Annotated in this window: 219 protein-coding genes, 1 tRNA gene, 1 other RNA gene and 2 pseudogenes (1 of these 223 only partly in view); 102 read left to right on the forward strand and 121 right to left on the reverse strand. The window is 55.8% G+C overall.

Annotated features, from left to right (window positions below; translation table 11 throughout):
- The 6 genes from atpA to ACR0MQ_RS04475 all read left to right on the forward strand — a co-directional run.
- On the forward strand, window positions 1–570 hold the 3' portion of the coding sequence (atpA, locus tag ACR0MQ_RS04450; RefSeq protein ID WP_010441761.1) for a F0F1 ATP synthase subunit alpha. The gene continues 969 nt to the left of window position 1, outside the view; the window shows 570 of its 1,539 coding nt (coding positions 970–1,539); its start codon lies off the left edge, out of view; it ends in the stop codon at window positions 568–570.
- Between the two features lie 12 nt (window positions 571–582).
- Entirely contained in the window at window positions 583–1,458 is an 876-nt protein-coding gene (locus ACR0MQ_RS04455; protein WP_170541380.1) for a F0F1 ATP synthase subunit gamma, read from the forward strand.
- A 20-nt stretch (window positions 1,459–1,478) separates the two neighbouring features.
- A complete protein-coding gene (gene atpD / locus ACR0MQ_RS04460) occupies window positions 1,479–2,903 on the forward strand; it encodes a F0F1 ATP synthase subunit beta (RefSeq protein ID WP_039537698.1) in 1,425 nt (474 codons plus the stop codon).
- A 12-nt stretch (window positions 2,904–2,915) separates the two neighbouring features.
- Entirely contained in the window at window positions 2,916–3,326 is a 411-nt protein-coding gene (locus tag ACR0MQ_RS04465) for a F0F1 ATP synthase subunit epsilon (RefSeq protein ID WP_480606249.1), read from the forward strand.
- Window positions 3,327–3,437: 111 nt separating this feature from the next.
- A complete protein-coding gene (locus ACR0MQ_RS04470; RefSeq protein WP_010441765.1) occupies window positions 3,438–3,788 on the forward strand; it encodes an H-type lectin domain-containing protein in 351 nt (116 codons plus the stop codon).
- Window positions 3,789–3,886: 98 nt separating this feature from the next.
- Window positions 3,887–4,579, forward strand: coding sequence for a nitroreductase family protein (locus tag ACR0MQ_RS04475; RefSeq protein WP_170473016.1), 693 nt, complete (start codon window positions 3,887–3,889; stop codon window positions 4,577–4,579).
- Between the two features lie 51 nt (window positions 4,580–4,630).
- Here the strand turns inward: ACR0MQ_RS04475 and ACR0MQ_RS04480 are convergent, their stop codons facing one another.
- Window positions 4,631–5,650 carry a ribose-phosphate pyrophosphokinase gene (locus ACR0MQ_RS04480; RefSeq protein ID WP_010441767.1) on the reverse strand — a complete coding sequence of 340 codons (1,020 nt, stop codon included), beginning with the start codon at window positions 5,648–5,650 and terminating at the stop codon, window positions 4,631–4,633.
- A gap of 108 nt (window positions 5,651–5,758) precedes the next feature.
- Between ACR0MQ_RS04480 and ACR0MQ_RS04485 the strand changes: the two genes are divergently transcribed.
- Entirely contained in the window at window positions 5,759–6,358 is a 600-nt protein-coding gene (locus tag ACR0MQ_RS04485; RefSeq protein WP_170473013.1) for a 2-hydroxychromene-2-carboxylate isomerase, read from the forward strand.
- 18 nt (window positions 6,359–6,376) lie between these two features.
- Here the strand turns inward: ACR0MQ_RS04485 and ACR0MQ_RS04490 are convergent, their stop codons facing one another.
- From ACR0MQ_RS04490 to ACR0MQ_RS04520, 7 genes are all read right to left on the reverse strand, one after another.
- Window positions 6,377–7,411 carry a threonine aldolase family protein gene (locus ACR0MQ_RS04490; protein WP_480606253.1) on the reverse strand — a complete coding sequence of 345 codons (1,035 nt, stop codon included), beginning with the start codon at window positions 7,409–7,411 and terminating at the stop codon, window positions 6,377–6,379.
- The gene (locus ACR0MQ_RS04495; protein WP_480606255.1) at window positions 7,411–7,884 is read right to left on the reverse strand and encodes a YcgN family cysteine cluster protein; all 474 of its coding nucleotides are present in this window, start codon (window positions 7,882–7,884) and stop codon (window positions 7,411–7,413) included. Before ACR0MQ_RS04495 ends, ACR0MQ_RS04490 begins: the two co-directional genes overlap by 1 nt.
- Window positions 7,881–8,813 (reverse strand): bifunctional riboflavin kinase/FAD synthetase, encoded by a 933-nt coding sequence (locus ACR0MQ_RS04500; protein WP_170772610.1) that lies wholly within the window; start codon window positions 8,811–8,813, stop codon window positions 7,881–7,883. The genes ACR0MQ_RS04495 and ACR0MQ_RS04500 overlap by 4 nt, the downstream gene beginning before the upstream one ends.
- A gap of 60 nt (window positions 8,814–8,873) precedes the next feature.
- Window positions 8,874–9,317 carry a MaoC family dehydratase gene (locus ACR0MQ_RS04505; RefSeq protein WP_010441772.1) on the reverse strand — a complete coding sequence of 148 codons (444 nt, stop codon included), beginning with the start codon at window positions 9,315–9,317 and terminating at the stop codon, window positions 8,874–8,876.
- A gap of 100 nt (window positions 9,318–9,417) precedes the next feature.
- Window positions 9,418–10,293: a TIGR01459 family HAD-type hydrolase gene (locus tag ACR0MQ_RS04510; RefSeq protein WP_010441773.1), complete on the reverse strand. Its 876-nt coding sequence runs from the start codon at window positions 10,291–10,293 to the stop codon at window positions 9,418–9,420.
- A gap of 196 nt (window positions 10,294–10,489) precedes the next feature.
- Complete coding sequence (locus tag ACR0MQ_RS04515; protein ID WP_480606259.1) at window positions 10,490–11,410, reverse strand: manganese-dependent inorganic pyrophosphatase; 921 nt, start codon at window positions 11,408–11,410, stop codon at window positions 10,490–10,492.
- Window positions 11,411–11,509: 99 nt separating this feature from the next.
- The gene (locus ACR0MQ_RS04520; protein ID WP_170772606.1) at window positions 11,510–12,490 is read right to left on the reverse strand and encodes a TraB/GumN family protein; all 981 of its coding nucleotides are present in this window, start codon (window positions 12,488–12,490) and stop codon (window positions 11,510–11,512) included.
- Between the two features lie 121 nt (window positions 12,491–12,611).
- Between ACR0MQ_RS04520 and ACR0MQ_RS04525 the strand changes: the two genes are divergently transcribed.
- The gene (locus ACR0MQ_RS04525; RefSeq protein ID WP_480606262.1) at window positions 12,612–13,286 is read left to right on the forward strand and encodes a DUF2161 domain-containing phosphodiesterase; all 675 of its coding nucleotides are present in this window, start codon (window positions 12,612–12,614) and stop codon (window positions 13,284–13,286) included.
- Between the two features lie 25 nt (window positions 13,287–13,311).
- Here the strand turns inward: ACR0MQ_RS04525 and bla are convergent, their stop codons facing one another.
- Entirely contained in the window at window positions 13,312–14,193 is an 882-nt protein-coding gene (gene bla / locus ACR0MQ_RS04530) for a class A beta-lactamase (protein ID WP_480606264.1), read from the reverse strand.
- A gap of 228 nt (window positions 14,194–14,421) precedes the next feature.
- Between bla and groES the strand changes: the two genes are divergently transcribed.
- The 5 genes from groES to ACR0MQ_RS04555 all read left to right on the forward strand — a co-directional run bounded on the left by groES (window position 14,422) and on the right by ACR0MQ_RS04555 (window position 19,355).
- The gene (gene groES, locus ACR0MQ_RS04535) at window positions 14,422–14,709 is read left to right on the forward strand and encodes a co-chaperone GroES (RefSeq protein ID WP_039523824.1); all 288 of its coding nucleotides are present in this window, start codon (window positions 14,422–14,424) and stop codon (window positions 14,707–14,709) included.
- Between the two features lie 55 nt (window positions 14,710–14,764).
- Entirely contained in the window at window positions 14,765–16,408 is a 1,644-nt protein-coding gene (groL, locus tag ACR0MQ_RS04540) for a chaperonin GroEL (RefSeq protein WP_480606268.1), read from the forward strand.
- A gap of 144 nt (window positions 16,409–16,552) precedes the next feature.
- Complete coding sequence (locus tag ACR0MQ_RS04545) at window positions 16,553–17,395, forward strand: DMT family transporter (protein WP_480606271.1); 843 nt, start codon at window positions 16,553–16,555, stop codon at window positions 17,393–17,395.
- Window positions 17,396–17,433: 38 nt separating this feature from the next.
- Window positions 17,434–18,207: an alpha/beta hydrolase gene (locus ACR0MQ_RS04550; protein ID WP_480606274.1), complete on the forward strand. Its 774-nt coding sequence runs from the start codon at window positions 17,434–17,436 to the stop codon at window positions 18,205–18,207.
- On the forward strand, window positions 18,204–19,355 hold the full coding sequence (locus ACR0MQ_RS04555) for an alpha-D-ribose 1-methylphosphonate 5-triphosphate diphosphatase (protein WP_480606277.1): 1,152 nt from the start codon (window positions 18,204–18,206) through the stop codon (window positions 19,353–19,355). The genes ACR0MQ_RS04550 and ACR0MQ_RS04555 overlap by 4 nt, the downstream gene beginning before the upstream one ends.
- 62 nt (window positions 19,356–19,417) lie before the next feature.
- Here ACR0MQ_RS04555 and ACR0MQ_RS04560 read toward each other — a convergent pair whose 3' ends face one another.
- From ACR0MQ_RS04560 to ACR0MQ_RS04575, 4 genes are all read right to left on the reverse strand, one after another.
- A complete protein-coding gene (locus tag ACR0MQ_RS04560; protein WP_480606280.1) occupies window positions 19,418–20,485 on the reverse strand; it encodes a 5-(carboxyamino)imidazole ribonucleotide synthase in 1,068 nt (355 codons plus the stop codon).
- A 2-nt stretch (window positions 20,486–20,487) separates the two neighbouring features.
- A complete protein-coding gene (locus ACR0MQ_RS04565) occupies window positions 20,488–21,243 on the reverse strand; it encodes an NAD(P)-binding domain-containing protein (protein ID WP_480606283.1) in 756 nt (251 codons plus the stop codon).
- Entirely contained in the window at window positions 21,240–21,725 is a 486-nt protein-coding gene (gene purE, locus ACR0MQ_RS04570; RefSeq protein ID WP_170772590.1) for a 5-(carboxyamino)imidazole ribonucleotide mutase, read from the reverse strand. Before purE ends, ACR0MQ_RS04565 begins: the two co-directional genes overlap by 4 nt.
- 77 nt (window positions 21,726–21,802) lie before the next feature.
- Window positions 21,803–22,027 carry a YdcH family protein gene (locus ACR0MQ_RS04575; RefSeq protein WP_010441787.1) on the reverse strand — a complete coding sequence of 75 codons (225 nt, stop codon included), beginning with the start codon at window positions 22,025–22,027 and terminating at the stop codon, window positions 21,803–21,805.
- 164 nt (window positions 22,028–22,191) lie between these two features.
- Here ACR0MQ_RS04575 and ACR0MQ_RS04580 point away from each other — a divergent pair, with 164 nt between their 5' ends.
- From ACR0MQ_RS04580 to ACR0MQ_RS04590, 3 genes are all read left to right on the forward strand, one after another.
- Window positions 22,192–22,605, forward strand: a complete 414-nt coding sequence (locus ACR0MQ_RS04580; RefSeq protein WP_010441788.1) for an Hsp20 family protein — start codon at window positions 22,192–22,194, stop codon at window positions 22,603–22,605.
- A 5-nt stretch (window positions 22,606–22,610) separates the two neighbouring features.
- Window positions 22,611–22,835 carry a DUF1150 family protein gene (locus tag ACR0MQ_RS04585; RefSeq protein WP_170772588.1) on the forward strand — a complete coding sequence of 75 codons (225 nt, stop codon included), beginning with the start codon at window positions 22,611–22,613 and terminating at the stop codon, window positions 22,833–22,835.
- 86 nt (window positions 22,836–22,921) lie between these two features.
- On the forward strand, window positions 22,922–23,809 hold the full coding sequence (locus ACR0MQ_RS04590) for a PhzF family phenazine biosynthesis protein (RefSeq protein ID WP_480606285.1): 888 nt from the start codon (window positions 22,922–22,924) through the stop codon (window positions 23,807–23,809).
- Window positions 23,810–23,829: 20 nt separating this feature from the next.
- On the opposite strand, the gene ACR0MQ_RS04595 is transcribed toward ACR0MQ_RS04590, so the two are convergent.
- The 5 genes from ACR0MQ_RS04595 to trxB all read right to left on the reverse strand — a co-directional run bounded on the left by ACR0MQ_RS04595 (window position 23,830) and on the right by trxB (window position 29,873).
- A complete protein-coding gene (locus tag ACR0MQ_RS04595; protein WP_480606288.1) occupies window positions 23,830–24,672 on the reverse strand; it encodes a glycosyltransferase family 32 protein in 843 nt (280 codons plus the stop codon).
- Between the two features lie 131 nt (window positions 24,673–24,803).
- Window positions 24,804–26,522 carry a bifunctional sulfate adenylyltransferase/adenylylsulfate kinase gene (locus tag ACR0MQ_RS04600; RefSeq protein WP_480606291.1) on the reverse strand — a complete coding sequence of 573 codons (1,719 nt, stop codon included), beginning with the start codon at window positions 26,520–26,522 and terminating at the stop codon, window positions 24,804–24,806.
- Between the two features lie 200 nt (window positions 26,523–26,722).
- Window positions 26,723–28,378 carry an adenylate/guanylate cyclase domain-containing protein gene (locus ACR0MQ_RS04605; protein ID WP_480606294.1) on the reverse strand — a complete coding sequence of 552 codons (1,656 nt, stop codon included), beginning with the start codon at window positions 28,376–28,378 and terminating at the stop codon, window positions 26,723–26,725.
- A gap of 93 nt (window positions 28,379–28,471) precedes the next feature.
- Window positions 28,472–28,930, reverse strand: a complete 459-nt coding sequence (locus ACR0MQ_RS04610; protein ID WP_480606298.1) for an RES family NAD+ phosphorylase — start codon at window positions 28,928–28,930, stop codon at window positions 28,472–28,474.
- 1 nt (window position 28,931) lies between these two features.
- Complete coding sequence (trxB, locus tag ACR0MQ_RS04615) at window positions 28,932–29,873, reverse strand: thioredoxin-disulfide reductase (RefSeq protein WP_010441795.1); 942 nt, start codon at window positions 29,871–29,873, stop codon at window positions 28,932–28,934.
- A 227-nt stretch (window positions 29,874–30,100) separates the two neighbouring features.
- On the opposite strand from trxB, the gene ACR0MQ_RS04620 reads away from it, so the two are divergent.
- Entirely contained in the window at window positions 30,101–30,601 is a 501-nt protein-coding gene (locus ACR0MQ_RS04620; RefSeq protein ID WP_010441796.1) for an Lrp/AsnC family transcriptional regulator, read from the forward strand.
- 119 nt (window positions 30,602–30,720) lie between these two features.
- Here ACR0MQ_RS04620 and ACR0MQ_RS04625 read toward each other — a convergent pair whose 3' ends face one another.
- The 4 genes from ACR0MQ_RS04625 to lgt form a co-directional block, all read right to left on the reverse strand.
- A complete protein-coding gene (locus tag ACR0MQ_RS04625) occupies window positions 30,721–31,503 on the reverse strand; it encodes a Hint domain-containing protein (protein ID WP_170772576.1) in 783 nt (260 codons plus the stop codon).
- Window positions 31,504–32,228: 725 nt separating this feature from the next.
- Complete coding sequence (pgeF, locus tag ACR0MQ_RS04630; protein ID WP_170777016.1) at window positions 32,229–32,987, reverse strand: peptidoglycan editing factor PgeF; 759 nt, start codon at window positions 32,985–32,987, stop codon at window positions 32,229–32,231.
- Window positions 32,984–34,051, reverse strand: coding sequence for a class I SAM-dependent methyltransferase (locus ACR0MQ_RS04635; protein WP_480606302.1), 1,068 nt, complete (start codon window positions 34,049–34,051; stop codon window positions 32,984–32,986). Before ACR0MQ_RS04635 ends, pgeF begins: the two co-directional genes overlap by 4 nt.
- Window positions 34,048–34,935 (reverse strand): prolipoprotein diacylglyceryl transferase, encoded by an 888-nt coding sequence (gene lgt / locus ACR0MQ_RS04640; protein ID WP_480606305.1) that lies wholly within the window; start codon window positions 34,933–34,935, stop codon window positions 34,048–34,050. The genes ACR0MQ_RS04635 and lgt overlap by 4 nt, the downstream gene beginning before the upstream one ends.
- Before the next feature lie 97 nt (window positions 34,936–35,032).
- Between lgt and ACR0MQ_RS04645 the strand changes: the two genes are divergently transcribed.
- From ACR0MQ_RS04645 to ACR0MQ_RS04665, 5 genes are all read left to right on the forward strand, one after another.
- Entirely contained in the window at window positions 35,033–35,281 is a 249-nt protein-coding gene (locus ACR0MQ_RS04645) for an accessory factor UbiK family protein (protein WP_010441801.1), read from the forward strand.
- Between the two features lie 314 nt (window positions 35,282–35,595).
- Window positions 35,596–36,096, forward strand: a complete 501-nt coding sequence (locus ACR0MQ_RS04650; protein WP_010441802.1) for a type III secretion system chaperone family protein — start codon at window positions 35,596–35,598, stop codon at window positions 36,094–36,096.
- A gap of 33 nt (window positions 36,097–36,129) precedes the next feature.
- Window positions 36,130–36,945, forward strand: a complete 816-nt coding sequence (proC, locus tag ACR0MQ_RS04655) for a pyrroline-5-carboxylate reductase (protein WP_170772568.1) — start codon at window positions 36,130–36,132, stop codon at window positions 36,943–36,945.
- Window positions 36,938–37,276 carry a tRNA-binding protein gene (locus ACR0MQ_RS04660; RefSeq protein ID WP_170472910.1) on the forward strand — a complete coding sequence of 113 codons (339 nt, stop codon included), beginning with the start codon at window positions 36,938–36,940 and terminating at the stop codon, window positions 37,274–37,276. Before proC ends, ACR0MQ_RS04660 begins: the two co-directional genes overlap by 8 nt.
- Window positions 37,276–38,226: a 2-hydroxyacid dehydrogenase gene (locus ACR0MQ_RS04665; RefSeq protein WP_480606308.1), complete on the forward strand. Its 951-nt coding sequence runs from the start codon at window positions 37,276–37,278 to the stop codon at window positions 38,224–38,226. The genes ACR0MQ_RS04660 and ACR0MQ_RS04665 overlap by 1 nt, the downstream gene beginning before the upstream one ends.
- On the opposite strand, the gene ACR0MQ_RS04670 is transcribed toward ACR0MQ_RS04665, so the two are convergent.
- Window positions 38,223–38,801, reverse strand: coding sequence for a thymidine kinase (locus ACR0MQ_RS04670; protein ID WP_170772564.1), 579 nt, complete (start codon window positions 38,799–38,801; stop codon window positions 38,223–38,225). The genes ACR0MQ_RS04665 and ACR0MQ_RS04670 overlap by 4 nt on opposite strands.
- Window positions 38,802–39,159: 358 nt before the next feature.
- On the opposite strand from ACR0MQ_RS04670, the gene ACR0MQ_RS04675 reads away from it, so the two are divergent.
- Complete coding sequence (locus ACR0MQ_RS04675; RefSeq protein ID WP_170472887.1) at window positions 39,160–39,621, forward strand: hypothetical protein; 462 nt, start codon at window positions 39,160–39,162, stop codon at window positions 39,619–39,621.
- Window positions 39,622–39,725: 104 nt separating this feature from the next.
- Here ACR0MQ_RS04675 and ACR0MQ_RS04680 read toward each other — a convergent pair whose 3' ends face one another.
- On the reverse strand, window positions 39,726–40,424 hold the full coding sequence (locus ACR0MQ_RS04680) for a hypothetical protein (RefSeq protein ID WP_480606311.1): 699 nt from the start codon (window positions 40,422–40,424) through the stop codon (window positions 39,726–39,728).
- A 175-nt stretch (window positions 40,425–40,599) separates the two neighbouring features.
- The gene (locus ACR0MQ_RS04685; RefSeq protein ID WP_170772560.1) at window positions 40,600–41,724 is read right to left on the reverse strand and encodes a beta-ketoacyl-ACP synthase III; all 1,125 of its coding nucleotides are present in this window, start codon (window positions 41,722–41,724) and stop codon (window positions 40,600–40,602) included.
- A 154-nt stretch (window positions 41,725–41,878) separates the two neighbouring features.
- Here ACR0MQ_RS04685 and ACR0MQ_RS04690 point away from each other — a divergent pair, with 154 nt between their 5' ends.
- The 3 genes from ACR0MQ_RS04690 to ACR0MQ_RS04700 are packed head-to-tail and all read left to right on the forward strand — an operon-like array spanning window position 41,879 to window position 46,432.
- Window positions 41,879–42,346: a MarR family transcriptional regulator gene (locus ACR0MQ_RS04690; RefSeq protein ID WP_170772558.1), complete on the forward strand. Its 468-nt coding sequence runs from the start codon at window positions 41,879–41,881 to the stop codon at window positions 42,344–42,346.
- Complete coding sequence (locus tag ACR0MQ_RS04695) at window positions 42,343–43,380, forward strand: efflux RND transporter periplasmic adaptor subunit (RefSeq protein ID WP_480606314.1); 1,038 nt, start codon at window positions 42,343–42,345, stop codon at window positions 43,378–43,380. Before ACR0MQ_RS04690 ends, ACR0MQ_RS04695 begins: the two co-directional genes overlap by 4 nt.
- Before the next feature lie 10 nt (window positions 43,381–43,390).
- Window positions 43,391–46,432 carry an efflux RND transporter permease subunit gene (locus tag ACR0MQ_RS04700; RefSeq protein WP_480606317.1) on the forward strand — a complete coding sequence of 1,014 codons (3,042 nt, stop codon included), beginning with the start codon at window positions 43,391–43,393 and terminating at the stop codon, window positions 46,430–46,432.
- 20 nt (window positions 46,433–46,452) lie between these two features.
- On the opposite strand, the gene ACR0MQ_RS04705 is transcribed toward ACR0MQ_RS04700, so the two are convergent.
- Window positions 46,453–46,863, reverse strand: a complete 411-nt coding sequence (locus ACR0MQ_RS04705; protein ID WP_170772552.1) for a VOC family protein — start codon at window positions 46,861–46,863, stop codon at window positions 46,453–46,455.
- Window positions 46,864–46,972: 109 nt separating this feature from the next.
- The gene (carB, locus tag ACR0MQ_RS04710) at window positions 46,973–50,317 is read right to left on the reverse strand and encodes a carbamoyl-phosphate synthase large subunit (RefSeq protein WP_480606320.1); all 3,345 of its coding nucleotides are present in this window, start codon (window positions 50,315–50,317) and stop codon (window positions 46,973–46,975) included.
- A 177-nt stretch (window positions 50,318–50,494) separates the two neighbouring features.
- Here carB and ACR0MQ_RS04715 point away from each other — a divergent pair, with 177 nt between their 5' ends.
- The 4 genes from ACR0MQ_RS04715 to aspS all read left to right on the forward strand — a co-directional run bounded on the left by ACR0MQ_RS04715 (window position 50,495) and on the right by aspS (window position 54,747).
- Complete coding sequence (locus ACR0MQ_RS04715) at window positions 50,495–51,622, forward strand: aminodeoxychorismate synthase component I (protein ID WP_170772542.1); 1,128 nt, start codon at window positions 50,495–50,497, stop codon at window positions 51,620–51,622.
- On the forward strand, window positions 51,577–52,224 hold the full coding sequence (locus ACR0MQ_RS04720; RefSeq protein WP_170772540.1) for an aminotransferase class IV family protein: 648 nt from the start codon (window positions 51,577–51,579) through the stop codon (window positions 52,222–52,224). Before ACR0MQ_RS04715 ends, ACR0MQ_RS04720 begins: the two co-directional genes overlap by 46 nt.
- Window positions 52,221–52,892, forward strand: coding sequence for a CPBP family intramembrane glutamic endopeptidase (locus tag ACR0MQ_RS04725; RefSeq protein ID WP_170772538.1), 672 nt, complete (start codon window positions 52,221–52,223; stop codon window positions 52,890–52,892). Before ACR0MQ_RS04720 ends, ACR0MQ_RS04725 begins: the two co-directional genes overlap by 4 nt.
- A 79-nt stretch (window positions 52,893–52,971) precedes the next feature.
- Complete coding sequence (gene aspS / locus ACR0MQ_RS04730) at window positions 52,972–54,747, forward strand: aspartate--tRNA ligase (RefSeq protein WP_170772536.1); 1,776 nt, start codon at window positions 52,972–52,974, stop codon at window positions 54,745–54,747.
- Window positions 54,748–54,979: 232 nt separating this feature from the next.
- On the opposite strand, the gene ACR0MQ_RS04735 is transcribed toward aspS, so the two are convergent.
- A complete protein-coding gene (locus ACR0MQ_RS04735) occupies window positions 54,980–55,696 on the reverse strand; it encodes a response regulator (RefSeq protein WP_480606323.1) in 717 nt (238 codons plus the stop codon).
- A 135-nt stretch (window positions 55,697–55,831) separates the two neighbouring features.
- Between ACR0MQ_RS04735 and mce the strand changes: the two genes are divergently transcribed.
- Entirely contained in the window at window positions 55,832–56,236 is a 405-nt protein-coding gene (gene mce, locus ACR0MQ_RS04740) for a methylmalonyl-CoA epimerase (RefSeq protein ID WP_010441821.1), read from the forward strand.
- Between the two features lie 5 nt (window positions 56,237–56,241).
- A complete protein-coding gene (locus ACR0MQ_RS04745) occupies window positions 56,242–56,517 on the forward strand; it encodes a DUF1467 family protein (RefSeq protein ID WP_170472854.1) in 276 nt (91 codons plus the stop codon).
- Between the two features lies 1 nt (window position 56,518).
- Here ACR0MQ_RS04745 and ACR0MQ_RS04750 read toward each other — a convergent pair whose 3' ends face one another.
- From ACR0MQ_RS04750 to ACR0MQ_RS04760, 3 genes are all read right to left on the reverse strand, one after another.
- Window positions 56,519–57,217: an EI24 domain-containing protein gene (locus ACR0MQ_RS04750; RefSeq protein WP_170772532.1), complete on the reverse strand. Its 699-nt coding sequence runs from the start codon at window positions 57,215–57,217 to the stop codon at window positions 56,519–56,521.
- Complete coding sequence (locus ACR0MQ_RS04755; RefSeq protein WP_010441824.1) at window positions 57,214–57,792, reverse strand: nitroreductase family protein; 579 nt, start codon at window positions 57,790–57,792, stop codon at window positions 57,214–57,216. Before ACR0MQ_RS04755 ends, ACR0MQ_RS04750 begins: the two co-directional genes overlap by 4 nt.
- 137 nt (window positions 57,793–57,929) lie before the next feature.
- Complete coding sequence (locus ACR0MQ_RS04760) at window positions 57,930–58,178, reverse strand: hypothetical protein (protein WP_170772530.1); 249 nt, start codon at window positions 58,176–58,178, stop codon at window positions 57,930–57,932.
- Between the two features lie 120 nt (window positions 58,179–58,298).
- Here ACR0MQ_RS04760 and ACR0MQ_RS04765 point away from each other — a divergent pair, with 120 nt between their 5' ends.
- The 5 genes from ACR0MQ_RS04765 (at window position 58,299) to ACR0MQ_RS04785 (ending at window position 60,228) form a co-directional block, all read left to right on the forward strand.
- Complete coding sequence (locus ACR0MQ_RS04765; RefSeq protein ID WP_480606327.1) at window positions 58,299–59,000, forward strand: M48 family metallopeptidase; 702 nt, start codon at window positions 58,299–58,301, stop codon at window positions 58,998–59,000.
- The gene (locus ACR0MQ_RS04770) at window positions 59,000–59,368 is read left to right on the forward strand and encodes a YigZ family protein (protein WP_170772525.1); all 369 of its coding nucleotides are present in this window, start codon (window positions 59,000–59,002) and stop codon (window positions 59,366–59,368) included. The genes ACR0MQ_RS04765 and ACR0MQ_RS04770 overlap by 1 nt, the downstream gene beginning before the upstream one ends.
- 67 nt (window positions 59,369–59,435) lie before the next feature.
- Window positions 59,436–59,687, forward strand: coding sequence for a DUF6455 family protein (locus tag ACR0MQ_RS04775; RefSeq protein WP_170472838.1), 252 nt, complete (start codon window positions 59,436–59,438; stop codon window positions 59,685–59,687).
- Between the two features lie 15 nt (window positions 59,688–59,702).
- Entirely contained in the window at window positions 59,703–59,966 is a 264-nt protein-coding gene (locus ACR0MQ_RS04780; RefSeq protein ID WP_037321510.1) for a DUF6455 family protein, read from the forward strand.
- Entirely contained in the window at window positions 59,959–60,228 is a 270-nt protein-coding gene (locus ACR0MQ_RS04785; protein ID WP_170772523.1) for a DUF6455 family protein, read from the forward strand. Before ACR0MQ_RS04780 ends, ACR0MQ_RS04785 begins: the two co-directional genes overlap by 8 nt.
- A 3-nt stretch (window positions 60,229–60,231) precedes the next feature.
- Here ACR0MQ_RS04785 and ACR0MQ_RS04790 read toward each other — a convergent pair whose 3' ends face one another.
- Window positions 60,232–60,474, reverse strand: a complete 243-nt coding sequence (locus ACR0MQ_RS04790; RefSeq protein ID WP_010441831.1) for a CDGSH iron-sulfur domain-containing protein — start codon at window positions 60,472–60,474, stop codon at window positions 60,232–60,234.
- Between the two features lie 215 nt (window positions 60,475–60,689).
- Between ACR0MQ_RS04790 and ACR0MQ_RS04795 the strand changes: the two genes are divergently transcribed.
- Both ACR0MQ_RS04795 and ACR0MQ_RS04800 read left to right on the forward strand, forming a co-directional pair.
- Entirely contained in the window at window positions 60,690–60,878 is a 189-nt protein-coding gene (locus ACR0MQ_RS04795) for a hypothetical protein (RefSeq protein WP_010441832.1), read from the forward strand.
- A 134-nt stretch (window positions 60,879–61,012) separates the two neighbouring features.
- Complete coding sequence (locus tag ACR0MQ_RS04800; RefSeq protein ID WP_319545039.1) at window positions 61,013–61,369, forward strand: diacylglycerol kinase; 357 nt, start codon at window positions 61,013–61,015, stop codon at window positions 61,367–61,369.
- A gap of 12 nt (window positions 61,370–61,381) precedes the next feature.
- Here ACR0MQ_RS04800 and rimO read toward each other — a convergent pair whose 3' ends face one another.
- Window positions 61,382–62,779 (reverse strand): 30S ribosomal protein S12 methylthiotransferase RimO, encoded by a 1,398-nt coding sequence (gene rimO / locus ACR0MQ_RS04805; protein WP_480606331.1) that lies wholly within the window; start codon window positions 62,777–62,779, stop codon window positions 61,382–61,384.
- Window positions 62,780–62,872: 93 nt separating this feature from the next.
- Here rimO and ACR0MQ_RS04810 point away from each other — a divergent pair, with 93 nt between their 5' ends.
- Window positions 62,873–64,801 (forward strand): AsmA family protein, encoded by a 1,929-nt coding sequence (locus ACR0MQ_RS04810; protein WP_480606334.1) that lies wholly within the window; start codon window positions 62,873–62,875, stop codon window positions 64,799–64,801.
- Window positions 64,802–64,846: 45 nt separating this feature from the next.
- Here the strand turns inward: ACR0MQ_RS04810 and ACR0MQ_RS04815 are convergent, their stop codons facing one another.
- From ACR0MQ_RS04815 to ACR0MQ_RS04830, 4 genes are read right to left on the reverse strand one after another with little or no spacing between them, the layout of a single operon-like run.
- A complete protein-coding gene (locus tag ACR0MQ_RS04815) occupies window positions 64,847–66,343 on the reverse strand; it encodes a phosphomannomutase/phosphoglucomutase (RefSeq protein WP_010441836.1) in 1,497 nt (498 codons plus the stop codon).
- A 15-nt stretch (window positions 66,344–66,358) separates the two neighbouring features.
- Window positions 66,359–67,192, reverse strand: a complete 834-nt coding sequence (gene kdsA, locus ACR0MQ_RS04820; protein ID WP_480606337.1) for a 3-deoxy-8-phosphooctulonate synthase — start codon at window positions 67,190–67,192, stop codon at window positions 66,359–66,361.
- A 5-nt stretch (window positions 67,193–67,197) separates the two neighbouring features.
- On the reverse strand, window positions 67,198–68,784 hold the full coding sequence (locus ACR0MQ_RS04825) for a KpsE/RkpR family capsule polysaccharide export protein (RefSeq protein ID WP_170472815.1): 1,587 nt from the start codon (window positions 68,782–68,784) through the stop codon (window positions 67,198–67,200).
- On the reverse strand, window positions 68,762–69,421 hold the full coding sequence (locus ACR0MQ_RS04830; RefSeq protein ID WP_010441839.1) for an ABC transporter ATP-binding protein: 660 nt from the start codon (window positions 69,419–69,421) through the stop codon (window positions 68,762–68,764). Before ACR0MQ_RS04830 ends, ACR0MQ_RS04825 begins: the two co-directional genes overlap by 23 nt.
- A 209-nt stretch (window positions 69,422–69,630) precedes the next feature.
- On the opposite strand from ACR0MQ_RS04830, the gene ACR0MQ_RS04835 reads away from it, so the two are divergent.
- Both ACR0MQ_RS04835 and ACR0MQ_RS04840 read left to right on the forward strand, forming a co-directional pair.
- Complete coding sequence (locus tag ACR0MQ_RS04835) at window positions 69,631–70,218, forward strand: uracil-DNA glycosylase family protein (RefSeq protein WP_170772509.1); 588 nt, start codon at window positions 69,631–69,633, stop codon at window positions 70,216–70,218.
- Complete coding sequence (locus ACR0MQ_RS04840) at window positions 70,211–70,999, forward strand: SseB family protein (RefSeq protein ID WP_170541212.1); 789 nt, start codon at window positions 70,211–70,213, stop codon at window positions 70,997–70,999. Before ACR0MQ_RS04835 ends, ACR0MQ_RS04840 begins: the two co-directional genes overlap by 8 nt.
- A gap of 9 nt (window positions 71,000–71,008) precedes the next feature.
- Here the strand turns inward: ACR0MQ_RS04840 and yghU are convergent, their stop codons facing one another.
- The gene (gene yghU, locus ACR0MQ_RS04845; RefSeq protein ID WP_170772507.1) at window positions 71,009–71,884 is read right to left on the reverse strand and encodes a glutathione-dependent disulfide-bond oxidoreductase; all 876 of its coding nucleotides are present in this window, start codon (window positions 71,882–71,884) and stop codon (window positions 71,009–71,011) included.
- A 243-nt stretch (window positions 71,885–72,127) separates the two neighbouring features.
- Here yghU and ACR0MQ_RS04850 point away from each other — a divergent pair, with 243 nt between their 5' ends.
- Window positions 72,128–72,646 carry a YHS domain-containing (seleno)protein gene (locus ACR0MQ_RS04850; RefSeq protein ID WP_480606343.1) on the forward strand — a complete coding sequence of 173 codons (519 nt, stop codon included), beginning with the start codon at window positions 72,128–72,130 and terminating at the stop codon, window positions 72,644–72,646.
- 60 nt (window positions 72,647–72,706) lie between these two features.
- Here ACR0MQ_RS04850 and ACR0MQ_RS04855 read toward each other — a convergent pair whose 3' ends face one another.
- Window positions 72,707–73,369 (reverse strand): J domain-containing protein, encoded by a 663-nt coding sequence (locus tag ACR0MQ_RS04855; RefSeq protein ID WP_170772819.1) that lies wholly within the window; start codon window positions 73,367–73,369, stop codon window positions 72,707–72,709.
- Window positions 73,370–73,572: 203 nt separating this feature from the next.
- The gene (gene metF, locus ACR0MQ_RS04860) at window positions 73,573–74,439 is read right to left on the reverse strand and encodes a methylenetetrahydrofolate reductase [NAD(P)H] (RefSeq protein WP_480606346.1); all 867 of its coding nucleotides are present in this window, start codon (window positions 74,437–74,439) and stop codon (window positions 73,573–73,575) included.
- Window positions 74,440–74,533: 94 nt separating this feature from the next.
- Here metF and ACR0MQ_RS04865 point away from each other — a divergent pair, with 94 nt between their 5' ends.
- Window positions 74,534–75,439 carry a LysR family transcriptional regulator gene (locus ACR0MQ_RS04865; protein WP_010441846.1) on the forward strand — a complete coding sequence of 302 codons (906 nt, stop codon included), beginning with the start codon at window positions 74,534–74,536 and terminating at the stop codon, window positions 75,437–75,439.
- 95 nt (window positions 75,440–75,534) lie between these two features.
- Window positions 75,535–76,320 (forward strand): inositol monophosphatase family protein, encoded by a 786-nt coding sequence (locus tag ACR0MQ_RS04870; protein WP_170472801.1) that lies wholly within the window; start codon window positions 75,535–75,537, stop codon window positions 76,318–76,320.
- 56 nt (window positions 76,321–76,376) lie between these two features.
- Here the strand turns inward: ACR0MQ_RS04870 and bhcD are convergent, their stop codons facing one another.
- From bhcD to bhcA, 4 genes are all read right to left on the reverse strand, one after another.
- Entirely contained in the window at window positions 76,377–77,342 is a 966-nt protein-coding gene (gene bhcD / locus ACR0MQ_RS04875; RefSeq protein WP_480606349.1) for an iminosuccinate reductase BhcD, read from the reverse strand.
- Window positions 77,343–77,417: 75 nt separating this feature from the next.
- The gene (bhcC, locus tag ACR0MQ_RS04880) at window positions 77,418–78,581 is read right to left on the reverse strand and encodes a 3-hydroxy-D-aspartate aldolase BhcC (RefSeq protein ID WP_480606352.1); all 1,164 of its coding nucleotides are present in this window, start codon (window positions 78,579–78,581) and stop codon (window positions 77,418–77,420) included.
- An 11-nt stretch (window positions 78,582–78,592) separates the two neighbouring features.
- The gene (bhcB, locus tag ACR0MQ_RS04885) at window positions 78,593–79,564 is read right to left on the reverse strand and encodes a beta-hydroxyaspartate dehydratase BhcB (protein WP_480606354.1); all 972 of its coding nucleotides are present in this window, start codon (window positions 79,562–79,564) and stop codon (window positions 78,593–78,595) included.
- Window positions 79,565–79,575: 11 nt separating this feature from the next.
- Window positions 79,576–80,766 carry an L-aspartate--glyoxylate aminotransferase BhcA gene (bhcA, locus tag ACR0MQ_RS04890; protein ID WP_170772497.1) on the reverse strand — a complete coding sequence of 397 codons (1,191 nt, stop codon included), beginning with the start codon at window positions 80,764–80,766 and terminating at the stop codon, window positions 79,576–79,578.
- A gap of 203 nt (window positions 80,767–80,969) precedes the next feature.
- On the opposite strand from bhcA, the gene ACR0MQ_RS04895 reads away from it, so the two are divergent.
- Complete coding sequence (locus ACR0MQ_RS04895) at window positions 80,970–81,791, forward strand: IclR family transcriptional regulator (RefSeq protein ID WP_170772495.1); 822 nt, start codon at window positions 80,970–80,972, stop codon at window positions 81,789–81,791.
- Between the two features lie 7 nt (window positions 81,792–81,798).
- Here the strand turns inward: ACR0MQ_RS04895 and ACR0MQ_RS04900 are convergent, their stop codons facing one another.
- Entirely contained in the window at window positions 81,799–82,542 is a 744-nt protein-coding gene (locus ACR0MQ_RS04900; protein ID WP_170772493.1) for a rhomboid family intramembrane serine protease, read from the reverse strand.
- 42 nt (window positions 82,543–82,584) lie between these two features.
- Window positions 82,585–85,983: a bifunctional proline dehydrogenase/L-glutamate gamma-semialdehyde dehydrogenase PutA gene (putA, locus tag ACR0MQ_RS04905; protein ID WP_480606359.1), complete on the reverse strand. Its 3,399-nt coding sequence runs from the start codon at window positions 85,981–85,983 to the stop codon at window positions 82,585–82,587.
- A 103-nt stretch (window positions 85,984–86,086) separates the two neighbouring features.
- On the opposite strand from putA, the gene ACR0MQ_RS04910 reads away from it, so the two are divergent.
- Together ACR0MQ_RS04910 and ACR0MQ_RS04915 are read left to right on the forward strand one after the other, a co-directional pair.
- The gene (locus ACR0MQ_RS04910) at window positions 86,087–86,572 is read left to right on the forward strand and encodes an Lrp/AsnC ligand binding domain-containing protein (RefSeq protein WP_170772488.1); all 486 of its coding nucleotides are present in this window, start codon (window positions 86,087–86,089) and stop codon (window positions 86,570–86,572) included.
- A 31-nt stretch (window positions 86,573–86,603) separates the two neighbouring features.
- Window positions 86,604–87,161 carry a tetratricopeptide repeat protein gene (locus ACR0MQ_RS04915; protein ID WP_170772486.1) on the forward strand — a complete coding sequence of 186 codons (558 nt, stop codon included), beginning with the start codon at window positions 86,604–86,606 and terminating at the stop codon, window positions 87,159–87,161.
- Between the two features lie 60 nt (window positions 87,162–87,221).
- Here the strand turns inward: ACR0MQ_RS04915 and ACR0MQ_RS04920 are convergent, their stop codons facing one another.
- Complete coding sequence (locus tag ACR0MQ_RS04920) at window positions 87,222–89,111, reverse strand: PhoX family protein (protein ID WP_170772484.1); 1,890 nt, start codon at window positions 89,109–89,111, stop codon at window positions 87,222–87,224.
- 171 nt (window positions 89,112–89,282) lie between these two features.
- Window positions 89,283–90,926 (reverse strand): hypothetical protein, encoded by a 1,644-nt coding sequence (locus ACR0MQ_RS04925; RefSeq protein WP_170772482.1) that lies wholly within the window; start codon window positions 90,924–90,926, stop codon window positions 89,283–89,285.
- Window positions 90,927–91,277: 351 nt separating this feature from the next.
- On the opposite strand from ACR0MQ_RS04925, the pseudogene ACR0MQ_RS04930 reads away from it, so the two are divergent.
- A pseudogene (locus ACR0MQ_RS04930) lies at window positions 91,278–92,375 on the forward strand (tyrosine-type recombinase/integrase).
- Between the two features lie 111 nt (window positions 92,376–92,486).
- Here the strand turns inward: ACR0MQ_RS04930 and ACR0MQ_RS04935 are convergent.
- The 15 genes from ACR0MQ_RS04935 to ACR0MQ_RS05005 form a co-directional block, all read right to left on the reverse strand.
- Window positions 92,487–93,428: an ABC transporter permease gene (locus tag ACR0MQ_RS04935; protein ID WP_170542746.1), complete on the reverse strand. Its 942-nt coding sequence runs from the start codon at window positions 93,426–93,428 to the stop codon at window positions 92,487–92,489.
- On the reverse strand, window positions 93,425–94,468 hold the full coding sequence (locus ACR0MQ_RS04940) for an ABC transporter permease (RefSeq protein WP_170772480.1): 1,044 nt from the start codon (window positions 94,466–94,468) through the stop codon (window positions 93,425–93,427). The genes ACR0MQ_RS04935 and ACR0MQ_RS04940 overlap by 4 nt, the downstream gene beginning before the upstream one ends.
- Entirely contained in the window at window positions 94,458–95,978 is a 1,521-nt protein-coding gene (locus tag ACR0MQ_RS04945) for an ABC transporter ATP-binding protein (protein WP_480606364.1), read from the reverse strand. The genes ACR0MQ_RS04940 and ACR0MQ_RS04945 overlap by 11 nt, the downstream gene beginning before the upstream one ends.
- A complete protein-coding gene (locus ACR0MQ_RS04950; protein WP_480606367.1) occupies window positions 95,975–97,372 on the reverse strand; it encodes an amidase in 1,398 nt (465 codons plus the stop codon). Before ACR0MQ_RS04950 ends, ACR0MQ_RS04945 begins: the two co-directional genes overlap by 4 nt.
- A complete protein-coding gene (locus ACR0MQ_RS04955; RefSeq protein ID WP_170472737.1) occupies window positions 97,350–98,333 on the reverse strand; it encodes a BMP family protein in 984 nt (327 codons plus the stop codon). Before ACR0MQ_RS04955 ends, ACR0MQ_RS04950 begins: the two co-directional genes overlap by 23 nt.
- Before the next feature lie 39 nt (window positions 98,334–98,372).
- Window positions 98,373–99,674: an amidohydrolase family protein gene (locus ACR0MQ_RS04960; protein ID WP_480606370.1), complete on the reverse strand. Its 1,302-nt coding sequence runs from the start codon at window positions 99,672–99,674 to the stop codon at window positions 98,373–98,375.
- Between the two features lie 338 nt (window positions 99,675–100,012).
- Window positions 100,013–101,326, reverse strand: coding sequence for a TRAP transporter large permease (locus ACR0MQ_RS04965; RefSeq protein WP_170472731.1), 1,314 nt, complete (start codon window positions 101,324–101,326; stop codon window positions 100,013–100,015).
- The gene (locus ACR0MQ_RS04970; RefSeq protein ID WP_170772471.1) at window positions 101,323–101,832 is read right to left on the reverse strand and encodes a TRAP transporter small permease; all 510 of its coding nucleotides are present in this window, start codon (window positions 101,830–101,832) and stop codon (window positions 101,323–101,325) included. Before ACR0MQ_RS04970 ends, ACR0MQ_RS04965 begins: the two co-directional genes overlap by 4 nt.
- Before the next feature lie 58 nt (window positions 101,833–101,890).
- On the reverse strand, window positions 101,891–102,904 hold the full coding sequence (locus ACR0MQ_RS04975; RefSeq protein ID WP_170542737.1) for a TRAP transporter substrate-binding protein: 1,014 nt from the start codon (window positions 102,902–102,904) through the stop codon (window positions 101,891–101,893).
- A gap of 55 nt (window positions 102,905–102,959) precedes the next feature.
- Window positions 102,960–103,775, reverse strand: coding sequence for a DNA-binding transcriptional regulator (locus tag ACR0MQ_RS04980; protein ID WP_170772817.1), 816 nt, complete (start codon window positions 103,773–103,775; stop codon window positions 102,960–102,962).
- A gap of 32 nt (window positions 103,776–103,807) precedes the next feature.
- Complete coding sequence (locus ACR0MQ_RS04985; RefSeq protein ID WP_480606375.1) at window positions 103,808–104,788, reverse strand: fumarylacetoacetate hydrolase family protein; 981 nt, start codon at window positions 104,786–104,788, stop codon at window positions 103,808–103,810.
- Window positions 104,769–106,256, reverse strand: coding sequence for a bifunctional 3-(3-hydroxy-phenyl)propionate/3-hydroxycinnamic acid hydroxylase MhpA (gene mhpA / locus ACR0MQ_RS04990; protein WP_170772467.1), 1,488 nt, complete (start codon window positions 106,254–106,256; stop codon window positions 104,769–104,771). The genes ACR0MQ_RS04985 and mhpA overlap by 20 nt, the downstream gene beginning before the upstream one ends.
- 3 nt (window positions 106,257–106,259) lie before the next feature.
- On the reverse strand, window positions 106,260–107,228 hold the full coding sequence (locus ACR0MQ_RS04995; RefSeq protein WP_480606378.1) for a VOC family protein: 969 nt from the start codon (window positions 107,226–107,228) through the stop codon (window positions 106,260–106,262).
- Window positions 107,229–107,806: 578 nt separating this feature from the next.
- Window positions 107,807–108,196, reverse strand: coding sequence for an ectoine synthase (locus tag ACR0MQ_RS05000; RefSeq protein WP_170772463.1), 390 nt, complete (start codon window positions 108,194–108,196; stop codon window positions 107,807–107,809).
- A gap of 17 nt (window positions 108,197–108,213) precedes the next feature.
- On the reverse strand, window positions 108,214–108,963 hold the full coding sequence (locus tag ACR0MQ_RS05005) for an SDR family oxidoreductase (RefSeq protein WP_480606381.1): 750 nt from the start codon (window positions 108,961–108,963) through the stop codon (window positions 108,214–108,216).
- 118 nt (window positions 108,964–109,081) lie between these two features.
- On the opposite strand from ACR0MQ_RS05005, the gene ACR0MQ_RS05010 reads away from it, so the two are divergent.
- Entirely contained in the window at window positions 109,082–109,960 is an 879-nt protein-coding gene (locus ACR0MQ_RS05010; protein WP_480606384.1) for a LysR substrate-binding domain-containing protein, read from the forward strand.
- 306 nt (window positions 109,961–110,266) lie between these two features.
- Here the strand turns inward: ACR0MQ_RS05010 and ACR0MQ_RS05015 are convergent, their stop codons facing one another.
- The 7 genes from ACR0MQ_RS05015 to ACR0MQ_RS05045 form a co-directional block, all read right to left on the reverse strand.
- Window positions 110,267–110,485, reverse strand: coding sequence for a hypothetical protein (locus tag ACR0MQ_RS05015; protein WP_480606387.1), 219 nt, complete (start codon window positions 110,483–110,485; stop codon window positions 110,267–110,269).
- A gap of 191 nt (window positions 110,486–110,676) precedes the next feature.
- Entirely contained in the window at window positions 110,677–111,732 is a 1,056-nt protein-coding gene (locus ACR0MQ_RS05020; protein ID WP_170772457.1) for a sn-glycerol-3-phosphate ABC transporter ATP-binding protein UgpC, read from the reverse strand.
- Window positions 111,732–112,979, reverse strand: a complete 1,248-nt coding sequence (locus ACR0MQ_RS05025; protein ID WP_480606390.1) for an MGH1-like glycoside hydrolase domain-containing protein — start codon at window positions 112,977–112,979, stop codon at window positions 111,732–111,734. Before ACR0MQ_RS05025 ends, ACR0MQ_RS05020 begins: the two co-directional genes overlap by 1 nt.
- Before the next feature lie 5 nt (window positions 112,980–112,984).
- Window positions 112,985–114,193 (reverse strand): carbohydrate ABC transporter permease, encoded by a 1,209-nt coding sequence (locus ACR0MQ_RS05030; RefSeq protein WP_170772449.1) that lies wholly within the window; start codon window positions 114,191–114,193, stop codon window positions 112,985–112,987.
- Window positions 114,193–115,428, reverse strand: a complete 1,236-nt coding sequence (locus ACR0MQ_RS05035) for a carbohydrate ABC transporter permease (RefSeq protein WP_170772447.1) — start codon at window positions 115,426–115,428, stop codon at window positions 114,193–114,195. The genes ACR0MQ_RS05030 and ACR0MQ_RS05035 overlap by 1 nt, the downstream gene beginning before the upstream one ends.
- Window positions 115,429–115,493: 65 nt before the next feature.
- Window positions 115,494–116,849, reverse strand: coding sequence for an ABC transporter substrate-binding protein (locus tag ACR0MQ_RS05040; protein WP_480606394.1), 1,356 nt, complete (start codon window positions 116,847–116,849; stop codon window positions 115,494–115,496).
- A gap of 18 nt (window positions 116,850–116,867) precedes the next feature.
- Window positions 116,868–117,941 (reverse strand): LacI family DNA-binding transcriptional regulator, encoded by a 1,074-nt coding sequence (locus tag ACR0MQ_RS05045; RefSeq protein ID WP_480606397.1) that lies wholly within the window; start codon window positions 117,939–117,941, stop codon window positions 116,868–116,870.
- A 170-nt stretch (window positions 117,942–118,111) separates the two neighbouring features.
- On the opposite strand from ACR0MQ_RS05045, the gene ACR0MQ_RS05050 reads away from it, so the two are divergent.
- Entirely contained in the window at window positions 118,112–118,303 is a 192-nt protein-coding gene (locus tag ACR0MQ_RS05050) for a hypothetical protein (RefSeq protein WP_170772441.1), read from the forward strand.
- Between the two features lie 253 nt (window positions 118,304–118,556).
- Here the strand turns inward: ACR0MQ_RS05050 and ACR0MQ_RS05055 are convergent, their stop codons facing one another.
- The 10 genes from ACR0MQ_RS05055 to ACR0MQ_RS05100 form a co-directional block, all read right to left on the reverse strand.
- A complete protein-coding gene (locus ACR0MQ_RS05055; RefSeq protein WP_480606399.1) occupies window positions 118,557–119,711 on the reverse strand; it encodes a Gfo/Idh/MocA family protein in 1,155 nt (384 codons plus the stop codon).
- Window positions 119,711–120,766: a sugar phosphate isomerase/epimerase family protein gene (locus ACR0MQ_RS05060; RefSeq protein ID WP_170772437.1), complete on the reverse strand. Its 1,056-nt coding sequence runs from the start codon at window positions 120,764–120,766 to the stop codon at window positions 119,711–119,713. The genes ACR0MQ_RS05055 and ACR0MQ_RS05060 overlap by 1 nt, the downstream gene beginning before the upstream one ends.
- 27 nt (window positions 120,767–120,793) lie before the next feature.
- Window positions 120,794–121,822 (reverse strand): LacI family DNA-binding transcriptional regulator, encoded by a 1,029-nt coding sequence (locus tag ACR0MQ_RS05065; protein WP_480606402.1) that lies wholly within the window; start codon window positions 121,820–121,822, stop codon window positions 120,794–120,796.
- A 37-nt stretch (window positions 121,823–121,859) separates the two neighbouring features.
- Window positions 121,860–123,482, reverse strand: a complete 1,623-nt coding sequence (locus ACR0MQ_RS05070) for a dihydroxyacetone kinase subunit DhaK (protein ID WP_480606405.1) — start codon at window positions 123,480–123,482, stop codon at window positions 121,860–121,862.
- An 11-nt stretch (window positions 123,483–123,493) separates the two neighbouring features.
- Entirely contained in the window at window positions 123,494–124,486 is a 993-nt protein-coding gene (locus ACR0MQ_RS05075) for an ABC transporter ATP-binding protein (RefSeq protein WP_170546377.1), read from the reverse strand.
- Window positions 124,479–125,576 (reverse strand): ABC transporter ATP-binding protein, encoded by a 1,098-nt coding sequence (locus ACR0MQ_RS05080; RefSeq protein ID WP_170472688.1) that lies wholly within the window; start codon window positions 125,574–125,576, stop codon window positions 124,479–124,481. Before ACR0MQ_RS05080 ends, ACR0MQ_RS05075 begins: the two co-directional genes overlap by 8 nt.
- 2 nt (window positions 125,577–125,578) lie before the next feature.
- Window positions 125,579–125,767 carry a hypothetical protein gene (locus ACR0MQ_RS05085; protein ID WP_170772431.1) on the reverse strand — a complete coding sequence of 63 codons (189 nt, stop codon included), beginning with the start codon at window positions 125,765–125,767 and terminating at the stop codon, window positions 125,579–125,581.
- Window positions 125,764–126,702 carry a carbohydrate ABC transporter permease gene (locus ACR0MQ_RS05090; RefSeq protein WP_010442361.1) on the reverse strand — a complete coding sequence of 313 codons (939 nt, stop codon included), beginning with the start codon at window positions 126,700–126,702 and terminating at the stop codon, window positions 125,764–125,766. The genes ACR0MQ_RS05085 and ACR0MQ_RS05090 overlap by 4 nt, the downstream gene beginning before the upstream one ends.
- A complete protein-coding gene (locus ACR0MQ_RS05095) occupies window positions 126,699–127,646 on the reverse strand; it encodes a carbohydrate ABC transporter permease (protein WP_010442362.1) in 948 nt (315 codons plus the stop codon). The genes ACR0MQ_RS05090 and ACR0MQ_RS05095 overlap by 4 nt, the downstream gene beginning before the upstream one ends.
- 79 nt (window positions 127,647–127,725) lie before the next feature.
- Entirely contained in the window at window positions 127,726–129,045 is a 1,320-nt protein-coding gene (locus ACR0MQ_RS05100; RefSeq protein WP_029622076.1) for an ABC transporter substrate-binding protein, read from the reverse strand.
- A 385-nt stretch (window positions 129,046–129,430) separates the two neighbouring features.
- On the opposite strand from ACR0MQ_RS05100, the gene ACR0MQ_RS05105 reads away from it, so the two are divergent.
- From ACR0MQ_RS05105 to ACR0MQ_RS05120, 4 genes are all read left to right on the forward strand, one after another.
- Window positions 129,431–130,210: an MOSC domain-containing protein gene (locus ACR0MQ_RS05105; protein ID WP_480606409.1), complete on the forward strand. Its 780-nt coding sequence runs from the start codon at window positions 129,431–129,433 to the stop codon at window positions 130,208–130,210.
- Between the two features lie 230 nt (window positions 130,211–130,440).
- Window positions 130,441–131,898 carry a xylulokinase gene (xylB, locus tag ACR0MQ_RS05110; RefSeq protein ID WP_170772429.1) on the forward strand — a complete coding sequence of 486 codons (1,458 nt, stop codon included), beginning with the start codon at window positions 130,441–130,443 and terminating at the stop codon, window positions 131,896–131,898.
- Window positions 131,895–132,842, forward strand: a complete 948-nt coding sequence (locus ACR0MQ_RS05115; RefSeq protein ID WP_480606412.1) for an aldose epimerase family protein — start codon at window positions 131,895–131,897, stop codon at window positions 132,840–132,842. Before xylB ends, ACR0MQ_RS05115 begins: the two co-directional genes overlap by 4 nt.
- Window position 132,843: 1 nt before the next feature.
- Window positions 132,844–134,145: a cytochrome-c peroxidase gene (locus tag ACR0MQ_RS05120; RefSeq protein WP_480606415.1), complete on the forward strand. Its 1,302-nt coding sequence runs from the start codon at window positions 132,844–132,846 to the stop codon at window positions 134,143–134,145.
- On the opposite strand, the gene ACR0MQ_RS05125 is transcribed toward ACR0MQ_RS05120, so the two are convergent.
- Both ACR0MQ_RS05125 and ACR0MQ_RS05130 read right to left on the reverse strand, forming a co-directional pair.
- Complete coding sequence (locus ACR0MQ_RS05125) at window positions 134,146–135,657, reverse strand: CRTAC1 family protein (protein ID WP_480606418.1); 1,512 nt, start codon at window positions 135,655–135,657, stop codon at window positions 134,146–134,148. It lies immediately after the preceding gene.
- Window positions 135,647–136,864, reverse strand: coding sequence for an ROK family transcriptional regulator (locus ACR0MQ_RS05130; protein WP_170472670.1), 1,218 nt, complete (start codon window positions 136,862–136,864; stop codon window positions 135,647–135,649). Before ACR0MQ_RS05130 ends, ACR0MQ_RS05125 begins: the two co-directional genes overlap by 11 nt.
- Window positions 136,865–137,015: 151 nt before the next feature.
- On the opposite strand from ACR0MQ_RS05130, the gene xylF reads away from it, so the two are divergent.
- The 4 genes from xylF to xylA all read left to right on the forward strand — a co-directional run bounded on the left by xylF (window position 137,016) and on the right by xylA (window position 141,517).
- Window positions 137,016–138,035, forward strand: coding sequence for a D-xylose ABC transporter substrate-binding protein (gene xylF / locus ACR0MQ_RS05135; RefSeq protein ID WP_170472667.1), 1,020 nt, complete (start codon window positions 137,016–137,018; stop codon window positions 138,033–138,035).
- Window positions 138,036–138,098: 63 nt separating this feature from the next.
- On the forward strand, window positions 138,099–139,397 hold the full coding sequence (locus ACR0MQ_RS05140) for a sugar ABC transporter permease (protein ID WP_480606421.1): 1,299 nt from the start codon (window positions 138,099–138,101) through the stop codon (window positions 139,395–139,397).
- Entirely contained in the window at window positions 139,397–140,200 is an 804-nt protein-coding gene (locus ACR0MQ_RS05145) for an ATP-binding cassette domain-containing protein (protein WP_010442372.1), read from the forward strand. The genes ACR0MQ_RS05140 and ACR0MQ_RS05145 overlap by 1 nt, the downstream gene beginning before the upstream one ends.
- A 9-nt stretch (window positions 140,201–140,209) precedes the next feature.
- Window positions 140,210–141,517 carry a xylose isomerase gene (xylA, locus tag ACR0MQ_RS05150; RefSeq protein ID WP_480606424.1) on the forward strand — a complete coding sequence of 436 codons (1,308 nt, stop codon included), beginning with the start codon at window positions 140,210–140,212 and terminating at the stop codon, window positions 141,515–141,517.
- Window positions 141,518–141,666: 149 nt separating this feature from the next.
- Here the strand turns inward: xylA and ACR0MQ_RS05155 are convergent, their stop codons facing one another.
- Window positions 141,667–142,314, reverse strand: a complete 648-nt coding sequence (locus ACR0MQ_RS05155; RefSeq protein WP_480606427.1) for an alpha/beta fold hydrolase — start codon at window positions 142,312–142,314, stop codon at window positions 141,667–141,669.
- 208 nt (window positions 142,315–142,522) lie between these two features.
- On the opposite strand from ACR0MQ_RS05155, the gene ACR0MQ_RS05160 reads away from it, so the two are divergent.
- Window positions 142,523–143,386 (forward strand): alpha/beta fold hydrolase, encoded by an 864-nt coding sequence (locus ACR0MQ_RS05160; protein ID WP_480606430.1) that lies wholly within the window; start codon window positions 142,523–142,525, stop codon window positions 143,384–143,386.
- 172 nt (window positions 143,387–143,558) lie between these two features.
- Here ACR0MQ_RS05160 and ACR0MQ_RS05165 read toward each other — a convergent pair whose 3' ends face one another.
- Together ACR0MQ_RS05165 and ACR0MQ_RS05170 are read right to left on the reverse strand one after the other, a co-directional pair.
- Window positions 143,559–144,608, reverse strand: a complete 1,050-nt coding sequence (locus ACR0MQ_RS05165; RefSeq protein ID WP_480606433.1) for a GFA family protein — start codon at window positions 144,606–144,608, stop codon at window positions 143,559–143,561.
- Between the two features lie 109 nt (window positions 144,609–144,717).
- Window positions 144,718–145,337: pseudogene (locus ACR0MQ_RS05170) on the reverse strand (IS6 family transposase).
- 343 nt (window positions 145,338–145,680) lie between these two features.
- On the opposite strand from ACR0MQ_RS05170, the gene ACR0MQ_RS05175 reads away from it, so the two are divergent.
- From ACR0MQ_RS05175 to ACR0MQ_RS05195, 5 genes are all read left to right on the forward strand, one after another.
- Entirely contained in the window at window positions 145,681–148,770 is a 3,090-nt protein-coding gene (locus ACR0MQ_RS05175) for a hypothetical protein (protein WP_480606436.1), read from the forward strand.
- Window positions 148,771–149,120: 350 nt separating this feature from the next.
- Window positions 149,121–149,194, forward strand: a tRNA-Gly gene (locus ACR0MQ_RS05180).
- Window positions 149,195–149,476: 282 nt separating this feature from the next.
- Window positions 149,477–151,297 (forward strand): ABC transporter transmembrane domain-containing protein, encoded by a 1,821-nt coding sequence (locus ACR0MQ_RS05185; protein WP_480606438.1) that lies wholly within the window; start codon window positions 149,477–149,479, stop codon window positions 151,295–151,297.
- A gap of 158 nt (window positions 151,298–151,455) precedes the next feature.
- Window positions 151,456–153,345, forward strand: coding sequence for an acyl-CoA synthetase (locus tag ACR0MQ_RS05190; protein ID WP_170472648.1), 1,890 nt, complete (start codon window positions 151,456–151,458; stop codon window positions 153,343–153,345).
- Window positions 153,346–153,357: 12 nt separating this feature from the next.
- Entirely contained in the window at window positions 153,358–154,281 is a 924-nt protein-coding gene (locus ACR0MQ_RS05195) for an alpha/beta hydrolase (protein ID WP_480606441.1), read from the forward strand.
- 8 nt (window positions 154,282–154,289) lie between these two features.
- Here ACR0MQ_RS05195 and ACR0MQ_RS05200 read toward each other — a convergent pair whose 3' ends face one another.
- From ACR0MQ_RS05200 to ACR0MQ_RS05270, 15 genes are all read right to left on the reverse strand, one after another.
- Window positions 154,290–155,126, reverse strand: a complete 837-nt coding sequence (locus ACR0MQ_RS05200; RefSeq protein ID WP_480606444.1) for an alkaline phosphatase family protein — start codon at window positions 155,124–155,126, stop codon at window positions 154,290–154,292.
- A 162-nt stretch (window positions 155,127–155,288) separates the two neighbouring features.
- Window positions 155,289–156,926 (reverse strand): ABC transporter ATP-binding protein, encoded by a 1,638-nt coding sequence (locus tag ACR0MQ_RS05205; protein WP_480606447.1) that lies wholly within the window; start codon window positions 156,924–156,926, stop codon window positions 155,289–155,291.
- Window positions 156,923–157,738 (reverse strand): ABC transporter permease, encoded by an 816-nt coding sequence (locus ACR0MQ_RS05210; RefSeq protein WP_480606725.1) that lies wholly within the window; start codon window positions 157,736–157,738, stop codon window positions 156,923–156,925. The genes ACR0MQ_RS05205 and ACR0MQ_RS05210 overlap by 4 nt, the downstream gene beginning before the upstream one ends.
- Window positions 157,738–158,694 carry an ABC transporter permease gene (locus tag ACR0MQ_RS05215; RefSeq protein WP_170772885.1) on the reverse strand — a complete coding sequence of 319 codons (957 nt, stop codon included), beginning with the start codon at window positions 158,692–158,694 and terminating at the stop codon, window positions 157,738–157,740. Before ACR0MQ_RS05215 ends, ACR0MQ_RS05210 begins: the two co-directional genes overlap by 1 nt.
- 15 nt (window positions 158,695–158,709) lie before the next feature.
- Complete coding sequence (locus tag ACR0MQ_RS05220; RefSeq protein WP_170472636.1) at window positions 158,710–160,296, reverse strand: ABC transporter substrate-binding protein; 1,587 nt, start codon at window positions 160,294–160,296, stop codon at window positions 158,710–158,712.
- Between the two features lie 124 nt (window positions 160,297–160,420).
- Window positions 160,421–162,415, reverse strand: a complete 1,995-nt coding sequence (locus ACR0MQ_RS05225) for a CocE/NonD family hydrolase (protein ID WP_480606450.1) — start codon at window positions 162,413–162,415, stop codon at window positions 160,421–160,423.
- 44 nt (window positions 162,416–162,459) lie between these two features.
- The gene (locus ACR0MQ_RS05230) at window positions 162,460–163,563 is read right to left on the reverse strand and encodes a DUF4147 domain-containing protein (protein ID WP_170772889.1); all 1,104 of its coding nucleotides are present in this window, start codon (window positions 163,561–163,563) and stop codon (window positions 162,460–162,462) included.
- The gene (dtd, locus tag ACR0MQ_RS05235) at window positions 163,563–164,000 is read right to left on the reverse strand and encodes a D-aminoacyl-tRNA deacylase (RefSeq protein WP_170772891.1); all 438 of its coding nucleotides are present in this window, start codon (window positions 163,998–164,000) and stop codon (window positions 163,563–163,565) included. Before dtd ends, ACR0MQ_RS05230 begins: the two co-directional genes overlap by 1 nt.
- A 22-nt stretch (window positions 164,001–164,022) precedes the next feature.
- Window positions 164,023–164,706 (reverse strand): nitroreductase, encoded by a 684-nt coding sequence (locus ACR0MQ_RS05240; RefSeq protein ID WP_170772893.1) that lies wholly within the window; start codon window positions 164,704–164,706, stop codon window positions 164,023–164,025.
- A gap of 30 nt (window positions 164,707–164,736) precedes the next feature.
- The gene (locus tag ACR0MQ_RS05245; RefSeq protein ID WP_170772895.1) at window positions 164,737–165,828 is read right to left on the reverse strand and encodes a TFIIB-type zinc finger domain-containing protein; all 1,092 of its coding nucleotides are present in this window, start codon (window positions 165,826–165,828) and stop codon (window positions 164,737–164,739) included.
- 35 nt (window positions 165,829–165,863) lie between these two features.
- The gene (locus tag ACR0MQ_RS05250; protein ID WP_170472619.1) at window positions 165,864–167,012 is read right to left on the reverse strand and encodes an SPFH domain-containing protein; all 1,149 of its coding nucleotides are present in this window, start codon (window positions 167,010–167,012) and stop codon (window positions 165,864–165,866) included.
- A 22-nt stretch (window positions 167,013–167,034) separates the two neighbouring features.
- A complete protein-coding gene (locus ACR0MQ_RS05255) occupies window positions 167,035–168,006 on the reverse strand; it encodes a DUF2927 domain-containing protein (protein WP_170772899.1) in 972 nt (323 codons plus the stop codon).
- Window positions 168,006–169,196, reverse strand: a complete 1,191-nt coding sequence (locus ACR0MQ_RS05260; RefSeq protein WP_480606456.1) for a toxic anion resistance protein — start codon at window positions 169,194–169,196, stop codon at window positions 168,006–168,008. Before ACR0MQ_RS05260 ends, ACR0MQ_RS05255 begins: the two co-directional genes overlap by 1 nt.
- Window positions 169,197–169,225: 29 nt before the next feature.
- Window positions 169,226–170,140: a 5-bromo-4-chloroindolyl phosphate hydrolysis family protein gene (locus ACR0MQ_RS05265; protein WP_480606459.1), complete on the reverse strand. Its 915-nt coding sequence runs from the start codon at window positions 170,138–170,140 to the stop codon at window positions 169,226–169,228.
- A 175-nt stretch (window positions 170,141–170,315) separates the two neighbouring features.
- Window positions 170,316–171,194, reverse strand: coding sequence for a pseudouridine synthase (locus tag ACR0MQ_RS05270; RefSeq protein ID WP_480606462.1), 879 nt, complete (start codon window positions 171,192–171,194; stop codon window positions 170,316–170,318).
- Here ACR0MQ_RS05270 and ACR0MQ_RS05275 point away from each other — a divergent pair.
- Window positions 171,193–171,642: a nucleoside deaminase gene (locus tag ACR0MQ_RS05275; RefSeq protein WP_480606465.1), complete on the forward strand. Its 450-nt coding sequence runs from the start codon at window positions 171,193–171,195 to the stop codon at window positions 171,640–171,642. The genes ACR0MQ_RS05270 and ACR0MQ_RS05275 overlap by 2 nt on opposite strands.
- A 4-nt stretch (window positions 171,643–171,646) precedes the next feature.
- Here ACR0MQ_RS05275 and ACR0MQ_RS05280 read toward each other — a convergent pair whose 3' ends face one another.
- From ACR0MQ_RS05280 to ACR0MQ_RS05290, 3 genes are read right to left on the reverse strand one after another with little or no spacing between them, the layout of a single operon-like run.
- A complete protein-coding gene (locus ACR0MQ_RS05280; protein WP_480606467.1) occupies window positions 171,647–172,615 on the reverse strand; it encodes an adenylate/guanylate cyclase domain-containing protein in 969 nt (322 codons plus the stop codon).
- Entirely contained in the window at window positions 172,612–173,787 is a 1,176-nt protein-coding gene (locus tag ACR0MQ_RS05285; RefSeq protein ID WP_480606468.1) for a M24 family metallopeptidase, read from the reverse strand. The genes ACR0MQ_RS05280 and ACR0MQ_RS05285 overlap by 4 nt, the downstream gene beginning before the upstream one ends.
- Window positions 173,787–174,479: a metal-dependent hydrolase gene (locus tag ACR0MQ_RS05290; protein ID WP_480455641.1), complete on the reverse strand. Its 693-nt coding sequence runs from the start codon at window positions 174,477–174,479 to the stop codon at window positions 173,787–173,789. Before ACR0MQ_RS05290 ends, ACR0MQ_RS05285 begins: the two co-directional genes overlap by 1 nt.
- A 57-nt stretch (window positions 174,480–174,536) precedes the next feature.
- Between ACR0MQ_RS05290 and ACR0MQ_RS05295 the strand changes: the two genes are divergently transcribed.
- Complete coding sequence (locus ACR0MQ_RS05295; protein WP_170772914.1) at window positions 174,537–175,208, forward strand: ceramidase domain-containing protein; 672 nt, start codon at window positions 174,537–174,539, stop codon at window positions 175,206–175,208.
- A 52-nt stretch (window positions 175,209–175,260) separates the two neighbouring features.
- Here the strand turns inward: ACR0MQ_RS05295 and ACR0MQ_RS05300 are convergent, their stop codons facing one another.
- Together ACR0MQ_RS05300 and ACR0MQ_RS05305 are read right to left on the reverse strand one after the other, a co-directional pair.
- Window positions 175,261–175,824 (reverse strand): DUF4202 domain-containing protein, encoded by a 564-nt coding sequence (locus tag ACR0MQ_RS05300; RefSeq protein WP_170772916.1) that lies wholly within the window; start codon window positions 175,822–175,824, stop codon window positions 175,261–175,263.
- Window positions 175,825–175,976: 152 nt separating this feature from the next.
- Complete coding sequence (locus ACR0MQ_RS05305) at window positions 175,977–176,135, reverse strand: hypothetical protein (RefSeq protein WP_170772918.1); 159 nt, start codon at window positions 176,133–176,135, stop codon at window positions 175,977–175,979.
- A gap of 224 nt (window positions 176,136–176,359) precedes the next feature.
- Here ACR0MQ_RS05305 and gatC point away from each other — a divergent pair, with 224 nt between their 5' ends.
- The 5 genes from gatC to rnpB all read left to right on the forward strand — a co-directional run bounded on the left by gatC (window position 176,360) and on the right by rnpB (window position 180,048).
- Window positions 176,360–176,647, forward strand: a complete 288-nt coding sequence (gatC, locus tag ACR0MQ_RS05310) for an Asp-tRNA(Asn)/Glu-tRNA(Gln) amidotransferase subunit GatC (RefSeq protein WP_170472591.1) — start codon at window positions 176,360–176,362, stop codon at window positions 176,645–176,647.
- A gap of 3 nt (window positions 176,648–176,650) precedes the next feature.
- The gene (gatA, locus tag ACR0MQ_RS05315; RefSeq protein ID WP_480606473.1) at window positions 176,651–178,138 is read left to right on the forward strand and encodes an Asp-tRNA(Asn)/Glu-tRNA(Gln) amidotransferase subunit GatA; all 1,488 of its coding nucleotides are present in this window, start codon (window positions 176,651–176,653) and stop codon (window positions 178,136–178,138) included.
- 40 nt (window positions 178,139–178,178) lie between these two features.
- Window positions 178,179–178,871 carry a hypothetical protein gene (locus ACR0MQ_RS05320; RefSeq protein WP_480606476.1) on the forward strand — a complete coding sequence of 231 codons (693 nt, stop codon included), beginning with the start codon at window positions 178,179–178,181 and terminating at the stop codon, window positions 178,869–178,871.
- Window positions 178,822–179,526: an N-acetylmuramoyl-L-alanine amidase gene (locus tag ACR0MQ_RS05325; protein WP_170772923.1), complete on the forward strand. Its 705-nt coding sequence runs from the start codon at window positions 178,822–178,824 to the stop codon at window positions 179,524–179,526. The genes ACR0MQ_RS05320 and ACR0MQ_RS05325 overlap by 50 nt, the downstream gene beginning before the upstream one ends.
- A gap of 124 nt (window positions 179,527–179,650) precedes the next feature.
- An RNA gene (rnpB, locus tag ACR0MQ_RS05330) (RNase P RNA component class A) lies at window positions 179,651–180,048 on the forward strand.
- Between the two features lie 6 nt (window positions 180,049–180,054).
- On the opposite strand, the gene ACR0MQ_RS05335 is transcribed toward rnpB, so the two are convergent.
- Window positions 180,055–180,387: a GYD domain-containing protein gene (locus ACR0MQ_RS05335; RefSeq protein WP_170772925.1), complete on the reverse strand. Its 333-nt coding sequence runs from the start codon at window positions 180,385–180,387 to the stop codon at window positions 180,055–180,057.
- A 371-nt stretch (window positions 180,388–180,758) separates the two neighbouring features.
- Between ACR0MQ_RS05335 and rpmG the strand changes: the two genes are divergently transcribed.
- On the forward strand, window positions 180,759–180,926 hold the full coding sequence (gene rpmG, locus ACR0MQ_RS05340; RefSeq protein ID WP_010441901.1) for a 50S ribosomal protein L33: 168 nt from the start codon (window positions 180,759–180,761) through the stop codon (window positions 180,924–180,926).
- A 207-nt stretch (window positions 180,927–181,133) separates the two neighbouring features.
- Window positions 181,134–181,640, forward strand: a complete 507-nt coding sequence (locus tag ACR0MQ_RS05345) for a lipoprotein (RefSeq protein WP_170472580.1) — start codon at window positions 181,134–181,136, stop codon at window positions 181,638–181,640.
- 63 nt (window positions 181,641–181,703) lie between these two features.
- Here ACR0MQ_RS05345 and ACR0MQ_RS05350 read toward each other — a convergent pair whose 3' ends face one another.
- The 3 genes from ACR0MQ_RS05350 to ACR0MQ_RS05360 form a co-directional block, all read right to left on the reverse strand.
- Window positions 181,704–182,177 (reverse strand): GNAT family N-acetyltransferase, encoded by a 474-nt coding sequence (locus ACR0MQ_RS05350; protein WP_170772927.1) that lies wholly within the window; start codon window positions 182,175–182,177, stop codon window positions 181,704–181,706.
- A gap of 78 nt (window positions 182,178–182,255) precedes the next feature.
- The gene (locus tag ACR0MQ_RS05355; protein ID WP_010441904.1) at window positions 182,256–182,993 is read right to left on the reverse strand and encodes a Bax inhibitor-1/YccA family protein; all 738 of its coding nucleotides are present in this window, start codon (window positions 182,991–182,993) and stop codon (window positions 182,256–182,258) included.
- 195 nt (window positions 182,994–183,188) lie between these two features.
- Window positions 183,189–183,407: a YjiS-like domain-containing protein gene (locus ACR0MQ_RS05360; protein WP_170772929.1), complete on the reverse strand. Its 219-nt coding sequence runs from the start codon at window positions 183,405–183,407 to the stop codon at window positions 183,189–183,191.
- Window positions 183,408–183,534: 127 nt separating this feature from the next.
- On the opposite strand from ACR0MQ_RS05360, the gene ACR0MQ_RS05365 reads away from it, so the two are divergent.
- Window positions 183,535–184,413, forward strand: coding sequence for a LysR family transcriptional regulator (locus ACR0MQ_RS05365; protein WP_010441906.1), 879 nt, complete (start codon window positions 183,535–183,537; stop codon window positions 184,411–184,413).
- On the opposite strand, the gene ACR0MQ_RS05370 is transcribed toward ACR0MQ_RS05365, so the two are convergent.
- Entirely contained in the window at window positions 184,397–185,365 is a 969-nt protein-coding gene (locus ACR0MQ_RS05370; RefSeq protein WP_170540972.1) for an NADPH:quinone oxidoreductase family protein, read from the reverse strand. The genes ACR0MQ_RS05365 and ACR0MQ_RS05370 overlap by 17 nt on opposite strands.
- A 337-nt stretch (window positions 185,366–185,702) precedes the next feature.
- Here ACR0MQ_RS05370 and ACR0MQ_RS05375 point away from each other — a divergent pair, with 337 nt between their 5' ends.
- The 3 genes from ACR0MQ_RS05375 (at window position 185,703) to ACR0MQ_RS05385 (ending at window position 188,361) form a co-directional block, all read left to right on the forward strand.
- Window positions 185,703–186,074, forward strand: a complete 372-nt coding sequence (locus ACR0MQ_RS05375) for a helix-turn-helix domain-containing protein (RefSeq protein WP_010441908.1) — start codon at window positions 185,703–185,705, stop codon at window positions 186,072–186,074.
- A 44-nt stretch (window positions 186,075–186,118) separates the two neighbouring features.
- The gene (gene hisN / locus ACR0MQ_RS05380) at window positions 186,119–186,910 is read left to right on the forward strand and encodes a histidinol-phosphatase (protein ID WP_480606483.1); all 792 of its coding nucleotides are present in this window, start codon (window positions 186,119–186,121) and stop codon (window positions 186,908–186,910) included.
- A 116-nt stretch (window positions 186,911–187,026) separates the two neighbouring features.
- Window positions 187,027–188,361: an 8-oxoguanine deaminase gene (locus tag ACR0MQ_RS05385; RefSeq protein WP_480606486.1), complete on the forward strand. Its 1,335-nt coding sequence runs from the start codon at window positions 187,027–187,029 to the stop codon at window positions 188,359–188,361.
- Window positions 188,362–188,426: 65 nt separating this feature from the next.
- Here ACR0MQ_RS05385 and guaD read toward each other — a convergent pair whose 3' ends face one another.
- A complete protein-coding gene (gene guaD, locus ACR0MQ_RS05390; RefSeq protein ID WP_170772935.1) occupies window positions 188,427–189,716 on the reverse strand; it encodes a guanine deaminase in 1,290 nt (429 codons plus the stop codon).
- Window positions 189,717–189,855: 139 nt separating this feature from the next.
- On the opposite strand from guaD, the gene mgtE reads away from it, so the two are divergent.
- Together mgtE and ACR0MQ_RS05400 are read left to right on the forward strand one after the other, a co-directional pair.
- A complete protein-coding gene (gene mgtE, locus ACR0MQ_RS05395) occupies window positions 189,856–191,250 on the forward strand; it encodes a magnesium transporter (protein WP_170772937.1) in 1,395 nt (464 codons plus the stop codon).
- Complete coding sequence (locus ACR0MQ_RS05400) at window positions 191,247–191,819, forward strand: 5-formyltetrahydrofolate cyclo-ligase (protein ID WP_480606489.1); 573 nt, start codon at window positions 191,247–191,249, stop codon at window positions 191,817–191,819. The genes mgtE and ACR0MQ_RS05400 overlap by 4 nt, the downstream gene beginning before the upstream one ends.
- On the opposite strand, the gene ACR0MQ_RS05405 is transcribed toward ACR0MQ_RS05400, so the two are convergent.
- Window positions 191,816–192,043 carry a putative hemolysin gene (locus tag ACR0MQ_RS05405; protein WP_170472553.1) on the reverse strand — a complete coding sequence of 76 codons (228 nt, stop codon included), beginning with the start codon at window positions 192,041–192,043 and terminating at the stop codon, window positions 191,816–191,818. The two genes, ACR0MQ_RS05400 and ACR0MQ_RS05405, sit on opposite strands and share 4 nt — an antisense overlap.
- Window positions 192,044–192,130: 87 nt before the next feature.
- Between ACR0MQ_RS05405 and ACR0MQ_RS05410 the strand changes: the two genes are divergently transcribed.
- From ACR0MQ_RS05410 to ACR0MQ_RS05420, 3 genes are all read left to right on the forward strand, one after another.
- Window positions 192,131–192,943 carry a TIGR00282 family metallophosphoesterase gene (locus tag ACR0MQ_RS05410; protein WP_170772941.1) on the forward strand — a complete coding sequence of 271 codons (813 nt, stop codon included), beginning with the start codon at window positions 192,131–192,133 and terminating at the stop codon, window positions 192,941–192,943.
- 91 nt (window positions 192,944–193,034) lie between these two features.
- On the forward strand, window positions 193,035–194,813 hold the full coding sequence (locus ACR0MQ_RS05415; RefSeq protein ID WP_170772943.1) for an SLC13 family permease: 1,779 nt from the start codon (window positions 193,035–193,037) through the stop codon (window positions 194,811–194,813).
- A 96-nt stretch (window positions 194,814–194,909) separates the two neighbouring features.
- Window positions 194,910–195,656: a YbaY family lipoprotein gene (locus ACR0MQ_RS05420; protein WP_170772945.1), complete on the forward strand. Its 747-nt coding sequence runs from the start codon at window positions 194,910–194,912 to the stop codon at window positions 195,654–195,656.
- Here ACR0MQ_RS05420 and ACR0MQ_RS05425 read toward each other — a convergent pair whose 3' ends face one another.
- The 4 genes from ACR0MQ_RS05425 to ACR0MQ_RS05440 form a co-directional block, all read right to left on the reverse strand.
- Complete coding sequence (locus tag ACR0MQ_RS05425; RefSeq protein WP_480606492.1) at window positions 195,657–197,318, reverse strand: FAD-binding dehydrogenase; 1,662 nt, start codon at window positions 197,316–197,318, stop codon at window positions 195,657–195,659.
- A gap of 11 nt (window positions 197,319–197,329) precedes the next feature.
- The gene (locus ACR0MQ_RS05430) at window positions 197,330–198,187 is read right to left on the reverse strand and encodes a bile acid:sodium symporter family protein (protein ID WP_010441919.1); all 858 of its coding nucleotides are present in this window, start codon (window positions 198,185–198,187) and stop codon (window positions 197,330–197,332) included.
- Window positions 198,188–198,259: 72 nt separating this feature from the next.
- Window positions 198,260–198,994, reverse strand: coding sequence for a glutamine amidotransferase (locus ACR0MQ_RS05435; protein WP_480606495.1), 735 nt, complete (start codon window positions 198,992–198,994; stop codon window positions 198,260–198,262).
- A gap of 16 nt (window positions 198,995–199,010) precedes the next feature.
- Window positions 199,011–200,783 (reverse strand): SLC13 family permease, encoded by a 1,773-nt coding sequence (locus ACR0MQ_RS05440; RefSeq protein WP_480606498.1) that lies wholly within the window; start codon window positions 200,781–200,783, stop codon window positions 199,011–199,013.
- A gap of 111 nt (window positions 200,784–200,894) precedes the next feature.
- Here ACR0MQ_RS05440 and ACR0MQ_RS05445 point away from each other — a divergent pair, with 111 nt between their 5' ends.
- Entirely contained in the window at window positions 200,895–201,635 is a 741-nt protein-coding gene (locus ACR0MQ_RS05445; protein WP_010441922.1) for a YebC/PmpR family DNA-binding transcriptional regulator, read from the forward strand.
- A 170-nt stretch (window positions 201,636–201,805) separates the two neighbouring features.
- A complete protein-coding gene (locus ACR0MQ_RS05450) occupies window positions 201,806–203,080 on the forward strand; it encodes a permease (RefSeq protein WP_170472532.1) in 1,275 nt (424 codons plus the stop codon).
- A gap of 2 nt (window positions 203,081–203,082) precedes the next feature.
- On the opposite strand, the gene ACR0MQ_RS05455 is transcribed toward ACR0MQ_RS05450, so the two are convergent.
- Complete coding sequence (locus tag ACR0MQ_RS05455) at window positions 203,083–203,970, reverse strand: LysR family transcriptional regulator ArgP (protein WP_480606501.1); 888 nt, start codon at window positions 203,968–203,970, stop codon at window positions 203,083–203,085.
- Between the two features lie 84 nt (window positions 203,971–204,054).
- On the opposite strand from ACR0MQ_RS05455, the gene ACR0MQ_RS05460 reads away from it, so the two are divergent.
- The 6 genes from ACR0MQ_RS05460 to ACR0MQ_RS05485 all read left to right on the forward strand — a co-directional run bounded on the left by ACR0MQ_RS05460 (window position 204,055) and on the right by ACR0MQ_RS05485 (window position 209,872).
- Entirely contained in the window at window positions 204,055–204,654 is a 600-nt protein-coding gene (locus ACR0MQ_RS05460; RefSeq protein ID WP_170472528.1) for a LysE/ArgO family amino acid transporter, read from the forward strand.
- A gap of 40 nt (window positions 204,655–204,694) precedes the next feature.
- Window positions 204,695–205,627 (forward strand): DMT family transporter, encoded by a 933-nt coding sequence (locus ACR0MQ_RS05465; protein WP_170540935.1) that lies wholly within the window; start codon window positions 204,695–204,697, stop codon window positions 205,625–205,627.
- A 61-nt stretch (window positions 205,628–205,688) separates the two neighbouring features.
- Window positions 205,689–206,261, forward strand: a complete 573-nt coding sequence (betI, locus tag ACR0MQ_RS05470) for a choline-binding transcriptional repressor BetI (protein ID WP_480606504.1) — start codon at window positions 205,689–205,691, stop codon at window positions 206,259–206,261.
- Window positions 206,258–207,766 carry a choline-sulfatase gene (gene betC / locus ACR0MQ_RS05475; RefSeq protein WP_480606507.1) on the forward strand — a complete coding sequence of 503 codons (1,509 nt, stop codon included), beginning with the start codon at window positions 206,258–206,260 and terminating at the stop codon, window positions 207,764–207,766. The genes betI and betC overlap by 4 nt, the downstream gene beginning before the upstream one ends.
- Window positions 207,767–207,852: 86 nt before the next feature.
- A complete protein-coding gene (gene betA, locus ACR0MQ_RS05480; RefSeq protein WP_480606510.1) occupies window positions 207,853–209,511 on the forward strand; it encodes a choline dehydrogenase in 1,659 nt (552 codons plus the stop codon).
- 121 nt (window positions 209,512–209,632) lie between these two features.
- Entirely contained in the window at window positions 209,633–209,872 is a 240-nt protein-coding gene (locus tag ACR0MQ_RS05485) for an HP1242/YdcH family protein (RefSeq protein WP_010441930.1), read from the forward strand.
- A gap of 72 nt (window positions 209,873–209,944) precedes the next feature.
- Here the strand turns inward: ACR0MQ_RS05485 and ACR0MQ_RS05490 are convergent, their stop codons facing one another.
- Together ACR0MQ_RS05490 and ACR0MQ_RS05495 are read right to left on the reverse strand one after the other, a co-directional pair.
- Complete coding sequence (locus tag ACR0MQ_RS05490) at window positions 209,945–211,345, reverse strand: helix-turn-helix transcriptional regulator (protein WP_170540926.1); 1,401 nt, start codon at window positions 211,343–211,345, stop codon at window positions 209,945–209,947.
- 64 nt (window positions 211,346–211,409) lie between these two features.
- Window positions 211,410–212,615, reverse strand: a complete 1,206-nt coding sequence (locus ACR0MQ_RS05495; protein WP_170772970.1) for a multidrug effflux MFS transporter — start codon at window positions 212,613–212,615, stop codon at window positions 211,410–211,412.
- Window positions 212,616–212,797: 182 nt separating this feature from the next.
- Here ACR0MQ_RS05495 and ACR0MQ_RS05500 point away from each other — a divergent pair, with 182 nt between their 5' ends.
- From ACR0MQ_RS05500 to ACR0MQ_RS05510, 3 genes are all read left to right on the forward strand, one after another.
- On the forward strand, window positions 212,798–214,330 hold the full coding sequence (locus ACR0MQ_RS05500) for an acyl-CoA carboxylase subunit beta (RefSeq protein WP_480606514.1): 1,533 nt from the start codon (window positions 212,798–212,800) through the stop codon (window positions 214,328–214,330).
- Window positions 214,331–214,359: 29 nt separating this feature from the next.
- Entirely contained in the window at window positions 214,360–214,827 is a 468-nt protein-coding gene (locus ACR0MQ_RS05505) for a DUF6497 family protein (RefSeq protein WP_170772973.1), read from the forward strand.
- 127 nt (window positions 214,828–214,954) lie between these two features.
- Window positions 214,955–215,308 (forward strand): hypothetical protein, encoded by a 354-nt coding sequence (locus tag ACR0MQ_RS05510; RefSeq protein WP_480606517.1) that lies wholly within the window; start codon window positions 214,955–214,957, stop codon window positions 215,306–215,308.
- Between the two features lie 86 nt (window positions 215,309–215,394).
- Here ACR0MQ_RS05510 and ACR0MQ_RS05515 read toward each other — a convergent pair whose 3' ends face one another.
- Complete coding sequence (locus ACR0MQ_RS05515) at window positions 215,395–216,546, reverse strand: DcaP family trimeric outer membrane transporter (protein ID WP_010441937.1); 1,152 nt, start codon at window positions 216,544–216,546, stop codon at window positions 215,395–215,397.
- A gap of 650 nt (window positions 216,547–217,196) precedes the next feature.
- Here ACR0MQ_RS05515 and ACR0MQ_RS05520 point away from each other — a divergent pair.
- Window positions 217,197–217,400: a hypothetical protein gene (locus ACR0MQ_RS05520; RefSeq protein WP_170472510.1), complete on the forward strand. Its 204-nt coding sequence runs from the start codon at window positions 217,197–217,199 to the stop codon at window positions 217,398–217,400.
- 117 nt (window positions 217,401–217,517) lie between these two features.
- Window positions 217,518–219,563 carry an acetyl-CoA carboxylase biotin carboxylase subunit gene (locus ACR0MQ_RS05525; protein WP_170772975.1) on the forward strand — a complete coding sequence of 682 codons (2,046 nt, stop codon included), beginning with the start codon at window positions 217,518–217,520 and terminating at the stop codon, window positions 219,561–219,563.
- A gap of 76 nt (window positions 219,564–219,639) precedes the next feature.
- Here ACR0MQ_RS05525 and ACR0MQ_RS05530 read toward each other — a convergent pair whose 3' ends face one another.
- On the reverse strand, window positions 219,640–220,086 hold the full coding sequence (locus ACR0MQ_RS05530; RefSeq protein ID WP_010441940.1) for a DUF4174 domain-containing protein: 447 nt from the start codon (window positions 220,084–220,086) through the stop codon (window positions 219,640–219,642).
- A 170-nt stretch (window positions 220,087–220,256) separates the two neighbouring features.
- On the opposite strand from ACR0MQ_RS05530, the gene ACR0MQ_RS05535 reads away from it, so the two are divergent.
- From ACR0MQ_RS05535 to ACR0MQ_RS05560, 6 genes are all read left to right on the forward strand, one after another.
- The gene (locus ACR0MQ_RS05535) at window positions 220,257–221,057 is read left to right on the forward strand and encodes a hypothetical protein (protein WP_480606521.1); all 801 of its coding nucleotides are present in this window, start codon (window positions 220,257–220,259) and stop codon (window positions 221,055–221,057) included.
- A gap of 11 nt (window positions 221,058–221,068) precedes the next feature.
- Window positions 221,069–223,195 (forward strand): methylmalonyl-CoA mutase, encoded by a 2,127-nt coding sequence (scpA, locus tag ACR0MQ_RS05540; RefSeq protein WP_480606524.1) that lies wholly within the window; start codon window positions 221,069–221,071, stop codon window positions 223,193–223,195.
- A gap of 109 nt (window positions 223,196–223,304) precedes the next feature.
- Window positions 223,305–223,907, forward strand: a complete 603-nt coding sequence (locus ACR0MQ_RS05545) for a VOC family protein (protein WP_170772982.1) — start codon at window positions 223,305–223,307, stop codon at window positions 223,905–223,907.
- Window positions 223,904–224,428 (forward strand): GNAT family N-acetyltransferase, encoded by a 525-nt coding sequence (locus ACR0MQ_RS05550; protein WP_170540897.1) that lies wholly within the window; start codon window positions 223,904–223,906, stop codon window positions 224,426–224,428. The genes ACR0MQ_RS05545 and ACR0MQ_RS05550 overlap by 4 nt, the downstream gene beginning before the upstream one ends.
- 9 nt (window positions 224,429–224,437) lie before the next feature.
- A complete protein-coding gene (locus tag ACR0MQ_RS05555) occupies window positions 224,438–225,118 on the forward strand; it encodes a molecular chaperone DjiA (protein ID WP_170540894.1) in 681 nt (226 codons plus the stop codon).
- A 3-nt stretch (window positions 225,119–225,121) separates the two neighbouring features.
- Window positions 225,122–226,123, forward strand: a complete 1,002-nt coding sequence (locus tag ACR0MQ_RS05560; protein WP_480606527.1) for an endonuclease/exonuclease/phosphatase family protein — start codon at window positions 225,122–225,124, stop codon at window positions 226,121–226,123.
- The last annotated feature ends 9 nt before the right edge of the window (window positions 226,124–226,132 follow it).

Below are 226,132 nucleotides of genomic sequence, written 5' to 3' on the forward strand. Positions count from 1 at the left end.
ACGGCACTGCCGGTTATCGAAACGCAGGGTGGTGACGTTTCGGCGTTTATTCCGACCAACGTGATCTCGATCACCGACGGTCAGATCTTCCTGGAAACCGAACTGTTCTACCAAGGTATCCGTCCTGCTGTGAACACCGGTCTGTCGGTTTCGCGTGTGGGCTCCTCGGCTCAAACCGATGCGATGAAATCGGTTGCTGGTCCGGTTAAGCTGGAACTGGCTCAGTACCGCGAAATGGCTGCGTTTGCGCAGTTCGGTTCGGACCTCGACGCCGCAACTCAGCAGCTGCTGAACCGTGGTGCGCGTCTGACCGAGCTGATGAAACAGCCGCAGTACTCGCCGCTGACCAACGCCGAAATCGTCTGCGTCATCTTCGCAGGTACCAACGGCTACCTCGACAAGATCGACGTATCTGACGTTGGCCGCTATGAGGCTGGCCTGCTGGCGCATCTGCGCGGCAAGCACGCTGACCTGCTGAAGTGGATCACCGACGAAGATCCGAAGATCAAAGGTGACGCAGCAGACAAACTCAAGGCAGCGATCGACGAATACGCCGCGACCTTCGCTTGATAGGGGGTTCCGATGCCTAGTCTGAAGGACCTTAAAAACAGGATCGAGTCGGTCAAATCGACCCGCAAGATCACCAAGGCCATGCAGATGGTCGCGGCTGCAAAACTGCGCCGCGCCCAGGAATCTGCCGAAGCCTCGCGCCCTTATGCCGAACGGTTCAATGCCGTGATGGCGGGGCTGGCGGCGTCGGTCGGGGGCAGCGACAGCGCTCCCAAGTTGCTCCGTGGTACGGGCAGCGATGATGTCCATCTGCTGGTTGTGATGACAGCTGAACGCGGCCTGTGTGGCGGCTTCAACGCGAACATCGCCAAGCTTGCCCGCGCAAAAGCGGACGAGCTGCGCGGCAAAGGCAAGACGGTCAAGGTTTTGACCGTCGGCAAGAAAGGCCGCGATGCGCTCAAGCGTGATTTTGGCGATCTGTTCGTTGGGCATATCGACCTGAGTGAGGTCAAGCGCATTGGCTACAACAACGCGCAAGACATTGCCAAGGACGTCCTGTCACGTTTCGACGGGGGTGAGTTCGACGTTGCTACGATCTTCTACTCGAAGTTCGTCAACGTTGTGACCCAGATCCCGACGGCACAGCAGGTCATCCCCGCCTCGTTCGAGGAAACCGAGGATGACGACAGCGGTGCCGTGTTCGATTACGAGCCCAGCGAAGAGGCCATTCTGGCCGACCTGCTGCCCAAGGGGGTCGCGACCGCGATCTTCTCAGCTCTGCTCGAAAACGGAGCGTCTGAACAGGGTGCACGGATGTCCGCGATGGACAACGCGACACGCAACGCGGGTGAAATGATCGACAAGCTGACGATCCAGTTCAACCGCTCGCGTCAGGCCGTGATCACCAACGAGCTGATTGAAATTATTTCCGGCGCCGAAGCGCTGTAGAGACATACCGGAGACGAAACATGGCGAATGCAAAAGGCAAAGTCACACAGATCATCGGGGCCGTCGTCGACGTGCACTTCGAAGATCAGCTGCCTGAAATTCTGAACGCGCTGGAAACCACCAACAACGGCAAGCGCCTGGTGTTGGAAGTTGCTCAGCACCTGGGTGAAAACACCGTCCGCACAATCGCAATGGACGCGACCGAAGGTCTGGTCCGTGGCGAAGCCGTCACCGACACCGGCGCACCGATCTCGGTTCCGGTTGGTAACGCCACCCTGGGCCGCATCCTGAACGTGGTTGGTGAGCCGATCGACGAAAAAGGCCCGGTTGAAGCAACCGAGGCTCGAGCGATCCACCAGCCCGCGCCGACATTCGACGAACAGTCGACCGAGTCGGAAGTTCTGGTAACCGGCATCAAGGTTGTTGACCTGCTGGCCCCCTACGCCAAAGGCGGTAAGATCGGCCTGTTCGGCGGTGCCGGCGTTGGTAAAACCGTTCTGATCATGGAACTGATCAACAACATCGCAAAAGTGCACTCGGGTTTCTCGGTGTTCGCGGGTGTTGGCGAACGGACCCGTGAAGGGAACGACCTGTATCACGAGATGATCGAATCGAACGTTATTAAGCCGGACAACCTGTCAGAATCGCAGGTTGCCCTGGTTTACGGTCAGATGAACGAACCTCCGGGAGCACGTGCACGTGTTGCTCTGACCGGTCTGACTCTGGCCGAGCAGTTCCGCGACCAATCCGGTACCGACGTTCTGTTCTTCGTCGACAACATCTTCCGCTTCACGCAGGCGGGTTCCGAGGTTTCGGCTCTGCTGGGCCGTATTCCTTCGGCGGTGGGTTACCAGCCGACACTGGCTACCGACATGGGCGCCCTGCAGGAACGTATCACCTCGACCAAGTCGGGCTCGATCACATCGGTTCAGGCGATCTACGTGCCTGCGGACGACCTTACCGACCCTGCGCCGGCAACCTCATTTGCTCACTTGGACGCGACCACTGTTCTTAACCGTGCGATCTCGGAAAAGGGTATCTACCCGGCGGTTGACCCGCTCGACTCGACCTCGCGTCTGCTCGATCCGGCCATCGTTGGTGAAGAGCACTACAAAGTTGCGACCGACGTTCAGCAGATCCTCCAGCGCTACAAGTCGCTGCAGGACATCATCGCCATCCTCGGCATGGACGAACTGTCGGAAGAGGACAAACTGACCGTGGCCCGTGCCCGTAAGATCGAGCGCTTCCTGTCGCAGCCGTTCGACGTGGCCGAAGTCTTCACCGGTTCGCCCGGCGTTCAGGTTCCTCTGGATGTGACCATCGCGTCGTTCAAAGCGGTTGTCGCTGGCGAATACGATCACCTGCCCGAAGCGGCCTTCCTGATGGTTGGCGGCATCGAAGAAGTGATCGCTAAAGCGGAGAAGATGGCCGCAGAAGCCGCCTAAGGAGTATCCCTGATGGCAAACACAATGCAATTCGACCTCGTCAGCCCCGAGCGGAGCCTTGCTTCGCTTGAGGCCACCGCGGTCCAGCTACCCGGCGCGGACGGGGACATGACGGCGATGCCCGATCATGCCCCCACGATTACCACGCTGCGCCCGGGCATCCTGAAGGTCGAAGCACCCGCAGGCGCCAGCGAGTATCTGGTGACCGGTGGGTTTGCTCAGATCAACGGTGATGGCCTGTCGGTTCTGGCCGAAAAGGCCATTCCGGTCGCAGAAGTGACCCGGTCGCATCTGGATGACCTGATCGCGGAAGCCCGCGCCTCGCATGAGGCCGCGAAAGCGGGTGACGATCAATCCATTGTCGACGATGCAGCTAAGTTGCTGGCTGATATGGAAGCCCTTGGAACGCATATGAGCTTATAAAAGTTCATCTCAACCCATTCGAAACGGCCTTGCTTTGCGGGGCCGTTTTTTTGTCGTGATTTCGTCAAAGGTGCAGGGTAAGGTGCCGGAATTGAAAGAAAAGACGACACGATGAAGAAATTTCTGACCCATCCCATTGGTATTGATCAGGGCGAATCCGTTTTGTTTTCCGATTTCGCCGACGGTGGAGATATGTGGACTGGGCAAGGCGCGCGCGAACGCCGAACCGCCATTAGGTTCAAAGAGGCGTTTCGATCAGTGCCATTTGTGCAGATCGGTGTGGCGCTTTGGGATGTGGATACGTCATCTGCGCTGCGAGCTGAGGTGCAGGCAGAAGATATTACCCCCGAGGGATTTAATGCTGTGTTTCGGACTTGGTCTGATACGCGTATAGCCAGAATTCGGGTATCCTGGACAGCGATCGGCGAGGTAGCGCACGAAGATGATTGGAATATCTCCTGAGTCCGGATTGCACGTAAGAGGAGATTGCACCTTTTTGACAGCCGTACCATAACGGAAAAAGCGCCTGCGACGCGCGATGGATACGGAGGACCTTGCCGGTGTTTGCACGCGAGCACATTGAATACAAAGCTTTGAATCTGCCTGATCGTATGGACATGTCGGATGACGAGATGTTGAGTGAGGCGCTGGCATTTTATGACAAGATGAAGCGTCGCCATACCGTACGGGACTATTCGGACCGCCCTGTGTCACGCGCAGTCATCGAAGAGTGTATTCGCGCCGCAGGAACCGCTCCATCAGGGGCTAATCATCAGCCTTGGCACTTCGTCGCAATTTCAAATCCCGAGATGAAGCGCCGAATTCGCGAGGAAGCGGAAGAAGAGGAACGCAAGTTCTATGATGGCGGTGCCGGGGATGAATGGCTGAAAGCGCTGGAACCGATTGGAACAAATGACCAGAAACCGCACCTTGAAGATGCGCCGTGGTTAATTGTGATATTCGCTCAGAGATGGGGCCATTTCGATGATGGGGTGCGGTTCAAGAATTACTATGTGCCCGAGAGTACAGGTATTGCGACGGGCTTCCTGCTAACGGCATTGCATCACGCTGGGTTGGTCTCCCTGACCCATACACCCAACCCTATGAAATTCCTGAATAAACTATTGGATCGCCCTGATCACGAAAAACCGATCATGATCGTTGCGGTTGGTCATCCGAGTGAAGAGGCGAAGGTGCCGAAAGTAGCAAAGATGAAAAAGCCGTTGGATGAAATCATGACGGTCGCCGAGTAGCAGGCCGTCATGATCTCAAATGGCAGAAGCTGTGGTCAGCAGTTTTGCTGATTAGTCCATGTGATAGAGCGACTCGTAAATCGGAGTCAGCGTCTTATCCTCGAACAGGGATGACACACTGGTGCCGTTCCAGATATTCAGGATTGCCTGCGTGAAGATCGGAGCCGTAGGTACGATGCGGATATTTGCGGCCTTTTCGATCTCGGCTGTTGGTTGGATTGTGTCCGAAAGCACCAAAGATTTCATGACCGAATTGGTTACACGTTCAACTGCTGGTCCGCTCATGACGCCATGCGTGATATAGGAATGCACCTCTTTGGCGCCATTATCTATCAGCACCTGGGCTGCTTTACATAGTGTACCAGCTGTATCGCAGATGTCGTCCACGATCAGGCAGATCTTGTCTTTGACGTCGCCGATCACTGTCATCTCAGCAATTTCACCGGCTTTTTCGCGGCGCTTGTCAACGATCGACAACGGAGCGTTGATACGTTTGGCCAATTCGCGCGCGCGCGCAACACCGCCAACATCCGGCGAGACCACCATCAGATCGTCCATCTGATCTTTGAATTGCTTCTTCACATCCAGGGCAAAAATCGGTGAGGCATAGAGGTTGTCCACCGGCATGTCGAAAAAGCCCTGAATCTGGGCGGCGTGCAGATCCATCGTAAGGATACGCTCGATCCCTGCGCCAGTCAGCATGTTAGCCACCAGCTTGGCACTTATCGGTGTGCGCGCTTTAGTGCGGCGGTCCTGTCGGGCATAGCCGAAATAGGGGATCACAGCAGTGATGCGGGCCGCGGACGAACGGCGCAGGGCATCGGCAATGATCAGCAACTCCATCAGGTTGTCATTAGCCGGGTTCGAGGTCGGTTGGATAATAAACATATCCTCGCCACGCACGTTCTCGAATACCTCAACGAAAATCTCGCCGTCGTTGAACCGTTCGACCCGCGCATCGACCAGCCCCTGGTCAACGCCGCGATGCAGGCTCATGCGGCGGGCAATGGTTTCGGCAAGCGGAAGATTGGCGTTCCCAGCGATAAGCTTGGGTTCGTGAAGTGTCGGCATCGGCTGATTTTCCCCGGGCAGCAGTGGCAATGTGACAGATTCGTGATGTTGACACCGCTTAGCATGGGTCTACCGTCGCGCAAAGATAACGCAGCGGAGAAAGTGAACATGGCCCAGATTGACTACTTTTTTGCGACACTCTCGCCCTATTCCTACCTGGCGGGGATGCGACTTGAAGAGATTGCAGCCAAGCATGGTGCGACGATCAATTATAAACCGCTGGATATCATTGCTCTGTTCGGCCGAACCGGGGGAGTGCCTCCAAAAGATCGACATATCTCGCGTATCGAATACCGCGCGCAGGAACTGGTCCGCCAAGCGCGTAATCTGAGCATGCCGCTGAACCTGCAACCCGCGCACTGGCCTACGAATATGGCGCCGTCCTCATATGCCGTGATTGCGGCCATTCAGGATGGGTCAGGGGATGTCGGAAAGCTGTGCCATTCTTTCCTGCGAGCGTGCTGGGCAGAAGAAAAGGACATCGCCGACGATGGCGTTATCCGCGATTGCCTAGAGCAGGCCGGGTTTAATCCAAGTCTTGCCGATAGCGGTCTTCTGGTAGGTGCGGAAACCTATGCCGCCAATCTTGAAGAGGCCGTGGATCGTGGTGTATTCGGCGCACCGTTTTATATCACACCGGACGGTCAAAGGTTCTGGGGTCAAGACCGTCTTGACGACCTGGACCGTCATCTCGCTGAGATGAAATAGCCGGGCAGGCGCGCCCGACTAAAGAAGGCTTAGAAACTGGTCGATCTGTTCGGTTCCGATGGACCAGTCGCAAACCAGGCGGCAGGCCAGCCTCTCGTCATCGTCTTCGCCCTCCAGCGTATCGCCCCACAGGTGATAGACAGCGCCTGCCTCGTGCAGGCGCTTGTGCTGGTTGCGGGGGAAACTGGCGAATACCATGTTGGCTTGGGGTTCATGCAGGAACTCTGCGCCGAGTGCACGCAACCCGTCCGCCAGACGCGCGCCGTTGGCATTGGCCTTGCGGGCAGATTTCAACCACAGGTCATCCTTTAGGTAGGCGGCCATTTGGGCCGACAGGTAACGGTGCTTGGAAAACAGGTGCGCACCGCGCTTACGTCGCAGCTCGAATTCCCATGCTTTGCTTTCGTCGAAGAAGATCACGGCCTCGACACCCATCAGCCCGTTTTTGGTGCCGCCAAAACTGACCGCATCAACACCGGCTTTCCATGTCATCTCAGCGGGTGAGCAATTTAGGGCAACCAGAGCGTTGGTGAAACGAGCGCCATCCAAATGCACTGGCAATCCAAAAGATTTGGCAACACCACATAGGGCTTGTAGTTCGGCCAGCGAGTAAACCGAGCCGCGCTCGGTCACCTGAGTGATAGAGACGGGCCCGCGTTGAGGACCATGAACGCCGCGGGTTTCTTCCCCCTCAATGGACTTGGTCAACGCTTCGGGGGTCATTTTGTCGCCACCCGGCACCAGCGTTAGCTTTGCGCCGGTGTAGAATTCGGGCGCGTTGCACTCATCCTCATGAATATGAGCGACGGGTGAGCAGAATACGGTTTCCCACGGCTTGCACAGTGTAGCCAACGCCAGTGAATTCGCCGCCGTTCCAGTAGCGACCAGATAGACAGCCGCGCCGGGTGCTTCGAAAATACCTCGGATTTGGTCTCGCACTTCATTCATCAGAGTGTCCGCGCCGTAAGCCATCTGATAGTCCTGATTGGCCTCGGCCAACGCGGTCAGAACTTCGGGATGAACAGGCCCGGAATTGTCAGAGGCAAAATGCATCAGCTCGGCTCCTCGATGATGTAGTCTTCCCATTCTTCCATGGGTGTTTCGAATTCAGATACGGTTCGCCCCTGCACGGAAACTTCGGCGGTATGAACGCTGTCTGGCGTACCTGATACCAAAGGATGCCAGTCGTAAAGTGGTTTGCCTTCCCACAGCAGTCGGTAGGCGCAGGTCTGGGGCAACCAATAGGCATGACTGTCGATGTTATCGGGTGTCATGACGATGCATTCGGGTACGAACTGGTGCCGGATGTCATATTGCGTGCACCGGCAGGTTTCGTCATCCAAAAGACGGCAGGCAACACATGTCAGGGCGACCTCGCCAGTATCTTCGTCTTCCAGTTTGTTCAGGCAGCATTTGCCGCAGCCATCGCACAGGGCCTCCCACTCACGCTGGTTCATCTTGCGTAGTGGCTTGCGTTCCCAGAACCGAGGCGCGAGGCCAGCTCGATCGATTGGGTCCGTGGTCATGTACTAGCCAGTATCTCTCGGGCGCGCGCGCAATCGGCATCCATTTGCGAGATCAACCCGTCAAGGCCGTCGAATGTCATTTCGGGCCGCAGATAGTCGACCAGACCAACGGACAGCGTCGCGCCGTAAAGATCGCCTGAGAAATCGAACAGGAATGTTTCGATGTTGGGAACCTCACCTTGGAACATTGGCCGGGTCCCGACCGATGCCGCCCCGTGATAGCTGCCCTGATGTGGGCCATCCAGGACGTCGACCAGAACCGCATAAACACCGAATCTCGGAGGGTGCAGCCCTTCGATCGACATATTGGCCGTCGGGTATCCCAAGTCGCGTCCACGTTGCTCGCCTCCAACGACCTCGCCCTCGATCCGATGCCAGTGACCCAGCATTGTTGCCGCATCACGCGGACGTCCCTCTGACAGAGCCGTACGGATCGCAGTGGATGAGACCACATTCTCGGTTCGCTCCAACAGGGGTGCGATGGTTACACCGAACCCCATCTCTTCGCCGAAGCGAACCAGGTCCTGAGGGTTGCCGCTGCGTCCTTTGCCGAAACAAAAGTCAGCGCCCACGACAACATGAGACAGCCCCAGACCATCACATATGACGTTTCTGGCGAAAGCTTCAGGGGTCATTCCCGCCAGCGCCGAATTGAAGGGAAGTTCATAAAGCTTCTGCACGCCGAGCTTTTCCAGCCGGTGCGCGCGCGCATTGCCGCGCATCAGACGAAAGGGCGGAGCCTCTGGGGCAAAATACTCTCGTGGATGCGGCTCGAAGGTCATGACTCCCAGCGGTGCGTTCAATTCAGCATTGCGCGCAAGTTCAATGACGGATTGATGCCCTAAATGGACGCCGTCAAAGTTCCCAATGGCGACGCTGGCACCACGATCTTCTGGCTCGACAAACTGGAAGTCACGAATGATCTGCATGAGGATTGCCTAGCGGGACTGCCCGTAAGGTTCAAGCCGCAGATCGGCGAAGCTGCGTGATCAGTCGAACTTGCGGCTTGGTGCCAGCACCATGGCCTCACCCACCAGCACTTTCTTACCGTCGACTGCGCAGTGACAATCCAGCTTAACCCGACGTTTGGAGAAATCGATATCGATCACCTTGACCTCAGCATAAACCATGTCACCCGGACGCACCGGAGCCAGGAACTTGAGCGACTGTCCCATGTACACGGTTCCATGTCCCGGCAGCTGCTCCCCGATCACGGCAGAGATCAGGCCAGCGGTCAGCATGCCATGCGCAATGCGCCCTTCGAAAATCGTATCGCGGGCATAATCATCATCCAGATGAACAGGGTTACGGTCTGTCGACACCTGGGCAAACATCTCGATATCTTCATCGGTCACCACTTTGCGCAGATGCCGTGACATGCCCATTTCGATGTCTTCGATACAAATCGTTCCGCGTGGAAGGTTATCCAACATGCTGCCCTCATCCGAGATCGAAAGGGTAACAAAAGACTATCTTTTGCCGCCCGTCGGCAACTTTATTACTTCGCAGTCGCAGAAAATCAAGTCTTTTTTGCTATCTCAAACGGCCAATCGAGAAGGTTGGGTTAATCTGTTCTTTTTCGTTATGGACCCGCAATGCATCCTCATCCGGGTGATGTGCGGTTTTGGTTTCAGCAGCGGCCAGTCCCCCGGTGATGAACAAGGTGTCAATGCCTTCACCCATACCCCCCGCGATGTCTGTCTGCGGCCCGTCACCAATCGCCAGTATCTCGGAATCCGAGGCGTCGACTCCGATTGCTTGCAGCCTTCGTCGTGCCAGATCATAGATCGGCGGGTGCGGCTTGCCGAAATACAGGCTTTCACCTCCCATCTCACTGTAAAGCCGGGCTAAAGCTCCTGCGCACCACTCGCGTGTTTCGCCTCGGTCCACGACGATATCGGGGTTGGCGCAAAGCAGTTTCAATCCTTTCTGCTTGGCATATAGAAAGTCGGGCCGGTTTACATCCGGGTCTGCCATCGGGTCGAACGGGCCGCAGCACACAATGCCTTCAGCTTCGTCCAGCGCCACGCGTTCGATATGGATAGGATGATCCAACAGCTTCAGAGGTTCAAAAAATCCCGCGTCACGTTGCCATTCGCCCATGAAGTAGACTTTTTCACCAACCGTCCCGCGATACATCGCAGAACGTGCCGAATCGCCACTAGTCGCGATGGTGTCATAGGCGTCCGCAGGTACGTTGAATTGCGTTAGCTGCACTGCAACACCGGCTCGGGGCTTGGGAGAGTTGGTCACCAGAACCACAGTGCCGCCTTTTTGCCGATAAGCTTGCAGGGCAGCCACGGCCTCGGGGTAGGCGGTGATCCCGTTGTGAACGCACCCCCACAAATCAACGAACAGCGCTTTGTACCTGTCAGAGATTTCCGCAAGTGAAGAAACGATTTGGGTCATGGCGCGCCTCGTGGAACAGGGAATGCAAGATACCAAGCCTATGGCAGAGCCCGGCCAGATTTGCCAGAGGTCCCGCTTTGGGCGTGTTGAAGGGAATAGGATTCCCTTGTTCATCTGGCCACAAATATCCCGGAGCGCGAGGCAGAGCCTCGCAAAAAGTAAGGCGCCCGGTTCGGGCGCCTTTGATGATCTAAACTCAGACCTTGAGGTTTGGAATGATCTGCTTTTTCCGGCTCATGATGCCTGGCAGGACAACCGCGTCGCCGTCTACGGTAGCGCCAAAGCTTTTCTCGGCGACGCCTTTGACCAGATCGTTTGGAACCAGCAGGGTCGCCTCTTCGTTCAGAATGTCGACCACGAACAGCAACACCTGATCAACGCCGTCTTCTTTGGCCACATCGGTCATCGCGCTTACGATGCTGTCCTTGCGATCCAGCACGACGCCGGGTGCTGTAGTTTCCAGAACCGAAACCCGGAACTTGGTGCCGTCGACTTCGTATTCCTTGCTGTCCATGCGGATCAGTTCGGCGTCCGAGAAAGACGAGACATCCGATTTCGCTGCAAACATGTCGGCGGCGTAGGCCGAGACATCCAGACCAAGCTCAGCCGCCAATTTCTCGGCCACGGCACGATCATGGGCGGTGGTGGTGGGTGAGCGGAACTCCAGCGTGTCCGACAGGATGCAGGTCAGCGCTGCACCTTTGATGGCGTCAGGCATCATGGCGGCATCGTCACCCATCAGGTCGACCATGATTGTTGCCGTGCAGGCCAGTGGGCGCACGGTGATATCGATCGGGCCTTTGGTTTCAAGTCCGCCAACCAGCTTGTGGTGGTCGATAATCGCGCGGATGTCGGCGCTGTTGATGCTGGCGGGCAGCTCGGCCGGGTTGTTGGTGTCGACGATGACAACGGGCGCATCTTCAGCCACGTCTTCGATGATCTGCGGCTTGGGCAGGTCCCAGCGTTCCAGCATGAACGCCGCTTCGGTGTTGGGTTCACCCAGCAATGCAGGCTGGGCTTGCTCACCCTTCACTTCGGTCAGATACCAGGACCACAGGATCGGAGAGCCGGTGGAATCGGTGTCGGGAGATTTATGGCCAAAAACTAGCGTTGTCATGTCGCGTGTCCTGAGGAATGTGGATTTGCGCGCCTTATAGGGTGGTCAAACCCGGATGTCACCCGGAAGGAATGGTGCTGCGACCCTTGGTCTGATTTCCTAGAATTCAGCGCGCTCCAAGGTGTATCCCGCCTGTTGCAACTGGTTTAGCAAGCCGTAGTCATTGCTTAGATGTCCGGCCCCAACAGCGATGACTGCGGTCTGATCCTTCAGGCTCAAAATTATTTCCATCCAATTTGCATTGCGCTGTACCAGAAGCTGATCCTCAAAACTCTGCCATTCGGCATCAAACTCCTCGGGTGTCAGTCCTGATGCTTCAAGCCCCTGTATCTTGGCCAATTCCATGATTGCGGCGTGCTGTTCCTCGATATACGCATTCGCCATGGTGATCATTTGATCGTCACCCGCCTCCAGTGCGCCTGACATCCGGGTCAGCGAGGCAACCTGATCTTCCAACGAATGACTGTCGAACATGACAATCAAGTCCTCGATGCGTTCGAGCGAATACTGAGGAATTTGATGTTCATCGGCCAATTCGGTCAAGCGCGTATCCATGCCCCGATCGAAATCGGGGGTATTCATCAGGCAAGGCGGAATGCCAAGCATCATGCTTAGGAACCAAGGGCGCATCTTCGCAGCCATCCAACTGGGGATCCCGCGATCAGCCAGCGTTTGTGATAACGCGGCCCAATCTTCTTCTGACATCAGATCGATCAAAGTCGGCCCTGATGTGATCAATACCGGGCTGAGGTCCTCGGCCAGGTCTTTCTCGAAAGCCTCCATCTCTGTCTTTGTAACTTCAAAGTAGAACGCGTCGACCTGGCTCAGGATTGGCGCCAATCTATCAACCACTGGCCCCATTCGCGCATCGTTGGTGTGCAGAGTGCCGATCAAATGCAGCACAGTGTTGTCCTTCGTGGCGATCCAGTGATTGCCTTCCGGAAATGGAATAGCGCGAAGCGTCTCGTCCAGCTCAGCCTGAGCTTCGGTCGACAGATCAAGCCTCAGATCTCGCCCCTCACATGCTGCTTGCGCGGTGATTGGAAATAATAGGCAAAGACAAATGCTGAGCAGACGCATGGGATTCCTTCCGCAGCTTGCGACGATGCCCAATTCATACCCCTGCCTTCTTACCGCCTGCAACGTGGTTTGTTATCAAGCAGCGGCTGGCAATCTGCGCGAAACCGCATAGCATGGGCTCATGAAGCTTGAGCAAGATCTCTACCCTCCAATCAAAGCGTTGTTGGAACGACAGGGCTATACCGTGAAAGGAGAGGTCGGCGCTGCCGATATCGTGGCCGTACGCGATGGCGAAGACTTGGTGATCGTTGAACTCAAACTGCGCTTTAACCTTGCGCTGTTTCATCAGGCCATCACGCGCCTGAAAGTGACCGATCAAGTCTACATCGGGGTCTGTAAGCCTAAAGGGCGAATGGCGCGACGGGCTTTGAAGGACAATCTGGCGATGTGTCGCCGTTTGGGCCTGGGCCTGATCACCGTGCGCCCGGATGGTACGGTTGAGGTTCAATGCGACCCTGGCCCATATACGCCACGCAAAGACAAGGTGAAAGCCAAGCGATTGCTGCGGGAATTTGAACGGCTGCGGGGTGATCCGAATGCAGGCGGTGCCACGCGCCATGGTATTGTGACGGCCTATCGGCAAGATGCGCTTAAATGCGCGGCACATCTGGCTGAAAATGGCGCGGTCAAAGGGGCAACGGTGGCAAAGGCGACGGGGGTCCAAACAGCCACGCGCCTGATGTATGACAACCACTACGGCTGGTTCAAGAAGGTGGAGAAAGGCGTATATGCCCTATCTGCCTCGGGGGTCGAAGGATTGAAACATTGGGCATATAGCTGGGAAGAAACGGAATAGCCGACTTGCCGCGTACTGAAGGTGATCAGTCAATCCGTGCGCTAATCTCAGCGATCATCGCTTGGCCAATGTCTGAGAGCACCGCGTTGCGTTCAGGAAATGGAGCGTCGCTTTCAGTTAGATAGTTGGCTGCCATATATGTTCGTGGTTCAGGTGTCTGCAAAAAGGCGATGATCGCGCGGCTGCCGTAACCTCCTGCTCCGGTTTTGTCCCCAATTAGCCAACTTTTTGGCAGATGAGCGCGGATAAGCCCGTCGGCCACCTGATCATCAATCATCCATTGCCCAAGCTGCGCGGCTGAGGCGGGTGAAAGCACCTCGTCGAATAACAGCCGTTCTATTGTCTCCAGTATTGCCCGTGGTGTCGTTGTATCACGCGGGTCGCCAGGGGTGGCTTCGTTCAGGGCAGTCTCCCAACGATCCAGGCGTGTAGTGCCGTCGCCCGTTGCCCGGAGGAACTCGGTCAGCCCGGCTGGCCCGCCCAGTTGTTTTAACAAGAGGTTGGCCGCTGCGTTGTCGCTGATTGTCATGGTTGCCTGACATAACTCACCAATTGTCATTCCTGTCTCAACGTGTTCGCTCGTAACAGGTGAGTATTCCACAAGGTCTGATGTCTGAATTGCCACATTTTCTGACAGGTCTACTACACCAGAATCCACACCTGCCAAAATCGCACCGCACAAGAGTGGCTTGAATGTACTGGACATCGGGAACAGCTCATCGGCCCGATGCGAGACTTCCCAGGCAGCGTCAGTTTCATGCAGAAGGACGCCAATTCGCGCGTCCAAGCGGTGCTCCCATAATCGGGTGGTTTGAATAAGGGTTTGGGCCTGCGCCGTAGCGGCGAAACAGATGATCAGAGCAAGTGAAAGCACATTCGCGGCGGCAAGGAACTGGCATCTAGGCATCAAAGTTTCCGCCTCAATCAAGGGTGCGACCAGATTAGTCTGCCGGGGTATTGAGTAAACCAATTACTCTGGATTCTTTAAGCTGCAAAAAATATTCATGCAGCTTGTTGACTCACTTTCGGTTACTCCCTAGCTATGCGTCGTTATCACTCATGAGACCCGAGTGCTAACGCCTCGTCAGTCGGCGAGGGGAGGATAAACAAACTTTGAGCCCAAGGAGCTGCAAAGATGGCATTGAAACCGCTTCATGACCGCGTACTGGTTCGCCGTACCGAAAGCGAAGAAAAAACCGCAGGCGGCCTGATCATTCCCGATAGCGCAAAAGAAAAGCCCAGCGAAGGCGAAGTCGTCGCAACCGGCGAAGGCGCGCGCAAGGATAGCGGCGAACTGATCGCGATGGCTGTAAAAGCTGGTGACAAGATCCTGTTCGGCAAATGGTCGGGCACCGAGGTTCAGGTCAACGGCGAAGAGCTGCTGATGATGAAAGAAAGCGACATCATGGGGATCATCGAGTAAGCCCAAGCGCTTTCTCTGATCTTCATCTCAATACATTTTCTCAAGGAGAGACAACATGTCTGCAAAGGACGTCAAATTTGACACCGATGCCCGTAACCGCATGCTGGCCGGTGTAAATGTTCTGGCCGATGCTGTTAAAGTGACCCTGGGCCCCAAAGGCCGCAACGTGGTTCTGGACAAATCCTTTGGCGCACCGCGCATCACCAAAGACGGTGTTTCGGTTGCCAAGGAAATCGAACTGGAAGACAAGTTCGAAAACATGGGCGCGCAGATGGTGAAAGAAGTCGCCAGCCGCACCAATGACGAAGCCGGCGACGGCACCACCACTGCAACCGTTCTGGCACAAGCCATCGTTCGCGAAGGTCTGAAGCAGGTTGCAGCGGGCCTGAACCCGATGGACCTGAAGCGCGGCATCGACCTGGCAACTGCCAAGGTTGTTGAAGGCATCAAAGACGCTTCGCGTGAAGTTAAAGACAGCGCTGAAGTTGCTCAGGTTGGCACCATCTCGGCCAACGGCGAAGCCGAGATTGGCCAGCAGATCGCAGACGCGATGCAGAAGGTTGGCAACGAAGGCGTTATCACCGTCGAAGAAAACAAAGGTCTGGAAACCGAGACCGATGTTGTCGAAGGTATGCAGTTCGACCGTGGCTACCTGTCGCCTTACTTCGTCACCAACGCAGACAAGATGATCGCAGAACTCGACGACTGCATGATCCTGCTGCACGAAAAGAAACTGTCCTCGCTGCAGCCGATGGTTCCGCTGCTGGAACAAGTGATCCAGTCGCAGAAGCCGCTGCTGATCATTGCTGAGGATGTTGAAGGCGAAGCGCTGGCGACTCTGGTTGTCAACAAACTGCGCGGCGGCCTGAAAATTGCTGCTGTCAAAGCACCGGGCTTCGGCGATCGCCGCAAAGCCATGCTGCAGGACATCGCAATCCTGACCGGTGGTCAGGTCATCAGCGAAGATCTGGGCATGAAGCTCGAGTCCGTCACCATGGACATGCTGGGCACCGCCAAGAAGATCGAAATCACCAAAGACGAAACCACCATCGTCGACGGTGCTGGCGAGAAAGCCGAGATCGAAGCACGTGTTGCACAGATCCGCACTCAGATCGAAGAAACCTCGTCTGACTACGACCGTGAGAAGCTGCAAGAGCGCGTTGCCAAACTGGCAGGCGGTGTTGCCGTTATCCGCGTCGGCGGCATGACCGAAGTTGAAGTGAAAGAGCGTAAAGACCGTGTAGACGATGCTCTGAACGCAACGCGCGCAGCCGTTCAGGAAGGCGTTGTTGTTGGCGGTGGTGTATCGCTGGTTCAGGCAGGTAAGGTGCTGGAAACTCTGGAAGGTGCAAACGCCGATCAGGACGCAGGCATCAACATCGTTCGCAAGGCTATTGAATCGCCGCTGCGCCAGATCGCCGAGAACGCTGGTGTCGACGGCGCAGTTGTTGCAGGCAAGGTTCGTGAATCTTCCGATGCAGCATTCGGCTTCAACGCTCAGACCGAAGAATATGGCGACATGTTCTCGTTCGGCGTCATCGACCCGGCCAAAGTTGTCCGTACCGCTCTGGAAGATGCGGCATCGGTTGCAGGCCTGCTGGTCACCACCGAAGCAATGGTTGCCGACAAGCCCGCCAAAGAAGGCGCGGCACCTGCCGGTGGCATGCCTGACATGGGCGGCATGGGCGGCATGATGTAAGCTGCTTAAGCCATAGCGCTTATCGACGGGGTCGCCTTTGGGCGGCCCCGTTTTGGTTTGCGCTGGTAAACACGGCGAACCGCGTGCCGTGTTCGCGCAGAAAAGTGAGTGTGCAAACCGTGTTGAAACCTCTATGCCGTTGATATGCGCCTGTTTCTTTTGACCTCACTGACCATGTGCGCCTTCGCGGCAAACTCGATCCTCAATCGGCTTGCGATTGATAGCGGTGCCAGTGATCCGGCGGGATTTGCGGTCGTTCGAGTATTGTCTGGTGCTTTGGTTTTGGCTGCACTGGTGGCTATGCGAGGCGGCACAATCCCAGTGTTTAACCGCCGGCGCATAGCTGGGGCAGGGTCGCTATTACTCTACATGATCGGATTCTCCGTCGCCTATCTGACGCTCGATGCAGGGCTTGGCGCATTGATCCTGTTTGGAGTGGTGCAGATCACGATGTTCGCCATCGGGGCTTTGACTGGCTCGGTACCCATGATGCGGCAGCTACTGGGTGCCGGGATTGCGCTGGGCGGTCTGGTATTTGTCCTTTGGCCTGCCGGGCCGGTGCAGGTCGATCCGTTGGGTGCGAGTATGATGACAGCTGCCGGGATTGGATGGGCTATCTATTCCATCTCTGGGCGATCAGAACCAGACGCGTTGTCGGGAACTGCTGCAAACTTCATTGTGGCTTTGCCATTTACGGCACTCGCCTTGTTCCTAATGGGCAGTGACTGGCATATGACGACGCTAGGCTATGTATTGGCGGCGTTATCCGGAGGCGTCACGTCCGGTCTGGGCTATGCACTGTGGTATCGCGTTGTGCCGCAGCTTTCGCCTGCTGTCGCCGCGATCGTACAACTCAGCGTTCCGGTCATCGCCATTGCCGCCGGTATCATTCTGCTATCAGAGGTTGCAAACCTACGGCTGTTGCTAGGAGCAAGTTTTGTGCTGGGCGGAATTGCGCTGGCAGTGACGCGGCGGCGCGGCGACTAGGGGTTTTCTCAACTTTGGTTAAGTCTTATTTGGCGGGTATGAAGTTTGTAGCAGCGATCTTTCTTACTATTGCTCCCGTGGCGGTACAGGCGAAATGCGTCGTGCTGCTCCACGGGCTTGCGCGTACCGAGGCTTCGTTTACCGTCATGGAGCAGCTTTTCCATGCCCATGACTATACGGTAATCAGGCCGGGTTACCCATCGACAGATTTGCCGATACCCGAGCTCGCCAACCAGACATTGCCCGATGCTTTCGAGGCCTGTGGTGACGACACGGTGAACGTCGTGGCCCATTCGATGGGAGGCATTCTGTTACGGTATTGGTTGCAGGATAATGAACCCGAGAAACTTGGGCGCGTCGTTATGCTTGGCCCCCCGAACCAAGGCAGCCAACTGGTAGATGAGCTTGGCGCTTGGGAGGTGTTCGGTTTTCTGAATGGACCCGCCGGTCTGGCATTGGGAACAGGCCCCGAGGGCATTCCGCGCCGCTTGCCGCCTATCGACTTCGATCTGGGGGTGATTGCGGGAGAGAATTCTTTAAATCCGCTTTTTTCGTCCCTTATTGACGGGCCCGATGACGGCAAGGTCTCAATTGAGACAACAAAAGTTGAGGGTATGTCAGATCATATTGTCCTGCCGGTTACCCATACGTTCATGATGAATAACCCACGCGTCATGGCGCAGACACTGCATTTCATCGAATTCGGACAGTTTGATCCCCAGATCACTTGGCTTGATGGGGTGATGGATATCATCGATCAGATCTGTCTGGGCGAAGACTGCTCGGAACCCGAATCGGAGCGCACTCAATGAGCTCATTGGAACTGACATTGACCGGCGCAGATGTTCTGCTGCCGGAGGATGGGCTTACGAGCGGTGAATTATCCATCGCAGACGGTCTTGTACAGTCGGGCAGGGCGGGGAGGCAGATTGATTTGTCGGGCTATTTTGTTCTGCCCGGGATTATAGATCTGCATGGCGACGGGTTCGAACGCCATATCGCACCGCGTCGTGGCGCGATGAAGCAGATGGCAGAGGGCATTTTATCGGTTGAAGCGGAATTGGCGGCAAACGGAATTACGACCGCTGTTCTGGCGCAGTTTCACAGCTGGGAAGGTGGCGTGCGCGGACCCGAATTTGCCGGGCAAGTCTTCGAGGCCATATCGGAGGTCCGTGATGATGTGGCGACAGATCTGATCCCACAGCTACGCTTTGAAACCCATATGCTGGACGACTATGAGGTGCTGCCAGAGCGCATTGAAAGCTGGCAGGTCCCCTACGTGGTCCTAAACGATCATCTGCCTCATGATCGATTGGCGGAAGGGCGCAAACCACCTCGTCTGATGGGGCAGGCGTTGAAGGCGGGGCGTAATCCGGAAACCCATTTTGACATGCTGCTATCAATGCACGCACGCAGTACCGAGGTGCCAGCTGCATTGGATGGGCTTTGCGCTAAACTCACAGAACGAGGCATACGACTGGGCAGCCATGATGACTCCACTTCTGAGGATCGTACGGTCTGGCGCGATCGCGGTGTCATGATCTCGGAATTCCCCGAAACGCTTGAAGCCGCCGAAGCCGCCAGAGCGGGTGGTGATCACATAATCCTCGGTTCGCCAAACGTCGTTCGTGGCGGTTCGCATAAGGGAAATGCCAGTGCTTTGGACCTGATCGCAATGGGTCTGTGTGATGCGCTGGCATCGGATTACCACTACCCCAGCCCACGTCGTGCTGCGTTGATGCTGGTTAAATCCGGTTTGCTGGATCTCACAAATGCTTGGGCTTTGGTTTCTTCGGGTCCCGCAGAAGTTCTGGGCCTCAAGGATCGTGGAGCACTGCAACCTGGAAAACGCGCTGATCTTGTAATATTGGACGCAACAACCCAACGTGTTGCGGCCACTTTGTCAGGTGGGCGCGTCAGCTACATGTCCGGTGATATCGCTAGGCGGTTTCTAAGCTGATCCCAGCTTCATCTGGCCCAAAGTATCCCCGCCAGAGGCATCGCGCGTCAGCGCGATTACTTCTAACGCACAATACGATTGATATGCCCCATCTTGCGGCCCACCTTGACCTCGGTCTTGCCGTAGAGATGCAGCGCGATATCCCGCTCACACGCAAGCTCTGGCACGCGGTCCATGTCGTGACCAATTAAGTTCTCCATCACAACGTCCGAGTGCCTTTGCCCGTCGCCCAATGGCCAACCTGTCACTGCTCGAATATGCTGCTCGAACTGATCTACGGCACAACCATTCTGCGTCCAATGACCCGAGTTGTGAACCCGAGGTGCGATTTCGTTCACGATTAAGCCTTCAGGTGTCACGAACAGTTCAACTCCCATCACGCCAACATAATCCAGCGCGTTCAGGATGTTGGCCGCGAGTAAAACAGCGTCTGTTCGTTGCGCCGGCGACAGGCGTGCTGGGATTGTGGTCGTATGTAGGATACCGTCACGATGCACGTTCTCTCCGGGATCGAAACAGGCGACCTGACCGTCGAGGCCACGCGCTGCGATAACCGACACTTCATGGCTGAATTCCACGAACCCTTCCAGAATGGACGGCGCACCTGCCATATCACCCAAAGCTGCCTCGGCGTCGTTGGGCGCACGTAGGCGGGCTTGCCCTTTGCCGTCATATCCAAAGCGGCGGGTTTTCAGGATCGCAGGGGTGCCGATTTCATCAATTGCAGCCTGCAGACTGTTCAGATCGGTGATGTCTGCAAAGGGCGCAGTTTTAAGGTCCAGACCTTGCAGAAAGGTCTTCTCGGTCAGCCGGTCCTGACTGACCCGCAGCGCCTCACGGCCGGGGCGGATTGGGCGATGTGCTTCAAGCAAATCCAGCGCCTGAGTGGGGATGCTTTCGAATTCATAGGTGATGACGTCTACCGATTCCGCAAAGGCCTTGAGAGCGTTCTCATCATCATACGCAGCGGTTGTGACACGATCCGCCACCTGTCCGGCGGGCGGGTTCGTACCTGGTTCAAAGATATGAGCCTTGAACCCCAGTCGTGCTGCGGCGACCGACAGCATACGGCCCAGCTGGCCACCGCCCAGTATTCCGATCGTTGCACCGGTCGGGAGCATATCTGCCATCGTTACGTCTCCAATCTTTTGCCAATCGCTGTAAGAGCGCTGCGCAAAGCATCATGCGCGCCCTCGGACTGCAAGGTATCTGTCATCTGAAGGCTTAGCGTGCCTTCGGTCGCAAGTGCGTCGCGCTCTGTAGCCAATTGACCCGCTTGCCCTTTCTGCGTGGCTTCAAGGAAACCTGACATCAGTTGAGTGGTGTAGAACTCGGCACCGTGTTCGTCGCCGGTTTGCTCGGCCAGCCATCCTGCACCGGTTGCCATCAGATCCAGTAGGCCTGGCACCATGGCGCAGATTGCGAAATGGGCGTTCAATGCCGTCTCGTCAGCGACTTTTACCACTGGGTTCTCTGGCTCAAACAACTCGGCCAGCAAGCGATCATTGCCGTAGGCGGCGAGTGGGCATCCTCCGGTCTGCAAGAACCCTAGCGGGATGGTCTGCACGAAATCTGATGCTGGCGCGCATAATGTGGCAAGCTGGGTCTGAGGCACCGCAGCCATCACAGATACGATCTGCTGATCAGAGCGAAAGGTAAGCGGGCTCAGAACATCTTCTGCAATATGTGGGCGCAGGCAGAGGAAGACGATGTCTGAGCCATCAAGTACCTCCTGCGGAGTGCCGACACCGACTCCAAGCTCTGCCTTCAAAGCCTCGGAAACCTGCACGTTGCGCTGGGTGACGCAAACTTCATGACCTTTCGAAGCCATTAGTCGTGCAATCGGTGCTGCGATGTGGCCGGTGCCGATGATGCCGATGCGGCTCATCCCAGAGGTTCCTCGGGAATCGAAGCCGAGAGCGCCTCGCGCCAAGCCTCCAAACGATCCGCCAGTGCCGCATCCTGTAGCGCAAGAATTCCTGCAGCCATCAGCGCCGCATTGGCCCCACCGGCCGAGCCGATCGCCATGGTCGCCACCGGAAAGCCTTTGGGCATCTGCACGATCGAATAGAGCGAATCCACGCCCGATAGTGCGCGCGTCTGCACCGGCACACCAATCACCGGCACGCGAGTTTTTGACGCCATCATGCCGGGCAAATGTGCTGCGCCGCCTGCACCTGCGATGATCACCTGTAAGCCGCGCGAAACAGCGGATTTGCCATAGTCCCAAAGACGGTCTGGCGTGCGATGAGCCGAGACGATGCGCGCCTCATATGCGATGCCCAATTCATCCAGAATATCGGCGGCCTCTTTCATCGTAGGCCAGTCCGACTGACTGCCCATGATGATCCCTACTTTCACATCGCTCATAGCTACTGTGCCCCTGCCTTCGGAAAGAGCGCGCACTATAGCCAAATCCACTTATGTGGCAATGCGGTACGCGCGTTTCAGGCGATGATATCGGGGGTCAATCGGTCTTCGATCAGACGAATAATGTCTTTCAGGCGCAGTTTCTGCTTTTTCAGCCGCTTGATCGTCAGCTGGTCCGAGGTTCCCTTGGCCTGCAGAGCTTCAATTGCCTCGTCCAGATCGCGGTGCTGGCGGCGAAAAACCTCCAACTCAACACGCAGGACTTCATCGGTTTTCATCGAAAGATCGGTGGGCGCGTTCATCGGCGACTCAGTAGCTCATGTGGTGCTTTACACACAAGATAGTGTGTCAGGCTTTATCCGGCCAGACCTTGTGGACATCCCTGTATCTTCCCATATTCTATAATACGCGGTTGCCAGAACGGGGCCGCACAAAACGTCGCTTTGACAAAGAAGGACGAAAATACGTGTCGAAACTTACCTTAGGCTCATACCCGCATCTTTTGGGGTTCGAGCAGTTGGAACGCCTTCTGGAACGGTCTGCAAAGGCTGGCAACGAAGGGTACCCGCCCTATAACATCGAACAGACCTCGGATTTTTCCTATCGCATCACGCTGGCCGTGGCTGGTTTCGCGGAAGAGGACTTGTCGATCACGATCGAGGATCGCCAACTGGTGATCCGGGGCCGTCAACGCGACGACAGTGAAGGGCGCATTTTCCTGCATCGCGGCATCGCGGCCCGTCAATTCCAGCGAATGTTTGTGCTGGCAGATGGCGTCGAGGTGGGCGAGGCGATCATGGAGAACGGTCTGCTGCATGTGGATCTGACCCGCGCCGTGCCAGAAACCGTGGTTCAGACAATCAACATCAAGAAGGGGTAAGAGCAATGAATACGCCGATTGAGATCAACACTGAAGGCAACCGGATTGTCTATGTAAAGGCCGTCGATGTGGCCGACCTGCCGCAGGATCTGCGCGAGCGGGCAGGCGATTTGGATCAGCTCTATGCGGTTCACGATTCCGATGGCCAGCAACTGGCTTTGGTGGCCGACCGCAAACTGGCCTTTGTGCTTGCACGGGAGCATGATCTTTCGCCCGTGGCCGTTCACTGAACCGGCTCCGCACTCTGCTGAAATGACGTGACATTTGCCTCGACTGCGGTGATCTTGCCGCAGTCGGCAAAGCAGGAGTGTGCATCATGAGCTGGTATGATTTTGACTGGGTGGACGCATTCAGTGATCGGGCCTTTGGCGGTAACGGCTGCGCAGTCGTGCATGGCGGGGCCAGCCTGACGGATGAGGCTTGTATGTCTTACGTGCGCGAAACCTCATTGGTTGAATGCACCTTCACAGGACCATCGGATGTAGCCGACATCCGAGTCCGATATTTTCTTGCCAGCCGGGAAATCCCGTTTGCTGGACATCCGACAATCGCAACCGTTGCAGCAATGCGTTCGCGTGACCTGTTCGAAGGCGATGCGCTGACGCTGGAAACCGGGGCAGGGATCGTATCGATCGAACTTAATGGCGATGAAATTGAGATGACGCAGGTCGCTCCGAAATTTGGTGATCAGGTGCCAGCCAAGTTGGTTGCTGCTGCTATCGGGTTGCCTGAGGCTGCAATTGTCTCTCCACCTCAATTCGTTTCGACCGGGCTGCCGTTCTGCATCACGGTTTTGCGCGATCACGCAGCGCTGCGTGCGGCTAAGCTTGACGTGGATTCGCTTGGAAGAATTGCTGTAAGGGCTGGATTCTCGGGGTCCGACATGGCCGAGCCGTTTCTGGTCACGCTCGATGGCGCAACGTCGGAAGGCGATACATTTTCGCGCCTTTTGATGGCGCCGCCAAGTCCTCCCGAAGACCCGTTTACGGGTTCGGCGACCGGGGCGATGGCGGCCTATCTGTGGAAATATGATTTGATGAAGAAGGACTGTTTTATCGCTGAGCAGGGGCACGATATGGGGCGGCCCGGCCAGGCGCGCGTTAGGAAGGTTGGGCCCTCCCAAGCCATGACTGGAATCAAAGTTGCCGGGCGCGGCCATGTGCTGATGCGTGGGCAGGTAGACCTGCCTGACGGGTTGTCATAGCGCATTGGGTCTGTCGCAGCTTACTGCTTCATCCAATCTGCCAGAATGACTGGTCGCGAAGCCGGATCAATCGAATGCCGTTCGCAGATCCTTTCCAGATATGACCCTCTCTGCGGCAGGCCTGCATTTTGACTTGCGAGCCATTTCTTTTGATGGCCGTAGATATGAACTGAATAGGTCCGCTCACCCTCGAACTCTGTCAGCGCGATGTTCGGTGCGTGCAGTTTCCAAAGCTCTTGCCGTTCAAGTGGATAAAACGCATCTGGCGGTTTTGCTTGGCGATCCTCACCCGTCTTGTTCATGAAATGAGTCAGCGCCTTGGGGCCGGAACATCCCCAGGGCAGCGCCTCGATCCCCCATGTTTCTCCGCGCATGGAACGATCGCTGTTCTTTCGGTGCAAGCGTGGTCCACGCCATGGTTGGGTTGGGTTTTCGGCCGCCACAAATTCCAACATCTGCGTCAGTGCCTGTGACTCACTCGGCAGCCGGAGAACCCCGTTGGGAAGTGATCCAGAGGAAGTGGAGCCAAAGACATAAGGGCCTTCGAACTCAAATGGCCTGACGCAGTACGCGTCCAGATCGACCCAGATAGAACTGGTTTTCCGCATCAGATGCAGCCGAAAGATGTCTGAGAAAACTGCGATCCGATGTCGGTCGTTATTCTCAAGATCGAACGGAGCAGGCCAGAGTATGTCATATGCAGGACGAATTACGGCACCGTCTGGTACACCATCGATCTGTTCGGCGGTGTAAAGAACGAATTCGTGACCGTTATCGAGGTAGGATTGGATGCAAAGCGCCTCGATCCAGGATAAATTCGAACCGTACCAGAAGCCGGCAATAGTTGGCAGAGGCTGCGCCATTCAGTGACCACACCCAATCATTCGATTGCTCAATCTATATTCGGTTTTCACCAGATCCGGCAACGTGGGGTGTTTCAGACGAATGTGGCAGCCTCCGAATGACGGAGGCTGCCGTTACTTTTACGAGGTGCTCAACCGGCAGCGATCAATCCCATGCTTTCCAGTTTCAGCAGAACCTGATGGGCGCAGTTGTCGACTTCGACATTCTCGGTTTCGACGCTTAGCTCGGGATTTTCGGGCACATCGTAAGGATCAGAAATTCCTGTGAATTCCTTGATTTTACCCTCACGCGCGAGCTTATAAAGGCCTTTACGATCGCGGCGCTCGCATTCCTCAATACTGGTGGCCACATGCACTTCGCAGAACGCACCGAATTGTTCGATCTCTTCGCGCACGGCGCGCCGGGTGGTGGCATAGGGTGCAATCGGTGCACAGATCGCGATACCGCCGTTTTTGGTGATCTCACTGGCCACATAGCCGATGCGGCGGATGTTCAGGTCGCGGTGCTCTTTTGAGAAGCCCAGCTCAGAGGACAGGTTCTTTCGCACGATATCCCCGTCAAGCAGGGTGACAGGACGGTCCCCGGTCTCCATCAGTTTGACCATCAAAGCGTTGGCAATTGTGGATTTGCCTGAGCCCGAGAAGCCCGTGAAGAACACTGTGAAACCCTGTTGAGATCGTGGCGGGAAACGATTGCGCAATTCTTGTACAACCTCGGGGAACGAAAACCATTCCGGAATCTCAAGCCCTTCGCGCAAACGGCGGCGCAGTTCCGTGCCCGAGATGTTCAGGATCGTGACGTTGTTCTTGTCCAGAATCTCGTCATTCGGCTCGTATTGGGCGCGTTCCTGCACGTAAACCATGTGTTTGAAGTCGACCATCTCGACGCCGATCTCGTCCTGATATTTTCGGAACAGGTCCTGCGCGTCGTAGGGGCCATAGAAATCTTCACCAGCCGAGTTTTTGCCCGGACCGGCGTGGTCACGACCAACGATGAAATGGGTGCAACCGTGGTTTGCGCGGATCAACCCGTGCCAGACTGCCTCACGCGGGCCAGCCATGCGCATCGCAAGGCTCAGTAGCGACATCGAGGTGGTTGAGGCCGGATATTTGTCCAGCACGGCTTCATAGCAACGCACGCGGGTGAAATGATCCACGTCGCCCGGTTTGGTCATGCCAACCACGGGATGGATCAGCAAGTTGGCCTGTGCCTCTTTCGCCGCGCGGAAGGTCAATTCCTGATGCGCACGGTGCAAGGGGTTGCGGGTCTGGAATGCTACGATCCGGCGCCAGCCCACTTTGCGGAAATACGCGCGCAGCTCGTTCGGCGTGTCGCGGCGGGCTTTGAAATCATAATGCACGGGCTGCTGAATGCCAGTGACCGGGCCGCCCAGATAAACTTTGCCCGCTACATTATGCAGGTAATTCACAGCCGGATGCGCATCATCATCGGTACCAAAGACCTTTTCCGCCTCACGCGCTTTGTCCGGTGTCCAGCGGTCGGTCACGGTCATGGTGCCCAGAATGACGCCTTCCTGATCACGCAAGGCAATGTCCTGACCCAATTCGATGGTCGCTGCAAATTCCTCATCAACGTCCAGCGTGATCGGCATTGGCCACAGCGTCCCATTGGCCAGGCGCATGTTTTCGACCACGTTGTCGTAGTCGGCTTCGCTCAGGAAACCTTTGAGCGGGTTGAACCCGCCATTCATAAGCAGTTCCAAGTCGCAGATCTGTCGGGGGCTTAGGTCCCAACTGGTTAGGTCGGCTGCTTCGACCTTCAGTTTTTGTGCGGATTCGTAAGAAACGTATAATTCAGGGATCGGGGCCAGATTGCTTAGCATCGTCATAGGAAATCTCTTATCGCAGTGTCGTTTTCTGTTGTTTCAGAGGTGTTAGTGAGGCATTTGCCCCGACCTCGGTGCGATGTCCATAGACCGGTAGAAACAAAGGAGGATATGCGCGGTTTTTTCCCGAAATGGAACGGTTTTCTGTTTTTTGTTTCAGGCTATTGAAAAAATCCCGCTGCTCAACGACATTAGGCGCATTCTCAGGCAATCTGTTCCAGGGGCGTGGTTTGCGATTCAAGGTCGGGTGCGTGTCTGACGGGCAGGGCGGGGACAGGTTCAGAGACACCCCGTAGGCTGAATTCGCGCAGATCGCGCGGATCACATTGCAACCCCGCCGCGTCCAGAACCTTGTCCGATACAAGAAGCTCGACCCCCAGCGCTTTGGTTTCGGCCTCTAGTCGGCTGGCAACATTTACCGCGTCTCCTATGATAGTGCGCGGCGCGTGTTTCGCGGCACCAATTTCGCCCAATACAAGATCACCAAGATGCAGGCCCATGCCAATACGTACGGGCTGGCTGCCTTCTGCTTCAAGCTGTTGATTGAAACGCTCCAATGCCCGCCCGATCCCAGCCGCCGCCCTTAGACCGGCACTTGCTGAACTTGCGGCATTAGCTGTTTCGAACATCGCCAACAGACCGTCGCCCATATATTTATCAACCACTCCGCCCTGCTCGGTGATCGCGGGAACGATTGCGTCGAAGAAACGATTCAACAGAAACACGATGTCATACGGCAATTGCCCAGTCGTGCGGGCGGTGAATCCGCGCATGTCCAGAAACAAAACTGCCAGTTGCCGCTCTTGCCCCTGACTGGCATGCGCACGATCGCGCGCACCGTCCGGGCGAAAAACGCGAAACACGGTGAGCGGGTCGGTCGGCCGCATCTGACAGGCAAGGCGGGTACCTTTGGGCGCGCTGACGGCTTTCAGACTGCGGGCTTCGACTTCGGTAGGCGGGTGCAGCTGATCGGCGCCTTCTTCAACCACAACACGACAGGTCGTGCAGCGCCCCTTGCCACCGCATAGCGCAGTATGGGGAATGCCGTTTGCGCGCGACATCTCCAAAAGGGTCATGCCTTTTTCTGACACGACTTCGGGACCGTTGATATAGCGTACCCTCACCGAATGCCGCCGCCGCCAAAGCTTGCGCCCGAGATAGACCATTCCGGTCAGCGCCAGCGCGGCCCAGAATACCCACTGCGCATAATCTTTGACTGCAAACAGGGCCTGAAACTCGTCTTGCGAGGGCCAGTTATAGTGTTCGATATACTGTTCTCGCAGATCGGGGTCAGCAAAATCGGCCCAGATACGCCGCCCCTCGGTAAGAAGACCGGCGAAGGCAAAGCCCGGTACAAAGACGGCGATGCCGATCAGATATGGAACCAGCGCGCGCCACCATGTGGTCAGCCGCAGCCACATATGCAGCCCGATACACCCGTGAATCCACACCAGCAGCAGCAATAGGCTTTGGAACCAGATCGCGGTGCTGGGCCACATCAGGATGATGATGTACCCCATTTCATCATTCACCCCGAAAATCTCATGCGCATAGCGGGTCTGGACCAGATGAGAGACTAGCTGCAGCGGGATCAACAGGCCAAGAATAACCTGAAGCGCGACGCTGAAAGGCATCCTGAGCGTACGGCGCTGCGCAAGCGAGACCAGCGCGAGAACCATGTGCATCAGCAATGCGCCATATATCACGATGCTGCCGATCTCATGGCGGTTGACAGCTTTGCGCCCGCCCTGCATCCCGTGCAGCAGGTCGGTGTGAAACAGACCCAAGCCGATATTGATGAAGTGAAAGAACGCAAAGACAAACAGCACGAGGCCGCTTGCGATCCTGAGCCGGCTCATCCATCCGCCGCGCCAAAGTGCGTTATCCAAAAGCTTACCTGTTCGTCGCGTTGTTTGAATCGATCCTGATACGGCGGTGTGCGTCGGTCAAGGTTACCTTTCGGGACGCCAATCGTTAGGCGTGCTCGTCGGCTGTATCAAATTGACCCCAGTACTGAACAACACGAGATGGCTAAGTTCGGGCCGCGAACGCGAACTGTACAACAGCCCGTCCGCGCCAACTGCGCGTGCTTCATCCGAAAATCGCCAAGTTGGGGAAGGGGTGCCGTTGTCCCGCAGGTCTTGCCAGACAATCGAGACATCGGCGCGTCCCCGCAAGTCCATCAAATGCGCTGCGGAAACCTGAAACTGTTGAATTACACGCGGCGGATCGCATGGCGAGACATAGCGCCGTATGGCGATCCCAGCTCCTTCTGCGCTTAGTGAAGCATACAGGGCGAATTGGCCGGAATGATGAAACCGGCCTTCGGGTGCGCGGGCAGGTGCCAATGGGATGCCCAATTGGCTGCGGAACAGAATTCTCCAGACCGGGCCGGAGAACTCTGTGATCATTCTAGTCGTTCTCCGCCAGGAACCGCTCGGCGTCCAGCGCAGCCATGCAACCCATGCCAGCGCTCGTTACAGCCTGACGATACACATGATCGGTCAAGTCCCCGGCTGCGAAGACGCCCGGAACCGAGGTCTCGGTCGTGCCCGGTTTGGTAATGACGTAGCCCCCCATGTGGGTTTCCAAGGTGTCTTTAACCAGTTCATTCGCCGGGGCGTGACCGATAGCGACAAACACGCCTTTGCACGGGATTTCGGTGATCTCTCCGGTTTTGACGTTCTTGACCTTGACGCCTTCGACGCCCAGCGGAGCATCGGTGCCAACGACCTCGTCCAATTCATGGAACCACAGCGGCTCGATCTTTTCGTTCTTGAGCAGCCGGTCCTGCAGAATCTTCTCGGCGCGCAGCTCATCGCGGCGGTGGATCAGCGTGACTTTGCTGGCAAAATTGGTCAGGAACAGCGACTCTTCCACCGCGGTGTTCCCACCTCCGATTACCACAATTTCCTGCCCACGATAGAAGAAACCGTCACAGGTGGCACAGGCCGAGACGCCAAAGCCTTTGAATTTTTCCTCGGATGGCAGGCCGAGCCATTTGGCCCTCGCGCCTGTGGCCAGGATTACTGCATCGGCAGTATAAACTGTGCCGCTGTCACCCTTGGCCGTGAAGGGGCGCTGGCTGAGGTCCAGATCGTTGATGATGTCACCGATGACCTCGCATCCCATGGCCTTGGCGTGATCCTGCATCCGCACCATCAGATCCGGCCCTTGCACCTCGGTGTCACCGGGCCAGTTCTCGACTTCGGTAGTAGTGGTCAGTTGCCCTCCAGGCTCGATCCCCTGCACCAGAATCGGCTCCAGCATGGCGCGGCTTGCATAGACGCCAGCAGTGTATCCGGCCGGTCCCGATCCGATGATCAAAACCTTTGTGTGTCGTGTTTCAGCCATGGTATCCCCACTCGATCTGCCTTTTAGGGCAATTTTCCAATCCGGATCGATATAGCGACCACAACGCAGAGCTTAAAGCCCTTTCATATTGCAAGCTCGTGATGCGACTGATGACAGGATGATCGGGCGAACATACATTTGAGATAACGAAAATTGCTCAGTCGTGAAATATTATTGCGCCCACCGGGGCTGCTGATATAACAACCGGAAAAATTTAGGAGCATTCGATGGTCGCGACCCGATTGGATGAAATCGACCGCAAGATTCTTGCGGAGCTGCAGGCCGACGGCCGAATGACCAATGTTGAACTTGCCAAACGCGTTGGAATATCGGCTCCACCCTGTCTGCGACGGGTGCGGACATTGGAGGATTCAGGCTATATCCATGGTTACCATGCGGATGTGAACGCCCGCGAACTTGGATTCGAGGTGCAGGTTTTTGCGATGGTCGGGTTGGAAAGCCAGGCTGAATCCGAACTCAGTGCCTTTGAAGACCGTTGCCGCGAATGGCCTTTAGTCCGTGAATGCCACATGCTGAACGGCGAGGTGGATTTCATCCTGAAATGCGTTGCACCGGATCTCAGCAGTTTTCAGCAATTTCTTACGGGTGAGTTGCTGACCACGCCAAACGTTGCCAGCGTGAAAACCTCGCTCGTTATCCGAGGCGCAAAAGACGAGCCAGGCGTACCATTTGACGTACTGGAAGACCGGATGAACCAGACGGCCTGACCCTGATGCCAGATTGATCCACCGCGCATGGTGACAGCACCGCTGCCACAGCCAGGGATAGTGCCCAAATTACTAATATCTGCATGATGCCTCTACACTTGCAGTAATCGTTAACCATTTCACGCTGTTAAGGCGTCAATTTCACCATCTCCGGCCCTTGGCAAGAGCAATGGGCCAAAATCGTTCAGTGATTCGATATGTGAGAATAGATTCAGATAGATCGATCGCAAAGAGTGGCTGATCATACGTACAGCATTGACGCCAGGATGGTAGGTTTCGAATTGCAGACCATCAACCCGGATGACCGAATGTCGCGCGACGCAGATATGGAACAACTCAACCGGAGTCGGCGGTAGCGTTTCAATTACGCTTGTACCGTCTTGGAACTCATTCACGGGTGTCAGCATAGGTTGGCCGGCATGCAAATGGCGCATATGCGCTGGTGTCGCGAGCAGGCGTGCTGCGGGACCAGCGATAACGCCCGACATTGGTTTCTGCATCCCAAAGGTGTCGGCCATAATTCGGGTCAGCGGACGGGTCCGTCCACGCGAATCTTCGCGCCCCGGGATTAGTGTTACAGACCCCTTCCAAAGCACCGTTTCGGATGATCCGTTCTGAGTAAGAACATCATCACCGGGCAACAGGTCTTCAATGGCCATCGGACCATGCGTTGTCTCGACCAACGAGCCACGTGTAAAGGCGCAAAACGCATCTTCGAACATCGGTAAGGCTGGTGCGATATGCCTTGTCTGTGAAACATCCCCATTTTCCAGCAGGCAAGAAACTTCGTACCTTCGAAGTTGGGCCTTAGGTTTTGTTGACGGCCCAGGCACATCGCGCAACAGCGCTGACGTCTCGACCGCGTTTCTGGCAGCTTGTGCCAGAGAATTTGGAATAGCCATATATTCCGTCTCCTCTAAATACCGTCCGGGCATTTTGAACCCCCGTGCAACTGCGCCAAACGGCTATGTTCTTTGTCTTTAATCAAAGGGATAAACACCGGTCGATGCTGCACGTGCGCAGCGCCGCGAAAAGTAAACACCAATGTTCATGGTCAATTTCATGACCCCCCAGACAAACTCGTAAACTGCAGGCTTCAATTGCCCGCACGCACACGCTCCGAAACATGGTCGCAATCTCGATCGCGACCCCACATACCGAACCGGAGCATTACCCGGTATGTGGCTTGCCCGTTGAGACCGGCAGCTGGTCCCATGGGGTTGCTTGTCAGCGTCTGGCCGCCAGGCGACGCGCGACTCTGACAGAGTGACTAGAAACCCGCTTCCAGGGCATTTCTGGTTCCTGATCCTTAATGGCCGTAAGCACGGCATTCAGAAAGCGCGATTTCATTCTCATATTCATCATCCTGCTTCGTTGGGGCGAAACGCCCGGTTCCTGTATGTCGACCAAATGTGATGCGGCTTTGCGGCACCGATAAGGCTGATCCGGGATGAATTCAGGACAATAAGAAGGTTTTAGTTACCTCTTGGCTACGTACGCCAACGCTCAGTTGCCCCAATTTCGGGTAACCGTCTGAGCATTGGTGAAAATTTGAGACGATTCTGTGACAGATAAACACAATAAATGTGGCGGAATCTGGGCGATATTGCCTTAATTCGGGCTAGATCTACAACCTGATCGCTGAAATCAACCTGCCGTAGTCGACCTCATTGGCGTGAGTTGAACGCCGATAGGAATAAAACCTATCAGGGTCGGAATACGTGCAGTGCTTAATCCATTCGGCTTGTCCAACACCGGCCTGACGCAAACGGTGCAGGCCAAACGCGGGTAAGTCAAAGTGCAGGCGGTCGCCTTCGCCATTTGCGAAGAATCGCGTGTTTTCCGACGAGTCAGCGACAAAGCTGTCCAGAAATTCCGGGCCAACTTCGTATGCACGTTGCGAAATGGTTGGACCAATGACCGCAGCAGTGTTTGCCCGTGTGGCCCCCAATCCCTCCATCGCATCAAGAGTTGCCTCTAGAACGCCGTCTAACGCTCCGCGCCAACCCGCGTGCGCCGCACCGATCACTTTTGCGTCAGAATCAGCCAATAGAACTGGCTGACAATCCGCCGTCAATATCGTCAGGGCGAGGCCTGGCGTCGCCGTAACAACCGCGTCTGCTTTGGGCTTCTCGCCATTAATTGGTCCGTCCACGGTGATTACGGTTGGAGAATGCACCTGATGCACGCCGATCAAGCCCTCTGGGGTGACTTCCATGGCCTTGGCGACGCGCCTACGATTCAAGGCTACGGCCTCGGCCAGATCAGTTGAACCGGTTCCGCAATTGAGACCCGCATAAATGCCTGACGAAGCGCCGCCGCGACGACTGAAGAACCCGTGTCGCACTGGGGACAAAATATCAGAGGTGAGGATTTCCAATGTCATGGTTCCAGTCCCGGTGGCGGTGCAGCGTGTTGCGGATATAGGCCCAGTACTTTGAACAGGTTTCCCATTTCATCCGGGTGCGTCAACCGTCGATGTGCGGATATCAGCGCCTCAAGCTGTGACCCGCTGAGCCGGGCAGCAAGAGATTGAGCACGCGCGGTGATCCCTAGTCGTTCAAGAAACACCCCTTGCGGTGTCAACCTTGAATGGACACAGCCCGCAGCGCGCGCCGCAATCGCCAATGTCTCAAAGTCGACATGCGCTGTCAGGTCAGCCTGGCCGGGTTGGTCCAATGGGTCGACTGTTTTATGTGTCTGCAAGGCTTGCAAAGTGTCTCCAAGAGATCGCCAGTCGCCATAATCGATGATGAGCCCAGCTCCGCCATTCCGTGAAATCTGCCCCGCGACGCTGCTCAGAATGGAGGTTGCAGCAGCGCATAACTCGACCAGATCGCCATCCTGTGTATCCTGTAATCGTTCGTTCAGTGCAGCCTGAGGGGTCTGCGCGCCAAGTCCGAATGCAAGTGAGGTGCCGTCACCCCCGACCAATCGCTCGCGCCAACCTTCGCCGTCACGCAGGAACTGACGTACGGGAAGAGCATCGAAGAATTCGTTTGCCACCAGATACAGCGGAAGATCCGGTAGATCAGAAATGGCCTCGACCCATTGGGGTTTATAGTTCTGCAGGGTTTTGGACTGGAAGCTGCGCAGGACCGGAGAGGCCTCAAACAGCATAATCTCGATCGCGTTATGAAATCCGGGAACACCTTTTGTCGCGCGCAAGATGTCTGCCATTAGCGTGCCACGACCGGGGCCAAGCTCTGCCAGTGCGACACGTTCGGGTTTGCCCTGATCAAGCCAGCATTGCGCTAGACACAAACCGATCAACTCGCCGAACATTTGGCTGATTTCCGGAGCAGTGATGAAATCACCTTGGGCGCCCAGCGGGTCGCGGGTCGCGTAATAGCCATGCTCGGGATGCATCAGGCATTCGGTCATGTAGTCGGCGACGGTCATGGGGCCATCATTTTGAACGCGGAGAAGCAGAAGATCCTTCAGATTCATGATCTACGCCGCGCCCGCAGCGCAAACCAAAGACCAAGTGCAATCATCGGCAATGATAAAAGCTGCCCCATGGTCAGGCCGTACCCACCCACATGCCATGCAAGCCCCAGCGGGTTGCCGGGTGTGATAAATTGGGCGTCCGGCTGGCGAAAGAATTCGACCAGGAATCGCGAAGTGCCGTAGCCTGCAAGAAACACGCCCATAATCAGACCGGGTTTCTGAAACGCGCCACGCCGATAGGCCAACCAGATCAGTAGTGCACCAAGAAGCAGCCCCTCAAGTGCTGCTTCATACAGCTGCGAAGGATGGCGGGCGCACATTCCGGCCACAACGCCGGGACAATCCTGTGCCGCGCTGCCGGGAAAGATCACCGCCCATGGCAGCTCACTGGGCCGCCCCCAAAGTTCGGCATTGCTGAAATTCGCGAGCCGCCCTAGCAGTAACCCGGGTGGCACCGTGTGGGCGACCAGATCGGCTAGCGAGAGAAGCGGAATCTTGTGGCGCTTACCGTACAGATAACTGGCGATGATCACGCCCAGCAGGCCGCCATGAAACGCCATGCCGCCTTGCCAGACCATCAGGATTTCCAGCGGGTGCGATAGGTAGTAGGCGGGCTGATAGAAAAGGACGAAACCCAAACGGCCCCCGAGGATGACACCCAGAATGATCCAGGTCACTAAATCCTCAAGCTGGTCGGGGCGCATCGGGGGTGTCTCGTCCGTCCAAAGCCCAGGTCGCCGCAGCGCCATCAGCGCCATGCGCCCAGCAATCAGAATGCCAACGATATAGGCCAGCGCATACCAGCGCAGCGCAATCTCCATCCCGAACACAGAGATCGAGAAAACGTCGGGTGACAGATCGGGAAAATTCAGTACAGCCTGCATGTGCGTCTCATTGCCCGGGGTTTACGGGGCAAGTCAACCTTGAGCCCGGGCCATTCTTTACCCATATAGAGAGCAATCGTGAAATCGGAGAAAGCCCATGCAAACCCGTAACAAGATTCTGGACGATATGTCTCAACTCATGACCAACGCCATGGGCGTGGCGCAAGGGGCGCGGGAAGAAGCTGAAAATGCGATGAAGTCGATGATGGATCGCTGGCTGGCTGATCGCGACTTTGTCACCCGGGAAGAGTTTGATGCCGTGCGGGCCATGGCGCAGAAAGCGCGCGAAGAAAATGCCGCGCTTGAACAGCGTATTGCCGCACTTGAAGCGAAGCTGGACAAATAAGTCCGACTGAATTGCAAATTTCAGGCAAAGACAATCAGCCGCGCAATCCAGACTTGGATTGAGCGGTGTCGTGTATGATGCCGCCTTGCAGAAAATAATCAAGACAAAGCTGCGTGAGACGCCAATATTTTGATCGGCGTTGCCAACTGTCCACAACTTATTGCTGTTATCCCCAATAATTAGGGTTGCCAGAACCCGGCGTGCGTCGCACCATATTTAGTACAGACAGACTGGGGAAGCCCGGCTTGTAGAGCAGGCAACTAGCGCTGGGGCGCTGCCAGCCCCAAATTGCTAGAGATTAGTGAGGTGGCATTATGGCCCTTTCCGAGCAGTATCTCGAAGAAGACCTTCATCCGATCGACATTGTTGAACATCTTGCAGAACATCACGACTGGGATTTTGACCGGATCGGGGATGATCAGATTGCCATGGCCGTTGAAGGACAGTGGCGCACATACTCGATCACACTGGCCTGGTCGAATTACGACGAAACGCTGCGTATGGTGTGTTCGTTCGAAATGGAGCCTCCAGCCGAGCGCGAAACCGAGCTTTATGAATTGCTGAACAAGATGAATGATCAGTGTTGGGCCGGGGCGTTTACCTACTGGGCCAATCAAAAATTGATGGTCTATCGCTATGGCTTGGTACTGGCCGGTGGTCAGACCGCCAGCCCGGAACAAATCGATACCATGATCACCGCAGCGGTACTGAGCGCCGAGCGCTACTACCCTGCGATCCAACTGGTGACCTGGGGCAACCGTGATCCCGAAGAGGCAATGCAAGTCGCCATTGCAGAGGCTTACGGCCGCGCGTAAAGCTTTGCCCCAAACCATAGGGGAGGGGCAATCATGGATATCTCGCGCGTTGCCGAACAGGGGTTGGTGCTTCTGGGATGCGGCAAGATGGGTTCAGCGATGCTTGCGGGTTGGTTGGAACATGGCCTGCCCGCAGCATCGGTTTGGGTGATCGATCCTTATCCCTCTGACTGGCTGAAGGCGCAGGGCGTCAACATAAACACACCTCTCCCCGAATCCCCGGCAGTGGTTTTGGTGGCTGTAAAGCCGCAGATGATGGGTGAGGCTTTGCCTGCCATTCAGGCGCTGGGCGGTGGCGATAGTCTGTTCATTTCGGTCGCTGCCGGCACATCTTTGGCCACTTTCGAAAACGTTCTGGGTGCGGACACACCCATCATCCGAGCAATGCCAAACACACCTGCAGCAGTTCGGCAGGGGATTACGGCGCTGATTGGTAATTCGAAAGCCTCGGATGCCGATATTGTATTGGCCGAGGGATTGCTTTCGGCGATTGGCGAAACGGTGCGCCTTGATGATGAGACGCAGATGGATGCCGTCACTGGCGTTAGTGGCTCAGGTCCGGCCTATGTTTTCCACTTAATTGAAACGCTGGCACAAGCAGGTGAAGCACATGGCTTGCCGCCTGAGCTGGCGATGAAGTTGGCCAAATCAACCGTAGCCGGGGCAGGGGCGTTGGCGATGGCCGCAGATGAGCATCCCGCGCAACTACGGGTCAATGTGACCTCGCCCAATGGCACCACGCAGGCAGCGCTTGAGGTGCTTATGCACGAAGAGGAAGGGTTCCCAGACCTGCTGCATCGTGCCGTCAAAGCCGCAACCAACCGATCCAAGGAGCTATCTCGTGAGTGAGATCACATTCGACGAATTTCTCAAAGTAGACATTCGTGTTGGCGAGGTCGTCCGTGCTGAACCATATCCAGAGGCTCGCAAGCCCGCGATCAAGATGTGGATCGACTTTGGTGATGAGATAGGTGAGCGCAAGACGTCTGCCCAGATCACCGCCCATTACGACCCGATGACGCTGGTGGGCAAGCAAGTGATGGCTGTTGTGAACTTCCCGCCGCGTCAGATCGGCAAGTTCATGTCCGAGGTTCTGGTGCTGGGTCTTCCGGACGAAAACGGAGAGATCGTCCTGATCGGGCCGGACGGAGAAGTTCCTACCGGGGGGCGGATGCACTAATGAAATTGCTGATTGCCCGCCCAATGACTGAGGCTGTCGAAGCCCGTGCCCGAGCAGAGTTCGACGTCGAAATTCGTGAGGCGACCTCGCCTCTGACACAAGACGAGATGGTGCGCGCGCTGACCGAATTTGATGTCGTTATCCCCACGCTCGGAGATCAGTTTTCGGCACAGGTGTTTGCCCAAACGTCTGAGCCACGCTGTAAACTGCTGGCAAATTTCGGCGTTGGCTACAATCATATTGATGTGGACGCAGCGCGGACAGCAGGCCTTTCGGTAACCAACACGCCCGGCGCTGTGACAGATGCCACGGCAGACATTGCCATGACCTTGCTGCTGGCTACCGCGCGCCGTGTGGGTGAGGGGGAGCGTCTGGTTAGATCAGGCGGCTGGGAAGGATGGCACCCGACGCAAATGCTGGGCCATCATGTAAGCGGTAAGAAGGTGGGTATCGTGGGTATGGGGCGGATTGGGCAGGCGATTGCTCAACGCTGTCATTTTGGATTTGGCATGAGGGTCGCGTATCAATCGCGTAGCCCAAAGCAGGTGGATTTCCCAACTGAGTACTTTCCCAATCTCGATGCATTGGCGGCGTCTGTAGATTTTCTTGTATTAGCCGTTCCCGGCGGGACTGAAACGCGCCATCTAGTTAACGCCGAAGTGCTGGAGGCGATGAAACCCGATGGAATTCTGGTCAACATCGCACGCGGTGAAGTCATAGATGAGACAGCGTTGATTGCTGCTTTGCAAGAAGGGCAGATCGCTGGCGCCGGATTGGACGTTTACGAATTCGAACCCGAAGTTCCACTTACTTTGCGCGAGATGCAGAATGTGACGCTGTTGCCGCATCTGGGTACGGCAACGGAAGAGGTGCGCACCGATATGGGCCATATGGCGCTGGACAATGTGGCGGCATTTGTTGCGGGGCGAGCCTTGCCCAACCCGGTCTAGTCGCCGACAACCTCGCGCCAGTGTTTGCGGCAGAGCGAAACATAGGTCTCGTTCCCGCCGATCTGGACTTGGGCACCTTCGGTGATGGCGTTCCCGTTCTCGTCCTGACGAATCACCATGGTCGCCTTGCGGCCGCATTCGCAGATGGTTCGCACTTCGCGCATCTCGTCAGCTAATGCCAAAAGTGTGGCAGATCCCGGGAAGAGCTTGCCCTGAAAATCCACCCGCAATCCGTATGTCAGCACGGGAACTTTCAGGTCGTCTACAGCACGCGCAAGCTGCCAGACCTGTTCTTCCGACAGAAACTGGGCCTCATCAATGAACACGCAGGCAATCTGTCCCTTTTTCAGACGGTTCTCGATCATGGCAAACACATCGTCGGCGGGGTGAAATTTGTCCGCCTGTTCGGAAATGCCGATTCGCGAAGCGATCTGCCCCTCACCCGCGCGCCCATCGATGGCGGCGGTCATGAGATAGGTATCCATGCCGCGTTCGCGGTAGTTGTGCGAGGCCTGCAGTAACACGGTCGATTTGCCCGCGTTCATGGTCGAATAGTTGAAATAGAGCTTTGCCATGCCGTGGGTCTAATTCGCCTGATCGGTCTGGGCAAGCGGTCTCATGTATGGGGAAAGTGACGCCGCCGCTACAGCAGCAGAGGCCGAGCAGATGCTCTTGGGGATGGATAACCTCGCGTCCGCAACAGCGGCGTCTTCGGCCTATAGTTGGCCTATTTACTTTGCAAGGCGGTAATATTGCCCTGCAATCACTCTTTACCGGCACGAACGGCCGCCACTCACTCACAAAATCCCTGCATATCTGAGGGATAGTCAACTTATGGCATTTCAATTATGACTCGAATATGGGAAATTTCCCTACCCTTTCCCCCGGCACGGACAGGCGGGGGACAGGAGCGCAGGTAACAAGGGTAGCAACATGGCAGATATCGGGGCCTATCTGAAAAAGCACACCGAGGCATTGGTGAAGGATGTCGGGATCGAAGCCGCGTGCGAGATCACTGGTAAATCCAAAGCCACCCTGGGAAGATATTATTCTGATAATGCCGAACACGTTGACCGCTTCATGCCTGTAGATGCTGTTGCGCAGTTGGAAAACGCCGCAGCTTACCCGCATGTCACCTCGGCACTGGCCGATTTGCAGGGTATCACCCTGTCTTATAACGGTCGGAATTCAGAAGGCCCTCGTACCGGTGGCGTGAATTCTGACGTCATTGCATTAAGCCAACGCTTTGCGATGCTGATGTCCGAATATCAGACCGCAATCGAAGATGGCATCATCACCGTCAACGAGGCAAAGCGCTTGCTGAAAGAGACCAGCATGCTGCAGCAGGTGCTGATCGAGATGAAGCTTCACCTTGAAGAAGAAAGCGTCAGCTGACGCATCCGCACTTGTTGGTGCTTAGTCTCTGCATGGATTTGCAATGATTTCTTGTTGAAGAAGGCGGCACGCAGGCCGCCTTTCTTCGTATTGAGCCCCTTCATTCAGCCTTCGTCGTTGTTGGCATTCTTTCCACGCCCGGGGCTGGCCCCTTCTGAGCCATTCCCACTACCATTGTTGCCTTTGGCCCCGCCCTTTCCGGGCTTATCACCGCCATGGCCACCTTTGCCACCGCCCTTACCGGGCTTGTCGCCACCATTGCCGGGTTTGCCGTCACCCTTGCCGGGTTTGTCGCCACCTTTTCCGGGCTTGTCACCGTCATCACCGGGATTGGTGCCTCCATCGCCAGGGTTGTCTCCTCCATCTCCGGGTTCGCCCCCGCTGTTTCCAGGCGTATCTCCTTCGCCAGACCCAGGGCCTCCGCCTGTATTTGGTCCTGCGTCTTCATCTTTTTCAGCTACGGCAGACCTTAAATTCGGATCACTGCTGCGATCCTCCCCCGTCGATGCGCCAGTGACAGACGCAGTTGGAAGATCGACAAGCAAATTGGTTAGCCCTGGGCATAGCGCTGACGTGTTCTGCAAAATATCCGGCAGGTCCGAGCGTTTTTGCAGATGTTTGACAAAACCGGGCGTGACATGTGAGCAGTCGCAAAGCGTTCCATAATCACCACTATTCGCGGCGCTGCGCGCTGTGTTGACTGTACAGACCTGAGCCTCGGCAACAGCCGCGCTGCTGGACATGACTCCGATGAATGGCGCAGCAACCAGCGCGGTCATCCCAGTTTTCGTCGATTTTCCCATACCTTAGGGCTCCCATCAATACTCCACTCGGATGCCCGGGGCACCCGTGTATGAGGTGTTGATCGAAGATGAAGGATCGGTGGGGCTTATCTGAAGAAATTTTCAAGCAACAATTTCAGGCTGAAACGGTGCAGGCCGAGAGGAACGGGTAGGCAAAGAAATGAATATATGCCGTTTATTGGTGCCGCTTCACAATCACCGATCCTACGGAATACCCGGCGCCAAATGAGCAGATTAGCCCCACATCGCCATCAATCAGATCATCTGAGTGTTTCGAAAAAGCAATGATCGATCCTGCCGAGGATGTGTTGGCATAGTCTTGTAGAATATTAGGTTGCTCTTCCGCCTCAGGTTCACGGCCCAGAACCTTTTTGCCGATGAAATCATTCATAGTCTTGTTGGCCTGATGCAGCCACAGGCGCTTGAGGTTATCGCTGCTGATACCCTCGGCCTCCATATGGTCGCTGATATGTTTGCTGACCATGGGCAGCACTTCCTTGAACACTTTACGCCCGTTCTGCATAAACTGCATGTCGCGGCGATCCTTAACCCCATCTGGACGAGAGCGGCGAAGGAAGCCGTTATTGTTCCGGATATTGTTGGAAAATGATGTAGCGCAGCGGGTCGAGATGATCTCGAAATGCGGGCCATTTGCATTGTCACGGCGTTCGACCAGTGTTGCTGTGGCCACATCACCAAAGATGAAGTGGCAATCCCGGTCGCGCCACTCCAGATGGCCCGAACAAATCTCGGGGTTCACCACCAGCGCCGCACGTACCGTTCCAGAGCGCACCATATCAGCCGCCGCCTGAATGCCGAAGGTGGCCGAGGAACAGGCCACGTTCATGTCAAACCCGAACCCTTCGATCCCAAGTGCCTGTTGAATCTCGATGGCAATCGCCGGGTAGGCGCGTTCGTGGTTCGAGGCGGCGCAGATCACCAGATCGACATGCTCGGCATCGCGTCCAGCCTGAGCCAGGGCTTTGCGGCACGCATCCACGGCCATCTCGGTCATGATCCCCGGTTCGTCGTCGCTGCGCTGGCGCAGCGCTGGATGCATGATCTCGGGGTTCAGAACGCCGGTCTTATCCATCACATACCGGTTTTGAATCCCCGATGCTTTGACGATGAATTCTTCCGAGGAATGCTGCATCGGTTCCATCTCACCCGCTGCAATCGCATCCGCATTTTCGGCGTTCATCCGGTCAGCATAGGCATTGAATGCTTTCACCAGTTCGGCGTTGGTGATGATGTTCTCGGGCGTATAGACGCCGGTACCGGTGATGGCAGGAGTGTACATGGCTGATCCTGAGTTCATGATCTGAACAAAATGCAGCCCCAGCCGGTATTGATCAAGATGTGTTGACCCAAGGGAATGCACGCGCGGCCGCTTCAGAACTTGAATAGTTCATTATTCGAAGTATATTTCGCCGCGATTCGGATGGAAGAGACCCATGTCTGACGAAATCAGCACCCGACTAGGCCGCCTCAGCCCTGAGATTCAGGCGATGATGGGGGTCTATGCGCTTTATTGGAAACTGGAAGAGAGCTTTGATTGCATCGAAACGGACCTGAGCCATCAGGAATGTCATATGTTGATCAAGCTGGATGCGCCCAAACGTATGGGGGTGTTGGCGGCAGATATGCTGAGCGTGCCATCCACGATCACCGCGACCGCCGATGCACTGGAACAGGCGGGGCATCTGACCCGGCAGCGCGATCCCGAAGACCGGCGCGCCTGGCTATTGGTGCTGACCGAACAGGGCGAAGAGGCCCGCAACATGCTGGTGGCCGTGGCTGGTGAGTTGTTTCACAGCGCATCCGGTCTGAACACCGAAGAAACCGCCGAGTTCGCACGGCTGGCACACAAAATCCGTGACAATATTCTGAAAACCGGAATTCCCGAGGGATTGACGAAATGAAACTCCTGACCTCTGTTTGCCTCGCACTGTCCTTGTTGACTGCCCCCGCCATGGCGCAAGAGCCTGCAAAGCCTGTGAAACTGATGCAGCTCAGCGAAACTTCACCCGGCTTTTCGCGTCAGTTCTTCGGCCGGATCGCTGCGCGACAAACCGTTGATCTGGCGTTTCAGGTCGCGGGGCAGATCGTCGAGATGCCTGTGACCGAAGGTTTTGTGATCCCCAAAGGTGAACTGATTGCCCGTCTCGATCAGGAACCGTTTGAGCTGCAGTTCGACCGCACTCGCCTCCAGAAAGATCAGGCGGACCGCACCCTTGCCCGTCTGTCTCGACTGCGTGGAACGGCAGCCAGCCAAGTGGCCGTTGACGATGCCGAAACAGCGGCGCAACTGGCTGCGATTGCGGTACGGGACGCCGAATATGCGTTGGAGCATGCGACGCTGACCGCCCCGTTCGATGCGCTGGTCTCAAGCCGCGCGGTTGAAGCGTTTACAACTGTTTCAGCGGGCACGCCCATCGTGCGACTCCATGATATGTCCGAACTGCGGATTGAGGTCGACGTGCCCGAAATCCTGTTCCAGCGTTCCGGACAGCAGGATGATATTACCATTACTGCTAAGTTCCCGGTTAGCGATGAGATTTTTCCGCTGGAAATACGCGAATTCGACGCAGAATCCTCAAGCGTGGGCCAGACGTTCCGCATCCAGTTTGGTTTGACCCCGCCAGAGGGGTTGCAAATTCTACCCGGCTCCTCCGTAACGGTTACGGTGCAGGTGCAGGACGAGCGTACCGGGATCATCATCCCGCCCACGGCTATAGTAGCTGATGCCAGTGGAGCACTGGGCGCGATGGTCTTCTCGCCGGTTGGTGCCGATGAAGGCACCGTACGCCGGGTTCCCGTGACGATTGAACCCACCCAGAGCGGCGATGTCCGCGTACTCACCGGCTTGACCGATGGCGAAGAAATCGTCGTCGCCGGTGGTGGTGCGCTATCCGACGGACAAACCGTCCGCCGCTTTGTCGGCTTCTCGAACTAAGGGCGGTTTCATGAGCATCGCACGCGCTTCGATCGACCGGCCGCTCTATACGTGGCTGTTCATCCTGATTGCCTTGTTCGGTGGTATCTGGGGCTTCACGTCGCTGGGCCGCCTTGAAGACCCGGCCTTTACAATCAAACAGGCGGTGATCGCCACGCAATATCCCGGTGCGACTGCTGAACAGGTGGCGCTAGAGGTCTCGGAACCGCTGGAATCCGCCATTCAGCAGATGGGTGAGGTGGACGTCATCACTTCGGTCAATCGGCCCGGCCAATCGCTGATCGAGGTCGAGATCAAGTCAACCTATGACGGCAGCGAATTGCCCGACATCTGGACCCGCCTGCGCGCCAAGGTGCGCGATGCGGCACGCGGACTGCCCTCTGGCGTCGGTGTGCCCTATGTGAATGACGGGTTCGGGGATGTGTTTGGCCTGTTCTATGCGGTGACGGCAGATGGGTTCTCGGACGCCGAAAAGCACGAACTGGCCACCTTCCTGCGCCGCGAATTGCTGACGGTCAGCGGCGTGGCTGATGTCGAAGTGCAGGGTCTGCCGGACGAGGCGATCTTTATCGAGCCCGACCTGTCGATCTCGGTCAATCAGAACGTGCCCTTACAGGCGATCAACGAGGCCATCGCAAATGCGGATTCGGTCAACGCCTCGGGTTCATTGCGGTCGGAAGGCGATCGGACAACGATCCTGACGGCCGAAGGCTCGGACAGCGTGTCGGCCATCGCCGGGCTTTCGGTTGGATCGCAGGGGCAGGTGATCAACCTGTTCGATATGTCCGATGTCTATCGTGGGCGGCAGAACGATCCCGATATCATGATCCGCTTCAACGGGACTGAGGCCTTCACGCTGGGTATTGCCGGGCTGGCCACTGAAAATATCGTCGAAGTCGGCCAACGCGCGGATGCCAAACTGGCCGAATTGGATTCTGAAATCCCATTTGGTGTCGAAATTCTGCCCATTTATCAGCAGCATGTTGTTGTCGATGAGGCTTCGAACGCATTCCTGCTGAACCTCGCGATGTCAGTCAGCATCGTGGTCGCTGTTCTGGGCATTTTCATGGGCTGGCGTGCGGCCATCGTCGTGGGTTCCACTCTGTTGCTGACCGTTGTGGGCACGCTGCTTTTCATGTCGATGTTCTCGATCGAGATGGAGCGGATTTCGCTGGGCGCGCTGATCATCGCGATGGGAATGTTGGTCGATAATGCCATCGTTGTAGCCGAAGGGATGCAGATCTCGATGTTGCGGGGCAAAAACTCTCGTGATGCGGCAGAAGATGTGGCCTCGAAAACGCAAATCCCGCTGCTGGGCGCGACGGTGATCGGGATTATGGCCTTCGCGGGGATCGGGCTCAGCCCCGATGCGACCGGGGAATTCTTGTTCTCACTGTTTGCCGTGATCGGCATCTCGCTTTTGCTTAGCTGGGTTCTGGCGATCACAGTGACACCTTTGCTCGGCCACTATTTCTTCAAGCAGGGCAAAGAGGGCGAGATTGACGCCTATGGCGGCATTCTGTTCCGCGTCTACGGAGCAGTCCTGAACTGGGCGCTGCGGTTCCGTTGGCTGGTAGTGGCAGGATTGATAGCGATCACGGTCGCTTGCTTCGCAGGGTTCGGCCTAATGAAACAGCAGTTCTTCCCCAACTCAAACACGCCGCTGTTCTTCGTACACTACAAACTGCCGCAAGGCACGCCGATTGCCCGTACGGCGGAAGATATGGCTGTGTTTGAGGATTGGTTGGCTGAACGTGATGACGTCGTCTCAGTCGCCACGTTTGTAGGGCAGGGGGCCACGCGTTTTATGCTGACCTACGCCGCCGAGAAGCCCAACCCAAGCTATGGCCACATGATCATTCGCACCGAAACGCTCGACGATATCCCCGCCTTGCAGGCAGATCTCGAAGCATTCGGCTCAGCCCAATTCCCCGAAGGAGAGTTCCGAACCAAGCGTCTGATCTTTGGCCCGGGCGGAGGTGATCCGATCCAGGCGCGGTTCTCGGGCAGTGATCCGGTTGTTCTGCGCCAATTGGCCGAAGAAGCCGTGCAAAAAATGTCAGCGGCCTCCCCGAATGCGCTGCATGTGCATCACGATTGGCGCGAGCAGGAACTGGCTGTGCAGCCAATCTATGCGACAGAACGGGCGCAAACGGCAGGTGTGTCGCGAGAAGATATTGCCGCCACGCTGCAGTTTTCGACCGATGGGATTACCGGCGGTGTTCTGCGCGAACGTGACCGCCAGATCCCGATTATCCTGCGTCGCCCGGCAGATGGAGACTATTCGATTGTCGATCAGGTGGTCTATTCCGATCAGTCGGAACGGTTCGTGCCGATTGAACAGATGGTGGATGGGTTCGACTATAAGGCGCTGAACACGTTGGTGCATCGCCGTGACCGGGTGCTGACCATCACGGTTGGCGCGGATATCCCTCCTGACATGACCGCCGCACAGGTCCATTCCGAAGTCCGAAGCGCCATTGAAGAGATGGAACTGCCCATTGGCTACAGCATGGAATGGGGCGGAGAGTTTGAAGACTCGGGCGATGCGCAGGCCAGCCTTGGGCGGCAATTGCCGCTGAGTCTGCTAATCATGGTGCTGATTTCCGTGCTGCTGTTCAACGCGATCCGACAACCCATCATCATCTGGCTGCTGGTTCCGATGTCGGTGAACGGGGTGGTCATCGGATTGCTTGGGACCGGACTTCCGTTCACCTTCACAGCGCTTTTGGGGCTGTTGAGCCTATCAGGCATGTTGATCAAGAACGGTATCGTGCTGGTCGAGGAAATCGATCTGGTCCGTGCGACCGGTAAAGCCTTGCGCCCCGCAATAGTAGAGGCCTCGGTCTCGCGTTTGCGACCTGTGATGCTTGCCGCGATCACGACCATTTTGGGGATGGCTCCGTTGCTGACCGATGCGTTCTTTGTGTCGATGGCGGTCACGATCATGGGCGGCCTGGCCTTCGCCACCATCCTGACCATGGTTGCTGCGCCCGTCTTCTACCTATTGTTCTTCACCTGCGAAGAAAAACGGAGATTGGCGACCAGTTGATAAGGTCGCGGGCGATAAGATCAGTCGCCCGCATCCTTCTCGGGATCATAATGGTAGTAAAAGCAGGATAGCTTGTTTCCATCAGGATCACGCAGATAGGCAACATAGAAACCGGGCTCGTAGTGGGGTCGCACGCCTGGCTTTCCTTCGTCTGTGCCGCCGTTTTCCAGACCAGTGGCATGGAACCGCCGGACCTGATTGGCGTTTTGCGCTGGGAAGGCGATCATCGTGCCATTTCCGATGCTGGCGCGCGCACCGTCGAACGGCCTGCAGACCCAAAAACCAGTCCCACTGTGGGGATCGGTGCCCCATCCGGCCCAGCCATCGATCCACCCGGGCAGGCGTGGTTGTTCGAAAACCGCAAAGATCGCATCATAAAAACGGATCGCCCGTGGTAAGTCATTACTTCCGTATGTCGTATAGAGATCCATAAGCAGTCCCCCTTTGTCATCATCATGTGGAGGCCTGATGCAAAGGGGAAGTAAAAATGAAAGACCCCAGCCTGAGCCGGGGTCAAATCGCAAGAGGTTCTACCAGGATTTAGCCCTGTAGCGACTTCACTTCAACATCCTCTTCGGCCTGCGCCTTTATTGCCAGCGCTGCAGCGTGGCTTGCGGCGGCGGTGGTGTAGTAAGGGATCTTGTCATAGAGCGCGATAGAGCGGATGGCCTTGCTGTCCTCGACCGCTTGCGCGCCTTCGGTTGTGTTCATGAGCAGTTGAACCTGACCGTCTTTCAGCATGTCGACGACGTCGGGTCGGCCCTCATAGACCTTGTTGACTACTTCGCAGGTAACGCCTTGTTCTTCAAGCCAGCTTTGCGTGCCGCGTGTTGCGACAAGCGAAAAGCCCTGCTTTGTCAAAACCTGAGCGGCCTCAAGCATTGCATGACCCTTGTCTGCATCCTTGATCGAAATAAACGCACGACCCGAAGATGGCAGCACCATACCCGCCCCCATTTGCGCCTTCAGGAAAGCGCGTGGGAAGTCGCGGTCCCAGCCCATGACCTCTCCGGTTGAACGCATCTCGGGGCCGAGTATCGTATCGACGCCGGGGAAACGGGCAAAGGGCAGTACCGCCTCTTTGACCGAGAACCAGGGCATGTTCGGGTCGGCCAGAGTCATCTGGTCGGCGATCTTGGTGTCGTCTACTGTCTTGTAAGGTGGGCGTTTGGGGAAATCCGCCAGTTTTTCACCTGCCATTACGCGTGCGGCAATCGATGCAATCGCGCTGTCCGTCGCCTTAGCTACAAAGGGCACGGTACGCGAGGCGCGGGGGTTCACTTCGATCAGGTAAATCTCATCATCCTTGATCGCGAACTGGACGTTCATAAGGCCGACGACATTCAGCGCCTTGGCCAGTTTAAACGCCTGTTCTTTGATCTGCTCGATGATCTCGTCGGACAGCGAATATGGCGGCAGAGAACAAGCCGAGTCGCCCGAGTGGACGCCAGCCTCTTCGATGTGCTGCATGATGCCTGCGACGTGCACATCGGTGCCATCGCACAGCGCGTCCACATCCAGTTCGACCGCACCGGCCAGATAGCTGTCCAACAGCACAGGACTGTCGCCCGAGACCACCACGGCCTCGTTGATGTAGCGCCGCAGCTGATCCATATCGCGCACGATTTCCATCGCGCGACCACCCAGAACGTAGGACGGGCGGATCACCAGCGGGAATCCGATCTCTTCGGCAATCTCCAGCGCTTGCTCATCAGTCGAAGCAATGCCGTTCTTCGGCTGTTTCAGGCCCAGATCGTTGACCAACGCCTGGAACCGCTCGCGGTCTTCGGCAAGGTCGATGGCGTCTGGAGTGGTGCCAAGGATCGGAATGCCTTCAGCTTCAAGCGCGTTGGCCAGTTTCAGTGGGGTCTGTCCGCCGAACTGAACGATCACACCGTGCAGCCTGCCGCTTTCCTGTTCTTTTGTCAGGATTTCCATGACGTGCTCGAAGGTCAACGGCTCGAAATACAGCCGGTCAGAGGTGTCATAATCGGTTGAAACCGTCTCGGGGTTGCAGTTGATCATGATGGTCTCATAGCCCGCTTCGGTCAGAGCGAAACAGGCGTGGCAGCAGCAATAATCGAACTCGATCCCCTGGCCGATCCGGTTCGGACCACCACCAAGGATGACGACCTTTTTGCGGTCGCTCGGGCGCGCCTCGCACTCAACCTCACCCATCATGGGGGCCTCGTAGGTCGAGTACATGTAGGGTGTCTGCGCTTCGAACTCAGCGGCGCAGGTGTCGATGCGTTTGAAGACAGCATTCACACCCAGATTGCGGCGGGCGCGGCGAACATTGTCTTCGTCGCGGCCGGTCAGATTGCCGAGGCGCGCATCCGTGAAGCCCAGCATTTTCAGTTTGCGGATACCGTCCTCGGTCACCGGCAGGCCGTCTTTACGAACCTTACGCTCGGCCTCGATAATCTCGCGGATGCGAGCCAGGAACCACGGGTCGAACTTGGTGACGCCGAAAATCTCATCATCAGTCAGGCCGTGGCGCATGGCTTGGGCAATGGTGCGCAGACGATCTGGGGTCTGCTGGCTGATTGCCTTGATCACGGCAGCTTTGTCGTCGGCTTCTTCCCAAACACCTACATTCAGGCCGGGGATTTCAATCTCATCAAAGCCGGTCAGACCCGACTCCATCGACGCCAGGGCCTTCTGCATCGATTCGTGGATCGTGCGGCCGATCGACATGGCCTCGCCCACCGATTTCATTGCAGTGGTCAGGTAGGGCTCAGAACCTGGGAATTTTTCAAAGGCGAATTTCGGGATCTTGGTGACGACATAGTCGATGGTCGGCTCGAACGAGGCCGGTGTGACTTTGGTGATGTCGTTGTCCAATTCGTCCAGCGTATAGCCCACGGCCAGTTTCGCGGCGATCTTTGCAATCGGGAAACCCGTCGCTTTCGATGCCAGCGCGGACGACCGGGAAACGCGGGGGTTCATCTCGATCACGACCATGCGGCCGTCATCCGGGTTAATCGCCCATTGCACGTTCGAGCCGCCCGTTTCGACGCCGATTTCACGCAGCACGGCAATCGAGTGATTGCGCATGATCTGGTATTCTTTGTCGGTAAGCGTCAGGGCAGGGGCCACTGTGATCGAGTCACCTGTGTGCACGCCCATCGGATCGACGTTTTCGATGGAACAGACGATAATGGCGTTGTCGGCGGTGTCGCGCACCACCTCCATCTCATATTCTTTCCAGCCCAACAGGCTTTCGTCGATCAGGATCTGACCCACGGGCGAGGCATCCATGCCCGAGCGGCAAATATGGATGTAGTCCTCGCGGTTATATGCCACACCACCGCCGGTGCCGCCCAACGTGAAAGCGGGGCGAATGATGGCGGGCAGGCCCACGGTTTCAAGCGTGTCCAGCGCCAGCGCCACGCCCGCGTCGAGGTCCTTCTTGCCGTCCTCATCCTTGGGCGCGGTCACGATTTCGGCCTTGGGGTTTTCGATACCCAGCCGGTCCATTGCTTCGCGGAACAGAGCACGGTCTTCGGCCATTTCAATGGCGTCGCGTTTGGCGCCGATCATCTCGACACCGAACTCGTCCAGCACGCCCATCTCTTCCAGTGCCAACGAAGTATTTAGGCCGGTTTGCCCGCCCATTGTGGGCAGCAGGGCGTCAGGGCGTTCTTTTTCGATGATCTTGGCGACAACTTCGGGTGTGATAGGCTCGATATAAGTGGCATCGGCCAGACCGGGGTCGGTCATGATCGTGGCCGGGTTCGAGTTCACCAGAATGACCCGGTAGCCTTCTTCGCGCAGAGCCTTGCAAGCCTGTGCACCGGAATAGTCAAACTCGCACGCCTGACCGATAACAATGGGCCCCGCCCCGATGATCATGATCGACTGGATGTCGGTTCTTCTCGGCATGGCCTTGTTCCTTCGATTGTCCGCGAGTCAGGGCACCGCCCCAGCGCCCAAATTGTCCTGCGTTATAGGGACCGCGCGAAAAGGTGCAAGAGCTATCGGAAATGGGTTTAAAATTGCCGCTTTCCCCTCTTTCCCTCGGCGCGCTATTCTCTATACCGCGCAGCACGGCAAATGAGGATGCAATTGCGTATTCGTTTCGATCAAGGACCAGCCGGGCGCGGAACTCGTTTCGAGCGTCCAATCCGGATTATCCGCGCGGACAACGCGGAAGAGGTGCCCCAGGCTCTGGCGGCGCTTGATCAGGTGCGTGCGGATGGGGCTTGGCTGGCAGGATACGCAAGTTACGAACTTGGCTATGTGCTGGAACCACGACTCGCGGATCGATTGCCAGCAGGTCGTCGCCTGCCGTTGTTGTGTTTCGGGGTGTTTGATGAACCGGATCGCGTTGGCCTGTCACAAAATACTGGCGGTATCACCGAGTTTGAACCTCGTTGGGACGAGGCGCGCTACACCCAAGCCTTTCGATTGGTGCATGACGCCATCGGTGCTGGGGACATCTATCAGGCTAATCTCACTTTCCCGATAGACCTTGAAGTGACCGGGGGCAGCGCCGCGCTTTACGCTACGCTGGCGGCGGGCCAGCCTGTTGGTCATGGCGCATTGGTCCAGCAGGATGGCTTGCCCGACTTGCTAAGCCGATCTCCTGAACTGTTCTTCCGCACCGATGCCGAAGGTCGGATCGAAACGCGCCCGATGAAGGGCACCCAACCGCGCAGCGAAGACCCGGTCGAAGACGAACGCCGCCGCGTTTTCTTGTCGTCAGACGGAAAGAACCGGGCTGAGAATCTGATGATCGTTGATCTGTTACGCAATGATATCAGCCGGGTGGCTTTGGCCGGGTCGGTAAAAGTGCCCGAGCTGTTCAAGGTCGAGACCTATGCAACCGTGCACCAGATGGTCTCGCTGGTGCAGGCGCAATTGCATGTCGGCGTCGGGTTGTCGGATATTCTGACAGCCCTCTTCCCGTGCGGCTCGATCACTGGGGCACCTAAGATCAGGGCGATGGAAATCCTGTCTGATCTTGAGCCGTGGCCCCGCGATGCCTATTGCGGCACCATTGGCTGGGCAGCACCGGATGGGCGATCTGAATTCAACGTGGCCATCCGCACTCTTATGGTTGAAGACGACAAAGCGACCCTGAACGTCGGCGGTGGGCTGGTCTGGGACAGCACTGCCCCTTCAGAATATGAGGAGGCGCTATGGAAAGCCCGCTTCGCCCACCAACCGAGCCTGATTTCCGTCTGATCGAAACTTTGGCCTACAGGCCGGGTCAGGGGTTTGTTCGCCTCGATCGACATCTGTCCCGCATGGCCTGCACAGCTGAGAAGCTGGGGATTGCGTTTGACCGAACCGCCGCGCGGATGATACTGGACGCGAGTTCGGGTGAGATTGCATTGCGCTGCCGTTTGACCCTGGACACGGATGGTAAATTTGACCTGACAACCGGAGGGCTGGCCGCCAATCCGCCCGTCTGGCGCGTGGATCTGGCCAAACAGAGGCTCTCTTCATCGGATATCTGGCTGCGTCACAAAACGACCCGAAGGACCGTTTATGACATTGCGCGCGCGGGCTTGTCGGCCGGTGTTGATGAGCTTTTGTTTCTGAACGAACGGGATGAGTTATGCGAAGGCACCATAACGAACCTGTTCCTGACCATGCCGGATGGAACGCAACTGACGCCAACGCTGCAATGCGGATTGCTTCCCGGAGTTCTGCGTGAGGAATTACTGGATAATAAACAAGTTACCGAAGCTGTTCTAACCTTGACCGATCTTCAAAATGCACAGTCTATCTACTTTGGAAATTCCCTGCGGGGGCTGATCCGGGCGGAGCTTGTAGCACATTGAGCAAAAACACCGAGTGGGTGGACACCCCAGCAACCAACCAACGCCTCAGGATCGAGTTCATACTATTCTATGTCGCCGTCCCGGTCCTGATCGCGACTTTGTTCCCGCCTAGCTGGATGTTTCCTTCTCTCTTTGCGTTTACCGGCCTCGGCATTTTGCTGCTGCAGGATACGCCCGGATTCTCTTGGGCCGAGCTTCGATATGGTTGGCGAAACTGGTCGTGGACGGAAGTCGTTGCATTTGCCCTGTTCATGGCTGCCTTCTGTTCCGCCCTAGTATTGTGGGCACGACCAGATGCAGCCTTTGCTCTTCTGCTGTATCGCCCGGAGATGCTGATATTCATTTGGATCGGCTACCCGTTGCTGTCCGCTCTGCCGCAAGAGCTGCTGTTCCGCTCGCTCTTTTTCCGGCGCTATCATTCGATCTTGCCCCAAGGGCAGGCGGCCTATTTGCTGAACGCCGGGCTGTTTTCGCTTGCGCACCTGATGTATTGGAGCTGGGTCGTCGCGATCATGACCTTCGCCGGGGGCCTTCTGTTCACCTGGGCGTATCGCAAGCGAGGGTCATTCTTCTATGCTGTTCTTCTGCATGCAATTGCCGGCAATATTATCTTTGCGGCTGGGCTTGGTGTCTATTTCTACTCGGGCAACGTGCAAAGGCCGTTTTGACGGCGCGACCCGCCTTGACTTTCCTAGCCCAAAGGGGTGTATCGGCGCGACGAATTCTGCGCCCGAAGGGATATGATCCATGCACGCCTATCGCAGCCACACCTGCGCCGCTCTGACCGCCGCCAATGTCGGTGAAACCGTCCGCCTGTCTGGCTGGGTGCATCGGGTTCGAGATCACGGCGGTGTGCTGTTCATCGACTTGCGCGACCATTTCGGTGTGACACAGGTTCTGTGCGATGGCGACAGTGCGGCATTTGCTGAGCTTGAGAAGGTGCGGTCCGAATGGTGTATCCGCATCGACGGTACTGTCAAAGCCCGCGACGCTGATCTCATTAACCCGAAATTGCCAACAGGCGAAATCGAGGTTTACGTGCGCGAGCTGGAAGTTCTGGGCGCTGCCGATGAACTGCCGTTGATGGTGTTCGGCGATCAGGAATACCCCGAGGAAACCCGTCTGCGCTATCGCTACCTCGACCTGCGTCGCGAGGCGATGCAGCAGAACATGACCCTGCGCTCGGACGTTGTTGCATCAATGCGCCGCCGCATGTGGGATCAAGGCTTCCGCGAATATCAAACGCCGATCATTACGGCATCCTCACCCGAAGGCGCACGCGACTTCTTGGTGCCGTCGCGTTTGCACCCGGGCAAATTCTACGCGTTGCCGCAGGCGCCGCAGCAGTTCAAACAGCTGATCATGGTGTCGGGTTTCGACAAATATTTCCAGATCGCACCCTGCTTCCGCGACGAAGACCCGCGCGCTGACCGTTCGCCGACCGATTTTTACCAGCTTGACCTCGAGATGTCGTTTGTCGAGCAGCAGGACGTGTTCGACACCATCCAGCCCGTGCTAACCGGTGTATTCGAAGAGTTCGGAGGTGGCCGCAAGGTCGATCAGGAGTGGCCGCAAATCTCCTACAAGGACTCGGCCCTGTGGTACGGCACCGACAAGCCCGACCTACGCAATCCTATTAAAATGCAAGTGGTCTCTGACCACTTCCGCGGGTCTGGCTTCGCGATATTCGCGAAGCTGCTAGAGCAGGAAGGCACCGAAATCCGCGCCATCCCTGCACCAGGTGGTGGTAGCCGCAAGTTCTGTGACCGTATGAACGCCTTTGCCCAGAAAGAAGGTCTGCCCGGTATGGGTTACATTTTCTGGCGGGATCAGGGCGAAGGTATGGAAGCCGCAGGTCCGCTGGCCAAAAACATCGGCCCCGAACGCACCGAGGCTATCCGTCAGCAATTGGGTCTGGGCGTCGGTGATGCGGCGTTCTTCTTGGGCGGTAAACCGAAGGCCTTTGAAAAGGTCGCTGGCAAAGCGCGGGATGTGATTGGCGAAGAGCTTGGTCTGACTGAAAAAGACCGTTTTGCCTTTGCCTGGATCGTGGACTTCCCGATCTACGAGCAGGATGAAGAAACCGGCGCGATTGATTTCGAACACAACCCGTTCTCGATGCCGCAGGGCGGAATGGAAGCTTTGCAGGGCAACCCTCTGGACGTACGTGGGTATCAGTATGATCTGGCCTGCAATGGCTACGAGTTGGTGTCGGGTGCGATCCGGAACCACAAGCCCGAGATCATGTTGAAGGCCTTTGAACTGGCAGGGTACGGCGAAGACGAAGTCAAATCCCGCTTTGGCGCTTTGTTCAACGCATTCCACTACGGCGCCCCGCCGCACGGTGGCTGCGCCGCTGGTATCGACCGGATCGTGATGCTGTTGGCGGATGAGGCCAACATCCGCGAGGTGATGATGTTCCCGATGAACCAGCGCGCCGAAGACCTGATGATGGATGCTCCCTCTGATCCGACATCGGATCAGCTGATGGAGTTGGGTCTAAGGATCATTCCACAGGACTAAAGCCAACCGCTCGCCTTGAGCGGGCAGCTTTTGTCTTGCTGGTGGCAAAGACCCAAACACTCAGCGATGATTGCGAGATTGGTCGCGTATTGTAGAAGTACCTGCCACGGTTCAGTCGAACGGGCTCCCATGGTTTCGCCGCTTGCGGCGGATGGTTTTAGCGGTAAATCGTGTTCGGCGATAGAGCCATACACTCAGGATCGAGGCCGTTAAGAAGTAGGCAGTCAGCACGTCAGATTGCCTCCTGTCCTTCCAGGCGGTCTTGCACAAGGCCTGCGACTCTTGCGGTCTGTGCTGTCATCGGGGCACCTTTGGATTGCGACCGCGCAAGCTCATGCACCGCCTCTGCAAGCGTTGTGTCATTCGCATCTCGTGCAACGCTTTGCAGAAACTGCGTGGCATAGTCTAGCGTGCGTTGGTCCGTCGGCCCGGTGAGCACATCGGCGATATGGGCCATGTCGTCCTGATACGCCAACGGGTCCGGGTGAATGATATCGTCTTTGACCGTGCCAAGGTCACTGGGGCGCCGGTCTTCCGGCAAAAGCGCAAGAATAGTTTTCTGGAAATAAGCAACCGATTTGAGGGGTTTGGCCAGAAAGCCATCCGCCCCTGCACGCAGGGCAAGTGATTGGGCGTTGTCATCGCCGGACAACCCAAGAATGACGCCGATTCGGGGAACTTCATGGGTCAACTCGGCAATCAGATCTGCGCCCGAACCATCGGGAAGACCCATATCAACAATCAGGACCGAAGGTCGGTAGATCTGCAAATGCCGCCGCGCCGATTTCAGGCAATTCGCCCGCCGAATACGCGCTCCGCTGTGCAAGCACATCAAGCGTATCGCGTCGCAAGCATAGCGGCTGTCTTCGACCACTAGGATGGTTTGGCCCAGTAGTGGCCGAATCTTGGTTGGCAACGCCGGAGAAGCGAAAGGTTCCGAATCGTCCATGGCAGAACTCCTGATTAGCAGATATCTCACGCTAGGAACTTCTGGCTAATACAGGGTTAACGCGCGTTTTGGCGCACTTGCCCTTTAGCCGGACAACCCCCATAACCGCCGCAGCGCAGAATGAAGGAGAGTCCCATGATCGGTCGCCTGAACCACGTTGCCATCGCTGTTCCCGACCTCGAGGCTGCCTCGGCCCAGTATCGCAATGCGCTGGGTGCCAAGGTCGGCGCACCTCAAGATGAACCAGATCATGGGGTCACCGTGGTGTTCATCGAATTGCCCAACACCAAGATTGAACTCTTGTATCCATTGGGTGAGAACAGCCCTATCAATGGGTTTTTGGAAAAGAACCCTTCAGGTGGTATCCATCATGTCTGCTACGAGGTCGAAGACATTATCGCGGCCCGCGATCATCTGAAAGAGACAGGGGCGCGGGTTTTAGGCTCGGGTGAGCCCAAAATCGGTGCGCACGGCAAACCAGTTCTTTTCCTGCATCCAAAAGACTTCAACGGCTGCCTGGTCGAGCTGGAACAGGTTTAACGCCTATGACCATCACTGCAGCTTTTGTTCTATTCGCAGTTATCTGGTTTATGACCCTGCTTGTGGTCCTGCCGATTCGCATCAAAACACAGGGTGATCTGGGCGATATTGTTCCGGGAACCCATGCCGGTGCGCCAGAAGTTCATCACATGAAGAAGAAGCTGTGGATCACGACCGGGATTTCAGTGGTTCTGTGGGCGATCATTGCAGGCATCATCATATCGGGACTGATCAGCGTAAGGGATTTTGATTGGCTGAACCAACTGGAACCACGCGGCTAAATTAGCGTCGGTCATTCGATAAGCCGTGGTAGATATGGGTGAAGGTCGCGGCACCTAGTATCGGGATCAGCAGGTTGACCAGCGGAACCGAGAGCGGAACTGCCATAAGGATGCCTGCGACCCAAATCGTTGTTGCATGTTTTGCCCGCAGTTTCCGTGCACCTTCGCGCCCCAGTCGACGCATGGCGGCCAACGTGAAATACTCTCGCCCCAATAGAAACCCGTTCATGCCCCAGAAAATGAACAACGCGAATGGGGTGAAGAACGCATAGAGGATCAGCGCCAGCAGGTTGGCGACGATCAAAACCCCCAAAAAGCTGAGCGTATCCCGCAGGGCGTCGCTGAATGGGATGCGAGTGGCAGGAGGTAGAGTGGGATAGTGCCTGTCCTCAACCGCCTGCGCGACCTCGTCCAGAAACATCGAGGTAATGGCCGAGGCGACGGGGACCATCAGGAATACCGATAACACCATCATCAACAAGAACGAGGAGGCACTGAGCAGATCGTTCAGCCATGTCACCTCACCCAATATCGGCAGGGTGGCCTGATCGCCGACCAGTGCGTTTATCAGCCACAAAAAGCCGGCATATGCAGCCACCAACAGCGCGAAGGTCAGGCCAACACCCAACAGAAGAACCTTGCGAAATCTTGGGTCGCCGATCTGTCCCAGAGCCTGCAGAAATGACTGAACGATGATCATTCTGAGACCCATTGCGTCAGTGTAGTTACATCCGGGCGCGGTCGCTCGGGAGGGGCAGTCCCTTCAGTCGCAATGTGGATGAAGCCTGCTATTTTCTCATTTTTGGACAACCCCAGTCCTTGCTCGCAAAAGCTGCGGTTATGGGACTGCCAGCCTGAAAGCCAGTTCGCGCCCCAACCCGCAGCCAATGCCGCGTTCAACAATGCCAGACAAACGGCGCCTGCCGAATAGGTCTGTTCAATTGCCGGGATCTTTTCGGAAGGTTTCTGCACTTCGATGACAGCTACGGCCAGATGGCCCATGTCGAACTGGCTGCGTGCCTTGGCGATATCTTCGGCGCTTTTGCCCATGGCCAGACCGCAGGTTTCGGTCAGCGCCGCAAGACGTTGCATGGCCCCATGTTCGATAACGACAAAGCGCCAGGGCTCAAGCTTTCCGTGGTCGGGACTGCGCGCGGCAGCGATGAGCAAAGGCATCAACTCTTCCCGCGTCGGGGCTGGTGCCACAAGCGTCTTAGCTGGGCGCGATCGGCGCACCTGCAGAAAATCCAACGCAGCTTGGTTTTTCAGGGACATATGTTAACTTCCTTCACATGGGCAGTGCTTATGTCGGAGGCATGCCATCTTCTTTCAAGGGCAAATTGCCCCCTAAAAGGTGACTAATTCAATCGGAAAGGCAGCCTGAGATCAGATAAAGAGACGGAAGGGAACCGCTATTTAATTAAATCGTCGCTCTCACGAATCTGATAGACGCCTTCGGGCAAATCCAAAGCCGCCGCCAGATCGCGTACCTGCTCAGGTGACAGGGTGATTTTTTGTATCTGATCAGTTCGGGGGTCCAGCTGCTCAAGCGTGACGCACTCGGCAAAGTTGTTGATGACGACGTCCTCTTGCAAAGGTTTGACACCTTCGTCCACCAGAGTAATGACCGTCGAGTCGAATTCGTGTTCAATTGAAAACATATCGGCACAGTGCCTAGGCAGAGATCGCAATGCAACCCGTTGCAGCGGCATTCGGCAGTAGCCCAGGCAAGTTGGGCGCGTTATGCTTGTCTGCCGACAGGTTGACTGAAAGGAATAGGAATGCGCGGTTTTGCCTTGTCGCTGGTTTTGCTGTTGGCGGCTTGCGGCTCTTCGTCCGTAATCGCGATTCCGGCAGCGGAATGGCAACCCTCATCACCGGCTCTTCGCGAGAAGGCACGGGAATTCGAGCAGGTCAGCCGCGCGGTTGCAGCGTCGGCTGAAAAGGAATGCCGCCGCCAGGCACGTTCTGCCAATTGTGATTTTGCCATTCTGGTTGATCTGTCATCAAGAGCGCCAGCAAATGCATTCCAGACGCTGGACGAGGACGGGCGACCGTTGATCATATTCACGCGGCCGATGATTGATTCAACAGAGAATGCGGAAGAGATGGCTTTTGTCATGGGGCATGAAGCAGCCCATCACATTCTGGGTCACATCGCCCGACAAACGAAAAATGCCAAGGACAGCGCGCGCATTTTTGGCGAACTCGCCCGCAAGCAAGGTGCAGATGATGCGGGAATTGAGCGTGCACAGGCTCTGGGTGCCGAGGTCGGGGTGCAGAACTATACGCGCGTGTTCGAGCTTGAGGCGGATCGTTTGGGGACAAAAATCACCCATGCGGCAGGATATGATCCAATGATTGGAATGGCTTTTTTCCAGCGAATTCCAGATCCGGGTGACCGTTTCTTGGCGACACACCCGCCAAATGCTGAACGGGTCGAGGCGGTTCTGCAAACGGCCCGCCAGTTGGGATTGCGATAATGATTCAGCTAGACCGATTGGGCGTGGTGCTCAGCGATCGCGGGTCGAAATATGCAGTTACCGGTGCAAAGGTAACCAGCCGTTCCGATGTTGATGCAGTGCTAGCAGAGCTTAAATCCGACAAGGCTTATGCCAAGGCAACTCATAACACCTGGGCCGCGATGTTGCCAACCGGAGCGCTTAAGGCCGACGACGGAGAATCCGGTGCCGCGATGGTCATTTTGCGGATGATGGAGCGCGCGGGTCTTTCGGATCACGTCATAATCGTGACGCGTTGGTATGGCGGCAAGAAACTGGGTGGAGACAGGTTCCGCCGGGTACAAGATGCCACCCGAGTGTATCTGGACCAGTTAGAAGCCGGGCATTGACCTGAGTCAAAGGCATCGTTTGATGCATGGGCTACCTTTTCTTCAGCGAGCAAAGAAAGGGAAACGCATGTCTGACCGAGCAACACTGCGATATCACGCAGGTCTGATGGATGAGATGGCTACAACGCTCGGGGTTGATCTGCAGGAGGCCGCGATTGACGGTGCCTTGCGATTTGATGAAATCTCGGACGCAGTACTGCGCTGTGCCCAATGCCCAAATCCGGGGCATTGCGCGGCCCTTTTGGACCAGGGCACCGACTTGGGCAGTGCACCGGAATACTGCCGTAACCAGGAATTGTTGAACAGGCTAGCGCCATAAAGGAGGAGCATGTTCATGCCGCAACTTGGGCGGATTATGCCGCATTTCCATCTAGTTCAGAGAATGGCGCGGGCAATTGGCGCAGATGTTGTGGCGGCACATCGGAATGGGCGTCTGGAGCAGCAAGACTGGGCTCAGATGATCCACGCATGCCGTGGTTGCGAATGGGCGCACGCCTGTACTGACTGGTTGCATAAGAACGAAAATGTAGAGAAGGCACCAGTCGCCTGCCCAAATCGGGCAATGTTTGCGGCCATTAAGGTAGGAAGCAATGGTTGAGCACGATCCTCGAACCCGACTGGGTGAGATCGAAAAACACTTTTGGCTGACACGATCGGTGGCGCGCTGCATGGGGATATCCCTGACCGAAGGAATGGCCGAGGGAAGGATCACGCCTCAAGAATACGCCCTGATGGTGACCCGTTGCCGTAGTGCTGGATGCAGCGAGCAATGCCAGTTTTGGCTTGCTGATCAGCAGAAAAAAGCATCTGCAGCACCGCAATTTTGCGCCAATGCCAGTGCTCTGAACGATCTGGCCTGACCGTCAGAGCTTATTGTGCGTCCCGTCGCATAACGGCGGATTGGCGCAGTGCTTACAGCCACAAAAGAACACCTTCTTGCTGGCCTCAGCCGTGTATTTTACTGGTTCGAACGACGTGTCTTTGTGCGAACCGTCGCAAAATGGTTGCCGCTTGGACTTGCCACAGGCACACCAGAAATAGGTTTTTCCTTCGGTCACTTCGACCGGATAGGGCGATTTCTGGGCTATGATCGGGGCGTCTGACATGTGGCTACTCCGTCTTTAGCTAACGTCGAAGTCAGAGTTTAGGGTTCTTTGTCAAAAAAGGTAGTCTGCGAATGAAAATCCGCCTTCCAGCGTGGATTCGCCTTAATTCACGAAAGCGTTATCGATTCGGTTGCCATATGAAATTCTTGGTCCTATTCTGATACCGGCCCCGAAAAACTGGGCAATATCAGAAAAGTAATAGAGGATTGATGGACATGAAACTGAAATTTGCTGCTATCTGCGCCACGGCCGTTGTACTGACTGCGTGCTCGCAGCAAGAGGAACCGACCCCGGTCTATATCCAACCCGACTATGACAAGTATGGCACGCCCAGCTGTTCGGCAGGCTACGAACTGGCCACGACCGAGGCGGGTCAGACCGTGTGTAATCCGGTCACGCAATAAGCGTTTCGCAGGCGGTCCATATATTCGGACCGCCTGCACATTCAAGCCGCTGCCGCCGCCGAAAGGCGGTTTTTTCTTGCCTTTCTGCCGCAGGTCGCGAACGTCGGTTCAGGTGGAATTGATCGGAAAGGCCTATGCGAAAATTATTTGATCACCTGAAAGATCGCACTCGCTGGAGTTGGCAGGGCCTATCAGCTACTTGGCGCGAAGAATATTCGTTTCGGGCCTGGGGCTGGGCAAATCTTGTTTCAGGCGCTTTGGCATTCCTACTTCCGCTCGATTCCGCTGAAAAAGCGTTGATCCTTGCGCTCGGGATACTGGTATTGGTGGCTGAACTGTTCAATACAGCCATCGAACGAACAGTCGATCATACCTCGACCGACCACCATGTGCTGGCGGGGCAGGCCAAGGACGCGGCAAGTGCAGCAGTGGCGCTTACTGCTGTTGCCGCTGGTGTTGCTTGGGTCGTGATTCTGTTTGGGCTGTTGTAGTCCGGGTCTCGGTCACACCGATGAACACAAACGTCCCCAAAGATCGTATTCTCCGGCCTCGTCAACCTCGACAGTGACGATATCGCCCGGATTCAGTTTTTCGAAGCCCTCATCGATAAACAGATTTCCGTCGATCTCGGGCGCGTCGGACTTGGTGCGGCAGGTCGCGGCTTCATCATCGATGTCATCTACAATGACCTCGATCGTTTGCCCGACTTTGGCCATCAGCTTAGCCTCGGAAATGGCTTGCGCCTTCTCCATGAAGCGCTCCCACCGATCTTGTTTTACGTCAACTGGAACATGATCTGGCAGATCGTTTGAGCGGGCGCCATCGACATTTTCGTACTGGAAGCAACCGACACGATCCAATTGCGCTTCGTCCATCCAGTCGAGCAATGTTTGGAATTCGTCTTCGGTTTCACCAGGATATCCGACAATGAACGTCGAACGCAGGGTGATATCGGGGCAAATCTCGCGCCATGCCGAAATCTCTTCCAGAGTTTTTGCCCCTGCGGCCGGCCGGGCCATGCGCTTTAAAACGTCCGGGTGCGCGTGCTGGAACGGAATGTCTAGATAGGGCAGCACGTTACAGCCCGCATCCGCCATAAGCGGAATCAGATCGCGCACATGGGGGTAAGGGTAGACATAATGCAACCGCACCCAAGCATCGAATTGGCCCAGCTCACGCGCCAGATCAGTGATATGGCTGCGCACCTCGCGATCTTTCCACGGATTCAGATCATATCTGCGATCCAAGCCATAGGCCGAGGTATCCTGCGAGATCACCAACAATTCGCGCACGCCGCTATCGACCAGTTTCTCGGCCTCGCGCAGCACAGCATGCGCTGGGCGGCTGGCCAGCTTCCCGCGCATGTCCGGGATGATGCAAAACTTGCACTTATGATTACAACCCTCGGAAATCTTGAGGTAACTGTAGTGGCGCGGCGTCAGCTTCACGCCCGAAGCCGGTAGCAGATCGACATAGGGGTTCGGATCCGGGGGCACCGCGGCATGAACCGCATCCAGTACCTGTTCGTATTGATGCGGTCCAGTCACCGCCAGAATACGTGGGTGATGCTCGCGGATATAATCGGGTTCGGCCCCCAGACAGCCCGTCACGATGACTTTGCCATTTTCGACCAGCGCCTCGCCGATGGCATCCAGAGACTCGGCCTTAGCGCTATCTAAGAAACCGCAGGTGTTCACAATTACGGCATCAGCTCCGGCATAGTCCGGCGAGATACCGTAACCTTCGGCACGCAAACGGGTCAGAATACGTTCGCTATCAACCAGCGCTTTAGGACAGCCCAGCGACACCATTCCAAGTGTTGGCTGACCACGGCGGGGTGTCTCGGCGATGCGGGCCTCGGGGGCCAGATCGGGGCGGAGGTTCGGTGGGTTCGTGCTCATGGCCGGGCATATAGAGGGGAATGCTTCCCCTTGCAAATCCTGCCCACACAGGGCTGACTTGTACCAGAGCAGATAAGCCGGAAAGGCAAACTCATGAAGTGGCTCATTCGTATTCTCGTTCTCGTGGTTGCGGCCTTCGGGCTGGTGATTGGTGCCTTGCTGCTGATGCCAGGAGACAAACTTGCCGCAATCCTGGCTGAGCAGGTCAAGGCACAAACTGGTCGCGAATTAAAACTGTCTGGGGATGTCAAACTATCCTTCTGGCCTATTTTGGGCATGGAAACCGGTCGCGTAACCTTTGGCAATGCGCCCTGGGCCGGGTCCGAGCCGATGCTGAGCGCTCAAAGTCTGGCTGTAGGGGTCGATGCCTCGGCGCTGCTGTCGGGTGATATCCGGATCAAGAGAGTGCTAGCCGATCATCCAACACTGCGTTTGGAACGTTCGGATGGGCGCGGGAATTGGGAGTTGCACCAACCCGGAAGTTCATCTGACACCGGTGCGTCGGCGCAAGCGGTTGAAAGTCGGCCGGTGACTCTGGAACAGTTGGAACTGCAGAACGCACGGTTGATCTACATTGAGAATGGCGCGGTCAGCATGGATTTCGCCGATGTTGATCTATCTGCCCGTTGGCCCGACGTGACTGCCCCGATGGAAATGCAGGCCAGCATGCCCGTGCCCGGAGGCAACGTTAAGGTTAACCTGAACATTCCTGACCTGCCTGCGTTCTCGAGCGGGGTGGTGACCCCGTTGGAACTAAGTCTGACTGCACCCGGTGGAGGGATTCAGTTTTCCGGCCGGGTGAATCTGGCCGGAGAAATGGACGGCAAGACTACTGTCACCGCAAAAAATACACACAAGATGTTGGCTGCATTTGGTCAGGGAGGTGTCACCGTTCCCGAAGGCTTGGGCCGGGTTGCGAATGTATCCGGGCAGATGACCTATACCCGAGACGGGCGGATTTCACTGCGGAAAATGGTTGCTGTCCTCGACAATAATCGGCTTGAGGGTGAAGCGGATATTCAGATCTCTGATCCGCCAAAAATCACGGCGCGCCTGAAAGCGGGCGATCTCGATTTGTCCAATGTAAGTGGGGATGACGTATCAAGCAGCGGGTCCGAGGCTGACGGGTGGTCCAAAGCCACAATAGATGCGTCATCGCTGGCACTCGCAAACGGGACGATCCGACTGCAAGCGAACTCGATTTCGTTGCCAGGCATGCGCTTTGGCAAAAGTGATCTGACGCTCAACCTTGATCGTTCGAGAGCGGTGTTGAAAATGCATCCCGCGTCGCTTTTTTCAGGGCATCTGAATGGCCAAGTGGTTGCCAATAATCGCAATGGTCTGTCGGTCGGTGGAAATCTGACGGCCGATAATATCGATATCAATGAAGCCCTTGTAACGCTTGGGGATATCAAGCGCCTGTCGGGAACCGGGTCAGGACATCTAGAGTTTCTGGGTGTGGGGCAGAATGAAGATCAGATCATGCGTTCGCTGAGCGGCAAAGGGAATATTGAAGTCGGGAAAGGGGTCATTTCCGGGGTGGATCTGGACCGCCTTATGGGGCGCGGAGGGGGTTCAGGCGGCACAACGGTTTTCAATAGCCTCACTGCCAGCTTCACGATGAAAGATGGTGATCTGAACAACGACGACTTATTGATGAAACTGGACAATTTTCGAGCGGACGGCACGGGCCGAATTGGTCTTGGTGCCCGCGATATCGACTATCTGTTTACGCCGGTGGCTTTACGCGCCAATGCAGGCGAGGGGATATCGGTACCCGTTCGAATCGTGGGGCCATGGAGTGGCCCGTCGATCAAGCCGGACCTCACCAAAGTGATTGAGGCTGCCGCAGAGGGCAAAGTCAAAGCGTTGGAAGATGACGCCAAGCAAAAGGTATTGGAAAAGGTCGGGAAGGAACTTGATACCACAGTAACGGACACCGGTCAGATCGAGGATGCCCTTAAAGACAAGCTGGAGGACGAGGCCAAGAAAAGCCTTCTCAAACTGCTGGGTGGGGATTGAGTGCACCGATCAAGGGCGCTGAAACCAGCGCCCTTGTTATGTGGGCTAGATGGTCTGATCGTACTCGCCAACGCCGGGTTCGGTGCGAATAACAGCGTCAATATCGGCGAAAATCGCCCGCAATTCGTCTTCGCTTTCGCTGCTTTCGCAAACCACCACGAGGTTCGGAGTATTCGACGAGGCGCGCACCAGCCCCCAGCTGCCATTGTCCAGAATGACGCGCGCGCCATTGACGGTCACTACCTCTTTGACCGCTCGGCCCGCGAAGCTTTCGCCAGCATCGGCCATTGCGACCAACTTATCGACGAGGCGCTGCAAGATATCATATTTCTCGGTATCCGCTGCGTAAGGTGACATGGTGGGTGTTGACCACGTCTTGGGCAGCGCCTTGCGCAGGTCAGACATGCTCTGATCTGGGTTGCGGTCCATCAGCTTGCAGATTTCCACCGCCACGCGCATCCCGCAGTCATATCCGCGCCCGACTGGCTCAGCCAAGAAATAGTGGCCCGATTTTTCAAACCCGGCCAGCGCACCGATTTCTTTGACCCGACGCTTCATATGACTGTGGCCGGTTTTCCAATAGTCGGCTTTGACACCATGAGCCCGCAATTCGGGATCGCTGGCGAAAAGACCGGTAGATTTCACATCGGCCACAAAGGTCGAATTCGGATAAATCTTGGCCAGATCGCGGGCCATAATGACGCCGACCTTGTCGGCAAATATCTCTTCGCCTTCGTCATCTACAACGCCACAACGATCCCCATCGCCATCAAAACCAAGCGCCAGATCGGCGCCGCTGGCTTTGACTGTATCGGACATGTCATGCAGCATTTCCATCGCTTCGGGGTTCGGGTTGTAGTTGGGGAATGTGTAATCCAGATCGTTGTGGCTTGGCACAACCTGAACACCGATCCGTTCGAAAATTTCGGGCGCAAAGGCAGCGGCAGTTCCATTGCCGGTGGCGCAGACCACCTTCAGCGGGCGGGACATTTTGAAGTCACCGACCAGATCGTCGATATAGGCCTCTTTCACACCGTCCACGAATTCATATGACCCGCCCGGGTGCGCGACGCCTTTGCCGTTCAGAACGATATCGCGAAGTTCGGACATCTCGTCAGGCCCGTGTGTCAAAGGGCGATCGAAACCCATTTTGACGCCGGTCCAGCCATTGGGGTTGTGGCTGGCTGTGACCATCGCAACTGCGGGCACATCCAGATGAAACTGTGCAAAATAAGCCATCGGGCTGAGCGCCGGGCCAATATCCTTTACCTGAATGCCTGCCTGCATAAGCCCAACGATCAGCGCGTTTTTGATCGACAGGGAATAATCGCGATAATCATTGCCCACCGCAATTACCGGTGCGATTCCGCGTTTCTGCATCTGGGTACCCAGACCCAGTCCCAGAGCCGTCATACCCGGCAGGTTGATCTCGTCAGGGTATTTCCACCGCGCATCATATTCGCGAAAGCCCGTGGGCTTGATCATCGGGTCGCGCAGAAAACTCCAGGTGTTTGGGGTCACCTCACTGAAGGGTTTGGTCATTACAAATCTCAATCGTTAAATCTGAATTGGGTTTTCTTTGGCCAGCGCATCAAATCGCATCAATGTGTCAACCAGATGGCCCATCTGATCCAGATGGATCATGTTCGGCCCATCTGAGGGTGCGGTGTCGGGATCCTGATGGGTTTCTACGAAAACGGCTCCGACGCCCAGAGAGACAGCGGCACGCGCCATCACTGGCGCAAACTCACGCTGTCCTCCTGAGGAACCGCCTTGGCCGCCGGGCTGTTGCACCGAATGGGTTGCGTCCATGACGACCGGATATCCGGTTTGCGCCATCTGCGGCAGCGACCGCATGTCCGCGACCAGCGTATTGTAGCCAAACGAAGTTCCGCGCTCGGTCAGCAGGATGTTCTGATTGCCAGTGCTTTCGATCTTAGTAACGATATTGGGCATTTCCCACGGGGCGAGAAACTGTCCCTTCTTTACGTTGACCGCTTTTCCAGTATTGCCTGCCGCCAGCAGCATGTCCGTCTGACGACACAGAAACGCAGGGATTTGCAGGATATCGACAGCCTCGGCTGTAATCGCGCATTGGGCTTCGGTATGAACATCGGTCAAAACCGGAATGCCCATGGTTTTGCGAATGTCGTCCAGCACCTTCAGCCCAGCATCAATGCCCATACCACGCTTGCCGGAAAGCGAGGTCCGGTTTGCTTTGTCATACGAGGCCTTGAACACATATTGCGCACCTGCGGCGTCGCAGGCCTCTTTCATGGTGCCGGCGATCATCTGGGCGTGTTCGGCGGACTCAAGCTGGCAAGGGCCAGCGATGATGGTCAGCGGAAGGTCGTTGCCAACCATGAGGTCGGCGATTTTTACATGTTTCATGAGTCTTACGAGGATACCTGTTCACGAAGGACCGACGCGGTAAGCGAGATCATCAGGTAGATACCAGCAAATAACAGGAAAGCCAAAATCGTATTTTCGAACTTGCGCGGATAGCTGGGTTCCTGGCTGGCAACAGGGTTCACCGAGACGGTCAGATACCGCACTTTCCGGTTGGCCTCGGTCCGTGTGGCTTCCATTTGCTGCATTGCCGTTTGCAGCATCATATCTCGGGCCGCTAGATCGGCCTGTGCCATCTGAATACGTACGCTCAGACGCGCCAGCGAATTTTCGCCTGCTGAAGCATCCAGCATCTCAGCATTCAATTCTGACAGCACGGCCTCCAGCCGTTTAATATCTGCACGCGTGCCGTCCACTTTAGCTTTGTTGGGCCGTGCATTGTCAAGAAGGGCGGCCAGCTGCAATTCTTTATCCTGCAGCTCAATTTCAAACTGATCGATTCTGGCACGCAAGCTGGCGATCACGCTTTGCGGATCCAGTATGGCACCCTGCAACTGCAATTCGATCAGGTCTTCCTGTGCCTGCCTGCGCGCTTCTTGCGCGGCTTCAAAGCCCGCCAATGCATCACGCATTTGATCTTCGCGTTTCAGCTCGGTCAGGCCATTAATCCTCTCCTCAGCGTAAGAGATCAGACGATTGGATAGATCGACCGAGATTTCAGGGCTGGGCGCGGCGACCTCCATGCGAATGACACCATCACTAGGGTCGTACCCGATCGTGATCATTCGCTTAAAAAGCTTGTAAGTTTCTTCAAGCGTCGCATCAGAGGGCAAACGTTGGATCGGATCAATATTGTCTTGCTGAAAGAACTCAGCAAACCCGACATCCCGTTCAAGGCGTTCCAGCGCGTCCTTGGATTCCAAAAACTCTTGAGTGGATACCGAATCCTGTGCAGTTGCAAACTGTGTCCCCGCGAGGAAGCCACCGAAAGAGGCCCCTCCACCGTCGGCTTGCAAAATCGAAAACACGGAATCGCTGGCGTACATCGGCGTCGCGACCCGATAGAAATAGTATCCCACTATGAATGTAGGCAGGATCACAAAGGCCGTTAGCCGCGCAAATAATGCAACGAGTTTGCGGCGCCGTCTGCGGGCGATGTCTTTCTGGATTTGCCCGATCTCATATTCGCGGCGTTGGGCCGGGCTGAGCTCTGGACCTGGCAGGTTTTTTTGAGTTTCTTTGGCTGTCTGAGGCAAGTGAATTTTAATGTTATCTTGCGTCGCTTTGTCGTCGGTTGAATTGCGTTGATCGTAAGCTGCAAGATCTAGCAGATTGGAACGCTGAAACGGATCAATCCCTTTCTTACGCAACAGTCGCACTGCGTCATAATCAGAGGTTGCCGCCAACCCATTCTTGTGGGCAAGCCGTCTGGCGACCCGCAATTGCCGCCCGGTTAACCCTTCGCGCTTGATTGCGTCCAATTCGGTCCCCGGCTGCTGCGCGTCTGTGCCGGAACCAGAGGCCTGAGTCGCCTTGCGAATACGATCGATCGCATCCGAGCGCGCCTCAGCAGTGCCAGCTCCGCGCGCTGCGCGGTCAGGGTTGTATTTTCTAGCCTTGGGCTTGGTAGTCATAGAGCTGCTTCGCCTCTTCCAAGGTTTCAAACATATAAAGCTGACCATCCACCAAAACAGCAGCTTGGCGCGCGAATTTCTCGAGGGTTGATGGATTGTGTGACACGATTACCAAGGTTGTTGTCCGAAGCTTCTCTTTCAGGATATCGCCGGCTTTCTTGTTGAATTCCACATCTGTGGTCGAGGGCATCCCTTCGTCAATCAGATACATGTCGAAATCCAGAGCCAACATCAGCGCAAAGGTGAATCTGGCGCGCATACCGGACGAGTAGGTGCCAAGCGGCTGGTCAAAATACTCACCCAGATTGCACAGCCATTTACAATAGGCTTCGACATAATCAGGGTCCATGCCGTAGATCTTGGCGATCGAGCGCGCGTTTTCGAGCGCTGACAGGCGTTTGGCGACACCCCCGGTGAAGCCCATGGGGAAAGACACACGGCAATCCCGTCGAATTACACCTTCGTCCGGTTTTTCCAACCCTGCCATCATATTGATCAATGTGGTTTTGCCTGTTCCGTTCGGGGCCAGGACCCCAAGGGAGGTGCCCAGTTCGACACGGAACGACACCTGATCCAGAATCACTTTGCGGCGGGTTCCGGTCCAGAATGACTTGCTGACATTTTCGAATTCCAGCATTTGCGGCCTGTCATCGTACTGTTTTGTTATGGCTCGAAGGTGTGTGTGCTACGGGTCCATGTTGGCCACATTATGTCGAAATATGAAACAAATGATCAATGCGGATCCCGCGATATGACATTGAAGTGTTGCCAAGTTAGGTGCTGTTGGCTCCGACCGTGTTCATTCCTATCTTAATCGAGTGTTCATTGCGGGAACGTTTCAATCCGATGAAGTCGCTAATTAAGGATATCGCAGAGTGCCGACTTTGCGCGGACAGGTTTGCGCAGACGGCTACCGCGCACAAGCCGCGCCCGGTTGTCTGGTTCCATTCCGGTGCACGAATTCTGATCGCGGGTCAGGCACCGGGGGCTCGGGTGCACCTGTCGGGAAGGCCCTTTACCGATCCTTCGGGTGATCGCCTAAGGGATTGGTTGGGTCTGGACGAACAAGGCTTTTATGACCGCTCGCGGGTATCGATTGTGCCGATGGCATTTTGTTTTCCTGGATATAATGAGCGTAAGGCCGACCTGCCACCACCGCCGATATGTGGGCGCACATGGCATGAAAAAGTGATGAATGCGCTGGGAGAGGTGCCGCTGACAATCCTCGTTGGCGGTCACGCGCACAAATACCATCTGGGTGTGAAAACGCCGGTCACCGAGACCGTCAGCCGTTGGAGAGACCATGCGCCGCGGGTCTTTGCCTTGCCTCACCCGTCTTGGCGCAATACGGCTTGGCTGAAGAAAAACCCCTGGTTTGAGGCCGATCTTTTGCCGGTTCTTCGGCAACGGGTGCAAGAGGTTCTGAATGACTGAAACTACAGCTTTAGATGCTGCACATGCCGCTATGCTTGCAGCGCCAGAAGACGATTCAGCACGGCTGCGTTTCTTTGAAAGGTTAGCCGACAGCGAGCTGTTCCTGATGCTGTCGGAAGAGGCCAGGGACGAGAATATTTCGCCTGAGCTCTTCGATGTGGCTGATGGCCGTTTCGTGCTGGCCTTTGATCTTGAGGAACGTTTGGCAGAGTTCGCGGGGCATCCGGTTCCGTATGTTGCTCTGTCCGGGCGTGTCTTATCCGGAATGCTGTCAGGGCAAGGAATTGGTTTGGGCCTGAACCTTGAGACCGCGCCGTCATCGATGTTGATCCCGACCGAGGCATTGGGCTGGTTGGAAAGCACGCTGCAGCACGGCCCGCAAGAAGTGCAGCAGAGGCTTACTGAATTTCGCCCGCCCGCCGGTCTGCCAGATAAATTGCTGACTGCACTTGATACCAAGCTGGCGACTGCAGCAGGCCTCGCCACTGCGGCTTTTCTAGTGGGAACGAAGACGGATGATGGCGGTCGGGGCCATCTTTTGGGATTTGTCTCGGCAGTTGAAAACGCGCAGCCTGCTCTGGCGCGCGCCGTTTCTGAGGCGCTGACATTTTCGGGGATTGAGGCGGGTGCTTTGGATGTCGGATTCTTTGAAGCAGAGGATCCGGCAGCCGCCGCGCTGGCAAAGGTCGGACTTAGGTTCGATTTACCCCAGCCACAGGCTCCGAAAGTTGAAAGGGCCGCCCCGGGCAGTAACCCCGAGCGGCCCCCGATCCTGAAATAACAAAGCGCGTTAGTCTGCCGCTTCTAGTTTATCCTGTGTACGCGTCTCAAAGTCGCTTGCGTCGTGACGTTCGTGCAATTGAGTGTGTGGTTCGCCAAATGGGCGATTGACCATCCGACCACGCTGAACCGCTGGGCGCGCATCGATTGCTTTGGCCCACCGCATTACGTTCTTGTAGCTTTCGACATCAAGGAATTCCGCCGCATCGTATAGACGGCCCAGAACCAGTTGTCCGTACCAAGGCCAGATAGCCATATCGGCGATCGTATATTCTTCGCCAGCGATATAGGTCTTTTCAGCAAGTTCCCGATCCAATACGTCCAACTGGCGTTTGGCTTCCATGGCGAAACGGTCAATCGGGTATTGCCACTTCTCGGGGGCGTAGGCGTAGAAGTGGCCAAAGCCGCCACCCAGATAGGGTGCGCTGCCCATCTGCCAGAATAACCAGTTCATAACTTCAGTCCGTTCCGCACCACTCGCGGGTAGAAACTCACCAAACTTCTCTGCCAGATGCATTAGAATTGAGGCACTTTCGAACACGCGCACAGGTGTTTCATCCGAATGATCCCAAAGCGCGGGAATTTTCGAGTTAGGATTCGCCCCGACAAAGCCCGAACTAAACTGGTCGCCTTCGCCAATATTGACCAGCCAGGCATTGTAATCTGCCCCACTGTGGCCCAGAGCCAGCAGCTCTTCGAGCATCACAGTGACTTTAACGCCGTTGGGTGTAGCGAGCGAATAAAGCTGCAGCGGGTGCTTTCCGACCGGAAGGTCCTTATCATGTGTGGCCCCAGCAATTGGCCGGTTGATATTGGCAAATTGTCCGCCGCTTTCACTGTCCCACGTCCAGACCTTAGGAGGGGTATAGGTGGATTGTTCGCTCATATCATGCCTTTCCTGCGTTGCTGGCCAATGGACCGCTAAATCAACAGCTAATATTGCAGAACTCAGAGTCCAACCCCAAACACCGCGGGAATTTTGTAACAATCCCCCGGATACACCTCACAATTCCCAATTCGTTTTCACAGCGGCGCGAGTGGGTCTTCGCGCGAGGCCAAAAACACCTATTGTCTGGGCAGCCCCGTAGCACGGGTGCCCAGAAACCGATAGGACATGAGGACAATTCACATGAAACGCTTTGCACTGACCCTTGCAGCGACGATGGCTTTCGCCATGCCTGTATTCGCAGGAGATCAATATGTTGATGGTACCGGATTTGCGGTGTCAGGGTATGACGTCGTTGCCTATCGCGACTTGGATCAAGTAGCCGTTGGTCAATCGCAGCCCGAGGCAGTTCGCGGCCGGTCTGACATCACTGCCGATTATAACGGTGCGACCTGGGCATTTTCGACTGAAGAAAACCGCGACAAGTTTCTCGAAAATCCGGCCTATTATGCGCCGCAATATGATGGACACTGCGCCTATGGCGTGTCGCGTGGCGGCAAGGTTCCGGCCAACCCGAACCTGTGGCGGATCGTCGATGACAAACTGTATCTGAACATCACCGATGTAGTCGTCGGCTTTTGGGAAGAGGACGTTCCCGGCAACATCAATTTGGCAGAAGGCAACTGGCCGGGTATCGAACCCGACGCGGCGTCTACCAGCGTGATCCCGAAATTTACTTCGGAAGGTCCAGTGTCCAACTGATATTGGTGAAAAAAATAAGCCCGGCCTTAACGGCCGGGCTTATTCTGCTGGTAGGTTCTTTCACCCTGCCAACTCAAACAAATCCCGCATTTGCTGGTCTGCTTCAAACCGAATCCTAACGTTTCGGGCACCGGGAAACTTCCGTTCGCGTATAGGGTCGGGAACGACAATTTCACCCGAACCCGCAACTTTGGATTTAAATGTCAAAATCTCGGTTTCAGTTTTTCTGCAACTTGCCAGAACCGATGTTGGCAAGGCGACTCGGTTTTCACCCTCACAGACAGAAGACGCGACGAAGTAAGTCAGGTCACGTCCGAAACAGCCGATTGCATCTGGCACATGGTCATATGACTGGTCTTGGTCGTCGCTTGTCGCGGCGTGGTCAATCGCAGACATATCTGAAAGCACGTATTCGGGATTCAGCAAATCACGGCAAGCTTTGATCTCATCGGCGTCCAGTTCGATCACACGTTTCTTTAGGCGTGGACGACGTGGTGTCGACGAACTCGTCACGCCCTTTCGGGTCAGACCCTCGCTACGCAGAAAATCGTAAGCCGACTTGGCTTTGGAAAAAACCGAATGGTCACCATCTGTATGATCAGGGTGATCATGAAAGGCGATATTGCGCCAGGCGTCTCTGATGTCGTTTGCGTTGGCGTGGATAGGCAGGCCAAGAACCTGCAACGCTTCTGCCCGAGCCTTAACTTTGCTCACTGGCTCCATACTGATAACACTCATTAAAACTACACTGCGCTCAGAGTGCCATCGATCACATTATTGTCAAATTTTCTTAGATATTAGCGTTAATCCCAGCAACAGTTTCTGGAATCAATTCTGGATTGTCGCCCGCGCTCTAATCGGCGTGCCGCACATCGGTAGTGGCGGGTGTGCCCAGCGACAGATTTGCCACCGGACAGGCCACAAGTTCAAGCGACGTTCTGCAATTCGGTCTGAGGTGTAATACCCAATGCGAAACACACATCGCGGGTCAGTTCAGGGCGATTGAGCGTGTAGAAATGCAACTTGTCCACACCACCTTCGATCAGGTCCGAGCAGAGTTCGGTGCAAAGCGCAGTGGCAAGAAGGTCTTCGCGATCGTCGCGGATCGCCTTCTCAAATGCATTTTCGATCCACTCGGGTACTCGGGTTCCACAGCGTTTTGCGAAGTTGCGTGCCCCTTTCCAGTTTTCGATTGGAAGAATTCCGGGCACGATTGATTTATCAATGCCTGCTTTTTCGCAAGCATCCCGGAACCGGAAAAAAGTCTCGGCTTCGAAAAAGAACTGGGTTAGCGCTTCGTCCGCACCCGCGTCCAGTTTTGCCTTTAGCCAATCCACATCGGTTCGGGCGTTCTGTGCCTCGGGGTGGATGTCAGGATAGGCACCGACGCGAATACTGAACATTTCTGTTTCTGCCAGCGCGGATATCAATTCGACCGAATTGGCAAATCCTTCCGGATGTGGCTGGAACCGGTCATGCCCCTTGGGAGGATCGCCGCGAAGCGCGACGATATCCTGAACGCCTGCGCGTGCGAACGCATCGGCAATCTCAAGGGTTTCCTGACGCGAGGCATCTACACAGGTCAGATGTGCGGCAACGGGCAGGCCTGAAGATTTGTGCAGGGTTGCAACCGCATCACGTGTCAGTTCGCGCGTCGTGCCCCCAGCGCCATAGGTGACGGACACAAAGCGAGGGTTCAGCGGAGCCAGTGTCTGCACCGTATCCCACAGGCGAAACGAGGCCTCCAGCGTCTGGGGCGGGAAAAATTCGAATGAGATCTCAGGCTTGGTCATAATGGCCTCGTAACTGTCATTTACGCTCTTGTGCCACCTGAGGCGTTGTGAGACAAACTCATATTATTCAACAACAACATGAGTCACGCAGCATATGCATATTGAGTTCCGACATCTGCGGACGATCAAAGCCATCCACGAATGTGGTGGTTTGGCACGTGCTGCTGATCAATTAAACATTACCCAGTCTGCATTGAGCCATCAGATCAAGGGCTTGGAAGATCAAGCCGGGGTTGAATTGTTCCTGCGCCGGTCCAAGCCAATGAAACTGTCTGCGGCCGGTCTGCGACTGTTGCGGCTGGCAGAGCAAATTCTGCCGCAGGTCGAGGCAATGCAGGATGAGTTTTCATCGCTGCGCGACGGTCGCACCGGGCGTATGCATATTGCGATCGAATGTCACGCTTGTTTCGAATGGCTGTTCCCTGTGCTCGAAGCCTTCCGAAAATCCTGGTCTGATGTCGATGTAGACATTCGCCCAGGTCTCGCGTTCGACGCGCTGCCTGCTTTGCAGAAGGAAGAAGTAGATCTTGTGGTCTCCTCCGACCCTGAAGATTTGCCGGGTGTCGAGTTTATAGAACTCTTTGACTATCAAGCCGTGTTTGTTGCGGCGTCCTCGCACCCGCTGGCTGATAAACCGTTCATAGATGCGGAGGACTTTCGCGGTCAGACACTGATCACCTATCCGGTCGAACGGACACGTCTGGACGTATTCAGCCAGTTACTAATCCCGGCTCGTGTTGAACCAGCCACAATCCGTCAGGTTGAACTGACAGCTGTGATCCTTTTGTTGGTTGCGTCGAACCGAGGTATTTCTGTTCTGCCGGATTGGGTCGTGCGTGAGGTGAAGTACAATTCGGACTATGTAACCCGCCCACTGACCAAAGACGGGATCACCCGCAGGCTCTATGCTGCAGTTCGCAGTGAGGACCTTGAAAAACCCTTTGTGCAAGAGCTGGTAAAACTGGCCCGGACTGAGGCGCGCAAGCTGCAGACGCAATAGCGCCAGACGCAGATCAGCCATGCGCATCATTCCTCTTGGCAAGGGCGCGTTGCCCCAGTATACGCGCGGCTTGACCGGACAGGAGCCTATTTAAAATGGTTGGCAGTGCAAATCTCAACATCATGATCAAAGCCGCGCGGAAAGCGGGGCGTTCTCTGGTCAAGGATTTTCGTGAAGTCGAGAACCTGCAGGTGTCGATGAAGGGCGCAGGCGACTTTGTGTCCAAGGCCGACATTGCGGCCGAAGCAATTTTGAAAGAGGAACTGCTGGGTGCCCGCCCGACTTATGGCTGGCTGGCCGAAGAAGGCGGTGCGATTGATGGCGAAGACCCGACCCGCCGCTGGATTGTTGACCCGCTGGACGGGACCACCAACTTCCTGCACGGTCTGCCGCATTGGGCAGTCTCGATCGCTCTCGAACACAAGGGCAAGATCGTCTCCGGTGTGATCTATGACCCAGCCAAGGACGAGATGTTCTTTGCCGAAAAAGGCGAGGGTGCGTGGATGAACGACATGCGCATTCGTGTCTCGGGACGGCACCGTATGATCGAGTCGATCTTCTCAACCGGTTTACCATTCGGCGGCCGTTCGGACCTGCCTGCGACCCTTCAGGATCTCGCCCGTTTGATGCCAGCCTGTGCTGGTGTGCGCCGCTGGGGTGCGGCTGCTCTGGACATGGCTTATGTTGCCGCAGGTCGTTATGAGGGCTTCTGGGAACGCCGGCTCAACGCGTGGGACGTGGCAGCGGGCATCATCATCGTGAAAGAAGCAGGCGGGTTCGTTCAGGCGCTGAACCCCGAAGGCAGCGTGCTTGAAGATGGCGAAGTAATTTGTGCGAATGAGCCGATCTTTGACAACTTTGCCAAAGTGATCCGGGGCTGAACGGCTCTTCCAGCGTAATAGATGAACGCGCGCCCGATTGGAGCGCGCGTATTTGTCTAGAAATCCACTTCGATCGCGATCCCTTGCTCAACAGCAAGCTCGACCACAGCGCTTGCGACGGCCAAGTCCTGCAACCCGACGCCCGTTCCATCGAATAGTGTGACTTCTTGATCGGATTGTCGTCCGGGATGTGTGCCATTGATGACTTCACCTATCTGCCGGATATCGGTTTCGGTTTTCGATCCACTGGCGACTGCGTGCTGACATTCGCCCAGTGTGATGGACTGAGCGACCTCATCCGTAAATACAGTGGCGCGGTTGATCAGGTCGACCCCGACTTCTTGTTTGCCGACCGTATCGGTGCCCATGCAGGCGACATGTGTGCCGTCTGATACATGATCCGACATCAGAGTAGGCGCAAATGACGATGTAATCGTGATGATCACATCCGCCTCGACCATGCCGGACAATTCAACAGCTTCAAAGGGCAGGCCAGCCTCAGACGCGACTTCTTCGATGTTGGGCAGCATATCAGGGTGCAGATTCCAGCCGATGACCTTCTCAAACTCTCTTTGCTCCAACGCGGCACGCAATTGGAACTTAGCCTGATGACCCGCACCGACCATGCCGATCACCTTGGCGTCTTTACGTGCCAGATGGTTGATCGATACGGAAGAGGCAGCCGCCGTGCGCAGGGCTGTCAGCAAATTGCCTCCGACAATCGCCTTCACCCGGCCCGTATCAGGATCAAACAGGAACACGGTGGATTGATGATTGATCAGCCCGTGCGTTTCCAGATTCTTGGGCCAATATCCACCGGCCTTGAGGCCAAGCGTCATGCCCGCCCGATCAAATCCGCCCTTGAAGCCATAAAGCGCGTCTGCATGGCCAATGGCTTCGCGCACGACTGGAAAATTATAGGCATCTCCTGCCGCCATTGCGGCAAATACCTGTTCGATCGCCTCGTAGCTTTCGTTGCGGCCCAGCAGAGCGCCGATTTCCTTTTCAGGAACGATGATCATCTATTTTGCCTTTCGTGAGTACTGATGATCTACGGTTAGACAGGAGACCTGAGCCGCCTGCCTTTCCTGTTATGATCAATAGGCCTTGCCGCGTGCCGAGACTGGCCAAAGCGCTTCGACTTTTCCGTTCCGCACACCAACGTACCAGTCATGAACATTGCAGGTCGGGTCGCAATGCCCCGGTACAAGCCGTAATCTGTCGTTTACCTTCAACGCGCCGTTTGGATCACCGATGACCCCGTGCTCGTCCGAACATTTGAGGTATTCCACATCGTCGCGTCCAAATATGAAGGGCAGGCCGCTATCGACTGATTGCGCCTTAAGACCTGCATCACAGATCGCCTTGTCCGCTTTGGCATGGCTCATCACGCTGGTCAGAATGAACAGCGCGTTTTCCCATTCGCCTTGGTCAATCCGGTTGCCATCCTTATCGAGAATTCGGCCATAATCGGCATCCATGAAGGCGTAGGACCCACATTGCAGTTCATTATACACGCCTGAGTTGGCCTCAAAGTAATACGATCCTGTCCCACCGCCCGAGACCAGCTCGCAGTCGATACCAGCGCTCTTTAGGCCGTCATACGCGTCTTCGACCATAGCGATGGCGGCATCCAGTTTCTCTTTTCGGGCCTCATAGGTATCAAGGTGCTGCATCGCGCCCTGATAGGCCTGAATGCCAGTGAATTTCAGGTTTGGCGCAGCTTCGGCAGCCTTGGCGATGGCAACGACATCCTCGGTCGTTGTTACCCCACACCGACCGGCACCGCAGTCGATTTCAACGAATACTTCCAGATCGGTCCCGTGGCGTTGCGCCGCTTCGGACAGGTCGGAGATATTCTCGATGTCATCGACGCACACAATCGTACGCGCATCCAACTGAGGCAAGCGTGCCAAACGATCGATCTTGGCCGGATCGCGCACTTGGTTGGACACCAAAATGTCTTTGATACCACCACGGGCGAACACTTCCGCTTCGGACACTTTCTGGCAGCAAACGCCAACAGCACCGCCCAGCCTTTCCTGAAGCTTCGCCACATCCACTGATTTGTGCATCTTGCCATGCACCCGATGGCGCATCCCATGGGCCTTGGCGTAATCGCCCATTTTTTTGACGTTCCGCTCTAAGGCATCCAGATCGAGGATCAGGCAGGGCGTCTGAATTTCACTTTCATCCATACCGATTGCGGCAGGGATGTCGTAGCCAACTTCAAGCTGATCAATGTTCATCGGTTTATTCATCCTGTTTCTCCTTACCCGTTGAGCCAGGGCAGTTTGTCCAAATCCACGTTGCCACCTGTGATGATCACTCCGACCCGCTTGCCTCGGAATGTGTCGGGGTTCTTGATAATGGTCGCAAGCGGGACAGCTGAAGATGGCTCCATCACTACCCGCAGGTATTTCCAGGTGAGCTTCATCGCGTCGATGATTTCTTGTTCGGAGGCGGTGAAGATGTCGGTCACGTAGTTTGAAACGAAGTGCCAGGTGTTTTCCTTGAGCGGCACCAACAGACCATCGGCCACCGTTTTCGGGGCATCATCCGCGATAATGTGACCTGCTTTGAATGAACGGTACGCATCGTCCGCCTGCTCGGGTTCAGCCGCGTAGATTGCGGTTTCCGGTGCTAGGTTTGACACAGTCAGGCAAGTGCCCGAGACCATGCCTCCGCCCCCGATCGGTGCGATTACCGCATCCACACCATCCGTTTGCTCCAGCAACTCGGCCGAACAGGTCGCCTGACCAGTGATGACGCGCGGGTCATTATAAGGGTGTACGAATTCGCCCCCGGTTCTGGCCTGAATCTCGGCGAATGTTGCTTCGCGGGAAGAGGTTGAAGGCTCGCATTCGGTGATCGTACCACCATAGCGACGTACTGCGTCTTTCTTGGCTTGCGGGGCTGTTCGCGGCATGACCACATTACAAGGAACACCTCGGCGACCCGCAGCATATGACAGAGACAGTGCGTGGTTTCCGCTGGAATGGGTGCAAACGCCCTTGGTTGCCATCTCATCGCTTAAACCAAAGGCAGCGTTGCTGGCTCCGCGCACTTTGAAAGCGCCGGCCTCTTGAAAGTTCTCACACTTGAAGAACAGCTGTGCGCCAGTCAGGTCATTTAGGTAATCAGAAGTCATAACCGGTGTGCGCCGAATATGTGGCCTGATCCTTTCATGCGCTGCCCGCATATCTTCGATAGTCAGGTCAGCAACTGGGATTTGATCCAACATTAGGGTCCTCCTCAGGCTGCAGCTTTGGCGTGGCCGGATGTTCCAGCGCGATAAAATTCTTGTGCCGCCGCGACGCCGCTGCCCAGCTCAATTGGATAGTTCAGATCGGCCATCGCCATTTCTATCGTGGCCAATCCTGACAGAACCATCACATCCGTCAGACTGCCCAGATGGCCGATGCGGAAGGCTTTGCCATTCAACTCTCCCAACCCGATGCCGAACGAAACGCCGTAGGAGTTAAAGGCATGGTCGGTCAGTTCGTTACTGTCGAACCCTTCGGGCACATAGATCGCGCTGACAGTATCAGAATATAGGTCCGGAGTCTGCGCGACGAGTTTCAGCCCCCATGCGTTGGCCGCGCGTCGAACCCCTTCGGCCAGGCGCGTGTGGCGGGCATAAACATTGTCCAGTCCTTCCTCGAACAACATCTTCAGGCTTTCGCGCATACCGTAGATCAGTTGCAACGGAGGCGTGTAAGGAAATCCACCCGAGGCATTGGCCGCCATCATGTCACGAAAATCGAAGAATGTCCGGGGCAGCTTCGCAGTTTCCATTGCTGCCAGCGCCTTGGGGCTAACACACAGGATTGCCATGCCGGTCGCCAGCATGAACCCTTTTTGCGATCCCGAGACAGCGATATCGACGCCCCACTGATCGAATTCAAATGGCATCGAGGCCAGCGAGCTGACGCAATCCACAAACATCATCGCTGGATGATTTGCCGCGTTCATAGCGTGCCGTACGGCCCTGATGTCAGAACGCACTCCGGTTGCGGTTTCATTGTGGGTTACCAAAACGGCCTTGATGTCGTGCGCTTTGTCAGCTGACAGGATCGCTTCAAAGCGGTCTGCAGGTGCACCTGTGCCCCACGTGCATTCAACGATCTGAACGTCCAGGCCATGCCGTTCGCATAAGTCAATCCAGCGGTGACTGAAAACGCCGTAACGCGCGACCAAAACCTTGTCTCCTGGGCTGAGCGTATTAGTGATCGCTGCCTCCCAACCCCCGGTGCCGCTAGCGGGGAAGGTAATGATCTGACCCTCGGTCGTGCCGAAGACTTTCTTTGTATCCTCCAGCACCGGGGCGAAAGTCTCAACGAAATCCGGGGCGCGGTGATCTTGTGTCTGCACCTGCATGGCAAGGCGCAAGCGATCAGGTATGTTGGTTGGGCCTGGGATAAAGACCGGGTTTTGGTTCGACATGACTCAATCCTCTGCTTTGGAAATAAGTGTCGCTGGAACGGGTCTAGGTTGCAATTTTCTTGAAAAACATTTTCATTTTATTCATTAAATAGATAAGGCGCTGAAATGGATGGGAATTTAGTTTCTCAATTTTATTGCCATGGAATTGCGATCTGAAAAACTTGAATCAGTACGGACACTAACATCGGAAGGTGAGCTAGAAAATGGAGTCTCAGAAAAGGCCTCGTGGTCGGCCGAAATCGATGTTCAAGGAAAGCTCAGCCGGAACCATGCAGTCGCTGGACCGAGCGCTGGGCGTACTTACAACCGTGGCCGGGCTGGAACGTGTCGCGCTAAGTGACCTGGCGCGCGAGGTCGATGTACCAACTGCCACCACGCATCGTATTCTGGTAACATTGCAGAAGCACGGGTTCGTCAGTTTTGACGAAGAGCGGCAAGAATGGATGGTCGGTATCGAAGCGTACCGGACTGGTGCATCTTTCCTTCGACGCAATAACGTTCTCGAGATTGGTAGACCGATTCTTCGCCGTCTGATGCTGGACAGTGGTGAGACCGCTAATCTGGCGGTGCCTGACGGGCCAGAAGTTGTATTTGTAGGGCAGGTTGAAACCCAAAATCCAATCCGGGCCTTCTTTCCGCCAGGTGCGCGAACTCCAATGTATGCTTCGGGTACGGGAAAGGCGATTCTGGCTGCTCTGAGCGAGGATGGTTTAAACAAGGTGTTGGCTCGGACTGACTTGATTGCCTTTACTGAGAACACCAATCTCCCCCAAGCAGGGCTGCATGACGATCTGGCGGAGACCCGTAGGCGCGGCTGGTCTTACGATCATGAAGAACGCTACGAGGGCATGTCCTGCATTGGCGCGGCGATCTTCAATGATCGCGCCGAACCCTGCGCTGGCATCTCAGTGTCCGGCCCAACTGTGCGGTTCGGCCGCGAACGCGCGCCTGAGTTGGGAACACTGGTGCGTAAGGCGGCACAGGAGATTACTCATTTGAGCGGAGGTAGATCGCCCAGCCAGTGAACCGCGATTACTTGCGCGGCACTTTGGGAATACGTGATTGCGACAGCTTATATCTGTGTTCCGGGTGTGGAGGATGGCCATGGGTGCGGTTCCAGAATCCAGGGCCTCCGCGCTTGAGCCAAAGAGGGACACACAGGATCAGGCCAACAAAGAACCCTCCGGTATGGGCCCAATAGGCAACGCCACCCTCATCAGGATTGCTGGACAGGCTTCCAAAGAACTGAAGACCCAGCCAGACCCCAAGCATGACAAATGCCGGGATGGTGAATATCCGAATATAGACAATCAGGATCAAAAGGATATCGACGCGTGCCTTTGGGAAAAGCAGAAGATAACCGCCCATGACCCCGGCAATTGCGCCGGAAGCGCCGATTGTCGGCACCAAAGATCCAGGTGCCGAGACAACGTGGATAAGCCCCGCGCCGATCCCCGCCAGCAGATAGAATACAAGAAACAGAACATGCCCCATTTCATCTTCGAGATTATCGCCGAAGATCCATAGAAACAGCATGTTCCCGGCTAAATGCATCCAGCCCCCGTGCAGGAACATTGAAGTCACAAGCGTCTCGAGCCCATAGCCGTCGGTGATCCGTGCAGGAATGACGGCGTAGTCGAAGTAGAGCCGATTCATGGCCCGCGCATCGTCCATGATCCCTACATAGCCGATGAAGATCAGGATATTTACCGCCAGAAGGGCATAGACGACATACGGAGTACGCCCCGAAGGGTTATGATCGCGGATTGGAAACATGGCGCGACGCTGGGCTTTTCACTGCCCAGCGTCAAGGCCCGGTTATGCCGCACCTCCTAGTAGGACGGCATTACCTCCGGCAGCGGTCGTGTCGACGCAGACATGGCGTTCGCCAAGAACACGCGCACGGTCAGGATGACCGGGTATCAGTGGGATAATCGGACCATTGCGCCGGGCCAGATGCTGCTCGATCTGGCGGGCGGTGTCGTCGTCGCCCCACCACAGAACGCCCGAGAAACCGGTCAGGTTTTCAAGCCGGTGTAGATCCAGCGCTCCGGTCATCCGGACTGTCGTTCCGCCCAAGCCCATAACTGCCTGCGCCTGTGCCTCGGCTGCATCGGGTCCAGGGCCCATACACAAGAGTGGCTCACGCGCATATTCGGTCAATCGGTTTGATTCGCCAGTTGGGCCGGGCAGCGATTGCGTGCGAGGTGGGGCAGGTTGTCCTTCGGGTGCGTTCATCTCTGCCGCACTGTCCCAGTGTCCCGAAGAATTCTGCCGATCCGTGGCGCAGAACCGCGCCATATAATTCGGTCCGCCTGCTTTGGGCCCTGTGCCCGAAAGGCCCTCACCACCGAACGGTTGTGAGCCTACGATTGCGCCGATCTGGTTGCGGTTGACATAGATATTGCCGGCGTGGATCGCTTCGGTCACATGCTGCACGCGATCGTCGATCCGTGTGTGTAAGCCGAAAGTCAGGCCATATCCTGTGGCGTTGATTTCTGCGATAACCTTGTCGATCTCTTGCGCCTTGAAACGGGCGACATGCAACACCGGCCCGAATATTTCACGTTCTAAGGCTGAGATGCCGGGGATTTCGATCAGAGTTGGTGCGATGAACGTACCTTCGGGTCGGGTAGAGAGTTCTTTCAGAACCCGCCCCTCTGCGCGCGCTTTGGCGACGTGATCTGCGATACCCTGACGAGCCTGCTCGTCAATGACTGGGCCACAATCGGTTGAGATCAGCCAAGGGTCGCCAATTTGCAGAGCGTCCATTGCCCCTTGCAGCATTGTCAGAACATCCTCGGCGATATCCTCCTGCAGATAGAGACAGCGTAGGGCGGAACACCGTTGTCCCGCTGACTGGAAAGCGCTTTCGATGATCGATTGCACGGCTTGCTCCGGCAAGGCGGTGCTATCGACGATCATGGCGTTCAGGCCGCCGGTCTCGGCTATCAGAGGTGTGCCGGGACGCATATGCTGGGCCATTGCAGACCGAATTTTCAATGCGGTTGCGGTCGAACCGGTAAAGGCCACACCCGAGACGCGTTCGTCCGACGTCAACGCTACGCCCACTTTTGGTCCTCCGGGCAACAATTGCAGAACATCGCGCGGGACGCCTGCTTCGTGCATCAACTGAACAGCGCGATGTGCTATGAGGGGCGTTTGCGGGGCAGGGGCGGCGAGCACGGCGTTGCCAGTTGCCAGCGCGGCCGAAATTTGCCCCGTGAAGATCGCCAGAGGGAAATTCCAAGGGCTGATACAGGTGAAAATCCCGGCAGGCTTGGCCGCCGGAATATTGGCGGCGTAATAACGTAGGAAGTCGACTGCCTCGCGTAGCTCGGCAACCGCATCGGGTACAGATTTCCCGGCTTCGCGAGCGAGCAGGGCGAATAGCTCGCCGTAATGCGCCTCGTAGAGGTCGGCGGCTTTGTTCAGGACTTCAGCGCGGGTGGCTGCCGTGGCCTGCCATGGGCAGGCACTGGCAAGCGCCAGCTCGACATCGGTCGGACTGGCAACAGCAACTGAGCCCGGGCGGTCCTGCGGCCGGGCCGGGTTGATAACAGGCAAATCTGACTCGGGCTGAGCATCGTCCGAAAGCAATGGCCGGGCGTACCAGTGATGGGCGCGGTAAGCATCGCGCGCAATGTCGACCCGGTCTAGTGTTGGCGTATGATGCAAATCGAACCCTTTCGAGTTCGGACGCTCGGGCGCAAACAATTCTGGTCCGGTCGGCAGTGGTTTTGCGGGTGTCTGAATGGCTTGGAACGGGTCTGCCGCAACAATTTCCGGTGCGACATCTTCATCAACAATCTGGTTGACGAAGGACGAATTCGCCCCGTTCTCCAGCAGACGCCGCACCAGATAGGCCAACAGGTCACGGTGCGCGCCGACAGGTGCGTAGATACGGCAGCGGGCGCTCTGCTTGTCGCGCACGATCTGATGCAGGGTCTCTCCCATTCCGTGCAGGCGCTGGAATTCGAACGGTTGGTCGTCAGCCATATGCAGGATTGCACTGACCGTATGGGCGTTATGGGTGGCAAATTGCGGATAGATGCGGTCGGTCATATCCAGCAACTTGCGAGCATTGGCGATGTAGGACACATCGGTCGCTGCCTTCTGGGTGAAGACCGGAAACCCATCGACGCCTTCGACCTGAGCGCGCTTGATTTCGGTGTCCCAATACGCGCCCTTCACCAACCGCACCATCAGCTTGCGGTCATGACGTTCGGCCATCTCGTAGAGCGTATCCAACACGAGACCCGCGCGCGGGCCGTAGGCTTGTACGACAATGCCGAACCCGTCCCAGCCTGCCAGTGCAGGCTCGGCCATGACTTCTGCGATGACCTGCAGCGACAGAGAGAGGCGATCGGCCTCCTCTGCGTCGACATTCAGCCCCATGCCCGCGGCCTTTGCAAGCAGTGCCAGAGCCCGAAGGCGGGGAACCAACTCCTCCATGACCCGCTGTTCTTGCGCCAGTTCATAGCGGGGGTGCAGCGCGGACAGCTTGACCGAGATACCGGGGTTTTCGCGGATGTCTTTGTGGGTGCAGGCTTCGGCAATGGCGGCGATGGCACGGGAATAGGACAGATGATAGCGGGCGGCGTCGGCTTCGGTCCGTGCGGCTTCGCCCAGCATGTCGTAGGAATAGGTGTATCCTTTGTCCTCCATCCCCGCAGCGCGCTTCATGGCGGACTGAATGGTCTCGCCCAGAACAAATTGACGCCCCATTTCTTTCATCGCGCGACCCACGGCAGTTCTGATTACCGGCTCGCCCAAACGTTTGATTGCCCCGCGCAAAGCGCCCACTGGCGAAGTTTTGTCCTCATCCAGAACGCGCCCGGTCAGCATCAGCGCCCATGTTGAGGCGTTCACCAGCGACGAGGATGATTGTCCCAAGTGCTTGCCCCAGTCCGATGGCGCGATCTTGTCTTCGATCAATGCGTCGATAGTGTCCGCGTCGGGGACACGCAGCAGTGCCTCGGCAAGACACATTAGCGCGACGCCTTCATCGGTGGACAGGCCGTATTCGGCTAGAAACACCTCCATCATACCGGGCGACGTGCTGGAGCGAATGTCGCGCACGAGCTGCGCTGCCGCCTTACAGATGTCGGCGCGGTCAGTTTGTGACAGGTCGGCTTGAGCGATCAAAGCGTCCAGCACGGTGGATTGCTCGACGTAGGTTTGGGTATCGATTTTGGTGCGCAGGCTATGTGACATGTGTACTCCGGGGCTTTTGCCTAATATAACTGGCCCTGAGCGGGAGAATGGACTGAATTTTTTCTTCTGATAGTCGAATAGACCGAATTGACGGGGGCAGATGATGCGAAACGACTTGTCCGGTCTTGATCAGTTCGATCAGGCCATCCTCACGGCGCTGGCCGAGGATGGTCGCATTTCGGTAGCAGATCTTGCGCGCAAGATCGGCTTGTCGAAGTCCCCGACACAAGCACGACTCAAGCGGCTTGAGGCGGACGGGATCATCACAGGATACCGGGCCATGCTTGATCCGATCCGTTTGGGCCTTGATCATGTTGCCTTTGTCGAAGTGCGTCTGACGGATACACGCGAAAAGGCGCTGGCTGAGTTTAACGCGGCTGTGCGTAAGGTTGCCGAGATTGAACAGGCCCACATGATCGCGTCAAACTTCGATTACCTGCTCAAAATACGTACCCGTTCGATGTCGGAATACCGCACTGTTCTGGCCGAAAAAATCTCATCCCTGCCGCATGTTGCGAATACCTCTACTTTCGTGGCGATGGAGGCGGTGAAAGAAACGGGGTTACTCGCCCCGCTAGAAAACGGTTGACCTATGGGTTCTGGGGGCCAGGTTAGAGGGGATGAAACTCGCATTTGCCGTTTTCCTTGCCGTCTCTGATGTGCAGGCCACCGCTGACTGCCCGGTCGCACCCGACCATATCTCTGGGATCGACTCTCTGATCGCGCAGGCTCAAGATGCTTCGACCGAGCAAGAAGCGCGAGGCATCTCCGGCCAGATGTGGCAGCTCTGGACCGATGCTCCGGATGCGAGGTCGCAAACCTTGTTGGATCGTGGAATGTCCATGCGCGAAGCCTGGAATTTGGCTGGAGCGTTGGCAGAGTTCGATGCTCTCGTTGCTTACTGTCCTGAATATGCCGAAGGGTACAACCAGCGCGCCTTTGTCAATTACTTGCAGCAGGACTATGGGGCGGCTCTGATTGATCTGGACCGGGCCATAGCGCTCTCGCCGAACCATGTTGCCGCGCTCAGCGGGCGGGCATTGTCGCTGTTGGGGCTGAAGCGCTTGGATGAGGCGCGCGCGGCGCTGAACCATGCACTGGAATTGAATCCCTGGCTATCCGAACGTGCCCTGCTTGCCCCGGGGGGGCTACTTGACCCGCCGGGCGAGGATATCTGAACCAAAGCTGAAAACGCCCCCGAACCCGAGTTCGAGGGCGCTCTCACTCGTTGGACCGGTTTAGCCAACAAGCCCGTTATCGGTACGTTTGATCGCGATCACCGATGAGCGTGGCGTACCGCCATCGGGCCAATTGCTGCCGGGGTGCTGGATGCCCACGAACATGGTACGCAGATCGGTAGACCAGGCCAGGCCGGTGACCTCGCAGCCATTAGGACCGGTCATAAAGCGCACGATCTCGCCGGTGACCGGATCACCAACCAACATCTGGTTATTGCCATTACCAGCGAAATCGTCTTCGTTGTTGTCTTTGCCATCCGTCTGAATCCAGACCAGACCTGTCGAGTCGATCGCCATACCGTCTGGCGAGTTGAACAGGTTGCCCTCATTCACGTTCGCTGACCCAGCGCGGTCGTCCGAATGTACGGTCGGGTTTCCGGCCATGACATATAGGTCCCAATCAAAGCCTGTGGCCGCGTGATCCTCATTCGCAGGGCGCCAGCGCACGATTTGACCGTATTTGTTGGCGTCGCGCGAGTTTGGACCGTTGGCCGAGGTGTCATCCCCACCGGCATTTGGCTTCACGCCGCGGTTCTTGTTGTTGGTCAAACAGCAATAGGCCTCAACCGCAACAGGGCTTGAGGCCACCCATTCCGGGCGGTCCATGGTGGTGCCGCCCACTGCCGAAGCGGCCATACGGGTAAAGATCAGGATCTCGACCGCATCCATACCTGTAGATTCGGGCGTCAAAGGCAGCCATTCACCACTCATGTCGTCGTTAAATTTGGCGACAAAAAGTGTTCCGTCGTTCAGCAGATTTTCGGTGTCGACACCGGGAGCGTAGGCAGCGTTCGAGACGAATTTGTAAAGGTACTCGCCGCGCTCATCGTCGCCCATATAGACCACGACACGACCGTCGGCCGCCAGTGCCACCTCGGCATTTTCGTGCTTGAAGCGGCCCAGACCGGTGTGCTTGACCGGGGTGCTGTCGGGCTTGGTCGGGTCGATTTCAACGATCCAGCCTGCGCGATGTGGTTCGTTAGGGTTTTTCGAGGTGTCAAAGCGTGGATCAAACAACTCGTAACCATTCCAGCTTTCGGCCTTGATGCCATAGCGCTTCATGCCATCTGCGACCTTCTGGTCGTAGCTGGCATTTTCATCAGAGGAGCCGAAGTAACCGTTGAAATTCTCTTCGCAGGTCAAGTAGGTGCCCCAAGGCGTCTTGCCCGAACCACAGTTATTCATCGTACCCAGCGCCGCGGTGCCGGTGGGATCAGATTCGGTCTTCAGCAACTCGTGCCCCGCAGCAGGGCCGGCGATCCTCATCGGCGTATTGTGGTGGATCCGGCGGTTGAAAGGACTGTCCTTTACGGCCACCCAGCCCTCAGGGCCTTCCTTGATCTCCATCACGGTCACGCCCTGAATGTTCTGGAGTTTCAGAACGTCATCTGCGCTGGCAGGCACTCCCTCCTGTGCGGCAGGCAGGTTTATCTTTCGGTTCGGATATTCGTGGTTGATCGCGATCAACTCGTGACCCTGGAATGAAAAGGTTTCCATCCCATCGGTGTTCTCACCAAAGATCTTGTCAGAGTTCTCAACAGAACCGCCATCGGTCAGATCATAACCGTCCGCTTCCGAAAACAGCGGATCACCCCAGCGCATCAGCATCTTCCACTCATAGTGTTCGGGCACGTGGACGGTGCCATCGGTCTGCGCAGGGATCGGGGTGAAGGCAAAGCGCGAAGCTCCAACAGCCTGTGCTGCGGTTGAGGTCAATAGACCTGCACCCATGGCTGCAGCACCCGATCCGAATGCTACAACACCCGCCAGAAATCCGCGGCGAGAGATGGCACTTTCGACGACGCGATCAAAATCGTTTTCCTCGGGGCGAGGGAAGTGCAGCTCATCCCAATCATCGGCGGACATGTTTGTAGGATCGAAGTCTTTCATGGATAGCTCCTGGCTGTCGGAATGCAATTTCGTTCAGCGAGTGTAGGGCGCTCAGATGACAGAAATATAAAAAATTTTATCAAGTAATTTTTACACGTCGTTGGGGGGCAAACCAGTACTGATTTGCCCACGGGTCTGAACAAATTACAACCGCTACATAGGTGAGGACGGCTAGGCAGCTCTCACCTTGCTGCGGCAATAGCAGGATGCGTGAACCGGAACCGTCGCGCGCGCCGCCGCCTGATCCAGCAGGAGTTTGATATGCCGCGCTTCAGTCTCTTCGCCGCGCTGCATCAGACATTCGTGCAAGCCATGAAGACTCCAGATATTGCGCGGATGTTGGCAGGCGCGCGCCAGCGTATCGTCAAGGCCTAGATCGGCGCGGTAGACCGCTTCAGCCTCGTCAAATTGACCAGCCTCCATCAACAACGCGCCCAACGCGTGGCGCGTCGGCTGCATCCACCCCCAGGGTTCGTCATAGACCAAGGCGTCATCCAGTTCGACCGACCGACGTAGATGGGTTAGTCCGCCTTCCTGGTCTCCGGATTTGAAAGCGATCTCACCATCCATCATGGCTTCGCCAATCATCAATACATCCTCGGCTGTATTGTTGAAGACCAGACGGCTTTCCGGCACCGACTTGCGCGCCTCAACAGCCACTTCACGGGCTTGTTTGGCGGCGTCCAGCTGTCCCAGGTTTGCAAGTGCGACCGCGCGTGCCTGTTGAATCGCGGCCGTTGTGTAGCTGTATAGTTCGGCATCTTCGGGCAGTGGTTCATCCAGAATTTCCTGCCACATGCCAAATCGGACCATGACATGGACCTTCTTGCCATAGAAAGATTCAAACAGGTCTGGGAAGAACCGGATCACATTGTCAGGCAGCATCCGCATCAGCTCTTCCGATGCAGCGAGTGCCTTTTCAGGCTGCCCAAGGAACATGGCGCCGTAGGCTTCGAAATGCACATTGTGGACACGATAGACGGTATAAAAGTTCTCACCTCCTGCCATCGCTTCGTATTTCTGATCAACGGCTGCGGCTCGATGATTGCGCCAGACGACATTCTGATAGTCACCGCAAAGGACATCGATATGCGTGGCCATATGCACCAGGTGTCCGCTATCTGGGACCAAATCGACCAGCCGATCCCCATGTCGCAGGGCCTTTTCGGGTGTAGGCGACATCTCCATCAGATGGATATACATATGCAGCAGCCCTGGGTGGTCCCAAGCGCTAGGCAGGGTATCAAACGCTGTTTCCAATACGGTCTGTGCCTCTTTGGTCGAAGCCCCTTCGGCAGGTATCCCTTTCTTCAAATCCCAAAGCTGCCATGGGGAGCGGTTCATCAAAGCCTCGGCAAATACGGATGAGACCTCAAGATCGTCTGGATTGTTTGAATAGACCTCACGCATTGAATCCGCGAACGCGTCATTCCAAGGTGTGTAATCCTCGATCTCGGGGTCCGAAGGGAAACGATGTGATATCGCTTCGATCAAAGCGGCCTCGGCCTGCGTAGATGTTTTGCGCAAAGCCATAGCCGCCTCGATTGACTGTTGGGCTTTCTCGAGCGTTGCGACTTTTTCATCGGGCTCAAAAAACTCCCACGGCTTGTTGTAGTTGGGGCCAATGGCATAGGCGACACCCCAATGAGCCATGCCACATTTCGGGTCATAGGTCAGTGCTTGTTCGAAGCAGGCGGCTGCAGCTTCATGATTATATCCGAACAACCAGACCAGACCCTGGTCGAATAGTTCCTGAGCTTTATCGGATGAAGTTGTTATGGCACGACTATACGTGCCGAGGTCAAATTCGGTCATCAATCAATCCCCCGTGTGATATCCGCCGAGGAAGAGCGAGCAGCGCCTGTCGGCGGATGTCTGAAGGATAGCACATTTTGAGCGAGGCTTTGGGGGCACTAAGAATAGCGTCTGAAAATGCGTGTATCGAAATGATTTCGCTTCTTGGCGATCGTGAGTGCATGGAATACTCAGCGTCCGTGCTGAGAGGGCGTTGTGTAGTGGTAAGATATTAGCCTTCCAAGCTGATGTAATATGTTTCCAAGACATTCCTGTTTTTGCCAAATGGTTAATTATATGTATTTCTTTTATTGATGCTCGTTCCTTGAGTATCTTTGTGTTTCAATTCACTTCCGACAAAAAGCTGACAAAATGCTAAAACTTACTGAGACCTTTGCGCGCAAGGTTCCGCAGACAAAAACTGGCACCGCCAAGCACTGGGACAGCGAGATTAAAGGGCTCGTTCTTTTCGTTCGGAAGAAGTCAAAGACTTGGTATTTTCAGAAGGGTGTTGGAGGTCAGACCCGGCGGGTTCCGATTGGGCGGCATCCGATGATTTCGGCAGATGCAGCACGTCAAACAGCCTTAGGTTTTGCGCTGGATTGGGGCAGAGGGGCCGGAAAGAAAATCCAGATTGGGGCGCCAACCCTTGCCGAAGCGATGGAGGCTTATCTGGCGCGCCCCAATCCTCGTTCGGAAGCTCACAAACAAGGTCTTCGACAACAAGTCGAACGACACCTGAAAGATTGGCTTCGTCTGTAGTTAGATGACATCACGAAGCGAATGGTTGTTGAGAAGCACCAATCGATGGCGGCAACGCCATCAACAGCTAACCATACACTCAAATACTTCCGAACTGTTTGGAACCATGCTCGTCGTGTACATGAGTCGCCAGAATGCCCAACGCTGGCCATTGAATGGTTTGAGGAAACTCCCGACAGTTCGGTTATCGACGATTTCATTGCCTGGAGACAGACCATAGAAATCTTACATAATCCAATCCACTGGGTGTTCTAAGAGCTGTTTTTGTTTACAGGATTGAGAAAAGCCGAAGCACTGACTTTGGAGTGGCGCAATGTACACGAGGACTATATTCACCTGCCAATGACCAAGAACGGTCGTAGCTTTGATCTACCAATCTTACAATTGCATCATGAGATACTGGCTCCGATGCGTGGACTGAGCCGCAGATGGGTTTTCCCTTCGCCCAAATCTCCAACAGGTCATCTCAGCGGCCCCGCAAGAATGGGGTGGTCACCACATACCCATCGCCGCACATTTGCAACGGTGGCAATGGAGGCGGGTGTACTTGAGGGGATTGTGGGACGATTGCTCAACCATACACCCCTTTCGATCGCAGGGCAGCGTTACGTGAAGCCTTCGCTGGCGGCACTCAGGCCAGCCATGGAAGCTGTTTGTCGGGAATTGGATCTGAAGGTTGGAAGGAACTCGATGGATTGTAATGACTAAGCGAGATTGGATTTGGCCAGTAGACCCCGAGTTATTCGAACTTGATATGCCTGAACAAATACTTTTCCTGGAATTTCGTTGGTGCCGGCCAATATGAGCGAACGAATGCTACTAACGTTCACCTCGTCGGTAGGGTGCCATCAACGCTGCGGGTACTTCCGCTCTGCGGGCGACAAGGACGAGCGCAACGATCGAAAGTACATACGGCGCCATAAGGAACAACTGATATGGCACCCCCTCAACCGTTGTCTGCAATCGCAGTTGGTATGCATCGAAGAAAGCGAACAACATCGCGCCAATCAGAGCCTTACCGGGCCGCCAGCCAGCGAAGACTACCAATGCAATGCAGATCCAACCGCGCCCCTGCACCATGCCCGGGAAAAAGCTGTTGAACGCCGTTGTGGTCAGGAAGGCCCCGCCCACCGCCATCAAAGCCGACCCGACAACAACTGCGCCGATACGGATACGGATCGGGTTCAGCCCCTGCGCCTCAACCGCATGAGGGTTCTCACCGGTCATACGAATGGCCAACCCCAACGGCGTGCGGGCAAGAACATAGGCCATCACAGCCACCGCAGTGAGCGCCAGATAGGTCGGCAAAGCTTGGGAAAACAGGATCGGTCCCAAAACGGGAATATCTGACAGGACAGGAATATCGAGCGGCTTAAAAGCCTCGATCGTGGGGGGAAGATCTCCTACCTCAACAAGCAACCTGTACAGGTAATAGGCTAAAGCGGATGCAAACAACGTTATGCCCAGCCCTGAGACGTGTTGCGAAAGCCCAAGTGGAACTGTCAATATGGCATGAAGCAATCCCATCATCGCGCCGCAAACCGCTGCAAAAATGAGGCCTACAAGCAATGGTGCGCCCATGTAAACGACAAGCCAACCGCTCATCGCCCCCATGGTCATGATCCCCTCGATTCCCAGATTGAGCACGCCCGAACGTTCGCAAAGCAACGCGCCAAGAACACCAAATATGAGCGGTGTCGCAATACGCAGCACGGAAGCCCAAAGACTGGTATTCAGCAGCAGATCAATTGCATCACTCATCGGCGCACCCGGTAGGTTGTGAAAAGAAGGGCCACGATCATGGTGAGCAGGCACAGCGCTACAATCACATCGGCAATGAAACTGGGAACACCCATCGCACGGCTCATGGCGTCGGCCCCAACAAAGACGGTGGCGACGAAAACAGCGGCAGCGACCACTCCAGCCGGATGCAAAGCGGCGAGCATCGCGACAACAATGCCTGCATAACCAAATCCGGGGCTCATAGTTGTGGTGACACCCGCAGTGACCCCCATGACTTCGACAGACCCGGCAAGCCCTGCCAAAGCGCCCGAAAGCAGGGCTACACCCATGATCGTTTGGGGCAAAGAAATTCCGGCAAAGGCAGCGGCACTGGCGTTTAAGCCTGCGGCGCGTGTTTCAGCACCAAAAACAGTACGCGCAAGGATCAGCCAAACAGCACCTGCTGCAGCGATAGCAACAAGCAACCCGATATGAAGACGTGTACGGGGGATCAGATCCGGAAGGCGGTAATCCCCGTCTACGGGCACCGAAGAGGGCCACCCAAAGGCCAGCGGATCGCGCATAGGACCCTCAATCATGAGGCCAACGAAAAGGATGACGATGAAGTTGAGCAGCAGGGTTGTCACCACCTCATCTACGCCGAAACGCAAGCGTAAAAAGGCAGGTCCAGCCAACAGGGCCGCTCCCGCCACCATGCCTGCCAACATCAAGATCGGAACACCGATCCACCCTGGAACCCCGAGTGAATGACCGATCCAAGCGGTGATCAGCGCCCCAACAAAGAACTGTCCCTCGCCCCCGATGTTCCAAAGCCGCGCTCGGAAGGCGACAGCAGCGGCGAGCCCCGTAAAGACAAGCGGAGTAGCGCGGGTCAGCATCTCGGCGATGGAAAGGCGCGAGCCGAATGCGCCATTCACCATTTCGCCATAAGCCGTTAGCGGATTTACATCAGCAGCAGCGATGAGACCTGCGGCCAAAAGCAATGCAGTTAAGATCGCGGCCAGTGGCGCAATGATCGCAAGGTGCAGCGGCACATGCGAGCGTCGTTCAAGCCGCATCATCATTTTCCTTCCAGACACCTGCCATCATTAGGCCAAGGCGTTGTGGGTCGGCTTCATCAGCCGATATCGGTTCTGACAAGCGACCTTTTACGATGGCCTGTATTCGGTCTGACAAGGCCACAGCTTCTTCCAGTTCTTCCGAAATGAGCAGGATCGCGGCACCTTCGGCCCGTGCTGCCAAAAGCTCGGCATGAACCGAAGCAATTGCCCCTTCATCAAGACCTCGCGTCGGCTGGTTTGCGAGCACAAATCGCGGCCCGTTGGTCAGGACCCGACCAAGGATCAGCTTTTGCATATTACCCCCGGACAATAGCCGCGTTCGCGTATCAGGAGCGGCGCCTCGGATATCGAAACGTTCGATCAAGCCCGAAGTGTATTCGCGAGCCGCGCGTTGCCGAACGAAGCCCCTACGCGAAAATTCCGGTGTGCGCAGCCGTTCAAGCACCGCGTTTTCCCACAGGCTCAACTCACCCACGACACCTTCTGCGTGCCGGTCTTCCGGCACCCGACCTGCGCCAGCGCGGATCATGCCGCGCGGCCCCAGATGGCCGATATCCTCGTCCAGCAGTGTCAATCTTCCGGCAATTGGGTGAACCAACCCAGACAGCAATCCACCAAGCGAAGCCTGCCCATTGCCTGAAACACCGACGATACCAAGGATCTCACCAGCATGGACGGTGAATGACACTTCATCCAGCCGTACCTCACCGCCCTCTTCCACGCGCACATTGTTAGCAACCAGAACCGGCGCGCCGATCTCGTGGTCATGACGTACAGGCCGTTCCACCTTGCGGCCAACCATCAGTTCCGCCAATTCTTCAGGTGTGGTTTCAGGTGTATTGCGTTCTGCGACCATCTCACCGCCACGAAGCACCGCAACACGGTCAGAGGCTGCCATGACCTCATGCAGCTTGTGGCTAATGAAGATAAGCGAGAGGCCCTCTTTCGTCATATCGCGCAGCGTCTCGAACAGGCGCATCGCCTCGGGCCGGGCCAGAACGGCAGTAGGTTCATCCAAGATCAGTATGCGCGCGTCGCGATAGAGCGCTTTGAGAATTTCGACGCGCTGGCGCTCACCCACGGACAGTGACCTGACCTTGGCTTCGGGGTTCACAGGCAGGCCGAACCGCTCTGCGATTTGCAACAATTTCTTACGCGCCTCACTCCGGGCAGAACGTGCGCGCGTCAGGGGTTCGGAACCAAGCATAACGTTTTCCAGAACCGAGAGGTTGCCCGCAAGCGTGAAGTGCTGGTGTACCATCCCCACACCTACCTCGATCGCTGCGCGCGGCAGGCCCGGGGGCAGCTCTTTTCCAAATACCCTGACCGAGCCTTCATCGGCTGCGTAATGGCCGAACAGGATATTCATCAGCGTCGTCTTACCCGCTCCATTTTCACCCAACAGCGCAAGGATTTCCCCTTCCTCCAGTGTGAGGGTCACATCATCGTTGGCGGTAAGCGCACCAAAACGCTTGGTAATGCCGTGTAGTTCCAGAACTTTGGTCATGCGGGCAACCCTGCGATTGGGTACGGAAAAGGAATTGCGGGCGCGCGGGCCTCGATCACTGCACCAAGTTTCAGCAACGCGAAATCAGCACCGGGTGGACCGACCAGCTGAACACCAAGCGGTAAGCCGTTAGCCATGCCAAAAGGCAACGCCAAAGCAGGCAGGCCCGCGACATTGGCAATTGCCGCGTTCGGGGCAAAAGCCTCCAGCTGCGCCATGTGTTTATCGGGAGCAGTGCCAGACAGGTCCAAAGCACCAACTACAGGCGGCGCAGACGAAAGGACCGGCATCAGGATGGCATCAGCAGACCTGAAAAGTTTGTTAGCGCGATTTGTCAGACGTGCGAGCTGTCGTGAGGCCGCAAAAAGCGTTGTTGCAGGTGTTGCCCGACCCTCGGCAGCCATGGCCGCGGCAAGCGGTGGAACCTTATCATCGGGGATCCTGAGCGCTGTCAGCCACTCGGCCAACGAAACAGCCAGTATGGTTCGCGCAATTGCATGAGCTTCGGTCCCCAGCCGGTCGGGGGCGCGAACTTCATACACCTCACAACCTGAATCGCGCAGCGCGTCTGCAGCAGCTTTCGCGGCCTGGCACTGGACTGCTCCGCAACGCTCTGGCAATGCCACTGCGACACGGGGGCGTTCCGGCAGATGGACCGGGGCCATGGGCTGGGCTACCGCGTCAAAGGCGGTCTTCACATCGCGTACTGACCGCGCCAGGACCAATTCAGACGCGATCCCCATCAGGTGATTGGCGAAATCAGGGCCACCGGGCACCGCACCACGAGAAGGCTTGAGTCCGGTCAATCCACAGCAAGCAGCGGGTACCCTGATAGACCCGGCTGCATCCGTGGCATGCGCAATGGCAACGATTCCCGCAGCAACTGCCGCCGCGGCACCACCGGATGAACCACCGGGCGTCAGCGAGGAATTCCATGGGTTGCAAGTCGCAGCCATGCCATCAGGCTCGCATGTCAGGGATAGGCCAAACGGAGGTGTTGCAGTCAGGCCGAAAGGGATGAGTCCGGTCTGGCGGAGACCTTGCAGCAGATGGCTGTCATTCTCGGGTTTGCACCCCTGAGCACGGATTGCCGAGGACCCCGCCGTCGCAGGAAGATCTTTGGCAAAACCACCAAGATCTTTTACCAAGAACGGAACCCCGTGAAATGGTCCGCGTTGGTCTGGCGGCAATGCGTCTGCCGCCTTTGCCCCGGCGCGCGCCATATCTTCGTCCAGATAAACCACGGCCCCCAAATCCGCCCGTTCGTAGCAGGCGGCAAGACCGGCTTCCATCACGTCGTAGGCAGCGATCTGCCCCGCCGAAATGGCAGCTGCAAGAGCCGTGGCATCGGTCACCTCAAAACCCTCGGGATCAGGAGGGTTCGCTTTCGTCAATCGGCACGTCCCATTCGCCGGATTGGATCGCGGCTTGTTTGGCCTCCATCCCAGGTATGGCGTCGGCAGGTACTTCGTCGGCGACATAAATCAGCTCATTGCCGCCATGGGCCATAAAGGAATATTCCGTGTAATTGCGCCCGGTTGGATTGCCGGCCTGAACATCAGCCACGATTGCCTCAATGGTAGGACCGTAGTTCCAGATCGCATTGGCAAAGACCGTGCCTGGGTAGCGCGGCGTATAATCGATAAGCGAACCGATGGCCTTAACACCCCGCGCTTGGGCCGCATCCGCGGTACCAATGCGTTCGCCAAACAGGATATCCGCACCCGCATCGATCTGGGCAATCGCAGCTTCCTGCGCACGGGCCGGATCAAACCACGCACCTATAAAGCCATTGACGAATGTGGCGTCCGGGTTCACTTCACTCACACCCATGCGGAAGGCGTTAATCAGCAGGTTCACCTCAGGGATCGGATAGCCACCGACCGAGCCATAAACGTTGCTTTCTGACATTTGGCCCGCGAGCATCCCGGCAAGATAGGCTGCCTCGTGATTACGGGTCCCAAAGACACCAAAGTTGTCACCTTCCGGCCCGCCGGAAGACCCCATCAGAAACGCAGTGTCGGGGTAATCACCCGCCACTTCGCGTGCTTCGCGTTCCACGGCGTAGGACTCACCCCAAATGATTTGCGCACCACCTTCGGCATATTCACGCATCGCGCGGGGATAGTCAGTCGGAGCCACACCCTCTGAGAACTCATACTCGATCAAACCAGCATCGGCAGCCTCCTGCATCGCCACATGGATACGGCTGTTCCATGCGTTTTCAACCGGAGACATATGCACGCCGGCGACTCGGGTCGCTGATTGTGCATTCACGCGGCGGACATATGCCGGCAGGGCCAGCGTGGCCGCAGCGCCGACCATCAGTTGACGGCGGGTTGTAGTGAGTTTCATTGGTAGATCCTCTTCTGGTGGTGGCAATTGTTCTTGTTATTAAGCTTCGTGAATATTGGGCCTGGGCGCATAATCGGCAGGGTCCAGGGTCGTGGGGCGACCGGGCAACGAAAGCGCGGCCATTCGGGGTTCTGTGCGGGCCAGCACCTTTCCGTTTTTGATGACGGCAAGGCGGGTGGCTTTCATGCGAACAGCTTCAATCGGGTCACGCGCTTGCAGTACAACCAAATTGGCAGGGCCGCCCTTGCGGATTGTGGGATCAGGCAGGCCCATAGCCTTGGCGCCGTTCTGGGTGACGGATGTAAAAGCCCACTCCATCGCCTCTCGGGATGTCATGGGCACTGCATGTACGCCCATATGGGCCACTTCCAACATGTCGGCAGACCCAAGCGAATACCATGGATCCATTGTGCAATCTTGCCCGAAGGCGACGTTTACACCTGCCGCGCGCAGCTCTGGCACTCGGGTCAGCCCCCGACGGCGCGGATAGGTGTCCGAGCGACCTTGCAACGTTATGTTGATGAGCGGGTTGGGCACCACGTTCATGCCGCTTTCCGCAATCAGAGGAATAAGCTTCGAGGCATAATAATTATCATAGGAATGCATTGCCGTGACATGGCTTGCTGTAACTCGCCCGCCAAGCCCAAGGCGCGTGGTCTCATAGGCCAAGGATTCCACGTGTCGCGACATTGGATCGTCGCTTTCATCGCAATGCAAATCCAGCATCAGGCCACGGTCCACCGCTATCTCGGCCAGTCTCCTGACCGACCGGGCACCTTCCGACATCGTACGCTCAAAATGCGGGATGCCACCTACCACGTCGACACCCATATCAAGGGCTTGGATCAAGTTTTCTTCCGCATTTTTTGTTCGGTAAAGACCATCTTGCGGGAATGCTACCAGTTGCAGATCAATATAGGGGGCGACCTGCTTGCGGACCTCCAACAGTGCTTCAACGCCAACCAAAGGTGCGGATGAAACATCCACATGCGAACGGATAGCCAATAACCCTTGCGATACGGCAAGGTCGCAATATCGCATGGCACGGTCAATCACTGCTTCAGGTGTCAGCAGGGGCTTCAGCTCACCCCAAAGCGCAATGCCTTCCAATAGTGTCCCCGAGACGTTCATGCGAGGCGATCCAAGGCTCAGGGTCGCATCCATATGGAAGTGTGGGTCGGTAAAGGGGGGTGAAACCAAGCGCCCAGCCGCATCGATTTCTTCGCCCGCGTTAGCCTCGATCTTGGTGGCAATTTCTGCGACGCGGTCACCCTTGATCGCAATATCCAGCGGCCCTCGGCCATCTGGCAGGTGGGCTTGTCTGATGATAATGTCGAGCATTCATCCTCCCCCAAATTTGACCACATGGTAAAAGCATTCTGATAAAATGCTATATATTTTTGAGTTTTTCAGAAGCCAGCGCATCGGATAGTCTGACGCAATTCGGATGCCTGTGGACGCGAGACCGTGAGGCGTCGATCGAATACAAACAACTGCAAGGCGGAATACGGACGCAGCAATTCATCGTATCAATGGATGACGGCTATGGGCCGTTTGGATAAGTCGTGGAGAACTGGGCAGGCACTTGTGCTGCTTCAGCACCGAGGTCTGCAGTGAGCCCAAAACAGACAACTTGAAAAGGCAATTTCAGGTTTGAAAACCAACCACCCAGAGCTAGCCTACATTGAATTAGGTAAGAAGAGTACAAGCCAAGGAAAAATGACGATTATCAGCAGTCGAAGGATATCCACTAGCCAGAAAGGGGTGACGCCTCGAAAAATTATTGATGTAGGGACATCCTTGACGACACCTTTTAGTACAAAGACATTCAAACCGACGGGCGGGGTGATCAGGCTGATCTCGGTGACTACGACGACGACAATACCAAACCAAACCGGATCAAACCCGAGACTGGTCACTACCGGAAAGAAGATGGGCACCGTAAGCAGCAGCATCGACAAGCTTTCAAAAACGCAACCAAGAAGAACGTAGACCAGCAGGATCAACACAATGACCAGTGTTGGCGATAGCCCCTGGGAAAGAACGAAGTTGCTAAGTGCCTCGGGCAGCCCCGCAAGATTGACAAAGTTCGAGAATATCCACGCCCCGATCAAGACCGCAAATAGCGTGGCCGCTGTCTGCACAGTTTCGATCAACACCTCCATGGTCGATGAAAAACTCAAGGCTCTTCTGGACAATGCAATCAGGAAAGCGCCAGCGGCCCCCATTCCTGCAGCCTCGGTCGGGGAAAACGTTATGAAGAAGGGCCAGACATCCAACACTCCGTAGAGCCCGCCAATCACAAGGAAGAACAGTAGCAGCACTGCCCAGATATCCCTGAGCGACAAAAGCCGCTCTCGCCAGGAAACCCATTCGCCCGCTGGTCCGGCGTCAGGGTCCCGGGTCACCGAGAACCTGACGGCCACAAGATAAAGCAAAACGCCTAGCAACCCTGGAACAACACCGGCGATAAAGAGCTTTCCGATGCTTGTTTCCGTCAGCAGGCCATAGATGACCAGGATTACCGAGGGTGGTATCAGGATGCCCAAGGTGCCGCCCGCCGCGATTGAGGCTGTCGCCAAACTGTCTGAATACCTGTATTTTCGCATCTCGGGCATGGCGACCTTCGACATTGTCGCCGCAGTGGCGAGGGAAGAACCGCAGATAGCCGAGAAGCCAGCGCATGCCACGATCGTCGCCATAGCCAATCCACCGCGCATATGGCCGAGAAATGCGTAGGACGCACGATATAGCTCTTTGGAAAGGCCGCCCTTGTTCACGAAGAGACCCATCAGGATAAAGAGAGGCACCACCGACAACCCGTAATCCTGAGCCGTGTCAATTATCAGTCGGCCCACCATCGAGATAGCAGCGCGAAACCCGCGTAACTCCACAAAACCCAGGAAGCCAACAAGCCCCATGGCTATGGCAATGGGCATGCGTAAGAAAACGAGAACCAAGACCGCTCCCAGCCCCAATAGCGACAGAGTCATTCGGAGACCTCTGATTTAAGGAACAGGCGCACAACACTGCGCGCAAGAAAGGCAAGTGCGGTCAGCGCAACAAAGATCGAGATAAACCACCCGACATAAAATTGTGGCAGCTTCAGGTATTCTGTAACGTCACCATACTGACGCGACCGTTCCGCAAGTTCCCAAACCCGTATTGCTGGCCATATCAGAACGATCCCGCAGATTGCATCGATCAGACTATCGCGCAACTGGGCCATTCGTGCGCTGAAGAAAGGGTCAAGCAGGTCCACAACAATGTTCTCACCCTTCCAAGACACCAGAGGTAATGCAGAAAATACGATGACCGCCATAAAAAGCCGGGTCAGTTCGGTCGCACTTTCGATAGGATTGTTGAAAGCGCTCCGAAAAACCACGTCCAGAAATGTCATGCACATCAGCACGAATAAGGTGCCCGCTGCGATCCATGTAGGCAGATTGAGAACAACGTACCAGGGATCGCGCAGCTTCAGTCTCTGAATGTCAGCCATGCCTGCCTCGCAAAATTGCGGGCCCTAAGCCAGGGCCCGCAGAGTTTCTTATTGTGGTTCAGTTGCCTGTCATCTGCTCGGCAATAAAGGCTTGCACCGTCGCCGCGTCAATTCCCTTGTCAGACACCTCGGCCAGAACGCTTTCGATGATTGGACCCGTCATTTCGTTCCAGGCTGCGACGTCAGCTTCGCTGGCTTCCGTCCAGGAATTGCCCTCGTTGCCGTCAATGGTTTCGATGCCGATCTGGTCAATCTCGTCCCACATGCGCCCGGCCACCTGAGAAAGCGCTTCGCCTGCTATTGTATCCAAAGCAGCACGATCTTCATCTGACAAGCTGTCGTATTTGTCCTGGTTCATCACGATTGCAAACGAACCGCGATAAAAACCGCCGGGTACAGAATAACTGTGCGGGGCAACTTCAAACAGCTTGAAGCCTGCGCGGGCTTCCATGGGCATCATGACACCGTCGGCCGCCTTGGACGCCAATGTTTCATAAACTTTCGGTGCTGGTACCCGGATTCCGGTGGCACCGAGCGCTGCGCCCACGTCCCCAGAAACCCCGCCACCAAGTCGCAGCTTCATGCCAGAAATATCGTCCAGCGATGTCACCTTGGTTTCGGAATGCAGGATGCCGGGACCGTGAGTCATCATGGCAAGGACCTTTACCCCGTCATGTTCGTTTGCCGTGGCAAGATACTCTTCATATGCCCGCCAATAGGCCACCGATGCGGCCTCGGCGTTGCCTTCGTAGCCAGGCAGTTCGATCATTTTGGATGCCACAAAGCGCCCGGGATTGTAGCCGTGAAAAATCCACGTGACATCGGCCACCCCGTCGAGAATAAGGTCGAACTGCGCTGGCGGCGCCCCCAATCCGTATTTCACCTCTGCGCTCACACGACCATCTGAGGCTTCTTCGAGCATTTTCGTGAATTCAGGCCAGAGCTTGGCGTTCATGCCATGCGTTGGCGGCGCCCATGATGAGATTGTAAGAACAGTATCCGCAGCCCAAGCTGCGCCGACCGTCAACGAAATTCCAAAGCTCAGCACCGTAGATCTGATGAGATGTTTCATGATTCCTCCCGGTTTTTCCTAAACCTACCGCTTCCGAGGAATTGCTTACTGTGCTTTAGATCTTTTTGTCCGCTTGGCGGACAGGTGCACCTTTTACCACTTTTACCATTTGCGCCGCGATCTGATTGGCCAATTCCTTCATCGGGCTCGCATAACGATTGATTGCTTCTGTCATGGAAAACGCACTGGCGATCCAAATGATCGACAGGCATCCCAGAACGCGATCCTCACAGATGATTGGAACCGCCAAACTGGATGTGTCGGGTCGAAAAGTGCGCGAACTGCGCGTAGCGTATCCTTGTTTGCGATATTGAACCAGACGCGAGGCGATCCAGCTTTCCAGCAAAAACCGCTCGTCCTCGGGGTCGTTATTGTTGCGCAGCAGGTCCAGAATGATTCTTCTTTCCTTGTCTTCCAGAAAGGCCAAAAAGGCGCGCCCGGCCGACGACCTTAGTATAGGCAGGGACAGTCCGGCCATGTTCCGATCAATCGAGAACGGGCTGCGCCAGTGCGTTGTTTCTTCGATGACCATGTGCAGATCTCGATAAACCGAAAGATCAAGCGGCCATGAATGCACATCGGTGAATTCCGCAATGCCTGGGGCCGCGACACGGCAAATGTGCGAGTGCGCAGCATAGTTGTCGCCCAAGCCGGAGGCGCGCGGCGAAACTCTGACCCGAGTGTCGGACGCCGACATCAGAATGTACCCTGCTTCCTCAAGAGTGTGGAGCAACCGATAGACAGTTGGTCTCGGCACGCCAATCGCGGTAGCGATTTCGGCAGGCTTTGCCGAACCCTGACTGTTCACGAACCGCAACAAGTCCAGACCGCGTAGCAAGGCACGAATGTTGGGTTGGTTGTCTGCCACCATCCTCATCCTTCAGACCGTCCTGTTGCATATTCTCAGGCGGCGACGACCTTTTGGTCAATAGCCCCAAAAACTGACTGCCCTGAGGGGTCGTGCATCTCGAATCTGACGGTATCTCCAGGCTCCATGAAACGCGTCTCCGCCCTGCCATCGGCAATGATTTCGATCATCCGCTTTTCGGCCAGACATGACGACCCGACACGCTCGTGATCAGTGTTCGACACCGTGCCCGATCCGATGATAGTGCCTGCGCGCAATTCTCTGGTCTTTGCGGCATGCGCAATCAATTGGGCGAAATCAAAATTCAAGTCATTGCCAGCTGGCACCCTGCCAAAGGTTCTGCCGTTGTAAACGGTTTCGAGCGGCAGAGTAACTTTTGCTCCGGTCCAGTATTCACCCAGTTCATCCGGAGTTACGCAAACAGGCGAAAACGCACTTGCAGGTTTCGACTGGTAAAAGCCAAACCCCTTGACCAGTTCAGGTTTCATAACATTGCGCAACGAGACATCATTGCACAGCATGATCAGTTTGATATGGCCAACCGCCGCCTCGGTAGAACATCCGATAGGCACGTCATCGGTAACCACGGCAATCTCGCCCTCAAAATCCAGTCCCCAGTCCACGTCAATGCAGGGAATGTCATCGGTCGGTGCCAAAAAATAGTCACCGCCCCCCTGATACATCAGTGGATCCGTCTCAGCTCCGGGGGGGATGTCAGCCCCGCGGGCTTTGCGTACCAGGCGCATATGGCTGAGATATGCACTTCCGTCGGCCCATTGATACGATCTCGGCAACGGACTGGCCAATTGGTCCACGTCATAGGCCATAGTCTCGATCTCATTTTGTTCGACCAACTCCGAGATCTTTTTCAGCGCGCTGGCTGAACTTTCCCAGGTTTCGATCGCTTGCTGCAAAGTTTGCGCAACTGATGCCGCAGATGCCATTCTGGTCAGGTCTTTTGACACGACGACAAGTGATCCATCACGACCACCGGATTTAAGTGATGCCAGTTTCATATCTATCTTTCTTTTTTTTCCGCTTAAAAAGGGACAGGGCTTGTTCTGGAAGCTCCAGAAGGGTTTCCGCGACAGCCGCGACGTACCGGTCGGGTCGCACCCAGACGACATTTGCTCCAATATCTGTCAGCACGGCGTCCAGCTGGGGATGATCGCGCGCATTCAGTGCTACAGCATCATCGCTGCATTCCGGCAATGAGGCGCGGCTGACAAGAAGGTGCTTGTGTCCAACAGCATCGTCCAGCCTCTGTCCGTCGGTATCAAGATGCACTTGGGGAAAGGGACGCCCGACATAAGGGTTGTTTGTCTGCACCTGCATCAGTGCGCTCTGACCAAGCTTGGGCGCAATAGATCGCATGGCACCTGAACGCGAACCGTCTGCAAGTTTCAAGGCACTTTCCCGATCAAGCGAGTTGATCAGGCCGCCCAGACGAACCGCAGTTTCAATATAGCTGTGTGCGTGGGGCTGTCGTTCATCCTGATAGCTGTCAAAGAGCATCTCTTCATCGCCGCCATTGAGTGCTTTGACGAGCTTCCATGCCAAATTCGCGGCGTCTCGAATGCCGGTGCACATTCCTTGGCCCATGAAGGGTGGCGTCAGGTGGGCGGCATCTCCGGCAATCACAACCGGTCCCTTTCGCCAGATTTTCGCGACCTGTGAACGGAACGTATAGACAGCACTGCGCTCAATCTCGGCATCGTCAGGCGTAATCCACCGTGATAGCAGATCCCAGAGACGCGAATGTTCCATTATTTCGGCGTCGGTTTCACCGTCCAAAACCATGATTTCCCAGCGGCGGCGAATACCGGGGGCCCGGCAATAAGTCATCGGTCGGTCCGGGTTGCAGAATTGAATGGAATGATCGCCAAGCTCTGGCATTGGACGTTTGAGACGCAAATCGACAACCAGCCAGCGTTCTTCAAACCCCAGATCTTCCATTTCGCCGCCGATCCAGCGACGCACGGACGAATTGGCCCCGTCGCAGCCAACAACGTATCGAGCTTCAAAGGTGGACTTGCAGTCGTTTGTCTTATCCAGTGCGGTTAACTCTACGCCATTCCCTGTGGGTTCAAGATTTATTACGTTGTGAAGTTCCAGCGTGGTGGCCGTCGGGGAACGCGCCAGTTCGGCTCTCAACAGCGTTTCGAGATCAGGCTGATGCAACCTGTAGCTTGCGTGCCACCCATGTTTCGTAACGCTCTGTGGTCTTGGCCAGTCCAGCAGCAACTCATTGTTTTCATCGACGAACTTCATGCCCGGGTTGATGTGCACCAGCTTATAAAGCGCGTCAGCTATCCCGACGGTCTGGAAAACGCGCATCACTTCGTCATCGAAGTGCACGGCGCGGGGCAGATGGTACATCTGGGCCTCGCGGTCCAGAACCACAACCGAAACACCGCTTTTGGTCAGGAGGTTGGCAAGTGTCGCTCCGGTAGGACCGAACCCGATAATCGCAACGTCATACATCGCTCAAACCTCAGGGACTTGTCCGTAGAGCCACGGGCAATTCACAACGCTAGGTGCCCGGTGCCCCGCGGCTGCGGTTGCCAGTCGCTTATCCCGAAATGCGGCGCGTTCCTGTTCGTTCAGGTACAGCCGTTCGTGGCCCCAAAAGCTGGGCCCGACATTTGTTTCGCAAGGCTCCCAGGTGGATGGGTCGATGATCCTCCCGCCCCAACCGCTTTCCACGAAAAAGCCCGACGGCGTATGGGCATAAAAGCTTGTCATGTAATCATTTGTGTGCCGCCCCAATGTATAGGCGATTTCGGCAAGACCATTCTGTGCCAGATCATACCCCTGACCCACGTCGTCTAGATTGTCGTATTCCACCATGAAGTGATGAAACCCTGCCTGCCCCGACCCGACGATTGCAAAACTATGATGCCGGCCGTTGACATGAAAGAAATAGAGAGGAATGGGTCGCAACCCATAATCGCTTAAATGAAAGCCAAGTACGTCGCGGTAAAAAGGTACAAGCGCTTCGGCGTTGGACACGTGCAAAACAGCGTGCCCCATGCCATATGGGCCGGTCTTGAATCCCTCGATGGGTCGACCCGGGATAAAGGGTTCTGTTGTTTTCTCCGGCTTCCAGACGAACTCAAGCCGATTCCCGGCAGGATCGACACATGTAATGATTTCAGCCACATAGCGGCGATCGGCCAGTCCGCGATCCCCCGGGGTCACATTGTGTCCCGCCGCCTCCAGTTTAGTGGCAAGCCTTTCCAGGTCAGACTTCTCGCCAACCTCCCATCCGATGTAGGCCAGGGTATCGCCGGGCTCGTCTGATATGATCAACCGCTGGTGCTGATCATCCATCCGAAACGCCGTATTGCGACCCCCGCGATCCAAAACCTGCATGCCCAGCATATTGCCAGCGAACTGCCGCCAATCGTCTGGTTTGTTGGAACGAATACCGATGTAGCTTAGCGCGGTGATCATACTAATCTTCTCCCGAAGATATTGCTTCCCCAATTCATGGTAATAAGCATGCCACAAAATACTTTTGTCCATCAGGCGGACAAGAGGGACAGCAACGTTCTACCTAGCTGGCTCCATTAGTTTGGATGCTCGTTTTAGACTACCAATAAATTACAGCTCAGAAGAGGCAAACCGTGCTCTGGCGTAGTGGAGTAAGGCTCTTCTAACTTGGAGCGAATATCGCTGACGGCCACTGCAATTAGAGATGGATAAATAATTTTCCCGCCGCCCAAAAAAGTTCGAACGCCTTCGGCGATGAAGTTCCCTTCATTTCACCCGAAGCACACGGCGGTTTTGTCCCGCGCCTCTCATATTCTCGGACCTCGAGATTTCGCTATCGCGGCGAATGGCCGCAAAGCGGCCTGCGACCCCAGAAATTTAGGCGGGAGGCGAATTTCACTTATGGGCCGCTCCTCATCGGTTCAAGACAGCCCGAACGGCAGGATGCCGCGGTCGCTCCGATGGCGGCATAGAGCCCTTCTCGACAGTTGCTGCGTGGTGCGTGTACGACCGGTTCCCTGTGTACGTCACCACGTTCATCAGGATGTTTTTGGAGCATAGCTTCCGTCTTTGCGATGTACTTCGCGCCCGCTGAGTGGCGGATTGAATACGCAGACCAGTCGCAGATGAACCTCTGTCGCACGCACCAAATGTCGGTCGTGTTGATCCAAAGCGTAGAGGGTAAATGGCTCAAGGGAATGCCAGGTTTCATTTTCAGACGCTCGGATCTGCCCCTTGCCCTCGATACAGTAACACGCCTCTAGATGATGGGTGTACTCCAGCTCAAGCACAGTGCCTTCTTTAATTATCGTATCTGTCAGCGAAAACCCCATTCCATCAGAGGCGAGCAGCAACCTTCTGCTGTTCCAACCCGGACCGGAAACGTCCCGATCTGTATCAAGGATATCTTTGAGAGCTTTAACAATCATACTTCACCGCCTTTTTGCTATCGGACCGCGCGGTTCATCCCGCCATCAGATAGTATACTCTGACCATTTATGTATCGGGCACCCTCGCTGGTGAGAAACACACAAGCCTGCCCAATTTCTTCGAATGTTGCCGGTCGCTGAGCGGGGGTCTCCTGGCGGGCCTGTGTGGAGAGTTTCACATTCTCGCAGAACCCAGGTAGCAGGTTGTTCATGCGAATATTGTGCCGTGCATAACGATCACCATACAGCTTTGAGAAACCGTGCAGCGCGCCGCGCAACATGCTCATGGGATACGGTGCACGTGGCTCAATCGTGTTCATGGACGAGATGTTTACGAAAGCGCCGCCGCCTTGTTCAATCAGGATGGGCGTAACGATACGGGCAATATTGACGACGTTCAGGACGTACATGTCCAGACTTTCGTGCCACAACTCATCGCTGAGCTCCAAAAGCGGCCCGTCAAAGTCCGGATCGAAACCTACAGTTTTGATGGACTCTGGCACCGTGCCACCGTGACCCATGTTGCTGACGATGGCATCAATTCTACCATACCTGCTCATGGTGTCGTCGATCATCGCTTGCAAATCGTCGACATCTAAGACAGAGCCACGACGGCCAACGCCCCCAAGCTCCTCCGCCAGCTCAACCGAGCGATTGGACGGCGACATCAGCGAAACCTTGTAGCCAGCCTTAGCCATTTCAATGGCGCAGCCTCGGCCAATGCCTTGTCCGGCACCTGTCATCAGCGCGACTTTGACTTCGGGCATCGTATCCCCTTTCTTTAGGCGCATCATATGTGAGAATTATTGCGTTGAAGTCAGTGTACCTCCTTAGAACTCGGCGAACCTATCGAGTTTTCAGAATATTGCTGTTAGGTTTTCTCACATGTCGGGAAACCTTAGACACCTTCGTGCACTTCAGGCCTTTGATGAAACCGCAACCCACTCCAGCTTATCTAAGGCAGCGGATGCTCTGAACGTTACACACGGCGCGATCAGTAGGCAGATTAAGTTGCTGGAACAGCATCTTGGCGTGACGCTCTTTCATCGCCGCCCCAATGGCGTTGAACTGACGCAAGCCGGTGAACGCCTGTATCAATCTACACGAGGGGCATTTTCGGCACTGCAGTTGGGCGTATCGGAGGTGAAGCGATTGCGTCACCGACAGTCGATTACAGTGTCTCTTTCCACTTCGCTAGCGCTAAAATGGCTTGTGCCACAGCTCAGTTCGTTTAAGCGAGAGCATCCTGGTATCGCGTTGTTGCTAGACACAAACGATGCCTTTGCCGATTTCGATACCTCCGAGGTCGATGTCGCCCTGCGCTTCGGGAGACCCGGTTGGGATAGGCTGTTTTATGAACAGATCAGACACGAGGAATTGGTTGTCGTGGCCGCGCCCTCCCTTGTCGGGAAAATACAGCTACCGATGCGTGCCGAAGATGTGGTTGCCCTCCCACTCCTGCAGGACGCGTTCAATGTCGGGTGGGAAAACTGGGCTGCGCAGGTTGGTTTGAGCGCTGATCGGATCAACGCGCAGAGTATCAAGTACGTGGACAGCGCTGTTTTACTGGAGGCGGCAATTGACGGGGAAGGTGTTACATTGGCAAGACATTTATTGGCGGCTAATGACCTGGAACTTGGGCGCTTGATCCGTCTGGATGCAAGCTGTGTTCCATTAGAGCGAGGGCTCTACTTTGTCTGCCGCTCGGGCGATCAGGAGCGAGTCACATTGAGAGTTTTCAAGAAATGGCTCATGTCACTTTAGCTCTGGGTTCCAATCGAAGCCCGAGGAAAGCGGACATTGGCTCGCGCGCTGCATAGGTCCGTTTTGTCCGCATGTCGTATGTTCAGGCAGCCTTCGATTTTGCGCTCGCAGCGAACGGCAGGTTCGACGGGCCGCGCCGCAGCATGGAGTCAACGGGCTGAGGGTCCGGTTCGGGCCGTCCTCGAAAGCTTCGGCACGACCCAATATCGCCAATGCTGCAATTGTTCCCGCGGCAATAGAGAGCCCAGATTGACCGATGCTGCGCTCGGTTCCAAAGTCCGTTATCCCACAGAACTCGGTCTTTCGTCAGGCAATCGGTGTGAAGTCCATCGTCCAGTTGGTTTCCCAAGTGGCTCCATCATCAGTCGAGAAAGCTTGTTCCCATCGCGGAACCGCTCCTTTTTTCCAAAGAAACCTGACGATGAGGGGCTGCCCATTCAACACGTCATGCGCGCGAAATTCACCGATATCTCCTGTGAATGCACCCTTACCGTCCGCCACGGCACCTGTTGTCGCCAAGGTCACGGTATCCGCCCCGTGCAACCCAAGGGGCACAAAGTAGTGGCCCAATTTTAGGGGGCAAAGACACTAGGTTTAGGCTGAATATAGCAGCCCACATTGATAGTGTTTGCTTCGGCTTCAGTTCTTTAGCTTTACACTCACTGTGTTCTTGAGTGTCAATGGTCAAGGTTTGCAACGGATACCGATGGGTTCATCTATCCAAGCCCCAAAGCCTGCCCGTTTTCATCAAAAAAATGCAGATTGTCCGTGGGGAAGTGCAGACCAATGTGGGTGCCCGGTGTCAGGGCCGTATCGCCGTTCAGACGGACTGTGACCTTGTCCTCGCTTCCACAATCCACAATCAGGAATGTGTCTGCACCCAGATACTCGATCACCTCGATGACGCCGTCAGTCTGACCATCGCCTGCAGCGACCACCTGAATGTGTTCGGGGCGGATGCCAAGCTTGGTGGCCGCTGCGGACCATGAAAACGGGCCACTGCGGCCGTGCTCAAGATCGAAACTGTCACCCTCGGTCGCGCAAGGCAGGATATTCATTTTTGGGCTGCCGATGAACTGGGCCACGAACAGGTTCGCAGGGCGTTCATACAGCTCGCGCGGCGTACCGACCTGAGCGATCTTGCCGTATTCCAAAACCACGATGCGGTCGGCCAATGTCATCGCTTCGACCTGATCATGTGTCACGTAGATCATCGTGCGCTTGAGGCTTTGGTGAAGCTTGGCGATCTCATACCTCATCTCGACCCGCAGGGCGGCGTCGAGGTTGGAAAGTGGCTCGTCAAACAGGAACGCGGTGGGGTCGCGGACGATGGATCGGCCGATAGCAACCCGTTGCCGCTGACCACCAGAAAGGTCTTTTGGTCTGCGTTCCATGAACGGTCCCAGCTTGAGAACCTCTGCAGCGCGATTAACCTGTTCGGCGATCTCCGCCTTGGGAACACCGGCCACCTTTAAAGAGAACCCCATGTTCTCGGCGACTGTCAGATGCGGATAAAGCGCATAGGATTGGAACACCATTGTCAGGCCGCGTTTTGAAGGCGGGTGATCGGTAACATCACTGCCATTGATCAACAACGACCCGCGCGAGATATCCTCGAGCCCGCCGATCATGCGCAACAGTGTGGACTTTCCGCAGCCCGATGGGCCAACGAAAACGATGAACTCGCCCTCTTCGATCTTGAGGTCCACGCCCTTGATGACCTGGGCCGAGCCGAACCATTTTTCGACTGATCTAAGTTCGATGCTACCCATCAGGCCCTCCCTGCCCAGTGAAGCCAAACCGCTGCTGTCCAAGAGAAAGCCTTACCACCAGCCGGGCTCCCGGTTATTGGATCGAAGTATTCTGCAAAACCAAAGCCCGAGATCAGATCGCCGGTTTTTTTGCGCAACTGATCTGCGTGCTCGGTATGACCCAGATCCTGTAGCCCGAATCCGATCATCATGTTCATGAAAGCCCAGGTGGGCCCGCGCCAATAGCGGCGCGCGTCGAATTTCGGCATTTCCGGGTCATAACTCGGAACTGGATAGGGCACGGTTTCTAGTGTGGTTTTCAACCGTTCCAGCATCTTGTCCGACTCAACACCCGCATACCAGCACAGGTAGGACGCGTTCGATACGCTGCCTGACATCTCGCCGGTATGTGTGTCGCGCGCATCAAAGCTGCCCAGCTCTTCGTTCCAAAGCGAGCGAGCGCCGGCTTCCAGTTTTTCAATGTCTGTGCTTAAGCCTTCAGCTGCCAGACCAAGCTGTTCACTGATCACCAGCAAGTCCCGCGCGGCCCGCAGTGTAGCAAAGGTCATCGTGGGATCGGCGACACGGAACGGGTTCAACGACAGCAGCTCCTGCTGATCCCAGCCTGCTTTTCGACCGATCTGTACCAGCCTGATGTAACGGTCATAGTCGAACTTTGTCGGGCGATCCTCGCTGTTAACATGGCTGGTGTCGCGGCGTTTGTACTCTCCGACATCCGACGCATCCATGCGCGCCATTGAATTGTCCCAGTCTGGCGCGTTATCACGACCCGCTTCCCAAGGGTGGGTTGTACAAACAGCCCCGAATTCATCCAAACGCCATTTCATGATCCAGCGGTGCCAAGCCAGCAGCTTTGGGAACAACGCCTTCATCCGCGCGTCTCCGAACGCGGTGTCCTGTTCCCAGATTTTGCGGGTCATCGTGGCCGCGATGGGGGGTTGGATAATACCCGATGAGGGGATCGGACCATTGCAGCCCCAAACATCCGGGCCGGGGAAATACCCTTCATCCTGCTGGTGGAAAAGGATGTGCGGCACCATGCCATTATCCCATTGCCCGGTAAACAGTGTCTCGATCTCGACCCAGGCGCGGTCGAGGTCGAACTGGGCAAATCCAAGCGCAGTAATCGCGCTGTCCCAGTTCCATTGGTATGGGTACAGCCCTTCGGTTGGGATCGTGTAGCCACCGCGATCATTGGCAATCAGGATATTGCGTGCCTCGCGGTCGGGGTTTGTGTGTTGATTCATCTCGGTCATCCTTTGACAGACCCCGCTGTGAGGCCTTTGGTCATAAAACGTTCAAGCCCCAGGAACAGCGCCATGATCGGCACGGTGGCGATCACCGCACCGGCCATCAGGTGCTGGCGGGGAATTTCTGAGGAGTTCAGCATCGTGACTCCTCGGGTCAGGGTAAATTTCGACGGGTCATCCAGCAGCATGAAGGCCAGAAGGAACTCGTTCCAGGCGATCATGAAGACATAGAGCGAGACCGAGGCCAGCGCTGGCAGGCTCAGTGGCAAGGTAATCTTCCAGATCACCGCCAGGCGGGACAGGCCGTCCATCAGCCCGGCCTCTTCCACCTCTGTCGGCAATCCGCGAAAATAGCCCTGCAGCATATACAACGCGACTGGAATTGTCGTCACCGGGTAGATCATCACGATACCGAGGATCGAGTTGCGCAGGCCGGTCAGCGAGAACGCAATATAGATCGGCAGCGCCAGAACGATCATCGGCACCATGTAGATCAGCAGAATCGAGCGTGAAAAAGCCTTTTGTCCCTGAAACCGGAACCGCGCCACGGCATAGGCTCCGGGTACGCTGAACAGCAGCGTTATGAACACCGTCAGTACCGAGACATAGAAGGACGTCCACAGATAGCTGCCGAAGTTGAAGTCGCGGAACAGCTCGGTATAGCTGCGGAACAGGGCGGTGCCCTGGCTCAGGTCCACCGAGAAATCCAGCGGGTTCTGCAACAGCGCCTGCTGGGATTTCAGGCTGGTCATCACCATCACATAGAACGGAATGATCACGATGGCGGTGAAAAAGATATAACCAAAACCGGTGCAGAACCGGATCACCGCATCCTCGTATTCATGGCGGGTGAGCTCACCGAACGGTGTTTCCTTCAGGATCGCCGCCATCGACAGATGCATCACAACGGCAATGCCGATCACCGTGATCAGAACCGCCTGCAACGATGTGCCAGAGCCGATCAGAACCGGGCCAAATGCGGTGAGGCAAGACAGGCCCAACAGTGCCGAAATACCCAGACGCGCGCGCGCGCGCTGTTGCGGAAAACGGACATAAACAAGACCAGCCAGTGTTCCCCAGATGAGGCACAGTAAGACCTGTGGTCGGAATGCGTCTCCGGTTGAGAACGACATGGTGATGGCAGCGGTGGTGGCGATCACCACCATCCATAGCGCGCCCAGAACAGGGCCGGTTATATACCCTTTGCGCATCACAGACCCTCCTCTCGGCTGATGAAGCGGAAGAAGACGAAGCTAAACGCGATCAGGCACATCAGGATCACTACGGCGACGGCCGCGCCTGCGCCGATGTTCGAGATTGCAAAGGCCTGCTCATAGACATTTACGGTCAGCGTGCGGGTGCCCGCATTGCCGCCGGTCAGCAGGAAGATGTCGTCGAACTTGTTGAACGTCCAGATAAAGCGAAGCAGGAACAGCACCGACAGGATACCCAGCAGTTGCGGGATGCTCAGCAGCCAGAACTTCTGGAACGGAGAGGCGCCGTCCATATCCGCCGCCTCATACATGCTAGAGTCTATGGATTGCATTCGCGCCAGAATGAACAGGAAGGACAGCGGGAAATAGCGCCAAATCTCGAACACCGTCACCATGATCAGCGCCAGTGGTCGTTCGCCGAAGAAGTTGATCGGTTCGCTGCTCAGGCCCATTTGAACCAGCAGTGCATTGGCTGAGCCAGAGAATGGGTCAAATAGAGTAACCCAGGTGAACGCTACAGCAATCACCGGAGCGACATATGGGAACAGATAGAGCCCGCGTATGAACCCTTGACCGCGGAAACTTTTGTTAAGCAGCAGCGCGGCGAACAATCCCATGACCAATGCGCCGATGGTTCCGAAGACGGTGTAGAACAGCGTCACCCAAAGCACGCCCCAGAACTCTGACCCATCGAAGACGCGGGCGTAGTTTTCCAGGCTGAACTCGAAATTGGTCAGCACATTGGGACCGCTGCCTGTGACGCCGGGTTCTGACCCTTCAACCAACTCTTCGAATGCGTCAGGGTCGCCGTCTACGGTGACCGGAATACGAATTCTCTCGCGTTGGCCGCCATCCAAGATACCAAAATCGCAGAACAGGTCCTGTCCTTCCAGCACACATGGCGCTGCGATCTCACCTGTGGGTGTCATACCCTTAGGCAGCACATCGCTGAGAGTGACGCCGCCGATGGCAATCTCCTGACTGGAATTACGCAGGCGATATTCGATCCGCAGATCATCGCCCGATCCACGCAGGCTTTCTCGGACAACTGGCGCCGGTGGGCGCAGGTCGGATAGGGTAAAGGGCTTGAAGCTGATCCAGATGATCGCCAGCAGCGGCAGGATCACAACAAGAGACACGCTTATCACAGTCGGAGCCAGCAATGCCCATGCAAGACGCGCTTCGCGCTTGGCAAGAGCCCCGGTACCGTTCGGTGGGGTGGCCGAAGACATGAGAGACCTCGAATGGTTGGGTGCAGCGGCGCGAACGCCGCTGCAGATGCCATTTAGTGGTAGCGTTACTCGACCTTGGCGAGTTCTTCGTTCATCGCGGCAACGGCTGCTGCGGCGTCAATCTCATCGTCGATATACTGACGGACGACGCGGTTGACCGCCTGGCTGTTGATTATCTTCGATGCCAGTGCCAGCTGACCCTCGGCCACGCCCCAGCGCTGTGCCACATCCAAACCGCCGACGATCTCGTCGATCATCGACTGTTCGTATAGCTCACCCAGCGGTGCCTTGCGGTCGACGCCAACGGGCAGTTCGGCCCAAGCCTCAGAGAATGCATTCGGGTTGTCCGCATTGCCGCGGCGCACCGGGAACTTACCCTCGGGCGCGATCGCCAGCGTCTGGGTATAGCCGTCATCCATCGCGAATTTCACGAATTCCATCGCCGCATCGGTGTCCGCGTCGTTGGTGATGCCAAAGTAACGGACGTCACCCCATGCTGCGCCATCGGGGTTCGACGGGCCGGACAGTTTGGTTACGATGCCGGTTTTGCTGGCCAGATCGCGCGAGGTTGGGTCGTCATTGATGGTCGGCGGAGCACTATCCCGCAGACCGGCCAGTTCATCCAGAATGAAGGGCGACCAGATGATCATCGCGGCCTTGCCGTCAAAATACAGCTCGCGCGATTGCTTCCAGAACAGCTCACCCGGAGGAGATGCCTTGGAGATCGCTTTGTAGAAATCCAAAACCTCGGTGGTTTTGGCTTCATCCAACGGCTGGAACCCATCGGGGCCAACCGGCGACACGCCATTGGCCAGGAAAACATGCTCGAGCACCTGGCTCATGAAGTTCTCATCGACCTTGGTGGCCGAGACAAAGCCATACATTTCCGGCGGGTTGTGCAACGCTTCCAGCGCGGCCTGAATGTCGGCAAAGCTGTCGGGCGCTTCCAGACCGGCTTCGTCGAACAAGTCTTTGCGATAGACTACCATTTGGGTCCAGCCGTCGACCGGAACAGAGGCCGTTTCACCGTTGAACGCCGCCATTCCCAGCGCGCCCGGTGCAAACGTATCGGCGCCCAGTTCTTCGATCACCTCAGACGCTGCTTCGGTGTCCAGAATTCCGGCTTCGGCCCAAGGCAGGGCGTATTGCAGCGGGTGGTAAACCACATCCGGCAGGTCACCAGCAGCAAAAGCAGCGGTGGCACGGGTGCCCAGATCGGTTTCTGTAACCGGGATCACCTCAACCGTGGTACCGGTTTCGGCTTTGAACTGATCGGCCATCTCTTGCTGCTTTGCCAGACGTTCGGGCTGTTCCTCGGTGGTCCAGAAGCGGATTGTGTCCGCCTGCGCAGAAACGGCAGCCAGCACCAGCGCCAGCGATGTGCCCAGCATCAGCCGAGATACTTTGGGTGTGAGTTTCATAGTCGGTTTCCTCCCCGGTTATGATCGTTGGATTAGGTTGATTTTTCGCGCCAGTGCCTCGGGTGTCAGCCGGGGTGGCCCGTCGGATTCGCGTGCGATAAGCACGGCTTCGCTGAGTTCGCGCAGGGTTGCGGGTTCTTCGCCTCGGGTTTGGCGGATCAGTAGCGTGGCCAGACGCTCTCCTGCGCGTCTCGAATCCACGCTGAATGTTGTCAGCCCCGGATTGACGTATTGGCATTCGGGAATGCCGTCATATCCAAGGATTGAAACGTCTTTTCCGATCTCAAGGCCAAGTTCAGCGCAAACTGGATAACACCCTAATGCAGCCAAGTCGGTAGCAAACACCATTGCGGTTGGCGGGTGGTCCAATTTCAACAGTGACCGCGCTTCGTTAGCCCCTTCTTCGCGTGTCCGTGCACCTTCCCGGATCAATTCTGGATCATCCCGCAAGCCGGCAACTTTCAGGCCTTCAAGATACCCGTCGCGGCGCAAATGACTGTAGTTGAACTTCGGATCACTGCCGACATAACCGATACGGCTATGGCCAAAGTTGACCAATCGAACGACCGCATTTCTGATTGCTGCTTCACCCGATATGTCAAACCAAGACATATCATCCATTGGATCCGATTGGCCGTATTCCGTCCGCCCGTATAGGATAAATGGGACCTGCAATTCTCCAAGGTACTTTACCCGCGCGTCGTCCACTTCGGTCCGGGGCAAAATGAAACCATCTGCCTTGCGTTCTTCGACAAGACGTTCCAACACATTGAGCATATCTTTCCCGGACTTTGCCGTGGAAATTGTCATTGTCCAGTCCGACGCACTGGCTGCTTCGCAAGCGCCTGCCAGAAAATCCTGAAGAAACGGGTTGTGCTGGTCCGGTTCTTCGCTGTTGATGACCATCGCAATAGCGCGAACTTTTCCTGTTCGAATAGCCTGCGCGTGACTGAGCGGGCGATAGCCCATCTTCCTCGCCGTGACCTCAACTCTCTTTCGCGTGACTTCCGAGATGTCTGAATACCCGTTCAATGCGCGCGATACCGTGCTCTTTGAAAGCCCGAGATGATCCGCCAATTCGTCGAGTTTCACCCGCCGTGGCGGTGAGGCGCTCCTAGACTGAGATTGGCGGTTTTGCAGATTGGGATTCGTTGTCATCCTACTATTTGTTCGCTCCGAAACCGGTTTCGGCAACAAAAAAGTCGAACTACCTCTCAAGTGACTTGTTTGAAACGTTATAGCGAGCGTAACGGGGCTGAGGCGTGGGCGAGAACGATCCCGAGTTTGATACGAGGGCCTATCTCAATGAGATGTGGGAAGAAGATTTTGCGGAGTCTGTCGCGATGGTGGGGGCTAGGGACAACCTGGGAACCAGTGACGCGGACCTCGCTGAAGACTTAGAAACGCAGTTCAAACTGATTGCAGCCGCTCATACTACAGGCGAGGCGGGCTAGATCGATCGCGTCATAAATCACATTGCATTCATTTGGCATATGAAAAAGCAAGAGATACATGAAGCTGGGGATGCGAATGACGAGGACCTCGGCGAGTGATGGTACAGCGTTAAGGTGGTTCACATAACATCCGTTCAGCGATGCTCGCAGCTTGTTGTACCGGAGTGTTCATCTATAGTTTGTGCGAGCTTCAGTTCTTGGCAGATACTCACAGCTTTTTTCAAGATGTCCACTCTATCCGCACAACCAGACTTTACTCCAACTTGACCCAAGCCGCATTTTTTGAAGAGCTTTGCACGCATGCGGCTACAAACTTAACGCCATTGAGGCCGTCGCGAACCGTTGGATAAACAACCGAAGCGTCAGGTGAAGTCCCGTTTCGGAAAGCTTGGATCGCCTCCGCAGCCTCCCCATAGATATTCGCGAACCCTTCCAGATACCCCTCGGGATGGCCCGGAGGAACTCTGCTCAACCTATTGGCAGGATCACCAGCCCCAGCTCCATTTCGGGTGATTAGACGCTTGGGTTCGTTGTAGGGCGTAAACCAAAGATAGTTAGGATCTTCCTGAGACCACTCCAGCCCACCTTTTTCGCCATAGACTCGCAATCGGAGTGCATTTTCGTTGCCGGGAGCCACCTGAGAAGACCACAACATACCGCGCGCTCCACCTTCGAAACGTAGCAACACATGCGCGTTGTCATCGACTTTGCGCCCCGGCACAAAGGCCTGCAAGTCCGCCGCCAAGCTTTCCGCCTTCAGCCCGGTTACAAAGCAAGCGAGGTTGTAAGCATGAGTCCCGATGTCACCGGTTGATCCACCCGCGCCCGAGCGTTCGGGATCGGTTCGCCATTCTGCCTGTTTGAAATCCTGTTGCACGGTCAGCCAGTCCTGCGGGTATTCAACCTGAACCACGCGTATCTTTCCAATATCGCCATTGGCAACCATTTCACGCGCCTGCCGAACCATCGGATAGCCCGTGTAATTGTGGGTCAAAATGAATAGGGCATTCGAGCTTTCAGCTGCTTTGACCAGCTTTTTTGCATCGGCAAGGGTCGAGGTGAGTGGCTTGTCACAAATTACATGAATACCGCGTTTCAGGAACTCACGTGCAGCCGCATAGTGAACGTGATTTGGCGTGACAATTGAGACGGCCTCGATCCCAGATTTCAGCCGAGCTTCCCTGATCGCCATTTGTTTGAAGTCTTCATAGACCCGTTCGAGCCCTAATGCATGACCACTTTCAAGGGATTTCTCTGGCGTCGAAGACAAAGCACCGGCAACCAACTCGAACTTGTCGTCCAGTCGCGCGGCTATGCGGTGAACGCCACCTATGAATGCGTCGTTTCCGCCGCCAACCATGCCAAGCCGAATGCGGCCCGAGGCTTCTTCACTTCGTCCTTTGACCATCACTCAATCCCCAGCATTTTACGATTGGCGGCTTCGTCAGCGCCACCATCAGCGAAATCATCAAAGGCTTTCTCGGTCACACGGACGATGTGATCGGACACGAACTGCGCGCCTTCACGCGCTCCATCCTCGGGGTGTTTGAGGCAGCATTCCCATTCGACAACTGCCCAGCCATCAAAGTTATTCGCCGCCATTTTTGAAAAGACCGCCCCGAAATCCACCTGGCCATCGCCAAGCGACCGGAAGCGCCCGGCACGATCGACCCAGCCTTGATACCCGGAATAAACACCCTGTCGGCCGGTCGGGTTAAACTCGGCATCTTTGACATGGAACATCCGGATCCGATCTTTGTAGATGTCGATATTGTCCAGATAGTCGAGGCATTGCAGCACGTAGTGCGACGGGTCGTACAACATGCAAGCGCGTGGGTGATTGCCTGTCCGTTCGAGAAACATCTCGTACGTCACGCCGTCGTGGAGGTCCTCACCTGGGTGAATTTCGTAACAGACGTCAACGCCGCATTCTTCGGCGTGATCCAGGATCGGCACCCAACGCCGAGCGAGCTCATCAAACGCCGTTTCGATCAAGCCAGCAGGGCGCTGCGGCCAAGGATAGACATAGGGCCATGCCAATGCGCCTGAGAATGTCGCATGCGCTGGAATACCCAAATTTTTCGAAGCAGATAGTGCTTTTTTGACTTGGTCTACCGCCCATTCTTGCCGGGCTTTCGGGTCTCCTCTGACGCTTTCGGCTGCAAAACCATCAAACGCGCTGTCATAGGCCGGGTGAACAGCCACAAGTTGGCCCTGAAGGTGGGTTGAAAGTTCAGTGACTTCGACGCCATTATCCTTGGCTTTGCCTTTGAAGTCATCGCAATAACTGGCGCTGGACGCGGCTTGTTCCAGGTCGAACAACCGGCCATCCCAACTGGGAACCTGAACGCCCTTGTATCCACAGTCAGCCGCCCATTTGGTGATCGCGTCCCACGAATTGAACGGCGCTTCGTCCCCTGCGAATTGCGCAAGAAACAAAGCTGGACCTTTAATTGTCTTCATAAAATTTCCTCCCCAAAACCTAAGCCTCTATGGCGGTAAATTTTCCTTCAGATAGATGTCGATACGGATACGTTCCTGGGCTTTGTTGAATGGCACTTTGTCCGAAGTTGCACGCAGCAGACGGACGGCTGAACGAACAATATGCCCGGTGTCTTGCGAGATAAGAGCGTCAAATGTACCCAGCGTAAGCGCCTCACGACTAAGCGGAGTAAGCTCATGAGCTATGATCACCAGATCTTTGCTGAGCTTGTTCTCGGAAAGAAATTGAATCAGTCCTGCATTGCCTGCTGCGGAGGAATAAATTCCAACCAGATCCGGGTAGGTTTCAAAGATCTCGGGCATCATCTTGTAAATCAGATCCGGGTCATCCCGGCCCTCGACAGACGCTACGACTTCGAGGTGTGGGAATTCCTCAGCCACAACTAGATCAAAGCCTTGACGACGCTCTAGATGGTCACGTGCCAAACGGGATCCTGTAAGTACCAAGACCTTGCCGTCGCGATGCACAAATCGTCCCATCAGCTGAGCGGCGGTTCGCCCTGCCGAAACGTTATCAATTCCTACAAAGTGGTCTCGCTCAGAACTCGGCAAGTCAGACACCAACGCAACCACCGGAACGCCTTTGTCTCTGAGCCTTTTTACGGCGTCGCGGACAGAAGGCGTTTCGGGTCCGAAAACGGCGACTCCGTCAACCTCCAAACTGTCGACAGCATCCAGAATGTTAACGATATCCTGTGGTTCAAACGGAGCAACTTTCTTTATCGCAACGCAGGTACGCTCGATAAATTGGTCGCGGGATTGTTCTGCGATCTGGCTGCTGATTGCATCCACAAACTCGTTGTCCGTTTCCGGCAGAACAAAGAGGAAATTGTAGACACGGTTTCGTGCAAGGTTTGCTGCGGCCGTGTCGCGCACATACCCCAGCTCATCAATCGCCTTTTGTACTTTCTGTACGGTTACGGCCCGTACGCCGGGGCGCCTGTTCAAGACCCGGTCAACAGTCGCCAGGCTGACACCCGCTACGCGCGCGATGTCATTGACGGTTGGCTTTTTCACCAATTCTAATTTTTGTTTTTGGTCTTCCACGTGTTTTTCAACCCTCAATCTCCCGCGCTAAGCCCTCAAACAACAAAGCAACAGCCTCAGCGCCGGGATCGTTATGTCCAACTAGGTTTTCTTCGGGAACATAGGCTGCGCGGCCTGCCTTCGCACGTCGAATATTCGCGGTGTTGTTCGCGCCTTCGCGGGCAGCCTCGGCCGCATGCGCCAGACCAGATGGCAGTGCGGCAAGTGCCGGTGCCAGGGCGTCAATCATTGTCCTGTCACCTACCTTGGCACCCCCAACCTGGCTGACGCGATTCAGACCTTCGACCAGAGAATTCGGTACCGAAGCCCCGCTCGCAGAGGCATCTCCAGCCGCGTTGAAAAAAATTGCGAGTATCACGCCGGAAGAACCACCCATTGTCTGGCTTAACTCATTGCCCAACGCCGGAAAAAGTTGTGTCAGGTCAGCGAGCGGCATTCGGTCAAGGCTACCTTGCAACGCTCTAGCGGCCGTCGCCAACGTGCTTCCTGTATCACCATCTCCGGATTTCGCGTCCAGCTTGTTCAGGTTTTTCTCGGCGTTGATGAGCAGTTCAGACAATCGGGTGATCGTCTCCCTTGTGGCGGGATTGTTCGAAGGAATTGGATCGATAGGGGTCAGGCCATCAGGCAAAGGCGCGACTTTTATCGGGTCGATGGAATTGACACCGGGCCAAGCCGCCAGATCAACAGGAGCTTCAAGTGCCGCTAAATCGTCCTGATCTACAGGCAGAATAGAAACAGAAAACCCGTGCATATCCAGCGATGTCATCATTGGCGCTGGGCCGATGATGTGATGGGCAATACCAGTCTCGGACAAGGCGTGCGTGAGGACAGCCATTTCTAGCGGAGTTGTCGACCCAAGGTTGTTGACCAACGCCACACAATCCCCAGAACCCACCCTTTGCTTCAGCTTTTCCACCACTGTGGACATGGCTGATACAGCATTTGAGAACTCGACTTGCTGTACACCGGGCTCGCCGTGGATGCCTAAGCCGAGCTCCGCTTTGCCGGGTGCGATCCGGTCTTCCTTTGGAGATCCCGGAACGGTACAGGTGTCCAGGCTCATACCGATGCTGACAACCTTTGCTATAGTGCTTGTTGCTGCTTTGGTAACGGTGTCTAGGTCAGCACCGCATTCAGCGAGCGCTCCGGCGATTTTGTGCACGAACAACGTACCTGCCACGCCACGTGGTTGCGGAAGGTCGGGCAGGGCGATGTCATCATCAACAACAACCATCTCTACCTTGCGGCCCAATGCACGGGCGCGTTCAGCCGCCAGTCCAAAGTTCAACCGATCACCGGTGTAATTCTTCACGATAAGCAAGCACCCAGCCTCACCCGTAACCGCAAGAATACCCGCCAGTACCGCCTCTACCGACGGGGAAGCAAACACTTCCCCGCACACCGCTGCTGTCAACATACCGGGGCCAACAAAACCTGCATGGGCGGGTTCGTGGCCAGATCCTCCGCCGGACACCAAGGCGACCTTCGACTTGTCCCAATCCGACCTGAAAATCACCTTGATGTGTGGGTATCCGTCCAGCCGGGTAAGTTGCCCTCCGGAGGAGGCCAGAAGGCCGTCTATCGCCTCTGTCACCAGAGTTTCTTTTGTGTTGAGGAACTGGGCCATGCTTTTGCTCCTTAATTCACTCGCGCGCCGGACGCGTCAAAATACAAAGGGTTGTGGGGGCGGATTTTTATAACTTTTCCAGATGGATAATCCTGATGGACATCAATCAAGGTCACAACCGGGTGACCGTTTAAGTCAAGGTGCAACCGCGTTTGATCCCCCAGATGCTCAGCACGTATGACACGCGCTTCACTGCCTTCGCCTTCAATGATGTTTTCCGGGCGTAGGCCAATCTGCGGGCCTTTGTGATCGCCTTCGAACAACCCGGACGGCAGGATATTTATCCGCGGCAGACCCAATCGGCTGGCTACGTAAACACTGCCCGGGTTTTCATAAATGTCCCGAGGTGTTCCGTACTGAACCAACCGGCCGTTCTCCAAAACGCCGATATGCGTCGCCATTGTCATGGCTTCGACCTGATCATGGGTCACGTAGAGCAAGGTTGACCCCAGATCGGCCTGAATCCTTTTCAACTCGACCCGCAAATCCGCCCGAAGCTTGGCGTCCAAAGAACTGAGCGGTTCATCCATCAGGAAGATTTGGGGATCACGCACCAGCGCTCGTCCAATTGAAACGCGCTGCATTTCACCGCCAGACAGTTCAGTGGCCTTGTTATCCAGTTTGTGCGGGATCTGAAGAATCTCCGAGACCTCATTAACCTTCCTGGTGATCTCGTCCTCTGGGGTCTTCAGTATCGGCGACCGTAGAGGGAAGGACAGGTTTTCCCGCACTGTCATATGCGGGTACAGCGAGTACTGCTGGAAGACCATCGCTACATCGCGCTGAGCGGGAGTGTCTATTCCAACGTCACGCCCGGCAATGTGCACAGTTCCTGAATCCAGTTTCTCGAGTCCGGATATCAATCTCAGCGTCGTTGTTTTTCCCGCGCCAGTCGGGCCCAACAACACCACAAATGCACCGTTGGGGATCGTCATCGAAATACCGTCCACCGCTTTGACGTTGCCAAATGACTTCGAGATATTCTCCAAAACGACTTCAGCCATTGCTCAGTACCTCGTCGTTCAGAGCGGACCTCAACGCGCGCCCAGTAGATTTTTCAAACAAAGTTACTGCGGGGGAGCGGAACTCCAATCCCACTGTCTCACCGGGACTGACGACCTCGCGTGCATCAATCCGGGCTTTCAGCTCTCCATTCGGGCTTTGCAGCGTCACGATCTGAGTGGTTCCCAAGTATTCTGCGGCCAAGACCTTGGCCCGGTATTCGCTCCCATCCGAAAGAAAAACATGCTCGGGGCGAACGCCAAAAACCAAGTCACCTTCCGCCCCTTCCATCAGCCTCGGCACGGCTTCGTCATGGCCATTCAGCCGAACCATTTCCGAACCAGGCTCGACTTTTCCCTCAAACGGCAGGAAGTTCATCGAAGGAGACCCGATAAAATCCGCCACAAACATCGTAGCCGGTTTGTCGTAGATTTCCTGGGGTGTACCGAATTGCTCGATCACAGCATTATTCATCACCACGATCTTGTCGCCCATTTGCATGGCTTCCAGCTGATCATGTGTGACGTACACAGTGGTCGCCCCCATGCGATCATGAAGCGCACGCAGTTCTTCGGCCATGTGTTCCCGAAACTCAGCATCCAAGGCACCAAGGGGTTCGTCCATCATGAACGCCTTGGGCTCCCGAACAATCGCGCGACCCAGCGCCACGCGCTGCCTGTCGCCGCCTGACAGTCCACCTACCGGGCTATCGAGGATGTCGTTGATCCCCAGAATTCCCGCGACTTCCTCGACCTTGGCTTTGACGGCTGCACGCGGCATGCCCTGCGAGACTAGGGGGTAGCTGATGTTCTTGCGCACGTTCATGTGGGGATACAGCGCGAACATCTGGAACACGAAGGCTATGTCCCGCTCCGAAGGTGGCCGCTGGCTGATCTCTTCACCGTCCAGATAGATTTCACCCGATGTTGGAAGTTCCAATCCAGCTATCATCCGCAGCGTCGTCGTCTTTCCGCAGCCGGATGGCCCGAGCAGCATGAAAAACTCACCGTCCTCAATCGTGAACGAGCTTTCGCGGACAGCCGTGAAATCGCCGAACATCTTTCTTACGTTTTTGACTACGATCTGGGCCATTTCTACTCCGGGAAATGGCTGACGATGATGAACATGACGGTTCCGATCAGCGTGACGATGAAGGAATAGGTGAAGGCCCAAAGGACAAAGGGCTGCATCAGCATGAAGACTCCCAGTGCGATAAGGATGGTTGCGACCATCTCCCACGGGCCGCGGCGGAGCCGCATCAATCCGATTAGAAAATCGCTCATTTGCGCACGGCTCCGAATGTGATCCCACGCAGCAAATGTTTGCGCATCAGGATGGTGAAAATCATGACGGGGATCAGGAAGATCGTGGCACCTGCCGCCACAGCAGGCCAGTCCAGGCCGCCAATACCAATAATGGTCGGGATGAACGGTGGCGCAGTCTGCGCATTCGCGGATGTCAGCAGCACGGCAAACGCGTACTCATTCCAAGCGAAGATCAGGCAAAAGATAGCTGTTGAGGCTATGCCGGTTGCGGCTTGCGGCAGCACCACTTTGTAGAAGGCCTGAAATCTCGTGTAGCCATCTATGAGGGCGGCCTCTTCGTACTCTCTTGGGATTTCGTCGATGAAACCCTTCAGCAACCAAACCGCCAAGGAAATATTCACGCCCGTATACAGCAGGATCATTCCCAAATGCGTGTCGCTGAGACCAAGGTTTCTGAACATCAGGAATATTGGGATGGCGACGGCGACCGGGGGCATCATCCTTGTACTGAGGATGAAAAAAAGAAGGTCGTCCTTAAGCGGTACTTTAAACCTGCTGAAGGCATAGGCGGCCAGCGTGCCAAGGAAGATACTCAAGAACGTTGAGCCAAATCCGATGATAACCGAATTCATAAAGCGTTCCCCGAACTTGGATGGCCCGACAATCACCATGTCGTATTGGCGCACGATCTCATCGGCCCAGTTCTGCGGTGGGTTTGCTTCCAGAAATTCCTGCGTTTGCCGTGTTCGTGTGGTGAAGAGATTGACGTAGCCTTCAAGCGTGGGGTCAAAGACCACTTTGGGCGGGTAACTGATCGCATCGGCCGGGGACTTGAAGCCAGTTAGCAAAATCCAAACCAGCGGGATCATCGTGATCAGCGCATAAGTAATTACCAGGAAGCCTGCGATCCACTTGGACCGGTTCGAAGGTTCGGTGACGGAAAAACTGCTCATCTCTGTTTCACCTTGTTCAGGGCTTTGACGTAGATCGACGCGAGGCCGAACACGGTGACGAAAAGGATGATCGCATAGGCTGACGCATAGCCCGTACGCCATTTCTCAAAGGCTTCGCGTTTCAGGTTGATCGAAGTGAGTTCCGTTACAGAACCGGGGCCTCCGCCGGTTAGCTGAACAACCAGGTCGAACATCTTGAAGTTCTCTATGCCTCGAAACAGCACGGCAAGCATCAGGAATGGTAGCACCATCGGGATGGTAATCGTAAAGAACTGTCGCAGCTTGCTGGCCCTGTCGATTTCAGCCGCCTCGTAGATGTAATCGGGAATGCTGCGCAGACCGGCCAGACAGATCAGCATCACGAAGGGGGTCCACATCCAGGTGTCGACAATCACGATCGCCCACGGAGCCAACGTCACGGATCCCAGCATTTCAAAGCTCGACGGGTCCTTGCCGGTAAACCAGGACACGATATAGTTAAACAGTCCGATTTGAGGTTGATACAGGAACTTCCAAAAGTTCCCGACAACCGCCGGGGACAGCATCATTGGCAGCACGATAATCGTGGTCCAAAGATCGTTGCCCTTGAATTTCTTGTTGATCAACCACGCCAGAGTAAACCCGATCAGGACCTGGAAAAAGATCGTCCAGAACAGGAAATGCGCCGTCGCCTGCATATTTAGCCAGGTGTCCGAGTCCGTCAGGATACGCTCGTAATTCCTGAGGCCGACATCTTTGACTTCACGCCCGATCCGGTTGGCCTTGTAGTTGGTAAAGCTCAATTGGATGGTCCAGATCAACGGAAAGATGTTGATCGCCAGCAAAAGAAAGATCGTTGGGGAGATGAATATCCAGGCGATCGCGCGGTCAGATAATCCTCGGATTTTTCGCGCAACTCGCTCGGGCGTTGCCTGTGCAACGCGATCTATTGTCCTGTCAGACATCTCTTTGCCAGTTCTTGTTGGTTTAGCACTCACGGGTGAAGGTGGAGCGGGTTTGCACCCGCTCCTGTCTGCGTCCGGACTACAGCTTTCCTTCGTCTTCGAAGACTTCCGTCCAATCTTCGATTAAAAGATCAAGCGCTTCTTGAGCTGTACCTTGGTCGGCAACCACGTAGTCGTGGATGCGTTTCTGCATTGCCAGCAGCAGTTCCGCATAGGCAGGCTCTTGCCAGAAATCCTGTACACCGCCCATTGCTTCCAGGAAGTCGCCGGCAAACGGTTGGCTGTCTACGAAACCAGGATCTTCCAGCACGGAGTTATGCGCCGAGTAGCCGCCGAGCTCCCACCATTTGGCCTGAACTTCCGGCTGTGCAAACCACTTAATGTACTCAAGTGCGGCATCCTGTTTGTCAGAGTAGCTGACGACAGAAATACCTTGTCCGCCCAGTGTCGAACCTGCCTGATTTTGTGGTGGGTTCACGAAGAAGTCGATCTTGTCACCGCCAGTATTGGGGTCGGCATAAAGACCTGGGAAGAACGCAAACCAGTTCATAGCCATGGCGACCTGACCGGACTTAAAGGCGTCCAAGCTCTCACCCATGTAAGAGTTGGTATATCCCGGAGGCGTCGCCGTTTTGTAGAACTCCTTGTAGAATTCCAGTGCCTCAACCGCTTCGGGAGAGTTTACCGCGCCTTCCATGTCATATGAGCCCGGTGTGTTTTCGTATTTGAAGCCCCAAGGATACAGCGCTCCGGTCACACCCATGGTGATCCCTTCTGAGCCGCGCTCGGTAAAAATTGCGGCGCCATAGACTGTCTTGCCGTCGATTTCACGACCTTGGAAGAACTGCGCAATCTGCAGCAATTCTTTCTGAGACTGAGGTTCACGAAGGTCCTGACCAGTTGCTTCTTTGTATGCGGCTTGGATTTCGGGGTTTTCGAACCAGTCCTTGCGATAGAACCAGCCGTTTGCATCGCCCATCGCAGGCAGCGCGTAGTAATTTGGTGTGCCCTTAGGCCAGGTCGAGTAAGCGTAAACAGTGGCCGGCGCGAAATCGTCCATGCTGATGCCTTCAGCATCAAAGAACTCGTTCAGCTGGACATAATGACCATTCTCAGCGCCACCGCCAATCCATTGGCTGTCACCGATCAGTAGGTCGCAGAGCTTACCCCCAGAATTCAGCTCGTTCAGCATCCGGTCCGCAAAATTTGGCCAAGGAACAAATTCGAAGTTCATGGTGTGGCCGGATTCTGCTTCAAATTCTTTTGATAGCTCAACAAGCGCGTTGGCCGGGTCCCATGCAGCCCAACAGAGCGTCAGATCTTCAGCATTTGCCTTGGTAGAAAGAGTAGTAGCGGCAAGGACTATTGCGCTGGTCGAGGCCAGTTTTGTGTAAGTCATCCATTCCTCCCTTTTTGCGCCGTCAATCGAGGATGTGCGAATCGCGGCATACATCCAAGGCTATTTGAGGTACGCACCTCAAGTCCAGATATTTTTGAGGTTCGTACCTCAAGAAGTCGGAAGAGATAGCCAGTTTTTTCTCTTAGTTATTGAATCATAAAGAAATTATTCATTGACTTTGAGACGAATGTATTTTCGGCAGTGAGGTATCGAATGGTCATATCGACTTAAAAGGGCGCAGCCGTCATGTAGCCAACAGGTTCAGCTAACCCGCTTCTGAAGCGCTCAAATATCATTTGGTCGATACCTTTGAGAATTCGAGATAGCGTCAAACAGCGCGGACAATTCGGGACCGTGCTTAACTCTTTTTTTCAGGTGCAGACGTATGAGCAATCTCTCCATCGTCCGATTGAACCGCTACCCTATAAAAGGCTTGAGTTCCGAGCCTATGCGCACTGTGACGCTGCGAGCAGGAGATGGCATTCCTGGCGATCGCCTGTTCGGATTTGCTCGCTACAACTCCGGTTTCGACATGCAGAACCCGAGGCCACTGCCGAAAGATCGTTTTGTCGTTTTGTTGAACGAGGCTGCGCTGGCAGGCATTCAGACCGATTTTGAGATTGAGTCCCAGGCACTTGAGATCAATGCGAATGGAAAGATACGACGCTTTGATATGCGAGAGTCTGAAGATCGTGAGAAGGCGGCAGAGTTTCTTTCTTCAGAGATCGAATTAAAAGATCCAGAGCTGCCAAAGTTTGTCTCTTCTACTCCACATAGGTTTACAGATGTATCTGTCGTATCACCGCAAATGATGAACGCGATATCCGTTTTGAATCTGGCCTCTGTGAAAAAGTTGGGCGAACAACTGAACGCAGAAATCCACCCGGCGCGCTTCCGAGCGAATATTGAGATAGACGGATTACCTTCGTTTGCTGAGCTGGATGCAGTTGGATCAGTTTTAAGATTTGGCGATGTCGAGTTGAAGATACTCTCACGTACAAAAAGGTGTGCAGCAACTGAAGTGAACCCGAAAACGGCCGAGCGCGACTTGAAAATACCGTACCTTATTCGGCAATTGATGGGCCATATGGATATGGGCGTCTATGTCGAAGTGGTTAATGGTGGAACGCTAACGGTCGGTCAAACTGGGGAAATACTCGCCTAGACCTTGCCGCCGCCAAAGTGGCTTTTCTAAGAGGTTTGAGCCATGTTCGATCAGTCGACTATACTCAACTCTTGCTCTGTCTTTCTTTTGGCTATTGGGTGTATCGAAGGACGTCGCGTTCGTGCTTTCTGATCAAGATATGATTTGAGGGAACTCCTTTGATGGAGCCTTGACAAGATTCCTGTTTCAAATAATTTTATTCATTAAAATATTTATGCAGGTGGTCCTCAATGTATCTGGGCTTAGATTTGGGAACGTCAGGTCTCCGCGGGATTCTAGTAGATGACACAGGACACGTTGTCGGTGATGCCGAAGTCAGCATTTCCACTTCGACGCCCAAGCCTGGCTGGTCTGAGCAGGATCCTTTGGATTGGACCAACGCTTGCGAAGAGGTTGTTGGGAAGCTTCGCGTCGGCAACCAGCAAGCATTCTCAAATTTGCGAGCTATTGGCCTAAGCGGACACATGCACGGCGCTACACTACTGGATCCTGATGGCGAAATATTGAGGCCCTGTATTCTTTGGAACGATACTCGGTCAGCCGACGAAGCGCGGACACTAGATCAAACACCAGAGATGCGCGCAATTTCGGGAAACATCGTATTCCCGGGGTTTACGGCGCCGAAACTCGAATGGTTGCGTGCGAATGAGCCGGAAGTATTCTCAAAGGTGGGCAAGGTATTGCTGCCGAAAGATTATTTGCGGTTTTGGCTGACTGGCGAATATGTTTCGGACATGTCTGACAGCGCAGGAACATCCTGGCTGGACGTTGACACTCGGCAATGGTCAGAAAAGGCACTAGCCATAGGTCACATGCGTGTCGAGCAGATGCCTAGCTTGGTTGAGGGCAGTGATCCGGGTGGAGAGTTGAAGCTCCGTTTGAGACAGGATTGGGGGCTTTCGAATCAGGTTGTCGTGGCTGGTGGTGCCGGCGACAATGCTGCCGCTGCCTGCGGTATAGGGAGCATCGACGAAGGCACCGGGTTTGTCTCTCTTGGTACGTCTGGTGTGTTACTCGTTGCTCGGGAAACCTATGCTCCTGATCCGGAAACAGCCGTGCACTGTTTTTGCCACGCAGTCCCGGATCGGTGGATACAAATGGGTGTCATGCTTTCAGCAACGAACAGCATGAACTGGCTTGCTCGCAATCTTGGCGAACCCGTGGAAAGACTCGCTTCAGCTATGCCTGAAAAACTGAACGGACCTGCAGCGATCACCTTCCTGCCATATCTGTCAGGAGAACGAACGCCGCATAACAATAGCCATATTCGAGGCGCGTTTTTGGGCGTGGACATCTCGTCGGAGCCCGCTGAGTTGACCCAGTCTGTGATGGAGGGTGTTTCTTTTGGAATGAGAGATTGCCTGGAAGCACTGAAGAGCACCGGAACCCAGCCTGACAGTCTTATGGCAGTTGGAGGGGGGGCGCGTTCTCGGTTCTGGCTGGAAACCTTAGCTACTGTTTTGCAAGTTCCACTGGAATTGCCAAAAGGCAGCGAATTCGGTGCCGCTTTGGGCGCTGCGCGACTCGCGATATGTGCTGCCAACGGCGCTGAACCGGCGCAAGTCATGACGCCGCCGGAAATTCAGGAGCGAATTGAACCACGAGGCGACCTGATTGACGCCTACGAAAACGAATACCGGAGATATAGGCAATTCTATCAGGCGCTTGCGCCGCTGGCATTAAGATGAAGCTAGAAACGGGTAAGCCCCATCAGATTGAAACTGCTATTCTCACCGATGGGAATATGCGTGTTTCGGTTCTGAACTATGGGGCTATCACGCAGGGCTGGTGGTACAAGGACGTGCCGCTCATCCTTGGGTTTGACGATCCAACTGCGTATCTCACCGATACGCGTTACCTGGGCGCAATTGTTGGGCGTGTTGCCAACCGTATCAGCGGCGCGAAGTTTGACTTGGAGGGCGCTAGTTTTGAACTGAACGCCAATGAGGGCAAAAACACCCTACATGGCGGCGACGATGGGCTGTCTAAGCAGTTTTGGGACATCAAACAGTTTGTACAGAATGAAGTCTTTCTGAACTATGTTTCTCGCGACGGGGAGGCCGGCTTTCCAGGGGAGATCAGCTTCGAGGTCAGGATCTGCCTAAAGGGTCCACGCTTGGTCTATTCAATAATTGCACAGCCTGACCGGCCGACGCCGATAAGCATTACGCAGCATAACTATTACACTTTGGGTGCCGCAGAAACCGTAGACGAGCATAAGCTGAAACTCGCTTCAAACCGGTATCTGGAAATCGACGATCAGGGTATCCCGACGGGCAGGTTGCTTGCGACCAACGAAACCGGGTTGGATTTTTCAACGCCCAATACGATTGGCAGTGTTTCTGAAGGGATCGATCGCTATTTCTGCTTTGATCATGATCGCGACCCTAAAACCCCGGTGGCGGAAATCACTTCACCCTCTGGCCTTGCGTTGACCTTCTACTCAGACCAAGCCGGAGCACAGGTCTATTCGGGCTATGAGCTGACAAAACCGCGTCGCGCTTCGCGTGGTGTGTGTATCGAGCCATCGGGTTATCCCAACGCACTGAATATCTCGTCGTTTCCTTCAATCATCTATACTCCGGAGAATCCGTATCGGCAGGAACTTACTCTAGAAGTTTCTGAGGAATGACATGAGAGCAGTTTCGCTATTCTTGATTATCGGCTCAACAATCTCAGCGGTGGGTGGTGCGCGTGCCCAATCGCTTGGTCCTTTGCCGGAGTTCCTCGAACCCGACTTTGCAAGTGCCGAGCTGGGGCGTTTGCTGTTCTATGACCCGATTTTATCTGGCAACAAGAATATCAGCTGCGCGACCTGTCATCACCCCAAGCTTGGCACGTCCGATGGTGTTTCCCTTGGTATTGGGGAAGGGGGAATTGGGTTGGGTCCAGAGCGGACATTGGACCCAGAGAATACCCCGGAACAACGTATTCCTCGAAACTCACCAGGGCTTTGGAACCTAGGAGCCACTGAGTTCACGACGTTTTTCCACGATGGGCGACTAGAGGCAGACCCAGCGCAACCTGATGGTATCAGAACCCCGTTGGGTACTCATATGCGGTCTGGTTTCAATTCAGCGCTCGCCGCACAGGCCATGTTCCCTGTTTTGTCGCCAGACGAAATGGCGGGTCACTATTCTGAGAATGACGTGAGCAAAGCGGTTCGCCTTGGATTTCTGACACAGCAAGGCGGTGCATGGGATCTGATAGCAGAACGTGTTGCTGCCATTCCAGAGTACGAGCAGAGGTTTGAGGACTTAGCACCGGATGATGGAATTACGTTCACGGCAATTGCCAATGTGATTGCGGACTTTATCGCATTCGAGTGGCGTGCAGATGACAGCATGTTTGATCGCGCAATGCGAGGTGAGGCCGTGCTTTCAGAAGAAGCCGAGATTGGGATGGGCTTGTTTTATGGAAAAGCTGGTTGCAGCAACTGCCACTCGGGCTGGTTCCAGACCGATCACAAGTTTCATTCGATTGCAATGCCGCAGATCGGCCCGGGAAAGGCGGCGCGATTTGAAAACCATGTCAGGGACGTCGGGCGTCTTCGTGTAACCGGTGATCCCGGCGACGCGTTTGCTTTCCGCACGCCATCTTTACGCAACGTGACACTGACAGGTCCGTACGGACACAACGGAGCATTTGCCGAACTTGAGGACATCGTGCGGCATCATCTGAACGCGGTTTCGTCGTTAAAAAACTACTCGATCGAGTTGGCCGCATTGCCGGACTTCCCGGGCTCCAAAGATCAAAGGGCAATGTCGGACTATCAGCACGTGGAGGCGATTGCCCAAAGCAACAGCTTGTCGAATGTTAACCTAACGGATCAGGAAATCGACGCTCTTCTCAGATTTCTGGCCAGCCTTGAAGACCCGACAGAGCGGCTAGGTGTGCCCGATCAGGTTCCAAGCGGGCTACCGGTTGAAAAGTAATCAGCGGTGAAGACGTATGATTTGGTTGGGCTGATATTCCAACCAATCGCCTTTCGATCCATCCGGCCAGATCATACGAACCTGCACCTGGTCCTCACTCCCAAGCCCAAAATGCTGAAACCCAGCGATACCACCAGCGTGACCGCCGCCGATTGTTAGCTCGCGGGTTTGAACACCCAGCGAGGTTTTGACTTCAATAAATCCACCAATTGCTGCGTGATTGGATTGATCCTGAGTGACATCCAGCAATAGCCAGTTGCCACCCTGAGAAGTGTTCTGGCTGACTTCGAGCTCAGAACCTCGGTTGACGACCACCAGATCCAGCTTCCCATCGTTGTTCAGGTCGGCAAGCGCTGCGCCACGAGACTTAGCCATCGAGGCAGCACCGGCATCTGCTGCAGCTTCAATAAACTGACCGTCGGGGTTCTGTAGTAGTAGGTTATTGGGGTCGTTCAGAGCCGCATCTGGCATCTGTTCTACGTTTCCCTTGGCCACGAATATATCGTCCCGGCCGTCGTTGTTGACGTCGCCAAACTGTGCGTGCCACCCGGTGGATGGCCTTCCGTCTCCACCGTTATGCGGCCTATGAGCGGTCGTACCCTTTTCGTAAGTTGCATCGCGCCAGGTCGGGCCGTTTGTCACTGGGTCAAAAATCTGGAGTTTCTGGTCACCCATCGAGGTCAGATAAACCTCAGGAAAACCGTCTCCTGTAAGGTCGCGAGAGGCGATCCCCATTCCCCAGATCGAAAATGGAAGCCAGCCGTCGTCTTCCGAGTATTGCCGAGGCTCAGGCTCCATTGCCCATAACTGCTCGTGACCGCCGCGAACATAGTAGTGACGGTCGTTGCTGACGCGAAGATCAGCGCGGCCAGTTCGGGCCCAGTCCGAAAACAAAATAGAAAGTGAGCAGTAGCCGGGCTCAAGATGCAGTGGCTCGTGATACAAGTTGCCTTCTGGGCGGTACAGAAGGGTTGGTCCGCAGGATTCAAAAGGACCTTCGGGATCAAACCGATCAACATAAGTGCCAAACGCCAAGGTCGGTAACGTTTGCCCGCTTTCCCATGTTGCCGAGAACCCTGTGGTCCAGTGATCCTCGGACTGAAACCCGAGTTCAGTGAAAGGGCTGAATTGGCAGTCGTGATGGCCCCGAAGAAGCAGGTCTGGGCCAACACGCAAAATCGCCAGATCCATTACGCCGTCGCTATCAACATCAAGAGGGTAGGTGCCGGACACACCGGCCAGCGAAAGATCTTCAGGCGTCTTTGCCTGAAATGCTATCTGTTCCTTCGAGGTATTGATGAACAGTTGAGACCGGTTGGAACCGCCAGCCAAAAAGAGTTCTGGCAGCGAGTCCCCATTGCAATCGAAAACGGCCACACCACCGCCGACAAAATGCTCCCACCCGCCATCATAGACGTGTTTTGGCACATCCACCTTTTTAAATTCAGGAGTATCAGCGCCCGCATTCGCAACTGTGGCCAAAGCCGCAATTATCGCAAACTCAAGGCGCATTCGACGTCAGCTCGTTGACCTTTAGAATCGAGACTTGCTCAATTCCATAGGCTGCTGCCCCTTTGGCCCACATCATGTCGCCCCAGTGATGAACTTTGATCTGGGGCAAAGGTGCATCGACATTCACAACGCCGTTCCGAATGCGGGTCATAACTTCGCTGGAACACAAATGTTCAAAGCTCATTTGTGCCCCCGAGACGATAATGCATTCTGGGTCAAACAAGTTGATCAGGTTGGAAATTCCGAGGCCAAACATCTGACCTGCGCGGGCAAGCACCGACGAAGCTCTGTCATCACCTGAGTTGGCGCGGTCATGTATTTCGGAAACGGAGTCCATGTCGTTGGTATGACCGGTGACTGTCATCTCACGGAGCAGGGCATAGTCACCCACATAGGCTTCAAGACACCCGCGTTGACCGCATTGGCAAAGGGCCCCGTCAAGCTGAACTTTGGTGTGCCCAAACTCAGCGCCACAGCCTCGTTCTCCACGGTATAGTTTGCCGTCCAATACGATGCCAAGGCCAACACCGTGTTCGATCGTAACGACGAGGAAGTTCTCTAAACCCTTGCCCAAGCCAAAAAGCTGTTCGGCCTTGGCGACAAGATTGGCATCGTTGTCAACGAATGCGGGGCAGGGGAGTTTACTTGAAAGCAAGTGGCTGAAGTCAATATTTCTCTCGGTAAATGAAGAAGACCAGTGGACAAAATTCCTGTTTGCGTCGACCAGTCCGGCCACCCCGATAGAAACACCTGCCAAATGTGCGACGGAACGGTCGATCTGACTGCAGGTTTCTTCAAGTGCTTCGCGGATCGCCGATACAAATTCTTGCGGCGACATTCTGGCGTGATCCAGAGCATGCTTATGGGATGCGACTTCGTTACCTTCAAAGTCGACCAAGATAACTGAGATCACTTGCCGAGCCACCTTTAGACCGGCCACAAGGTGCATCTGGCCGTCCAATTGCAGCAATACTCTGGGTCTGCCTCTCTTTCCCGACTTGGACTGTGCTTGGCTTTCAGTCTCTTTGACCAACCCGGCCGAGATGAGATCAGCCGTGGCTGCGGTGACGGTCGCAGGGCTGGTTTGCAAGGCGGATGCAATATCGATCCGCGAGACGGACCCCTTGGCTCTGATGTGCTCCAATACCCGTATGCGGGTCGTATTTCTTTGTTCCAAAGAAACCGGAGAGGCTTTGCTTTTCAGCATTTTGTCCTCGCGAATCTTGCTGTTGGTCCAATCTATTTGAATTTGAATGCCTCTTGTAGAGTAAATATTTTACCGGCTGAAATAAATATGGTATTTAAGTTTGTGAGAGCCGCGAATCGAAATGCGATGGCTCGGCAAATGGGAGGAAATCATGAAGAGAATTCTCAGCTTTTCGGCTGTGGCCACTTTGTTGGCTTCGACCGCATTCGCAGAGCCAGTGATTGGCGTAAGCTGGTCGAACTTTCAGGAAGAGCGCTGGAAAACGGACGAGGCGGCCATCAAGTCAGCGCTTGAAGCCGGGGGTGCGGAGTATATTTCGGCGGATGCCCAATCATCGTCGGCAAAGCAGCTCTCGGACATTGAAAGCCTGATCGCGCAGGGCGTGGACGCGCTGATCATTCTGGCACAGGACGCGCAGGCCATCGGGCCAGCGGTTCAGGCTGCGGCGGACGAAGGTATCCCTGTGATTGCCTATGACCGTCTGATCGAAGACGACCGAGCATTTTATCTGACCTTCGACAATGTCGAAGTCGGCAGAATGCAGGCCCGCGCTGTATTTGAGGCCATGCCGAAGGGCAATTATGTCATGATCAAAGGCTCTCCCACGGATCCAAATGCGGACTTCCTGCGGGGTGGTCAGCAAGAGATCATCGGCGCAGCCGTTGATAGCGGTGACATCGTAATCGTTGGTGAGGCCTATACGGATGGCTGGTTGCCGGCGAACGCGCAGCGAAACATGGAACAGATCCTGACCGCGAATGAGAACAACGTGGATGCGGTTGTTGCATCAAATGACGGTACTGCAGGCGGGGTAGTTGCGGCCCTCACTGCTCAGGGTATGGAAGGGATTCCGGTATCCGGTCAGGATGGCGATCACGCAGCTTTGAACCGCGTTGCGCTGGGGACTCAGACCGTTTCTGTTTGGAAAGATGCGCGTGAGCTTGGTAAGGCGGCGGGCGAAATCGCGGTTGCGCTCAGCGGCGGCACAAGTCCTGCTGATGTCGAGGGCGCAGTTAGTTGGACTTCACCAGGTGGTACCGAGATGAACTCGGTTTTCCTAGCGCCTGTTCCGATCACCAAGGACAACCTGTCCGTTGTCGTGGACGCTGGGTGGATCCCATTGGAAGATCTGTGCCAGGGCGTTGAAAACGGACCTGCGCCTTGTAACTAAACCACTCAGCCCTGGGCCCTTTAGTCCGGGCCTGGGGCAAATGCTGAATATGAAAGATCGGAAATGACCGAAACTTCGTCTCAGCCGGTACCTGAAAAAGCGAAACCCAGCCTGTTCCAGCAACTGGAACTGGATATGCGGCTTTTGGGAATGATCGGCGCGTTTGTCATCCTGTGCATCGGGTTCAACATCTTCACAGATGGGCGCTTCCTGACGCCTCGTAACCTGTTCAACCTGTCCATCCAGACGGTTTCGGTCGCCATTATGGCGTGCGGGATGGTATTTATAATCGTCACGCGGCACATCGACCTGTCGGTTGGTGCACTGCTGGCAACAACTTCGGCCGTAATGGCGATGACGCAAACCGAGCTTTTGCCGCAGGTACTTGGGATGGGTTTGAACAACCCAGCAACCTGGGCGATCACAATTGTCGTTGGGCTGTTTGTCGGCACGCTGATTGGTGCGTTTCATGGCTGGATGGTTGGCTACCTGACGATACCGGCCTTCATTGTCACGCTTGGTGGATTTCTGGTTTGGCGAAACGTGGCGTGGTATTTGACCAGCGGCCAGACGATTGGTCCTCTGGATAGTACATTCCTGATGTTTGGCGGGACCAACGGTACGTTGGGAACGACGACAAGCTGGCTGTTTGGGCTTTTCGCTACTGCGGTTGCCATCTGGGCTTTGTGGAGTGGCCGACGCGCAAAAGCGGCACATGGCTTCCCTGTGAAACCTGTTTGGGCCGAGGCCACTCTGGCCGGGATAATCGCAATTGCCATCCTTGGGTACGTTTACATCGTAAACAGTTACGCCATTCCGACGCGCCGGCTGCAACGCATGTTCGAAGCGCGCGGCGAGACAATGCCAGAAGGGCTGGTTGTAGGATACGGCATACCGATTTCTGTACTCATCCTAATCATAGTCGCGGTTACCCTGACGATCGTGGCACGAAAAACCCGGTTTGGTCGGTACATCTTTGCCACTGGCGGAAACCCGGATGCGGCAGAGCTTTCTGGAATCAATACACGGCTGCTGACCGTGAAGATTTTTGCGCTTATGGGCTTCCTGTGCGCCGTTTCTGCTGTGGTCGCCTCGGCGCGCCTTGCAAATCACTCAAACGACATTGGCACACTGGACGAGTTGCGCGTCATCGCCGCTGCAGTGATCGGAGGAACCGCATTGTCTGGCGGCATCGGCACCATATACGGCGCGATCCTTGGCGCATTGATCATGCAGGCGCTGCAATCGGGCATGGCAATGGTTGGCGTGGACGCACCGTTTCAGAACATCGTCGTCGGCAGCGTCCTCGTGTTGGCCGTCTATATCGACATCGTTTACCGCAAGCGACTGGGGGCCAAGTGATGCAAGCTCAGGATACTCAGAAAAGACTTTCCGGCACTGGGCGTGGTTCAGGCGCACCGCCATTGGTCGAGATGCGCGATATCTCGATTTCCTTCGGTGGGATCAAGGCCGTCGACCATGTTTCAGTCGATCTCTATCCGGGTGAAGTCGTCGGTTTGCTAGGCCATAACGGGGCCGGAAAGTCCACGTTGATCAAGGTATTGTCCGGCGCCTATCAGATGGACCACGGTGAGATTCTGATTGATGGCAAGTCGGTCGAGATTGACAATCCCCGTGATGCGCGGGCGAATAACATCGAAACGATCTATCAGACGCTCGCATTGGCCGACAATTTGGACGCGACTTCGAACCTTTTCCTGGGGCGCGAGATGACGACGCCGTTCGGGTTGGTCAACGACGCAGCCATGGAGGCCGAATGCCGAAAGATAATGGCGCAGCTCAACCCGAACTTTCAGAAGTTCAATGATCCGGTCTCCGCCTTGTCGGGTGGGCAAAGGCAATCAGTGGCGATCGCTCGGGCTGTCTACTTCAACGCACGTATTCTGATCATGGACGAGCCGACAGCGGCACTTGGGCCACATGAAACGCAGATGGTGGCGGATCTGATTCACCAACTAAAGGCACAAGGCATCGGGATATTTCTGATCGATCACGATGTGCATGCCGTTATGGAGCTGTGTGACCGCGCCTCGGTCATGAAGAACGGGAAATTGGTCGGGACGGTCGATATCGCAGACGTCACTGACGACGATCTTTTGTCGATGATCATTCTCGGCAAACAGCCAGCACAAAAAGCAGAGTAGGGGGCAGAAATGCCAAGTGGATTTTTTGAAGGGATCGAAAAGATCAGGTTTGAAGGCGCGGACAGCGACAACCCGCTGGCATTCCACCATTATAATCCGGACGAGATTGTCATAGGAAAGCGCATGGAGGACCATCTGCGGTTTGCTGTGGCCTGGTGGCATTCATTCGCGTGGGAGGGCGGAGACCCCTTTGGTGGACCTACGTTCGAACGCCCATGGTATCCTCAGGACGATATGGGCCGGGCCCGCCAGAAGGCAGATATTGCATTCGAATTGTTTGAGCTTTTGGGGCAGCCATTCTTTTGCTGGCACGACGCTGATATCCGGCCCGAACAGGGAAATTTCGCCGATAACCTGCGCACATTGGAAGAAATCACCGACTATATCGGTGAAAAGATGCAAGTTTCTGGCACCAAACTGCTTTGGGGTACGGCCAATATGTTCAGTCATCGTCGCTGGATGTCTGGCGCCAGTACCAATCCTGATCCCGACGTTTTTGCGTTCGCTGCAGCGACAGTGAAATCCTGCATGGATGCAACTCACAAATTAGGCGGTGAAAACTATGTTCTGTGGGGCGGTCGTGAGGGCTACGAAACTCTTCTGAACACGGACCTGAAAACTGAATTGGACCACATGGGCCGTTTTCTGAACATGGTCGTAGAGTACAAACACAAGATCGGGTTCAAAGGCACCATTCTGGTGGAGCCGAAACCTCAGGAGCCTTCCAAGCATCAGTACGACTATGATGCAGCTACTTGCATCGGATTTCTCAGGAAGTACGGTTTGGAGAACGAAGTGAAGCTGAATCTCGAGCAGGGCCACGCGATCCTTGCCGGGCATAGCTTTGAGCATGAAATTGCGGTTGCGGCTGCTGAGGGGATGCTGGGTTCGATTGATATGAACCGCAACGATTACCAATCTGGATGGGATACAGACCAGTTCCCGAACAACACACCGGAAGTTGCCCTAGCTTACTATTACATCCTGAAGGCTGGTGGTTTTACCACCGGCGGCACAAATTTCGACGCCAAAATTCGCCGGCAATCGATTGACGCTGTCGATCTGGTGGCGGCTCATATCGGCGGAATGGACATATGCGCACGCGGTTTGAAAGCAGCGGCTGCAATGATTGAAGATGGAGGCTTGGAAAACGTGCTTTCGCAACGGTATTCCGGTTGGAAGTCTCCCAATGCGGAGTCCATGTTAAGCAGTAGCCTGGATGAAATTTCCGCGCGTGTTTTAAATGAAGGAATAAACCCAGAGCCGCAATCTGGACGCCAAGAAATATTAGAGAATTATGTGAACAGATTTGTCTAACTGCCAAACTTGGGTGTTTTCCACTATTGTCAAAAGTCACGCCAAGCCGCCCTTGGTGCTGAGGACACTAAGGGAGGTTTTGTTCAAAACCCGTCCATAAAGAAAAGACCTTTCCTTGATCTGGTCAAACGGCCCCAATTCTTTTGGGGTCACAAATGCTCGACGTTTGGGTCAGAAATGAATGACGTGATTGACCAATTTAATGAGGTTTTGGCCGTCGATTGAGTCAAATATCGGTGACGTTCCACACGGTGGTTGCGGTAGCGCGCCATAAGCAGGTCGGCCCCTGTCTCAGGCAAAACGGTCTTTTGGCAAAGTTCTGTAAACCAAGAGCGTTGTTCGGGCGGCGCACCAGGAAGAAATCTTGATGTAAATACATCTTGAAACGCTGGGTTGTCATTCTCCCAACCCAGGCGAAATACATCGATAACAGTCTTGTAGTTTTTGGCGGCAACCGATCCGCGGTGGTTGCTGCCCCTTGCATAGCCTCCAACGAGTATCATCCCGGCGACTCTGCCGGGATACCTCAGCGAATACGCGATAGAAGTCGCAGCGCCCTGAGAAATACCCAGAAGATAAAATGGTTCATCTATTTCAGCGGCGTCGATTACAGCTTCGAGATCATCAACCCAGTAATCAATACCCAGCTTCTCAACTCGTTTGTCAGATAATCCGCAGCCTCGCTCATCATATCGAACAAGGGTGAATTGACTTTCTAGCAACTCGATCCAGTGAGACCAAATTGGACTGTCTAGATCATAACTGAGATGTGTGAGCCAGTTAGCCGCCTTTACCATTGGTAGGCCGTTTCCGGATTTGCTCCACGCCAGCGACGTGCCATCGCTTGAAGAAGTGTATCTAACGGTTCGCATGTCTTTTTTTAGTCAATTTGGGGCAAATGTCCCATCAGTTTCCCGTCGGTTTGAGTCTAGCCGGGACATGTGTCCAATAGGTTGAAGGCCAGATGAGTGACACCATTGTGAAACTCAGATTGGAGGTCATCACATGAATAAGCAATTTGACGCATCACTACACGCTTCGCCGTGCTGGTCCCAAATATCGCCCGCTCCCTGCGTAGGGCTACATTGTTCTGGCGCTGACGGAAGCCAGTGGCGCAATCTGTTTGCTCGGATGAGCGAAGAAACCAAAACAATAGCACCCGACCTAATAGGAACCCTGTCTAGAGGTCATAAAATCCCGGACGGGTCGTTCACATTGGAAAACGAAGCTGCTTCGATTATCACTGAGATAGAGAAGCTTGGCAGACCCGCTCACTTGATTGGACACTCCTATGGAGGAGCGCTGGCTTTGCATATCGCCAGAGCTCGACCCGACCTTGTTCGATCACTTTGTCTCTATGAACCAACTTTGTTCAGCCTACTGAAAGCCGGAAACGCGGCTGACGGTTCATTGTATTCCGAGATTGCAAGCCTCACAAACGCAATACGAACGGGAATAGAAGAGGGATGCGAAGAGTTCAGCGCTCAGGTTTTTACTGATTTTTGGGGAGGACTTGGCTCTTGGCAAGCCCTGAGCCGTGAACGCAGGTGCGCTATGATTGATTGGGTTCACAAAGCCCCAAGCGATTTCGATGCGCTTCTGAAAGAACCTGACCCAGAATACATTCTTTCTGAGGGAGTTCCCTCTACGATCATTCGCGGATCGCAGACGCATGTGCACACAAAGCGCATCGCAGAGCTTCTGGCATCCCAAGGCAAGCTTGTTGAGCTAAAGGTTCTGAAAGGTGCCGGCCATTTGGGGCCCTTTACCTTCAAGGAAAGTTTCGAGATGGAGGTGCTGTCGCATATTAGAACTGTTGACCGCCGCGACATGGCTTCAATGGACATCAAGCCGATCAGTAGATCATGAGCCGGGGACACTGGAAATCTAGAAAAAACGACCGACCGATCTGGACTCCGAGCGGTCGGTCGCTGTGCAGCCTCGCTAACGTCTTATGGGCGCCCGCATTGGGCTCGATGTTGTCATTTTCTCAAACGCTAGGAATGTTCTCTTTGCGGATAAAGCAGAAATCGCTCGATCACTAAAACACTACAGGCGGCTTAGCCAAAGGTCCCCAAGTTTCAGGGTCTGGTAGACCGACACTTGACCATGCTTCTTGCAAAACTCTGGAGTCTGAAGATCTTGTCCGCGGCAAATCATCCAAAATATCAAACCAAGGCATTTTGCTTTCTATTCCGGAGTGGACTGAAGGAGCAAAGTTTTCTGGTTGGTCGAGGCTCGAAGTATGCAGGACCAGATAGGCCGTTTCTCGTGGCTTCACGAGCTTATAAGTTAGGCTTGCCCCGCATCTGGCACAAAAGCCACGATTTGCTATCGGCGTAGTTGCGAAGTATCGAGGTTCCTCGGTGAGAAATCGAACAGCAGAAGCAGGAAACGCCGCCCATGCATTAACTGCTGAACCAGAAAATTTTCTGCAACAACTACAATGGCAATACCCTGTGCTTATGGCGGGTGCGTTTATTTCATACCGGACCAACCCACAGATGCAGCCACCTGTCACTAAGGTTTTGGCCAATTCATCTTCATCAAAATCCAGAAAACCCCCTTCCTCTCCGGGTTCTGAAACGGTCATGTAGACATGTATTGGAGTATCAGTGCTCTTGAGTCTTTTGTGACCGCAATCCGCCAGCGGAAGATCTATCTTGCCCGCTATTTGCGCCATTACTTCTCCTGAAACCGCGATTCCACCTGGTTCCGCTATTGCCTCAAGCCGTGCGGCAGTATTTACGCCGTCTCCGAGAATATCGTCGCCGTGTACAACGACATCACCGAGCGAAACTCCGACTCGTAAAATGAGTGGGTCGTCACTGTTAGATTGGCGTGCTTCGCGCGCACACGCTCTTTGAATGTTGATTGCATAATTGACCGCTTCAAAGACACTCGAGAACTCAGCCAAAAACCCATCGCCAGTAGACTTAAAAACACGACCCCGGTTTGCTTCCACCTGCATGCCGATGATTTCACGTTCTAGTCGAACCAACTTAGCTAATGTTCCGCTTTCATCGCGTGATACCAATCCTGCGAAACCGACTATATCGGTGGCCAGAATGGCCGCTAATTTGCGTTCCATCTCCGTTGCTCCGAGCTAATAATCTCCAATTGGTGCCTGCTTACTTTAGCATAAAAGGATGGGTCGCAAATATTTGGAACGGCCAAAGTCAGCGACTTTCTGGATACACCTATCCTGCGATCTCGGCGAATAACTTGAAGCCAGACGTCGTATTGCTAGAGAATTGCCGCTTCCGGATCATGTTGGCGACTTCGATGCCGTCCAGTGTAGCCGAGGCGGATCTGAACGATTTGAACCCGCACATGCGCCGTACACGACGCTTGATAAACCGATGATCCTGTTCGATCAGGTTGTTTAAATACTTGGACCTGACGGTTTCGATTTTGGCTAGGCAGCCGAACCGCTTCAGAATCCTGTTCACCTCTCGATTGCCCACCGCGTTGGCGCCGCTTTTGTCGATGACGATCTTGCCCGGGATTCCAATTGAAGACAGAGCTTTGGCAAAGAACCTTGCTGCTGCTGGACGGTTCCTGCGGTCAGAAAGCATGAAATCGAGGGTGTTTCCAGCTTTGTCGACGGCCCGATAGAGGTACATCCATTTGCCGCGAACACGAATATAGGTCTCGTCCATGCGCTACGAACTCAGTGTTGGACGCTTCTTTGACTGCGCACGAGCTACGACGATCGGCGAGTATTTCACAACCCACCTATTCAATGTGGCATGGTCAACTCGCACACCGCGTACAAAACAGCATCCTTGGGGAAATGACAGCCCTTCAATGAGATCATGCTCAAGTAACCTGTTCGAAATCTATTCGGCGGAAACAATCGTCAGATCACACAGGCTCGTCAACTAGACCTCAGAGATTGCGACACATCCGACATGCGTTGACCGAGATGCACGAGCGGTAGGAGATTGCAACTCAAGAGTGGCCGCGCCTACTGACGCAGACGGCTGACTTTGCGGGAATCGGCAGTAAATGTTACTGTTGCCTTGTTGGCAAGATCGCCGCTAGGTTTCTCCGGCCATCGCGTTTCGTTATTATTTTTGCAATAAGTTCTTTAGCCGTTCGGCCGGGCGATCCGGGGCCTCTGGGCCAGCGTTTCAGGATGCTTTTGAACGGAGGCAGACATGCCGGAAACAGTATTTGAACGCGCGCCAGACGGCGCAATCATTGGACTTCAGCATCATGGCGACCCTCTTGAGGGGCGTACAAAAGGAACCAGTGCGCTGGATGTGGCCCAGGCCTATGTCGCCGAAGTGGCGGGCCTATACCGGATAACGCCTGATTTTCTTGATCGGCTCGGTGAGAGTGTTTCGGGCAAGTATGATCGCGAGGAGGGCAGTAAGCTGCGGCTGGAAGAAGCCAAGGCGGTACAGTCCTTTCTGATCTTCACATTTCGCCAGACCCTTCACGGCATACCGGTCTGGGAGCGTGGCCTGACGCTGCGCATGGCTGGTCCAGACAATGTGGTCACCGGTTCGTCCTCAAGCGTTGCTGCGGATATCGAACTCGGCAATCCCCCCACACCGCCGGCCAGCCGCGACAAACAAGCTGGCACAGTTCTGCGCGAAGCGGTGAAAGGGGCCAAATTCACAAAATTTAAAGTCAATGACATCCAGGACTTTGTTTATCGCTACGACGCGAAACATCGTCTGCCGCACAAAGAACCAGGTGAGATCGAAGGAGCCGAGTTGACCCCGCTGCCGGATATCGGCCGTGTACCAAAGGGCCTTAAGGACGGCGAATGGCGTTTCGCGAGCCTTGTGCATTTTGGCTGCAAAATTCCCGACTACGGAGAGCTGAACTGGCGGGCGCTAGTCGACTGGGAGACCAACGCGGTGCTCTATATCCGGCCCTTGGTGGGCTGTGTCTCGGGCTATGTCTTTACTGACGACCCGATCTCGCTTTCAGGAGATTCCGAGCTTGATCCGACGGCGCCGGTCGCGCTTTTGGACGCGCAACGCGAACTAGTGGCACTGGAACGGTTGATATTACCGGGTGGTGGCGCACCGGTAGAGCTGAGCGGCGAGCTGGTGGCGGTACGCGACCTCGACACGCCGAACATCGCCCCACCGACTGAAAATGCCGGTGCCGCATCGGTCTTTGACTATCCCGCCGACAGCGACAATTTCGCGGCGGTCTGTGCTTATTACAACCATGACTTCCTGTATCGCTTCGTGCAGTCGCTGGGCTTCGATCTGCCCAGCTATTTCGACGGGGTAACCTTTCCAGTGGATGTGGATCACCGTTGGTTCAATCCCGCTGCAGGGCCGGTGAACGCCCAGGCACCCGGCAATGCCATAGGCGACGGTGTTCTACGATTTCGCTATGCACTGGCGGCCAATGGGTCCACGGTCGGCATGGCTACAGACTCGCGCGTTTCGGCGCATGAGTTCGGGCACGCGGTGCTGTGGGATCATCTCAATTGGCCCAATTTCGGCTTTTGTCATGGCTTTGGTGATGCGCTGGCGGCAATTCTCTACGATCCGCAGGGCATCGCGCCGGATCGTTTCCGCACCTTCCCCTTCAGCAATCTGATCACCCGGCGTTGGGATCGGTCGGTTGCCTCGGGCTGGGGCTGGGGTGGCACGATGGACGTGGGCGGATATCTGTCAACCGAGATCAACGCCACAACGCTGGGCCGGATCTATCGATCTTTGGGCGGTGACTCTACCGATCTGGACGACAGACTACATGCCAGCCGCTACACGATCTATCTGATCCTGCAGGCGGTACCGCTTTTGGCCGGGATCGTGCCCAACACAGTCGAAGGTTTTTCCCGGGCCTTGCAGGAATCTGACCAGAACACTGCTCTATTCGACGGTGCAGCCGGAGGCTGGGCACACAAAGTGGTGCGCTGGGGCTTTGAGAAGCAAGCCCTCTACAACGGAGCACCGCCCGATGTGGACGTCTTCATTGATGACGGACGGCAGGGTGAATACCCCTGGCAACAGTCAGGCAATGTCGCCCCCGGCATATGGAACCGGCATCGTCCCGACGGGGGCACCGACCATGAAACGCCGCGCCGCTGCGTCGAGAACTATCTGTATGTCCGGATCGGCAATCGCGGCAACTACCCAGCCCAATCAGTGACGTTATCAATGGCCCGCGCGACCGAAGGTAAGGGTGCCACATGGCCGGACGACTGGGAACCGCTTATTGTAGGAGAGCCCATCGGCCAGTCCGTGCATTGTGGCGACGAAGTGATCGTCGGCCCCATCCCGTGGTGCCCCGAGGACATATGCGAGGAATACGTCCTTGCCAGCGCGGATACGCCGGACGATCGCAGCAATGTCGAGACGATTGCAGGCAGTCTACCTGTCGACCGGCTGGCGCTTGGTGACAACAACGTCGCCCTCCGCCGATTGGAGGTAAACCGCGCCGAAGATGACACCCCTTGCTGCGAGGAGGAAGAACCGAAGATGACCTATCGTTACGCTGTCAAGTTCGTCTGCGGCTGTTCCAAAGGCCGCATTTTATCCACTGGCCGCTATCACACAGCAATTAACATCGGCAACGGCAGCGGAGAACCGGTGCGTTTCCGCAAACGGGTATCCTCTGCCTTGCCAAACGAGAAACCGGGCAATGTCTCAGCCAGGACAAAAAACAAACTCGGACCTTGGGAATCGATGGAGATCGATTGTGAAGACGTGGCGCGACATCTGCGTGTGGCCGAGTGCTGTTTCCTGAAGGGGTTCGTCTTTATCGACAGCGAAACACCGCTGGACGTTGTCGCGGTCTACACCGCAGCCCATGGTGAAGGCGAAGTGGAAACAATCGATGTCGAACCGGTCGTGCCTCGGCTGATCAAAAAGACGCCACCACCACCTCCTCCACCTCCGCCTCCGGATACCGAAGAGAAGCCGGATTTGATCCCGGTACAGCCCTTCCCGCCCGGTCCGCCACCCTTCCCGGCTTGGTATTGTGAGGAACCACGCAAGTTGAGGATCATCGTGCGTAACATTGGTGCAGGGGCCGCGGGACCATCGACCACACGGGTCGATTTCTTCCAGAGCGGCGTGGTGGTAGACTTGCCAACGCCGGCGTTGGGGCCAAACGGGGATGAGACCACCCTGTCGCTCGTCTTCCCTGACGACGTCAAAGGTGGCGAGCAGATCCCCTTCAAGATTACCGTCAATGCCAATCCGGTCGATGGCGTGGTGGAGATTGACACCACCAACAACAGCGACTCCTCTTCCTGCGGCCTGGCCAGCTAGGGAGCGCCGCGGGTAGCCCGGGCCTGTATTGGCCCGGGCTGCGCGGCCACGAATTTTTGGTAGCACAACTCCATTGCATTCAAGGAATAAGTCTCGTCCGCGGGGGTATCTTTCGCACCCATAGCGAACGGTAGGTTCGACGGGCCGCAGTGCAGCGACCGAGTGTGGTGGTCAACAGCCGGTTTGGACCTGTTGTGCCATGACTAGAGATGCATTCTTTCCTGATGTCGAATTGGATCATCGATGTTTTAATAGCAAACAAAACTACCGGAAGGTTGAATTGTTTTCTTACTCTCGGGTGGTTCCACTTGACCTCCATATTCACATGAAATAGGAGGTGCTGTACTTGAGCGGGCGTTGTGTAGTGGTAAGACCTTAGCCTTCCAAGCTAATGACGCGGGTTCGATTCCCGCCGCCCGCTCCAAGAAATCCCTTCCGACACATGACCTACAAAATCAGAAGAGATTTCTCCTTAAATATTTAATAAAAAACAAAATAATTTGAATTAAAGCGTTTGTCTTCCAAGCTAATGACGCGGGTTCGATTCACGCCGCCCGCTCCAGTTCTTTCCCCATGCCAGTTGCGTCAAATGGCCCTTATCGGGCTGCAAATCTCTGCCTTCAGCTTGACCATAACCGTCGCTGCCGCCAAGAAGCAGTGATTGACGCCCGTTTTGGGGCGAATGACCACAACGTAAGGGCCAGACATGGCAAATTCACGCTCCGCCAGTCCAGCGAACAAACCGGCTTCGGGCACTCAGGAAGAGCGCGCGGGATCCAGAAAAATAGGTGTTCTGGCATCGTTGTGGCCCTTCATGGAGCCTTACCGATTACTGATGATTGGCGCGACACTTGCGTTGATTTTGACGGCGAGTATGACGCTGACGCTGCCGCTGGCAGTACGCCGGGTCGTTGACAATTTTCGCATCGAAGATGGCGAGTTGCTGGATTGGTACTTTCTGGCAGCTCTTGGTATTGCAGGCATTCTCGCGATCGGGACGGGTATTCGCTATGCGTTGGTGACGCGGCTGGGCGAGCGTGTTGTCGCTGACATCCGGAAGGCTGTCTTCGATCGCGTGATTGGTATGAGCCCCGAGTTCTATGAACGGATAATGACTGGAGAGGTGCTCAGCCGGATCACGACCGATACAACGCTGATCCAATCGGTTCTGGGATCATCGGTATCGATCGCGTTGCGCAACATGCTGATGTTTGTTGGCGGGCTGATTTTGATGTTGCTGACATCGGCCAAATTGACAGCCATGGTCTTGCTGCTAATCCCCGCGGTGATCGTGCCTATACTGGTTCTGGGCCGCAGATTGCGGACCATCAGCCGGGAAAATCAGGACTGGATCGCGGCGTCTTCTGGCAATGCAGGTGAGGCGCTTGGGGCGGTGCAAACTGTACAGGCCTTCACCCATGAACAAGCCAGCCGTGCGCAATTTGGCGAAATGACAGAAACTTCGTACGAAGTTTCTCTGCGCCGTATTCAGACCCGTGCGGTCCTTACTGTGATCGTAATTTTCCTGGTGTTTTCTGGTATCGTCGGCGTGCTGTGGATGGGTGCGAATGACGTGCGCAATGGAGCGATGACCGAAGGTGTTCTGATCCAATTCGTGATCTACTCGATCATCATGGCAGGCTCGGTCGCCGCCCTTTCGGAAATCTGGAGCGAACTGCAGCGCGCAGCCGGAGCAACTGAGCGGCTGGTCGAACTTCTGAACGCAGAGGATACGGTTAACGACCCTGCGCAAGCCAAGACGCTGCCAGCTCCGGTGCGGGGCGAGATTCGCTTTGACGACGTGACTTTCCACTATCCCGCACGCCCAGACGTGGTAGCGCTGGATCAGTTTTCACTGCAGATCGCCCCCGGTGAAACCGTTGCCTTTGTCGGACCCTCCGGCGCAGGCAAGACAACCGTGATCCAGATGATCCAGCGGTTCTATGATCCGGATTCTGGGCAGGTAAGCCTCGACGGGCTTGATTTGCGCGAACTAGACCGCAACGATTTTCGCCAGCACATCGCGTTGGTTCCACAGGATCCGGTTATATTCGCCGCATCGGCGCGAGAAAATATTCGTTTTGGCCGTCTGGATGCTTCGGATGCCGAGGTTGAGGCAGCGGCGCGCGCCGCTGCTGCGCATGAATTCATCTCGGCGCTACCTGAGGGCTACGACAGCTTTGTGGGTGAACGCGGCGTGATGCTATCGGGTGGGCAGAAACAGCGCATCGCCATCGCCCGCGCCATTCTGCGCGACGCGCCGGTCCTGCTGCTGGATGAGGCCACCTCGGCACTCGACGCAGAAAGCGAGCGCGCGGTGCAGGGGGCTGTCGATAATATGCGGGCCGGGCGTACCACGCTGATCGTGGCGCACCGTCTGGCGACCGTGAAGAAGGCGGACCGTATTATCGTGCTTGAGGCCGGGCGCATTGTGGCGCAGGGAACGCATGACGATCTGGTGTCGCAGGACGGTTTGTATGCCCGATTGGCGCGCTTGCAGTTCACCGACGGGGTGGCCGCAGAATAAAGTGACGCACCGGCACATCCGGAATCGCCGTTGCGTCATTCTACATTTTCTCACAGCTGATCGCTAAGCCCTTGCTTGCGCGAGTTGAGTTTTGCTTCCATCTTGGAGGCAACGAAAACCCGCGCATGACACGGGAGAGAGATCAGGGGAGGAGCCACATGGCCTTTGTGGGAATCGAAGACAAGGCGCGTATGGAGCAGGAGATGCCATGGGAGGACCGGGATTTGCCCGTGACCTTCCACCAGCTTTTGTCGCGGACGGCGGGCAGGTTCCCGAACCACAAGGCGATCAGCTTTCAGTTGCTATCTGGCCCGACCGACAAAGCAGAGACGCTGACCTGGTCGGAGCTGCTGGGCAAAGTCAATCAGGCGGCCAATCTGTTCCGCTCGCTTGGGATCGGCGAAAAGGATGTGGTGGCCTATGTGCTGCCCAACTGTAACGAGACCTTGGTCACGATGATGGGCGGAGCGGTAGCGGGGATTGTGAATCCGATCAACCCGTTGCTCGAACCCGAACAGATTGCGGCGATCCTGCGCGAGACCAAGGCGAAGGTCGTAGTCACTCTGAAATCCTTCCCCAAGACGGACGTGGCCCAAAAGGTTGAAGAGGCTGTGCGCCACGCACCCGGCGTTCACACGATTCTCGAGATCGACCTGAACCGTTATCTGACGCCGCCAAAATCCTGGCTGGTGCCGTTCCTGCGCCCCAAGATGGGTGACAAGGAAAAGCTGGCCCACGCGACCTATAAGAATTTCATTGCTGAGCTGAACAAGCAGCCAAAAACGCTGACCTTCGAAGACAGCAAGGAAGATCGCGTCGCGTGCTATTTCCACACCGGCGGCACCACGGGTATGCCGAAGGTGGCGCAGCACAAGTATTCCGGTCTGATCTACAACGGCTGGCTGGGGCAGACTCTGCTGTTTGACGAAAACGATGTCATCATGTGCCCGCTACCGATGTTCCACGTTTTTGCGGTGCATGTGATCGTGATGGCGGCTGTATCGTCGGGTGCGCATGTCATATTCCCGACACCTGCAGGGTATCGCGGTGACGGTGTCTTCGACAATTTCTGGAAGCTGATCGAGCGCTGGAAAGTCTCGTTCATTATTACGGTGCCCACCGCGATTTCAGCTAAGATGCAACGCCCGGTGGATGCGGATATCTCATCCGTCAAAACCGCGTTTTCGGGCTCGGCTCCGCTGCCGGTTGAACTCTTCCGCAGGTTCGAAGAGGCCACAGGCGTGACCATCGTCGAAGGATATGGCCTGACAGAAGCCACTTGCCTTGTCTCGTGCAACCCGGTGGATGGAGAGAAAAAGATCGGTTCGATCGGTATTCCGTTCCCATATACAGATGTCAAAATCCTTCAGGACGGGCCAGATGGTCCGACCGAATGCGGTGTCGATCAGGTCGGCGAAATCTGCATCTCGAACCCTGGCGTTTATGCGGGCAACACCTACACCGAGGTCGATAAGAACGTAGATCTCTACCATTTCGACAAGTACCTGCGCACGGGCGATCTGGGCCGTTTTGATGAGGATGGTTATCTTTGGATTACAGGTCGGGCTAAAGACCTGATCATCCGGGGCGGCCACAATATCGACCCCGCCGAAATTGAAGAGGCGCTGCTGGGGCACGAAGCTGTCGCCTTTGCCGGCGCGATCGGTCAACCGGATGCACACGCAGGCGAACTGCCATGTGCGTTTGTTGAACTGGTCGAAGGGGCCTCTACCACGGAAAAAGAGCTGCTGGAGTTCTGTAAGGTTCACGTCCACGAACGCGCTGCACAGCCCAAGCATTTGACCATTCTCGATGAACTGCCGAAAACCGCAGTAGGCAAAGTATTTAAGCCTGATCTGCGCAAGCACGCGATCACGCGTATATACAATGGTGCTCTGGAAGCCGCCGGCGTCGCGGCACGGGTCGTTTCTGTCATCGACGACAAGAAACGCGGGCTCGTCGCGCAGCTTGACGCGAACGGCGCGTCCGAGGACGATGTGGCCAAGGTGCTGGGTTCGTTTACCCGACCGTGGGAGTGGTCTGAATAATTTGGAGGGACAATGGACTATGAACGTCTGATCGACGAAGAGACCTGGGATTTCATCCGGCGTACCGCCGAGAGCTATCCCGATGATACGGTCGAAATGTCCATTGCTGACCAACGTCGGGTCTATGACACGATGTGTCAGGATTTTCGCCAACCGCGACCTCCGGGCGTTGATGTTCAGGACAGGTCCGCCGATGGCGTGCCTGTTCGCGTTTACACTGCCGGTGATCCCACTCGAAATGTGATTTACTTTCACGGCGGTGGGTTCGTCGTGGGCGGTCTGGACAGTCATGACGATGTCTGTGCTGAAATCTGTGTTCAGACTGGCTATCGGATCATCTCTGTCGATTATCGCCTGTGCCCTGAATATGTGCACCCGGCGCAGTTTCAGGACAGTTGGACTGCTGTGAGCTGGGTGGTCCAGGAATATGGCGATCCAATCGTTCTGGCGGGAGACAGTGCAGGCGGTAATCTGGCTGCAACCGTTGCGCATTATGCCCGAGGGCGATTGGACAACGTGCTGGGTCAGGTTCTGATCTATCCTGGTTTGGGCGGTGACATGTCAAAGGGTTCGTATATCGAACATGCAAATGCGCCGCTTTTGACCCTGGACGACATCCGGTTCTACCAAACTGTACGCTGCGGTGGGCCTGCACCGGATAACGATCCCTCATTCGCTCCGTTGCAGGATGATGATTTTTCTGGCCTCCCGCCGACGGTTGTTGTGACGGCTGATTGCGATCCACTGCGGGATGACGGACCGGCCTATTGTAAGCATATAAATGCGGCAGGTGGGTTGGCCCATTGCATTAATGAACCGGGGTTGGTTCATGGGTATCTGCGCGCCCGAACTTCGGTCAGGCGCGCCGCTGACAGCTTTGAGCGTATCTCGGTAGCGATTGAGGCGCTAGGGCAGGGGATCTGGGCTTACGACTAACAAGTGCCTCAGTTCAGGAACGATTTGGCCTTCATAGTATCTGCCACAGGCGCACCGACGCGCTGTAGTATGGTTGGCGCAAGCTGAAGCTGGTCGATCACGGTCTCGGTGTCAGGCCCTTCGGCGTCACCAAAATAGTAAAGAGCCGTTTCCTGCTGTAGCGGGCCGCGCCCGCCATGATGGCCGCGTTCATCTTGGCCATGATCGGCGGTTACGATGACATCGTAGCCAAGCTGCCGCCAACGCGGGATGAATGGTGCCAGCATTTCGTCCATGACGAAACAGGCGTGGTCCATTTCCTCGCAGTCGTGGTAGAAACGGTGCCCCAAACTGTCCAGCGTGCAGGTGTGTAGAATACCGTAATCCAGCCCAAACCGAAGGCAGAGGTTGGTCAGCGTGGCGAACAGATCAACGTCGGATGGCGTCATCTGGTTGGCTTTGCCGTAGCCAGTCATCGAATGGAACCGGCCATGGTTGATGGTCTTGCTGTCAGGCTCGTCATATTCCACATCACGAACGTAGTCGAAGGGGTGACGGTTGAAGAATTGCGACCAGTAGCTATGCGTCACCGCGCCGGTCACACCGCCCGCTTGTCGTACCTGACTGAAGACGTCCTTGTGGGGCAGCCGAAACACGTTGCCATTACCGGTGCAGCCATGCTCTTGCGGTGTGACACCGGTATGGATCGAAGCGTAGCAACTGGCTGATGTCGAAGGCAGGACAGAGCGCAGTTTCCAAACCCGCGCATCGCCGCTGTCGACCCATCCTTCAAGATTGCCAAACAGTCTGCGAAAGTTGCGCCACGGCACACCGTCGAGAATGATCAAAAGCAGTTTGCGGTCCATTGTCCGGCCCTATTCTTTTCGAAGTATTGGTTGTCGCGACCCTAGGGGATTCGCTTGCACGGGGCTGCCCATTTGCGCCCTAAATTGTAAAATCCCGACGTTTGTTTTCAGTCAAACGCCGAGATTTCCAAACATCATGCAATGTTCGGGATAAGTCCGGGACTAGTTGCCCGCACTTTCCATTTTGCGATGGGCGACAACCTCTTCCAGCCAACCCAGATGCATTTCGGGCACCGAGCTGAGCAGCAAATCGGTATAGTCATCGAAGGGTGGGCTCAGCACCTGCGACTTGGGTCCATAGCGGACCACGCGGCCCTGATACATCACCGCAATACTGTCACTGATGGCGCGCACCGTCGCCAGATCGTGGGTGATGAACAGATAGGCCACATCCTCGATTTTCTGCAAGTCCAGCAGCAATTTGAGGATGCCATCTGCCACAAGTGGATCGAGCGCCGAGGTGACCTCATCACAGATGATCATTTTGGGCTTGGCCGCCAATGAACGCGCGATGCAGACCCGCTGCTTCTGACCACCAGAAAGTTCGGCAGGGTAGCGATCGATGAACTTCTCGCCCAGTTCGATCTCATCCAGAAGTTCTACGATACGCTTGCGTTTCTCAGCACCGCGCATGTTGAAGTAAAACTCCAACGGTCGCCCGATGATCGTACCGACTGTTTGCCGCGGATTCATCGCGACATCCGCCATCTGATAGATCATCTGCAACTCGCGCAGATCTTCAAGTGAACGGCCCTTCAAGTCGGGGCTAAGTTTCCGACCGGCAAAGGTGATCTCGCCATCACGCGGCGGCAGCAACCCGGTGATCACACGGGCCAGCGTCGACTTGCCTGAGCCGGATTCACCCACCACAGCCAATGTCTGCCCTGGATGAAGCTCAACATTGACGTTGTGAAGAACGTCGAAGTTCAAGCCTTTGTAGCGCGCGGTAACACCATCGACGCTCAGCACCGGGTCCGCAGTGGGCTGCTTTTCTTCGTGTTCAATCGAGCGAACCGAAACCAGCGCCTGAGTATACTCTTCTTGCGGATTGTTGATGATCTGATCGGTGTTTCCATACTCGACCGTATTGCCCATCCGCAGCACCATGATGTCGTCGCTGACTTGTGCGACAACTGCAAGGTCATGCGTGATGTACAACGCAGCGACACCTGTATCGGCGATGGCCTCCTTGATGGCCATCAGGACGTCGATCTGAGTGGTCACGTCCAAGGCCGTGGTAGGTTCGTCGAACACAACTAGATCTGGTTCAGGGCACAACGCCAGCGCTGTCATGCAGCGTTGCAACTGACCGCCCGAAACCTGGTGCGGGTATCGATCACCGATATTGTCCGGATCGGGCAGGCCTAGCTTGGCGAACAATTCGCGCGCGCGGGCCTCGGCCTCTTTACGTGAGAATTTCTTATGTTCGACTGCAGCTTCGACCACCTGATCCATGATCTTTTTGGCGGGGTTGAACGAAGCGGCTGCTGATTGCGAGACATAAGACACCTCGCCGCCGCGCAGGTTGCGGATATCACCCAGCGCTGACTTCATGATGTCACGGCCGTTGACCCAAACCTCGCCACCGGTGATCTTAACGCCGCCCCGGCCATAGGCCATCGAGGCCAGACCGATGGTCGATTTGCCAGCTCCGGATTCACCGATCAACCCCAACACCTTGCCGGGCGCGAGGTCGAAGCTGACCCCGTGCACGATTTCGATATCATGGGGTTTTTCACCCGGCGGATAGACGGTCGCGCCGATCTTGAGGTCGCGGACCTTGAGAAGGGTATCACTCATCCTCGGCCTCCTTTCAGCGATGTGGTACGGTTCAGAACCCAGTCAGCAACAAGGTTGACCGAGATCGCTAGCGTGGCGATGGCCACTGCAGGGTAGAGCGCGGCGCCAATACCGTAGACGATGCCGTCCTTATTCTCTTTCACGATGCCGCCCCAATCCGCCAAGGGCGGCTGGACGCCAAGGCCCAGAAACGAAAGCGTCGAGATGAACAGGACCATAAAGATGAACCGCAGACCGAACTCGGCCACCAGAGGCGATAGAGCGTTCGGCAGGATTTCCCGGAAAATGATCCACCTGCGTCCTTCACCGCGCAGTTTGGCGGCTTCGACGTAGTCCATCACGTTGATATCCACGGCGACAGATCGCGACAGACGATATGGTCGGGTCGCATCCAACAGGCCCATCACAAGGATCAGGATCGGAACGGTTACCGGAACGATTGCCAGAACAACCAGCGCCAGGATCAGCGTAGGGATCGACATGATCAGATCGACCGTCCGGCTAAGCGCCTGATCGGCCCATCCGCCCAAAACTGCAGCAAGTAGGCCCAATGACGTTCCCGTCAGAAAGCTGAGAAGTGTTGCAGCTGCGGCAATGAAGATTGTTGTGCGCCCGCCATAGATCATGCGGGTTAGCAGATCGCGGCCGATATTGTCCGTGCCCAGCAGATGCTCGGAGCTACTCGGCTCCCAAACGTCGCCGACCACTTCTGCCATTCCATAAGGCGCGATCAAGGGCGCGGCGATCGCCACAAAGAAATAGGCGCCGGTGAACATAAGGCCAATCAGTGCCGAAAGAGGAATGTTCTTTATCATTTCGGATGCCTCAGTCTTGGGTTGGCAAGGATCGACACGATATCCGCGACCATGTTCAGGCCGATATACACGGCTGCAAACACCACACCGCAGGCCAGAACAACAGGCACGTCACGCTTTGTCACGGCATCTACGAGGTACTGCCCCATACCGGGATAGACGAAGACAACCTCGACCACTACGACACCTACGACCAGATAGGCCAGGTTCAGCATGACTACGTTCACAATAGGTGAAATCGCGTTGGGAAAGGCATGCCGGGCGATAACCTGAAAGGTGCTCAAACCTTTTAGTTCAGCCGTTTCAATATAGGCGGATTGCATAAGATTAAGAATGGCAGCGCGTGTCATGCGCATCATCTGCGCCAGGACCACCAGCGTCAGTACGAAGGCTGGCAAAGCAATGGCATTTAGCTTTTGCCCAAACGACATTGAATCGTTGACCATCGCTAGCGAGGAGAACCAGCCCAGTTTCACTGAGATGTAGTAGATCACCACGTAGCCGATCAGAAATTCCGGTATCGAAACCGTTGTGAGCGTGATGGCAGAGATCAGTTTATCCGGCCAGCGGTTGCGATAACGCACGGCCAGAAGTCCAAGAAAGATTGCAAGTGGAACGGAAACGATGGCAGCGACGCATGCCAGAAACAGTGTATTTCCAAGGCGTTTTCCAATGCTCTCAGAAATATCCAGCTTGTTTGTCAAGGATTGGCCAAGATCGCCCTGAAAAATGCCTCCCAGCCATTCGAAATAGCGGGTCAGGGCAGGGCGGTTCAAACCCATCTCTTCGCGCAGGTTAGCAAGGGCCTCTGGGGTTGCGGACTGCCCCAGGACGGCTTGCGCGGCGTCTCCGGGAAGGGCTTCGGTCAGGCCAAAAATCAAGGCCGAAGCGCCGAGCAGCAATAGGAATCCCAGCGCTAGGCGCTGGGAAACCAATTTGATGATAGGATGCATTATCCGTTGCCCGTATTAGACGAACCACATTTTGCGGGACATGTTGCCGTTCATCATTTCTTGTGTGGGATCAGATTCCCAGCCGTCCAGCTGGTTGCTGACGCCTTCAACAAAGTCGTTGAACATCGGGCAGATCAGGCCGCCTTCGTCGCGAATCATCATGCCCATCTGGCTGTAGATGCCCTTGCGCTTTTCTGCATCCAGCTCGGCACGGGCCGAGAAGAGCAGGTCGTCAAAGGCTTGGACCTTGAACCGTGTGTCATTCCAGTCCGCAGTAGACAGGTACGCGGTCGTGTACATCTGATCCTGTACAGGACGTCCACCCCAGTACGAGGCGCAGAAGGGCTGTACATTCCAAACCTCGGACCAGTAGCCATCGTTTGGCTCTCGCTTGATCTCAAGTGGGATACCAGCCTGCGCGGCCGTCTGTTGGAACAGGGCTGCTGCATCCACGGCACCCGGGAAGGCACCATCCGCGACGCGCATAATGATAGGCGAGCCGTCATGGCCGGACTTCTTATAGTGTTCCGCTGCTTTTTCGACGCTGAACTCCCGCTGTGGAATGGTTTCGTCGAACAGCGGATAAGCGGCGTTAATCGGCATGTCGTTTCCGATTGAGCCGTATCCCCGCAGAACCTTGTCTACCAGATCCGGACGGTTAATCGCGTGTTTCAAGGCCAGACGCAGCTCGTTGTTGTCGAACGGAGCCGTGTCGCAGTGCATGATAAACACATAGTGTCCGCGGCCGGCGGTTGAGTGTACCGTCAGGTTGGGCGCACGTCCCAGAAGATCGGCAACTTTCGGTTCAACACGGTTGACCGCGTGGACCTGACCGGATTGCAGCGCGGCGGTTCGAGCTGTCGCATCGTTGATAACAACGACTTCGACGCTGTCGAAATTGCCGTAGTCACTGTTCCAGTGGTTCTCATTCTTTGTGAACAGGTGCCGTACACCCGGTTCGTCCACTTCAAGTTTGTATGGGCCGGTACCGATGCCCGCGCCTGGGTTGTCCATGCCTCCATCGGGCTGAATGATCAGGTGATAGTCGGCCATCAGATAGGGCAGGTCGGCATTTGGCTCGCTAAGCGTAACCTGGAAATTATCTCCATCGGCCTTCATGGATTCGATACCGCGCATAATGCCGAGCGCACCGGATTTGGAATCCTCGTTCGAGTGGCGCTCCATGGTCTTCAGCACGTCTTCACTGGTCATGGTTTTGCCGTTATGGAACTCGACACCTTGGCGCAATTTGAAGGTCCAGACCTTGGCGTCCGAGCTGCCTTCGACACTTTCGGCCAGGCGCGGCTCGATGGTGCCGTCGGGCGCCACTTCGACAAGCTGGTCGCCGAACTGCTTGCCGTTCTGGAACGGGACTGAGCTTGCGTAGGTTGCCGGATCAAGTGAGTTGGTCGATTCACCGCCCTGCAAACCGAATTTCAGATCGCCGCCCTTTTTCGGGCCAGCCGCACGTGCGGCATCGGCAAACATAGTGCTTGCGATTGCGGCTGAGACACCTAGTGCCGCTGCTTTACCCATGAATTCACGGCGGGTCAGCTTTCCAGCCGTGACCTGCTTTGACATGTGAGTGAGTTGTTCGTTCATCCAGAGATCTCCCAGTTGATTGGATGTTCGGTCCATTGTTGGACTTTTTATTGACGCATGAGTCAAAGTAGGGGCAATTCAGGGTGGTGGGCAAGTGAAAATCTTTCGTCTGAAGCTTCAAAACTTACATTTCATTGCGCGGCACCGTGTCTTCGAGCGTTTTTGAATAGACCAATTCGTTATTTTCGAAGGCGCGTATCTCCGCTCGAACAAAAAAGTTCTTATCATCGGACCACATCTCGCAAACGCTTTCGGTGAATAGGAACGATTCACCGCGCTGCTGTTCTTGTGTCCAACGACAATTGCCCCGCGCCGATAGGGGTTTGTCGGGGTGAATCGACCACTTTTCTGTTGCGGTGCTTCCGGTGATCAGCCCATGCGTTTCGTCACGGAGTTTGCCAAAGTCATCCTCGATGATCAGGTGGGTTTCGCCGGTGGTCATATCCAATTCCACACGCCGGGAATTTTGCGTTTCTCGAAGGACACTGACGGGATTCGCAGTTTCTGCATCGGCAGGGGCGAAGTTGTATTCGTTTGATTGACCCGGTGGACGCGTTGGAATGATTATGTCGCCTTCGGTCAGTTGAAGCTCGACAGTTTCCGGCGAAGGCCAGATTAACGGCCAATAGGCGCTCGAGATCGCCACGCGTAAGCGGTGCCCTTTCGGTATTCGATAAGCGATGTGATCCAGGTCCAGTTCTATAGCGTAGGTCTGACCGGGTATTAGGGGGGTGGGATCTGCATGACTGTCGCGGTGCGTCAGATTTAGCACCCCATATGTGATCCGCGTCGAAGCACCGTCCGGGTGTATATGATTCAGCCGAACAGCAATCTGCGCCTGAGGTTTGTCAGCACTCAGGCGGAGCCGAATTTTGGGTGCGCCCACAATCTCGATGTCGGCTGCCAATGGGTCGCTGTCGAAACAGGCTGAAAGCGCGTCGTCCCCCCTCTGGTCCCCAGGCATATCCGGACCTAGCCAAATCGCACAAAACTCGCCGCTTTCAAGACCGCAGGTATGTGGCGATCGGATTGAGGTGTTCAGTGACCCTTCGTGCCCAAGGCCAGCATCGGTCAGTTGCATCGTCAGGGTTGGCAAATGCGATGTCGCGCCTTCATCCTCGGCAATCCAACGTCCTGCGCGCTCTTTGTACCAGCGCGCCGGACGCACACCGTTCATCACATAAGCGCGGTAGTCTGGATCATCTTCGACACCTGTATCCTTTCCCTTTAACCAATGGTCCCACCACCTTAGGGCCTCCTGCAAAAAACCGATGCGAGGTTCAGGAACTGCGAAATGAGGATATTTGTGCACCCAAGGGCCAACAACACCTTTGACCGGCGCGTTCAACTGTTCAACCAGCAATGGCACAGTGTTCTTGTAAGCGTCACCCCAGCCTCCAACCGCCAGGGTGGCCGCTTGAATGGCATCAAATTTCTCGCAGACGGAACCATGGCGCCAATAGGCATCACGTGTTTGGTGGCGCAGCCAGACGGAGGGCAGGAAAGGCTCATTCTCTAACCGATCCAACCACAGCTCACGCCAGTTTGACCGCAGATCAGGGTCCGGAGCACGAGAGGAGTAGGACCACATTGTCGCGCCCCAGCCCAGATTTTCATTCAGCAGGCATCCGCCTTTGTAATGTATGTCATCGGCATACCGGTCCGCGGTCGAACAAAGCGTAATGATTGCCTTCAAAGGCTCGGGCTGCATCGCGGCAACCTGCAATGAGTTGAACCCGCCCCAACTGATACCCATCATCCCGACCGTGCCGCTACACCAGGATTGATCGGCTAGCCATTGGATTACTGCGACGGCATCGTCCAATTCCTGCTGAGTGTATTCATCCTCCATCAACCCTTCGCTGTCACCGTTGCCGCGCATATCTACGCGTACGCAGGCATATCCACGTTTGGCAAACCAAGGATGGGTTAAGGCGTCACGTGCAGTGGTACCGTCGCGTTTGCGATATGGCAGATGTTCCACAATGGCAGGAACCGGGTCTTCGCCCGCATCGATCGGGCGCCAGATCCGGGCTGAAAGGCGGCAGCCATCTGGCATGGTGATACCCATATCAGGGATTTCTTCGATCTCGCGAAGTGCGTTGGAGGGCGGTGCCATATCTCTGAACTCCTGACCGATAGCAACCGGGCCAAGATGTCAGATCAATTCCGTATTGCAATCACCAAGTCCATCACATTGGTCCCTGTAGGCCCCGTAACCAGCAACGCACCTGCTTTGGCTAGGAAGCTGCCGCTATCCGCGTTGTTGAGGTATTCTTGCGCTTCGTCTGACCATGTTTCGCCGGTAACGATAGCACCGGCTGCGTCCGTTGGCCCATCCGTGCCATCTGTTCCACCAACGATCACAGTAATGTCCCGTTGCCCTTCAATTTCGTGCGCCAAAGCCAGCGCTAGGGCCTGATTTCGTCCGCCGCGCCCGGGTTGGTCCGGAAGAACGACGGTTGGCTCTCCTCCAAAAACCATCACGCCTTTGGGCATGTGACGCAGTCGTTCTCCTATGGCGGTCGCGACTGATAGGTAGTCATCGTGCAGTGCCTCCGCGTTGGCGAGGATGTCAAAGCCAGCTTGCTCTGCAGTTTGGGCAGCCGCGTTACGTGCGTGCGCATTTGAAGCGATTATTGAGGTCTGGGCGGCAAAACGCGGCGCATCTGGCAACGCTCCGATGCCGGATCCAATCACGCCCAGGTCGTCTCCGGGGACATCCGAGATCGCCAAAACGGTCACTTTTTTCCCGGGAAAACTGGACAGCAGTCCTCCGCCCTTAATGCGCGATAGTTTGCGCCGCTCAGCATTCATCGTTCTGATATCCAATCCATCGCCAAGCAATCTTTGGTTCAGGGCTTCAAGATCGTCCAGCGAGAACCCGGGCATCAAATCCTCGGCCAGAGAGGACGCGCCGCCAGATACCAGTAGCAACAGACTGCTATCATGTTCCATGCTCTCAACGGTTTCGCGCAATGCCTTTCCCCCGGCCAGACTACGATCATCGGGTACGGGATGAGAGGATTCGATGACATCAACATGCGCTGGCAGGCCATCGCTATGGCCATCTTTGGTAACGACCAACGTGGGGACCGCTCCGAACTGGTTCGCTGCAGCGCGGGCCATCGCACCCGCCGCCTTGCCAACGGCCAGTATCTGGTCTGGCCGTTCCATCGTTTGGATCGCTTCCAACGTCGCGGTGTACCCATCGACAGCCGCCACACCGGCGCTCCAAATATCCTGAATCTGTTGAGAGGCTTGCATCAGCTTTCCATCCAAATTGTCACGGGTCCGTCATTGACCAGTTCTACAGCCATGTCAGCCCCGAATGATCCCGTTTTGACTGGTATGCCCAGTGAGGACAGGTTGCGAACAAACGCTTCATAAAGTCGTTCGCCCTCTGCTGCCGGGGCCGCAGCGGAAAATCCCGGGCGGTTACCGCGTGACGTGTCAGCGGCCAAAGTGAATTGGCTGACTACCAGTGCTGAGCCGCAGATATCCAAGATCGAACGGTTCATTTTACCTGCATCGTCTTTGAAGATGCGAAGCTTTGCGATCTTGTTAGCCAGTTGTTCGGCCTGAGCCTCATCATCCCCTTGCATCGCACAGACCAAAATCATCAACCCCGGACCGGATTGTCCAATCACCGTGCCCTCGACTGTGACAGAGGCACTGGAAATTCTTTGAAGCAGCGCGCGCATCTGCAATTCCTACTCTTGGTGTTTATTCACGCCAATCAACGATATCATCCAGAGCGGCCCGTCCTGTTCTGAAAGAGTTAGCTGGATGGTCTTTATCTGGATATCCGAATGAGATCGCACATAAAACAATCCGGTCATCTGGAATATCGAAATACCGGTGAAGAAACGGACCATAAGCCGCAACCGCCGCCTGAGGGATACTGGCCACACCCAAGGCTTGTGCCGCCAATGCGAATGCTGTCACAAACCCTCCGCAATCCATGGCACCGTATGGGCCCAGCTCGGTGGGGCTGGATAGGATGGCGCAGTGTGGGGCTCCGAATAGAGTGTAGTTTTTCATCATTTGCTGCGCCGAAGCGGTGCGATCACCCTTTTCGACGCCGACCGCTTTGTATAACGCCCAGCCGCATGCGCGCCGACGATCCTGATAGACACCGGAATACCTGGTTGGAAAGGGCAGGTCCGGGTTTGGGCTGGCCTGTTGTGTCTCGCGCTGCAGCGCTTCGCGAAAATGGTCAGTTTCAGTGCCACTGGTGATTGTAAGCTGCCAGGGTTGCGCATTGCACCAGCTTGGAACACGCGTTGCGCTGGTGACGATCTGTTCAATCTGTTCACGGGGAACAGGGTCTGAGCAAAAGGCACGGCACGAGTGGCGCTGAGTTAAAAGAGCGTTCAGAGCGTCAAGGTGCAAGTCAATTTCCCCCATCCAACGCGCTATCTGACACGAGTGTTCTCTTTATTGCTGGCCGGTTGCAACCAGATAACCGACACCAGCAGCAACCAGCAGGCCCAGTACCACAGCGATGGTAATCTTGATCGCCGACCAGGGGCGCTCACCCTGAACGCGCCCGGTTCTGCCATTCACTACAAAGCGATAGGTCTCGCCCCGGTATTTATAGGCTGCCATCCAGACCGGCAGTAGGATATGTTTGAACGTGACATCTCGGACTTCCGTATCGACAGCGTGGATGCGCTGACGATCGCCACCGATATCAAACCGTACATCACGCTCGATCACGCGCGCCATGTGACCGCGCGCCTCCTGATATCCTTCCTGCAATTCGACCGTATAGGCTTCGGCACGGAATCCAGCCAGATATTCGGGCTGATAGGGCTCAAGTGCAGGCAGATCCCAGGGTTCCAGCGCATCCGTATAGGATTTGGGCAGGGATTGTGATGCCAACACCAGAACATCGTCAAAAAACCGCGCCACGCGTCCGGACTTTGGCGACCAGCGCACCTTGGGAACCTGCTGCTGAACGCGCTTTCCATCCCGCATCACGGTTCGAGTTTCGTAATAGACGACACCACGTTCGCCCCGATAACTCGACTTGGTATCGGCATCGAATGTCCAGTAGGGCACGTAGATGCCCTGCATCTTGCGGCCTTTGCGGGCGTATTCCTTCAGCCCATTGGGCGCAAACCACAGTCGCCCCAGCCAATCCCCCATGGCTTGGTGCGCCGAGCGTTCGTCCAGTGCAAAGGGCAACACACCGCGTGGCTTGATATGGCGGCTTACACCGGTATCTGTGACGACAGGTGTCGCACAAAATGGGCACTCTGCGGCGTGTGTGTTCGGGTCAAATTCGACCTGTGCTGCGCAGTTGGGGCAGGTAAGAACATGAGTTTCTTCAATTTCACTATCGGGGAGGCGATCCGCGATGGCCGTGTCGAAATCGAGTTCACGTAAACTGGCCCCTCCCCACGGGCCCGCGCCAATGGCCTCGGAATGACCGCAGTGATCGCAGGTGAGCGTTCCGTCACCGGGATTGAACCGATAATCCGCCCCGCATTGTTCGCAAGGAAAACGGTGTTCGACTTTTGCCATTACAGAATCCTGGTCATGGATAGCCTAATATCGGGTCAGGCGCCCGGTGGCGGCGGTGGCAAGATGGTGAACAACTGCGCCAATTCTTGTACGTCCCCCGCCTTTTTCCAACCGTCCTGACCGGCGGTCCAGACGTGGGTATCACGCGTGATCTCACCGTCGGTTGCCATACGACCCATCTTGGCTTTGGAAAATGGTCCGCTAGTCTGGCCATCCACCGCGATATGCCACACATGCTCGACGGGTGGCGGGGGTGGCGGTGCCGCATGCGCTGACGCTTGCGGTGCAGCGGGGGCGGAACCGCTCCAGGGACCGCTGGGCTGACCCGCTGCCATGTTCGACATTTGCTGCGCCATCGCCATGCCCATCCCCATGCCAAGACCGGCACCCATGCCACCGCCCTGACCGGGGTTATTGGCAGCCGCTGTCATGGCCTCGGCAGCGGAATACTGAGTGAACTTGCCCAGATCGCCCGCCAAACCCATCGAGGTGCGCTTGTCCAGAGCCGCCTCGACCGCAGGTGGGAGCGAGATATTCTCGATATAGAATTCGGGCATACTCAAACCATACCCATCCAGCACCGGTGACACCTCGGCTGCGATCAGTTTTCCCAGATCGGCGGTGTTCGCGGCCATATCGAGAACTGGAATGCCCGAGCCTGCGATGACGCGGCTGAATTCCTGCACGATGATGTTTCTGATCTGAAAGCTGATCTCGTCCATGGTGAATTCACCATCGGTGCCTACGATCTCTACTAGGAATTTCGCCGGGTCCTTGACCCGCACCGTATAGGTGCCAAAGGCCCGGATGCGTGTTGGCCCAAACTCGGGATCGCGCAGCATGATCGGGTTCTTGGTGCCCCATTTCAGGTCATTGAACCGGGTCGTGTTAACGAAGTAAATTTCAGACTTGAACGGAGACTGGAAACCATGATCCCAATGCTGCAGCGTCGTCATGATCGGCATGTTGTTTGTCTCAAGCATGTAGAGTCCGGGCGTGAACACATCCGCCAGCTGCCCCTCATGCACAAACACAGCCGCCTGACCTTCGCGCACTGTCAGCTTGGCACCGTATTTGATCTCGTGGCCCTCACGCTCGAACCGCCAGACCATCGTGTCGCGGGTGTCGTCAACCCAGTGGATGACGTCGATGAATTCGCCGGTCAGAAAATCAAAAATTCCCATTGGATTTCTCCTGTCTTCGGGGTCAGAGCGACTGCCCCATCAATTCGCGTGCAATGATACGGACCACCGGACGTGCCTCGTCAGCGGTCATGCCCGCTTTCAAGCGCGGGTCGTAAAGAATCGTCAGTAGTTTTTCGTCATGGCTGGTGAGCAGGGCGAACTCGTCGTCATCATTGAAGATCGACGGTCGGGCCGATGGGCTGTCATTCGGAAGCCCCAATCCTTGCGCAATCTCTTCATGAACGCAGCTCAGGCGCACCAGATCGGGATGTTCTGCCCGTATCAGGGCAACAGCCCGGGTATAAGTCTGAGGCGCGCTGTTCGATGCCGACGCAAACACAAAACAATAGAAAGACCGCGGCAGTTTGTCGAAGAGATCAAGCTGCGCCTGTCCTATGCCGGGGATCAGTTGTCGCAACCGGGCTTGTACATAGGCGGTATCATCTTCACCCGCCACGAATACGTGAAAGTTCGCATTCCGGGTGGTGGTCGAGATCGGATGTCGAGTCAGCCGCGACAAACGGTTGGCATAGGCGTCAATTCGGGCAGTCTCTTGCTGGCGAACGTTTGGCGCGACTGAGGGTCCGAATTCGGGTTTGATGCGTACGGGTGACGACCAGCGACTTAACTGTCGGCTGGTTCTTCTGCTACCGCTCGAGACAGCCTCCCCCGGATATTCATTATAAAACGCAATGGTTTCGAAATTCCGTGCGAGGTCATCGGCGTCGTAGGGCGTATCCGGCCCACCACCATCGGTGCGCAACAGCCCGCGCGTCAGCAGGTTGTTTTGAACGCTTTCATAGTACCGCGCGAGGTCGAGGCTGGCGGGCGAAGGGGGCTGATAGGCATTGCTCAAGCCCTGAGGTTGCTCCGGGCGGGGTTCCGGAGCGATGGACGTCGTCAAGGCCTCTTCGCAGCCAGCTAATGCCAGCAGCGAAACTACCAATGCTACATTCCTAGCGCGATGTAATGGCCGCACGCCCGCTGTTTCCATTATCCGGGGACAGCCGTTCCGGCATTGTCACCGATCCCGTCCTGTCGCGCTTTGGCCGAGGCGAGCGTGTCGCGCAACTCGGCCTCCATCTTCTTCAATTCTTCCTCGGCGGCGGCGCGCTTGGCTTTGCCTTCGTCCGCAATGGCGAGGCTTTCGTTGATCGTACCGATCAGGTCAGCGTTGGCCTGTTTGACGGCTTCGATGTCGAAGACACCACGCTCCATCTCTTCGCGGATCATCTTGTTAGACTCGCGCAGGTTGGCCGCGTTCGAGGTCAGCAGCTCGTTGGTCAGATCATTGGCATCACGTACTGCGGCTGCAGCTTCAGCACTGCGCTGGATGGTTACCGCTTGTGCCAGCTGGGTTTCCCAAAGCGGCACGGTGTTGACGAGGGTTGAATTGATCTTGGTCACCAGCGACTTATCGTTTTCCTGCACCAAGCGGATAGAGGGCAGCGACTGCATCGTCACCTGACGGGTCAGCTTGAGGTCGTGGACCCGGCGTTCCAGATCGTCACGTGCGGCGCGCAGGTCGCGCAATTCCTGCGCCTTCATCACCTGCTGGTCTTCGGGTGCGGCCTGAATCTCGGCCTCTTTTTCGGGAATGTCATGGCTGTCTAGTTCGGTCAGCTTCTCCTCACCCGCAGCGATGTAAAGCGCGAGTTCATCGTAGAATTCCAGCGTCTTTTCATACAGCAGATCCAGAGACTTGATATCTTTCAGCAAGGTGTGCTCATGGCCCAAGAGGTCGTCTGTGATCCGGTCGATCTGGCTTTGAACGTCCTCATACTGCGCCGTGAACTTGGCAAAGGGTGCTGCGCGGCCTAGCAGTTTTTCCCACCAGCTACGCTCGCGGCGAATGTCTAATTCGCTGACAGAGAAACCTCTGATCGTCGTTACGATATTGCGAAGGCTGTCTCCTGCCGGGCCCACATCCTTATTGCGGACATCGGCCAGCATCGCCTGACTGATCTCCTGCAATTCCGCCTGTGCGGATGATCCAAATGACACGATCGAGTTTGTGTCGCCCATGTCAATCTCACCCATCCGCTTGCGGATTTCGGCGCCAACCGGTTCGTCGGCGTCTTCAAGCGGCACAATCTCAGCCTGCGGCTCAGGGAGGGCGACGGCGGTGACTTCTTGCACCAGCGTTTCAGCCTCGACTGCCTTGTTCTTGATCTCATCGGACATGGGGTAATCCTCGCTTACATAAAAGCCGGTCAATCCAACCGGACGCCTTCGCGCTGCAGCCGGTCACGCAGCACATCAATTTCAACCGTCAGATCACTGCGGTCATCCAATAGCATCTTTCGCGTCCGCGCCGCGAAATTCTGTTCGAGATCGTCCAGCAGGGCTGAATAATCTGCCAGCGCCTGCGCATCGCGGGTACGAGCATAGACGTCCGAGAACTTCACCGTCGCATCGCGTGCGCCCTGCAAGTAAACCGTCAGATATTTCCGCGCGCCCGCCAGATCACGTGGGTCTTCTTCGACCGTTCGGAACAAATCGCGGGCGGTATCTTGAAACCGCTCGACACGCGCTTCGATCCGACGGTCTCCGGCGCGTTTGATCGCGTCTGTCATTTGGGTCAGGTGAGATTCCGCATCCTCAACAACGCGCGCCACGCGATCTTGTTGGAAGGTGTCGATGCCTTCCATACCTTTGTCTTTCAAGGGGTCGATGCCAAAGGACACCGAATGTAATGCAGTGGCAACAACCCCAAACAGAACCGGTGCCAACAGGCTGGCCTGAACTGCGGTTTCTGCGTCTAGAAACTCTGTTCGATATGCGGCCAATGCCGTGCCCAGCCCAGTCAGGACGCTTGAGAAGATTTTGCGGGGGAAGGCCGGGCGGCGGGCGGTACGTTTGGCATTGTATGCAGATTCCGCTCGCAGCCCTTCGCGCAGCAAGAATGCGGCGGCGGTCAGCAGACCTGCAGCGATCAAACCAATTGTCATTCCGATAGCGCCGTCGTTCAGTGACAGGAATGCCAACGGAATTGCGGGCACAAATAGGAGGTTCGCGCGTGCACCCGCCGGTTCGACCCGAGCTCCGTCAAACTGTCCACGAGAGGGTTGATCTTGGTCTGACGACGCACCCTGAGGGCTGAATTTCCCACCGAACCTTTTGGCCATGCCCTTACAAGCCCCCAAGCACGCCAGTACAGACGCCGAACAACAGCACCAACAGCGCTGCATACGCCAATTTTTGTACTCCGGTCCCGGACATGGTGCCCCCAAACTGTCGCTATCACAGAAAATTTAGGCGATGCGATGGCTTGGCGCTAGGGGGAAGGTTACTTAAGCCGCGTCACTTGCGAAGTTTCTTGCCGATTGTCGGCCTTTTGCGCTGAGGCCGGGCAGGGCGTTTGACGGTTGGCTTGCCGCTTTCTTCACCGTCCATCCCCAGCTGGTCACGCATAACACGCCGACGAATCTCTTCAACCTCACCGGATTTCAGGTCACCAAGCTGAAACGGGCCATAAGAAATCCGCAAAAGCCGGTTTACCGCATAGCCGATATCTTCGATTGCTCGGCGAATCTCGCGGTTCTTGCCTTCGCGCAGACCGATGGTTAGCCAGGCGTTGGCACCCTGTTGGCGGTCCAATGTAACGGTCATGGGCTGAAACCGTTCCCCGTCTATGACCAATCCCTTGCGAAGGGGTGCAAAATCTTCGTCCTTGGGGCGCCCGTTAACCCGCACCCGGTATTTGCGCAGCCATCCGGTGGCGGGCAGTTCAAGCTTGCGCTTGATGCCGCCATCATTGGTGAGCAGCAGCAACCCTTCCGAATTCAGGTCGAGCCGTCCGACACTCATGACCCTCGGCATATCCTCTGGCAGATCGTCGAAGATCGTCTTGCGTCCCTTTTCATCACGCGCCGTCGTCACAAGGCCTGGAGGCTTGTGATAGAGCCATAGGCGAGATGGCTCGGGCTCGGACACGGGTTTGCCATCGACAGTGATCCTGTCCTTGGCCGTCACGTTCAGCGCTGGGCTACTGATGGGTTTGCCATTCACGGTCACACGACCGGCTTTGATCATGCGTTCAGCCTCGCGACGCGAGGCGACACCGGCGCGGGCAAGCACTTTGGCGATCCGATCGCCGGGAGGAGGGGTATTGGTCATCCCCCGCCCATAGCCTATCCCGGCGGCTTGCGAAAGCCGGGTTTCTGGGGCAGTCAGAGGCATGGAGTTCCGATCTCACATGAAACTGGCGCTGGAACAGGCGCAGGCGGCGGCAGACCGGGGGGAGGTGCCCGTGGGTGCTGTAATTATCGGACCGGACGGTCAGGTGGTTGCCGCTGAAGGTAATCGGACGCGCGAGTTGAACGATCCCACCGCCCATGCCGAGATATTGGTGCTGCGCGCCGCCTGTGCACAGGCCGGATCGGAGCGGCTGCCGGATCACGATGTATATGTGACGCTGGAACCCTGTGCCATGTGTGCGGCAGCACTGGCTGCCGCGCGTATCCGGCGTGTGTACTACGGTGCATCCGATCCGAAATCAGGCGGCGTCGCCCACGGCGCGCGGGTATTTTCGCACCCGCAGGCACATCATGCCCCTGAAATCTATGATGGGATCGGTGCCGAAGAGGCCGAGCGATTGCTCAAGGATTTTTTCGCGGGACGGCGTTAGCGCGCTACCAACTCAGATTATAGATCGTGTGATCGCCGGGCAGACCTTTCAGTGAAACTGATCTTGGTGTGCCAAAGGTCAACCCATCTTGCCCGTCCACTAAAAGCTGGGTTGCGTCGGACAAACGGACCTCACCCGGTGCTGCTGAGGCCGCGATCCGGGCGGCTTTGTTCACTACCGTACCGAAGAAATCGTCATCGGTCTGGATCACATCCCCCGTATGTATGCCGACGCGAATCTGCAGCGTTGGCTCGGCCACTTCGCTGGCGTTGCGCCGCTGCAGGTCGACTGCGGCCATCAGTGCCGCCCGCGCCGACGAGAAGCTGGACATGGTTCCATCCCCCAGCGACTTTACCAGCGTTCCGCTCTGAGCCTCAATGACGTCACGAGCCAATTCAAAGTGTTTTTGGACCGCATCGGTCCAGATCCGGGCCCCCAGCTTGTCGGCAATAGCCGATGAATTGACGATGTCAGTGAACATAACCGAAGCCATGCCCTCGCGCTGATCCTGACGAAACCCGTCGCGTGCGGCTGCTACCAGCGCGTCCAAGGCTTTGTGCTCGATACCGATTTTTTCCATGTTAGGGATCGGATTGGACACGTGGCAGTGCACCATCTTCCACACACCGTCTTCGAGATGCAGGATGAAGGTGAACCTGTGCAACATTGCTTTTTGGTTCGTGGCAAAGCGAAGCGTTGCAACGCAATGGGCCCAACCAACTGTACCGCATTCAAATGCCTCTAGGCTGTGTTCTTCCCAACTGTAGTCGGGAATTTCGGCCACATGATCAGGGAAACCCTTTCGGAATAGCGAGCCTGACCAAATCTCCCCATCCGCTGAGCCTTGATATCGCAGGTACTCAGACGTCGACAGCATGTTGTAGAGCGCTGCTCCATCTTTGGTTCGAACAGCGTCATTCCAGCGTCGCACCACCGCGATTAACTCTGGCGATGGGCGAATAGACTGATTCATTTGGATTTTACCACAAGCTCCCGAGGGATGTCCGCCAAAGGCTGGCCACCATTGGCGGTAACCAAAAAGCTCTCGGTGATCGCCAGTCCCCAATCCGAAGTCCAGAGCCCAGGCATCAAATGGAAGGTCATATTTTCCTGAAGTTCGGTCGTGTCACCCGGCCGCAGGCTCATGGTGCGTTCACCCCAATCGGGAGGGTAACTTAATCCGATCGGATAGCCGGTGCGGTTGGCTTTGACATATCCGGCGCGGGCGAAACTCTCGTAGACACAGTTCGCGACCTCTTCGCAAGTTGTGCCCGGACGCGCCGCGCTCAAGGCATCATCGATGGCCCTGAGCACAGCAGCCTCAGCGCGGCGAATATCTTCCGGAGGATCACCCAGAAACAGGCTGCGACTGGCCGGGCAATGATAACGGCGATAGCACCCTGAGATTTCAAAGTAAGTTGCCTCATCCCGTGTTAAGGGTCTGTCGTTCCAGGTGATGTGCGAGGCAGACGCCTCGGTACCTGAGGGGGCGATTGGAACGATTGCGGGATAGTCCCCGGCCAGTCCCGGTAATCCGGCGATGCCTGCAGCCTGAACTTCGGCAACCAGTTGGTTTTTTGGCAGTCCTTCGCGGAATGCATCGCGCAACACCTGATGCATATGGGCGGTAAGCCGCCCTGCTTTTCGCATCATTTCGACTTCGGCGTCGCTTTTGACCGCGCGCTGCCAGTTTACCAGGCCAGTGGCATCCAAAATCGCAGCGTCTCCGAATGCGTTCTGCAGTATGCGATGACTGGCGGCAGAGTAATAGTAGTTGTCCATTTCGACACCCAGTGCCGAAGTCCATCCGCGGTCCCGCAAAAGTTTGGCGAGGGAATCGACGGGATGGTGGTCGGGGTGTTGAACGTGCTCTTCAGGCCAGTCCAGAAGATCAGATACATCCATCCATGTGGTCTGCGCTGCACCAGCCTTGTCCTGCGTGCGCCCCCACCATAGTGGAGAACCCTCCGCTGGCAGGATGACCATCTGGGGTACATAAAAACTCCACCCGTCGTAACCGGTAAGCCACGCCATGTTCGATGGGTCGGTTATCAGCAGGGTTTCGATCCCCTGCTGTTCCATTGCTGCGCGGGTCTTCGCGATACGGTCGGCAAATTCCTGGGCGCTGAAATCTGTGGCGGGCATCAGAGAGAAATCGCTTTCATCACTTCGGGTTCGATCACATCGACGCCCGGCAGGCCGTCAATCAGGGCCTGAGCTGATTGTTCGAGAATCGGAAAGGTTTGGTAGTGGCACGGAATAATCGTTTTGAAGTCAAAGTACCTTTTGGCCGCGTAGGCCGCGCCTTTCATGTCCATGGTAAAGTGACCGCCAGCGGATAGGATGCCGATATCGGGTTTGTAGTATTCCCCCATCCAATCCATATCCGCCATGATATCGGTATCGCCAGAGACATACACCATTCTGCCCTCGGTTGAGATCATATACCCGACTTCGGTCCCACCGGTACGCAATCCGTCGGGGGTTGAAAAGGTCGAGCTGTGCGAGGCTGGGACCATAGATACCTTGATGCCGCTAAGGTCAACTGTGCCGCCTTTATTGAAACCAACTGTTTCGATCCCTTCCGCCTCGGCCCAATAGCCCATCAGATCGTACTGTCCCACGACGGGAACATTCAGATGTTTGGCCAGTGGCAATACATCAACGACATGATCGAAATGGGTATGGGTCAGCAGGATATGGGTTGCACCCGCCACCGCCGCATCATGCTGATCTTCTGGCAATGACGGGTTCCCCGTCAGCCAGGGATCGACCAGCAGGACCTGCCCCGATGTTTCGATGCGAAAGCTGCCATGTCCCAGCCAAATAATATCCATAGTGAACCCTCCCAAATTCTGCTTGGCGTCAGCCTAGCATCGGCTATGTAAAAATCCATGGACTGGACGCAGTATATTGACGGTTATTGCGAGCGGCTCTCGCCATCGTATTGGGCCGAGCCGATAAACGCCGTGACCAATGTGGCCTTTCTTGTTGCGGCATTCGTCATGTGGCGCAGGGTGCGAGGGCAGGGTGCACCGCTGGCGATGGCCTTGGTTGTGATACTGGCGATGATTGGTGTCGGCAGCTACCTGTTTCATACGCATGCACAGGTTTGGGCCGCGATAGCAGATACAACGCCGATCTTGCTTTATATTCTGGTTTATATCTTTGCGGTGAACCGGGATGTCTGGGGGATGCGGCCCGTTTATGCGCTGGGTCTGACCGCGCTGTTCATACCCTATGCGGCTTTGACGATTCCCGTGTTTCAGCTGGTGCCGGGTTTGGGCGGTTCAGCAGCCTATGCACCGGTGCCGCTATTGATCCTGATTTATGCTTTACTGTTGAGGTCGCGAACCCCCGATACAGCGCGCGGGTTGGCGATCGGGGCTGGCATACTGATCGCCTCGATCATTTTCCGAGCCTTGGATGAGCCAACCTGCGGTCACTTTCCCATCGGAACGCATTTCATGTGGCACATCCTGAACGCCACCATGCTGGCCTGGATGATCGAGGTATATCTGCGCGCCATTTGGAGGGTGCCTATAACGACTGCGCCGGGTACTTGAGGCCAAACCAAAACACATTGGCGGGCCACCAGTTCCATGGAATCACTTGAGGTCAGTCACGGAATGCTGCCGCCAAAGCCTCGGGCAGATTAAATTCCGCCAAAACTTTGGCGCGGCCTTCGGCGGACATCTTGATGGCGGTTTTTTCTACGATGCGCTGAATTTTCTCGGCTGAATGCTTCGCTGCGAAGGGTTCAAAATACCATTTCAGGAAAACAAAACAGATCACATCCTCAAGCGCCTGCACGTCGGCATGGCGCTTGATGCCTTGTTTGCGCAGCATCTGTTCGACTGCTTCGATTTGATCCGCACCGTATTCGGCTTGTTCCATAAAGCCTCGCACCACGTCCGCGTGGTAAACACCTTGTGCCTTGCGCCAAGCCAGATAACCGGCACGCCCTTCCGGATATTCGGTGCGCTTCAGCTTCCAGCGTTCGACATGCTGCCCGCGCGCGGCAATCTGCAGTGCATCAGATGCATTTGGGAAAAGGCGATCAAGCTCGGCACTCATGCGCTGGCCATACAGCAGTTCTGCGGGCTGCCCGTTTTCCATATTGGGATCTTCCGCATTGGCGGCGTCAATTGCGTTCAGTACTGCTTGCTTGCGTGCGCTCATGTTCTGCTCCGTTAGCTCGCCTGATCGTCACCTGTGGGTGTTTCGGCTGATGGTCTTTGGTCATGCTAACGACTTGTCGGTCAGGGTACAGCGGTGATTTGGAAAAAGTGCCGGATCAGGAGGGGGAAGCCGATCCGGCACATGGGACAGGTCTACTTGCCTGTCTGGGTTTGATCTTTGGTCACAGGCTCCGATACAGGCTGAGGGAAGCTGAGGTTTCGGGTCAGATTGTACATGTCTATTCCCAATGCCAGGGCAGGAGATGTCAGAACCACGGCGGCCAAGATGAATGCAGGGACAAAGGTTTTCATATGCTGTCTCCGGTTTCGAGTTGTGTCACACAATTGAAATGAACAGTTCGGTTTAGTTTTCAATGCCGAAAGTGAACTAATCAGTTTACCAATTTGCATATGGGGCATTCAAAAAAGCATGGCTGCTGTCGAATTGAGTGCGCACGGCGGCGTCATCCGGTGACCGGTCTTGCGAGTGATGCGACAGACGGGTAAACGCCCCTTAACGCATATGAGGTTTTCCGATGTCGATAGACCAAAGCACCGCCGCCAAGGTGGCCAAACTCGCCCGGATCAAGGTCGAGGATGACGCGCTGCCCGCGCTGGCATCCGAGTTCAACACCATCCTTGGGTTCATCGAGCAACTGAACGAAGTGGATGTCGAAGGTGTCGAGCCGATGGTCTCGGTCACGCCGATGCGTCTGAAGCGTCGTCAGGACGAAGTCACTGACGGAAATCAGCAGGACAAAGTTCTGTCCAATGCCCCCGATGCGCGCGAAGGGTTCTTCGCTGTTCCCAAAGTTGTGGAGTAAGTCATGAGCGAACTGAACAAACTAGGGCTGGCTGAAGCCCGCGACGCGTTGCGTGCCGGTGATGTAACTTCGGTTGAACTGACTGAATCCTGCCTGACAGCCATTGATGAAGCCGATGCGCTGAACGCGTTCGTCCACAAGACACCCGAGATTGCGATTGAGCGTGCAAAGGCCGCAGATGATCGGATCAAAGCGGGCGACGCCCCTTCGATGTGCGGCTTGCCGATCGGTATAAAAGATCTGTTCTGCACCAAAGGTGTTCCCTCGCAGGCCGCGTCCAAGATACTCGATGGCTTCAAGCCCGAATACGAATCCACTGTGTCTCAGCAATTGGCTGACGCAGGTGCCGTGATGCTGGGCAAGCTGAACATGGACGAATTCGCCATGGGCTCGTCCAACGAAACCTCCGTTTATGGTAACGCCGTCAGCCCGTGGCGGCGTGGCAACGACGAGGCTCAGCTAACACCAGGCGGCTCGTCTGGTGGTTCGGCCTCGGCTGTTTCTGCTGATCTGTGTCTGGCTGCGACCGGCACCGATACCGGAGGTTCGATCCGGCAGCCTGCCGCCTTTGTTGGCATTACCGGCATCAAACCGACCTATGGCCGCTGCTCACGCTGGGGCATCGTTGCCTTCGCCTCGTCGCTGGATCAGGCTGGCCCGATGACCAAGAACGTACGTGACGCGGCGATCATGCTGGAAACCATGTGTGGCCATGACCCCAAGGATTCCACCAGCGCCGAATTGGCTGTGCCGAATTTTGAGGCAATGCTGACCGGCGATATCAAGGGCAAGAAAATCGGTGTTCCCAAAGAATACCGCATGGACGGTATGCCCACCGCGATCGAAAAGCTCTGGGTTGATGGCGCTGCGATGCTGAAAGACGCAGGGGCTGAGATCGTCGATATTTCGCTGCCGCACACCAAATACGCACTACCTGCATATTATGTGATTGCTCCTGCTGAGGCGTCTTCGAACCTTGCCCGCTATGATGGTGTCCGCTATGGCCGCCGCGCGCAGCTGGCACAAGGTGACGGCATCACCGAAATGTATGAAAAGACCCGCGCGGAAGGCTTCGGCCCCGAGGTCCAGCGCCGGGTAATGATCGGCACATATGTGTTGTCGGCGGGTTTCTATGACGCCTACTACAACCGCGCCCGCAAAGTGCGGACACTGATCAAGAAAGACTTCGAAGATGTCTTCGCGACTGGCGTTGACGCAATCCTGACCCCGGCCACACCTTCGGCTTCGTTCGGCCTGGGTGAGATGACCGAAGCTGATCCGGTTCAAATGTATCTGAACGACGTGTTCACAGTGACCGTGAACCTAGCTGGCCTGCCCGGTATCTCGGTTCCTGCGGGACTGGACGCTCAGGGACTGCCGCTAGGTCTGCAACTGATCGGCCGCCCATGGGAAGAGGGCGATCTGCTCAACACCGCCTATGCGCTTGAGAATGCCGTCGGGTTTGTGGCCAAGCCGGGCAAATGGTGGTAATTCTCTGACCGGCAGAACGACAAGAAGGCGGAGCAGCCGAATGCGTAAATTGCTTCTGATTTCGACCCTCGGGCTGGTAGCAGCCTGTGATACGGTCGCCCCTGTATCGGGCACCGGGTTCAATACGCCGGAATACCAGGCCCAACGCGAGGCTGAACTAGCCGGGCAGGGGCTGGCTGGTAACCCGCTGCTGCCACCCGAAGCGATTTCGGAGCAGCCGCTTTCGGCGCAAAGTGCTCCTCTGAATGACGGCAGTGCGGCTGATATTGCAAACCAGACGGCTGTGGCGCTGGCCAGTACGTCTGACCAGCAAGGCTTAATTGCCCCAGTGACAAACAACACAGGCATTTCTGACGAACAGGATTTTGAAGCCGTTTCAAACAGGCGTAGTATCGATGCAGATGCGGCCCGGATCGAACAGAACCGACAGACATATGAAGTTGTCGCGCCAACCACGGTTCCACAGCGCGGTACAGATGGACAGCCCAACATCGTGCAATATGCGCTGAACACGTCAAACCCCGTCGGAACCCAGCTCTACAGCCGAGCAGGGTTCAATTTACAGGCCAAAGCCGAGCGGAACTGTGCGCAATTCGCATCGCCGGATCAGGCCCAGATCGAATTTCTGTCCAATGGCGGTCCCCAGCGCGACCGTAAAGGTCTGGACCCGGATGGCGACGGCTATGCCTGCGGCTGGGACCCCAGTGCATTCCGCAGTGCCGTCAACAACTGAGCTTTCGCCGATCTGGCATCCATCGCCCAATTTCGGCCACCGGCGCGATGGGTTAAAGCCTGCGCTGATCGTTCTGCACTATACCGCAATGGAAAGCGCATCAGCCGCGCTCGAGCGCCTTTGCGATCCCGGTCCTGAAGTTTCCGCTCACTATCTGATCGGCGGCAATGGCGTGCTCTGGCAACTTGTACGCGAGGAAGATCGCGCCTGGCATGCCGGGGCCGGGGAGTGGCACGGGCAAACAGATATAAATTCCCGTTCCATTGGCATCGAATTGGACAACCGGGGCGATCACCCGTTCTCCGAGCCTCAGATGAACGCGCTGGAACAACTTCTGTCCAAACTCATGCGGCGCTGGTCGATCTCCCCGGAAGGTGTCATTGGACATTCCGACATGGCACCCGGGCGCAAGACAGACCCAGGCCCCCGTTTTGATTGGCAAAGACTGGAGCGTCAAAGCCTTGCCGCTCCAACTGGCACCGAAGCGCCTTCCGAAACGACGTTCCGGGCGCTGGCGCAAGTCCGAGGATATACAGCTGATGTCGATGATGACATCCTGCTCAAAACCATTCGCCTGCGCCACCGTCCCTGGGCCACAGGCCCATTGCACCCTGACGATTTCAAAGCGCTGGCCCTTCCTCCACATACGACCTGATCCGCGCTTCATCAGGCCAAAAAAATCCCGGGGTTGAATTGACCGAAGGCCAAGAAGGGGCTGGCCCCTTCATCCTCCAACCGCTCTTGACGTAACCTCTCCCAAAGCATACCCAACACCTCGCGCGGAGGGCCGGATGGCCGCTGGGGCATATGCTCGAGAGGAAAGTCCGGACTCCACAAGGCAACGGTGCCGGGTAACGCCCGGGCGGGGAAACCCGACGGAAAGCGCCACAGAAATCAGACCGCCGAGGGCCTTGGCCCGAGGTAAGGGTGAAACGGTGGGGTAAGAGCCCACCGCGCCGCTGGCAACAGTGGCGGCACGGCAAGCCCCACCGGGAGCAATGCCGAATAGGGTCCCCGCGCGGGCCGGTCGGTGCAAACCGATACCGCCGCTAGGCTCGCTTTGGCCGAGAGGGACCGGGTTGGCAGCTCGAGCCGCGCAGCAATGCACGGCCTAGAGGAATGGTCATCGAAGGGGGTAACCCTGGAACAGGATCCGGCTTACAGGCCCTCCGCGCATAATTCCTCAGCCCGTCGGCGGCGTATACGCCCCGGTTAGCGTTGCCGCTTTTGCAGCGACCGAAACGAATTCTTCGGCAGACCATGCGCGCACGGTTTCGATTTTCGATACTGCACCCGTGCTCGCAACGGCCATCCCGATTGCGACCGCATCAGTGCCGTCGGGGACCTCGCTAATCACAACTACATCGTTGCTACCGGTGGTGACGTAGAATGAGATCAGCTTTCCGCCCGCTTTCTCAAGCAGCGCACTGACCGGGCCGGTACGATCCTGAGGATTGGCAACCATCGCCTGAACGGCCTCGGATGAGTAGGATGCGTAAGTGATGAATACAGGCATGAAAACCTCCCACTGTTTAAGTCTATTCGGAACCATCCGACTGGCCGGTTCCGTGGCCAGATTGCTTGCTGAGACGCCTGCAATTCAGGGACACCCGGGTAACCCGGGCGCTACTATTGATGTGAGTGGTGTAGGGTGCCGGACGATAGTCCCGGTCAGATTTTGCCCATGATCGCAACACGGACTCTTTGGTCACGGTGACCCTATCACAGTTTCGTGAACACACCAAGCGACACCCCGTTGAGGCGGAGTAGGGAATTGTTCCCGGAACACGGCGAATCTGGTTGACTTGGGCGTACGAGCAGTTAAAAGCGCACGCTCATAAGGATTCAACCGAAAGGCCCCTGCCTTTTCGGACGCAGGAGATAACCATGGCGAAGCCGACGACAATCAAGATCCGTCTGAACTCGACCGCGGGCACGGGCCACTTCTACGTGACCAAAAAGAATGCGCGCACCATGACCGAGAAAATGACCATTCGTAAATACGATCCGGTTGCTCGGAAACATGTCGAGTACAAAGAAGGCAAGATCAAGTAATCTGCCCTCTGACTTGAGTTTTTGAAAAAGGACTCTGCCGATGCAGGGTCCTTTTTTGTTGGTTTGAGGCGTCGCACAGCGCGTCGGTGCGAAACACGGGCGTTGCAGGGGCGCATCAGCCCCTCGGGTGTTCTGGGTGAGGGCGGCTTGCTTTTACGCACTCCATGCCGCTACGCTTCAGCAACTCTTTCCAAAATGTTGACCGCCATGAAAAAAATCTTGTTACCCGCCCTTGCAGTTCTGACCCTGTCAGCCTGCGAAGATCCGTTTAACCGCGAAGGTGTTGGTTTCACCGGGATAGATGGTGAACCGCGTACGGTATCCGATGTGAAAGGAGCCGTGGCATTTGTTCAACCTGCAACCAACATCCCGGCAGAGCTCGCCAAGTTGCCAACAGTTCAGGTTTCGTCTGATCAGACCGAGCTTTCCAAGATGGCGAAAGTTGCTATCGAGAATGGTGGGCGCACTGATACCAGCGCCGTTCAGCTGTCAGGCCAGAGCACTAATCTGCTGCTGAGCACGGTCAGTGTGAACGGGACATTGTTTGGTGTGTTGCGAACTGAAGAAGGGGACACTCGCGTGGACAATTCCATCGGTGCAACCTTCGGAGCGCGAACCGAGCGCTTTACCGGTTGCTTGCCCGCTGGGGATGTTTACCGCAAAGGCTCGTCCAAGCGCAGCTCTGGTTTTGCGGTGCCGCTGAACTGTAGCTGATTGCCAAAGTACCAAACCATTTTGTACCCCCGCCAATTTGGTGGGGGTTTTCTGTTTCCGCCGTTATTCAACGCGCCATTCAGCGAAACTGATCACGGGGTTTAGCCCGGCGCGCGCCATCAATTCAGCCGAAGGCGTATTGAAGGTTGCATAGGTAGTGGCCAAAACATCTCCGCCATCAGCAAGCAGACGTGCGCGAACCTCGTTTATCAAGGCTAATCCGATTCCTTTCCGACGGTGCTTGGTATCGACGCTGATGTGGTGCAGCATCGCACGTGTTTCCGCCCGGCGAAAAGGTGTCGCAGCACGCTTCTCAAGCTCAAAAATCGTATATCCCAACAGTATTTGATTCTCCTCATAGCCCAATGCAACCACTGCGTCGTGGCTGAGCCATTCTGAAAGATAGCAAACAACTTCCTTGTCATCTGGCAAAGGCGCGTATCGCTGTGGCTGTTTCTGAACGTGCAGGTCATGCACCTGTTGAAGTAGTGGCAGCAAGCGATGCGCCTGCGACGGGCAGATGGCGGTGATGGACATCAATGGTCCTCCGATTATCCAAACAAAAAGGGCGGGTCTTTTCGGACCCGCCCTTTGGCTGTGAGTATGAGGTTCGCGTTATTCGCGATTACCAAGCAGCTGCAGCAGGAACATGAACATGTTGATGAAGTCCAGATACAGGTTCAGTGCGCCCATGATGGCCGCCTTGCCTAGCCATTCCTGGTCACCCGCATGGGCCATCTGCAGATAGGTTGTTTTGATCTTCTGAGTGTCATACGCGGTCAGGCCCGCAAAGATCAGAACACCCAGGATCGACACAGCGAACATGATCGCAGGCGACTGCAGGAAGATGTTGATGACCATCGCGACGATCAGACCGATCACGCCCATCATCAGGAAAGTACCCATGCCGGACAGGTCTTTCTTAGTGACGTATCCGTAGAGCGACAGGCCCGCAAAGGCGATCGACGTTACCAGAAATACCTGAGCGATCGAGATGCCGGTGAAGGCAACGAAAATCCAGCTCAGCGACAGGCCCATGACGGCTGCAAATGCATAGAAGAACAGCTGCGCACCAGACGCCGAAAGGCGGTTGATGGCGGCACCAAAGCCAAACACCATTGCAAGAGGTGCAAACATTACGATCCAGCCCAGGATATTCGGGCTAAGCGTGACTGGGTCACGGAAGATCGACAGAAGTTGCGGGCTTGAGCCAACGGCCCAAGCAACAGCAAACGTGATCAGCATACCTACGGACATTGTGCCGTAGACTTTGTTCATATGGGCGCGCAGGCCCTCATCAATCTCGGCAGCGCGCGCCCCGGACGCCGTCCGGATCGTGTCGAATTGTGCCATTTAAGGGTCTCCCTTCAATATTCTGTGCTCAGCCTGCGATTGCAGGCCGGTTTCCCACTAAATATCGGAGAGTACGGCCCTCGTTTCAAGGGTTTTCGGTCTAAAACTCAGCAAAACTGTCGGCAAATTTGGTGACTGGTGCAAAAAACCTGACGGCGCAGTCCCTAATGCCGCCAGATTTCTTCTATTCTCCAATTAATACAAGTGATTGTACCAGCAGTCAGGCGCATCCCACATAGGACGAGAAGCCTCGGCTTCTGCCTCGGAGCGGGTGATTCCGATATCTTCCAAAGCGCGATCATCAAGCTGAGCCAGTTTTTGCCGTTGCCGCGAAAGGCTCAACATGTTGAGCAGGCGGTCTCCAATCGATTTACCTTTGATGCGACGCAGAGTCGAAATGGCTAGATGGGTCATGGGTATTGCCCTTTCATGTTTGACTGATGAAACACCGTGCTTCAATCAATTTCCTTGATCTATATGGAGCATTCTGACATATTTTAAAAATGAATGTTTTTGACGTTACCCATAAGGAATCTTGAAGATGCGAAATCTGGACATCACTACGCTTCGTTCATTCGTTGCCGTCGCGGATCACGGCGGCGTTACCCGCGCAGCTGGATTTCTTCATCTCACGCAATCGGCTGTTTCCATGCAGCTCAAGCGGTTAGAAGAGCTACTCGGGCTGGAGCTGCTGGATCGATCCGGTCGAACCATTGCGCTGACCGCGTCTGGCGAGCAACTGCTGGCCTATGCGCGCCGGATGATTGCGTTGAATGATGAGGTGATCGGGCGGCTCACTGATCAGGCCTTTGAAGGAGAGGTCGTGTTGGGGGTGCCGCATGATGTCGTTCATCCGTTCATCCCCCGTGTCCTAAAGCGCTTCAATGCCAGCTTCCCGCGCGTGAACGTGAACTTGGTTACCTCGAATACGCGTCACCTGAAGGAAGAATTTGCGCGCGGAGGTTTTGATTTGATCGTGACCACGGAATCGGGAGCGGGCGAGGGGGCTGAAACCTTGTATCATATGCCACTGCGTTGGGTCGGGGCTCTGAACGGGTCCGCTTGGCGACAACAGCCTCTGCGGCTGGGATTTTGCCGCAATTGCATCTTCCGTCCGGTTGCGACCGCGGCGCTGGATGACGCTGGGATCGAATGGGACATGAGCATCGACAGCGACTCAGACCGTACGGTCGAAGCAACAGTCAGTGCTGATCTGGCGGTGGGTGTACTGTTGGAGGGGACACAGCCCAACCATCAGGAACTGATCGACCATGCTGGGGTCCTTCCGGACCTGCCGGTGCAGTTCATCAACCTTTATGGTGCTGAAAGAGTGCGCGAGGAATATGTGGCTGAGCTCGCAAATCTCCTGCGGCAAAATTTTTCACACCCCAGTGCGCGCCCCCTCAAAGTGGCGAGTTGATCTGGATGACAATCTTACCGGTGGATTTGCGATCACGCAGCAATTCCAATCCCTTGGCTGCGTCCTGCAAAGGCAGGATGTGGCTGATATGAGGTTTAATCCGTCCTTCTGAGTGCCAGCGAAACAGAGTGCTGAAACTATTGTGAACGATTTCCGGCTTAAATTTCAGGTAACCACCGATATAGACGCCAATCACACTGAGATTTTTAACCAAAAGATGGTTGGCCGGAATCTGAGGAACTTCACCCCCCGCAAAGCCGATGGGCAATAGGCGGCCCTCGGGATTCGTGGCGCGGAACGCAGCCTTGAAAACGTCACCACCGATGGCGTCATAGACCACGTCGGCTCCGCCAAGGGCGCGAACGCGGTTACGCAGATCCTCATCCGCATCGATCAAATGGTCCGCACCGGCCTGCTGCGCCACCACCAATTTGTCCGCGCCGCGCGCTTGCGCGATGACGGTCGCCCCCATCAGTTTCCCGATTTCGATGGCGGTCAGCCCAACGCCGCCAGCAGCTCCGGTCACCAGCAGCGTTTCGCCGGCCTGTAGGCGTGCCCGGTGCTCCAACGCGATATGGCTGGTGCCATAGGCGATCTGAATGGCGGCAGCGTCTTCGAAACTCATTGTGTCTGGGATGACAATAACCCGGTCAGCATCGAAGACACCAGATTCGGCCAGGCCGCCCTGACCAGAGAAAACAGCGACGCGGTCACCTGGTTTTAGATGCGTAACACTATTTCCGACTTCGGCAACGACCCCTGCAATTTCCATACCCAGAGTAAACGGAGTGCCGGGTGTATCCTGATAGGAGCCTTTCTGCATCAAAAGATCGGCAAAGTTCAGCCCGCAGGCCCGAATGGATACGCGCACCTGATTTTCCGCTGGTGTCGGCTCGGGCATTTGGCAAATTTGCGCCATTGCTCCCTTGGTTTTGATACGAAATGCCAGCATCAGTGTTCTCCGGTATTTTAGGGCACATAGGCGGAGAGCGCGCGCGTTTTGTCAATTCCAATCAAACACCCTTCTCAAACAGGTGTCTGGTCTGATTTGTTGTCTCCGAACATACACAGATGTGATGATCCCGGTACTCAACCATAATCAACAGTCCATATTCTTGGATTCAACCGTCTTGAAAAAAGAATCGATTGCGGCAATATTATTGTTCTATGGTGCTGTTCGGGGGGCACGATCCTAAGTTAGGAAGTTCTTAAGCAGCGACCCGCTAACTTGGCGGTGACGGCTGCTGTTGCGGTTTCCCGGACAGGTGTTTGTGTAAAGGAGACTACCAATGACCCATCACGTCGATGTCCATGTGGGCAAACGCGTCCGGCATCGCCGCTGGCTGATTGGCATGACTCAGCAGCAGTTGGCGCAGCAAGTTGGTATCAAGTTTCAACAGATTCAAAAATACGAAACGGGTGCCAACCGTGTAAGCGCGTCGCGTTTGTGGGACATTGCCGAGGCATTGGATGTTCCGGTCAGCTTTTTCTTTGAAGGCCTTGAAGAAGCTCAGAAAGCAGAGGCTGACAAAAAATCAGTTCCTGCAGATCTGATGGGCGATAAAGAAGCGCTTGATCTCGTTCGCTCGTACTATGCGATACCGGAAAATCAGCGTCGCCGCTTGTTTGAACTGGCGCGTGTGCTGAGCGACGTCGCCTAATACAATCGCTTGACTTCGCGGGGTGCCCGTCGCACGGGTAAGCCATGCAAAACACCCTACGAAGTGATCTAGAGATTGCCGAAGAAATGGCCGACGCGGCGCGGGCGGCCATTCTTCCGTTTTTCCGCCAATCTAACTTGAAGACGGACAACAAGCTCGATGCCGGGTTTGATCCTGTGACTGCAGCTGACCGCGAAGCAGAGAAGGCGATGCGTGCGGTGCTGGCCATTCACCGGCCCAAGGATGGCGTTTTAGGGGAAGAGTTTGGCCATTCCGTGGGGGTGAGCGGACGGGTTTGGGTATTGGACCCAATCGACGGCACGCGCGGATTCATAAGTGGTACGCCCACATGGGGTGTTCTGATCGCCCTAAGCGATGAGACTGGACCTAAGCTTGGCGTAATCGATCAGCCCTATATCGGTGAACGCTTTATCGGAGATAAAGAGCACGCCTTTGTCAAAGGCCCTATGGGGCGCGCGGAACTCGAGACCCGGAGTACGCGATCATTGGATCAGGCGATCATCTTCACCACCTTTCCTGAGGTCGGCACCGAGGCCGAGGCCGCTGCCTTCAAGGCGGTTTCTCAGAAAACGAAGCTGACGCGTTATGGGATGGATTGTTACGCCTATGCGCTACTTGCTGCAGGGCAAACCGATCTGGTGGTCGAGGCTGGGTTGAATGCCTACGATATCCAGGCCCCAATCGCGGTGATCGAAGCAGCAGGTGGTATTGTGACAGATTGGCAGGGTAATCCTGCCCATAATGGCGGGCGTGCCCTCGCAGCAGCCAATGCTGAGATTCATGCGGCGGCGCTGGAAATCTTGAAGCAATATTAAACGGGTTGCCGCACCCCCCCCATGCGGCTTTAAACTGATCGCGGCTGGTTCTTACGCCCGTTTTCCACCAGCCCAATACTCCACGCATGAGACGGGCAGGATGCGGGAGTGCAAAAATGACAGAAATATTGATCCGGAATGCCGATATTATCGTGACGATGGACGATGATCGGCAAGAGCTTGTGGGCGCTGATCTGTTGGTTCGGGACGGAAAGATTGCCCAGATTGGCCATGGTTTGACCAGCCGGGGTGAAACACATGATGCCGCCGGATGTGTTGTTACCCCTGGTCTGGTGAACACCCATCATCATCTCTACCAAACCCTTACACGCGCGGTGCCCGGTGGGCAGGATGCGTTGCTATTTGGATGGTTGCGAACACTTTATCCCATCTGGTCCCGCTTTGGACCTGAAGAGATGTTTATCTCTGCTCAGATTGGTCTGGCAGAGTTGGCGCTGTCTGGCTGCACGCTCAGTTCTGATCACCTCTACCTCTATCCCAATGGTACGCGACTTGAAGATACGATCCATGCCGCGTCGGAATTGGGTCTGCGTTTTCAACCGACGCGCGGGGCAATGAGTATCGGTGAAAGTGATGGTGGATTGCCTCCTGATGCTCTGGTCGAAGCCGAGCAAGCCGTTCTGGAGGATATGATCCGCGTGGTTGATGCCTATCACGATCCATCTGAGGGTTCGATGTGTCGCGTTGGCCTTGCGCCGTGTTCTCCGTTCTCGGTTAGTCGCGACCTGATGCGCGATGCCGCGCTTCTGGCGCGCGACAAAGGCGTAATGCTTCATACTCATCTGGCAGAAAACGATGAAGATATCGCCTATTCTGAAGCTCAGTTCGGTTGCCGGCCCGGCCAATACGCAGAGGAGCTGGGCTGGACCGGATCGGATGTCTGGCACGCCCATTGCGTCAAGCTGGATGGCTCCGAGATCGACCTATTTGCGCGTAGCCGAACTGGTGTTGCGCACTGCCCATGCTCCAATTGCCGTCTTGGCTCAGGTATCGCGCCAGTCCGCAAGATGCGCGACCAAGGCGTGCATGTCGGGCTGGGTGTGGACGGTTCAGCCAGCAATGACAGCGGCAATCTTATGGCCGAGGCGCGCCAGTCCATGCTTCTGCAACGGGTCGCAAACGGTGCCGACGCCATGTCGGCCCGTGAGGCGCTTGAAATCGCCACCCGTGGCGGGGCGGATGTGTTGAACCGGCCCGATTGCGGCAGGCTTATGCCCGGCAAACGCGCTGACATTGCCATTTGGGACGTACGCGGTATCGAAAGTGCAGGCAGTTGGGACCCCGCTGCGCTCCTTCTGGCCGGACCAACGCGTGTCAAACATCTGTTTGTCGAGGGACGCCAGGTTGTGCGCGACGGCCAGATCGTCACGATTGACCTGCCAAAGGCCATAGAAACTCAGAATCGTCTGGCAAGCGCGTTGGCAGAATAGCGGATGCGCTCTTCATCTGACTGAAAATATCCCCGCCGGAGGCATGGGCCACAGGCCCATTCCTATCAAGCAGAAACAGCTCGCCCGGCGATCCAGACCTCGGCAACAGCCCGATCATCCCCCATCATGATGGTCGGGAACACCGCTTCCCAAAGATCATCAGCATGTGCTTCGCGTTGGGCGATGGCCGGAGTCGAGGCGAGGTCCAATACCGCCAGATCCGCCTCCATGCCCACTGCAATATTGCCGATACGATCATCCATCCGCAAAGTTCGAGCTGACCCAACCGTTCCAAGCCAAAGCAATTGCGACGGGTGTAGCGGACGACCCCGCAGTTGACCAATTTCGTACGCTGCGGCCATTGTGCGCAGCATCGAAAAGCTGGAACCACCGCCTGTATCGGTGGCAAGACCAACCCGGTGCCCCTCGCGGATCAGGCCGTTCATGTCGAACAGACCAGAACCGATAAACGTATTGGACGTGGGGCAGTGGATCAGCGCTGCATCTACCTCGCGCAAGCGGTCACGTTCGCGATCCTCCAGATGGATCACGTGACCGTAGAGACCGTTTCCACCCAACAATCCAAACTGTTCATACGTATCCAAATAGTCGCGCGCCTCAGGGAACAGAGAGCGCACCCACTCAATTTCGTCGGTTTGTTCGCTGAGATGTGTTTGCATCAGGCATTCGGGATGCTCCGCCCATAGCGCGCCCATCGCCTCTAATTGATCTGGTGTCGATGTCGGCGAAAAACGCGGTGTAATGGCGTAGGATATGCGATCAACCCCGTGCCACTTTTCAAGCAGTGACTTGGACTGGTCATACCCGGTTTGTGCGGTGTCACGCAGCCCCTCGGGCGCATTTCGATCCATGCAGGTTTTGCCGGCGACAACCCGTTGACCTCGCGCAATTGCTGCCGAGAAAAACGCATCAACACTCTCTGGATGAATAGTGCAAAAGCTGCACATTGTCGTCGTACCGTGTGCTGCCGTCAAATCGAGGTATCTACTTGCAATTTCAGCGGCATAGACAGGATCGTCGAACTTCATCTCTTCCGGGAACGTGTAGCTGTTGAGCCAGTCGATCAGCCGCTTGCCCCAACTCGCAATCATTGCGGTTTGCGGATAGTGAACATGCGGATCCACAAAGCCCGCCGAAATAAGCTTGTCGCCATAATCCTTAACTTTGGCCTCGGGGTGCGCGACAGAAAGATCGGACGCGGATCCCAATGCTGCGATGCGACCATCTTCTATCAATACGGCTTCGTGTAGTTCGGTCGCGTCTGTGGGTTCGCCTTCGAACGGTGATCCGTTGAAGCTGAGCACGCGTCCCTTCAAAAGCGTCTTTTGCGCCATCTGCTGTGTTCTCCGCCTGTTTGGGGCCGCTATCCAGCATAGGGATGCAAAAGATGTGGGTAAATTGGACCATTGTCATTGTTTTCCGGTAGCTGCTTCTTCTATCTAGGGTCAATCGGCAGGAAAAAAGGGGCAGCGCATGACGACAGGCAGTGACGAAGCCAGACCCGATCAGCCCCAGGACGAGGACGCCTATGCGCTCGATCCGCGAACCGTCGAAGCCATCCTCTATGCGGTGGAGGTCGAAGATCGCACCAAACTGATCGATCTTATGGAGCCGCTACATGCGGCTGATATTGCCGACCTTCTGGAACAGATCAGCCCCTTTGACCGGGCGGGTCTGATCCGTTTGTACGATAAGGAATTTGACGGGGATATTCTTTCAGAACTGGATGAATCTGTCCGGGAAGAAGTGATCGATGTTCTGAAACCGGATGTCTTGGCCGAAGCTGTTCGGGACATGGAAAGCGACGATGTCGTTGATCTGCTCGAGGATCTCGAAGAGCCGCAACAAGAGACGATCCTTGATGCGCTTGAAGACTCTGAACGAGTCGCCGCTGAGCAGGCGTTGTCCTACCCTGAAAATTCCGCCGGTCGTCTTATGCAGCGTGAAGTCGTCATGGCGCCCGAGCACTGGACGGTGGGGCAGGCCATTGATTTCATGCGGGCCAATGATGATCTGCCAGAACAGTTCTATCATGTCGTCCTTGTTGACCCGCGGCTGAAGCCCGTTGCGCAGGTTACACTGGGAAAGCTGATGGCGACCCGGCGAGAGGTGCCCTTGCATGACCTCGCCGAGGAAGAATTCCACACCATCCCTGTAGATCAGGACGAAGAGGATGTGGCCTATGCGTTCAACCAATACCATCTGATCTCGGCCCCGGTTGTGGATACGGATGGGCGGTTGGTTGGCGTCATTACCATTGATGACGCGATGGTGGTGTTGGATGAAGAATATGAAGAAGACATGATGCGTCTTGCGGGTGTCTCGGACGAAAGTTCTTTGTCCGATAGCGTAGCGGCAACCAGTAAACGGCGCTTGCCATGGCTCGGTGTCAATCTGATCACCGCAATTTGTGGTTCGCTGGTCATTTCGCAGTTTGAGGCCGCAATCGATCAGCTTGTTGCACTCGCAATCCTGATGCCGATTGTTGCCTCAATGGGAGGCAACGCTGGAACTCAATCACTGACAGTGGCTGTACGCGCGCTGGCGACACGTGACCTGACGAGTTCGAATGTGTGGCGCGTGATCCGCCGCGAATTACTGGTCGGGATGCTCAACGGATTATGCTTTGCCATCGTGTTGGGAACCGTTGGGATGATGTGGTTTGATTCTCCGTTGCTGGGTGTCGTGATTGGATCGGCGCTGGTCGTGAACATGATCATCGCGGGCTTTGCAGGTACGGTAGTACCGGTGGTGCTGGATCGTCTGGGGATCGACCCTGCGCTGGCATCGGGAACCTTTGTGACAACGACGACGGACGTGATGGGGTTCTTCATATTTCTGGGGCTTGCCAGCATGGTGCTACTGTGACCGACACAACCGATCTGACTGAAATCAAAGCCGCTGCCCGAAAGGCGGCCTTTGCGCGCCGAAAGGCGGCGTTTGACACGCGCCTACCGGGTGCTGCAGGACGTTTGTCCGAGGTTTTGGCCGGGCATCGAGGTGTTCCCATCTCAGGATACATGCCCATCCGAACCGAGATCGACCCGTTGCCGGCAATGGCCGAAGCAGCCGCTTACGGGGCCGTCGGCGTACCCGTCATTCAGGCCGCCGGAAAGCCGCTGCGATTTTCGCGTTGGACTCCGGAAGGCGCGCTGAAAGACGGACCATTTGGTGCGAAGGTACCCGAGATCGACGATTATTTTGATCCCGAAATCCTGATTGTGCCGCTGGTTGCGTTTGATGCTCAGGGTCGTCGTCTGGGATATGGCGGTGGCTTCTATGATCGCACGCTAGAGGGGTTGCGCGGCAAACGCCCGACATTGGCGATCGGGTTTGCCTTCGATGCGCAAGAGGTAGAAGAGCTGCCGCTTGAGCCGACGGACCAACCTCTGGATATGGTTATCACAGAAAGCCGCGTGTTGACGTTTTCGGCCTAGCCCGTGTGCTCAGCACGGAAATAGTCCCAGGCATCCTGTTTGGTTCCGTCTGGCAGGGTGCAGATCCCGGTTTGGCCGCCGTCGCCATCCTGAATATTGTACGTGCCGCCCCGTTCGATGCAAAAAGTCGCCGCTGGGTTTGCCAGTTCGGTTGATTGCTCGGCTGGCTGATCGCACGCGGCGAGGGGGGCGAGCAGGGTAACAATAATAAGATAGCGGGTCATAAGTTTCTCCTAACCAATATTATTTGCGGTTTATGGTGACAGTTTAATCACTTGTGCTTGTGTTGCACCACACTTAGGACGGGTGACATGAGGTTATTATTTCTTGGCGACGTCATGGGGCGCTCGGGTCGCGCCGCCGTTCAACAGCACCTGCCGCGTTTGCGTGAGGAGTGGCGGTTGGATTTCGTCGTGGTTAACGGCGAGAATGCATCCAATGGCATGGGGCTCAGTGGTGATCACGCCAAGCTGCTTTTGGACGCCGGTGCCGATTGCATCACTTTGGGCGACCATGCGTTCGATCAGAAAGACATGTTGCAGTTCATCGAGAAAGAGCCTCGCATTGTGCGCCCGGTGAACTATGCCAAAGGGGCGCCAGGGCGAGGTCATCGGCTGTTCACGGCGCCGGGTGGACGCAAGGTGCTGGTGGTGCAGGTACTGGGGCAAGTATTTATGAAGCGCCCCTTCGATGATCCGTTCTCAGCTATCGAACCGATCCTGAAATCGCACCCACGCGGTGGGCAGGCGCAGGCGATTATCGTCGATATGCATTGCGAGGCGACGTCTGAAAAGATGGCGATGGGCCACTATTGCGACAAGCGCGCCAGCCTTGTGGTGGGCACGCACACCCATGTGCCGACGGCGGATGCGCAGATTTTGACGGGCGGGACAGGATACCTGACGGATGCCGGAATGTGCGGGGATTATGACTCGGTCATTGGTATGGACAAACAAGAACCTATGCGTCGTTTCATCACGGGGATGCCCAAAGCCCGCTTCACACCCGCCAATGGCGAGGCAACGCTGAGCGGTGTGTATGTCGAAACCGATGATCGCGACGGAAGCGCAATATCTGTGCAGATGGTGCGCGTTGGTGGGCGTTTGCAGCAGGCAGGCCCCTAAGTCACATGTCAGGCTTGCCCTGTGGCATGCAATGCGTGAAACTGGCTGATAGGCGCGTGTGCCAGATCAGGTTTCGGACAGAATACCAAGAATGCAATTCCTTCAACTGACAGAAACGGGTAGCGCAATTCTGGCGCTGATGATTGTTGCAGGGATGTTCATCATGTTCCTGCGCGAGGTCTATCCGACCGAAGTTGTCGCCATTGGCGGCGTGGCCCTGATGCTTGCAACGGGTATTCTGCCCTATCAAAGCGCGCTTGCGGTACTGTCTAACCCTGCGCCATGGACCATCGGTGCCATGTTCATCATCATGGGGGCTTTGGTGCGAACAGGGGCGCTTGATGCGTTCACATCCGTGGCGCAAAAGCAGGCGCAGGTTAATCCGCGTATAGCCATCGGTTTGTTGATGGGATTTGTCGTCATCGCGTCTGCAGTGGTGTCGAACACACCTGTTGTCGTCGTGATGATCCCGGTCTTTATTCAGATCGCTCGCACACTGAACGTTTCGGCGTCCAAACTGTTGATTCCGCTTAGCTATGCGGCAATTCTTGGGGGAACGTTGACCCTGATCGGCACCTCAACCAACCTTCTGGTTGATGGCGTCGCGCGTGCGCAGGGCATGACGGCCTTCACGATATTTGAGGTCACCCCACTGGGCATAGCTCTGGTTATCTACGGCATGGTTTATCTGCGCTTCATAGCGCCGCGTTTGTTGCCAGAGCGCGATAGCATGGCCGAAATGCTGAGTGACCGATCCAAGATGAAATTCTTTACTGAGGCGGTCATCCCACCCGAAAGCAACTTGATCGACCGCGAAGTAACGGGGGTTCAACTGTTCAAACGCCAAGGTGTGCGGCTGATCGACGTGGTTCGGGGCGATGAGTCGTTACGTCGGAACCTAAAAGGTGTCACGCTGAAAGTGGGTGACAGAGTGGTTCTCCGCACCGAGATGACTGAGTTGTTGAGCCTGCAAAGCAATAAGGAATTAAAGAGGGTTGATCAGGTCTCGGCAGTTGAAACCAAGACGGTCGAAGTTCTGATTACACCGGGTTGCCGTATGGTTGGGCGAACATTGGGTGCGATGCGTTTGCGTCGTCGGTACGGCGTCTACGTTTTGGCTGTGCATCGCCGGAACCAAAATATCGGGCGCCAGTTGGATGCTCTGACTGTGCGCGTGGGTGATACACTGCTGCTTGAAGGCTCACCTGGTGATATTCAAAGGCTGGCAGCAGATATGGACATGGTTGATGTGACACAGCCCTCGGCACGTGCCTTCCGTCGCAGTCATGCACCCATTGCCATTGGATCATTAGTGGGAATCGTTGCGTTGGCAGCGCTGGGCGTCGCTCCAATTCTGCTTTTGTCTATACTGGCCGTTGCGGTGGTCCTGCTGTCCCGCTGTATCGATGCGGATGAGGCGTTTTCCTTTGTCGAAGGCAGATTGCTGGCGCTGATTTTCTCAATGCTCGCAATCGGTGCGGCTCTCGATAAATCTGGCGCTGTGACGCTGATTGTCGAGGCGATCGCACCCGCGCTGGGCATGTTGCCGCCCTTCCTTATCATATGGGCTGTGTATTTGCTGACCTCGGTATTGACCGAATTGGTTTCAAACAATGCAGTTGCAGTGGTGGTGACTCCGATCGCCATCTCGTTGGCGCAGGCAGTTGGCATCGATCCGCGCCCGTTGGTCGTCGCGGTGATGGTGGCGGCGTCGGCTTCGTTTGCGACGCCCATCGGTTATCAGACCAACATGATGGTGTACGGGCCGGGCGGGTACAGGTTCACCGATTTTCTAAAGGTTGGTGTGCCGTTAAACCTGACGGTTGGTTTGTTGGCCTCACTCTTGATCCCGTTCATCTGGCCACTCTGAGACTGGCACAGTTTCGCCGACTTGAATGTGTTGCCCTTGTAAATGGCGATCCAGCCACAATCTTTTTCTCAAAGACGAATGAGAGAGGATAGGATTATGCCTTTTCCAAAACTCGGACAGGCCATTGTGGCCGGAGCAGTTGTATTGGCTTTGCTGGGCGGCCAAAGCCACGCCGGATCGGTGACAGGCACAGCGACATATCGTGAACGGATCGCTCTGCCACCGGATGCAACACTGTATGTCGAATTACAGGATATCTCGCGGGCGGACGCAGCTGCTGTGACACTGGCAGCGCAGCGCTACGCTCTGAACGGCGTGCCATCAGAATTTGAGTTGTCGTTTGATGATGCGCTGATCCAAGAAGGAATGACCTATGCGGTCCGGGGTGCAATCTATCGTGGAGAGGAGCTGCTGTTTACGACCGATACGATTCACCCGGTGTTGACCAACGGAGAAGGCAGTTCCGCAGACCTGATACTGGTGCAGGCGCACGATCAGAGCGCCGCGACACTAGAAGGGACTGAATGGGTGGCCATCGGAATAGATGGAGAGGTGTTGGACGCAAAGCGCCCGCCACAGCTTTCATTTGCTCAAGGCGGAGCGTTCGGCGGTACAGGCGGTTGTAATCGGTTTACCGGACAAGCCGAAATCATCGGCAACAGCATAGAATTTCCTGAGAATATGGCTGCCACTTTGATGGCGTGCCCACCAGAAATGGAAGAGATTGAAGATCAATTTCTTGCCGCTTTGCAAAGTGTAACCACTTATGCGGTTGCCGGTGACAGTCTGGTTATGCTCGACGCCGCAGGCGAACCTGTTCTGAAGTTTGTGCGCAACCAGTAATCAGGCCACGGCGCGGGACCGTCCCGCATTGCGGCCCGAGAAGATGCAACCGCCCAGAAACGTGCCCTCCAGCGCGTTGTATCCGTGGTAACCGCCACCGCCAAAGCCCGCGACCTCTCCGGCTGCAAACAGGCCGGGGACGACTTGGCCGTCTGCGCCAATCATCTGACTGTCGAGATTGGTCTGCAACCCACCAAGCGTTTTGCGAGTCAGAACATGCAATTTAACTGCAATTAAAGGGCCATTTGACGGATCGAGGAATTTGTGTGGCTTGGCGGTGCGGATCAACCTATCGCCCCGGTAATTGCGCGCGGCATGGATAGCCATCATCTGAGCGTCTTTCGAGAATGGGTTGTCGATCTGAGAATCCCGCGCCTCGATTTGCGTGCGCAAATACGCTTCGTCAATCAGTCCGCCGCCCAATTGGTTCATGCCACTGACCAATTCCGTCAGCGTGTTGGCAACAACGAAATCCTCACCCTTTTCCTTGAAAGCTTCGACCGGGCCAGTTGCCTTTGAGCCGGATAAAATGCGCTGTTGAATAACCTCTTTCCAGCTGCCCGAAGTGAAGTCCGGGTTCTGCTCGGACCCGGAGAGGGCAAATTCCTTCTTGATCACTTTCTGGGTCAGAACGAACCAACTGTATTCATAACCCGTCTTCAAGATTTCGCGCAGCGTGCCCAGCGTATCGAAGCCCGGCAGACAAGGGGGTTGCAGACGATTGCCGCATGCGTCAAACCACATCGAGCTTGGACCGGGCAGGATGCGAATTCCGTGCGCGGGCCAGATCGGATCCCAATTGCGCACGCCTTCCGTATAGTGCCACATTCGATCACCGTTGATCACATGGCCGCCTGCTTTCTCGCTGATCGGGATCATACGGCCATCGACATGAAAGGGCACGCCAGCGATCATGTCTTTGGGTGGTTCACCCAATCGGTTTGTGGGCCAGTTTTTTCGCACCATTTCGAAGTTCCCACCGATCCCGCCGGAGGTAACGATGACCGAAGGCGCGTAGACTTCGAACTCGCCGACCTCGTCCCGATTGGTCTTGCCACCCCTCTGGACGCTATCATCGGCTAGGACCTCTCCGGATACGCCCTTGGCTGTGCCATTTTGCATAATGATATGGCTGACTTGGTGGCGGAACTTCAATTGGATTAGACCGGCACTGACATGATCCTGCACACGTCTGATAAAATGTTCCAACACTCCCGGGCCCGTGCCCCACGTGATATGAAAGCGCGGGACCGAGTTGCCATGACCATTGGCGTAGGACCCACCGCGTTCGGCCCATCCCACGACCGGAAACCAGCGCAACCCCATGTCATACAACCACGGACGCATTTCACCTGCCGCAAACTCGACATAGGCATCCGCCCACTTGCGGGGCCAATTGTCCTCATCACGGTCGAACTGAGCACTGCCCATCCAGTCGCGCAGTGCCAGATCGTAGCTGTCGCAAATACCCATGCGACGCTGTTCCGGGGTATCGACCATGAACAGACCGCCAAGGCTCCAAAACGCCTGCCCGCCAAGGAAGTGTTCCGGCTCCTGATCCACAATAATCACACGCTTACCGCGATCCCCCAGCTCTGCCGCGGCAGCCAGACCGGCAAGTCCGCCGCCCACGACAATCGCGTCTGCTGTATTATCAGCCATCTGATCTCCTTTCAGCGGTTGCGGAACCAAAGGATAAAGGGGGTCACGACCACATACATCGTGATACCATAAACTGCGGCCGGAACGGCAAGCGGACTGAAGCCCGTTGTGGTGCCTGTGATCAGTGCCGCCAACGTAATTCCCATCGCCGAATTCTGTATGCCTGTTTCGACCGAAATGGTTTTCGCCTCTTCCCACGTCAGCTTGGCGATCCGCGCCAACCCAAGTCCAATCAGTAGCAGCGCGATATTTAGCGCAATCAAAGCGGCCCCGATCGAACTGAGGTTCTCAATGAAGAACTGCCAATTTCCGGCCAGCGCTGCCAGAACGATCAGCACAAACAGGATCGAGGCAAGCGTGGACAAAGGGTTATCGATCCGAACCGCGAACTCTTTGGCAAAGTGGCGAATACTAACGCCTATCGCGACAGGCAACGTTGTGATCAGGAACAATGCGGTAGCAAGGGCGCCAATCGATACTTCCGGGGCTGTCTCACCCATGAAGTAATCGATGGACCACGCGGCCAGAATTGGAACTGTCACAATCGACAACAGGCTGATCACAGCCGTCAGGCTGACTGATAGCGCAACGTCGCCTTTGGCAAACTTTGCAAGGATGTTGCTGGTAACGCCGCCGGGGCAAAAGCTTAGAAGCATCACGCCAACGGCAATCTCAGCGGGTAGCCCGAACATCGTGACGGTTGTGAAAGCAGCCAGTGGTATCAACACAACCTGACTGATCGCACCGATGGCGAATGGGTATCCGCGGGTAAGAACTCGGCGAAAATCAGCGGCCTCAAGCCCGATCCCGAGCGACAGCATGATAATGGCCAGCGAAAGCGGCAGGCCAACATTTATGAGCAGGTCCAAGAACAACTCCTCCCAAAGTCATTCGGGCCAGCCTATGCGAGGGGGTGTTAATCAGGCAATAACGCCGTTGGGTCACCCGTAGCGTTCGGCGAACCGTCGCAGGATTTCCCCGGGTTGTGTAACGTCCGCCGCGTGGCAGATTTCGATCAGGCGTTGTGCATCTTCCGGCGGGAAATACCCGTGATCTTTGTAGATGTTAATCCGCTGTTCAAAGTCCTTGGCATCCGCTTCGGGGTGGAACTGAGTGGCATAGACATTTTGTCCCCAGCGGATCATCTGGATCGGGCAGGGGGCCGAGGCGACCAGATGCACGCAGCCTTCTGGCAGGGATTGCACGGCCTCTTTATGACCGACAAAGGCTTCAAACTGCGGAACTAGGCCAGCGGTCAGAGGATCCTGCGCGCCATCTTCGGTCAGTTCGCAATCCGATGGTCCAACCGGTTCGCCAAATTGCCGTTTGCTGACATCACCTCCCAGATGCGCCGCGAGAATTCCCAGGCCGTAGCAGCAGCCCATGAACGGGTGGTCCTGTGCTGTGATCTGCGGCATCAGCCCCATGATCGCGCCCTCGATCTTGGCATCTAATGTAGATTTTTTTGCCGGATCGTCGCTGACGCAACCCGGGCCTCCGCCAACGATCACACCGGCGTAGTCGGTAACGTCCAGCCCTGCGGGCAAGTCTTCGCAATCCAGCCGGATGCGGTGGGTTTGCGAAGGTTCAAGGCCGGTTTTGTCCAGAATTGAGGCGTACTCAGCATCCGAAGCATCGGTTTCCGGGCGCAGTTGCAAGATCAGAAAGCGTTTCATGCGCTGCCTTTACCCGTCAAAGCGGCCAGAACACAAGGATCGAGGGGATTGATACGGCGATGATCAATATCTCTAGCGGTAGGCCCATGCGCCAATAGTCCCCGAAATGATAGCCTCCGGGACCCAGCACCAGCGTGTTGTTTTTATGACCAATTGGTGTGAGGAATGCTGCCGAGGCTGCCACGGCCACTGTCATCAGGAATGGATCGGGCGATACCTCAAGCGTGCGCGCCATCTGTATCCCGACGGGGGCCGCAACAATTGCGGTGGCCGTGTTGTTGAGTACGTCCGACAGGGTCATGGTGACCACCATCAGCACAGTCAGGATCGCCCATGCAGGCAGACCGTTTGTCAACTGGATCAGTGCGTTCGCTATCAGTTCAGTGCCGCCGGATGTTTCCAATGCGCTTCCCAGCGGGATCATCGAACCCAGCAATACCACCACCGGCCACTCAATGTGATTGTAGATATCCGCAATCGGCATGATCTTGGTAAGTACATAGGCCACAACGACCAGACCCAAAGCGATGGGAAGATAGATCAGCCCGATGCTAGCGGCCAGTACGGCTGTTGCGAACAGGCCGATGGCGAGCCACGCTTTTTCGTTGGCGGTGACGTTCAGGCCGCGTGCTGCCAAGGGCAAACAGCCGAGCCACTCGGTCACGTCCACGCCCCGGTCGCGCGGGCAGAGCAGAAGCAGGATGTCACCCGCCTCAACCTCGGTCTTCCGGACTTGTTCCGTGATGCGACGGCCCTGACGAGAAATCCCCATCAGCACCGTGCTCTGTCGCCAGGCCAACCCCAGCGCCTGCGCGGTGCGTCCGGTGATGCGGGCGCTTTCGGGGGCAACGACCTCGATCACCTCAAGCCCGTCGCCCTCGGCAGTCAACACCTCTTGCCGCCTTGTGTCTGAAAAATCGAGATTAAGCGCAGCGCGGAATTCGTCCAACGCTTCGGGTCGGGCTTCAAGCACAAGCGCGTCACCTTCCCGCAAAGTGGTGTGGGTGGACCTGCCATAGCGCCGCTTGCCATCCCGGATCAGGCCGATGATGGCGACGTCGGATTTCTCTGCCGCCTCATAAAGCTCGCTAACGCGCTTGCCGATATGGGGTGACTCAGGCGGGACGGTCAGTTCGGCGATGTACTCGGCCAGAACTTCCGATGCTTCTTCCTGGACGCCACGATTGGGGATCAATCGCCAACCCACCAAGGCCACAAAGGCCAGACCGGCGATGGCTGCGATCCCGCCAACCGGGGCAAAGTCGAACATCCGAAATGGCTCGCCCAGAGTTTCGGCGCGGATTGAGGCGATAATGATATTGGGCGGCGTGCCGATGAGCGTGGCCATGCCTCCAAGAATGGTGGCAAAGCTTAGCGGCATCAGGCTAAGACCCACCGAACGCCCCGCCTTGCGAGCGGTTTGGATGTCGACTGGCATTAGCAACGCCAGCGCGGCAACGTTGTTCATAAAAGCGGACAGAACAGCGCCGATCCCGCCCATCAGCGCGATATGCGCGCCCAGACTGCGCGAGGCATCAACCAGTGTCCGTGTAATCAGGAACACCGCGCCCGACCGAACCAGACCCGCAGAGACCACAAGAACCAGTGCTACGATAATTGTTGCTGGATGGCCAAACCCGGCGAAGGCGTTCTCGACCGGGACAACGCCCAGCGTCACTGCAATCATAAGGGCAGTGAAGGCGACGAGGTCATATCGAAACCGCCCCCAAAGCAGCATTCCAAATACGGCAATGAAAAGGGAAAAAAGAATAATCTGATCTGTCGTCATATCGCCACCATAGCCAAGGGCGAAGGCAGGGCAAGCCGCTCTCTTGATCCTGCCCCCCGCAAACGTCTATATGAGCGCCGAACACGCAATCACGAATGACGAGGACGCACCATGGCAGGCCATTCCAAATGGGCCAATATCCAGCACCGCAAGGGACGTCAGGACGCCGCGCGGTCCAAACTGTTTTCCAAACTGTCGAAAGAGATCACCGTTGCCGCCAAGATGGGCGACCCCGATCCCGACAAGAACCCGCGTCTGCGTCTGGCGGTAAAAGAGGCCAAGTCGAACTCGGTTCCCAAGGACGTGATCGACCGGGCCATCAAGAAATCCGTTGCGGGCGAAGGGGATGAATACGAAGAAATCCGGTACGAGGGCTATGGCCCAAACGGTGTGGCCGTGATCGTCGAGACGATGACGGACAATCGCAACCGCACCGCATCGACCGTGCGTTCGACGTTTTCGAAGAATGGCGGCAATCTAGGTGAAACCGGCTCGGTTGGGTTCATGTTCGACCGCAAGGGTGAAGTTGTCTATCAGGCGGATGCTGGCGATGCGGATACGATCTTTGAAGCCGCGATCGAGGCCGGGGCTGAGGATGTCGAAAGCTCGGAAGACGGTCACATCATCTGGTGCGCTGATACGGATCTGAACGATGTATCGAATGCGCTGGAGACCGCGCTGGGTGAATCCGAATCCACCAAGCTGGTCTGGAAACCCACAACCACGACCGAATTGGGTCTGGAAGATATGCAGAAGCTGATGAAATTGGTGGATGCATTGGAAGACGATGACGACGTCCAGCGGGTTACGACCAATTTTGAGGCGACAGACGAGGTCATGGCCCAACTCTGATGCGTCGGGCAATCGTTGGTTAATTAGAACCCGGCCTTTGGCCGGGTTTTTCTGTTGCAGGGCTACGCCTAACAGAAATTTTGGTCCCTAAGGTCCTTGCATTTATGATCAGATCAATGAGGCTGAAAAATCTGAATAAGTAACCATAGGCGCACTACGCAGACCAAGAAATGGCGACGAACACGACCGATCCTGCCCGAAGAAATGTGCCGGTCATAGCTGGCCAGAGCATCCTATCACAGGTTGCGTGGACTCTGGGCAGCCCCTCTGTTGTTTTGCCCTTTCTTGCGATCTCGTTAGAGCTGCCGATGTTCCTTGCGGCGGCATTGGTTTCTATTCGCATGTCGGGCAGTATGATCTCTGACCTCGTTCTGGCGCGTCCTATCGCGGCGCAGGTTCGCAAGAAACGCGGTATCGCCCTGACCGAAATAGGATTGGGCGGCTGCCTTTTGATGGCCTTGGCCATCGCGGCGACCGGCAGCGTTACACTGACCGCTATCGCCTTTGTTGCGGCGTTTTTCCTGATCGGACTGATTGAAGAGAGCCAATCCTTGATGTTGTCCGATCTGTTCGGTGATCATCTGAAATCGAAATCTCGCATGATTATCCGATATCTCCAATTGGGTGCCGGTGGTCTTTGCGCGATCGGATTGGTGTTATTGATCCACGAGATCACAAAAGAATATCCGCCATTTTCGCGACATTCTGCTGTAATCGCAGCATCGGTTTCGTTCTTCCTGTTTTCTGCGCTGTGCATTCTCGGAATGGCAGAGAGTGCCCCCGAAAAACCTGAAGATGGAAACATCAAGATTTCCGGCCGTCAATCGCTGCGGAGTATTATTTCCGGCATCGTTGAAATGTTCGAATACCCTTGGTTCCGTCGTTATATGGCGATGCGGCTTCCTTTGGTTGTTGTATCGCTGTCGGTCCCGTTCTTTGCGCTTATCGCTGCAGAGGCACACCATACTTCTGCAAAGGGGCTGACGGCCATGATCATTTCGTCCGCATCCGGGTATCTGGTTTCGGCGCCGTTGTGGCAGTTGGTGAACATGAAGTCTCACCGCGCGGTGATGGTCTCGGGCAACCTGATGGTCGCAGCAACCGGGATCGTTCTGCTGGCCTTCCACTATGCCCACATTGACCACGAAGTTCATCTGCACGCGATTGCATTGTTTGTCGTCTCGGTCGCAACAACCGGAATATCAAGCGCGCGGAAGCTCTATTTTCTGGACATTGCCCCCAAAGAACAACGTATTCAGGGCGCTGCAGCCATCAAGTCTATGTGTCGGTTAACGGCCGTTGCATTATCGGCTGCGTTGGCCGCAGTTGCCCATATGCACGAGGTTGCATCAGCTATTGTGTTCATCGTGCTTGTCAGTATTTGGGCAGCGTTTTCCTGTTACCGAATTGCGCAGCCGCAACAGAAGGCGGATACGCAGGCATAAGGTCAGCCTGTTATGTTGAGCGCCTGGGCTGCAACACGACGAACTGCCTTGGTCAACGGTGCAAGGGCAGGGGCAAGCACCCGCTCGATCTGCCAGGTCAGTTCCAAATCCAATGGCGCGCCAGGAATGACCTCGCAGAGTTGACCTTTTACAATTGTAGGGCGCGCAAGGCTTTCAGGGTTCATCCCCCAGCCCAAGCCTGCAATCGCTGCCTCAACAAAGCCGTTTGTGGAAGGCATAAATTGCGTCGGTGGCGCAAGCCGACGTCCTATCTGTTTACTGATCCAGGTTTTCTGCAAATTGTCTTTGCTATTGAAAGTCAGACAAGGTGCCAGCGACAACGAGTTTGCCGATACGCCATCGCTGAACCAGCGGTCCATGAACGCGGGGCTGGCGGTTGGCAGATAGCGCAACGCGCCCAGCGCAAATGAATCGCATCCAGTGACGGCTTGTCCACCGACGGTAATCGCCGCGCTGACCTCGCCGCGCCTCAGCCATTCGGCCGAGTGATCCTGATCGTCAATCACCAGATCGAACAATAAATCGCCAGCCTGCGCCATCGCGTCGATAAACCATGTCGCCAGAATGTCGGCAGGAAGTGCAATCCGCACGCGGGTAGGGCCTTCGCGCTCATCCAAGGTCAGCTCTCGTGCGAGCTTTGCTTCAAGCAGGCCAATATCTTCGGCATGACGCGCAATCCGCAAGCCAGCAGGTGTGCCGATGCAAGGGGAACCGCGATGTATCAGAGCGGCTCCAACACGATCTTCCAAAGCCTTGATGCGTTGAGAGATTGCGGAGGGGGTCACAGACAATTCAGCTGCTGCCGCATCAAAGCTTCCATGGCGCAATATTGCAGACAGCGCTGAAAGATGATGCGGGTCCAGGAGCATTAGGTTTTCTTAATTTAGGTTACAAACATTAATTTGATAGGGCCTCGGGATGGCTATAGTCAACGGCCAACAACAGGAGGTCGCATGTTCCCATCAATGATCGCAGGATTTGCCCTTAGCTTCAGCCTTATCTTGGCGATTGGCGCTCAGAACGCTTTTGTTCTGCGTCAAGGGCTACGACGCGAGCATGTCTTTCCTCTCTGCCTGACCTGCGCGGTTTCGGATGCAATTCTGATTGCGGCTGGGGTAGCAGGATTTGGCACGCTGGCGCAGGCCGCGCCATGGTTTGAAACGGTTATGCGCTATGGAGGCGCGATCTTTCTGACATGGTATGCTTTGCGCAGTTTCCAGTCCGCCTGGCGGGGTGGCGCAATGTTGGACACCGATGCAGGGCAGCGTACCAGTTTGCGCGCGGCTATGCTGACCGTATTGGCCTTCACATGGCTTAACCCTCATGTGTATCTGGATACGGTGGTATTGATCGGATCGATTTCTGCCCAATACGATGACCGAATGGGGTTTGCTATTGGTGCAGTATCCTCAAGCTTCGTATTCTTCTTCTCACTGGGATATGGTGCGCGCATTCTCTCACCGATCTTTGCGCGCCCGCGTGCATGGCAAATACTCGACGTACTGATCGGCATCGTGATGCTGGGTATTGCGATGAAACTTGTTATCATGTGAAGGGTTGTTCCCGAATAGAAAACGGTGTTCAACCGTCGGTATGACTTCACCAAACGATCAGCAGCGCCCGCTTGTCGGCATGTTCTGGATGCTTTCGGCAGGTCTGTCTTTTGTGGGCATGAATGCTCTGGTGAAAGTGCTCGGGACCAGTATGGATCCAATTCAGGCCGCATTTTTGCGGTATGTTTTTGGGCTGGTTTTTCTTATTCCCGCATGGCGTGCGCTGATTGGAACGCCGCTATCCACTCGTAACTTGACCCTGTTTGGATTGCGAGGGGTGGTTCATGCCATAGCCGTCATGCTCTGGTTCTACGCCATGACACGCATTCCGCTGGCCGAAGTAACGGCAATGAATTACATGACGCCGATCTATGTTACTCTGGGTGCCGCGCTTTTCCTGGGAGAGCGGCTCGCTGTTCGTCGAATCGCAGCAATCGGTGTTGCGATTGTTGGGGTTGTAATCGTACTGAGACCCGGATTTCGCGAGGTATCGCCGGGACATCTGGCGATGTTGGGTACGGCCTTGGCACTTGGAGGTTCTTATCTGCTGGCTAAAGTTATGGTGCATGATATTCGGCCATCGGCAGTAGTTGCGCATCTTTCTATCTGGGTCACGATTGCCTTGATCCCTTTTGCTATCGCCGTGTGGCAGCCACCTTCCATGCGTGATTTGGGCATTCTGCTTGTCGTTGCCAGCTTTGCCACGGCTGGGCACTATTTCATGACGCTCGCATTGCAAGCTGCTCCGGTAGCCGTGACACAGCCCGTGACATTCCTGCAGTTGATTTGGGCGACGTTGCTTGGCACATTGGTTTTCCATGAGAGTGTCGACATATGGGTTGTTGTCGGAGGCTCTCTGATCCTGGCAGCCGTCAGCTTCATCACGTGGCGCGAGGCGATACTTAGTAAGGGCAAAGCTACGCCGCCGACCCCGCTACAGGGATCAGAAACCCCCGCCCAGAGTCGTTATTGATTGACGAGTCAATATAAAGCGCTTAGCTTCTCTTACACTCAAGCAGGGTAGAGAGGCGAAGATGCCAAAACTCGGAATGGAGCCGATCCGGCGGGATGCGATCGTAAAGGCGACGATTGCCGAACTTGGCGTACAAAAATCCCTCGATGTGACCGTCAGCCAGATTGCCAAGCGTGCGGGAATGTCCAGCGCATTGGCCCATCATTATTTCGGTGGGAAAGAGCAGATATTCCTTGCTGCTATGCGTCGTATACTGTCGGATTTCGGGGCAGAAGCGCGCACTCAACTTGGTACAGCCAAGCCTGAAGAACGCGCGCAGGCCATCATCCGCGCCTGTTTTGCGCCATCCTGTTTCACGCCGGACGTGATTGCAGCATGGATGACCTTTTATGTTCTGGCGCAAACCAACGATGACGCGCTTAGACTTTGGCAAATCTATCAGGCCCGGATCCGCTCGAATCTCATCCATGCGCTACGCCCGCTAATGCGCGATCCGACCGAAGCCGCCGAAGACATGATTGCTCTGATCGATGGGCTGTACATCCACGCTGCTTTGAACGCGCCGCAAGAGCCGCAGTTGGCCGTGAACCATGCGCTGCGGGTTATGAAAGTTTTCCTAGAGGCCGAAAAATGACAAAACCGAATATTCTGATCCTAATGGTGGATCAGCTCAACGGGACCCTCTTCCCCGACGGTCCCGCGGAATGGTTGCATGCGCCCAACCTGAAAAAACTGGCGGCAAAATCAACGCGTTTCGCGAATACATACACAGCGTCGCCACTGTGCGCGCCGGGGCGGGCCAGCTTTATGTCTGGCCAGTTACCCTCGCGGACAGGCGTCTATGATAATGCGGCTGAATTCCGCAGCGATATTCCAACCTATGCGCACCATCTTCGCCGCGCTGGGTATTACACTTGTCTATCAGGTAAGATGCACTTTGTTGGTCCCGACCAGTTGCACGGGTTCGAGGATCGCCTAACCACCGACATTTACCCAGCCGATTTTGGCTGGACGCCGGATTATCGTAAACCCGGTGAGCGTATCGACTGGTGGTATCACAATATGGGATCAGTCACCGGGGCAGGCGTTGCCGAAATATCCAACCAGATGGAATATGACGACGAGGTTGCCTATAACGCCAAAGCCAAATTGTATGATCTGGCGCGTGGCAAAGATGAACGCCCCTGGTGTGTAACCGTCAGCTTCACGCACCCACACGATCCGTACGTGGCGCGTCGTAAATATTGGGATCTGTATGAGGATTGTGAGCATCTTGAGCCACAGATCGCGGATTTGGGCTATGACAATCAGGACCCGCATTCCAAGCGTATTTTTGATGCAAATGACTGGCGCAGTTTCGACATAAAGACCGAGGATATCCGCAAATCCCGCCGCGCTTATTTCGCCAACATCTCTTATCTGGACGACAAGATCGGCGAGATATTGGAAGTGCTGGAATCCACGCGGCAAGAGGCCATCATCCTCTTTGTCTCGGACCATGGCGACATGTTGGGCGAGCGTGGATTGTGGTTCAAGATGACTTTCTTCGAGGGGTCCTCGCGAGTGCCCTTGATGATCTCGTCGCCCGATCTTCCCACTGGCCGGATCGATACACCGGTATCAACGATCGATGTCACGCCAACACTTGGGGCGCTTGCCGGAGTTGACATGGCTGAAATTGCTCCATGGACAGATGGCGAAGACCTGGTGCCTTTGGCGAAGGGCAATGAACGAACAGCTCCCGTCGCGATGGAATACGCGGCAGAAGCCTCCTACGCGCCTTTGGTTTCGCTTCGGTATGGAAAGTGGAAGTACAATCGCTGCGCATTGGACCCGGACCAGCTTTTTGATCTTGAAGAGGACCCTCACGAGCTGAAAAACCTGGCGAGCCAACCCGAGCACGCGGGCACCCTGCAGTCCTTACGCGCCAAATCCGAGGCGCATTGGGACCTTGAGCGATTTGATTCCGATGTAAGGGCCAGTCAGGCCCGTCGGTGGGTAGTTTACGAAGCGCTGCGACAAGGCGGTTATTACCCGTGGGATTACCAGCCGCTGCAGAAAGCATCCGAACGCTACATGCGCAATCACATGGATCTAAACGACGTTGAAGAAAGCCAACGCTTCCCGCGGGGCGAATAACGTTCACTTTTTCAAAATACTTCCGCCAGAGGCGATAAGATTTTTCGCCGAAAAATCTTAGCCTGCGTGGAAATGGAGACACGAATATGGAAGCAGATTTTGTCATCGTTGGCGCTGGGTCCGCCGGTTGTGCGATGGCGTATCGACTAAGTGAGGCCGGTGCCTCGGTTCTGGTGATCGAACATGGCGGCACCGATGCGGGCCCATTCATCCAGATGCCAGCCGCTCTCAGCTATCCGATGAACATGTCGCGCTATGACTGGGGCTATAAATCCGAGCCCGAGCCTCATTTGAACAATCGCCGCCTTGTTTGCCCGCGCGGCAAGGTGATTGGCGGGTCTTCGTCGATCAATGGAATGGTCTATGTGCGTGGCCACGCACGGGATTTCGACACCTGGGCGGATATGGGTGCGGATGGTTGGTCCTATGCGGATGTGCTGCCTTACTACAAACGCATGGAAACCTGGCATGATGGTGGCCATGGTGGCGATCACGCATGGCGCGGGACTGACGGGCCATTGCATGTGTCGCGCGGACCCCGCGAAAACCCGCTGTTCAAAGCCTTTGTCGATGCGGGGCAGCAGGCGGGATATGAGGTCACCGGAGATTACAACGGTGAAAAACAAGAAGGCTTTGGGCCGATGGAGCAGACCGTCTGGAAAGGACGGCGTTGGTCGGCGGCAAATGCGTATCTGAAGCCTGCTTTGAAACGCGAAAATTGTGACATTGTTCGGGGTCTCGCCGCACGCGTGGTCACCAATGACGGCCGCGCCACCGGCGTCGAATTGATCCGTGGCGGCAAGAAAGAAATTATTGCGGCAAGGCGTGAGGTCATATTGGCCGCGTCATCTATCAATTCTCCCAAGTTGCTGATGCTGTCGGGGATCGGTTCGGCGGCGCATTTGACCGAACATGGAATCGAAGTGGTCGCGGATCGACCTGGTGTCGGCGCCAATTTGCAGGACCATCTTGAGCTATACATCCAGCAAGCCTCGCTGCAGCCGATCACGCTCTACAAACATTGGAACCTGATCAGCAAAGGCTTGATCGGGGCGCAGTGGCTGTTCACAAAAACCGGCCTAGGCGCGTCGAACCAGTTCGAGAGTGCGGCGTTCATTCGCTCGAAACCTGGTGTCGAATATCCCGACATTCAGTACCATTTCCTCCCTATCGCGGTGCGTTATGACGGTCAGGCAGCGGCTGAGGGGCACGGTTTCCAAGCGCATGTAGGACCAATGCGTTCGCCGTCTCGGGGGGCTGTCACACTGCGCTCGGCACGGGTTGAGGATGCCCCAGTGATCCGTTTCAACTACATGAGCCATGATAAGGACTGGGAGGATTTTCGGTCCTGCATACGTCTGACGCGCGAAATCTTCGGGCAGGATGCTTTCAAGCCGTTTGCCGGCAAGGAGATTCAGCCGGGCAAAGACGTACAGACGGATGAGCAGCTTGACGCGTTTATCGCGGAGCACGCGGAAAGCGCCTATCATCCCTGTGGAACCTGCCGAATGGGGCGCGCGGATGACAAGACCGCAGTTGTTGACCCGCATGGTCGTGTGATTGGGGTGGACGGGCTGCGCGTCGCGGATAGTTCGATTTTCCCTCAGATTACCAACGGAAACCTGAATGCGCCTTCGATTATGGTAGGGGAAAAAATGTCGGATCACCTGCTGGACAAGGAGCCATTGGCCAAAGCAAATGACGCGCCTTGGATCAGCCCGAGATGGGCCACGGCGCAACGTTGATCCGGTTCCACCAGTTGAAGTATCACGCAAAGAATTCTCACGGAATTTGATTGGCGTCAAAGCGGTGTGAGACAACCATGTTTATCTCTCCGATGTAACGCAACATTGAGGAGTTAACAGGATGTCGCACACCCCGCATGAACTGGCTGAAGAGTTTCCCGATAAGATCGACACCATAAGCCAGCTCAAGCAAACGGACGCCCATTTTGCGAGGCTTGCGGATGAATATCATGAGGTCAATCGCGTAGTGCATCGAGCTGAAACCAATGTTGAGCCAATGGAAGAGTTGGCCGAGGTTGAGTTGCGCAAGAAACGAGCTGTACTCAAGGATCAAATCTGGGCGATCCTATCAAAAAGCTGACGGACAGGCGGGGGCTCTGCCCCCGTCGCGGCAAGCCGCGACTCCCCCGGAGTATTTCAGGCCAGATGAAGATCAGGTGACTTCGTATGGAAGGATACTGCGGATATCGGAGTTGATGGTCAGGCGGCGTTCGAGTGGCGGTACTGAACGCTGATGACAGGTCTGGCGTTCGCATATGCGACAGGAGATGCCGATCGGTTCGTAGGCACCGGCATTGTTAATATCGAGATTGTCGGCGTAAACCAATGCTTCGGCGTGGCGCACTTCGCACCCCAATGCGATGGCATAGCGACGAACGGGCGCGCCGAAGGAACCTCCGGATTTCGATACATCGCGCGCAAGTGAGATATATCGTACACCGTCCGGTGTTTCTGCCAGCTGCTGCAGAAAGTGGCCCGGAGTTTCAAAGGCACGGTGAACGTTCCACAAGGGGCAGGCCCCGCCAAAGCGTGCGAATTGAAGCCGAGTGGCCGAATGGCGTTTAGTGATCGTTCCTGCCTGATCGACCCGGACAAAGAAGAACGGGATGCCTTTGGCCCCCGGTCGCTGCAAAGTGGAAAGACGGTGCGCGACCTGTTCGATGGATGCCCCGAACCGATTGCTGAGCAATTCCAGATCGTGACGATAGTCCTGCGCAGCACTTAAGAACAGACCATATGGCATCAGGGACGCCCCGGCGAAGTAGTTTGCGAGGCCAATCTTGGCAATCGCACGGGCCTCTTCACTTTGGAAGCGCGCGAAGTCGAGCGTCGCCTCAAGCAGTTTGTCCTGACTGATCAGCGCGACCTGCAGCAAAAGCTGGAAGACTTGTGTTTGCGGAGCTGCGCGTGAAGAAAGGCGCAGTGTCTTATCATCCGCGTTGTAGCTACGTAGGGTCTCGGTATCGGTGAAGGTGACGTGAATTCCTCGTTCGGTCAGGCTGTTGATCGCTGCCTGACGAATGCCACCGAATTCATCAGCGCGACTGGCGAACCGTTCGGCTGCCCGGTCAACGGCGTCAATGTAATTGTCGCAATAGTGAAAGAAATCACGCACTTCTTCCCAAGGGCTGGCTTGAATGCGGGCGTCTTCCCGACCTAATGCTTCGTCCAAAGAAGCCAGCCGTTCATGAGTTTGGCGATAGCTTCGATGCAATTCAATAAATGCGCGGGCCAGCGCAGGGGCATTCGATGCAGTCAGCCGCAGGTCAGCCAATGGGGGCATGGTGTCAGCAAAAACCGGATCGGCAAGCGCCTCGCGCATGTCCGAGACCAGGCGCTCACTATCGCCCGTGCTAAGCTCGGTCACGTCCATGCCGAACTCTTGCGCCAGCGCCAATACAACTGTCGTTGAAATCGGACGGTTGTTGTTCTCCATCTGGTTTAAATAGGGCAGAGATACGCCTAGTTTTGTTGCAAACTCCTTTTGGGTCAGAGATAACCGAGTCCGCATCTCACGCAGTTTTGCGCCTGCATAGAGTTTTTGAGTAGCCATGTTAGTTCTTTGCAACTTAACTGATTGCTCAAGTTAACTTTGCAAACCTATTGGCGCAAGCCCTCTAAAGCCCCAGTTGCTTCTCGCGCCAGATTACGCTGCTGATAGCGCAAATCGCCAGAATGGAGGTTGCCAGCATCAGCCAGAGCAATGGCATTGCACCTGTCTCGCGTGTCAGCAGTGCGCCCGCCCACGCGCTGAGGGCAGCGCCGCCGCCGAGCATGATCGCTCCGCTGAGGCCTGATGCGGTGGCTGCCAGATGAGGCCGGACAGACAATGACCCGGCGGTCGCATTGGGTATCGACATGCCGTTGCCAAGACCAACAAAGGTCATCAGGCCAAAGAAACTGAGCGCGGTGCCAATGCCCGCTAAAAATAGGGAAGCGGAAATGGCTACGCCGATAGCATTCAGCCAGCATCCCCAGAGGACCATTCGGTTCACGCCAAAGCGTACAGAATAACGACCACTGATGAAGTTTCCGAAGAAGTAGCCAAGTGCGGGCGCGCCAAAATATATGCCAACTTCTGCTGCTGTCATGCCGAACACTTCGGTTCCGATGAAAGGTGCTCCACCGAGATATGCGAAGAACGCCCCAGACGAAAACGCAGAAGAGAGCGAGTAGCCCCAGAATCGGGGGGAGGCCAAAAGCTCGGGATATTCGCGGAATTGTTGTACCAAGGTTTTGCCGCTGGCAGCGGCGGTTTCGCCGAAATCACGGTAGGTAAGCAACAGGGCCAGTGCGCCCAACGCAAAGGGCAGCCAAAAATTCGCTTTCCAGCCGAACGCCTCTTCAAGCAGGCCACCAACTGCAGGTCCGATCATTGGGACGACGGCCATGCCCATTGTGACATACCCAAGCATCGATGCGGCTTTGTCCTGAGTGTACATATCTCGCACCGCTGCACGGCTAAGGACGATGCCAACGACAATCACGGCCTGACTCATACGGAATGCCAGAAAGACCTCGATCGTTGGTGCGTAGATGCAGCCCAGAGTCGCCAGCAGGAACAATGCGAGGCCCCATAGAAGAACAGGTCGGCGCCCCGCCTTGTCGGCGATGGGGCCGATTATGATCTGTAGGACCGCGTTGACCAAAAGATACAATGCGATCGATAGCTGCATCAGCTTGTAGTCTGCCTCAAAGTAGACGGCCATGAAGGGGAGACTGGGTAGGAACAAGTTCATGCTTAGCGCTGACAGGCCCGACAACAATATTAGCGTTGTAAGGGTCGGGGGTGTCCGGCTGATGGATGTTGAACTGAACTGCATGGTTCACACTTAGAACTTAGTTTGGGGGAATGCCAAGAGCGGGTTTGTGATGTCACATAACTTTACAAATTTGCAATTACCACCTGCTTGATTTTCTTATGTTTGCAAATTTGCCGAAAACTTCTTTGGTCTCGGTGTTCGTATCGTTATGGTCCCGCAAAATCTCATGGGAGACTACCGTCATGAAAGACATCCTTTCCGAACTCGAGGGCCGCCGCAACGATGCACGCTTAGGGGGTGGACAACGGCGCATTGACGCACAGCATGCTCGAGGCAAGTTGACAGCGCGCGAGCGGATCGAGCTGCTGGTGGATGAAGGCAGCTTCGAAGAGTTTGACATGTTTGTCAGCCATCGTTGCACCGATTTCGGAATGGAAAAGCAAAAGCCAGCCGGTGATGGCGTGGTCACTGGTTGGGGCACGATCAACGGCCGGATGGTCTATGTCTTCAGTCAGGACTTTACCGTGTTTGGCGGCTCGCTGTCCGAAACCCATGCGCAGAAGATTTGCAAGATCATGGATATGGCGGTTCAGAACGGAGCGCCGGTGATCGGGATCAATGACTCGGGTGGCGCGCGCATTCAGGAAGGCGTTGCCTCGCTGGCGGGGTATGCCGAAGTTTTCCAACGCAACATCATGGCCTCGGGCGTGGTGCCTCAGATCAGTGTGATCATGGGGCCATGCGCTGGTGGTGCGGTCTATAGCCCTGCGATGACCGACTTTATATTCATGGTCAAAGACACCTCATACATGTTTGTGACCGGTCCGGACGTCGTAAAGACCGTCACAAATGAGGTCGTTACCGCCGAGGAACTGGGTGGGGCTTCGACTCACACCAAAAAATCCTCGGTTGCAGACGGGGCGTTCGAAAACGATGTTGAGGCTCTGGCCGAGGTCCGTCGGTTGGTCGATTTCCTGCCGCTCAACAATCGCGAAAAGCCTCCGGTTCGTCCCTTCTTTGATGAGCCGGGTCGGATCGAGACGTCGCTGGACACTCTGATCCCAGATAATCCTAACACGCCCTACGACATGAAGGAGCTCATCACCAAAGTCGCGGACGAGGGCGATTTCTACGAGATTCAGGAAGATTACGCCAAGAACATCATCACCGGTTTTATCCGCCTTGAAGGACAAACCGTTGGCGTTGTGGCAAATCAACCGATGGTTCTTGCCGGGTGTCTGGATATCGACAGCTCGCGCAAAGCTGCGCGTTTTGTACGGTTTTGCGATTGCTTTGAAATTCCGATCCTTACGCTCGTCGACGTGCCGGGTTTTCTTCCGGGGACGTCACAGGAATATGGCGGCGTGATCAAGCATGGCGCGAAACTGCTGTTTGCTTATGGAGAGGCAACAGTGCCAAAGGTCACGGTGATCACGCGCAAAGCCTATGGTGGTGCTTATGACGTGATGGCATCGAAGCATCTGCGCGGGGATTTCAACTATGCATGGCCCACGGCCGAGATCGCAGTGATGGGTGCAAAGGGCGCCACCGAGATCATCCATCGTGCTGATCTTGGAGAGGCGGAAAAGATCGCGCAGCACACGCAGGATTACGAAGACCGGTTTGCCAACCCCTTTGTCGCTGCCGAGCGTGGCTTTATCGATGAAGTGATCATGCCACACTCAACCCGTCGCCGCGTATCGCGTGCCTTTGCCAGTCTGCGCGGAAAGCAGCTGAAGAACCCATGGAAAAAGCACGATAATATCCCGCTCTAGGGGTTAGATGGAACAAACCAATTTGCTTCATGATCGACTTGATTGGACATAAAAGCGCGTTTGCCGCGCAAGCAACTTCGGAAGGGCTGGCTCGCGCTGGACGCTTCCTGGGCAGCGCGCTGGTTTTGGCGATGTCAATGACTAGTTCGGTTCAGGCGAGTAATCTATTACCCGTGCCATCGGGTCAGCCAGTAGAGCTCAGCAATGTTCTGCTTGATACCAATCCCGGGGAACTCTGGGTTCGTTTCAGGTTCATTGCTCCCAATATCGGGGCGACCGTGGGCCGCATCACGTACGATGTCGCCGTGATCGACATGGAGCATCTGTGTCAGACGCTGGCGGTCCCTTACGTGGCACAGCACGATCTGGATCCTGCGCGTGTCGTGATTTCTTTCTCGGATCGACCGCTGGAATTCGGCACGTCCGAGCCTGACGCGACTCAGTTTTTTGAGGCCTATCGGCTGGAACAATCCCAATGTATCTGGGAAGGACTCTGACCATGAGAGTACGCGATCTCGGTCACAGGGTGCCCATATACAACTCGGAGGTTCATATCGTGTTTTCATCCCGGCAGGGTCGTCTGCACCCATGTAATTTCAATGCCTTAACCAGCGAGGTGTCGAATTGTTGAAACACCGTGGCTTCCCCGGCCGCTTGGCCGGAACTGACTTTCAGTTCACGATCCGGCGCGCCAATCCCAAGGGAGTGACTCCCTTGACCAGGCGCGAACGTTTTCGGGACCGCAAGCCTGCAGATAGGCGTGCAGATGCCGCATTCATGGAAGCGCTATGGGCGCAGTTTGGTGATCAGCCGTTCGAGCGTGGTAACCTGGATGCAGGCCGACTGAATTGGCTGTTCGAGCGGGAAGTGATCGCCGCTGAAGATCCGTTTGACCCTGCCAGCTATGACGCGCTGTTGGTGATCGACCCGGAGGTTGCTCGTCAATCGTTTCCAGAAATCTTCGACGGGGTGCGCTGAATTTGCCCACCGCAGCTGCATATCAAGTTCGACCAACCCAAATTGGTGGAGCCCTGCCCGCGAACAGGCAGGGCACTTGGGGCAAGTCAGAAGTTCAGCTGTGCGGCCAACTGAATACGGTTGCCATCGAAAGTGTCACCCGAAATCGTATCGTTCCGCTCGCCATAGATGTATTCGGCGCTCAATGTCAGATTGTCAGTTGCTTTGTAGAACGCATTGACATGGATGGTCTCAAGCTCGGTGAAGGACAAACTTCCTGTCGAGGTGGGCAGGTCGTAATCTTCCTTACCGTAGGAGATGCCCACGTTCCATTTGGGGGTCAAATCTTGACGAAACTCGATGGTATACCCGTCGACATCGTTCGCCTGACCGCCAACAATCGCGTCACCCAAACCGATCAGGTAGGGGCCGATCGCTTCACCGTTGACGTAGTTGACTTGGAACAGGCCACCTTGCCAGGGACGGATCGAACCAGAAAGGGTAAAGCCGGTCTGATCCACTTCGACATCGCCGGATTGGGCTTTGCCGTACAAAACCGAGGCGCGCGCCAGGTATTTGCCGTCGTTATACTCGACCGCACCAGTCAGCACCGGATCATCCGAGTTCGAACCTCCGACGTTTTCCTCTACAGAAACAGCAAAGGTGGTATTCGATCCGAAGCCGTTAGTGTATCGAACCTGAGGAACACGGGCAAAAGGGATGCCGACCGGTCCATTGAACTCAACTGTTGTGGGGTAGGTGTCCAGAGGCTGGAAATTGGTCCAGTACTGACCGATGAGCCATTGTTCACCAATCCGGATATTCGCGTGGCGAATGCGGAATTCTGCTGTACCGCCCGAGCCGAAAGCATCCACTTCGATCTGCCCCTGGATGTCGCCAATGCCGCTTGGTGTGTTGGTACGCAGTCCGATTCGCGATTGCCGAACGGTGGCGCCAAATGTGCCATCGGTTTCGGCCGAGGGCTCACCTATGACATTCACAAACGCTGTGTCGCCCTGATCATATTCGAAGTCGTAAAAGAAATCGGCTTTGACATAGCCATAAACATCCAGCGTGGTGTTTCCGATCCTCAGATCACCGGTTCCGGCTCCGGGCTTGGACGATTCCAAAGCCTCGACTCTTGCGCGAAGCGCATCGAGTTCAGCCTGAGTTTGCGCATCTTGCGCCAAGGCCTGCATTCCGGTCACGGAAAGCGTGCTGGCAGCAAGCAGGCTAGCAGTTTTGCCCTTTATTATCATGGGGATAATTCCTTGTATGCGAGTGTGCACCGGCACCGTTTCACGCATAAGAGCCCGAGGAAAATCACCAATCTGCGAGGAATTCTGCGCAGTTTTTCAAGTAACCGTGTCAAGAATGGCTCGTGCTTTCACAGCTCGGTGAAAGCGCAAAATAAGCGCCTGGCCCCTGTAGGTTTTTTTAGTGGACTTCCGGAAGCAAGCCGTGAGGTAAACTGCCGTGTTGGCCATCATCCGGCAGCATGTCGTCACATGAACGTGACGGGCATGAGCCGGGAAATCGGGGGGGCAGGGCGAAATAGTGTCGGCGCAAAGTTGCGCGGGCGCGCTGCCGGTGGGCAAGTTTTAGCCGGAATCTCAAACGGAAACGAAGATGGGTTTGCGCTGCAAATTGTGCTGTGCACAGTGATGGGGCCGTGCGGCTCTACTTTGCCTGCGTCGCACAAGCACCTACTATTCCGTACCCCTTCCTTCCGCGGGCAGGCTTGTGTTCCCCACAGAGCTCTGTCCGCGGTTTTCTTTTTGGCGAACACAGTCCAAAAACGGCAAGAAACTGCGCAATTCTGTGGTTTGCAACCTCTGTTATTGCATAACAATACCGGAATTCGGCATCTGCCCTCAAAGACTTTGAGAAACCTAAAAGGGCAGAAAACATGCAAAAATCACGATTCTTCCTTGCGTTGGCGACATGCGCCGGCCTTGCGGCCTGCGGTGACACAACAGGCGAGCAGGCGATCCTTGGTGGCGGCGCAGGCGCGGTTGGGGCTGCGGTCCTCAATGCCGACCCGCTGTTTGGCGCAGCGGTCGGTGCTGCGGGGAACGTGCTGTATTGCAAAACCCAAAACACCTGTAACTAACGCTGAATTTATCGGGGCAGCCAACGCCCCGTCCGTCATCACGCATCACGCCGTCGTGGGGTCAACACCCTGCGGCGGCGTTTTGCGTTTCCAGAACTTCAATTCAAAGGACGTTCCATGTTCAACAAGATCCTGATCGCAAACCGGGGCGAGATTGCCTGCCGGGTCATCAAGACTGCCCGCAAGATGGGCATTGGTACGGTCGCCATCTATTCTGATGCTGACAGGAACGCCCTGCACGTGTCGATGGCGGATGAGGCCGTGCATATTGGTCCACCACCGGCCAATCAATCATACATTGTCATCGACAAGGTAATGGACGCCATCCGTCAAAGTGGTGCGCAGGCTGTCCACCCCGGCTATGGCTTTCTGTCCGAGAATTCCAAGTTTGCTGAAGCGCTGGATGCCGAAGGCGTCGCCTTTGTCGGCCCGCCGGTTGGTGCGATCGAAAGCATGGGTGATAAGATCACTTCTAAGAAGATCGCACAGGAGGCCGGGGTTTCGACGGTCCCCGGCTACATGGGGCTGATCGAAGACGCTGATGAGGCGGTGAAGATATCGAATGATATCGGGTATCCGGTGATGATCAAGGCCAGCGCTGGCGGCGGTGGTAAGGGCATGCGGATCGCATGGAATGACGTAGAAGCACGGGAAGGATTCCAATCTTCCAAGAACGAGGCTGCAAATTCCTTTGGCGACGACCGGATTTTCATTGAGAAATTCGTGACCCAACCGCGCCACATAGAAATTCAGGTCCTGTGCGACAGCCATGGCAACGGCATCTATTTGGGCGAGCGTGAATGCTCGATCCAACGCCGGAACCAGAAGGTTGTGGAAGAGGCGCCTTCGCCCTTCCTTGATCCTGAAACCCGCAAAGCGATGGGAGAACAGGCGGTCGCGCTGGCCAAGGCCGTGGACTATGCCAGTGCTGGAACGGTCGAATTCATCGTGGATGGGGAAAAGAACTTTTACTTCCTTGAAATGAACACCCGCCTTCAGGTGGAACACCCGGTGACCGAGCTGATTACCGGTGTTGATCTGGTGGAACAGATGATCCGTGTGGCTGCTGGTGAAAAGCTGACCATCACTCAGGATGACGTGACCTTGACGGGTTGGGCCATCGAGAACCGTCTTTATGCCGAGGACCCGTATCGCGGCTTCTTGCCCTCGATTGGCCGCCTGACCCGTTATCGCCCACCGCAGGAAGTCGCCGCTGGCCCGTTGCTGGTGAATGACAAATGGCAAGGCGATGCGCCCAAAGGGGATAGCGCTGTACGTAACGATACCGGCGTCTATGAAGGCGGCGAGATCAGTATGTATTATGACCCGATGATCGCCAAGCTGTGCACTTGGGCCCCGACCCGCGAGCAGGCGATCGAAGCCATGCGTGTGGCGCTCGACAGTTTTGAGGTTGAAGGCATCGGTCACAATCTACCGTTCCTGTCAGCGGTTATGGACCACCCGAAATTCGTTAGCGGTGATATGACGACCGCCTTCATCGCCGAGGAGTATCCTGACGGATTTGAGGGTGTTGAATTGCCTGAAACTGATCTGCGCCGAGTCGCTGCCTCGTGCGCGGCGATGCACCGGGTGGCCGAGATTCGTCGTACACGGGTGTCGGGGCGGATGGACAATCATGAACGCAAGGTTGGAACAGATTGGGTCGTCTCGCTGCAAGGGCAAGAGTTCGAGGTTGCGATAGAGGCCGATCAGGATGGCTCCACCGTGTCCTTTGCAGATGGCACGAAGCACCGTGTTGCCTCCGATTGGACACCGGGTGATCAGCTTGCAGTGCTCGATGTCGATGGCAGCCCACTGGTTCTGAAGGTCGGCAAAGTGTCGGGCGGTTTCCGCATCCGCAACCGCGGCGCGGATCTCAAGGTGCATGTTCGCACCCCACGTCAGGCCGCATTGGCCCGGATGATGCCCGAGAAGCTGCCGCCTGATACATCCAAGATGCTGCTCTGCCCGATGCCCGGCCTGATCGTGAAGATCGATGTCGAAGTGGGGCAGGAGGTACAGGAGGGTCAGGCGCTTTGCACCGTCGAGGCGATGAAGATGGAGAACATCCTGCGCGCTGAGAAGAAAGGCGTTGTCTCCAAAATCAATGCTGGTCCCGGCGACAGCCTTGCCGTTGACGATGTGATTATCGAGTTCGAATGATCATGTGCGCACCTGTTTCATACCTGTTAGGGTTCTCGGCGGCTTCCGTCGGGACCTTAAGGCAAGTTTCAGGTGTTCAGCCGCCTTCGCGCCGTTCGCGAATTTCGCGTTCACGCAAGGGCGTCTTGTCAATCGAGCGGCCAATCTCGCGCACGCTCCATGGGCTGGGTTTGCGCAGTTTCACGACGCCATCTTTGTCGACAAATACCATCTGGAAACCGCGCGGTCGCAGTTTTGACCGTATCGGAGATCGTGCCGACGGATCGGTATCGGTCAATACGATTACGTCGCGATCACGCATCGCCGCTTCGCCCTCCAACAGCATGTCAATCTGTTGCTGGAACCTTGGGTCAGCAGGGGTATCGGCAAATACAACGATCGGGCGATGGGTCCAGAGAAAATCGCTCAGATCGCTGTCATCTACGGGACGCACAAAGCTGTCATCCGCAGGGGCATTCGCGTCCGCGGCCAAGGCGGCCAGCGGGAATAGTGCCGAGAAAACAAGGGCAAGCGTGCGTGTCATATGGCCTCCTGTTCTGTTGAATATAGCCTCTGCGCGGACGAATGCGACTGGCGAAATGTCTACGGACATCAAAAAATTGTACCTCAGGCTCGATCCCGTCTCATCCGCGCCTATCAAAGCGCCGAGAATACAGGTTGTTCCTGAAGACTTTCGGTGGGGAGGGTAGGGCGATGGAGATCATCCTGCATTGCGGCGCACACAGGTGCGCAACCACCAGCTTTCAAAACTATCTAAGCAGGAATGAGAACACGCTGGCTGAGCGAGGGTTGGTCTATTGGGGGCCTGAACGCACACGTGCCAACGGTTTGAATAGCCTGAACAAATTGACGCCAGATGTTTGTGACGCGCTACGCCGTGATCTGGACGCGTGTCGGCGTGCGGGTGCCAAGCAGCTATTGGTAAGTCAAGAGAACTTCGTAGGTTCTATGGAGCGTAATATTGCATTCGCCTCGCTTTATCCCAGCATGCACGAGCGTGGTCTGCTGCTCGCGAAGGCCTTTGATGACGGGGTTGGCAAATTGGCTCTGAATATCCGGGCGTTGGATATGTATTGGTCTTCCGTTTCAGCCTATAAATTCAAACGCGGAAGTGAGCCGATTGAGCCCGCCAAATGGAAACGTATCACCCAGAGCAAGCGGAGCTGGCGAAATGTGATTACGGAGATGCGCCGCGCGTTTCCGGGCGTTCCGTTGCTAGTCTTGCCCTTCGAAGATTTTGCGGGCCATCAGCGGGAACAACTTGAGGCTTTGACCGGGCACGAGGCACCCGAGGACAACGACGGCCTTTCGCTGAATGCCGCGCCCAATCCTGCCCCTCACGGCCTAAACGCAGATCAGGCGATGAAGCTGTGGTCCGATTATGCAGATGATCTGGAATGGCTTGCCTCCGGCGCAAACGGCTTGGCCGAGCTTGTCTGCCGGACAGAAAGAGATACGCGCGGGGTCATCCCCGCGGAACCCCGATTGGAATAGAGGAAATCGACATGACCGACACCAACGACTGGCAGGTGCTGGCCGAAAAAGAACTGCGCGGGCGTCCGTTGGACGATCTGACCAAGGAAACGCTCGAAGGCATCGATGTCAAACCGCTCTATACGCAGGACGACACCGCAGACCTGCCGCATATGGGGTCACTGCCTGGCTTCGGCCCGTTTACCCGTGGGGTGAAGGCGACGATGTATGCGGGTCGTCCTTGGACCATCCGTCAGTATGCCGGATTCTCGACGGCTGAGGAATCGAACGCCTTCTATCGCCGCAATCTGGCCGCCGGTCAGCAGGGTGTATCTGTGGCCTTCGATCTGGCGACGCACCGGGGCTATGACAGCGACCATCCGCGCGTGGTCGGTGATGTGGGCAAGGCCGGTGTGGCCATCGACAGCGTCGAGGACATGAAGATCCTGTTCGACGGCATCCCGCTGGACAAGGTTTCGGTCTCAATGACGATGAACGGGGCGGTGATCCCGGTTCTGGCCAGTTTCATAGTTGCGGGAGAAGAGCAGGGGCATGACAAGGCCGTGCTGTCGGGCACCATCCAGAACGATATTCTGAAAGAGTTCATGGTGCGCAACACTTATATCTACCCGCCCGAGCCATCGATGAAGATCATCTCGGACATTATCGAGTTCACCTCGAACGAGATGCCGAAATTCAACTCGATCTCGATTTCGGGCTATCACATGCAAGAGGCCGGGGCGAACCTGGTGCAAGAGCTGGCCTATACGCTGGCCGATGGCCGCGAATATGTGCGTGCCGCGACTCAGTCGGGCATGGATGTGGACAAGTTTGCGGGCCGTCTGTCGTTCTTCTTTGCTATCGGCATGAACTTCTTCATGGAGATTGCGAAGCTACGCGCAGCACGCACGCTCTGGCATCGGGTAATGACCGAGTTCGGAGCGAAATCCGAACGGTCGAAGATGCTGCGCACCCACTGCCAGACTTCGGGCGTGTCACTGCAGGAGCAGGATCCCTATAACAACGTGATCCGCACCGCCTATGAGGCGATGAGCGCGGTACTGGGCGGCACCCAGTCGCTGCATACCAACGCGCTGGACGAAGCGATTGCGTTGCCCACCGATTTTTCTGCCCGCATCGCACGGAACACGCAATTGGTGCTGCAGGAAGAGACTGGCGTGACAGATGTGGTCGATCCGCTTGCGGGCTCATACTACGTCGAAAGCCTCACCAATGAATTGGTCGAAAAAGCCTGGGCTTTGATGGAAGAGGTCGAGGAGATGGGCGGCATGACCAAGGCCGTTGCCAGCGGTATGCCCAAGCTACGCATCGAAGAAAGCGCCGCGCGCCGCCAGGCCATGATTGACCGGGGCGAAGAGGTCATCGTTGGCGTCAACAAGTACCGCAAGGAGCAGGAAGACCCGATTGACATTCTGGATGTCGACAACGTCGCGGTGCGTGAAGCTCAGGTCGCGCGGCTGGAACGCATCCGTGCTACGCGCGACGAGGCGGCTTGCCAACAGGCGCTGGACGCCCTGACAACGACCGCCCGCGAGGGTGGAAACCTTCTGGCCGCCGCCGTCGAGGCCGCCCGAGCCCGCGCATCCGTAGGAGAGATCAGCATGGCAATGGAGAAAGAGTTCGGCCGCCACCGCGCCGAAGTGAAGACCCTGGCCGGTGTTTATGGCGCGGCCTATGAGGGTGACGAAGGCTTTGCCGCGATCCAGAAATCCATCGAAGAATTCGCCGAGGCCGAGGGCCGCCGCCCGCGCCTGTTAGTGGTCAAGATGGGGCAGGACGGTCACGACCGAGGGGCCAAGGTGATTGCCACCGCCTTTGCGGATATCGGGTTTGACGTGGACGTCGGCCCTCTGTTTCAGACTCCCGCAGAAGCCGCGCAGGACGCGGTAGACAATGATGTGCATGTGATCGGGATCTCTTCGCAGGCTGCTGGGCATAAGACGTTGGCACCCCAGTTGGTTGAAGAACTGAAAAAGGCCGGGGCCGAAGACATCATCGTCATCTGTGGTGGCGTCATCCCGCAACAGGATTACCAGTTCCTCTACGATCACGGTGTAAAGGCGATCTTTGGTCCGGGAACGAACATCCCTAACGCGGCACAAGATATCTTGCGTTTGATCGGTGAAGCCAAAGCCTGAGGTGGGTCAAGATTTTTCGTACGAAAAATCTTGTGATCCGGAACCTTTGAGGAAAACATGCGGCCAGACACTTCTTGTCTGGTCGCATGTTTTTTGGGAGAGCGTCTTAATGTTGTTGGACCATTTGGCTGTTGCAGGTGAAACGCTGGAAGAGGCTTCTGACCATATCGAACAGGCGTTGGGTGTTCGATTGCAGGATGGCGGCAAGCACGAGAAATTCGGGACGTATAACCGCCTGTTGGGCTTGCGGGAGGGCTTGTACTTAGAGGCTATCGCCATCGATCCCGATGCGCCCAATCCGCAAAGGACGCGCTGGTTCGATCTGGACCGGTTCGCCGGATCACCCCGTCTGACCAACTGGATTTGCCAAGTTCCCGATATCGAGGCTTCGCTGACCGTCTTTCCTGACGGTGTTGGTCAGCCCATCGATCTGAACCGAGGCGCGCTGCGCTGGCGCATGGCGGTTCCACCAAACGGGCGTCTGCCGTTTGATAACCTCTTTCCCGCGCTCATCCAGTGGCAGGGTGATCTGCATCCTGCACAAATGTTGCAGGACAGCGGCTGCCAGCTGCAACGCTTGATCGTGTGCCACCCGGATGCTCTCGATCTGGCCAAAGGTCTGGGGGCGTTGGATTATGTCGTTTTTGATAGTGGTCCGGCAGCATTGCGCGCAGAAATTGAAACTCCACATGGGCTGCGCGTGCTGGAATGATCATCCGACAAGCAACGGTCGACGACGCACCCGCGATTACCGAGATCGCAAACGCGATCATTCGTGACACGCTGGTCACTTTCACCACCGATGAACGCAGCGTGGAAAAAGTGACGGCAGAGATAGAAACCCGTGGGCCGGTTTTTCTGGTCGCCGAGCGCGATGGGATGGTCGAGGGGTTTGCAACTTACAACTTATTCCGGTCGGGCCCTGGATATGCGCAGTGCCGCGAGCATTCGATCCAGTTGGCGCCTGAGGCTAGAGGGGAGGGCACGGGGCGCGCATTGATGCAGGCCTTGGAGGCCATCGCCAAAACAAACAATGTGCATGTTCTTGTTGCGGGTATTTCCTCGGCCAACCCAGCAGCCGTCGCTTTCCATTCGGCAATCGGTTTCAAACAGGTGGGGCATATGCCCGAAGTGGGGTTTAAATGGGGGCAGCGCTTGGATCTTGTTCTGATGCAGAAAATACTTGCCCCGCAGTCATCTGTCGCACCTGACAGTCGCGCAAAGGCGCGCTAGGGTGCGGCCATGTCGATCTGGACCAGAATAGCTGATGCGCTGAATGCGCTTGCCCAGGGCGAAAGCCTGACCGCAGTATTTGAAAAGCTGCGTACGCCCCCCGAACGTTCGGTCGCGTTTGCAATTGCCGTTGTGGCACTAGGGGCCAAGATGGCCAAGGCCGATGGTCAGGTGACACGCGATGAGGTTACAGCCTTCCGCGAAGTGTTCCAGATCGCGCCCGAAGACGAAGACGGCGCAGCCAAGGTCTTTGATATGGCCCGAACCGATGTCGCGGGATACAAAGACTACGCCCGCAAGATCGCGGGAATGTTTGCAGAAGACAGCACCACGCTTTGCGATTTGATGGAAGGGCTCTTTCACATCGCTATGGCAGATGGGTTCTATCACCCAAACGAGAATGAATTTCTTGAAGAGGTCAGCCGAATTTTTGGTCAGACTGACGCTCAATTCATGGCCTTGCGTGCGCGATTTGTGCCGGACGCACCAAAAGATCCGTACACAGTGTTGGGCGTTGCGCGGAGTGCGTCACTGCCCGAAATACGCAAAGTTTGGCGGCAGTTGGTGAGAGAGACTCATCCCGATGCGATGATGGCGCGCGGCGTGCCCGAGGAAGCGGTGCGTCTGGCCGAGAAAAAGATGATCGATATCAATCGCGCCTGGGATGAAATAAACGGCGCTCGGGTGTGATCGGTGCGGCTGGCGACCTACAATATCGAATGGTTCGCCAATCTGTTTGATCGCGATGATAATCTGGTCGCCGACGATAGTTGGTCAGGGCGGCGTGACATAACCAGAGTGCAGCAGATCGAAGCGGTGGCCAAGGTTCTGACCGCCGTTGATGCCGATGCTGTATTAGTCGTTGAGGCCCCAAATACAGGCAAAACGCAAAATACCGTCCGCGCCCTTCAACGGTTTGCCGAAACATTCAATCTGCGCACGTCCCATGCAGTGATGGGATTTGCCAATGATACGCATCAGGAACTGGCGCTGTTGTTCGATCCGGATGTCTTGAAAGCACGCCACGAGCCAGTTGGACAACTGAGTGATCTAGCCGCTCCTCGGTTCGATGGCGTGTTCCGCATTGATCTGGACATCGATGCGACCGAAGATCAGGTCGAGTTCTCGAAACCGCCAATGGAACTGGCCATTGAGATGGCCAATGGATCGATCCTCCGCCTGATAGGGGCACATCTAAAATCCAAAGCTCCCCATGGTGCCGGGTCACGGGACGAAATGATCCGTCTGTCTATTGCCAATCGCCGCAAACAACTCGCGCAGGCGGTTTGGTTGGCGCGACGCGTTGAACACCACATTGACGCCAACGAGCCAGTTATCTTGCTTGGTGATCTGAATGATGGCCCGGGGCTGGATGAGTTTGAGCATCTGTTCGGGCGTTCTTCGGTCGAGATTCTATTGCAGGCAGGGCTTTATGATCCTCACGCCGCGCAAGCGCATCGCCCGCGCCCCGGATCAATACCGGCTACGGCGCGTTTTGAACGTCGGGAGGAGGGAAGGTATCTTGAGGCGCTGCTCGACTACATCATGATCAGCAAAGATCTGCGTGATCATGACCCGGTCTGGCGCATCTGGCATCCATTTCGGGACGCCGCATGCTGGGGCACCCCCGAATTGCGCGATGCTTTGTTGGCAGCATCCGACCACTTTCCTGTGACGCTGGATATAGATCTGTAGCCTTTCAAC

The organism is Ruegeria sp. AN6 (genome assembly GCF_056540425.1).

Bases quoted from the DNA above. Each gene is read 5' to 3' on its own strand.
- ACR0MQ_RS05215 (WP_170772885.1), bottom strand. From the start codon at position 158,694: ATGCATCCTATCATCAAATTGGTTTCCCAGCGCCTAGCGCTGGGATTC.
- bhcA (WP_170772497.1), bottom strand. From the start codon at position 80,766: ATGTCGAACCAAAACCCGGTCTTTATCCCAGGCCCAACCAACATACCT.
- ACR0MQ_RS05305 (WP_170772918.1), bottom strand. From the start codon at position 176,135: ATGAAAACCTTTGTCCCTGCATTCATCTTGGCCGCCGTGGTTCTGACA.
- ACR0MQ_RS05125 (WP_480606418.1), bottom strand. From the start codon at position 135,657: ATGCGCCTTGAGTTTGCGATAATTGCGGCTTTGGCCACAGTTGCGAAT.
- ACR0MQ_RS04895 (WP_170772495.1), top strand. From the start codon at position 80,970: ATGGAGTCTCAGAAAAGGCCTCGTGGTCGGCCGAAATCGATGTTCAAG.
- scpA (WP_480606524.1), top strand. From the start codon at position 221,069: ATGACCGACACCAACGACTGGCAGGTGCTGGCCGAAAAAGAACTGCGC.
- mce (WP_010441821.1), top strand. From the start codon at position 55,832: ATGATCGGTCGCCTGAACCACGTTGCCATCGCTGTTCCCGACCTCGAG.
- ACR0MQ_RS04550 (WP_480606274.1), top strand. From the start codon at position 17,434: ATGAAGTTTGTAGCAGCGATCTTTCTTACTATTGCTCCCGTGGCGGTA.
- putA (WP_480606359.1), bottom strand. From the start codon at position 85,983: ATGTCACATAGCCTGCGCACCAAAATCGATACCCAAACCTACGTCGAG.
- ACR0MQ_RS04520 (WP_170772606.1), bottom strand. From the start codon at position 12,490: ATGCGTCTGCTCAGCATTTGTCTTTGCCTATTATTTCCAATCACCGCG.
- atpD (WP_039537698.1), top strand. From the start codon at position 1,479: ATGGCGAATGCAAAAGGCAAAGTCACACAGATCATCGGGGCCGTCGTC.
- ACR0MQ_RS04500 (WP_170772610.1), bottom strand. From the start codon at position 8,813: ATGCAGATCATTCGTGACTTCCAGTTTGTCGAGCCAGAAGATCGTGGT.
- bhcC (WP_480606352.1), bottom strand. From the start codon at position 78,581: ATGAATAAACCGATGAACATTGATCAGCTTGAAGTTGGCTACGACATC.
- ACR0MQ_RS04985 (WP_480606375.1), bottom strand. From the start codon at position 104,788: ATGAAACTGGCATCACTTAAATCCGGTGGTCGTGATGGATCACTTGTC.
- ACR0MQ_RS04825 (WP_170472815.1), bottom strand. From the start codon at position 68,784: ATGACTACCAAGCCCAAGGCTAGAAAATACAACCCTGACCGCGCAGCG.
- ACR0MQ_RS04765 (WP_480606327.1), top strand. From the start codon at position 58,299: ATGCGCGGTTTTGCCTTGTCGCTGGTTTTGCTGTTGGCGGCTTGCGGC.
- ACR0MQ_RS04575 (WP_010441787.1), bottom strand. From the start codon at position 22,027: ATGAACGCGCCCACCGATCTTTCGATGAAAACCGATGAAGTCCTGCGT.
- ACR0MQ_RS05420 (WP_170772945.1), top strand. From the start codon at position 194,910: ATGCCTTTTCCAAAACTCGGACAGGCCATTGTGGCCGGAGCAGTTGTA.
- ACR0MQ_RS05155 (WP_480606427.1), bottom strand. From the start codon at position 142,314: ATGGTAAAGGCGGCTAACTGGCTCACACATCTCAGTTATGATCTAGAC.
- ACR0MQ_RS05240 (WP_170772893.1), bottom strand. From the start codon at position 164,706: ATGGGGGAAATTGACTTGCACCTTGACGCTCTGAACGCTCTTTTAACT.
- ACR0MQ_RS04635 (WP_480606302.1), bottom strand. From the start codon at position 34,051: ATGAATCTGAAGGATCTTCTGCTTCTCCGCGTTCAAAATGATGGCCCC.
- ACR0MQ_RS04920 (WP_170772484.1), bottom strand. From the start codon at position 89,111: ATGAAAGACTTCGATCCTACAAACATGTCCGCCGATGATTGGGATGAG.
- ACR0MQ_RS05295 (WP_170772914.1), top strand. From the start codon at position 174,537: ATGGACTGGACGCAGTATATTGACGGTTATTGCGAGCGGCTCTCGCCA.
- ACR0MQ_RS05450 (WP_170472532.1), top strand. From the start codon at position 201,806: ATGGCGACGAACACGACCGATCCTGCCCGAAGAAATGTGCCGGTCATA.
- ACR0MQ_RS04850 (WP_480606343.1), top strand. From the start codon at position 72,128: ATGAAACGCTTTGCACTGACCCTTGCAGCGACGATGGCTTTCGCCATG.
- ACR0MQ_RS04960 (WP_480606370.1), bottom strand. From the start codon at position 99,674: ATGCTCGACATTATCATCAGACAAGCCCACCTGCCAGATGGCCGAGGG.
- ACR0MQ_RS04525 (WP_480606262.1), top strand. From the start codon at position 12,612: ATGAAGCTTGAGCAAGATCTCTACCCTCCAATCAAAGCGTTGTTGGAA.
- ACR0MQ_RS05245 (WP_170772895.1), bottom strand. From the start codon at position 165,828: ATGGCAAAAGTCGAACACCGTTTTCCTTGCGAACAATGCGGGGCGGAT.
- ACR0MQ_RS05175 (WP_480606436.1), top strand. From the start codon at position 145,681: ATGCCGGAAACAGTATTTGAACGCGCGCCAGACGGCGCAATCATTGGA.
- ACR0MQ_RS04865 (WP_010441846.1), top strand. From the start codon at position 74,534: ATGCATATTGAGTTCCGACATCTGCGGACGATCAAAGCCATCCACGAA.
- ACR0MQ_RS05225 (WP_480606450.1), bottom strand. From the start codon at position 162,415: ATGGCACCGCCCTCCAACGCACTTCGCGAGATCGAAGAAATCCCTGAT.
- rpmG (WP_010441901.1), top strand. From the start codon at position 180,759: ATGGCGAAGCCGACGACAATCAAGATCCGTCTGAACTCGACCGCGGGC.
- kdsA (WP_480606337.1), bottom strand. From the start codon at position 67,192: ATGAAACATGTAAAAATCGCCGACCTCATGGTTGGCAACGACCTTCCG.
- ACR0MQ_RS05230 (WP_170772889.1), bottom strand. From the start codon at position 163,563: ATGCAAGCCTCTCAACAGATTCAGGATATTTGGAGCGCCGGTGTGGCG.
- ACR0MQ_RS05505 (WP_170772973.1), top strand. From the start codon at position 214,360: ATGATCGACTTGATTGGACATAAAAGCGCGTTTGCCGCGCAAGCAACT.
- bhcB (WP_480606354.1), bottom strand. From the start codon at position 79,564: ATGTTGGATCAAATCCCAGTTGCTGACCTGACTATCGAAGATATGCGG.
- ACR0MQ_RS05070 (WP_480606405.1), bottom strand. From the start codon at position 123,482: ATGGCCCAGTTCCTCAACACAAAAGAAACTCTGGTGACAGAGGCGATA.
- ACR0MQ_RS04480 (WP_010441767.1), bottom strand. From the start codon at position 5,650: ATGCCGACACTTCACGAACCCAAGCTTATCGCTGGGAACGCCAATCTT.
- mgtE (WP_170772937.1), top strand. From the start codon at position 189,856: ATGACGACAGGCAGTGACGAAGCCAGACCCGATCAGCCCCAGGACGAG.
- ACR0MQ_RS04585 (WP_170772588.1), top strand. From the start codon at position 22,611: ATGAATACGCCGATTGAGATCAACACTGAAGGCAACCGGATTGTCTAT.
- ACR0MQ_RS05085 (WP_170772431.1), bottom strand. From the start codon at position 125,767: ATGAGCGATTTTCTAATCGGATTGATGCGGCTCCGCCGCGGCCCGTGG.
- ACR0MQ_RS05360 (WP_170772929.1), bottom strand. From the start codon at position 183,407: ATGACCCATCTAGCCATTTCGACTCTGCGTCGCATCAAAGGTAAATCG.
- bla (WP_480606264.1), bottom strand. From the start codon at position 14,193: ATGCCTAGATGCCAGTTCCTTGCCGCCGCGAATGTGCTTTCACTTGCT.
- ACR0MQ_RS04940 (WP_170772480.1), bottom strand. From the start codon at position 94,468: ATGCGGCTTGAACGACGCTCGCATGTGCCGCTGCACCTTGCGATCATT.
- ACR0MQ_RS04720 (WP_170772540.1), top strand. From the start codon at position 51,577: ATGGAAAGCCCGCTTCGCCCACCAACCGAGCCTGATTTCCGTCTGATC.
- ACR0MQ_RS04590 (WP_480606285.1), top strand. From the start codon at position 22,922: ATGAGCTGGTATGATTTTGACTGGGTGGACGCATTCAGTGATCGGGCC.
- hisN (WP_480606483.1), top strand. From the start codon at position 186,119: ATGCAAAACACCCTACGAAGTGATCTAGAGATTGCCGAAGAAATGGCC.
- ACR0MQ_RS05445 (WP_010441922.1), top strand. From the start codon at position 200,895: ATGGCAGGCCATTCCAAATGGGCCAATATCCAGCACCGCAAGGGACGT.
- ACR0MQ_RS05350 (WP_170772927.1), bottom strand. From the start codon at position 182,177: ATGTCCATCACCGCCATCTGCCCGTCGCAGGCGCATCGCTTGCTGCCA.
- ACR0MQ_RS04505 (WP_010441772.1), bottom strand. From the start codon at position 9,317: ATGTTGGATAACCTTCCACGCGGAACGATTTGTATCGAAGACATCGAA.
- ACR0MQ_RS05440 (WP_480606498.1), bottom strand. From the start codon at position 200,783: ATGACGACAGATCAGATTATTCTTTTTTCCCTTTTCATTGCCGTATTT.
- ACR0MQ_RS05425 (WP_480606492.1), bottom strand. From the start codon at position 197,318: ATGGCTGATAATACAGCAGACGCGATTGTCGTGGGCGGCGGACTTGCC.
- ACR0MQ_RS04835 (WP_170772509.1), top strand. From the start codon at position 69,631: ATGAAGTCGCTAATTAAGGATATCGCAGAGTGCCGACTTTGCGCGGAC.
- dtd (WP_170772891.1), bottom strand. From the start codon at position 164,000: ATGCGCGCGCTGCTTCAAAGAATTTCCAGTGCCTCTGTCACAGTCGAG.
- ACR0MQ_RS04780 (WP_037321510.1), top strand. From the start codon at position 59,703: ATGCCGCAACTTGGGCGGATTATGCCGCATTTCCATCTAGTTCAGAGA.
- ACR0MQ_RS05485 (WP_010441930.1), top strand. From the start codon at position 209,633: ATGTCGCACACCCCGCATGAACTGGCTGAAGAGTTTCCCGATAAGATC.
- ACR0MQ_RS05090 (WP_010442361.1), bottom strand. From the start codon at position 126,702: ATGAGCAGTTTTTCCGTCACCGAACCTTCGAACCGGTCCAAGTGGATC.
- ACR0MQ_RS05260 (WP_480606456.1), bottom strand. From the start codon at position 169,196: ATGTCCGATGAGATCAAGAACAAGGCAGTCGAGGCTGAAACGCTGGTG.
- ACR0MQ_RS04545 (WP_480606271.1), top strand. From the start codon at position 16,553: ATGCGCCTGTTTCTTTTGACCTCACTGACCATGTGCGCCTTCGCGGCA.
- ACR0MQ_RS04715 (WP_170772542.1), top strand. From the start codon at position 50,495: ATGCAATTGCGTATTCGTTTCGATCAAGGACCAGCCGGGCGCGGAACT.
- mhpA (WP_170772467.1), bottom strand. From the start codon at position 106,256: ATGTATGACGTTGCGATTATCGGGTTCGGTCCTACCGGAGCGACACTT.
- ACR0MQ_RS05190 (WP_170472648.1), top strand. From the start codon at position 151,456: ATGGCCTTTGTGGGAATCGAAGACAAGGCGCGTATGGAGCAGGAGATG.
- ACR0MQ_RS05460 (WP_170472528.1), top strand. From the start codon at position 204,055: ATGTTCCCATCAATGATCGCAGGATTTGCCCTTAGCTTCAGCCTTATC.
- pgeF (WP_170777016.1), bottom strand. From the start codon at position 32,987: ATGACATTGGAAATCCTCACCTCTGATATTTTGTCCCCAGTGCGACAC.
- ACR0MQ_RS04620 (WP_010441796.1), top strand. From the start codon at position 30,101: ATGGTCGCGACCCGATTGGATGAAATCGACCGCAAGATTCTTGCGGAG.
- ACR0MQ_RS04800 (WP_319545039.1), top strand. From the start codon at position 61,013: ATGCGAAAATTATTTGATCACCTGAAAGATCGCACTCGCTGGAGTTGG.
- xylB (WP_170772429.1), top strand. From the start codon at position 130,441: ATGTATCTGGGCTTAGATTTGGGAACGTCAGGTCTCCGCGGGATTCTA.
- ACR0MQ_RS04965 (WP_170472731.1), bottom strand. From the start codon at position 101,326: ATGACTCTGTCGCTATTGGGGCTGGGAGCGGTCTTGGTTCTCGTTTTC.
- ACR0MQ_RS04785 (WP_170772523.1), top strand. From the start codon at position 59,959: ATGGTTGAGCACGATCCTCGAACCCGACTGGGTGAGATCGAAAAACAC.
- ACR0MQ_RS05255 (WP_170772899.1), bottom strand. From the start codon at position 168,006: ATGGAAACAGCGGGCGTGCGGCCATTACATCGCGCTAGGAATGTAGCA.
- ACR0MQ_RS05300 (WP_170772916.1), bottom strand. From the start codon at position 175,824: ATGAGCGCACGCAAGCAAGCAGTACTGAACGCAATTGACGCCGCCAAT.
- ACR0MQ_RS04690 (WP_170772558.1), top strand. From the start codon at position 41,879: ATGTCTGACGAAATCAGCACCCGACTAGGCCGCCTCAGCCCTGAGATT.
- ACR0MQ_RS05290 (WP_480455641.1), bottom strand. From the start codon at position 174,479: ATGGATATTATTTGGCTGGGACATGGCAGCTTTCGCATCGAAACATCG.
- ACR0MQ_RS04565 (WP_480606283.1), bottom strand. From the start codon at position 21,243: ATGAGCCGCATCGGCATCATCGGCACCGGCCACATCGCAGCACCGATT.
- groES (WP_039523824.1), top strand. From the start codon at position 14,422: ATGGCATTGAAACCGCTTCATGACCGCGTACTGGTTCGCCGTACCGAA.
- ACR0MQ_RS04755 (WP_010441824.1), bottom strand. From the start codon at position 57,792: ATGTCCCTGAAAAACCAAGCTGCGTTGGATTTTCTGCAGGTGCGCCGA.
- ACR0MQ_RS05385 (WP_480606486.1), top strand. From the start codon at position 187,027: ATGACAGAAATATTGATCCGGAATGCCGATATTATCGTGACGATGGAC.
- carB (WP_480606320.1), bottom strand. From the start codon at position 50,317: ATGCCGAGAAGAACCGACATCCAGTCGATCATGATCATCGGGGCGGGG.
- ACR0MQ_RS05270 (WP_480606462.1), bottom strand. From the start codon at position 171,194: ATGCCTCTGACTGCCCCAGAAACCCGGCTTTCGCAAGCCGCCGGGATA.
- ACR0MQ_RS04955 (WP_170472737.1), bottom strand. From the start codon at position 98,333: ATGAAACTCACTACAACCCGCCGTCAACTGATGGTCGGCGCTGCGGCC.
- ACR0MQ_RS04790 (WP_010441831.1), bottom strand. From the start codon at position 60,474: ATGTCAGACGCCCCGATCATAGCCCAGAAATCGCCCTATCCGGTCGAA.
- xylF (WP_170472667.1), top strand. From the start codon at position 137,016: ATGAAGAGAATTCTCAGCTTTTCGGCTGTGGCCACTTTGTTGGCTTCG.
- xylA (WP_480606424.1), top strand. From the start codon at position 140,210: ATGCCAAGTGGATTTTTTGAAGGGATCGAAAAGATCAGGTTTGAAGGC.
- ACR0MQ_RS04600 (WP_480606291.1), bottom strand. From the start codon at position 26,522: ATGACGATGCTAAGCAATCTGGCCCCGATCCCTGAATTATACGTTTCT.
- betI (WP_480606504.1), top strand. From the start codon at position 205,689: ATGCCAAAACTCGGAATGGAGCCGATCCGGCGGGATGCGATCGTAAAG.
- ACR0MQ_RS05020 (WP_170772457.1), bottom strand. From the start codon at position 111,732: ATGGGTAGCATCGAACTTAGATCAGTCGAAAAATGGTTCGGCTCGGCC.
- ACR0MQ_RS04975 (WP_170542737.1), bottom strand. From the start codon at position 102,904: ATGAAACATCTCATCAGATCTACGGTGCTGAGCTTTGGAATTTCGTTG.
- ACR0MQ_RS04995 (WP_480606378.1), bottom strand. From the start codon at position 107,228: ATGATCACCGCGCTAAGCTACATCGGTATTCGTTCCAACAAACCAGAC.
- ACR0MQ_RS05455 (WP_480606501.1), bottom strand. From the start codon at position 203,970: ATGCTCCTGGACCCGCATCATCTTTCAGCGCTGTCTGCAATATTGCGC.
- ACR0MQ_RS04560 (WP_480606280.1), bottom strand. From the start codon at position 20,485: ATGGCAGATATGCTCCCGACCGGTGCAACGATCGGAATACTGGGCGGT.
- ACR0MQ_RS04900 (WP_170772493.1), bottom strand. From the start codon at position 82,542: ATGTTTCCAATCCGCGATCATAACCCTTCGGGGCGTACTCCGTATGTC.
- ACR0MQ_RS05100 (WP_029622076.1), bottom strand. From the start codon at position 129,045: ATGACTTACACAAAACTGGCCTCGACCAGCGCAATAGTCCTTGCCGCT.
- ACR0MQ_RS04685 (WP_170772560.1), bottom strand. From the start codon at position 41,724: ATGTACACTCCTGCCATCACCGGTACCGGCGTCTATACGCCCGAGAAC.
- ACR0MQ_RS04750 (WP_170772532.1), bottom strand. From the start codon at position 57,217: ATGATCATCGTTCAGTCATTTCTGCAGGCTCTGGGACAGATCGGCGAC.
- metF (WP_480606346.1), bottom strand. From the start codon at position 74,439: ATGACCAAGCCTGAGATCTCATTCGAATTTTTCCCGCCCCAGACGCTG.
- ACR0MQ_RS04455 (WP_170541380.1), top strand. From the start codon at position 583: ATGCCTAGTCTGAAGGACCTTAAAAACAGGATCGAGTCGGTCAAATCG.
- ACR0MQ_RS04830 (WP_010441839.1), bottom strand. From the start codon at position 69,421: ATGCTGGAATTCGAAAATGTCAGCAAGTCATTCTGGACCGGAACCCGC.
- trxB (WP_010441795.1), bottom strand. From the start codon at position 29,873: ATGGCTGAAACACGACACACAAAGGTTTTGATCATCGGATCGGGACCG.
- ACR0MQ_RS04775 (WP_170472838.1), top strand. From the start codon at position 59,436: ATGTCTGACCGAGCAACACTGCGATATCACGCAGGTCTGATGGATGAG.
- ACR0MQ_RS04795 (WP_010441832.1), top strand. From the start codon at position 60,690: ATGAAACTGAAATTTGCTGCTATCTGCGCCACGGCCGTTGTACTGACT.
- ACR0MQ_RS04840 (WP_170541212.1), top strand. From the start codon at position 70,211: ATGACTGAAACTACAGCTTTAGATGCTGCACATGCCGCTATGCTTGCA.
- ACR0MQ_RS05550 (WP_170540897.1), top strand. From the start codon at position 223,904: ATGATCATCCGACAAGCAACGGTCGACGACGCACCCGCGATTACCGAG.
- ACR0MQ_RS05145 (WP_010442372.1), top strand. From the start codon at position 139,397: ATGCAAGCTCAGGATACTCAGAAAAGACTTTCCGGCACTGGGCGTGGT.
- ACR0MQ_RS04910 (WP_170772488.1), top strand. From the start codon at position 86,087: ATGCGAAACGACTTGTCCGGTCTTGATCAGTTCGATCAGGCCATCCTC.
- ACR0MQ_RS05275 (WP_480606465.1), top strand. From the start codon at position 171,193: ATGGAGTTCCGATCTCACATGAAACTGGCGCTGGAACAGGCGCAGGCG.
- ACR0MQ_RS05515 (WP_010441937.1), bottom strand. From the start codon at position 216,546: ATGATAATAAAGGGCAAAACTGCTAGCCTGCTTGCTGCCAGCACGCTT.
- purE (WP_170772590.1), bottom strand. From the start codon at position 21,725: ATGAGCGATGTGAAAGTAGGGATCATCATGGGCAGTCAGTCGGACTGG.
- ACR0MQ_RS05415 (WP_170772943.1), top strand. From the start codon at position 193,035: ATGCAATTCCTTCAACTGACAGAAACGGGTAGCGCAATTCTGGCGCTG.
- ACR0MQ_RS05355 (WP_010441904.1), bottom strand. From the start codon at position 182,993: ATGGCACAATTCGACACGATCCGGACGGCGTCCGGGGCGCGCGCTGCC.
- ACR0MQ_RS04555 (WP_480606277.1), top strand. From the start codon at position 18,204: ATGAGCTCATTGGAACTGACATTGACCGGCGCAGATGTTCTGCTGCCG.
- ACR0MQ_RS05345 (WP_170472580.1), top strand. From the start codon at position 181,134: ATGAAAAAAATCTTGTTACCCGCCCTTGCAGTTCTGACCCTGTCAGCC.
- ACR0MQ_RS05495 (WP_170772970.1), bottom strand. From the start codon at position 212,615: ATGCAGTTCAGTTCAACATCCATCAGCCGGACACCCCCGACCCTTACA.
- gatC (WP_170472591.1), top strand. From the start codon at position 176,360: ATGTCGATAGACCAAAGCACCGCCGCCAAGGTGGCCAAACTCGCCCGG.
- ACR0MQ_RS04650 (WP_010441802.1), top strand. From the start codon at position 35,596: ATGGCCCTTTCCGAGCAGTATCTCGAAGAAGACCTTCATCCGATCGAC.
- ACR0MQ_RS04770 (WP_170772525.1), top strand. From the start codon at position 59,000: ATGATTCAGCTAGACCGATTGGGCGTGGTGCTCAGCGATCGCGGGTCG.
- ACR0MQ_RS05535 (WP_480606521.1), top strand. From the start codon at position 220,257: ATGGAGATCATCCTGCATTGCGGCGCACACAGGTGCGCAACCACCAGC.
- ACR0MQ_RS05500 (WP_480606514.1), top strand. From the start codon at position 212,798: ATGAAAGACATCCTTTCCGAACTCGAGGGCCGCCGCAACGATGCACGC.
- lgt (WP_480606305.1), bottom strand. From the start codon at position 34,935: ATGCAGGCTGTACTGAATTTTCCCGATCTGTCACCCGACGTTTTCTCG.
- ACR0MQ_RS05365 (WP_010441906.1), top strand. From the start codon at position 183,535: ATGCGAAATCTGGACATCACTACGCTTCGTTCATTCGTTGCCGTCGCG.
- ACR0MQ_RS05285 (WP_480606468.1), bottom strand. From the start codon at position 173,787: ATGCCCGCCACAGATTTCAGCGCCCAGGAATTTGCCGACCGTATCGCG.
- ACR0MQ_RS05025 (WP_480606390.1), bottom strand. From the start codon at position 112,979: ATGAATCAACACACAAACCCCGACCGCGAGGCACGCAATATCCTGATT.
- ACR0MQ_RS04915 (WP_170772486.1), top strand. From the start codon at position 86,604: ATGAAACTCGCATTTGCCGTTTTCCTTGCCGTCTCTGATGTGCAGGCC.
- ACR0MQ_RS05010 (WP_480606384.1), top strand. From the start codon at position 109,082: ATGTCGGGAAACCTTAGACACCTTCGTGCACTTCAGGCCTTTGATGAA.
- ACR0MQ_RS04510 (WP_010441773.1), bottom strand. From the start codon at position 10,293: ATGACCCAAATCGTTTCTTCACTTGCGGAAATCTCTGACAGGTACAAA.
- ACR0MQ_RS05060 (WP_170772437.1), bottom strand. From the start codon at position 120,766: ATGAAGACAATTAAAGGTCCAGCTTTGTTTCTTGCGCAATTCGCAGGG.
- ACR0MQ_RS04815 (WP_010441836.1), bottom strand. From the start codon at position 66,343: ATGACCAAACCCTTCAGTGAGGTGACCCCAAACACCTGGAGTTTTCTG.
- ACR0MQ_RS05035 (WP_170772447.1), bottom strand. From the start codon at position 115,428: ATGTCTTCGGCCACCCCACCGAACGGTACCGGGGCTCTTGCCAAGCGC.
- ACR0MQ_RS04485 (WP_170473013.1), top strand. From the start codon at position 5,759: ATGGCCCAGATTGACTACTTTTTTGCGACACTCTCGCCCTATTCCTAC.
- ACR0MQ_RS04605 (WP_480606294.1), bottom strand. From the start codon at position 28,378: ATGAGCCGGCTCAGGATCGCAAGCGGCCTCGTGCTGTTTGTCTTTGCG.
- yghU (WP_170772507.1), bottom strand. From the start codon at position 71,884: ATGAGCGAACAATCCACCTATACCCCTCCTAAGGTCTGGACGTGGGAC.
- ACR0MQ_RS05075 (WP_170546377.1), bottom strand. From the start codon at position 124,486: ATGGCTGAAGTCGTTTTGGAGAATATCTCGAAGTCATTTGGCAACGTC.
- rimO (WP_480606331.1), bottom strand. From the start codon at position 62,779: ATGAGCACGAACCCACCGAACCTCCGCCCCGATCTGGCCCCCGAGGCC.
- ACR0MQ_RS05030 (WP_170772449.1), bottom strand. From the start codon at position 114,193: ATGCGCAAAGGGTATATAACCGGCCCTGTTCTGGGCGCGCTATGGATG.
- ACR0MQ_RS05370 (WP_170540972.1), bottom strand. From the start codon at position 185,365: ATGCTGGCATTTCGTATCAAAACCAAGGGAGCAATGGCGCAAATTTGC.
- ACR0MQ_RS05265 (WP_480606459.1), bottom strand. From the start codon at position 170,140: ATGGCCAAAAGGTTCGGTGGGAAATTCAGCCCTCAGGGTGCGTCGTCA.
- ACR0MQ_RS04595 (WP_480606288.1), bottom strand. From the start codon at position 24,672: ATGGCGCAGCCTCTGCCAACTATTGCCGGCTTCTGGTACGGTTCGAAT.
- aspS (WP_170772536.1), top strand. From the start codon at position 52,972: ATGCACGCCTATCGCAGCCACACCTGCGCCGCTCTGACCGCCGCCAAT.
- guaD (WP_170772935.1), bottom strand. From the start codon at position 189,716: ATGGCGCAAAAGACGCTTTTGAAGGGACGCGTGCTCAGCTTCAACGGA.
- ACR0MQ_RS04515 (WP_480606259.1), bottom strand. From the start codon at position 11,410: ATGACAACGCTAGTTTTTGGCCATAAATCTCCCGACACCGATTCCACC.
- ACR0MQ_RS05165 (WP_480606433.1), bottom strand. From the start codon at position 144,608: ATGGAACGCAAATTAGCGGCCATTCTGGCCACCGATATAGTCGGTTTC.
- ACR0MQ_RS05410 (WP_170772941.1), top strand. From the start codon at position 192,131: ATGAGGTTATTATTTCTTGGCGACGTCATGGGGCGCTCGGGTCGCGCC.
- ACR0MQ_RS05375 (WP_010441908.1), top strand. From the start codon at position 185,703: ATGACCCATCACGTCGATGTCCATGTGGGCAAACGCGTCCGGCATCGC.
- betA (WP_480606510.1), top strand. From the start codon at position 207,853: ATGGAAGCAGATTTTGTCATCGTTGGCGCTGGGTCCGCCGGTTGTGCG.
- ACR0MQ_RS05080 (WP_170472688.1), bottom strand. From the start codon at position 125,576: ATGGCCCAGATCGTAGTCAAAAACGTAAGAAAGATGTTCGGCGATTTC.
- ACR0MQ_RS05185 (WP_480606438.1), top strand. From the start codon at position 149,477: ATGGCAAATTCACGCTCCGCCAGTCCAGCGAACAAACCGGCTTCGGGC.
- ACR0MQ_RS05490 (WP_170540926.1), bottom strand. From the start codon at position 211,345: ATGGCTACTCAAAAACTCTATGCAGGCGCAAAACTGCGTGAGATGCGG.
- ACR0MQ_RS05055 (WP_480606399.1), bottom strand. From the start codon at position 119,711: ATGGTCAAAGGACGAAGTGAAGAAGCCTCGGGCCGCATTCGGCTTGGC.
- ACR0MQ_RS04470 (WP_010441765.1), top strand. From the start codon at position 3,438: ATGAAGAAATTTCTGACCCATCCCATTGGTATTGATCAGGGCGAATCC.
- ACR0MQ_RS04625 (WP_170772576.1), bottom strand. From the start codon at position 31,503: ATGGCTATTCCAAATTCTCTGGCACAAGCTGCCAGAAACGCGGTCGAG.
- ACR0MQ_RS04495 (WP_480606255.1), bottom strand. From the start codon at position 7,884: ATGACCACGGACCCAATCGATCGAGCTGGCCTCGCGCCTCGGTTCTGG.
- ACR0MQ_RS05405 (WP_170472553.1), bottom strand. From the start codon at position 192,043: ATGACCCGCTATCTTATTATTGTTACCCTGCTCGCCCCCCTCGCCGCG.
- ACR0MQ_RS05000 (WP_170772463.1), bottom strand. From the start codon at position 108,196: ATGATTGTTAAAGCTCTCAAAGATATCCTTGATACAGATCGGGACGTT.
- ACR0MQ_RS05130 (WP_170472670.1), bottom strand. From the start codon at position 136,864: ATGCTGAAAAGCAAAGCCTCTCCGGTTTCTTTGGAACAAAGAAATACG.
- ACR0MQ_RS05250 (WP_170472619.1), bottom strand. From the start codon at position 167,012: ATGGGAATTTTTGATTTTCTGACCGGCGAATTCATCGACGTCATCCAC.
- ACR0MQ_RS05335 (WP_170772925.1), bottom strand. From the start codon at position 180,387: ATGCCTGTATTCATCACTTACGCATCCTACTCATCCGAGGCCGTTCAG.
- gatA (WP_480606473.1), top strand. From the start codon at position 176,651: ATGAGCGAACTGAACAAACTAGGGCTGGCTGAAGCCCGCGACGCGTTG.
- ACR0MQ_RS04680 (WP_480606311.1), bottom strand. From the start codon at position 40,424: ATGGGAAAATCGACGAAAACTGGGATGACCGCGCTGGTTGCTGCGCCA.
- ACR0MQ_RS04705 (WP_170772552.1), bottom strand. From the start codon at position 46,863: ATGGATCTCTATACGACATACGGAAGTAATGACTTACCACGGGCGATC.
- proC (WP_170772568.1), top strand. From the start codon at position 36,130: ATGGATATCTCGCGCGTTGCCGAACAGGGGTTGGTGCTTCTGGGATGC.
- ACR0MQ_RS04675 (WP_170472887.1), top strand. From the start codon at position 39,160: ATGGCAGATATCGGGGCCTATCTGAAAAAGCACACCGAGGCATTGGTG.
- ACR0MQ_RS04870 (WP_170472801.1), top strand. From the start codon at position 75,535: ATGGTTGGCAGTGCAAATCTCAACATCATGATCAAAGCCGCGCGGAAA.
- ACR0MQ_RS04980 (WP_170772817.1), bottom strand. From the start codon at position 103,775: ATGGTGGCAGACAACCAACCCAACATTCGTGCCTTGCTACGCGGTCTG.
- ACR0MQ_RS04465 (WP_480606249.1), top strand. From the start codon at position 2,916: ATGGCAAACACAATGCAATTCGACCTCGTCAGCCCCGAGCGGAGCCTT.
- betC (WP_480606507.1), top strand. From the start codon at position 206,258: ATGACAAAACCGAATATTCTGATCCTAATGGTGGATCAGCTCAACGGG.
- ACR0MQ_RS05465 (WP_170540935.1), top strand. From the start codon at position 204,695: ATGACTTCACCAAACGATCAGCAGCGCCCGCTTGTCGGCATGTTCTGG.
- ACR0MQ_RS04855 (WP_170772819.1), bottom strand. From the start codon at position 73,369: ATGGAGCCAGTGAGCAAAGTTAAGGCTCGGGCAGAAGCGTTGCAGGTT.
- ACR0MQ_RS05325 (WP_170772923.1), top strand. From the start codon at position 178,822: ATGCCTGCGGCTGGGACCCCAGTGCATTCCGCAGTGCCGTCAACAACT.
- ACR0MQ_RS04735 (WP_480606323.1), bottom strand. From the start codon at position 55,696: ATGGACGATTCGGAACCTTTCGCTTCTCCGGCGTTGCCAACCAAGATT.
- ACR0MQ_RS05195 (WP_480606441.1), top strand. From the start codon at position 153,358: ATGGACTATGAACGTCTGATCGACGAAGAGACCTGGGATTTCATCCGG.
- ACR0MQ_RS04970 (WP_170772471.1), bottom strand. From the start codon at position 101,832: ATGGCTGACATTCAGAGACTGAAGCTGCGCGATCCCTGGTACGTTGTT.
- ACR0MQ_RS05105 (WP_480606409.1), top strand. From the start codon at position 129,431: ATGAGCAATCTCTCCATCGTCCGATTGAACCGCTACCCTATAAAAGGC.
- ACR0MQ_RS04935 (WP_170542746.1), bottom strand. From the start codon at position 93,428: ATGAGTGATGCAATTGATCTGCTGCTGAATACCAGTCTTTGGGCTTCC.
- ACR0MQ_RS04700 (WP_480606317.1), top strand. From the start codon at position 43,391: ATGAGCATCGCACGCGCTTCGATCGACCGGCCGCTCTATACGTGGCTG.
- ACR0MQ_RS04670 (WP_170772564.1), bottom strand. From the start codon at position 38,801: ATGGCAAAGCTCTATTTCAACTATTCGACCATGAACGCGGGCAAATCG.
- ACR0MQ_RS05140 (WP_480606421.1), top strand. From the start codon at position 138,099: ATGACCGAAACTTCGTCTCAGCCGGTACCTGAAAAAGCGAAACCCAGC.
- ACR0MQ_RS05205 (WP_480606447.1), bottom strand. From the start codon at position 156,926: ATGAGTGATACCCTTCTCAAGGTCCGCGACCTCAAGATCGGCGCGACC.
- ACR0MQ_RS04610 (WP_480606298.1), bottom strand. From the start codon at position 28,930: ATGATCACAGAGTTCTCCGGCCCGGTCTGGAGAATTCTGTTCCGCAGC.
- ACR0MQ_RS05220 (WP_170472636.1), bottom strand. From the start codon at position 160,296: ATGAACGAACAACTCACTCACATGTCAAAGCAGGTCACGGCTGGAAAG.
- ACR0MQ_RS04695 (WP_480606314.1), top strand. From the start codon at position 42,343: ATGAAACTCCTGACCTCTGTTTGCCTCGCACTGTCCTTGTTGACTGCC.
- ACR0MQ_RS05160 (WP_480606430.1), top strand. From the start codon at position 142,523: ATGAATAAGCAATTTGACGCATCACTACACGCTTCGCCGTGCTGGTCC.
- ACR0MQ_RS05040 (WP_480606394.1), bottom strand. From the start codon at position 116,849: ATGAAACTCACACCCAAAGTATCTCGGCTGATGCTGGGCACATCGCTG.
- ACR0MQ_RS04745 (WP_170472854.1), top strand. From the start codon at position 56,242: ATGACCATCACTGCAGCTTTTGTTCTATTCGCAGTTATCTGGTTTATG.
- bhcD (WP_480606349.1), bottom strand. From the start codon at position 77,342: ATGATCATCGTTCCTGAAAAGGAAATCGGCGCTCTGCTGGGCCGCAAC.
- ACR0MQ_RS04760 (WP_170772530.1), bottom strand. From the start codon at position 58,178: ATGTTTTCAATTGAACACGAATTCGACTCGACGGTCATTACTCTGGTG.
- ACR0MQ_RS05120 (WP_480606415.1), top strand. From the start codon at position 132,844: ATGAGAGCAGTTTCGCTATTCTTGATTATCGGCTCAACAATCTCAGCG.
- ACR0MQ_RS05525 (WP_170772975.1), top strand. From the start codon at position 217,518: ATGTTCAACAAGATCCTGATCGCAAACCGGGGCGAGATTGCCTGCCGG.
- ACR0MQ_RS04490 (WP_480606253.1), bottom strand. From the start codon at position 7,411: ATGCATTTTGCCTCTGACAATTCCGGGCCTGTTCATCCCGAAGTTCTG.
- ACR0MQ_RS04665 (WP_480606308.1), top strand. From the start codon at position 37,276: ATGAAATTGCTGATTGCCCGCCCAATGACTGAGGCTGTCGAAGCCCGT.
- ACR0MQ_RS05520 (WP_170472510.1), top strand. From the start codon at position 217,197: ATGCAAAAATCACGATTCTTCCTTGCGTTGGCGACATGCGCCGGCCTT.
- ACR0MQ_RS05005 (WP_480606381.1), bottom strand. From the start codon at position 108,963: ATGCCCGAAGTCAAAGTCGCGCTGATGACAGGTGCCGGACAAGGCATT.
- ACR0MQ_RS04925 (WP_170772482.1), bottom strand. From the start codon at position 90,926: ATGACCGAATTTGACCTCGGCACGTATAGTCGTGCCATAACAACTTCA.
- ACR0MQ_RS04810 (WP_480606334.1), top strand. From the start codon at position 62,873: ATGAAGTGGCTCATTCGTATTCTCGTTCTCGTGGTTGCGGCCTTCGGG.
- ACR0MQ_RS05555 (WP_170540894.1), top strand. From the start codon at position 224,438: ATGTCGATCTGGACCAGAATAGCTGATGCGCTGAATGCGCTTGCCCAG.
- ACR0MQ_RS05115 (WP_480606412.1), top strand. From the start codon at position 131,895: ATGAAGCTAGAAACGGGTAAGCCCCATCAGATTGAAACTGCTATTCTC.
- ACR0MQ_RS04945 (WP_480606364.1), bottom strand. From the start codon at position 95,978: ATGACCAAAGTTCTGGAACTACACGGCATTACCAAGCGTTTTGGTGCG.
- groL (WP_480606268.1), top strand. From the start codon at position 14,765: ATGTCTGCAAAGGACGTCAAATTTGACACCGATGCCCGTAACCGCATG.
- ACR0MQ_RS05545 (WP_170772982.1), top strand. From the start codon at position 223,305: ATGTTGTTGGACCATTTGGCTGTTGCAGGTGAAACGCTGGAAGAGGCT.
- ACR0MQ_RS05200 (WP_480606444.1), bottom strand. From the start codon at position 155,126: ATGGACCGCAAACTGCTTTTGATCATTCTCGACGGTGTGCCGTGGCGC.
- ACR0MQ_RS04645 (WP_010441801.1), top strand. From the start codon at position 35,033: ATGCAAACCCGTAACAAGATTCTGGACGATATGTCTCAACTCATGACC.
- ACR0MQ_RS05435 (WP_480606495.1), bottom strand. From the start codon at position 198,994: ATGAAACGCTTTCTGATCTTGCAACTGCGCCCGGAAACCGATGCTTCG.
- ACR0MQ_RS05530 (WP_010441940.1), bottom strand. From the start codon at position 220,086: ATGACACGCACGCTTGCCCTTGTTTTCTCGGCACTATTCCCGCTGGCC.
- ACR0MQ_RS05095 (WP_010442362.1), bottom strand. From the start codon at position 127,646: ATGTCTGACAGGACAATAGATCGCGTTGCACAGGCAACGCCCGAGCGA.
- ACR0MQ_RS05280 (WP_480606467.1), bottom strand. From the start codon at position 172,615: ATGAATCAGTCTATTCGCCCATCGCCAGAGTTAATCGCGGTGGTGCGA.
- ACR0MQ_RS05320 (WP_480606476.1), top strand. From the start codon at position 178,179: ATGCGTAAATTGCTTCTGATTTCGACCCTCGGGCTGGTAGCAGCCTGT.